Genomic DNA, 166,853 nt, shown 5'->3' with positions numbered 1-166,853 from the left:
CCCCCCCCCCCCCCCCCCCCCCCCCCCCCCACCGCCTTGTCCGCTTACGTTCGTCCCGCCGCGAGCCGCCGGGACAACGGCGGCTCCCCACACGGGAGATCGGGGGTGCGCACATGCGCGTAGGACTGCTCACGGAGGGTGGCTATCCGCATGTGAGCGGTGACGCCGGGCTCTGGTGCGACCGGCTCGTGCGCGGCCTCGGGCAGCACGAGTTCGATGTCTACGCGCTCGGCCGCGGCCGGTGCCAGGAGCGGGACGAACACCCCGTCGCGCTCCCCCCGCAGGTCAGCCGGGTGCGTTCGGCGTCGCTGCGGACGGCCGAGCCCGACGGGGTCGCGTACGGACGGCGCGCGCGCCGGCGCTTCACCGAGTGCTACGGCGAGCTGGTGGGGGCGGTGTCCGCCGGGGCTGCCGGCACCGGCCCCGACAGCGCCTCCGATGTGCCGGCGGACACGGTGTCCGGCGGGGCTCCCGCCACCGGCGCCGACGGTGTCTCCGACGAGCTGGCGGACCGTTTCCGCAGCGGGCTGTACGGGCTTGCCGAACTCGCCCGCGAGGAAGGCGGGCTCGTCGGCGCCCTGCGCTCCGACTCCGCCGTACGCGCCCTGGAACGCGCCTGCCGCGCACCTGGCGCACTGCGCACGGCGAGCGAGGCGCGCGTACCCGAGCTGCTCGCCGTCACCGCCCACCTCGAACGCGCCCTGCGCCCCCTCTCCCTCGACTGGTACGACGACGACGGCCTCGGCGCGTCCGACCTCTGCCACGCCACCACCGGCGGCCCCGCCGCCCTCGCCGGGCTGCTCGCCCGGCACTTCTCCGGCTCACCGCTGCTCGTCACCGAGTACGGTGTCCGACTGCGTGCGCACTACCTGGGCGCGGGCCCCGGCACCGCCGCCCCCGCCGTACGCGCCCTGCTCGCCGCCTTCCACGGCCGGCTCGCCGCCGAGGTGTACCGCGCGGCGGCGCTCCTCACCCCGGGCAACGCGCACGTCCGCCGCTGGCAGGAGCGGTGCGGCGCCGACCGCGCCCGCATCCGCACGGTGTACCCGGGCATGGAGGCCGCCCGCTTCACCGAGACCGGCGAGTCCCCGGACCGCGCCGACCCGCACACCCTGGTCTGGGTCGGGCGGGTCGAACCCGCCAAGGACCTCGTCTCGCTGCTGCACGCCTTCGCCGAGGTCCGCAGGGAGAGACCCGGGGCCCGCCTGCGCATCCTCGGCGCGCCCCTGGACGTCCATGGAGCGGCCTACCTCGGGCACTGCCGGGCGCTCGCCGCGCAGCTCTTCCCGGACGAGGCCGACGGTGCGCACGCCGTCGGTGACAACCCCGTCTCCTTCGGGGAGATCGGCGGCCCCGAGGCGCCCACCCTGGCCGACGCCTACGCCGCCGGCGCGGTCGTCGTCCTCTCCAGCGTCGTGGAGGGCTTCCCGGTCGGCCTCGTCGAGGCCATGTTCTGCGGCCGGGCCACAGTGTCCACGGATGTGGGCGCGGTCGTGGAGGTCATCGGCGGCACGGGCCTCGTCGTACCGCCGCGCAACCCCAGGGCGCTCGCCGAGGCGTGCGCCGGGTTGCTGCGTGACCCCGAGCGCCGTGCGCGCCTCGGCGCCGCCGCACGCGCCCGCGCACTCGAACTGTTCACCGTCGAGCAGAACATCGCGGCGTTTCGCGGCATTTACCTGGAGATCGTCTCGCACAGCCCGGTCCGCCGGGTCGTCCTGGACAAGGCCGGCACCCCGCTGCCGTTCGCCACCCCCGCCGAGTCCCGCGTCCCCGGCCACTGGACCGGCCCCACCCCCCGCGCCCTGCCCGGCTGGGCCACGGCCACCCCCGTACGGGCGACACGGCCGGCGGCCCCGGAGGGAGTGCGGTGAACGACGTGGACAGCCGGCCCCCGGGAACCGGGCCGACCCCGGGCGTCACCAAGCAGCCGGGCACGCCTGGCGGCGGGGGGTGGGGCGGGGCAGGGGGCGTGGGCTCCGGTTCGCCGCGTGGGCGGGCGGGTGAGCGGGGCGGGCCGGGATCCGGCGTTGGGCGCGCGGCCGTTGTGGAGGACGCCTGGAGCGCGGGGGAGCTGACCGGGGCGGACCGCCCGGGAACGCCCGGCGGAGCCGATCCGTGGGACGCGCGGTCGGGAGAGTGGCTGACGAACGAACCGGCCGGCTCGGCCGGCTCACGACCACCGGCCGCTCCTGCCGACGAACCCGGCCGACGCGGCTCCGGTACGTCTGCCGACCTCAGCAGCGCCTCCGCCCTGAGCGGCGCCGGACCTGCGGTCGGCCCCGTCGCACATCCCGGGCCCGCTTCCGGGCCGTCGGCCGATCCCGTCGCGGCACCGGGATCACTCGGGGCACGCCGACTCGACCCTGGTTCGCCGGCCGAGCCCACCGCACGGCCCCCGCGGTCCGTTCCGGACCCACCCGCGCCCCGGGACGCGGCGGACGGCGCCGACGGCGGGGCGCCCGGGTCCGTGGAAGCGGTGGGCGCGGTGGCAGCGGTGGGCGAGCTGGGCGCGCTGGGCGCGTTGGGCGGTGCCCGCGACGCGGTGGCCGGCCCCAGCGTCGTGACGGACCCGGCGCCGAGCCGGGGACCTACGCCTCCGGCTCGGCGCGGATCGGTCGACCCGGTGAAAATCCTGCTGCACCAGCACCGCGAGCTGTGTGAGCGGGCCGTGGACCCGTTGGAGATCGCAGCCGGACTGGAGGCACACGGCGTGACCGACCGTACCGCCGCCCGCTTCCGGCACCGTGACGTCTTCTCGCTCGCCGAGGAGCTGTACGCGCGCGTGCCGCGCACCGGCGAACCGCACCCGGCACCCGAGTCCCTGCCCGTACCCCGCGCCCGTGCGAGCTGGGCCCTGCTCAGCCTCCTGCCCGGGACACTCGGCGCGGCCACCGTGACCGGGCTGCGCCTCACCCACGGGCACCCCCGCCTGCTGGTGGCCCTCGGTGGCGTCCTCGCCGTGGCCCTCGCCGTACGCCTGGCACTGCGCCACGGCCCGCTCGCCGATCCGCCCGGCACGCGTGCGCGGCGATCCGTGTACGCCGCGCGGGCGTGGACCCTGTGGCTGCTCGCGTACGCCCTGGTCGGCGACGGCCTCCTCCACCGCGTCATGACGGGCGGCACCGACGCACCGCCCACCGGCACCGGAAGCGCTCCCTGGTCCACCACCACCGCCACCGCCCCCGTCCTCGCCCTCCTGCTGGCCTGCGCCCCCGCGGCCTGGTGCGCCCACCTCCTCACCGCCGGTGCCCGCCGCAGGCTGGCAGGCAGCCGGGGCCTCGGGGACTTCACGGCCGCCGCCAAACCGCTGCTGCTCGGCACGTTCGCCCTGTTCCTGAGCGTCCTCGCCGGTCTGCTCCAGCTGTGCGCCACGGTCCTGCACGAACCCGCGGGCCGCCCGCAGGCCCTCGCCCTGGGCGCCCTGCTCCTGCTGGGCCGTCTGCTCACCGTGCACCACCACCGGCACGCTCCCGTGCTCGCGCTCGGCGCCGCGACGGCGGCACAAGCGGCGGCCCTGGTACTGCCGCTGGCCGCCCGGCTGCCCGGCTGCGCCTTTCTCGCGGCCCCCGTACACGCCCTTGTCGGTGCCGCGGGGGAGGCCGCCGTACCGGTCCTCGCCTGCGGCACCGCGGGCCTGGCCCTGCTGCTGCATGCCGGCCGCGCCCTCACCCAGGCCTCGGCCCACGCGCCCACGGGAGCAGCCGAGTGAGTCTTCTGCCCACCGGTCCGACCGACCGCCGGAGGCACCCGCATCACCCCTTTGAAGGAGAGCACCACATGACCACCTCCCGACACGGAGCGCCCGGCGCCACCGGAGCAGCCGCAGGGGCCCCCGGAACAACCGGTACCGCCGGCGCGCGCACCCCCGGAGCCGTCCGATGAGGATTCTGCTGATCGGAGCCAACGGATTCATCGGCCGTTTCGTCGCCGACCGTCTGCTCGCCGACCCGGCCGTCCAGCTCACCGTGCTCGGCCGCGGTGACGACGCCGACGTCCGCTTCGACCTCGCCACCGGCAGTCCGGGCGCCCTCACCCGCTTCCTGGACGCCGTCCACCCCGGGGTCGTCGTCAACTGCGCGGGCGCCACCCGCGGCGGCGCCCGTGAACTCACCCGGCACAACACCGTTGCCGTGGCCACCGTCTGCGAGGCCCTGCGCCGCAGCGGCTGCGGTGCCCGGCTGGTGCAGGTCGGGTGCGGCGCGGAGTACGGCCCGAGCCAGCCCGGCTCCTCCACGGCCGAGGACGCCGTACCGCGCCCCGGCGGCCCGTACGGCGTCAGCAAGCTCGCCGCGACCGAACTGGTCCTCGGCTCCGGCCTGGACGCCGTCGTCCTGCGCGTCTTCTCGCCGGCCGGTCCCGGCACCCCGGCCGGTTCCCCGCTCGGCCGGCTCGCCGAGGCGATGCGCCGCGCGATGCAGTCGGGCGACGGTGAACTCAAACTCGGCGGTCTCGGCGTACAGCGCGACTTCATCGACGTCCGCGATGTGGCCCGGGCCGTGCACGCCGCCTCGCTCTCCGCCGCGCAAGGCGTGATCAACATCGGCTCCGGCCGCGCCGTCCGCCTCAGGGACGCCGCCGCCGTCCTCGCGCGCGTGGCCGGGTACGGCGGCGCCCTCCACGAACTCGACGTCCCGCCCGGGCCCCTGCGCGGCACCATCGGCCACCCGCGCGCGGAGTCCGACCACACGGCCCCGATGGCGTACCCGTACCCGGACGGCTGCGGCAGCTGGCAGCAGGCCGATGTGCGCACCGCGCGCGACCGGCTCGGCTGGCGCCCCCGCATCGCCCTCGAGGAATCCCTGGCGGACATCTGGATGGAGGCGGCCTGCCGCATCTGATGAGGGCACCGGCACACCGGCACGCGGACGATGCCCGGCTACTGGGACGACATTGTCTCGCCCGTCGGAACGGGTGTCTCGGAATGAAGAAGGCCGTGGCAGTGTTACGGGGAGAACAACCGTAGTGATTGACCGATCAACGGAGCCCCCGTGTCGCTGCCACCCCTGGTCGAGCCAGCTACTGAGCTCACCGTAGACGAGGTCCGCAGGTACTCCCGCCACCTGATCATCCCCGACGTGGGCATGGACGGGCAGAAGCGGCTGAAGAACGCCAAGGTGCTCTGTGTCGGTGCCGGCGGCCTGGGCTCGCCGGCGCTGATGTACCTGGCCGCCGCGGGCGTGGGCACCCTCGGCATCGTGGAGTTCGACGAGGTCGATGAGTCGAACCTCCAGCGTCAGATCATCCACAGCCAGGCCGACATCGGCCGCTCCAAGGCCGAGTCCGCGCGCGACAGTGTCAAGGGCATCAACCCGTACGTGAACGTCGTCCTTCACGAGCAGCGGCTCGAAGCCGACAACGTGATGGACATCTTCAGCCAGTACGACCTGATCGTCGACGGCACCGACAACTTCGCGACCCGCTACCTGGTCAACGACGCGTGCGTGCTGCTCGGCAAGCCGTACGTCTGGGGCTCGATCTACCGTTTCGACGGTCAGGCGTCCGTCTTCTGGTCGGAGCACGGCCCCTGCTACCGCTGCCTCTACCCGGAGCCCCCGCCCCCCGGCATGGTCCCCTCCTGCGCCGAGGGCGGCGTCCTGGGCGTGCTGTGCGCGTCCATCGGCTCCATCCAGGTCAACGAGGCGATCAAGCTCCTCGCCGGCATCGGTGAGCCGCTGGTCGGCCGCCTGATGATCTACGACGCCCTGGAGATGCAGTACCGCCAGGTCAAGGTCCGCAAGGACCCCGACTGCGCGGTCTGCGGCGAGAACCCGACCGTCACCGAACTCATCGACTACGAGGCCTTCTGCGGCGTCGTCTCCGAAGAGGCCCAGCAGGCCGCCGCCGGCTCGACGATCACTCCCAAGCAGCTCAAGGAGTGGATCGACGAGGGCGAGAACATCGAGATCATCGACGTCCGCGAGCCGAACGAGTACGAGATCGTCTCCATCCCGGGCGCCAAGCTGATCCCGAAGAACGAGTTCCTCATGGGCACCGCCCTCGGCGGCCTGCCGCAGGACAGGAAGATCGTCCTGCATTGCAAGACGGGTGTCCGCAGTGCGGAAGTCCTGGCCGTCCTGAAGTCCGCGGGCTTCGCCGACGCGGTCCACGTCGGCGGCGGCGTCATCGGCTGGGTCAACCAGATCGAACCGGAGAAGCCGGTCTACTGATCGGCGGTCCCGCTGACCAGCGGGCCTGAACAAGCCCACGGCTCTGACCTGGTCAGATGCCGTGGGCTTCTGTCGTTGTCGGTCGGCGTCGGGTGACCTCGCACCGCCCAGAGACGGCCCAGCGCCCGTATGGGCAACGGGCGTGCTCTCTCACGTTGGCTAAGATCTCAACCCAGTCAACGCGGCGAGTCCTGGGGAGAGTTGGGGGAACTGTGGAGACGGCTCGGGTCTTCTTCGGTCTCGCGGCACCAGTGGTGGTGTCCTGGGAGCGAAAGTGGTTCACAACCCGTCCTGGATTGGCGATCCTCTTCACTGGCGCGTATGGCAGTTACGCCATAGGGCCGTACTTCGATGACCGCAAGGCAGAGGCGGCCCTCGGTGTCGCTCTCCTGTTATCTTTCGGCGCGACGTTGATGCTTCGGTCCCACCTCACGCCATCATTGGGGTTCTCGATCACGAGTCCACTTACCGCAGGGCCTATTAACGCCACTAAGCGAGTAGGAGCCTCTGCGGTGGGACTTGCGGTACTCGCAGGGGTGTGGATCGGATGGGCCGCGGGTTCCAAGGTTGTTAGGGAACTGCTGCTGAGTGACGAGTTGACCGTGATGTCTTCCGCTTTACTCATCGCGGTTTTCGGGGGCGGGGCCTTCGTTAAATTGACCACTGATCCGGTGGTGGATGAGATTTATAACCTCCCCAACGGCACGAATCGGGACTCTGCCCTAGCCTTGATTCGCAGCGGTGGGCGGAGCATCGGTCTCATTGAACGCGGACTGTTGTTCGCCTTCCTCGCCGCCGGTAAGCCGGAAGCTGCTGCGCTCGTGTTGGCAGCCAAGGCACTGGCTCGGGCTCCAGTCGATCATGTCAACCATGCGTCCAAGTACTTCCTCATCGGTACGCTGGCAAGCGTCAGCGCCTCGATGGCCATGAGCATGGCTGCTCGTACTGCGGTTGGGCTGCCTGTCTTCTAGGAGGTCTTTTGGAACTCAGGCAGCACCCATTCGTCCGTGAGTTGCTCTCCCTGAACCTGCCTCCAACCGACTACGTTGTGGCCGGCAGCGGCCCGCTGCTCGCGCATGGCCTCAGGCAAGACGTAAGTGACCTCGACGTCGTGGCGAGAGGCGATGCCTGGAAGATCGCATTGAGCCTGGCTGAGGCTGTGTCGGCCCCTTCGGGTCACGGCTTGATGGTGGTGCTGTTCGAGGGACACATTGAGATCTTCGATCGATGGCTTCCTGGCACGCGGGATTCCGATGGCTTGATCGATTCGGCGGAGTTGATTCAGGGCGTCCCTTTCTGCCCCCTCTCTGAGGTCCTGGCTTGGAAGATGAGGTCCAATCGACATAAGGATCAAAAGGATATTGAGCTAATTAGGGTGCATATCGGTGCGGTTTAGTCGCATCCAACTGCCGTGTTCCTTGCCGTCCACGTGATGCAGGTGATCACTCAGGTCGGCGTAGCGGCTTTGGGCTGGAGCTGCTTTGGGGCGAGTGATCATGGCCCCGTAAGCTTGCGGCGCGTCGGGCAGTCTGTGGACCTGCCCGGTAAAGCACGACGTTGGGGCCATGATCTTAGAGGCTCGCCCCAGAGTGGCTGCCTAAAGCCGTGGAGCCGACCGCCCCAGCCACACAGGGATTCTCCCAACGACGTGCCCGCAGCCGCCGAGCGCGCCGCCGGGCGCGGCCAGCCGGGGCGAAGACAGGAGGCAGGCCGCGCCGCAGAGGCGGCGCGCGCCCGCGCCGTGCGCGGGCCTTGATGAAGTAGGGAAAGTCTTACCGCGCTCTGATCACCGGGCGAACGGCTCGTAGGCCAGGGCGCGGTCCACGACCTTCTCAGCCGTCAGCTGCGGATAGAAGTCCCAGAAGATGTGGTCACTGATGTGGGGGCGGCCGAGGCCGCGTCGGGCCAGATGCTCGGCTTCCGCGGCCACTTATCCTCCAAGTCCCGCCGATACTCGACCATGCCTCCGTCCTCCTCGACGCGGGCGAGAGCATCAAGGCCCTCTCCGAGTACCTGGGGCACCACGACCCGAGCTTCACCCTTCGGACGTACACGCATCTGATGCCGAGCAGTGAGAAGCGGACCCGCGAGGCAGTGAACCGAGCGTTTGCCGACGGCCCGGACGCCGATGACGGCCCCACGACGGCCCAGGGGGAGGGATGATGCGGAGAACCGGCAGGTCACGGAGTAGATCGTCTGACTTGCCGATCTACTGATCGGCCAGGCCGACCGACGAGGGAACAGGCCCACGGCCCTGGCCGGTTCAGGCGCCGTGGGCAGTCCGTCCCGGGTCGGCCACCCATCCGACGGCGGGGAGGGTCCGCCCTCAGGAGCAGACCTTGCCGTCCTTCGGCACCGTGCCGTACAGCAGGTAGGCGTTGACCGTCGAGTCGACGCAGTCGCTGCCGTTGCCGTACGCCCCGTGACCCTCGCCCTTCCAGGTCAGTTCGACGCCCACGCCCCTACCCAGTTCGTCGGCCATCCTGCGGGCGCCCTCGTAGGGGGTCGCCGGGTCGCCCGTGTTGCCGACCAGCAGGATCGGGGCCGCGCCGGGTGCGCTCACCTCCGGCGTGTCGAACTGGCCCGGTACCGGCCAGCCGTGGCACCAGCCGGCCGTGTCCCATCCGAGGAAGTCCCCGAACACCGGGGAGATCCGCTCGAACTCCGCCAGTCGCCGCCTGGTTCCCGCGAGTGTCGGCCGTTGGCGCTCGTCCAGGCACGATATGACCCGCTGGGAGTGGGACGTCGTGCCGTAATGGCCCGAGGAGTCACGGTCGTCGTACGCGTCCGCGAGCGCGAGCAGCTCCGAACCGTCGCCCTTCTCCGCCGACTTGAGCGCACTGGTCAGCCGGGGCCAGCTCGACTCGCTGTACAGCGGCAGGATGATCCCGGTGGTCGCGAGCGTCTGGTTCAGCTTCCGCCCGGACGACGTCGGCAACGGCTTCGCGTCCAGCCGCTTCAGCAGGTCCGCGATCTTCCTCGAACCCCGCGCCGGGTCCTGGCCGGTGGACTTCAGATAGTCGTCCAGTGCCCGCTGGAAGCCGCGGGCCTGGTTCTGCGCGTGGCCCACCGTGTCGGCGGCCGGGTCGACCACGGCGTCGAGCACCAGCCGGCCCACCCGCTTCGGGAACAGGTGGGCGTAGACGCCGCCGAGTTCGGTGCCGTAGGAGATGCCGAAGTAGTGCAATTTCTCGTCGCCGAGGACCTGGCGCATCAGGTCCATGTCGCGGGCGGTGTCGGTGGTGGACACATGGGCCAGCAGTGGGCCGGCGGCCTGCCGGCAGCCCTTGCCGAAGGCGGCGGCGTCCCGGAAGTACGCCTTCTCCTCGGCCGGACTGTCCGGTGTGGTGTCCACGGCCTCGGCGGCCGCGATCGCCCGGTCGTCGCGGCAGCGGACGCCCTCGCTCGCGCCGACCCCGCGCGGGTCCCAGCTCACCAGGTCGTAGCGCTCGTGGAGTGCGGAGACGGTCGCCGCGTAGTACGGCATCGTCGAGACTCCCGAGCCGCCCGGGCCACCGAAGTTGAACAGCATCGAACCGATGCGGCCACCGCCGGTCGCCCGCGCGCGGATCAGGGCGAGGCCGATCGTCTCGCCGCCCGGTTCCGACCAGTCCAGCGGCGCCTTGAGCGTCGCGCACCGCCAGTCGTCGCCGGGTGCGGCGGAACTCGCGGTGGCCTTGCAGCGCTGCCAGTCCAGGTGCTGCGCGGTGAGTGAGGAGGGGAGGTCCACCGGGGAGACAGGCGCGGAGGACGGCGGTGCCGGGGGCGCCGGCGAACCGGATCCCTTGCCCTCGCCACCGCTTCCGCCCCCACTGGACGAGCCGCCGCAGCCGGCCAGCAGCAGTGCTGAGGCCACCGCGGCGGTCCCTCGCAGAAATCGCCTCATGCCAACCCCCCTCACAAGCCCTCCGCGTCGTGCCGCGCCGGGCGTTCAGGCCATGGTAGGCGTCTCCGCCCCGGCCCGTGACAGCCTGTGCATAACCCTCTGAACTGCGGGTTTGCGGGGTTGTTGGCCTTGTCGGGGCGCGACCGGTACGCCGTCGCCGGTCCCCGCCCGGCCCCGGCCCGCCGCCCCGTCAGGAGCAGACCGTGCCGGTCTTCGGCACCTTGCCGTCCAGCAGGTAGCCGTTCACCGCGCTCTGCACGCACCGGTTCTTGCTGTCGTAGGCGCCGTGCCCCTGGCCCCTGTACGTCAGCTCGACGGCCACGCCCTTGCCGAGGGCGTCGACCATCTTCTTCGCGCCCTCGTACGGGGTGGCCGGGTCACCGGTGTTGCCGACGACGAGGATCGGTGCCGAGCCGGGTGCGCTGACGTCGGGATGGTCGGCGGCCCCCGGCACCGCCCAGTCGGTGCAGCCGACCATGCTCCAGGCCAGGTACTGCCCGAACAGCGGGGAGGCGGCCTGGAACTCGGGCAGCTTCCGCTGGACGTACTCCGTGGTGTACCGCGGTTTCTCGTCGGAGCAGTTGATGGCGATGTTCGCCGCGGTGATGTTGCTGTACTCGCCGTTCTCACTGCGGCCGTTCATCAGGTCGGACAGCAGCATGAGGGTCCTTCCGTCGCCGTCGTACGCCTCCTCCAGCCCTTCGGTGAGGTACTCCCAGAAGTCCTTCGAGTACAGGGACTGCGCGATGCCGTTGGTGGCGGCGGTCTGGGTCAGCCGGCGCGGGAGGATCCCGGGGATCGGCTTCTTCTCCAGGTCGGCCAGCAGCTTCGCGATGCGCTCCTTCACCTCCTGCTCGGTGTCCCCGACCGGACATTCCGTGGTCTTGGAGGTGCAGTCCTTCGCGAAGTTGTCGAGGGCGAGCTGGAAGCCCCGGGCCTGGCCGAGCGCGCTCTGTTCGGGGTTCTGGGTGGGGTCCACCACACCGTCGAGGACGGCCCGGCCGACGTTCCTCGGGTACAGGTGGGCGTAGACGCCGCCGAGTTCCGTGCCGTAGGAGATGCCGAAGTAGTACAGCTTGCGGTCGCCCAGGACCTGGCGCATCAGTTCCATGTCACGGGCGGCGTCGGTGGTGCGCACATGAGGCAGGATCTTGCTGGAGTTCTTCTCGCAGGCCGCGTTGAACTGCTGGGTCCGCTTCAGCAGCTGGGCGCGTTCGGCGCTGTCGTCCGGGGTCGCGTCCTGCTGGAAGTACGCGTCCAGCTGGGCGTCGCTCTCGCACTCCACCGGCGCGCTGAGGCCGACCCCGCGTGGATCGAAGCTGACCAGGTCGTAGCGGGTGCGCAGGGCGGTGTAGTCCTCGCCGAACGACGGCAGCGCGGTCACGCCGCTGCCGCCAGGGCCACCGAAGTTGAACACGAGCGAGCCGATCCTGCTGCTCGCGGGGCCGCTGGCCCGGGCCCGGATCAGGGCGATGCCGATCGTGTCGCCCTTGGGTCTGCCCCAGTCCAGGGGCGCCTTCATGGTCGCGCACTGCCACGCGGTGCCGTTCGGCAGCGGGGAGGGAGCGCTGCCGCCGCCCTCCGCCTCCGACGGGGCCGGGCAGTCCGTCCAGTCCAGCTTCTGCGCCGTGAGATCCCCGTCGCCGTGCTGCTCTCCGCCGCATCCGGCCAGTACGGCGGAGAGCAGCACGGCGGTGGTCAGGGCGCCGGCGCGCAGCCGGATGGGGTTCGCCATAACCCCATCCTGGGGGCGCGCACGCCGGGGCGCGCGGGGCGCGGGCCGTCCGGGGTACCGCGCGGCGGGGGCGGCGTCGGCCACCGGGCAGGGGCCCTACAGGGCTCCCTTGCGGCTGAGATGGCCGAAGGCGAACCAGCCCGGCAGCACCGGCAGCCACAGGGTCAGCAGCCGGAACAGCAGGACGGCCGGCGCAGCGACCTCCTTGGGCAGGCCCACGGCGATCAGGCCGACGGTCAGCGTCGCCTCGACCGCGCCGACGCCGCCGGGGGTGGGCGCCGCCGAACCGAGCGCGTTGCCGGCGAGGAAGACGACGGCGACGCTGGCGATGCTCAGCGACACCGAGCCGTCGCCGAAGGCCCGGATGGAGGCGTCCAGGCACATCACGAAGCAGGCGGTCAGCAGGAGCATGCCGCCGATGCCGGTGACGAGCTTCTGGGGCCGCTGGAGCACGTCGAGCATGCGGGGCACGACGCCGGCGAAGAGCGACCTCACGCGCGTGACGACGAACTTCCGCAGGAACGGCACCGAGGTGACCACGAGGACCAGGACGGCCACGGTCAGCAGGCCCGCGATGACCGTGCGGGACGGCGACAGCGAAGGCGTCTTCTCGGTGCCGGTCAGATAGCCGAAGGACAGCAGCATCAGGATGTGACAGCCGAGCCCGAACAGCTGGGAGGCGCCGACACTCGCGACCGCGAGTCCCGGCCGTACACCCGCGCGCTGCAGGAAGCGCGTGTTGAGGGCCACACCGCCGACGGCCGCCGGCGCGACGATCTTCACGAACGATCCGGCGACCTGCGCCGCCACCGTCCGCGGGAACGGCACCCGTTCCGGTACGAAGCCCAGCAGCGCCATCGCGGCGGCGACGTAACTGAGCGCGGAGAAGAGCACCGCGGCGGCCACCCAGCCCCACTGGGCCTGCGCGAACAGCGTGCCGAACTGGATGTGGGTGAGCTGCGTCAGCAGGTAGTACGCGCCGATCGCACCGGCGATGAAACTGATCAGCGTGCGTGGCCTGACCCGTTCGAGCCGGGCCGGCTCCACGGGCGCCTGGGGCCTGATGAGGAGCACCTGGTGCCGGATCTGGGTGAGCAGATCCTCCTCGCGGGCCTCGTCGAGGGCTTCGTCGATGGCCCGCTTCTCCGCGCGCTGCTCGGCGCGGAGGCTCTTCTTGTCGGGCTTCTCCAGGGCGGGCGCCGTCGTCCCGGACGTCTCCTCAGGGCGGATCGGCCTGCTCTGCCGGGAGGCCTCGAGCACCGCCTCGCGTTCGCGCTGTGCCCGCTCGCGCGCCAGCCGGCGCAGCGTCGCGCGCGTGGAGCGCGTCAGCGCGATCGGTTGCAGCATCGGCAGGCAGTCGGCGACCGCGTCCGGGCCGAGCACCCCGACGGCCGAGGCCACCGCCCGCCGGGCGCCGACCCGCAGGCCGAGCGTGGTGACCAGCTGGGCGACGTCCATGCGCAGCAGCAGCTCGCCGGCCGCGATCTCACCACCGCGCAGCTCGGTGAGGATCACCCTGCCGGAACGATCCACCAGGATGGCGTCACCGGCCAGCCTGCGGTGCGCGATGCGGCGCGACTGGAGCGCCTGCACCTGGTGCCAGGTGTTGCGCAGCAGGTCGTCGGTGATGTCCTCGTCGGCCAGCGAGTCCAGGGTGCGCCCACCGGTGTGCTCGTAGACGAGCATGACCGCGTCGGGGCCGAGTTCGGAGGTGGCGATCAGCTTGGGCGCGTTGGCGCCCGCCGCGATCGCCGCGTACGCCAGCAGCGCCTCCTGCTCCAGTGCCTGGCGCAGTGACTGGAGGCTGGAACGGGTGGCGAAGCCGCGCAGCGTCAGATTGCGCCACGCGCGGTAGAAGAAGCCCTGCGCCTGCTGCTCCCGGTCGACGACCGTGACGTCCAGCGGCGGGCCGTCCTCCAGGGTGACGAAGTAGCGCCGGCCCCGGTCGCCGTTCTCCGTCTCCACGGCCTCCTCGCGGGCCGCTGAGACAGGATGGAACCCGACGTGCGCGAGGCCCGCCATCAGCGTCTGCCCGGTGGGGCGGACGTTGGGGGAGCCGACCGCGTACAGGGTGCCGTAGGCGATGGTCCAGCCGATCAGTACCGTGAGGATGATCGAGAACGGCGTCGTGTAACCGGTGACCAGCATCGAGAACGCGTCCAGCGTCAGCACGATCCACAGCACCGCGCGCCATCGGGGTCTGCGGGACATGCCGACGGCAGTCATGTAGGCGATGACGGGTGCCAGATAGCCATGCACCGGGTCGGTCAGGGCGTGGATGTCACCAGGCGAGGGCTGGGTCAGCGCGTCCTGGATCGAGTTCGGGGCGGCCCGGGCTACCCACAGGTCGGTGGCGAGGGTCACTCCGTGGGCGAGGACGGCCGCGAGGACGCCGTCGGCGATGCGCAGGCCGTCCCGTTTGATCAGCCGTTCGATGGCGAAGGCGACCGGGACGAGGAGGATCGCGATGCTGGAACCCAGGCCCGCGATCTTGATGAGCAGGTCGGGGGCCTGCCCGGTGCCCTTGTTGATGTCCTGTTCGAGGCCCGAGGTGGTGCCGTGCGCGAACGCGGCGATGGAGAGGAGCACCGCGATGGCCAGCACGCCCACCAGGAGCCGTACGAGGTCGGAGGGGCGGTGCACGCGCGCGGGGAGCAGCGGTTCGTCGCCCTCCACCTGCTCGGCGTGCGGGTCGTCGCCGGCGCACGCGCGGCGGTCCCCACGCACCTCGTCGGGGACCTGCGCTCCGTCGGCGCCGCTGCCCGTACCGTCGCCTTCGCCGCTCTCACGCGCGCGCGTGCCGTCGCCCTCGTGGGCTTCGGCGCCGTCCTGCCGCGCCCGCACGGTGTCGTCACCGGGTGCTCCGGCCGGGGATCCGCCCGCGTGTGCGGTGTCATCGGGGTCGCCGGCTCCGTATCCGCCCGCGCCCGCGTGCGGGCCGCTGTCCTCCTGGCGCGCGTCGGTGCCGCCCTGGTCCGCCCGGGCGGCGTCGGGGCGTGCGGAGGCGTCAGGGGTGCCCGCCACTCCTTCGGGGTGCACGCCCTGCTCCTTCATGGTCTCTTCTTGGTCTCGTATCACCAGTCACCGCCCGCACGATGGTGGCATGCCCCACCGGCACACACGGGCATCAGGGTGCGCGTGCGCGGGCGCACAGTCTGCCCGAAGGACCGCGCCGGGGCGAGAGGAGCGCTCATCGCGGACCGTGCCGGGACGCCCGGGAGTGCGGCAGGATGGGACGAATGAGCGAGCACAGCCCGGCCGGCGAGGCCCGGGAGGGGTACGCGGACGCGCTGCCGGAGTACGCCGAGCGCGTTCTCGCGGTCGCCGAGCGGATCCCGCCCGGCCGGGTCATGACGTACGGCGATGTCGCCGAGTGGCTCGAGGAGGGCGGCCCGCGCCAGGTCGGCCGGGTGATGGCTCTCTACGGAGGCGCCGTCCCGTGGTGGCGGGTCGTGCGGTCCGACGGCGTGCTGCTGCCCGGCCACGAACTGCGCGCGCTCGCGCACTACCGCGCGGAGAGCACGCCGCTGAAGCAGGCGGGCAGGAGCGCGGCGGGCCATCTGCCGAGGCTCGACATGCGGCGGGCCCGATGGGACGGCGGCGCGGACGCGGAGGGTCACATCTGACAGCTTCCGCCATCGGCTGCCGGCACGGAGGCCATGTGGCCCGTACGGGTGACAGGGGGGACGTCGGTGGCATGCCGTACGTTCGTGGGGTGAGGGACGCACGTGGCCCGAGCGCCGTGAGGGAGGAACCGGAAGTTGTGCTTCCGTCCGGAGCGGCGGCGTAGCGTCGGCAGCACGTGTCCCCCTCACCCCGCGGCCACCGCCACGCACGCGTGACCGCCCGCCCACCAGCACAACCACCAGGACCGGCCGATCACGTGAGCTCCTCTTCCTCCACCAGGCACCTGCCGCACCCCCCGGTGCGGCAGGGGAGCCGTGGCGCTTACCGGCTGGTGCGTACGCCCCCGGCCACCGTGGCTCCCCCTCGTCTGGACGCGGCGCAGCGCGCCGTGGTTGACCACCGGAGCGGACCGCTGCTCGTCCTCGCCGGCCCCGGCACCGGCAAGACCACCACCCTTGTCGAGTCCGTGGCCGCGCGGATCGCCCGGGGTGGCGACCCCGAGCGGATCCTCGTGCTGACGTTCAGCCGCAAAGCCGCCGTCGACCTGCGCGACCGCATGGCCCTGCGCATGGGCGCGGCCCGAGCTCCCAGGGCGACCACGTTCCACTCGTACTGCTACGCGCTGGTCCGCGCCCACCAGGACAGCGGCCGGTTCACCGAGCCGCTGCGCCTGCTCTCCGGACCCGAGCAGGACGTCACCGTCCGCGAGCTGCTCGCCGGGCAGCCCGAGCTGGAGCGGCTCGGGCTGGCCCATGTGCGCTGGCCCGACGAACTGCGCGCCTGCCTGACCACACGCGGCTTCGCCGACGAGGTCCGTGCCGTCCTCGCCCGCAGCCGCGAGCTGGGCCTCGGTCCGGACGCCCTGGACGCCTTCGCACGCCGCACCGGCCGCCCCGACTGGCGGGCGGCGGCCGCGTTCCTCGCCGACTACCTCGACGCACTCGACCTCCAAGGCGTGCTCGACTACGCGGAACTGGTCCACCGCGCCGTCCTGCTCGCCCACCGCCCCGACGCCGCCGCACGGCTCGCCGCCCAGTACGACGCCGTGTACGTCGACGAGTACCAGGACACCGATCCCGCCCAGGTCCGGCTCCTGCACGCCCTGGCCGGCGGCGGGCGCACCCTGGTCGCCCTCGGCGATCCCGACCAGTCGATCTACGCCTTCCGGGGTGCCGACGTGAACGGCATCCTGGACTTCCCGGCCGCCTTCGCGCGCGCGGACGGCCGCCCCGCCCCCGTCGAGGTGCTGCGCACCTCCCGCCGCTCCGGCGCCGCGCTGCTGGCCGCCACCCGCCTGATCACCCAGCGGATGCCGCTGCCCCGGCTGCCCGCCGACAAGGTCCGGGCCCACCGGGGACCGGCCGCCGTACGGGACGGCGGCCGGGTCGAGGTCTACACGTACCCGACGGCCGGCACCGAACTGGACAACATCGCGGACATCCTGCGCCGCGCGCATCTGGAGGACGGCGTCCCCTGGAGCGACATGGCCGTCCTGGTACGTGCAGGATCCCGCTCCCTGCCGACCCTGCGCCGCGCCCTCACCTCCGCCGGCGTCCCGCTGGACATCGACGGCGACGACCTGCCCCTGCGGCACGAGCCGGCGGTGGCACCACTGCTCACGGCCCTGCGCGCGGTCGCCGCGGCGGAGGCACGTCGCCGCGAGGAGGAGCCCACCGCACCGGCCCCGGACCTGCCCGCCGGGCCGGTCGTCGCGGGGGAGCCGGCTATGCCGGTCGAGCCGGTCGAGCCGGTCGAGCCGGTCATGCCCGTCGAGCCGGTCGTGGCGGTCGTGGCGGGGGAGCCGACCGTGCCCGCCGAGCCCGTCGTGGACGCAGAGACCACCGCACCGGCCCCGGAGCACCCCGTCGAGCCCCTCCCGGACGAGCAGCCCGCCACGGCGGCCGAGCCGTCGGTGGAGCCGGGCGACGACGACCGTGAGCCGTCCGCCGGGCGCACGGCCGCCCAGGCGACACCGGCACCGGCCCCGGACACCTGCTGGCTCGACACCGAGACCGCCCTCACCCTGCTCGCCTCCCCCCTCGCCGGCATGGACGCCGCCGACCTGCGCCGCCTGGGGCGCGCCCTGCGCGAGGAGGAGCGGGCCGCCGGCAATCCGCTGCCGCCGCCGTCCGACGAGCTGCTCACGCGGGCGCTCGCCGAGCCCGAATGCCTCGCGGTGCACGACCCGGCGTACGCCCGCGGTGCGCAGCGCCTCGGCGCGCTGCTCCGCAAGGCCCGCGAGCGCCTCGCGGGCGGCGGTACGGCCGAGGACGCGCTGTGGGACCTGTGGGAGGGCACGCCGTGGCCCGCGCGCCTGGAACGGGCCGCACGGCGCGGCGGCGCGGCCGGCCGCAACGCCGACCGGGACCTGGACGCCGTGTGCGCGCTGTTCGCCACCGCCGCGCGCGCGGAGGAGCGCACCGGCGGCCGTGGTGCCCTGAACTTCCTGGCGGAGATCGAGGCCGAGGACATCGCCGCCGACACGCTCACCCGCCGTGCGGTACGCCCCGACGCCGTCCGGCTCATGACCGCGCACCGCTCCAAGGGCCTGGAGTGGCGGCTGGTCGTCGTCGCCGGCGTCCAGGAGGGCCTGTGGCCGGACCTGCGCCGCCGCGGCTCGCTGCTGGAGGCCGACCGCATCGGCCGCGACGGGCTCGCCGAACCGCTCACCCCGGGCGCGCTCCTCGCCGAGGAGCGCCGTCTGTTCTACGTCGCCGCCACGCGCGCGCGTGAACGCCTCGTCGTCACCGCGGTGAACGCACCGGCCGACGACGGCGACCAGCCCTCCCGGTTCCTGACCGAGCTGGGCGTCGAGCCGAAGGACGTCACCGGCCGCCCCCGGCGCCCGCTGTCCGTCGCCGCGCTCGTCGCCGAGCTGCGCGCCACCACGGTCGACCCGCGCGCGTCGGCCACGCTGCGGGAGGCCGCCGCCCGCCGGCTGGCCCGGCTGGCGGCGCTCGCCGACGAGGACGGCCGCCCGCTGGTGCCGTCCGCGCACCCCTACCGCTGGTGGGGCATGTTCGAGCCGACCGAGAGCAAGGTGCCGCTGCGCGACCGCGACCAGCCCGTCGCGCTCTCCGGCAGCGCCCTCGACCAGCTCGCCAACACCTGCGCGCTCCAGTGGTTCCTGGGCCGCGAGGTCAAGGCCGACGCGCCCGCGACCACCGCACAGGGTTTCGGCAACGTCGTCCACGTCCTCGCCGACGAGGTCGCCTCCGGCCGTACCCCGGCCGATCTCGACGTCCTCATGGAGCGCCTGGACTCCGTGTGGAACGCGCTCGCCTTCGACGCGCCCTGGAAGTCGCAGCAGGAGAAGGACAACGCGCGCGTGGCGCTCGAACGCTTCCTGAACTGGCACGTGCTGGCCCGCGCCGGCCGCACCGCCGTGGCCAGCGAACAGGACTTCGACGTCACCCTCGGAGCGGGCGACTACGAGGTCCGCATCCGCGGCCAGATGGACCGCGTCGAGACCGACGGCGAGGGCCGGGCCTACGTGGTCGACTTCAAGACCGGCAAGCAGGCACCCACCGCGCGCGAGGTGGAGCATCACCCGCAGCTCGCCGTCTACCAGCTCGCCGTCCGCGAAGGTGCCGTCGACGCGGCCTTCGACGGCGCGCGCCCCGAACCGGGCGGCGCGGAACTGGTCCACCTCAGGCAGGGCGCCGCCAAGCGGGACGGGGGAGACGGCCTGCCCCGGGTGCAGGGGCAGGAGCCGCTGGCGGGGGAGTGGGTTGGCGAGCTGCTGGCCACCGCCGCCGGAAAGGTCCTCGACGAGCGGTTCACCCCGAGCGCCGGCCAGCACTGCACGCACTGCGCCTTCCGCGCCTCGTGCAGCGCCCGTCCCGAGGGACGCCACGTGGTGGAGTGAGACCCGGCCCGAGCGGGGGTGACGTACCGCACCCTACGCGCTGACCTGCCCTTTCCTGCTCCCGGTGGCCGATTCGTCCGCGACTGTCAGTGGCCGCCGCTAGCCTCTTTCGACATGCCAGCCCGTATCACCGACCCCGAGCAGCTCAAGCAGCTCCTCGGCATCCCGTTCACCCCGGAGCAGGTGGCCTGCATCACCGCGCCGCCCGCCCCGCAGGTGATCGTGGCCGGCGCCGGGTCCGGCAAGACCACCGTGATGGCGGCCCGCGTGGTCTGGCTGGTCGGCACCGGCCAGGTCGCCCCCGAACAGGTCCTCGGCCTGACCTTCACCAACAAGGCCGCCGGTGAGCTGGCCGAACGCGTCCGCAAGGCGCTGATCGCGGCCGGCGTCACCGACCCTGACGTCATCGACCCGGACAACCCGCCGGGCGAGCCGGTGATCTCGACGTACCACGCCTTCGCCGGCCGTCTGCTCACCGACCACGGCCTGCGCATCGGTCTGGAACCCACCTCCCGCCTCCTCGCCGACGCCACCCGCTACCAGCTCGCCGCGCGCGTGCTGCGCGAGGCCCCCGGCCCCTACCCGGCGCTGACCCGCTCGTTCGCCGATCTGGTCAGCGATCTGCTCACCCTCGACTCCGAACTCGCCGAACACCTCGTCGACCCGGAGCGGGCGCGCGCCTGGGACGCCGATCTGCTGCGTGCCCTGGACGGTGCCAAGCTCACCAACGCCGACCTGCGCAAGGTCCCCGAGACGGCCGCGGCCCGCCGGGAACTCGCCGACCTCGTCCGGCGGTACCGGGCCGTCAAGCGCGAGCGTGACCTGCTCGACTTCGGTGACCAGATCGCCCTGTCGGCCCGCCTCGCCGGCGTCCCGGAAGTGGGCCGCCTGCTGCGCGAGGAGTTCCGTGTCGTGCTCCTGGACGAGTACCAGGACACCTCCGTCGCCCAGCGCGTCCTGCTGGCGGGCCTCTTCGGCGGCGGCACCGGTCACCCGGTGACCGCGGTCGGCGACCCCTGCCAGGCCATCTACGGCTGGCGCGGCGCCTCCGTCGCCAACCTGGACGACTTCCCCGAACACTTCCCCCACGCCGACGGGCGGCCCGCCACCCGGCAGGCGCTCAGCGAGAACCGCCGCAGCGGCGGGCGCCTCCTCGACCTCGCCAACGGTCTCGCCGAGCCGCTGCGCGCCCTGCACGCGGGCGTGGAGGCGCTCCGCCCGGCCCCGGGCGCCGAATTCGACGGCACGGTCCGCTGCGCCCTGCTGCCCACGCACGCCGAGGAGATCGACTGGATCGCCGACTCCCTCGCCCACCTGGTCCGCACCGGTACGCCCCCCGGCGAGATCGCCGTGCTGTGCCGGACCGCGACCGACTTCGCCGAGATCCAGGGCGCGCTCGTCACCCGTGACATCCCCGTCGAGGTGGTCGGCCTGTCCGGGCTGCTGCACCTGCCCGAGATCGCCGACCTCGTCGCCGTCTGCGAGGTCCTCCAGGACCCCGTCGCCAACGCCTCCCTGGTGCGCTTGCTGACCGGCCCGCGCTGGCGCGTCGGCCCCCGTGACCTCGCCCTGCTGGGCCGCCGGGCCCGCCTGCTGGTCGCCCACGCGCGCGTGGACGGCACCGACGACCCCGACCGCCGGCTCGCCGCCGCCGTGGAGGGCATCGACCCGGCCGAGGTGATATCGCTCGCGGACGCCCTGGACACCTTCCTCGAGGCACCGGCGACCGGTGCCTTCGGCGAGAGCGCCGACGACGGGCTGCCGTTCTCGCCGGACGCGCGCGTGCGCTTCGCCCGGCTGGCCACGGAACTGCGCGACCTGCGCCGCTCGCTGTCCGACCCGCTGATGGACGTCCTGCACCGCGTGCTGGCCGTCACCGGCCTGGAGGTGGAGCTGTCCGCGTCCCCGCACGCGCTGGCCGCCCGCCGCCGAGAGACCCTGTCCAACTTCCTGGACACCGCCGCCTCCTTCGCCGCGAGCGACGGCGAGGCCACGCTCCTCGCCTTCCTGGGCTTCCTGCGCACCGCCGCCCAGTACGAGAAGGGCCTGGACAACGCCCTGCCCGGCGGCGAGAACACCGTCAAGGTGCTCACCGCGCACAAGTCCAAGGGTCTGGAGTGGGACGTCGTGGCCGTTCCCGGACTGGTGACCGGCACCTTCCCCAGCGCCCAGGGCCGCGAGAAGTGGACCGCCCAGGCCAAGGTGCTCCCGCACGCCCTGCGCGGCGACCGCGACACCCTGCCCGACATCGACTCCTGGGACTCCCGGGGCATGAGGGCCTTCCACGAGGCCATGAAGGACCACCAGCACACCGAGGAACTCCGCCTCGGCTACGTCACCTTCACGCGCCCCCGCTCGCTCCTGCTCGGTTCCGGCCACTGGTGGGGCCCGAGCCAGAAGAAGCCGCGCGGTCCGTCCGGCTTCCTGCAGGCCCTGTACGACCACTGCGCCGCCGGACACGGCGAGATCGAGGCGTGGGCGGACGAGCCCGCCGAGGACGAGGAGAACCCGGCCCTGCACACGGCCACCGCCGACCAGGTGTGGCCCCTGCCGCTCGACGCCGGCGCCCTGGCCCGCCGCCGCGCCGCCGCCGAGATCGTCCTGGCCCACCTCGACACCTTCGGCGCCGAACCCGGCAGCCGCCGGCCGGCCCGCCACGACCCCGCCGGCGCCGAGCACCCGGACTGGCCCGCACCCCCGCCCGACCCGTACGGCGAGGAACCCGGTGACCCCTACGGCGAGGAACCCGGTGCCCAGGACCCGTACGGCGAAGAGCCCTACGGCGAAGAGTCCTACGACGAGTCGTACGAGGACGCCCAGGGTGATGCGGTCTTCCCCCTTGACGGCGACTTCCTCCACGAGCCGGACGTCCCGTACGACGAAGCCGTCCCGGACGACCCCTTCTCCGGCCAGGCGCTCACGGCCGGTGCCGGACGGGGCTCCTGGAGCGCCGAGCGGCCGGCGGTCCCCCATCAGGCGTCCGCCCCGCAGATCCACCCCCGCCCCGGGCAGTCGCCGCGCGCCGCGTCGCTCACGCCCGAGGAGGCCCGCACCATCGCCTCCTGGGACCGCGACCTGGACGCCCTCACCGGCGAGCTTCTGCGCGCCCGGCAGGCCGTCACGGACGTCCCCCTGCCCGCCACGCTCACCGCGACCCAGTTGCTGCGGCTCGCCGAGGACCCGGACGGGCTCGCACAGGAACTCGCGCGCCCTATGCCGCGCCCGCCGCAACCGGCCGCGCGCCGGGGCACCCGGTTCCACGCCTGGGTGGAAGCCCGCTTCGAGGACCTGACCCTCCCCCTGCTGGAACCGGAGGAGCTGCTCGGCAGCGACGCCGAGATCGCCGACGAACGCGACCTGGAAGACCTGAAGGCGGCCTTCGAACGCACCGAGTACGCCCGGCGCACCCCCTACCGGGTCGAGGCCCCCTTCCAGCTCACCCTGGCCGGCCGGGTCGTACGGGGCCGCATCGACGCCGTCTACAAGAACGACGACGGCGAGGGGACGACGTACGAGATCGTGGACTGGAAGACCAGCCGCACCCGTACCGCCGACCCGCTCCAGCTCGCCGTCTACCGGCTGGCCTGGGCCGAGCAGCAGGGCGTACCGCCCGAGTCCGTCACGGCAGCCTTCCTGTACGTGCGCGGCGGCGAGGTCGTACGCCTCGAGGGCCTGCCGGACCGGGCGGCGCTGGAGCGGCTGCTCACCGGGGAGACGGAGAGCACACCGGAGGCGAGCTGAGTGTGACGAACCCCCGCCGACGATGTCGTTGCGGGCGGATAGGCTCGTGAGCATGAGCCAGACCCCGGACAGCGCCGTCCGCGCGTACATCGAGCAGCAGAGCGCCGCCTTCCTCGACGACCTCACCGCATGGCTGCGCATCCCCTCCGTGTCGGCCCAGCCCGATCACGCGCCCGACGTACGGATCAGCGCCGACTGGCTCGCCGGCAAACTCCTGGAAACAGGCTTCCCGACCGTCGAGGTCTGGCAGACGCCGGGCGCCCCGGCCGTCTTCGCCGAGTGGCCCTCGGACGACCCGGAAGCACCCACGGTCCTCGTCTACGGCCACCACGACGTGCAGCCCGCCGCCCGCGAGGACGGCTGGGACAGCGACCCCTTCGAGCCGGTCGTCCGCGGAAACCGTCTGTACGCGCGCGGGGCGGCCGACGACAAGGGGCAGGTGTTCTTCCACACACTCGGTGTCCGCGCCCACCTCGCCGCCACCGGCCGTACCGCCCCCGCCGTCCACCTCAAGCTGCTCGTCGAGGGCGAGGAGGAGTCCGGCTCCCCGCACTTCCGGGCCCTGGTGGAGGAGCGGGCCGGGCGGCTCGCCGCCGACGCCGTGATCGTCTCCGACACCGGCATGTGGTCGGAGGACACCCCGACCGTCTGTACCGGCATGCGCGGCCTCGCGGAGTGCGAGATCCGGCTGTACGGACCCGACCAGGACATCCACTCCGGCTCCTTCGGCGGTGCCGTGCCCAACCCGGCCGCCGCCGCCGCCCGCCTCGTCGCCGCCCTTCACGACGAGCACGCGCGCGTGGCGGTACCCGGCTTCTACGACGGCATAGTGGAGCTGACCGACCGCGAGCGCGAACTCTTCGCCGAGCTCCCCTTCGACGAGGAGCGCTGGCTGCGCACCGCCAGGTCACACGCCGCTCACGGCGAGGCCGGCCACACCACCCTGGAGCGCATCTGGGCCCGCCCGACCGCGGAGGTCAACGGCATCGGCGGCGGCTACCAGGGGCCCGGCAGCAAGACGATCATTCCGTCGACGGCCATGGTGAAGCTGTCGTTCCGGTTGGTCGCCGGCCAGGAACCCGGCCACATAGAGAAGGCCGTCCGCGACTGGGCCGCCGAACAGGTGCCCACGGGGATCCGGTGCGAGATCGACTTCGGTTCGGCCACGCGCCCGTGCCTGACCCCGCTCGACCATCCCGCGCTGCGGTCCCTGGTCCGCGCCATGGGCCGCGCCTTCCAGCAGCCGGTCCGCTTCACCCGCGAGGGCGGCTCCGGGCCCGCCGCCGATCTTCAGGAAGTCCTCGGTGCCCCCGTGCTCTTCCTGGGCATCTCCGTCCCTTCCGACGGCTGGCACGCCCCCAACGAGAAGGTGGAGCTGGACCTCCTCCTCAAAGGCGTCGAGACCAGCGCCTACCTGTGGGGTGACCTGGCCGAGAACTGGCGTCCCGCACCCTGACCGCCGGGGCCGTACGGCAGGGCACCGCGAGCGGGGCACACTGGAAGAACCGCCCCGCCCGCGACCGGCCCGGTGCCCTCCGCCCTACGTCCCGCCGAACCGCCCGCCGAACGAACCGCTGCTCTGGGGGAGTGGAACCACCCGTGACCACCTGGACCGACCACACAGCCGACCGACCCATCTCGCTGACCGCCCCGAGCGGCATCGACCGCGCCGCCCACCACCGGCTGGACGAGGCCTGGCTCGCGGCGGCGTGGAGCCACCCCACGACCCGGTGTTTCGTGGTCTCCGGCGGCCAGGTGCTCATCGACGAAACCCCCGACGGCCGGACCGAACTCGTCATGACGCCCTCCTTCGAGGCGCCGCTCACCGAGGCGCACCGTTACTTCCTGGGCATCGACGACGAGGGCGTCAGCTACTTCGCCCTCCAGAAGGACGCGCTGCCCGGCCGCATCGACCAGTCCGCGCGCCCCGCGGGCCTGCGGGAGGCCGGCCTGTTGCTGTCGCCGCGGGACGCCGGGCTCATGGTGCACGCGGTCGGCCTGGAGAACTGGCAGCGCACCCACCGCTTCTGCTCCCGCTGCGGTGAGCGCACGGTCATCGCCGCCGCCGGTCACATCCGGCGCTGCCAGGCCTGCGGTGCCGAGCACTACCCGCGCACCGACCCCGCCGTGATCATGGCCGTGACCGACGAGGACGACCGCATCCTGCTCGGCCGCCAGGTCCACTGGCCCGAGGGCCGCTTCTCCACGCTCGCCGGCTTCGTCGAGCCGGGAGAGTCGATCGAGCAGGCGGTGCGCCGCGAGGTGTCCGAGGAGGCCGGCATCACCGTCGGTCCCGTCGAATACGTCGCCAGCCAGCCCTGGCCGTTCCCGTCGAGCCTGATGCTCGGCTTCATGGCACGTGCCACGTCCACCGAGATCGAGGTGGACGGGGACGAGATCCACGAGGCGCGCTGGTTCTCCCGCGAGGAGCTGCACGCGGCCTTCGAGTCCGGCGAGGTGCTGCCGCCCTACGGCATCTCCATCGCGGCCCGCCTGATCGAGTTGTGGTACGGCAAGCCCCTGCCGACGCGCGGCTTCTTCTGAGCCGCGCCACCTCGGTGAGGGACGGCATACGGCAGGGCGGCCCCACAGCGATCGGGGCCGCCCTGCTTGGCGTGTCACCGCGCGGGCACGCGGAACGTCACGCGGCGAGCTTCTGCTTCACCTGAGCCAGCGACGGGTTCGTCAGCGTGCTGCCGTCCGCGAACAGCACGGTAGGAACCGTCTGGTTACCGCCGTTCGCCTTCTCCACGAACGCGGCGGACTCGGGGTCCTGCTCGATGTTGATCTCGCTGTACGCGATGCCCTCGCGGTCCATCTGGCTCTTCAGCCGCCGGCAGTAGCCGCACCACGTCGTGCTGTACATCGTCACAGTGCCCTGCATGTCTCGCGCTCCTCAGGCAGCTCGGAAAACGTCGTCGGAGAGGGAACGCACCGGCCCGGGTCCCCATTCCCGTCCGGGTACGCCCGCCTCCGCACGGATACAAGCACAGAACCCATGGGCCGCTTCCGTCGGCCGCCGGCCCACCGCCGCGCGTCCATCACCGGCCGTGAGGCCCGCCACACCCGGCCGCGCCGGCCGCGGAGCGCGCCGCGTCCCGAGTCGAGCCGACTGCCAGGCCCATCGCTCCGGGACGCTCCTCGTGAGGCCTGCCGCGTTAGTACGACCGCGGTGCCCCGCCTGTGGACAACCGGCACAGCCGTCCCGAGCGACCTGGCAGCATGGCGGTGTGACAGCAGCAACGCACTCCACCCTCATCCCGCCGGTACCGGACTCGGCCGACGCGGTGCTCGAAGGGCTCGACCCCGAGCAGCGCGAGGTCGCCACCGCCCTGCACGGTCCGGTGTGCGTGCTGGCCGGAGCGGGCACGGGCAAGACCCGCGCGATCACCCACCGCATCGCCTACGGGGTGCGCGCCGGCATCCTGCCGCCGTCCAGCGTGCTGGCCGTCACCTTCACCAACCGCGCCGCCGGGGAGATGCGCGGCCGGCTGCGCCAGCTCGGCACCCAGGGGGTCCAGGCCCGTACCTTCCACTCCGCCGCCCTGCGTCAGCTCCAGTACTTCTGGCCGAAAGCGATCGGTGGCTCCCTGCCCCGGCTCGTCGACCGCAAGGTCCGGCTCGTCGCCGACGCGGCCGCCGCCCTGGGCACCCGACTCGACCGGAACGAGCTGCGGGACGTGACCGCCGAGATCGAATGGTCGAAGGTCACCCAGACCGTTCCCGCCGACTATCCGTACGCGGCTGCCAAGGCCGGCCGCGAGACCCCCCGCGACCCCGCCGAGATCGCCCACCTCTACGCGGCCTACGAGGACGTCAAACGCGACCGCTCGCTGATCGACTTCGAGGACGTCCTGCTGCTGACGGTCGCCGTCCTCCAGGACCGGCGCGACATCGCCGAACAGGTCCGCGCCCAGTACCAGCACTTCGTCGTGGACGAGTACCAGGACGTCAGCCCCCTCCAGCAGCGGCTGCTGGATCTGTGGCTCGGCGACCGCGACAACCTGTGCGTCGTCGGCGACGCCAGCCAGACGATCTACTCGTTCACGGGTGCAACGCCCGACCACCTCCTCGACTTCCGCACCCGGCACCCCGGTGCCACCGTCGTGAAACTGGTCCGTGACTACCGCTCCACGCCCCAGGTGGTCCGCCTCGCCAACGGCCTGCTCGCCCAGGCCCGGGGTCGCGCCGCCGACCACCGGCTGGAACTCGTCTCCCAGCGCTCCCCGGGACCCGAGCCCGTCCACACCGAGTACACGGACGAGCCCGCCGAGGCCGAGGGCGCCGCCCGCCGTATCCGCGAGCTGATCGACGCGGGCGTCCCGGCCGCCGAGATCGCCGTCCTGTTCCGCACGAACTCCCAGTCCGAGACCTACGAGCAGGCTCTCGCCGACGCCGGTGTCCCGTACCAGCTGCGCGGCGCCGAGCGTTTCTTCGACCGTCCCGAGGTGCGCAAGGCCGGCATCGCCCTGCGCGGCGCGGCCCGCTTCGGCGGCAACGACTCCCTCCTCGACGACGTCGTGGACCTGCCCTCCCAGGTGCGCGCCGTCCTCTCCGGCGAGGGCTGGACCAGTGAACCCCCGGCCGGCTCCGGCGCCGTCAGGGAACGCTGGGAATCCCTGGCCGCCCTGGTCGGCCTCGCCCACGACCTCGCCGCCGCCAGACCGGGCGCCGCCCTCGCCGACTTCGTCGCGGAACTGGACGAGCGGGCGAACGCCCAGCACGCCCCGACCGTCCAGGGCGTCACCCTCGCCTCCCTGCACGCCGCCAAGGGCCTGGAGTGGGACGTCGTCTTCCTGGTCGGCGTCGCCGAGGGCATGCTCCCCATCACCTATGCCAGGACCGACGAGCAGATCGAGGAGGAACGCCGCCTCCTCTACGTCGGCGTCACCCGCGCGCGGGAGCGGCTCCACATCTCCTGGTCGCTGTCCCGCTCACCCGGTGGACGCCCCCACCGCAGACCGAGCCGCTTCCTCGACGGGCTGCGCCCCGGCACCACCCCCACCGTCGGCCCCGCCGGCGCCGGTGCCGGCGGCGGTGTCGAACGCGGGGCCGTGGGCGGCGCCGCCCCGGTCCGGCGCCGTGCCCAGCGCACCCCTGCCCGCTGCCGGGTCTGCGGCCGGACACTCACCGACGCGGGCGAGATGAAGCTGATGCGCTGTGAGGACTGCCCCTCGGACATGGACGAAGGGCTCTACGAGCGGCTGCGGGAGTGGCGCGCCGTCCAGGCCGGACGCAGCGGTCAGCCGGACTTCTGCGTCTTCACCGACCGGACCTTGATGGCTATCGCCGAGGCATGCCCGGAGAGCCCCGCCGAGTTGTCCCGCATCCCCGGCGTCCTCAGCCGCAAGCTGCGCAGCTACGGGGCCGACGTTCTGGCCATCTGCGCAGGCCAGGAGCCCGGCGAAGGCGGGCTGGGCGAGTGATGCGAACTCGTCGGAAAAATAGTTTGCACATGCCCCGGCAATCCCCATAGGTTCTAGGCACGGAAGCCGCGGCCTTCTCCAAGGCACTGGTTCCGTGTTGTACTTGCACATCCGAGCGGGCTGGGTTTCACCCCAGTCCCAGAGACGCCGAGAGGAGGCGAGTCCAGTGATCAGCATCAACATCAGCACCACCGTCAGCGCGGCCAAACTGACCGATCGCTCGACCGTCTCCACGTGCATGCTCGGCGCCCCGAACCAGGGCACCGGTCTGTCCGGCATCCGTGCCGCGCGCCCGGCGTCCTCCTCCTCTGCTCTCACGCGGCTTCCCGTCCGTGAGGGCAATGAGCGACCGACCCAGGCACTGGAAGCGGTAACGGCACAGGCGCATGCCTATGCCTTTGCGGCGGCCGGTGCCGGATTCCGGAAGCAGACGAAGCAGTACTACCTGATGTGGGCCTTCCGTGGGCCAGAACCCTGGAGTGATCCAGCCTGATCATCGATCAGGCCGGCGCCTTCAGGGCCGCGGAACCCCATCCGGGATCCGCGGCCCTTCTGTTTGCCCCGAACGGGGAGGACGGAGCGAAGGGGCCTCGGGACAAGGAAGAACCCGGTACCCAGCCGACACCCGGTCAACAGGCCGGACCGACCAGACGAGGAAAACCCACCGTGCAACTCGAAGCGCACGCCCCGTCAGTACCGCCTTCGCAAACGATCCCCCCGCCCGGCCTCACGGAGGACCCCACCTTGATCCCGCTCACCGCGCTCACCGCGCTCGACGACGCCATCGAGAACCTCGGCGTACCCGTTCCCTGCCGTTCCTACGACCCGGAGGTCTTCTTCGCCGAGTCGCCGGCCGACGTCGAGTACGCCAAGTCCCTCTGCCGCACGTGCCCGCTGATGGAGGCCTGCCTCGCCGGCGCCAAGGAGCGGCGCGAGCCCTGGGGCGTCTGGGGTGGGGAGCTGTTCGTCCAGGGCGTGGTCGTCGCCCGGAAGCGGCCGCGTGGCCGCCCGCGGAAGAACCCGGTCACAGCATGAACATCGCAGGAACGATCGACCGTCCCCTCACGCACGACCCCAAGAAGCAGGCCCCGATGAAGCCGTCCACCAGCGAGCGCACAGGCTCCGCGACCCCAGACTTCACCACCACCGGCGCGACCGAAGCGCGCCAGAACAGGAACCGTGAGATGCAACTCATGCAAGAAGCCCTGGCTCGTGCGCATATGCACGAGCGGCTCCATGACGCCGCACAAGAACGCCGGGCCGTGCGCCTGGCCACCGCCCGGCGGATGCAGCGCCGGGCCGAGCGCGCCTCGATGCGCGCCCGCCGCGCGCTCGCCATGGCCGTCATGCAGTAACGACCACACCTCCACAAGCGGTGGCCTCCCGGACCGGGGAGGCGAAGCCTTCCCGCGGGGGCCGGTCCGGCCGAACGGACCGGCCCCCGCGGTGCGCTCCGCTCGGCGTCCCCCCGGGCGCGGGGTTATCGTCGCCGGGTGACGAGTCTTCCCGGAGCAAGTGATCAGGGCGGCTCCATCGCGGAGCACGCTCTCCTCGTGTGCGCCCGCTGCGGCATCCCGTCCGACGGCCCCCAGCCGGCCACCTGGACCTGCTCCGTGGAGAACGGCGACCGGCAGTACTTCTGCGACGCCTGCTCCCGCGAGAACCTGCGGGCCATCGAGGGACGGCTGGACTCGGCCTGGTGGTGACCGGGCGTGCGGGAGCCGTGCGGCAGCCGTAAGGCGGCGAGCACGCGGGCGCCGACGAGACCGACCGCACCCGTCGTCCAACACCCCGGTCCCGGTCCCGCCGTTGCGTGCCGCGAGGCGTCCGGCGCGGGGTCAGGGGGCAGGGGACCGTTCGTGCCGCGCCGGTGAGGTCAGGGCTCACGCACCCGCTGCCGGCTCCTCCTCCCCGGCCGGGTCGTCGGCCACGAAGCCAGGAAGCCACTCCTCCAGCTCCTGCCGCAGCCGGACCGTGGCACCCAGCTGACACAGCACACCGATCGTGCTCAGCGTCACCCGGTGTATCAGCAGATAGGCCGGCGGCAGGTTCAGCTGCTTGCCGAGCTGGTAGGCCGGGGAGCGCGGGTCGGCGATGCGCGCGGCCTGGCTGCGCATCCACGAGCGGGTGAAGGTGAACGCATCGACCCGGGCCGGTTCGATGATCGGCAGCAGGTAGTCGAGGACGGCGTCGGGGTCCAGCTCTATGGTCTCCTTCACGAACCCTTCCGAACGCAGGAGTTCGTAGACCGACTCGGCGTCGCCGTCCAGCGTGAACCGCAACGAGACGCCGATCGGCAGCGGCAGACCGCCGGAGAGCCGGTCGACCGTGCCGAAGTCCAGGACCCCGAGGCGCCAGTCGTCCTCACCGGCGGGGCCGCCGGGCAGCAGCCGGAAGTTCCCGGGGTGCGGGTCGGCGTGCAGCAGGCCGGTGCGGGCCGGACCGGAGAACAGGAAGCGGGCCAGGAGCTGGCCGGCCCGGTCGCGCTGCTCCGGGGTGCCGTCCGTGATGATCTCCGACAGCGGGATGCCGTCGATCCACTCGGTCACCAGGACCTGCTCGCACTGGTGCACGACCGCCGGGACCACCACGTCCGGGTCGTCCGCGAACTCCTCGGCGTGCGCGGTCTGCGCCTGGGCCTCCAGCCCGTAGTCCAGCTCCTCGGAGACGCGGTCCTTCAGCTCCGCGATCAGCGGTTTGATGTCCATGCCGGGGATGAGCGGGCCCAGCAGCCGGGCGAAGCGGCTCAGTTGCCCCAGATCGGACAGCAGGGCCTCGCCGGCGCCGGGATACTGCACCTTGACCGCGACCTCGCGGCCGTCGTGCCACACCGCCCGGTGCACCTGCCCGATGGAGGCCGCGGCGGCCGGCTTGTCCTCGAACTCCTCGAAGAGGTCGCGCCAGTCCGGACCCAGCCGCTCCTGGAGCACCGCGTGCACCGTGCGGACCGGCATCGGCGGCGCGGCCTCCTGGAGCTTGGTGAGAGCCGCGCGGTAGGGGCCGGCGATCTCCTCGGGCAGCGCCGACTCGAAGACGGACATGGCCTGCCCGAACTTCATGGCGCCGCCCTTCAGCTCGCCGAGGACCTTGAAGAGCTGGTCCGCCGTCCGCTGCTGCAGCTCACGGCCGACGATCTCCGCGGACTCGCCCACGATCCGCTTGCCCAGCCCCCAGGTCGCCCGGCCGGCGAAGCCGAGCGGGAGCGCGGCGAGCTTGGCGGTCCGGGTGACCGCCTTGCGGGGAAGATCAGACATGCGCCCTCCAGGTCCCAGTCGGCCGCGCCGCGCCTGCCACGCGTCGGCGCTCCGTCGACGGCCGTTGCACCGCCATTGTCGCGCGTGACCCCTCCATGGTTGAGGAGTCCTCCCTTTTTGCCCTCTCCGCGGCTCCGCAACCGCATGCCGGATGCGGCCGTACCGGCCGGGCGTGCCAGGTCAGGCCGGGTACGGAGACCTCCCAGCGGGCTCCCGCGCTGGACGGCGACTCCCCGTCGAGGAAGGCCAGGGCGTGCGCCGCGGCGAGACCGGCGACGGTCGTGGCCAGGGCCAGATCGCAGGCCCCGATCCGGCGGGCCCTGCCGGAGCGCCACTGGGCGATGAGCCGGGGCCAGACCGGGTCCCGGTCCGTGCGGTCCTCGTGCAGACAGCGGGCGCAGCCCGACTCGCCGGGGAGCACGAGCGGGCCGACGACGCCTGTGCCCTCCACGACACCGGCGTACAGATGAGGGGTGCCGGAGGCCATGAGGGGTTCGGCGGTGAACGGGTCCGGTGCGTGCACGGCGACGTCGTCCCGGGGCGCGAGGATCACCAGGGAGAGAGCGGGCTCCTCGGTGCCGGGCCCGGGGGAGGGGGTGCGGCGCGGTGGACGGTCCGGTGCCGCTCGGCGGACGGCGGCGCGCGCCGCAGCGTCCCGGCGGGTGCCGAGCGCCTCGGCGGGCAGCCCGCCCGGTGCCACGTCCCACGGCTCCACGCGCCCCACGTCCCGTACGTCGACCTCACCGACGCCGGCACCCGACAGCACCGACGCCAGCAGCGCGCCGACCCGGCCGGCGCCCCGCACCTGCACCCGCCGGGCCCGCCGGGCGGCGAGACGGGCCAGTGCACCGCCCGGTTCGGGCGTGGTCAGCGACAACGAGGCGAGGTCGGGCCGTAGGCGCTCCAGGACCTCCGTCCTCTCCCGCAGGGCGTCCGCGTCCGGCCCGCCGCCCCGCGCGTCGTCGACGAGGCCCGCGCGGGTCAGCCGCTCCACCAGCGCGTCGACATGGCCGTCCGGCACGTCCATGCGGCGGCCCTCCTCGCGCAGCAGGGGCAAGCCGCGGGTCCCGTCGAGCAGTTCCAGGAAGCTGCCCGTCGCCGTGGCCACCGGGCCCAGCGTCAGCGCGTGCGCCGGGGTCATCCCGAACTGCACCGTGTTGAGATCACGCCAGCCGCGCCGCAGCGCGGGCTTCATCACCGGATGCATACCGGCCCCCGTTCCCGTTGTGACCCCCCGGGCCTCCGGGACGTCCGTCCTGCCGGCGGAACCGGTCGCGCTCCGCCGACGCCTGCCAGCATGCCCGGCCCCGGGCGCCCGGCGCCGGGGGTTGTCCACAGGCTGGGGAGTTCGTCGTACAAGTCAGGAGCATGCCGAAAGGACGGGGACATGCCAGACCCGTGCGAGCCTGACCGGCGGACCGGTCGTACGAATCAAGCACATGGCGGGGGATCGGCGGCGAACCGTCCCGGAGCCGGGACTTTGCCCGTGCGCACCGGGTAACGTCGGGGCGTGTCCGCCGACCCCCTGCACAGCGCCGGAACGCCACCGCGCAGCACGACGAGCCCGCCGCCCGGTGGCACGGGGGCGAACGCGATCGAGGTCCGCAGAAGTGCCCGGCGCCGCCGGACCGTCTCCGCGTACCGCGAGGGCGATCGCACCATCGTGCTGATCCCCGCCCGGATGTCCAAGGCGGAGGAACAGCGCTGGGTGACCGTCATGCTGAACAAACTCGCTGCTCAGGAGAGCAGGCGGGTGCTGGGCGACGCCGAGCTGGGCGAGCGCGCGGAGCGGCTGTCGGCCCAGTACCTCGCCGGCCGCGCCCGGCCGGCCTCCGTGCGCTGGGTCACCAACCAGAACACGCGCTGGGGCTCGTGCACCCCGGCCGAGGGCAGCATCCGGCTCTCGCACCGCTTGCAGGGGATGCCGGACTACGTCGTCGACTACGTGCTCTGCCACGAGCTGGCGCACCTGCTGGTTCCCGGTCACGGGCCCGACTTCTGGCGGCTGCTGGAGGCCTATCCGCGCACCGAGCGGGCCCGCGGCTACCTGGAGGGGGTCGTCGCCGCCGGACGGTTGCCGCACGGGCCCGGCGCGCGGGACGAGCGGGAGGCCTGAGCCCGGTCGTCCGGGCGACCGGACGCGGTTGTGTACCGGGTTCGTACCGACGACGGCCGCCCGGAGCCGTTGTCGGTCTTTGCCGTTAGCCTGGCGCGACGCACTCGCATTCGGGATGGGGGACGGTCGTAACGCATGGCCAGGGAATTCCAACGCGGCCACAAGGCCAGGATCAGTGACCTCACGGCGGGCACGGATCTGTACGTAGGCGTGCAGATCTCCGCCCCCGGACTGACCTTCGACATCAGCTGCTTCGGCCTGGACGCCGACGAGCGTCTCTCGGACGACCGGTACTTCGTCTTCTTCAACCAGCCGAAGTCCCCGGAGGAGTCCGTCCAGCTGCTGGGCGCCCAGGCGGGCGACACGGAGTCGTTCCGGATCACCCTCGACCGTGTCCCCGCGCACATCCGGAGGCTGTCCTTCACGGCGACCATCGACGGTGCCGGGCAGATGTCACAGGTCGCACCCGGCTACCTGCGGATCGTGGCGGGCGGCGAGGAGGTCGCGCGGTACTCCTTCAGCGGCGCGGAGTTCTCCACCGAGCGGGCCGTGATGCTCGGTGACTTCTACTTCAAGGACGGATGGCGCTTCGCCGCCGTCGGGCAGGGCTTCGACGGCGGTCTGGAGGCGCTGCTGAAGAACTTCGGCGGCGAGGTGGCGGAGGAGACCGAGACCCCCGCCGTCCCGCAGCAGCCGCAGCCCGGCGCGACCCCCGGCTTCGCGCCGCCCGCCCAGGCCACGGCCCCGCCCGCGTTCGGTGCCCCCGCCGCACCCGCGTCCGCCCAGGCGCCCGCACCGGTCTTCGAGCCCGCCCCGGCACCCGCCCCGCAGGGCTTCGCCCCACCGCCCGGCCACACCCCGCCCCCCGCGCCGGCCCCGGCCCCGACCATGCACGGTGCGCCGACGGTCATCGCCCCGATGACCCCACCCGCGACCGGCACCGTCCCGCCGCCCGCCCCCGCGCCCTACGGCCGGCCGCCCCAGCAGCCGTCGTACGGCGGCGGGCCCGGCGCGCCGCTGCCCCCGGGCTACGGCGGCCAGCCGGCCCCGCCCGTGCCGCCCGGCTACGGCCAGGTCCCCGGCCGGCAGGCCGCGCCCTACGGAGTGCCGCAGGGCGCGCCCCAGGGCGGCGCCGGGGTGACGGCCGCGCTCCAGGCGTTCAAGGAGACGCCGACCGGGCAGCGCTGGACGCAGCAGAACAAGAAGCTGATGCGCGTCGACCTCGGCATCGGTGGCCAGCCCGTGCTGGCCCGGCAGGGCAGCATGGTGCTCTACCAGGGCAAGGTCGACTTCAGCTACAAGGGCGCCGGTTTCGCGGGGCGGCTCGTCGGCAACGCCACCGGCCAGGAGATGCAGCTGATGCGCTGCACCGGCCAGGGCCAGGTGTTCCTCGCCGACAACGCCACCCATCTGCACCCCGTCGAACTGCAGGGCGACGCCATCTGCGTGTCGGCCGAGAACGTCCTCGCCTTCGACGAGAGCCTCCAGTACGAGGTCCGCCGCGTCGAGGGTCACGGCATCCCGGGCGGTGCGCTCTTCACGATGCAGTTCCAGGGCACCGGCACGATCGTCGTCAAGACGCACGGCACGCCCGTGGTGCTGCCGGTCACGCCGACCACCTTCGCCGACTGCAACGCTGTGGTCGCCTGGTCGGCCGCCTCCCAGGTGATCGTCTCCAGCCAGGTCCGGATGCGCCGCAACGCCTACCCGGGCGACACCGGCGAGAGCGTCAACCTCCAGTTCCGGGGCGCGCCCGGCAACTTCATCGTCGTCCAGCCGTACGAGGTCTGAGGGAGCCCGTCATGAACCAGCCGCTCGCGGGCTTCGCCCCCGCACCCGTCACCGCCCGCATGGAGAACCACGGCAGTCACATGCTGAAGGTCGCCCTGCAGACCGGGAACGACCTCCTCGCGCGCGTGGGGTCGATGGTCGCCTACGAGGGCTTCGTCCAGTACGAGCCCAACCCGCCGGCCGTCCGCCAGATCGCCCGCGACTGGGTCACCGGCGAGGGGGCGCCGCTGATGAAGTGCTCCGGTGACGGCCTGCTCTATCTCGCCGACTACGGCGCCGACGTCGTCGTGATCAACCTCGACGGCGACGGCATCTCCGTCAACGCCACCAACCTCCTCGCCTTCGACGCGCACCTCACCTGGGGTGTCGAGCGTGTGAAGGGGCTCGCCAAGTTCGCCGGACAGGGCCTGTGGAACACCAGGATCTCCGGGCAGGGCTGGGTCGCGCTGACCTCCCGGGGCAAGCCGATCGTCGTCGACTGCGGTGGCGGCGAGGACGAGACGTACGTCGACCCGGACGCGCTCGTCGCCTGGTCACCGAACCTGAAGGTGAAGGGCAAGCGCAGCTTCAAGGCGCAGTCGCTGATCGGCCGGGGCAGCGGTGAGGCCTACCAGATGGCCTTCTCCGGCCAGGGCATCGTCGTCGTCCAGCCCAGCGAGGACAGCACCGACCGGCTTCGGTTCCGGGGCTGAGGGGGAGTCAGAGCAATGCAGAGTCCGCTTTTCGCATACAACGATTCCCAGACGCGGGAACGCTGGAGTCTCCAGAACACACAGATGCTCCGCATCACCCTGGAGGGCCACGACGACCTCCTCGCCCGCAAGGGCACCATGGTCGCCTACCAGGGCCTGGTCGAGTTCGACGCCGAGTACCGCGCCAACGGGCAGGCACGCGCGCGTGCGTACACCGGCGAGGGCCTGGACCTGATGCGCTGCCACGGGCAGGGCACCGTCTACCTGGCCAACCTCGCCCAGCACGTGCACATCATGGACGTGGAGCAGGACGGACTGACCGTCGACAGCTCCTACGTCCTCGCCATGGATTCCTCGCTGCACCACGAGGTCATCGCCGTCGACAGCCTCTACGGCATCTCCGGCTCCGGGAAGTACCAGCTCAACATCACCGGGCGCGGCAAGGTGGCCCTCATGACGTCGGGGGCGCCGCTGCTGATGCGGGTCACACCCGACACGTACGTCAACTGTGACGCCGACGCGATCGTGGCCTGGTCGACCGGGCTGCGCGTGCAGATGCAGGCCCAGACGCACTCCTCCGGGGTGTGGCGCCGGCGCGGCAGCACGGGCGAGGGCTGGGAGCTGAGCTTCATGGGGTCCGGGTTCGCGCTCGTCCAGCCCAGTGAGCTGCTGCCGCCGCAGAACGCCCAGATCGGACAGGGCCTCGCCGCCCAGTTCGGCATGGGGCAGCAGGGGGCGCGCGGCCAGAACCAGGGGAACGTCTGGAGCTGAGTCACGGCTGGTGCGGGGGGTGACCGCCACGACGGTCCCCCCCGGCAGCGTCAGAGCCTGGCGCGGGCGGCGTCCAGCAGGCGCACGACCGACTCGTCCGCCACGCCCGCCACCTCGTCGTAGGCGTACCAGCGCAGGTCGAGCGACTCGTCGCTGATTTCATGCACCGCGCCGGGCGGGGCCAGCACCGCGTACTGGACGTCGAAGTGCCAGTGGCACGGCGCGGGGATCGGGTGCCGGTCCAGGCGCACCGGGCCGCCGGGCAGCGGCGTCAGTCCGGCGATGCCGGACTCCTCGGCCGCCTCCCGCAGGGCGGCCTCCCGCAGCGTGGCGTCGCCCGGTTCGCAGTGGCCGCCCATCTGGAGCCACATCCGCAGTTTGCGGTGCAGGGTGAGCAGCACCCGGCCGTGCTCGGGATCGATCACCAGGGCGCTGGCCGTGATGTGGCCCGCGTGGCAGGCCTTCCACATGCCGTCCGGATGCGCCGCCAGGTGGTCCAGGTAGGCCTGGCGCAGCTCGGACTGGCCCTCGTACCCCTTCAGGACGAGGACCGCGTCGTCGTACAGGCTCACTCGGCCTCGTCGCCCTTGCCCTCGTCGTCCTTCGCGTCGTCGTCCTTCTTGCGCAGGTCGGGGCCGCCCGCCGAGCCGTGCGCGGCCTCGCCGAGCATCTTGTCCAGCTCGGAGAAGTCCAGCTGCTCGCGGTGGACGAAGCCGTCCGGGTCGTCCAGGTCGGTCGCGGTCGGCAGCATGTCCGGGTGGGCCCACAGGCCGTCCCGGCCGTCGACCCCGCGCGCGTCCGTGAGCGAGGCCCACAGGCGCGAGGCGTCACGCAGCCGTCGCGGGCGCAGCTCCAGGCCGATCAGCGTCGCGAACGTCTGCTCCGCCGGCCCACCGGTGGCACGGCGGCGGCGCAGCGTCTCGCGCAGGGCGTCGGCGGACGACAGACGCGGCTTCGCGGCCGCGTGGACCACCGCGTCCACCCAGCCCTCCACGAGCGCCAGAGCGGTCTCCAGACGGGCCAGCGCGGCCTTCTGCTCGGGCGTGTCCTCGGGCTGGAACATGCCCTGCTGGAGCGCGTCCTGCAACTGCTCGGGGTTCTGCGGGTCGAACTGGCCGACCACGTCCTCCAGCTTCGCCGTGTCGACCTTGATGCCGCGCGCGTAGCCGTCGACCGCGCCGAACAGATGCGAGCGCAGCCACGGCACGTGCGCGAAGAGGCGCTGGTGGGCGGCCTCCCTCAGGGCCAGATACAGCCGCACCTCCTCCTGCGGCACGCCCAGGTCCTTGCCGAACGCCTCCACGTTCGCCGGGAGCAGGGCGGCCCGCCCGGACGGACCCAGCGGCAGGCCGATGTCGGTCGAACCGACGACCTCGCCCGCGAGCACGCCGACGGCCTGCCCGATCTGTGTGCCGAACATGGCGCCGCCCATCGAGCGCATCATGCCGATCAGCGGGCCCGCCATGGCCTGCATCTCCTCCGGCAGGACGTCGCCCATGGCCGCGCCGACGCGCTCGGCGACCGGGTCCACCAGCTCCTTCCATGCGGGCAGGGTCGCCTCGACCCACTCCGCGCGCGACCAGGCCACCGCCGAGGCGGAACCCGACGGCAGGGACGTGGCGTCGTCCAGCCACAGGTCGGCCAGGCGGACGGCCTCCTCGACCGCCCTGCGCTCGGCCGGGCCGACGCTGGCGTCCTTCGTGCCGTCCGGCGTGCCCTGGGAGACCGTCTGGCGGGCGATCTGCTTGGCCATGTCCCAGTTCACCGGACCGCCCTCGTACGAGAGCATCTGGCCCAGCTGCTGGAAGGCCGCGCCCAGGTCGGTGGGGTTCAGGGAACCGAACATGGCCGCGAGCGGATTGTCGGCGCCGGGGCCGCCGAAGCCCCCGGCTCCGGGCAGGTCGCCGAAACCGAACGGACTGCCCGGCCCCTGCCCACCACCGCTCTGCTGGTCCTTCTTCTTGCCCTCGTCGCCGTCCTCCGGCTCCTCCGGCGGAAGGCCGAAACCGAATGGGGTGTCACTCACAGGATTCCTCGGCTGGTAAGGCCACCGGTTTCGCTCCGGCGGCGCGGCTGCCCGACAACACCACCCAGCGTAGACACCCGAACCCGATCGGGCCTCGGTGCTTGGCCCACGGAAGGCCTGCGGCAGGATGGATGCACCTGGTACGTACGCGTCAGTCGCGCCCGTACTGAAGACAACCGCTGGAGACGCCCGGTGAGTTCCCCAGATCCGCAGGTTCGCGCAGCGCGAAACCCCTCAACCCCTCCCGCCGCGCGCGGGCCCGTCGTCGCGGTGACCGGCGCCGCCCGCGGGGTCGGCGCCCTGCTCACCGAGCGGCTCGCCGCGTCGGACGAGGTCAGACAGGTCCTCGCCATCGACGAGCGGCGCGGCGGGTGCGCCGACGCGCAGTGGCACATCCTCGACGTGCGCGATCCCGCCATCGCGGACAAGCTGCGGGGCGCCGACGCGGTCGTCCACCTCGCCCTCGACATCGATCTGGAGACCGATCCGGCGGCGCGCACGGCTTACAACGTCCGGGGGACGCAGACCGTCCTGACCGCCGCCGCGGCGGCCGGGGTGCACCGGGTGGTGCTGTGCACCTCGGCGATGGTCTACGGCGCGCTGCCGGACAACGAGCTGCCGCTGTCGGAGGACGCCGAGCTGCGGGCCACCGCGGAGGCGACCGGGGTCGGGGACCTGCTGGAGATCGAACGGCTGGCCCGGCGGGCTCCGCGCGCGCACCCGGGACTGAACGTCACCGTGGTGCGGCCGGCCATCCTCGTCGGCGGGACCGACACCGCGCTGACCAGGTATTTCGAGTCGCCGCGGCTGCTCGTCGTCGCCGGGTCGCGGCCCGCGTGGCAGTTCTGCCATGTCGAGGACCTGTGCAGCGCTCTGGAATACGCCGTACTGGAGAAGGTCGACGGGGAGCTGGCCGTCGGCTGCGACGGGTGGCTGGAGCAGGAGGAGGTCGAGGAGCTGAGCGGGATCCGGCGGATGGAGCTGCCGTCGGCGGTCGCGCTCGGCGCGGCGGCACGGCTGCACCGGATCGGCCTCACCCCGTCCCCGGCGGGGGACCTGGCGTACACGATGTACCCCTGGGTCGTCAGCGGGAGCCGCCTGCACGACGCCGGGTGGCGGCCGAAGTGGACCAACGAGGAGGTGCTCGCGCAGCTCCTGGAAGAGGTGTCCGGGCGGCACACGGTGGCCGGACGGCGGCTGGGACGCAAGGACGCGACGGCCGCGGGCGCCGCGGGGGCGACGGTGGCCCTGCTCGGCGCGGCGGCTGTCGTACGGCGGGCCCGGAAGGCACGCCGCCGGGTCTGAGCGCCGGGACCCCGGCCGTCGGCCCCCGCCCGGCGGACTCCACCCTCCCAGCCCGGCGTGCCAGCCTGGCGCCCGCGTTCCGGGCCCGGCCGGTGCCAGCCGGTTCCCGCGTTCCGGGCCCGGCCGGTGCCAGCCGGTTCCCGCGTTCCGGGCCCGGTCCATGCCGGGCCGTGGTGGCTGCCGTCGTACGGCGGCCCCTGGAAGGCCCGGCGCCGGGTGTGCGCCCCGGGCCGCCGGGCCTGGGACCCCGGCCTCCGCAGCGCGTGCTCCGCGTGCCCGCCCGCACCCGCCGCCCGGGCCTGGTCCTGCCCGCCCGGCGCCCGCTGCCGCTGCCTGGGCCCGGTCGCTGCCCGCCCGGCGCTCGTCTCCTCCGGGCCGGCCGGTGCCGGCCGGGCCGCCGCCTTCCAGGGCTTCCCGCGTGCCGGCCCGGTTCCCCCCTGGACGCCGATCTGTGCCGGGCTGCTTCCGCCCCCGCCCCCGGACCCGCTCCTACAGCCACGCCGGCGTGGCTGTAGGAGCATCCAAGGTGGCACGCGCGTGTGACGGGTGAACCTCGTATTCCCCGATGCCGGGTGGGTGCGGCACGATGGGGCCATGGCGCACACGAACGACCATCCCGGTGAGCAGGCCGCCCCGGATCCCATCAGGCTGATCGGCATCCGGGAGACGGCGCTCTCCGTGGACGAGGTGCTCCGGGCCGTCGGGGACGACGCGGCGGGGGGCATCGCGTTGTTCGTGGGCACCGTGCGCAACCACGACGGGGGCGCCGACGTGGACGCCCTCGGCTACTCGTGCCATCCCAGCGCCGAGGCCGAGATGCGGCGGATCGCCGAGAAGGTCGCCGCCGGTCACCCCGTGCGGGCGCTGGCCGCCGTCCACCGGGTGGGCGATCTCAGGGTCGGGGACCTCGCCGTCGTCGTCGCCGTGGCCTGCCCGCACCGCGCGGAGGCCTTCGACGCCTGCCGGCAACTGATCGACGACCTCAAGCACGAGGTGCCGATCTGGAAGCACCAGAGTTTCTCGGACGGCACCGAGGAGTGGGTCGGCGCCTGCTGACCCCCGTTCGGCGGGGCCGTTCCCCCGATCGCCGTCCCGTCCGGCGCATTCGGTTGCGTAACCGGCACCCTCGCGCGAGCGTTGTCCCTGCGGACGGTTAATCTGCTCATCAGTCAGTTGCGGTCGCTCATGGGTACGGGAGGTCGGCATGGCGGTCCTTGTCTGGCTGCTGATCCCGCTGGTGGCCGCGGTCGGCGGCGGCCTGTGGGGCAGTTGGGCCAATCGGACGCGCAAGGCCCGCAGCGACGGGCCTGAGCTGGACGGATACGCCCGGTTCCGCGAGGCGATGGAGCGCTCCCACACGGGCGCGGGCAAGGCGTGACGGGGGTGCCCTGACAGTGCGCTGACAGAGCCGTCCCGTACTGTCGTGACATGCCACGCCGCACCGCGACGATGCTCGCCTCCACCCTGATGCTGATCGCGCTCCTGTGCGCGGGAGTGCTCATCCCCGTGCCGTACGCGGAGATGTCCCCCGGCCCGACCGTGAACACGCTCGGAGAGCACGACGGCGAGCCGGTGCTGCAGATCGTCGGGCACACGACCTATCCGACGGACGGCCACCTGAACATGACCACCGTCCGGGTCACCAGCGCCGACTTCCGGATGAACCTGGTGGAGGCCGTCCACGGCTGGCTGTCGCGCGACAGCAAGATCGTCCCGCACGACACGCTCTACCCGGACGGCAAGACGGAGGAGCAGTCGACCCAGGAGAACGCCGAGGAGTTCAGCCAGTCCCAGGAGAGCGCCAAGGTGGCCGCCCTGAAGAAGCTGGGCATCCCGGTGAGGTCCTGGGTGATCGTCTCCACCGTCGTCAAGGACTCCCCGGCGCAGGGCAGGCTGCACGCCGGTGACGTGATCAAGGCCGTCGACGGTACGAAGGTGAAGCAGCCGGCCGACGTCGCCAAGCTCGTGACCAAGCACAAGCCCGGCCAGGACGTCGTCTTCACCGTCGTCCCGGCCAAGGAGCAGGCCGCCGCGGAGAAGGCGCACAGGACGGCGAGCGGGACGCGGGACGTCACCCTCACGACCACGACGTCCGCCGACGGCGGCGCCAAGCGGGCCGTCGTCGGGATCTCCGCCGGGACCGACCACACCTTCCCGTTCACCATCGACATCAAGCTCGCCGACGTGGGCGGCCCGAGCGCCGGCCTGATGTTCGCCCTCGGGATCTACGACAAGCTCACCCCGGGCAGCCTCACCGGCGGCACGTTCGTCGCCGGCACCGGCACCATCGACGACAGCGGCACGGTCGGCCCGATCGGCGGCGTCGAGATGAAGACCGTCGGCGCGCGCAGCAGGGGCGCGCGGTACTTCCTGACGCCCGCCGACAACTGCGCGGCAGCCGCCAAGGACACCCCGAGCGGACTCACCCTGGTCAAGGTCAGGACGATCGGGGACGCGCTGGAGGCGCTGAAGGACATCCGCGGCAAGGACACCGCCGCGCTGCCCACGTGCACCGCCAAGGGCTGAGCGGGCCCGGCACGCGGAAGGGGGCACCCCGTGCGCGCACGGGTGCCCCCCTCGCCGTACGGGACGTCAGTCCGCGAACGTCGCCGCCAGAGCCTCCGCCAGGCCCGGCACCAGGGCGGGGCCGGTGAGGACCTCCGTCGGGGTGTCCTTCTCGCGCAGCCGGAGCGCGGACTCGCGGCTGCCGTCGCGCAGCACCGCCACCGTCATCCGCACCTCCTGGCGCTCCGGGTGCTGGGCCACCCACCTGGTCAGCCCGGCCTCGTCCAGGCCGGAGGGGACCTGGGCCTCGGCGGACGGCGGCAGCATCAGACGCTCCACCGTGAGCGCGCAGCCGACCACGGCGTCGGGCCAGGCGATGGTGCCGAGGAACTCGTCCAGCGGCTTGCCGGACGGGATCTCGTCCTGCTCGATCGGGGTGAGACCGGTGGTCTCGGGCTCGTCCTGGAGGCCCAGCTGGGCCGCGAGCGAGGGTTCCTGAACCCGCAGCCGTGCGGTGTCGACGAGGGCGAAGAGGCGGGCGGGCTGGTCCCAGCCGAGGCCGGAGGCGTACTCGTCGATCTCGAGTACGGCCCGGGTGAGCGGGCTCGCTGCCATGGGAGTGTTGGACATGGTCACAATCCTGCCTCGTTCCCGGCCGGAATCGGGAACCGAGTAAGCCGTGAGTAAGTTGCATAGGTGTGGGCCCACGATCACGGGGGGCCACGGCGGGCCCGCGAACACGGGGGCCTGACGTATCGACAGCGACTTCGAGGTGCGCACCTTGGCTTTCCAGATGCCGGACCGCGGCGGAGGCCCGATGGGGCCGCGGATGAGAGCGGGCCGCCCGTCCCGGCGTGTCCGGACCCTGCTCATGACCCTGGGCGTCCTTGCCGTCCTCGGCATGGCGTTCACCATGTTCGCCGGCTTCTGGACGGACTGGCTGTGGTACCGGTCGGTGCACTACTCGTCCGTGTTCACCACCACCCTGTGGACCAAGATAGGGCTGTTCTTCGTCTTCGGCCTGCTGATGGCGGTCGCGGTCGGGGTCAACATCTGGCTCGCGCACCGGCTGCGGCCCCCGCTGAGCGCCATGTCCATGGAGCAGCAGAGCCTGGACCGCTACCGGATGGGCGTCGCGCCGTACAAGAAGTGGCTGCTGCTCGCGGTCACCGCGCTCGTCGGGCTGATCGCCGGCGCGTCGGCGGCGGGCCAGTGGCGGACCTGGCTGATGTGGGTCAACGGCGTGCCCTTCCACCAGAAGGACCCGCAGTTCCATCTCGACGTCTCCTTCTACGCCTTCGACCTGCCCTGGTTCCGCTTCCTGCTGGGCTTCGGCTTCGCCGCGGCCGTCCTGTGCCTGATCGCCGCCGCGCTGACCCACTACCTGTACGGCGGGCTGCGGGTCACCAGCCCCGGCGCGCGGGCCACCGCCGCCGCGACCGGGCACCTGTCGGTGCTGCTCGGCATCTTCGTGGCGCTGAAGGCGGTCGCCTACTGGCTCGACAGGTACGGCTTGGCCGTGAAGTCCAGCGACTTCAAGGCGACGGACAACTGGACGGGCCTGCGCTACGTCGACGCCAACGCCTACCTGCCGGCCAAGACGATCCTGTTCTGCATCGCCGTCATCTGCGCGCTGCTGTTCTTCGCCACCCTGTGGCGCCGCACCTGGCAGCTGCCGGTCATCGGCTTCGGCCTGATGGTCCTGTCGGCGATCCTGATCGGCGGGCTGTACCCGGCGATCGTGCAGAAGTTCCAGGTCCAGCCGAACGAGCAGGCCAAGGAGGCGCCGTACGTCCAGAAGAACCTGAAGGCGACGCGCGAGGCGTACGACATCGACGACACCCAGGTCACCGAGTACCCGGGCAAGTCCACCACGCAGGACCGGACCAAGCTGCGCGACGACGCCAACGACGCGGCCAGCATCCGCATCGTGGACCCGAACATCGTCTCGCCGACGTTCCAGGTCCTCCAGCAGATGAAGAACTACTACGGGTTCCCGACCAACCTGGACGTCGACCGGTATCCCGCCGACGACGGCAAGAACGGCAAGGACCAAGACACCGTCCTCGGTCTGCGCGAGCTGAACCTCAGCGGCATCCCGAAGAACAACTGGATCAACGACCACTTCCGCTACACGCACGGTTTCGGCGTGGTCGCCGCCAAGGGCACCGAGGCGAACCCGAACGGCGAACCGGTGTTCACCGAGTACGACCTGCCGTCCCGGGGCGGCCTCGGCGCGTACGAGCAGCGGGTCTACTACGGCGAGAAGACCACCACCTACTCCATCGTCGGCGGTCCCCAGAAGGAGATCGACTACTCCGACAACGGCGGTGAGAAGACCACCAGTTATCGGGGCGGCAGCGGCGTCAACCTGGACAACCCGGTCAACCGGGCCGCGTACGCGGTGGCGTTCAACGAGCCGCAGATCCTCTACTCGGGCGCGATCGGCAAGGGCTCGCGGATCCTGTACAACCGCACCCCCAAGGAGCGCGTGGAGGCGGTCGCCCCCTGGCTGACCATCGATGGCGACGCCTACCCGGCGGTCGTCAACCACCGCATCCAGTGGATCGTCGACGCGTACACCACCACGAACGGCTACCCGTACGCCTCCCGTACGACCCTCGGTGACACCACGGCAGACTCGCTGACGGCGACGAACAACTCACGGGCGGTGGTGGCCCAGCAGAACCAGGTCAACTACATCCGGAACTCGGTGAAGGCCACCGTCGACGCGTACACCGGCGACGTCAAGCTGTATGAGTGGGACACCAAGGACCCCGTGCTGAAGACCTGGATGAAGGCCTTCCCCGGCACGGTGAAACCGAAGAACGCCATCTCCCCGGACCTGCTGGACCATCTGCGCTACCCGCAGGACCTCTTCAAGGTCCAGCGCGAGCTGCTCACCCGCTACCACGTGACGGACGCGCAGACCTTCCTCACCGGCAGCGAGGTGTGGCAGGTACCGGACGATCCGACCAACAAGTCGGGCAACGCGGTGCCGCCGTACTACCTGAGCATGAAGATGCCCGACCAGACCAAGCAGGCGTTCTCGCTGTCCACGACGTTCACGCCCAACGGCCGGTACAACCTGAGCGCGTTCATGTCGGTCGACGCGGAGGCGGGCAGCAGCGAGTACGGCAAGATCAGACTCCTGAAACTGCCGACCAGTACGACCGTGGACGGCCCCAAACAGGTACAGAGCCAGTTCAACTCCGAGCAGGACATCGCCGCCGCGATCAAACTCCTCAAGGGCGGCGACTCCGACATCGAGTACGGCAACCTGCTGACCGTGCCGCTGGACGGTGGCCTGCTCTATGTGGAGCCCGTCTACGTACGCGGCGGTGGGCTGAAGTACCCGCTGCTGCGCAAGGTGTTGGTCACCTACGAGGGCAGGACCGCGTTCGAGAACACGCTCGAAGGGGCGCTCGACAAGGTCTTCGGTGCGAAGAGTTCAGCGACCAGGCCACCGGGCACCGGCACCGCCAACCCGCCCGACACCGGCAACCCGACGGTGAAGCAGGCGCTCCAGGACGCCCAGAAGGCCTTCGACGCCGGACAGCGGGCGCTGAAGGACGGCCCCGACTGGGGCGCGTACGCCACGGCGCAGAAGGACCTGAAGGACGCCCTGAAGCGGGCCGAGGACGCCCAGTCCAAGGCCGCCGGGACCAGCGGCAAGAACGGCTGATCGGGCACCCCCCGCGCCGTGGTACGGTTGACCTGCAACGGCGCGGGGTGGAGCAGCTCGGTAGCTCGCTGGGCTCATAACCCAGAGGTCGCAGGTTCAAATCCTGTCCCCGCTACTGCATCGAAGGCCCGGATCCCATCAGGGATCCGGGCCTTCGTGGTGTGCGAACGCAGATACGGGGGCAGAGAAACCGCCGCGCCGCCGTGGGGAGTTGGGCGGTATGTGTTTGACTTGTCTCCCTGTGGGCATGTCGACAAAACGCTGAAGTGACCTTACGGGTTGCGGTATACCGGGTGTACCCAGGTTGCGGGTGGTGCGACGATGGACGTTATGGGGGACAAGGGAACTCTGTTCGAGACAGGGCGATTTGTGCAGCCTTCCGGTGCGGAGCCGGCCCGCGACGAGTTGGGTGACATGGGGGAAGCCGCCGAGGAGACCCGCCTCGCGCTCGCCGCGCAGAGCGGCGACGCCGAGGCGTCGAGCGTCCTCGGAGCCATGCTGCTGCGGCGCGGCGACCTCGACGCGGCCGAACCCCACCTGCGTGCGGCGACCGCGGCCGGTGACCGTGCCGCCGCCAACAACCTGGGCGTCCTGCTGCACCAGCGCGGTTACGCCGACGAGGCGGCCGGCTGGTGGCGGATCGCAGCCGTCGCCGGCTCCGCGGCCGCCGCGCACGCCCTCGGCCGCCACCACCGCGAGCGCGGCGACGAACCGGCCGCCGAGTACTGGCTGCGCCAGTCCGCCGAGCAGGGCCACGTCCTCGGCGCCTACGCGCTCGCCGACCTGCTGGAGCACCGCGGGGACGTCGGCGCCGAGCACTGGATGCGCGCCGCCGCGGAACGCGGGCACCGGGAGGCCGCCTACCGGCTGGCGCGCGCGCTGGACCGTACGGCCGGGCACGGTGAGGAGGCCCCCGCCGACAACGCTGTCGCGGAGGCCGAGCAGTGGTACCGGCAGGCCGCCGCGCGCGGCCACCGGCGGGCCGCGCTGCACCTCGGGGCCATCCTGGAGAAGCGCGGGGAACTGAGGGAGGCCGGGCGCTGGTACCTGACCTCCGCGAAGGACGGTGAGCCGCAGGCCGCCTGCGCGCTCGGATTCCTGCTGCGCGACGCCGGGGACACCGAGAGCGCGGCCGTGTGGTGGCTGCGCGCCGCCCAGGACGGCGACGGCAACGCCGCCAACGCGCTCGGCGCGCTGCACGCCGAGCGCGGCGAGACCCAGACCGCTGAGCGCTGGTACCGGGCCGCGCTGGACGCAGGCGACGACAACGGCGCGTACAACCTGGGGCTGCTCTGCGCCGAGCAGGGGCGCACCGCGCAGGCCGAGGAGTGGTACCGGCGTGCCGCCTACGCCGGGCACCGGGAGGCCGCGAACGCCCTCGCCATCCTGCTGCTGCGGGGCGGCGACACGACCGGTGCCGAGCCGTGGTTCTCCAAGGCCGCCGAGGCCGGCAGCGTCGACGCCGCGTTCAACCTCGGCATCCTCTACGCCGGGCGCGGTGAGGAAGTGATGGCGCTGCGCTGGTACGAGCGGGCGGCCGCCGCCGGGCACGCCGAGGCCGCGCTCCAGGTCGGGATCGCCCGGTTGCGCGAGGGGGACGAGCAGGAGGCCGAGCGGCACCTGCGCTGCGCGGCGGGTGGCGGCAGCGCGGAGGGCGCGTACCGGCTGGCCGCCCTGCTCGACGCGCGCCGGCCGCTGGAGCCCGCGCACGAGCTGGGGGAGATCGTGCACGAGAAGACCGAGTGCGAGGAGTGGTACGAGCGCGCCGCGTCCCAGGGGCACCGGCGGGCGCAGGTACGGGTCGGCATGCTCGCCGCGGCGCGGGGCGACGTGGTGGAGGCGGCGCGGTGGTATCGGGCGGCGGCCGAGGCCGGGTCGCGCAACGGCGCGTTCAACCTGGGGCTGCTGCTGGCACGGGAGGGCAGCGAGCCGGAGGCCGCCGTCTGGTGGACCCGCGCCGCGAACGCCGGGCACGGACGGGCGGCTCTTCGGCTGGCCCTTGTCTACGCGCGTCGCGGTGAGCTGGCGGAGGGCCAGAAGTGGGCCGACAGGGCCGTCGCCCTGGGCCCGGCGGAGGTCGCCGAACGAGCGGGCCGACTGCGGGACGCGCTACGGGAAGAACTCTCCGCCTGACCGGCGGCGCGGGCTGTGCCCTCTGCGGCTGGACGGGGCTGTCAGCGGGATGGGTGCGGAGTGCCGGGTGCCGGGCGCAGGGTTCCGGGTATCCGGTGTCGCCTGTGTCGGGTGCCCGGCGGTGGGGCGCCGGGGTGATGGCGTGGGCCGCCAAGCGCGTCCCGTACGGGCTGCCGACCGTATGTTTCCACCCGGGCGGGTGCGGAAGTGCCGGGGTGATGACGCGGGCCGCCGGGCACGTCCCCTACGGGGTGGGGCCGCCCCGTCCACCCCCCTACGGAGTGCCGACCGCATCGCCTCGCGGGTGCCGGCGCGGCGGCGCGCCGCCGCGTGCCTTGCGTGAGTCGCCCGCGGTGCCGGGAGTCGCCTGCGGTGCCGGCCCCGGTCATGCCGAAGCGGGCGGGGCCGAGGGAGTCGGGGCCCGGCAGGCGCGGGCCACGGCTCAGGGCGGAGGACCGGCATGCCTACCCCATGGCGCCGCACGCGATCAGCGCCGCGGGGATGCCGGGGACCGTCGCCGGAGGAGTGGCTGGTGAGCGGGGGTGTGGATGGGCCGGGGAAGGGATTTGCATCGTGCGGGTGGGGTCGCGTAGTGTCGTGTTCACCGACGCGGGGTGGAGCAGCTCGGTAGCTCGCTGGGCTCATAACCCAGAGGTCGCAGGTTCAAATCCTGTCCCCGCTACTGAAGGCCGAGGGCCGGAATCCAGAGATGGGTTCCGGCCTTCGGTGTTTTCCCGGGCAATGGAAAGAGCCCCGGTGCCGGGTCAGGGCATCGGGGCTCTCGGCCTGCGTCTCGTCAGACGCTCACGCAGTTGGGGCACAGGCCCCGGTACGTCACCTCTACGTCCGACACCGTGAAGCCGAAGCGCTCGGAGTCGGGGAGGTCGGCGAGGGGGTTGCCCGTCGGGTGGACGTCACGGATCGAGCCGCACCGGGCGCAGACCAGGTGATGGTGCGGCTGGTGCGCGTTCGGGTCGTACCGCTTGGCGCGCTTGTCCGTCGTGACTTCCAGCACCTCACCGAGGGTGACCAGCTCGCCCAGCGTGTTGTACACGGTCGCCCGGGAGATCTCGGGCAGCTTCGCGACGGCCCGCGCATGGACCTCGTCGGCCGTCAGATGGACGTGCTCGCCGTTCAGGACCTCGGCCACCACGCGCCGCTGCGCGGTCATCCGCCATCCGCGTCCACGCAGCCGTTCCAGTAGGTCGCTCATAGCTACCAGCCTAACAGGAAGCAGGACCAGGTCGGGAATAGGTGTGACTTTGGAACGACCTTTGACTTAGACAAAGTCTATTGTAGGATCGAGCCTGGCTTTGCCTACAGGACAGGACGAGTCAGTGATGACGCAGGAGGCGCACGTGACGCAGGGACCGCTCACCACGGAGGCCGGTGCCCCGGTCGCCGACAACCAGAACAGCGAGACGGCGGGCGTCGGCGGGCCGGTCCTCGTCCAGGACCAGCTGCTGCTGGAAAAGCTGGCGCACTTCAACCGGGAGCGCATCCCGGAGCGTGTGGTGCACGCCCGGGGCGCCGGCGCCTACGGCACCTTCACGGTGACCGCCGACGTCACGCCGTACACCCGCGCCGCGTTCCTCTCCGAGGCCGGCAAGCAGACCGAGGTCTTCCTGCGCTTCTCGACCGTGGCCGGCAACCTCGGCGCGGCGGACGCCGTCCGTGACCCGCGCGGCTTCTCGCTGAAGTTCTACACCGAGGAGGGCAACTACGACCTCGTCGGCAACAACACCCCGGTGTTCTTCATCCGGGACGCGATCAAGTTCCCCGACTTCATCCACACCCAGAAGCGCGACCCGTACACCGGCTCCACGGAACCGGACAACGTCTGGGACTTCTGGAGCCTCTCGCCGGAGTCCACGCACCAGGTGACCTGGCTGTTCGGTGACCGCGGCATCCCGGCGTCGTACCGCCACATGGACGGCTTCGGCTCGCACACCTTCCAGTGGAACAACGAGGCCGGCGAGGTCTTCTGGGTCAAGTACCACTTCAAGACCGACCAGGGCATCAAGTGCCTGACCGCCGAGGAGGCGGACGTCCTGGCCGGCAAGGACCCCGACTCCCACCAGCGCGACCTGCGTGAGGCGATCGAGCGCGGGGAGTACCCGAGCTGGACCGTGGGCGTGCAGATCATGCCGGCGGCGGACGCGGCGGCCTACCGCTTCAACCCGTTCGACCTGACCAAGGTGTGGCCGCACGCGGACTACCCGGTCATCGAGATCGGCAAGCTGGAGCTGAACCGCAACCCGCGGAACGTCTTCGCCGAGGTCGAGCAGTCCGTCTTCTCCCCGGCGCACTTCGTGCCGGGCATCGGCCCCTCGCCCGACAAGATGCTCCAGGGCCGGCTGTTCGCGTACGGCGACGCCCACCGCTACCGCGTCGGCATCAACGCCGACCACCTGCCGGTGAACCGTCCGCACGCCACCGAGGCACGTACCAACTCCCGCGACGGCCACCTGTACGACGGCCGGCACGGCGGTGCGAAGAACTACGAGCCGAACAGCTTCGGCGGGCCGCAGCAGACCGGCCGGGCGCTGTGGCAGCCGTACGGCGGCTTCACCGGCGGCACCGGCGACCACCCGGCGCCGGTGCACGCCGAGGACAACGACTTCGTGCAGGCCGGCAACCTCTACCGGCTGATGACGGAGGAGGAGAAGGAGCGTCTGATCGCCAACCTCGCCGGCGCGATCTCCCAGGTCTCGCGCCAGGACATCGCCGACCGTGCGATCGGCAACTTCCGCAACGCCGACGCCGACTTCGGCAAGCGGCTGGAAGCCGCGGTGCAGGCGCTGCGCGGCTGAGCCGGCCGCCTTCGCGGCCGGGCGGGCCGGACCCCGCGGTGCTCGGGGTCCGGCCCGCTTCGCGTGCTCAGACGGCGGGTGCGGGCTCGCGGGCCGGCGCCCAGCGGCGGATGATGTCGCGGACCGAGACGATCCCGGCCACCTCGCCGCGATCCAGGACGACCAGGTGCCGGAAGCCGCCGTGGGCCATGGCGCTGGCCGCCTCCTCCAGGGTCCAGGTCGGAGCGGCGAAGACGACGTCGGTGGTGGTGTGGGCGTGGATGCGTTCGGTGTCCGGGTCCTGGCCGAGGCCGACGGAGTTGAGGATGTCGCGCTCGGTGAGGATGCCGACGCCGCCGGCGTCCGGGTCGAGGACCACGGCGGCGCCTATGCGGCGCGCCGACATCAGGGCTGCTGCCTGGCGGAGGGTGTGGGCGGGGCCGAGGGTGAGTACCACCGTGCTCATGGCGTCACGGACGAGCATGAAGGGGCCACCTCCTGAGGATGTCCCGCCTGTGTGCACGTCCGGCGCCGGTGGCGCCTGTGCGTCACTGCACAAGTTCACAAGCGGGGGTGGACCCAGAGTGCCAGGCAAAGGGAGGGTCAACAAGGGGGCGCGCGACGCCCCTCGACGGCGTGCGCGCGCTTTACCCGTGTGTCAGGTGCGCTCGGCGAGATACCCCAGCAGCTCGTCGTGGAGCAGTCCGTTGGACGCCGCCGCGTTGCCGCTGTGCGGGCCCGGACGGCCGTCGAGGCCGGTGAAGGTGCCGCCCGCCTCCGTCACGATGATCGCGGTGGCGGCCATGTCCCACAGGGACAGCTCCGGCTCGGCGCAGATGTCGACGGAGCCCTCGGCGACCATCATGTACGGCCAGAAATCGCCGTACGCGCGCGTGCGCCACACCTGACGGCTGAGGTCCAGGAAGCCGTCCAGGCGGCCCCGCTCCTCCCAGCCGGTGAGCGAGGAGTAGGCGAACGAGGCGTCCGCGAGTCCGCCGACCCGGGAGACGTGGATACGGGACGCGGAGGTGAGGCTGCGGCCGGTGAAGGCGCCGTGGCCCTTCGCGGCCCACCAGCGGCGGCCGAGGGCGGGGGCGGAGACGAGGCCGACGACCGGCTCGTAGCCGCCCTCGCCCGCTTCCATCAGGGCGATGAGCGTCGCCCACACCGGGACACCCCGGATGTAGTTCTTGGTCCCGTCGATCGGGTCCACCACCCAGCGGCGGGGGCCGGTGCCCTCGACGCCGTACTCCTCGCCGAGAACGGCGTCCCTCGGACGGGCGCGCTGGAGCCGGCTGCGGATCACTTCCTCCGCCTCCTTGTCGGCTTCGCTCACCGGGGTCATGTCCGGCTTCGTCTCCACCTTGAGGTCGAGAGCCTTGAAACGGGACGTGGTGGCGGCGTCGGCCGCGTCCGCGAGGACGTGGGCGAGTCCGAGGTCGTCGAGGTAGTCCGGCATGTGAGGAACGGTATCCGCCAGGTGGGCACAGCGGCTACCAGGACTCGGGTGACCCGGTGCGGCGCACGGGTGACAGCCGGCTGAGCGCCCGCCCGCGCCCCCGCGCCCGCGCGACCGGTCGGCCGGCTGTCCGTCCGGCTGTCCGCCCGGCCGTCCGCGCGCTCCGACGGCCGAAGCCCGCCCCCTGACGTCGCGGAACCCTTGACAGTGCGTACCGGCGCGTCAACTCTGGGCGCAGAGTCGCTGTGCCCAGGGAGGCGAGGATGCCTGCTGCCCGGGAGTCCCTGCTGGACGCCGCCTACGCGGCGCTCACGCGCCGGCCGTGGTCCGCGGTGCGGATGGTCGACGTCGCCGTGTCGGCCGGAGTGTCCCGGCAGACCCTTTACAACGAGTTCGGCAGCAAGGAAGGGCTGGCCAGGGCGCTGGTGCGGCGGGAGGCCGACGGATATCTGGCCGGGGTGGAGCGGGCGCTCGGCAGTGCGGCCGAGCCGCGGGACCGGCTCACCGCCACCGCCGAGTGGACGACCGTCGCGGCACGGGAGAACGTCCTGGTGCGGGCCATGCTCACCGGCTGCTGGACGGAGCGGCTGCCCGGCCCGCCGCTCGCCCCCGTCCCCTCCTCCAGCGCGGTGCCGGCGCAGCGCCGGGCGGACGGGCCGCTGCCGGCGCCCGCCGATTTCGTGCGGATGGTCCGGGACCGCGCGGTGACCGTACTGGCCGGTCCCGGCGCCTCCCCGGCCGACACCGCCGAACTGCTCCGCTGCTGCGAACTCGTGGTGCGCCTCGCCCTGTCCTGCGTGGCGGCCCCACCCGGGGAGGGCGGTATCGCGGGGCTGGTCCGCGCGGTCCTGCCCCGGCATCTGGTGTGAGCCCGGCTGGTCCCCGCCGTGCCGGGCGGCTCCTCGGGCGTGTCGTCGGGGCCGGTGCCGGAGTGGCCTTCGGGGGTGTGACGTCGGGGTGGGCTTCGGGTGCGAGGGAGGGGCCGGCGCCGGAGGGGGGTTCCGGGTGTGACGCCGGGGCTCGTGCCGGAGTGGTTCCCCGGCTCGACGCCGCGCCCCGTGCCGGAGTGGTTCCCCGGCTCGACGCCGCGCCCCGTGCCGGAACGGGCCCCGGCGTGACGCCGCGCCTCCGGTCGCCTGCCGGGGGAGGGGGCGCGATGCCCACCCGGCCAGGGCTCGTCCGGCGGATCACGGGCCGAGCCAGGACCGGACCGAGGCGAGGGCCGGCCAGTGCCCTTTATCGTGTTGACCGCCCCCGGCAGGCAGTGCTGGAGTCGGCACGTGGACAGCATCCCGGCCAACCGGCGGCTCTGGAACCAGATCAGCAGCGACTACCAGGACAAGCACGACCCGCGAATCGGCGCCACACCCCGGTTGTGGGGCATGTACTCCATCCCCGACGCGCACCTGCACGCCCTGGGCGACGTCACCGGCAAGCGCGTCCTCGAACTCGGCTGCGGCGCCGGCCAGTGGTCCAGGACACTCGCCGCCGAGGGCGCCACCGTGGTCGGGCTCGACCTGTCCGAAGCCCAACTCGCCGCGGCGGCCCGCGCGATGGGAGCGGCCCGCTACCCGCTGGTGCAAGGCGCCGCCGAACAGCTCCCCTTCGCCGCCGGCAGCTTCGACCTGGTGTTCTGCGACTTCGGCGGGCTCAGCTGGGCGCCCCCGCACCTGGCCGTCCCGCAGGCCGCACGCGTCTTGGGCCGAGGCGGGCGCCTGGTGTTCAACGTCGCCAGCCCATGGTTCGAAGCTTGCTACGACGAAGCCGCCAGCCGCGTGACCACGACGCTGCAGCAGGACTACTTCGGGCTGAACACCATCGCCGAGGACGACGGCGCGACCAGCTACCAGCTCACCTACGGCGACTGGGTCAAGGTCCTGCGCGGCGCGGGTCTCATCATCGACGACCTCATCGAGCCGCGGCCCGAACCCGGAACACCCAACGGCTACAACGAAACCGACCCACCCGACTGGGCACACCGCTGGCCGGCGGAACTGCTCTGGGTGACCCACAAACCTTAAGGTCCGCCGCGCCGAGACGTGGAGGCATCCCCTCGCCGGACAGCGCCGGCCCCTGCGAGCGTCCCGGCGCCCGCGGCAGGGGACGGTCGCCGACGCCGCCGGCCCCCGGCCCGGGTCCACGGGGCCGCGGGCCGGCGGCGCCGGCGCGGGTTGTGCGGGTTGTGCGGGTCTGCGCGGGGTGGGCGTTCAGGCGCCCTGGGTCTCGCGCGGGCCGGCGGGGACCTCCTGGGCGCCCTGCGGCACGGCGGTGGGCTCGGCACCGGCCTCCGGCCGGTCGGCGAGCTTGAGCCAGACCACGCCGACGATGATCAGGCCCAGCCACATCGCCTGGGTGGCGGTGAGGGTCTCGTCGAAGAAGACCGGGCCGAGCAGCGCCGCGCCCGCCGAACCGATGCCCGCCCAGACGGCGTAGCCGAGAGCGACGTCGATGGTGCGCAGCGCGGCGCTCAGTGCCCACAGCGTCAGGAGGAAGAACACGACGGCGACCAGCGACCACGTCAGGCGGGTGAAGCCGTGGCTGCCTCCGACGGAGAGGGCGTAGCCGACCTCGAACCCGCCGGCGAGGAGGAGCATCAGCCAGGAGTTGGCGGAGGAGGGGCTGGTGTCGGACATTGCGTGGGTCCTTTCGGGAAGTGGAGGGGGCGGACGGCGGCGGCAGGCTCAGGCGGCGCCACTGAGCTGGAGGCCGACCACGCCGACGATGATGGCGAGGATGCCCAGCGCCTTGCGCCAGGTCAGACGCTGGCCGAAGAGCAGCGCGCCCAGCAGGGTGATGCCGATACCGGCGACGGAGGTCCAGATGGCGTAGCCGACACCGACGTTGAAGGTCAGCAGCGCCTTGCTGAGGAAGTAGGTTCCGATGGCACCGCTGACCAGGGTCGCGATGGTCCACTTGCGGTTCTTGAAGCCCTCGGCCTTGCCGGCCGCGATGGCGACGGCGATCTCGAAGATGTCGGCGATGGCCAGGTAGAGCCACTGCATGGCGGGTCCCTTCGTTCGGGTGCGGACCGGCGCGGCGGAGACGGCGCGCCGTGGGGTGCGCCGTACCGGGTGAGCGGTCGCGGGCACGGGGAAGCGGGGGTGGGCCGGGATGTCAGGGCACGTGCCGGCCCGTGGGCGGAGAGGCGGGGCGGGGCGGTGCGCTCAGCATCCGTCGATGCCGCAGGCGGCACCGCGGGCGACGGCCTGTTCGGCCTGGACGTCGAGCACGGCCTTGCGGATCTGCGCCGTGGAGGGGACGCCCTCGATGCGGTGGCGTTCGCCGATGACGAGGGTGGGGGCGACCGAGACGCGGTAGGCGGCGGCGGTGCGCAGCGCCTCCTGGTGGGCGGCTGTGTAGGTGCCGTCGGTCAGCGCCTGGGCGAATGCGTCCCCGTCCAGGCCCAGTTCACGGGCGATGTCGGTGAGGACGTCCAGCCGGCCGATGTCCCGGTCCTCCTGGAAGAACGCGCGGAGCATGCGCGGGGTGTACTCGGCGGCACGGCCGTGCTCGGCGGCGTACTGGTAGCCCTCGAACGCCAGCCGGGTGTAGGGCTGCGGCGAGACGGTGGGCAGGGTGATGTCCACGCCCATCCGGCGGGCCATCGGGTAGACCGAGCGGGCCCAGATCGCCGGCAGGTACTCGTCCTCCGGCCGCAGGGTCGGGGTGGGGTGGGGCCGCAGTTCGAAGGGCATCCACTCGATCTCGACGTCCAGGTCGCGGGTGGCCTCGTGCAGCGGGCCCTCGGCGAGCATGCAGAACGGACAGACGTAGTCCGACCAGACCTTGATGGCGACCGTGCTGGTTCGCGTCTCGTTGTCGTTCACATCCGCCTCCGGTTCAGGGCGAGGAATTCTTCGAAGGGCTCCGTCCCCTCCGGGACCGGCAGCGAGGTGACCTTGATCGGCCACTGGGCCGGGTCCTGGGCGAAGATCGAGTACGACCCCGAGTAGTCGAAGCCGTAGCGCGCGGCCGTCTTGCGGTCCACCACGTGGACGATGTGGCTGACGTTGAAGTACAGCGAGGCCATGTAGCACAGGGCGCAGGGCTCGCCGGAGGCGAACAGCGTGGCCCCGGCGGTGGCGTGCAGCCCGTACTTGGCGGCGGCCTCCCGCAATGCCACCACCTCGGCGTGCGCGGTGGGGTCGTTGTCCTCGCGCACCCGGTTGAAGCCGGTGCCCAGGACGCGGCCGTCATTGACCACCACGCCGGAGAACGGGATGCCGCCCTTGGCGACGTGCTCGCGGCTGATGCGGACCGCCTCACGGGCGTACTCGGTCAGCTCGCTCTGTGAGATCTCGTAATGGGACATCGTCGCTCTCCCGACTCAGACCGTGCCCCGGCGGCGCCCCGCGGCGCCGCCGATGACCGAGGTGGCGGAGATCGGCCGGAAAACGCTGATCCCCTTCCGCATGTTCCGCTCGGCGGCTCCGCTCGTCGCGGCGGCCACGGGCGTGCCCGCCGCGACGAGCGGAGCCGCCATGCGGCGAGGCGGGCCGGCGTCCCCGCCGGCGGTGGGAACCGGGGCGGTCCTTGGCGGCGGCGGTCCCGGCGGCCGGGCGCGGCCCCCCGGAGGGGAGCCGTCGGCGGCAAGCGCGGTGGTATCGGGCATGATGTCCCCAATACTTGTTTGTACGTGCATCTTTTTGGACTTCAGGCGATCCGATGCAAGAGTCGGGTGGGCGGTGAAAGCTTGCATGAACATGTATCTTGTTGTCAACGCGCCGCCTGAAAGGGAGCTGCCTCATGACCACGATCTCCTATACGCCGGCCGCCTCGTCCGACCAGGCCATGTGGGGCAGGGTCCTCACCCTGCACGCGCATGTGGAACGCCAGCTCACCCAGGCCCTGCAGCGCAAGCACGGAATAGGACTCTCCGAATACCGCGCCCTGGAGTCTCTCGTCCAGGCGAAGGACAGCGAGCTGCGCATGCAGGAGCTCGCCGAGAAGGTCGGGCTCGGGCAGAGCTCGGTGACCCGGCTGGTGGGCCGGCTCTTCTCGGCCGGGTTCGCCTTCCGTGACCTGTGTCCCGACGACAAACGCGGTGTCTACGCCGTCATCACCGACGACGGCAGGCAGCGTTACGCCGACGCGCGCGCCACCTATGCCGAGGTCCTCAGCGCGGCGCTGAACACCGCCGGCGCCGACCCCGAACTGGCCGGTACGGTCCAGTCGCTGCGCAGCGGTCTCTGAGCGCTGCCGGATCGCACGTCCGGCCGCCCCTCCCGGGGGGCGGGCAGAAGGAGCCGCCCCCCGAGAGGGGCGGCTCCTTCCGTGTTCGCGGGTACCGGCCGGGCGGGCGCGGGTGAACAGCCGCCGTCGTGCGGGCCGCCTTTCCTCAAGCTCCGCGACGCATGCGCGCAAGGCGTGACAGGAACTCGAAACGCATAGTTCATCAAGCAAGCGGCGCCCCGCCGGACCGCTCCCGGCGAGTGATGTGCATCACGGGTACGGAGCTAGATATATGCTTGACTCTGCATGCATCGCCGGTACGGTTGGTCACGGCTCGATCACGGGGGAGTGATGCGGGGCCGGCCGGGCAGTCACATGCCGGGCTCCGCGGTTTCGTCGGCGCCGCTCAGGCGCCATCACCCTCCCCCAGCATGATCACTTTGTCATGTGCATGAACAGGGGGAATTGTGCCGCTTCCAAGCTTTCTTGACGTGCTGACCGCGCACGTCCGGCTCCGACCCGATCAGGTGGCCCTGGTCCACGGCGAGCAGCGGGTGACCTACCGCCGGCTGGCCGCGCTCGCCGAAGAACTCTCCGGCGCCCTGGAGGCCGGCGGGCTCGACCGCCGACAGCCGCTGTGCATACCGGCCCACAAGACGCCCGCCACGATCGCCCTGCTCATCGGCGCCTTCAGCGCCGGCTACGCGGTCCTGGCGCCCTCGCCCGCACTGGGCGCCGACGCCCGGGCCACCATCGCCGCGCAAGCCCGCTGCTCGGCCGTGCTCACCGTCGACGACCAGGCAGTGCTCGACATCGCCCCCGTCGCCGCCGACCCGCGGGCCGCCGAGGGCTTCGACGCCGCGGACCCCGCGACCGCGCCCCTGATGCTCACCACCTCCGGCTCCACCGGCACTCCGAAGATCGTGCCCATCCCGGCCGAGGGTTTCCTCCGCTTCGCCCGCTGGGCGGCCGACCGGTTCCGCCTCACCGAGCGGGACACCCTGTTCAGCTACGCGCCGCTGAACTTCGACCTCTCCCTGCTCGACGTGTGGACCGCCCTGCACCTGGGTGCCCGCACCGTCCTCGTCGAGACGGAACTGAGCACCGACGCCCGCCACCTGCAGGACCTGCTCGCCCGCCACGAGGTGACCTTCGTCCAGGGCGTGCCCATGCTGCACCGGCTGCTCACCCAGGACGGCGCCGTCCACCCGCATGTCCGCACGGTGATCTTCACCGGGGACGCGATGCCCCGGACGCTGCTGCACCAGCTCGGCACGGCCTTCCCCGCCGCCGGCTTCCACAACGTCTTCGGCTGCACCGAGACCAACGACAGCTTCATCCACGACGCCGACCCGGCCCGGGCCGGCGAGCAGACCCCCATCGGCCGGCCGCTGCCCGGGGTGCGGGCCCTGCTGCTGGACGCCGACGGGGAGATCCTCACCGGTCCCGGCAGCGGTGAACTTCTCGTGACGACACCGTTCCAGACGCACGGATACCTGCAACGCTCCCGCAACGAGGGCGTGTTCGTGCCCGCCCCCGACGGCGGCGGCGAAGTCTTCTACCGCACGGGCGACCTCGTCACCCGCGACCCCGACGGCCTGTACTGGCTCCAGGGCCGCACCGACTTCCAGGTCAAGGTCCGCGGCGTGCGCACCAACGTCCAGGAGGTCGAGAACGTCCTGGCGGCCCACCCCGAGGTCGCCGAGGCCGCCGTCGTGGCGATCCCCGACACCGAGGCCGGCTACCGGCTGCACGCCCAGGTGACCCGCCGGCCCGGCACCTCGCTGACCTCCCTGCGGCTGCGCTCGCACAGCGCCGCGCGCCTGCCCCGCCACGCCATCCCCTCCTCCGTGCACGTGGGCGACACCCCGCTGCCGCGCACGTCCACCGGAAAGCCCGACCGCAACCTCATCAAGGCAGCACGACAGAAGGGAATTCCCGCATGACCTCCCTGGTGGAAGAGATCCGCGGCTACGTCGTCACCGAGTTCCTCGACGGCGAGGACAGCGCCGACCTGACCCCTGACTACGACCTCATCGACAACGGCGTCGTCGACAGCCTGGGCGTGGTCCGCGTCGTCTCGCACCTGTCGCGGGCCTACGCCATACCGATCGACGACATCCCGCTGAACCCGGACAACTTCCGCAGCATCGGCGCCATCTCGGCCTTCGTCGAGGACGCGACGAAGGCGGCCGTCTGAGGCACCGCGCGAGGAACCGCGGAGTCCGGAGAACCGGCGGGAGGCCGCGACCCGGAATCAGCACGGGCTCGTGCTCCGCAGCGAACTGGACGCCGTAATCCGTACGTTGCGCACAGTTTCCCCGCAGGACCCTATCACACAAGGAGATAGTCATGATCGTTCGCAGCACCGGCGACGTCGCCCCCGTCCAGTGGGGCAACGGCACCAGCTACCGCCTGCTCACCGAGGCCGACGGCATGGGCTTCACCGTCTGCGAGACGCTGGTCCGCAAGGGCACCTCCAGCGCCCTCCAGTACCGCCGCCACCTCGAGGCCTGCTTCTGCATCGGCGGCTCCGGCGAGGTCGTCACCGCCTCCGGCGAGCGCCACAAGATCACCGAGGGCACCATCTACGCCCTCGACAAGAACGACGCGCACTACCTCATAGCCTCCGACTACGAGGATCTGAGACTGATCTCCGTCTTCAGCCCGGCCCTGCGCGGCGACGAGAAGCACACGCTGTCCTCCGACGGCTTCTCCCAGTACTGAGTTACGCGCACCGGGGCCCGTCCCGCCCTCCGCGGCACGGGCCCCGGCCCCGACCAGCGACGTACCGGAAGGCAGCACACACATGACCCCCGCACCGCGGACCGCCGGCACCGCACCGGACCCCTACACCCTCACCGCCGCCTGGGCCGAGGAACTCAACCTGGACGTCGAAGAGTGGGACGCCCGCGCGGAGTTCCCCTGGGAGAAGTGGAAGACGATCCAGCGCTCGGGCCTGCTCGCCGTGCCCTTCGAGGCGCGGTACGGCGGCCACGGCGGCACCCTGACCGACACGATGCGCGCCCTCCAGGGCCTCGGACACACCTGCCGTGACGCCGGCCTCGGCTTCTCCGCCTCCACCCAGATCGTCAGCGTCGGCGTCCCGCTCCAGGCGTTCGGCTCCGAGGAACTGAAGTCCCGCTTCCTTCCCCCCATCATCAACGGCGAGCTGATCACCGCGCACGCCATCACCGAACCCGACAACGGCTCCGACGCCCTGAACATCTCCACCACCGCCACCCGCGACGGCGACGACTACGTCATCGACGGCGGCAAGATGTTCATCACCAACGCGCCCATCGCCGACCTCTTCCTGCTCTACGTCCGCACCGGCAAGCCCGGTCCGTTCGCCCTGAGCGTCTTCCTGGTCGAACGCGACACCCCCGGTCTGACCGTCGGCGAACCGCTGTCCAAGATGGGACTGCGCACGTCCCCGCTCAGCGCGGTCACCTTCGACGGGCTGCGCGTGCCCGCCTCCCGCCGCATCGGCCAGGAGGGCGCCGGCTTCCTGATCCTCGACCACGTGATGAAACGGGAGATCCTCTTCTCCTTCTCCCTCACGCTCGGCGAGATGGAGCACCGCTTCGAGCGCGTCCTCGCCTACGCCAAGTCCCGCCGCCAGTTCGGCGCACCCATCGGCTCCTTCCAGGGCGTCTCCCACAAGATCGCCGACATGAAGATCGCCGTGGAGAGCGCCCGCAAGTGGCTGACCGACACCGGCGTGAAGGTGGAGGCCGGCCAGGACGCCGCGATCGACATCGCCGCGACCAAGACCGTGGTCAGCGAGGCCAACAAGCAGACCGCGCTCGACGCCGTACAGATCTTCGGCGGCCAGGGCTACCTCACCGCGACCGGCCTGGAGCGGGACGTCCGCAACGCCGTCGCCGGAACCATCTACTCCGGCACCAGCGAGATCCAGCGCAACCGCATCGCCTCCCTCCTGGGCCTGTGAGCCGAACACCGACGAAAGAGTCACCATGAACGCACTCAGCCCCGAGGACCTGCGGCGGCTCACCGCGCCCACCGATTTCCTCGACTACGACAGTGACGCCGTCCAGAACTTCATCGACGAGGCCGTCACCGACCGCGCCGCCGACAAGCGCCGGCTGGCCGTGGAGCTGTACTACGCCGTCCGCGACGAGGTCTTCTACGAGGTGTACGGCGCCGACCTGTCCCCCCAGGGACTCAGGGCCAGCCACACCGCCGCCACCCGCAAGGGCTTCTGCCTGCACAAGTCCGCCTTGTACGCGGCGGTCTGCCGCGCGGTGGGCATTCCCGCCCGCGTCCACTACGGCGACGTGCGCAACCACCTCGCCTCCGACCGGCTGCGCGCCCACATCGGCGGCGACATCTTCTTCCACGGCCTCAACTCCGTGTACCTCGACGGCACCTGGGTCAAGGCCACCCCCGTCTTCAACAAGATCCTGTGCCGGCTGTACGGGATGAAGCCGCTGGAGTTCGACGGCACCGCCGACAGCCTGCACCACCCCTTCGACGACGAGGGCCGCCAGAACATGGAGTTCCTCACCGACCACGGCGGCTTCGACGACGTCCCCTACGACTTCGTCATGACGAACATGCGCCGCAAGCACCCCGCCTTCCTCGACGCCCAGGGCACCGGCACCGTCCGCGGCGGCTCCCTGGCCGCCGAAGCCACCACCTGACCCGGCGGCCACCGCCCCGCCCGACCCAGACGAAGGAGACACCCAGATGAGCAGCATCCGAGCCCAGAAGGACGGCTGGGAGGCCCGGGCACGCATCGGCGTGGTGGTCCCGCACGCGGACGTCGGCCCCGAATCGGAGTTCCAGGCCATCGCCCCCGACGACGTGTTCGTCCACGGCTCGCGCGTCCACTTCGGCGCCATGCGCGCCGGCGGCGAGATGGACCCCAAGATCCCGCACGACCCGGTCCGCGCCTTCGTGGAACCCCCGCACATCGACCACGCCGTCGAACTGCTCGCCGCCTCCCCCCTCGACGTGATCGCGCTCGGCTTCACCAGCTCCGCCTACGTGCTGGGTGCCGACGGCGAGAAGAAGCTGTTCGACCGGCTCGCCCGGTACACCCGCGGACTGCCGCTCACCGGCACCACCACCGCGGCCGTGGCCGGCTTCACCGCCCTCGGCACCCGGCGCATCGCCCTCGTCAACCCCCCGTGGTTCGACGACCGCCTCTCCACACTCGGCGCCGACTACTTCACCGAGCAGGGCCTTGAGGTCGTCCACCACGGCCCCTGCGGGCTGCCCAGCAACCAGAAGCTGATCACCCCCGACGCGCTGTCGCAGTGGATCCGCTCCACCGTCGCCGAACACCGCCCCGACGCCGTCCTGGTCGCCGGCAACGGCATCCGCGCCGTCGGCGTCATCGACGCCCTCGAGCAGGAACTCGGCTTCGCGGTCCTGACCGCCAACCAGGTCCTGTTCTGGCACGCCCTGCACCTGGCCGGGGCAGCCGAAGCCGCCCGCTCCATCACCGGCTACGGCCGCCTGTTCACCGCCGAGCCGGCCGGCGGCCGGTCATGAGCCTGCTGCCCGCCGACGGCCACGTCTCCCTCTTCGTCACCGACGACGGAGACGCCCACAGCCTTCCCCTCGTGTGCTGGCGTGACGACGGCACCACCGTCCACGGCATGGTCCTGTACCGGGGAGCGCTGCGCCGGGCCGAACACGTCCCCGGCTTCCGCCGCTACGCCCACTCCCTGGAGAACGACACCCCCGTGCGCGGCACGGACACGTCCTCCCACTCCCGAAAGGCACACCTGTGACTCGGCAGCGCCCCTCCTTACAGGCCTACTTCGCCCCCCTGGCCGGCACCCCGCAGCCCGCCCTGGGACGGCACGTCCTGGGCACCGTCGCCTTCGGTGACCGCTTCGGTCTCGCCCTCGACGCCGACGGACACCCCGAACTCTCCGTCCCCATGACCTCGCCCGGCTTCGACGCCTTCCGCGAGGTGTGGACCACCACCACCCGGCCCGTCTCCGGCACCCGCGACGGCCTGCACTTCGCCCACGACGGCGAACACCTCTTCGTCAGCGGCACCATCACCCCGCGCCCCGTGTACGCGCCCACCGTCCGCACCACCTACGAGGCGGCGTTCTCCCTCGTCACCGAACTCGGGTACCCGCACATCTTCCGGATGTGGAACTTCGTCGGCGACATCATCGGCCCCAACGCCGAAGGACTGGAGATCTACCAGGACTTCGTGGCCGGCCGCGCCGAGGCCTTCGCCGCCCACCACGGCGACGGCACCGCGCACATGCCCGCCGCCACCGGCATCGGCACCCGCGGCGAAGGCATCTCCTTCGTCCTGCTCGCCGCCCGCACCTCCACCCCCCGGCACGTGGAGAACCAGCGCCAGACGCCCGCCTACCACTACCCCGAGCAGTACGGCCCGAAGCCGCCGAGCTTCGCCCGCGCCACCCTGCTCGACCCCGGCGGCACCCTCTACGTCTCCGGTACGGCCAGCATCCTCGGCCACGAGACCGTCCACCGGGGGGACGTCGGCGCCCAGACCGACGTCGTCCTGGAGAACATCGCCGAACTCATCAGCGGCCCCAACCTGAGCGCGGCAGGACTCGACGGCGGCCACGAACTCAAGGACCTGCGCCTGGTCAAGGTCTACGTCCGCCATGAACGCGACCTGCCCGTCGTCCGCGCCCACTGCCGCGAAGCCCTCGGCCCGGACGCCGAACCCACCTACCTCAACGTCGCCGTGTGCCGCGACGACCTCCTCGTCGAGATAGAAGGACTCGTCCCCGGCCCGGAGTGGACCCGATGAGCGAGCCCTCGCCGCTCCTGCACGAGGACCGCCCGCCCGCGGTGTGGGAACTGCTGCCCGCCGAGCAGCAGCCCGACTGGGGCGCCCACCCCGACCTCAGCGACATCCTCCGCGAACTGCGCGGCACCCCCGCCCTCACCACCGCGTCCGACGTCAGGGTCCTGCGCCACCAGCTCGCCCAGGTCGCCCTCGGCCACGCCCGGCTGCTCCAGACCGGCGACTGCGCCGAGGACCTGCGCGAATGCACCCCCGAGCACACCGCGCCCAAGGTCGAGGTCCTGGACGAACTCGCCGACCGGCTCGCCCTGCACACCGGGCGGCCGGTGGTGCGGGTGGGCCGGATGGGCGGACAGTTCGCCAAACCGCGCAGCAGCCCCACGGAGCTGCACGAAGGGCAGGACCTGCCCGTCTTCCGCGGCCACCTCGTCAACGCACCCGAGCCGACCCCGGCCGCCCGCCGCCACGACCCGCACCGCATGCTCACCGCCTACCGGGCCAGCGCCCGTGTCCTGCACGAACTCGACCTGCGCCGCTCCGGCCCACTGGGCCCCTGGGCCAGCCACGAGGCACTCGTCATGGACTACGAGAGCTCCCTGGTCCGCCGCGACGACCAGACCGGCGCCCCCTACCTGGCCTCCACCCACTTCCCCTGGATCGGTGAACGTACCCGCCAACCGGGTCTCGGCCACGTCGAGCTGCTCGCCGCGATGGCCAACCCCGTCGGCTGCAAGATCGGTCCTTCCGCCGCGCCCGAGGACGTGGTACGGCTGTGCGAGGTCCTCGATCCGCTCCGGCTGCCCGGCCGCCTCACCCTGATCCTGCGCATGGGCGTACGCGCCGCCGAGACGGCCACCCCCGCCGTCGTCCGCGCCGTACGCCGCGCCGGCCACCCCGTGGTCTGGCTCAGCGACCCGCTGCACGGCAACACCGTCCGCACCGCCTCCGGCCTCAAGACCCGCCACCTCGCCGACGCCATCTGCGAGGCGGCCACCGTCCGCCACGCCCTGGAGGAGGAAGGGCTGCACGTCGGCGGCCTGCACCTGGAGACCGCCGCCGCCGACATCACCGAGTGCGTCGGCGGCCCCGTCACCGGCGAACACCTGGTCCCCGAACGCTACGAGACCCTCTGCGACCCGCGGCTCAACCCGCGCCAGGCCCGCGAACTGGTCGACGCCGTCTTCGGCTGAACCGCACCCGCCCCCGCAGACACACCCCCTTCCAGAGGAACCCCATGCCCCAGTCACCCGCCGCCCTGCGCGTCGGCGTCGTCATGCCCGGCCGCGAATCCGTCGTCGAACGCGGCGACTACCCCCGCCACCTCGGACAGCTCGCCCAGCAGGTCGAGCAGCTGGGCTACGACTCGATCTGGGCCGGCGAGTCACCGCTGGCCCGCTCCCGCATGAACCCCCTGCTCGCGCTGACCGCCGCGGCGACCACCACCGAACGCGTCGAACTCGGCACCGCCGTCCTGCTGCCCCTGCGCCCGCCGGTGCACCTCGCCCACGAACTCGCCTGCCTGGACCGCATGTCCGGCGGACGCCTGATCACCGGCATCGGTTCCGGCTTCAACTCACCCGCCGCCGAGGCCGAGTTCCAGGCCTATGGCATCCCGTTCACCGAACGCGTCGGCCGGATGCGCGAGACCCTGGAGATCTGCCAGGCCCTGTGGCGCGCCCAAGGAGACCCCGTCTCCTACGAAGGCCGGTACCACAGCCTCGAGGACGTGGCACTGCTGCCCGTGACCGAACAGCCCGCCGGCCCGCCGGTGTGGATCGCCCACGGCGGCGAGAAGATGCTGGAACGCACCGGCCGCCAGTACGACGGCTGGATGCCCACCAGCACCACCTCCGGCGGCTATGCCAAGGGCTGGCTGCGCGTCCAGGAGGCACGCGAGGCCGCCGGCCGGCCCGAGGACGACGTCACCGCCGCCGTCTACCTGTCCGTCGCCGTCGACGACAGCTTCGAGAAGGCCGAGGACACCCTCCAGGCCTACTTCCGCGCCTACTACCGCCTGGACCTGCCGACCATGCGTACCACCCAGGGCATCTTCGGCGGCACCGCCGAGCAGGTCGCCGAATGGCTCGGCGGCTACATCGACGCCGGCGCCCGCCACCTGGTTCTGCGCCTGCCCACCGCCGACCTGCACGAACCCCGCTACCGCGCGGCGCTCGAACGCACGGCGCAGGAACTGCTGCCGCTGCTGCGCGGCCTCGCGTGATGGCGACGGCCGACCCGATGGCGGCAGCGACCCGGCGGCCGGCGCGCCAGAGCGACCTCTGGCGCGCCGCCTGGCCCCTGACCGCCGTCTTCATGCTCTCCAACGTGCCCACCCCGCTGTTCGTGGTCTGGCAGCACCGCATCGGCTTCGGCACCGGCACCCTGACCGTCGTCTTCGCCCTGTACATCGGCGGCCTGCTCCTCGCGCTGCCCGTGGCGGGCGCCGTCTCCGACCGCTACGGGCGGCGCACCGTCCTGTTCCCTGCCGTGCTGTCGGCCCTGCTCGCCTGCCTGCTCTACGCGACCGCCGAAAGCGTCGCCGCCCTCCTCGTCGCCCGGCTGCTCACCGGCCTCGCGGTGGGCGGCACCGTCGCCGCCGGCATGGCGGCCGTCGCGGACATCGGCGGACCGGACCGCCGCCGTCAGGCCTCGCTCGCCGGCTCGGTCGCCATGGGCGCCGGCCTGGCCATCGGCCCGCTGCTGTCCGGCTGCTTCGCCCAGCTCCTGCCCGCGCCCACCCACACGGTCTTCGTCGTCGAGGCGCTACTGCTGCTGTCCGTGCTGCCCGTCGTCCGCTCCCTGCCCAACGTGCGCAGAGCCGGCGCCGGCACCTGGCTGCGCCCGCCCTCCGTGCCCCGCGGCAACCGGCGCGACCTGCTGGTCGGCCTGGCCGCCTACATGCCGGGCATGACCGGCACCTCGTTCCTGCTGGCCCTCGGCCCGACCCTGCTGGCGACCCTGCTGGGCACCGGTAACCGGATCGTGGCGGGCGGTTCGGCCTTCGTGATGTTCGGCGCCTCCACCGCCGTGCAGTTCGCCGTCAGCCGCTGGCCCACCCGCCGGCTGCTGACCACCGCGACCGCGGCCACCGCCGCCGGCATGGTGCTGGTGGTCCTGGCCGTGCGCGCCGAGTCGGTCACCACCCTGCTCGCCGCCGCCGTGTGCGCCGGCACCGGGCAGGGCATGGCGCAGCTCGGTGGGTTCTCGCTGCTCAACGCCCGGGTGCCGACCGCCCGCCTGGCCGAGTCGAACGCGGCGCTGAGCGCCTGGGGATACCTGTTCGCCGGAGTACTGCCGGTGGCCACCGGATACCTCGCCGACGCCACCAGTGTCGGCTTCGGCGCGACCGTGCTCGGCCTGGCGGTGGCCGCGGCGGCCGGCGCGGCCGGCCTGGCGATCGCCCGCGCCCGCCCCTGACCGAAGCCGTGGTCGCGCCGTCCGGCGCGTCAGCGGCCGCCCTCGTACGGACCGCCCCGGAAGTACAGGGCACGGTACGGCCGGGGGCGGTCACCGCGTTCGCGGGCGGCGTCGGACCGGTCGGCGGGAGCCGAGCGCCGGGACAGCTCGCGGAGGCGCTCCAGGCCCGCCAGCACCTCGGCACGGTGGCCGGACGCCTTCATCCAGCGGGGCAGCCGCGCGAACATCGCCCGCGTCGGGCGCGCGCTTCCGCGCTCGCGCAACGCGGCGCCCACGTAGGCGGCCAGCGCGTCGAGGTGCCGGTCGTCGTACGCCCACAGGACGTGGCCGGCGCACCGGGTCTGTAGCCACAGCGGCCGTCCGAAGAAGGGGTCCTCGGTGCCGCCCGGCTGCGCCGCGACCAGTGCGCCGCCGCGCGTGTCCGCCGCGCGGTCGGCCACGGCGCCGCACGCCGCGCAGGTCAGCCGGCGGGGCTGGAAGAGCAGTTCGCCGGAGTGGGCGGGCGCGGGCAGACCGGGCCGGGGAACCACCTGCGCGCGGCCACCGCAGCGGGGGCAGACCACCAGCACGCGGTCCGTGAACCGGGTCAGTACGTCCCCCGGATCGTGGTGCCGCACCGGGCCGGGATGTCCTTCGGCGTGCATGCCGTGGCCCCCGCGCTAGTGCGCCGACCCCGACAGCTGGAGTCCGATCACCCCGAGGATGACCAGACTGATCGAGACGATCTTCAGGGTGGACACCAGGTCGCCGAGGAAGACCATGCCGTAGATGGCGGTGCCCGCCGCGCCGATGCCGGTCCACACCGCGTACGCGGGACCGACGTCCAGCTTCCGCAGGGACAGGGTCAGCAGGCCGAAGCTGCCCAGGGCGAACGAGGCGAAGGCGATGGTCGGCCACAGCCGGGTGAACCCGTGGGAGAGTTTCAGGCACACGGCGAAGCCGGTCTCCAGAAAACCGGCCACTATGACCAGCAGCCACGCCATGAACGGTCCTCCCGTTGGTCCGGATCTCCGGCTCGGTGCGATTATGCACTTACCGGCCGCCCGCCCGGCGCACAACGCGGTGCTCAGTCGCCTTCCGTGGCCTCCCGCGTGGCCAGCAGCCTGCGCAACGAGTACAGCCGTGCCGGGTCCGCGTGGCCGTCCTCGACCCACTTGTCCAGCGCGCAGTCCGGCTCGTCGTGGCTGCACGCCCGCGGGCAGCCCTCCGTGCCGGGCACGAGGTCCGGGAAGGCCAGGATCACCCGCGAGGGGTCGACGTGCGCGAGCCCGAAGGACCGGATGCCCGGGGTGTCGACGGCCCAGCCGTCCACCCCGCTCAGCGGCAGCGCGAGGGCGGACGTCGTGGTGTGCCGGCCGCGTCCCGTCACCGCGTTGACGTGTCCCGTCGTGCGCCGGCGGTCCTCGGGTACCAGCGCGTTGACCAGCGTCGTCTTGCCGACGCCCGAGTGCCCCACGAACGCGGTGATCTTGCCGTCCAGGTGGGCGCGCACCCGGTCCGCCGCGTCCCCGCTCTCCAGCTCCGCACGGCTGGTGACGACGTAGGGGATGTCCAGGGCGCCGTACAGCTCCAGCAGCGTGTCCGGCGGGGCCAGGTCCGACTTGGTCATCACCAGCAGCGGTGTCAGACCGCCGTCGAAGGCCGCGACCAGACAGCGGTCGATCAGCCGGGGGCGGGGCTCGGGGTCGGCCAGCGCCGTCACGATCGCCAGCTGGTCGGCGTTGGCGACGACCACCCGCTCGTAGGGGTCGTCGTCGTCGGCCGTGCGGCGCAGCACCGACGTGCGCCCCGCGATCCGCACGATCCGCGCGAGCGTGTCCTTCTTCCCCGACAGGTCACCCACCAGGGCCACCTGGTCGCCGACGACGGCGGCCTTGCGGCCCAGCTCGCGGGCCTTCATCGCCAGGACGATCCGGTCGTCCACCAGGCAGGTCAGCCGTCCCCGGTCCACGGTGAGGACCATGCCCTCGGCCGCGTCCTCGTGCTTGGGCCGGATACTCGTCCGCGGCCGGTTGCCCTTGCGGTTGGGGCGGCTGCGGATGTCGTCCTCGTCGGTGTGCTTGCCGTAGCGGCGCATGCTGTACGTGTCCCTACTGCCCGAGCATCCCGGTCCACAGGCCGGGGAAGTCCGGCAGGGTCTTCGCGGTCGTCGCCACGTTCTCGATCCGCACCCCCTGTACGGCCAGGCCGATGACCGCGCCGGCCGTCGCCATCCGGTGGTCCTCGTAGGTGTGGAACACCCCGCCGTGCAGCGGGCGCGGGCGGATGTGCAGGCCGTCGGCCGTCTCCGTGACGTCACCGCCGAGTTCGTTGATCTCCTTGGTGAGCGCGGCCAGCCGGTCCGTCTCGTGCAGCCGCAGATGGGCCACGCCCCGCAGGGTGGACGGCGAGTCGGCGAGCGCCGCGACCGCCGCGATACCCGGGGTCAGCTCGCCCACGTCGCCCAGGTCGACGTCGATGCCGTGGATCGCACCCGAACCGGTGAACACCAGCCCGTAGTCGGTGAGTTCGCAGGAACCCCCCATCTCGGTGAAGATCTCCCGCAGCCGGTCACCCGGCTGGTCGGTGCGGGCCGGCCAGTCCGGGATCAGCACCTTGCCGCCGGTGACCAGGGCCGCCGCCAGGAACGGCTGCGCGTTGGACAGGTCCGGCTCGACGGTCAGGTCCCGGCCGAGCAGCGCCCCCGGCGTCACCCGCCACACGTTGGGCTCCCCGCCCGACTCCGGGGTGTCCACCTGGGCGCCCACCGCGCGCAGCATGTCGACCGTCATCCGGATGTGCGGCATGGACGGCAGGGTGGCACCGGTGTGCCGGACCTCGACGCCCTGGTTGAAGCGCGGGCCGGACAGCAGCAGCGCCGAGACGAACTGGGAGGACGAGGAGGCGTCGACCGACACCGGGCCGCCGTCCAGGGCGCCGCCGCCGTGCACGGTCAGCGGCAGCGCGCCCCGGCCGTCGTCGTCGATCCGGGCGCCGAGCGCCCGCAGCGCCTCGATCACCCCGTCGAGGGGACGCTCGTACGACCGCGGGTCCCCGTCGAACCGGATCGGACCGTCGGCCAGCGCGGCCACCGGCGGCAGGAACCGCATCACCGTGCCCGCGTTGCCGACGTCGACCGTGGCCGGCCCGCGCAGGCCCGTGGGCAGCACCCGCCAGGCCTCACCGGTGCCGTCGGGGCCCACCCCCTCCTCGATCTGCACGCCCATCGCGCGCAGCGCGCCGGCCATCAGCAGGGTGTCCCGCGAACGCAGCGGGCGGCGCAGCCAGCCCGGCTCGGAGGCCAGGGAGGCGAGGACCAGGGCGCGGTTGGTGACCGACTTGGAACCCGGCACGTGGACCGTGGCGTCGACGGCCCCGCTCGCGTGCGGGGCGGGCCAGAGGGCGGTGGGAGCGGAGTTCGGGGCCATGGGGCCACTTTATAAGCAGGGCCCGGCGTCAACCTTCCAGCAGCCAGCGGCCCCCGCCGATCAGCGAGGACAGGGACACCGCGTGGAACAGGAACAGCCACAGCCCCGCCGGCACGTGTGCCAGCCGGGACAGCTGGTCCGCGTCCGAGTCACCCGCGCCCGCCCGTGACCGCTTGGCCTGGAGCTCGAACGGCGGCCGTACCCCGCCGGCCAGCAGGAACCAGACCACCGCGTACGCGAACGCCGCCTGCACCTGAGGCCCCGCCAGCCAGGACACCAGCAGGAACGCGCCCCCGGCCAGCACCACGGTGAGCACGCCGTAGGCGTTGCGGATCATCACCAGCATCGCCAGCAGCAGGGCCGTGGCCGCCCACAGCAGGAGGGTGATCCGGCCCGTCGCCAGCAGCGCGGCCCCGCCCAGCCCCAGCAGGGAGGGTGCCGTGTACCCGGCCGCCGCCGTGAGGATCATGCCCAGCCCGTACGGCTTGCCCCGGCTGAGGGTGAGCCCGCTGGTGTCGGAGTGCAGCCGGATGCCGGTGAGCTGCCGGCCGGTGAGCAGGGCGACCAGGCCGTGGCCGCCCTCGTGCGCGATGGTGATCGCGTTGCGGGATATCCGCCACACCGGGTGCGGGACGACGACGGCGAGCGCCGCGGCCAGGGTGGCCAGCACCACCCACAGGTGGGGATCGGGCTGGGTGCCGGTGAGCCGGTCCCAGAGGCCGGGCAGCGCGATGGCGGCGAGGCTGTCCATGTGTCCGAGTGGCTCCAGTCCTGGTGATCGATAGGGGTCGGCGCGGGGCGCCGTCGTGGCGGGGTGGTGGTCGGGCGACGGGTCGGCCTGGCAGTGTGGCACGTATGTGCGGACGGTATGCGGCAAGTCGTGGGCCCGAGGATCTCGCGGGAGTCTTCGGGGCCGAGCGGTGGGATCCCGAGGAGACCCTGGAGCCGGACTACAACGTGGCCCCCACCAAGGAGGTGCACGCCGTCCTGGACCGCCCCCTGAAGGACGCTGACTCCCCGCGCCCGGTTCGTCAGCTGCGCCGGCTGAAGTGGGGTCTGGTCCCGTCCTGGGCGAAGACACCCGAGGGCGGCGCCAGGATGATCAACGCCCGCGCGGAGACCGTGCACGAGAAGCCCGCCTACCGGCGCGCCTTCGCCGCCCGCCGCTGCATCCTGCCCGCCGACGGCTACTACGAGTGGGTCACCGGCGGCCAGGAGCGCGAGCTGGAGGTGGAGGGCAGGAAGAAGCGCCCGCGCAAGCAGCCGTACTTCGTGCTCCCCGCCGACGGCTCGGTGTTCGCGATGGCCGGCCTGTACGAGTTCTGGCGCGACCGGACGCTGCCCGACGACCACCCGGGGGCCTGGTGGGTCACCTGCTCGGTGATCACCACGGATGCCGAGCGCACCCCGCTGGCCGCCGCCCCCGCCGAGGGGCCCCGCTCTCTCGCCGACATCCACCCCCGGATGCCGCTGATGCTCACCCCGGACCGCTGGGACGCCTGGCTCGACCCCTCCCGCACCGACCCCGACGAGCTGCGCGCCCTGCTGGCCCCGCCCCCGCCCGGCCTGATGCGCGCCTACCCGGTCCCCACCGCCGTCAGCAACGTCCGCAACAACGGCCCGGAGCTGCTGAAGGAGCTGGAGGCACCGGAAGAGGGCACACTCTTCTGACGTGAGCACAGAGACCGTCGACACGGACGCCGGACCGGCCCGGATCACCTGGCACCCGGCACGCGAGGCCCGTCTGGTGCTGGCCGCCGGCCATGGCGCGGGCGGCGGCATCGAGGCCCGGGACCTGCACGTACTCGCCCGGACACTCCCCGCGCGGGGCGTCACGGTCGCCCTCGTCGAGCAGCCCTGGCGGGTCGCGGGCAAGAAGGTCGCGCCCGCGCCGAAGACCCTGGACACCGGATGGCGCGGGGTGTGGCCCGCGCTCGCCCGGCCCGGCCTGCCGGTGATCTCCGGCGGGCGCAGCGCCGGCGCCCGCGTCGCCTGCCGTACGGCCGCGGAACTGGGCGCGCGCGCCGTGCTCGCGCTGAGCTTCCCGCTGCATCCGCCGGGCCGGCCGGAGCGCTCCCGCGCCGGGGAGCTGCTGGGCGCCGGGGTGCCGACGCTGGTCGTGCAGGGCGGGAACGACCCCTTCGGCAGGCCGGAGGAGTTCCCGGAGGGCGATTTCGACCTGGTCGAGGTGCCTCACGCCGATCACGGTCTCGCGGTACCCCGGCGCGCGGACCTCACCCAGGACCAGGCCCTGGACCTCATCGCCGGCCGTGTCGCCGGGTGGGCCCTGTCACTCGGGTGACGCCGGGGAATGCGGCGCGACGGCCCGCTGTTGTGCCGGACAGAAGTGCTGACGCCTCGGCACCGATGTCGTGGGAAAGGAAGTCCGCCGCATGGGTTCGACCATCTGCCCGGGCCGCAGCAGCCGCGCCGACCTGGACTGGACGGTGCTGCACGCGGCCAGGACCGCTCCTATTCGAGCGGCGGCAGGCACGGGTCGTGTTCTATCCTCCGAAACGAGTGGGACCGGTTCTGGTCCCGCCCGAAACTTCGAGGAGGTGGGTCAGGTCACTGGGACCGACGCAGGGACCGACAACGGTCAGGCGGAGCCGCCCGAGGGCGTCAGCGCGGAGGCGTCCGGTGAGACGACCGTGGAGCGCAGCGCGCGCTTCGAGCGGGACGCGCTCGAGTTCCTCGACCAGATGTACTCGGCCGCGCTGCGCATGACGCGCAACCCGGCCGACGCCGAGGACCTGGTGCAGGAGACGTACGCGAAGGCGTACGCGTCCTTCCACCAGTTCCGCGAGGGCACCAACCTCAAGGCGTGGCTGTACCGGATCCTCACCAACACCTTCATCAACTCCTACCGCAAGAAGCAGCGCGAGCCGCAGCGCTCCGCCGCGGAGGAGATCGAGGACTGGCAGCTCGCCCGCGCCGAGTCGCACATGTCGACGGGACTGCGCTCCGCCGAGTCGCAGGCGCTCGACCACCTGCCCGACTCGGACGTGAAGTCGGCGCTCCAGGCGATCCCCGAGGAGTTCCGCATCGCCGTCTATCTCGCGGACGTCGAGGGCTTTGCGTACAAGGAGATCGCGGACATCATGGGGACACCCATCGGAACGGTGATGTCCCGGCTGCACCGGGGCCGCCGTCAACTGCGCGGCATGCTGGAGGACTACGCCCGTGAGCGGGGTCTGGTCCCGGCCGGTGCCGGAGAGTCGAACGAAGCGAAAGGCTCGGGCTCATGAGCTGCGGAGAGCCGCACGAGACGGACTGCAGTGAGGTCCTGGACCACCTGTACGAGTTCCTCGACAGCGAGATGCCGGACATGGACCGCGACAAGTTCCAGCACCACTTCGAGGAATGCTCGCCGTGCCTGGAGAAGTACGGCCTGGAGCAGGCCGTGAAGAAGCTGGTCAAGCGGTGCTGCGGCCATGACGACGTGCCCGCCGACCTGCGCGCCAAGGTCATGGGGCGGATCGACCTGATCCGCTCCGGCCAGGCCGTGCCCGGCCACGACGTGACCCGGACCCCGACGGCGCCCCAGGAATCCTGACACGTCGGGTCGTATCACCCGAACGTGCTAATCCTCAGGTCATAGGCCCCGTAACCCCCGATCCCCGCCCTAGGCTCCCAGCCGGGACGGGCAGGGTCGGGAGGGGCGGGATGGACGCGGTACCGGCGAGAGCACGCGGCTATGTGGCCGGCGTCGCCCTCCTCGCCGCCCTCACCCCGCTGAACCTGCCGGCCACGCACATCCCCTGGTGGATGCCGGTCCTCCTCGCCGCGCTCTACGCGGCCTGCGAGCACGTCGTGCGCCGGCGCCTCGGCGGCACCTTCTACCCCGTCCTGCTCGCCGGTGCCTTCCTGCTGCCACCGCCGGCCGCCGCGCTCGTGCCCCTGCCCGCCCTCCTGCTCCCCCCGGCCGGGCACGGGGCCGCCCTGACCCGGCGCGTGTGGCGGGCCGCGCGGCCCGCGCTCGCCGTGTGGAGCGCCGCGCAGGTGCACCGGGGGCTCGGCGGCCCCGACGCCGTCGCCGGCTCCGACTTCCCCTACGCCCTGCTGCCCGCCGGTGCCGCCGTCCTCGCCTTCTGCCTGGTGCTGACCGTGCTCGACGGCGGTCTGCGCGCGGCGGCCGGCCTCGTGCCGGCGCGGCGCGCCTGGCGCGGGCTGCTGGCCCGCTCCCTCGCACCCGTCGCCGTGCACGGCCTCGCCGGACTCATGATGGCCGTGCTCTGGCGCAGCCCGTACGGCCCGGCCGCAGCCCTGCTCGTCCTGCTCCCGATGTGCGTCTCGTGCTGGGTGTTCGCCCAGTACCACCGCGAACGCGCGGCCCACCAGGCCACCATCCGCGCCCTCGTCCAGGCCGTCGACATCAAGGACGGCTACACCCGCGGCCACAGCGAACGCGTCGGCCAGGCCTCCGTGCTGATCGCCCGCGAACTCGGCATGGACGACGACCGCGTCGAGACGCTGCGCTTCGCCGGCATCCTGCACGACGTCGGCAAGCTCGGCGTGCCCACCCGGCTCCTGCGCAAGGACGGACCGCTCACCCCCGAGGAACGGCGGATCATCGAGCTGCATCCCGAGTACGGCCACGAGATGGTCCGCGGGATCTCCTTCCTCGGCGAGGCCCGCGGGGCGATCCTCCACCACCACGAACGGCTCGACGGCAGCGGCTACCCCTACGGCCTGGCCGGCGACCAGATCCCCGAGTGCGCCCGGATCGTCGCCGTCGCCGACGCCTTCGACGCCATGACCTCGACCCGCTCCTACAGCAGGGCCCGGCCGGTCGAGGCGGCCGTCACCGAGCTGGAGCGCTGCGCGGGCGCCCACTTCGACCCCCGGATGGTCGGCGCCCTGGTCCGCGCCGTGCGCCGCTGCGGCTGGCGGCCCACGGTCACCGCCGACGAAACCGCGCACGGCAACGCGCCCGCCGAGCGGGCCCCGAGCACCGGGGCGGCCCGATGAGCCCCCTGCGGCTCATCCACGGCGCGGCCGCCCTCGTCGCGGCCGGCTCCCTCGCCGTCACCCTGTGGACCGGCCTGGAGGACCGGGGCGTCGCGCTCGCCTTCGGGACGCTCGTCACCGTCGGCGAGCTGACCCGGTGGAGCGACGCCCAGGCCCGGCAGGCCGCGCCCCTGGGCGCCGCCGGCTCCCTGTCGTACGCCCTGCTGGGTGCCGACGCCGGGCGGCCCGCCCAGCACGGCGCGGCCCAGGTCGTCACCGTGGTCCTCGTCGCCGCCCTGCTCGGTGCCGTCCCGCACATCTGGTCCGGCGGCACCCCGACCGCCGACCATCTGGCCCGCCGCGTCCTCACCGTCGGTTTCGCCGCCGTCTGCTTCCAGCCCCCTTACGGCAACCGGGTGTTCGCCTCCTGGACCGGTCCCGCCTACCCCCTGCTCCTCCTCGTCCTGCTCGCCCTCACCTCCCTGTGCGGGGCCGTCCTGGCCGCCACGCTCGCCCACTGCCGCACCCGCTGGCCGTTCGGCCCGCTGCTGCGCCAGGAACTGCGCGGCCTGCTCGGCATCGGCTCCGCGGTCTGTGCCACCGGCGCGGTGATGGCGCTGGGGGTCGCCGTCGCCGGGCTGTGGGCGCTGCCCGTCTTCTGCCTGCCGCTGCTCCTCGTCCAGCTGACCGTCCGCCGGTACGCGGCCGTGCGCGCCACCTACCGGCAGACCATCGCCTCCCTCGCCCGCGCCACCGAGATCGCCGGCTGCACCCCCGCCGGGCACGCCCACCGGGTCGCCGCGCTCAGCGTCGACGTCGGCCGCGAGCTCGGCCTGACCGGGCCCGAGCTGACCGTCCTGGAGTACGCGGCCCTCATGCACGACATCGGCCAGCTCAGCCTGGTCGACCCCGTCCCGGCGGGCGCCACCGCCGCCCTGCCCGCCGCCGAGCAGCGGCGCATCGCCCTGCTCGGCGGGGCCGTCGTCCGGCAGACCGGCGTGGACGCGGCCGTCGCCGTCGTCGTGGAGCGGCAGGCCGACCCCTGCCCCGAGCAACCGCTGGCGGCCCGCATCGTGCGGGCCGTGAACGCCTACGAGGAGAAGGCCCGGGACGCCGGCCCCGAGGGCCCGCTGCGCGCGCTGGAGGAGCTGCGGCTGGGCACCGCCGGTGACTACGCTCCCGAGGTCGTGGAGTCGCTCGCCCGGGTCCTGGCCCGGCCCCGCGGCTGGCGCGCGACCGTCCCGGCCCGCGGCGGGCCGAGACGAACGGGACTGTCTGACCCCGCTCCCGGCTGGGTAACCCATGGGTAATGAGCGACTCTCCCGCCGTACGTGGTTGGATGCGAGGGAGAGGGCGTCCGGGGGCACAAGCCAGCCCACAGCGGGAAATGGAACTGGCAGGCGGGAATCGTGAGGATCTTCGGCAAGGCACGGCACCGGCCCTCCGCCTCCTGGCGGCAGGCCACCGACCGCGCGTTCACACTCATCGGCGACGGCCGGTACGAGGACGCGGGCGAGCTGCTGACCCGCGCCGCCGACCTGGAGCCCTGGCTGGCGGAGTCCTGGTTCAACCTCGCCCTGCTGCACAAGTTCCGGCACGACTGGGAACAGGCTCGCGCCGCCGGTCTGCGCGCCGTCGCCCTGCTCGACCGGGAGGCCGGCGCTCCCGACTGGTGGAACGTCGGTATCGCCGCGACCGCCCTCCAGGACTGGCCGCTGGCCCGCCGCGCCTGGCAGGCGTACGGGCTGAAGGTGCCCGGCGGGGCCGCCGTCTCCGGTGAGCCGCTCGGCATGGAGCTGGGCAGCGCGGCCGTACGGCTGTCCCCGGAGGGCGAGGCCGAGGTCGTGTGGGGCCGCAGGCTGGACCCGGCGCGGATGGAGGTGCTGTCCATCCCGCTGCCCTCGTCCGGGCGGCGCTGGGGCGAGGTCGTGCTGCACGACGGCGTCCCGCACGGCGAGCGCACGACGTCCGCCGGGCACACCTACCCGGTCTTCGACGAGATCGAACTGTGGGCGCCGTCCCCCGTCCCCACCTGGGTGGTCCTGCTGGAGGCGGCCACCGAGGCGGACCGGGACGCGCTGGAGCAGCTGGCCTCCGACGCCGGGTTCGCCGCGGAGGACTGGTCGTCGTCGGTGCGGCTGCTGTGCCGGACGTGCTCGGAGTCGCGGATGCCGTCCGACGAGGGCGACGGGGTGCACCTGGACCCGCACGACCACAGCGAGCCGGGGCATCCCGGGCCGCTGGGGCACCGGACGGACGGGCAGTTGTGGGTGCCCGAGCGGGAGTGCGGGGTCGCGGCGCCGGTCTCGCTCGTGCGCGGGCTGCTGGACGGCTGGGTCGCGGACAGCCCGGACTCGCGGGACTGGCGGGATCTGGAAGAGGTCTGCTGACCGGTCGCCGTACCCTGTATCAGCAACATCTCCCCCTGTTCTTTGAGGAAGGCGTACGTCGGTCATGGCGCACCAGGACACCGATCAGCAGCACGCGGGCGTGCTCCCCGTCGACGACGAGGGGTACGTCGTCGACACGGAGGACTGCGAGGAGCGCGAGCAGGCCTGGCGCGGGCGCGGCACCTCGCGGCCGATCACGGTCGTCGGCAACCCGGTGCTGCACAAGGAGTGCCGGGACGTCACCGAGTTCGGCGAGGAGCTCCAGCAGCTGGTCGCCGACATGTTCGCCAGCCAGCGCACCGCCGAGGGCGTGGGCCTGGCCGCCAACCAGATCGGTGTCGACCTGAAGGTCTTCGTCTACGACTGCCAGGACGACGAGGGTGTCCGCCACGTCGGCGTGATCTGCAACCCCAGGCTCGTCGACCTGCCCGCCGAGCGGCGCCGGCTGGACGACAGCAACGAGGGCTGCCTGTCCGTGCCGACGGCCTACGCGTCCCTCGCGCGCCCCGACTACGCCGAGGTGACCGGCCAGGACGAGCAGGGCAACCCTGTCAAGGTCCGCGGCACCGGCTACTTCGCACGTTGTCTGCAGCACGAGACCGACCACCTCTACGGCTACCTGTACATCGACCGGCTGTCGAAGCGGGACCGCAAGGACGCGCTGCGGCAGATGGCCGAGAACGAGCCGCGCTACCCCGTGGTCGCCAACGACTGACCAGCGCAGGGCACATGGGCGCCCGGCCGGGATCCTTCCCGCCCGGGCGCCTTCGCGTTGCCGCTCCTCGCTCGTGCGTGCGTCGTACACCCGCTCCCCTGCGGGTTCCTGGTGATCCTTAATCAGTCACACAAGGGGGATTCTCGGCACCTTGGGTAGTGAATGAGGCAAATCCGTTCCCATGACGGTCAGTTGTGGTGCTGAATAGAAGTACGGGGATACGCATGGCGCACGCCCGGCGCAACAGCGGGGCGTGCGCTCCTGGCGGCTGGAAGGGGTTTGTACGTGCAGGCTTTCCCACACAGCACCACAGTGACCCGGACGGCGGTCGCGGTCCCGCCCTCACTGGCGCTCCCGGTGATCGAATCGTCCTTTCCCCGGCGACTGCATCCGTATTGGCCGCGCCTCCAGGAGAACACGCGGCTCTGGTTGCTGGAAAAGCGGCTCATGCCCGCGGACAAGGTGCGTGAATATGCCGACGGCCTGTGCTACACGGACCTCATGGCCGGCTACTACACCGAGGCCGCCGACGAGGTCCTCCAGGCCATAGCCGACTACAGCGCGTGGTTCTTCGTCTGGGACGACCGCCACGACCGCGACATCGTGCACGGCCGGGCCGGCGACTGGCGGCGGCTGAGACACCGTCTGCACGCGGCTCTGGACGCGCCCAGGCACCATGTGCACCATCCCGACCCACTGGTCGCGGGCTTCGCCGACAGCGTGCTGCGGCTGTACGCCTTCCTGCCGCGCACCTGGAACCTGCGGTTCGCCCGGCACTTCCACGCGGTGGTCGAGGCCTACGACCGTGAATTCCGCAACCGCGTCGAAGGATACGTACCCGGCGTCGAGGAATATCTGGCCCTGCGCCGCCTGACCTTCGCCCACTGGATATGGACGGACCTGCTCGAGACCAGTGCCGGGTGCGAACTCCCGGACGCCGTGCGGAAAGACCCGGCCTATCGTCGGGCAGCCCTCCTCAGTCAGGAATTCGCCGCCTGGTACAACGATCTCTGCTCGCTGCCGAAGGAAATAGCGGGCGACGAGGTCCACAATCTCGGGATCAGCCTCATCACCCATGAGGGGCTGACTCTCGAGGAAGCGGTGGACGACGTCAGGCGGCGCGTCGAGGAATGCGTCGTGGAATTCCTCGACGCCGAACGGGACGCCCTGCGGCTCGCCCAGGACATCGACGACGGAACCGCCCGCGGCACAGAACTCGGCGCCGCCGTCCGCAGTTGCGTCGGCGCCATGCGCAACTGGTTCAGCTCCGTCTACTGGTTCCACCACGAGTCCGGCCGGTACATGGTCGACAACTGGGACGACCGGTCCACGCCCCCGTACGTCACGAACGAAGCGGCAGGTGAGAAATGACCGTCGAGTCGGTGCAGCCCGCGCCCCCCGCAACGGCCGCGCTGCGCGAACCGCCCCTGGCCCCGGGTGCCGTACCGGTCCTCGGGCACGGCCTGAAACTGGTGCGCGACCCGCTCGCCTTCATGTCCGGGCTGCGCGACCACGGTGACATCGTGCGCCTGCGGCTCGGCCCCAAGACGGTGTACGCCGTCACCACGCCCGCGCTCACCGGCGCCCTGGCCCTCAGCCCCGGCTTCAGCATCGCCGGCCCCCTGTGGGAGTCCCTCGAGGGCCTGCTCGGCAAGGAGGGCGTGGCCACCGCCAACGGCTCCCGGCACCGCCGCCAGCGGCGCACCATCCAGCCCGCGTTCCGGCTCGACGCGATACCGCGGTACGGCCCGGTCATGGAGGAGGAGGCGCACGGGCTCACCGAACGCTGGAAACCGGGCGAGACCATCGACTGCACCTCCGAGTCCTTCCGGGTCGCCGTCCGTATCGCCGCCCGCTGTCTGTTGCGCGGCGACTACATGGACGAGCGCGCGGAACGGCTCAGCACCGATCTCGCCACCGTCTTCCGCGGTATGTACCGCAGGATGGTGATCCCGCTGGGACCGCTCTACCGGCTGCCGTTTCCGGCCAACCGGGAATTCAACCGGGCGCTGGCCGATCTGCATCTGCTGGTGGACGAGATCGTCGCCGAGAGGAGGGCATCTGGTCAAAAGCCGGACGATTTGCTGACGGCATTGCTGGAGGCGAAGGACGACAATGGCGAGCCCATCGGGGAACAGGAGATCCACGACCAGGTCGTCGCGATCCTCACTCCCGGCAGCGAAACAGTCGCGTCCACGGTCATGTGGCTGCTCCAGGTCCTCGCCGCGCATCCGGAACACGCCGAGAGGGTACGGACCGAGGTCGAATCCGTGACCGGTGGCCGGCCGGTCGGATTCGAGCACGTACGTGCGCTGAGGCACACCAACAATGTCGTCGTCGAGGCCATGCGGCTCAGGCCCGCCGTATGGATATTGACGCGCCGCGCGGTCACGGACGCCGCACTCGGCGGCTATCGCATTCCGGCCGGGGCGGACATCGTCCACAGCCCGTACGCCATCCAGCGCGACGCCCGTTCCTACGCCCGCCACCTCGACTTCGACCCCGACCGCTGGCTGCCCGAGCGGGCCGGTGAGGTGCCGAAGTACGCCATGAGCCCGTTCAGCGTGGGCAATCGCAAGTGCCCCAGCGACCACTTCTCCATGACCCAGCTGAGCCTGATCACTGCGGCGATCTCGGCCAAGTACCGCTTCGAGCGGGCCGCCGGATCCGACGAGAGCACCCGTGTGGGTATCACGCTGCGCCCGCAGAACCTGCTGCTGCGGCCGATGCCCTGGTAGGCCGCCGGTAGGCCTGGGGCGTCGTGCCCAGCGCCCGCACGAACTGGTGACGCAGCGCCGCGGCCGTCCCGAATCCCGTCCGCCAGGCGATGGCGTCCATGGTCTCGTCCGTGCCCTCCAGCAGCTCCTGCGCCAGCAGCACCCGCTGGCGCAGGATCCACCGGTACGGAGTGGTCCCCGTCTCCTGCTGGAAACGCCGGGCGAAGGTGCGCGGCGCCATGTGGGCACGGGCGGCGAGCTGTTCGACGGTCACCTCCCGGTCGAGGTGCGCCTCCATCCACGCCAGCACCTCCCCGACCGTGTCGCAGGGAGCCTTCGGCAGGGGGCGCTCGATGAACTGCGCCTGCCCGCCGTCCCGGTGCGGCGGCACCACCATCCGGCGGGCGATCTTGTTGGCCACCTCCGGGCCCTGTTCCTTGCGCACGATGTGCAGACAGGCGTCGATGCCCGCGGCGGTGCCGGCGGAGGTGATGACCGGGTCCTCGTCCACATAGAGCACGTCCGGCTCGGCCCGGAGCCGGGGATAGGCCCGGGCGAGCTGCTCGGCGTGGTGCCAGTGCACCGCGCACCGCCGTCCGTCCAGCAGTCCCGCCGCGGCGAGGACGAACACGCCGGAGCAGACGCTGAGCACCCGGGTGCCCCGGTCGACGGCCCGTCGCAGCGCCGTCAGCAGTTCCTCCGGGAACGCGCGCTCCGCGTAGCCCTGCCCGGCGGGGACGGCGATCAGGTCGGCCTCCTCCAGCCGCTCCAGCCCGTACGGGGTGGACACGGTGAACCCGCAGTGGGTGGCGAGCGAGGGCCCCGCCGCGGAGACCACGGCGAAGTCGTACACCGGCAGTCCGTCGTCGCTGCGGTCGATGCCGAACACCTCGCACACGACACCCAGCTCGAAGGGCTGCACCCCGTCCAGCAGCACGGCGGCCACGTTCTTCAGCATGCGGCCAGTGTGCCCCAGCGGTGGCAGTAATTCGAGGGTCTACGGCAGTCCTGCCACTCCCGGTCAGGGGCGTCCGGCGCGACAGTGGTGTCCATGAACGCAAACCAGATCGAAGGTCTCATCGGACTGCTCACCACCCTCGTGATCCTGGTCCTCCTGGTCCTCCCGTCCGCGCTCGGCGTCGTGCGCGACCGGCGCATCGACCGGCAGCTCAGGGAGGTCCAGGAGGACCGGGGAGACGGGAGGGATCAGAAGTCCTCGTCCAGGTCGACCGTGCCCTCCACCGCCACCTGGTACGCCGACGGACGGCGCTCGAAGAAGTTCGTCAGCTCCTGAACGCCCTGCAGCTCCATGAAGGAGAAGGGGTTCTGCGAGCCGTACACCGGGGCGAAACCGAGGCGCGTGAGGCGCTGATCGGCGACGCACTGGAGGTACTGGCGCATGGAGTCGGTGTTCATGCCGGGAAGGCCGTCACCGCACAGGTCGCGGGCGAACTGGAGCTCGGCCTCGACGGCCTCCCCGAGCATGTCGGTGACCTCCTGCCGCAGCGCGTCGTCGAACAGCTCCGGCTCCTCCTTGCGGACGGTGTCGACGACGTCGAACGCGAAGGACATGTGCATCGTCTCGTCACGGAACACCCAGTTGGTGCCCGTGGCCAGGCCGTGGAGCAGGCCGCGGCTGCGGAACCAGTAGACGTAGGCGAAGGCGCCGTAGAAGAACAGGCCCTCGATGCAGGCCGCGAAGCAGATCAGGTTCAGCAGGAAGCGGCGGCGGTCGGCCCCCGTCTCCAGCCGGTCGATCTTCTCCACCTCGTTGATCCACTTGAAGCAGAACCCGGCCTTCTCCCGGATGGAGGGGATGTTCTCCACGGCGGCGAACGCGGCGGTGCGGTCGTCCGGGTCGGGGAGATAGGTGTCCAGGAGGGTCAGATAGAACTGGACATGGACGGCCTCCTCGAAGAGCTGCCGGCTCAAGTAGAGCCGCGCCTCGGGGGAGTTGATGTGCTTGTAGAGCGTCAGCACCAGGTTGTTGGCGACGATCGAGTCACCCGTCGCGAAGAAGGCGACCAGCCGGCCGATGAGGTGCTGCTCCTCCGGCGTCAGCCGGGCCAGGTCGGCGACGTCGGAGTGGAGGTCGACCTCCTCCACGGTCCAGGTGTTCTTGATGGCGTCCCGGTAGCGCTCGTAGAAGTCGGGGTAGCGCATGGGGCGCAGCGTCAGCTCGAAGCCCGGGTCGAGGAGCCGGGTGGTACGGGTGGTCATTACTGGCAGGCCTCGCAGGACTCGGGGTTCTCCAGGGAGCAGGCGACCGCGTCGGGGTCGGCGGCCTGCTGCACGGGGATGGCGGGCTGCGCCTGGGCGGCGCGGGCGATGCGCGTCGCGGGGCGCGAGCGCAGGTAGTACGTCGTCTTCAGCCCGGACTTCCAGGCGTACGCGTACATCGAGGAGAGCTTGCCGATGGTCGGCGTCTCCAGGAACAGGTTCAGCGACTGCGCCTGGTCGAGGAACGGGGTGCGGGCGGCGGCCATGTCGATGAGGCCGCGCTGCGGGATCTCCCAGGCCGTGCGGTACAGCCGGCGCACCTCCTCGGGGATCCAGGAGAAGTCCTGCACCGAGCCGTTGGCGTCGCGCAGCGCCTCGCGGGTGCGCGCGTCCCACACGCCGAGGTCCTTCAGCTCCCGCACCAGGTAGGAGTTGACCTGGAGGAACTCCCCGGACAGCGTCTCGCGCTTGAACAGGTTCGACACCTGCGGCTCGATGCACTCGTACACCCCCGCGATCGAGGCGATCGTGGCCGTCGGAGCGATGGCCAGGAGCAGCGAGTTGCGCATGCCCGTCCGCGCGATGCGCTCGCGCAGCGCGTCCCACCGCTCCGGCCAGGTGAGGCCGACGTCGTAGTGGTCGGGGTGGAGCACCCCGCGGGCGGTGCGGGTCCGCTCCCAGGCGGGCAGCGGGCCGTTGCGCTCGGCGAGCTCGGCGGAGGCCTCGTACGCCGCGAGCATGATGCGCTCGGCGATCCGCGTCGACAGGGCCCTGGCCCCGGCGGAGTCGAAGGGCAGGCGCAGCTTGAAGAAGACGTCCTGGAGGCCCATCGCGCCCAGGCCGACCGGGCGCCACCTGGCGTTGGAGCGGCCCGCCTGCTCGGTCGGGTAGAAGTTGATGTCCACCACGCGGTCGAGGAAGGTGACAGCCGTCCGGACCGTCTCGTCCAGCCGCTCCCAGTCGATGTCCCCGTCGCGTACGAAGGCGCCGAGGTTGACCGAGCCGAGGTTGCAGACGGCCGTCTCGCCGTCGTCGGTGACCTCCAGGATCTCCGTGCAGAGGTTCGAGGAGTGGATGACGCTGCCCGGTTCGGCGGTCTGGTTGGCGGTGCGGTTGGCGGCGTCCTTGAACGTCATCCAGCCGTTGCCGGTCTGGGCGAGGGTGCGCATCATCCGGCCGTACAGGTCGCGCGCCGGGATCGTCTTCCTGGCCAGCCCGGCCGCCTCGGCCCGGCGGTAGGCGGCGTCGAACTCCTCGCCCCACAGGTCGACCAGCTCGGGTACGTCGGCAGGCGAGAACAGCGACCACTGCTGGTCGGCGCTGACCCGGCGCATGAACTCGTCCGGCACCCAGTGCGCCAGGTTGAGGTTGTGGGTGCGCCGGGCGTCCTCGCCGGTGTTGTCCCGCAGCTCCAGGAACTCCTCGATGTCCGAGTGCCAGGTCTCCAGGTAGACCGCCGCCGCGCCCTTGCGCCGGCCGCCCTGGTTCACCGCGGCCACCGAGGCGTCCAGCGTCTTCAGGAACGGCACGATGCCGTTGGAGTGGCCGTTCGTGCCCCGGATCAGCGAACCGCGCGAACGGATGCGGGAGTACGACAGACCGATGCCGCCGGCGTGCTTGGAGAGGCGGGCGACCTGGTGGTAGCGGTCGTAGATGGAGTCCAGCTCGTCCAGCGGGGAGTCGAGCAGATAGCACGACGACATCTGCGGGTGCCGGGTGCCGGAGTTGAACAGGGTGGGGGAGGAGGGCAGATAGTCCAGGCGGCTCATCAGCCGGTACAGCGCCGCGACCTCGTCCACGGCCCGGCTCGTGTCGTCCTCGGCGAGGCCGCTCGCCACCCGCAGCATGAAGTGCTGGGGAGTCTCGATGACCTTGCGGGTCATCGGGTGCCGCAGCAGGTAGCGGCTGTGCAGGGTGCGCAGGCCGAAGTAGCCGAACCGGTCGTCGGCCGTGCCGTCGACCAGCGCGTCGAGCCGCTCGGCGTGCAGCCGGACGAACGCGGCGGTGCGGTCGGCGATGAGGCCTTCCCGGTGTCCGACCGCGACGGACCCGGTGAACGACGTCACGCCCTGCGAGGCGGCCTCGTCCCGGATCGCGAGGGTCAGCAGCCGGGCGGCCAGCTTCGAGTACGCGGGGTCCTCGGAGATCAGGCCGGCGGCGGCTTCCGTGGCCAGCTCCCGCAGCTCCGTCTCGTCGGCCCGCGCGGACCGGCCGCGCAGCGCGGCGGCGGCGACCCGGCCGGGGTCGGCGTCGGGCAGGTCGGCGGTCAGCTCGGTCAGGGTCCGCAGCAGCGCGGTACCGGGGCCGTCGGTCTTCAGTTCGGTGACTGAAGCCGGGTCGGCTGGCGCGATGGTCACGTGGGGCTCTCCCTCGCTCGGCACGGGGCCTGGCGGAGGGCAGGGGCAGCCACGAGCGCACACGGCGTCGCGTCCACCGGCCCACTCCACGAGGCCCGGACGTCACAGGCACCCGGACCGGACGGCCGGGCGCGCTGTCGGCAGGACCTCGGACTGGAACAGGCGTGCGGAAACACGCGAGTACACCGTTGCGGGACAGTTCCGGACTCGCACCGGATTCCCCTGCGGCGACAGCGAGCATGAGCATACATCTGGTGCCGGGCTGCCGTGTCACCCCCAGATGTTGTGTCGGTCCGGTGCCGGAGGGGTGACTCGCGGGGTGGAACCCGGGCCTGCCGGGACCGGTCGGCGGGGGCGGGCGCGCACGGCGCCGGGGCACCGGGGAGGGCGCGGGGCGGCGGTCCTCGAGGGGTGCGGGCCACCGGGGAGGGCGCGTGGCGGCGGTGCGCCGGTGCGCGGGCGCGGGTACGGCAGCGGGCCGCCGGAGGGTGACCTCCGGCGGCCCGGCGGGGTGTGGGTGCTCTCTGCGGGAACCTCAGTGGGCGGCGCCCGCGGTGGCCGGCGGCAGCTCCACCTGGACGCCCGGGTCACCCGCGTCGGCCGTGTAGTCCTCCGGCCTGGTCTCGTCGACGCCCTCGGGGGCCTTGACGGCCTTCAGGACGAAGGTCGCGACCACGGTCACCAGGACGTTGAGGACGAACGCCGTGAGGCCGATGTAGCCGATCTCACCGATGCCGGGGATCTCCTTGGCGTTGCCGCCGAAGTGCTTCTGCGTCGGCGAGGCGATCCCGTAGGCGGCCAGCGTGCCGTAGACCATGCCGACCGCCCAGCCGGCGAGCAGTGCCCAGCGGTGGAACCAGCGGGTGAACAGGCCGCCGACCAGGGCCGGGAACGTCTGGAGGATCCAGATGCCGCCGAGGAGCTGGAAGTTGATGGCGACCGTCTTGTCCATGGTGAGGACGAAGGCCAGGGCGCCCACCTTCACCAGCAGCGACACGATCTTGGAGACCCGGGTCTCCTGCTGCGGCGTGGCGTCCGGCTTGATGAAGTCCTTGTAGATGTTGCGGGTGAAGAGGTTCGCCGCCGCGATGGACATGATGGCCGCGGGCACGAGCGCGCCGATGCCGATCGCCGCGAAGGCCACGCCCGCGAACCAGTCCGGGAACATGTCCTCGAACAGCTGCGGGATCGCCAGCTGCCCGTTGGTGACCTTGACCCCGGCCGCGATCGCCATGAAGCCCAGCAGCGCCAGCAGGCCCAGCATGAGGGAGTACAGCGGCAGGATCGTGGTGTTGCGGCGGATCACCTCACGGCTCCTGGACGACAGGGTCGCGGTGATCGAGTGGGGGTACATGAACAGGGCCAGCGCGGAGCCGAGGGCCAGCGTGGCGTACGTCCACTGGCCCCCGGGAGCCGGCACGACCCCGCCCACGCCCGTGGCCGAGAACTTCTCGCCGGCCTTGGCGAAGATGTCGTCGAACCCGCCCAGCTTGACCGGGATGTAGATGATCGCCACCGCGATGACGATGTAGATCAGCGTGTCCTTCACGAACGCGATCAGGGCCGGGGCGCGCAGACCCGAGGAGTAGGTGTAGGCCGCCAGCACACCGAAGGCGATCAGCAGCGGCAGGTCCTTCACGAACCAGTTGGTGTTCTCGCCGCCGCCGACGCCCATCACGTCCAGCACGGCCTGGATGCCGACGAGCTGGAGCGCGATGTACGGCATCGTCGCCAGGATGCCGGTGACGGCCACCGCCAGCGACAGCCCCTTGGACCCGAACCGTCCGCGCACGAAGTCGGAGGTCGTGACGTACCCGTGGCGGTGCGAGACCGACCACAGCCGGGGCAGGAAGGTGAAGATCAGCGGGTACACCAGGATCGTGTACGGCACCGCGAAGAAGCCGGACGCGCCCGCCGCGTAGATCGCTGCCGGGACGGCCACGAAGGTGTACGCCGTGTACAGGTCGCCGCCGAGCAGGAACCAGGTGACCCAGGTGCCGAAGGACCGGCCGCCCAGGCCCCACTCGTCCAGGGTCTGCTCGTTGTCGGTCCTGCGCCAGCGCGCGGCCAGGAAGCCCATGACCGTGACGGCCAGGAAGAAGAAGATGAAGACGCCGAGCGCGACGCCGTTGACGCCGTCCTTCACTTCGCCGCCTCCTCGTCCCGGCCGGCGGCGGACCTGCCGCGGGCACGCTGGTCGCGCTGCCACAGCTGGTACGCGAGCATCGTGAGCGCGGTGGAGATCAGCACCCAGAGCATCTGGTACCAGTAGAAGAACGGGATCCCGACGAACGTGGGGTCCGTATCGGCGTAGGAGCCGACCCACAGCATCGCCACGAAGGGCGCGACGAGACACAGGGCGATCACCACCCTGGCCGGTGTCACCACCGGTGGCCTCACTTCAGGCGTTTCGGACATGCCACGGCTCCGTCCCCTCGCTGATCACCTGTGTAATGCGCAGGCAATCTAGGTGACGGCGTCGTACCAGTGGAAGCCCTCGTCCGCATGTCGGTATATCGATTCGGCGAACGCGGCACCCCGTCCTACTCCACGGGCCGCTTCAGCCGTGCCACGAACTTGTACCTGTCCCCGCGGTACACCGAGCGCACCCACTCCACCGGATGGCCGCTGCGGTCCAGGGAGTGCCGGGAGAGCATCAGCATCGGCAGGCCCACGTCGGTGCCGAGCAGCCCGGCCTCGCGCGGGGTGGCCAGGGAGGTCTCGATGGTCTCCTCGGCCTCGGCGAGGTGGACGTCGTAGACCTCCGCGAGCGCGGTGTACAGCGAGGTGTACTTCGCCAGCGACCGCCGCAGGGCCGGGAAGCGCTTGGCCGACAGATGGGTGGTCTCGATCGCCATCGGCTCGGCGTTGGCCATGCGCAGCCGCTCGATGCGCAGCACACGGCCGCCGGCGGTGATGTCGAGCAGCCCGGCGAGCCGGTCGTCGGCCGTGACGTACCCGATGTCCAGCAGCTGCGAGGTCGGCTCCAGGCCCTGGGCCCGCATGTCCTCGGTGTAGGAGGTGAGCTGGAGCGCCTGGGAGACCTTGGGCTTGGCCACGAAGGTGCCCTTGCCCTGGATGCGTTCGAGCCGGCCCTCCACGACCAGTTCCTGGAGTGCCTGGCGGACCGTGGTGCGGGAGGTGTCGAACTCGGCGGCCAGGGTGCGCTCGGGCGGGACCGGCGTGCCCGGTGCCTGCGTCTCCGTCATGTCGAGCAGATGCTTCTTCAAGCGGTAGTACTTGGGCACGCGCGCGGTACGGACGGTCGTGCCGGTTTCGTTCTCCGCACTGCTGACGTCGGTGCTCATGCTCTGCCTTCCCGGCTCCGAGTGCCGAAAGCGACCGACGTCCCATCGGCCACGGCACACATCGTGGCACGGGTTGCCGTGTCGGGACTCCCCCCGCACGCTCCGTGATCCCCTCTGTATACCGTCGCGCCCCCCGTTGGTCTAGTCCATCGCGGGCGCCGGAGACCGCGGGTGGCGGCGTGCCCGTCTCCCCCTCGCACGCCTCCCCGCCTCCCGTACCCCTCTTCCCCGGCTAGATCCCCTGCCACTCCGGCTTGCCGGCGTACGCGTGCCGGAAATAGCCGGCCAGCTTCAGCTTGGACGCGGCGGCCTCGTCGACGACGACCGTGGCGTGCGGGTGGAGCTGGAGCGCGGAGGCCGGGCAGACCGCCGCGACCGGACCCTCGACCGTCGCGGCGACCGCGTCCGCCTTGCCCTCGCCCGTGGCCAGCAGCACCAGGTGCCGGGCCTCCAGGATGGTCCCGATGCCCTGGGTGATGACGTGGTGCGGAACCTGCTCGATGTCGCCGCCGAAGAAGCGGGCGTTGTCGATGCGGGTCTGCTCGGTCAGCGTCTTGATCCGGGTGCGGGAGGCGAGCGAGGAGCACGGCTCGTTGAACCCGATGTGCCCGTCGGTGCCGATGCCGAGCAGTTGCAGGTCCACCCCGCCGGCCTCGACGAGCGCACGGTCGTACGCCTCGCACGCCGCCTGGACGTCCTCCGCCGTGCCGTCCGGTCCCACGAACGCGTCCATGCCTATGCCGAGCGGCTCCAGCACCTCGCGGCGCAGCACCGAGCGGTAGGACTCCGGGTGGTCGGCGGGCAGGCCCACGTACTCGTCGAGCTGCGCTATCCGCGCGTGGGAGGCGTCCACGGCACCGGAGCGCACCTTGGCGGTCAGCGCCTGGTAGACGGGCACCGGGGTCGAGCCGGTGGCCACGCCGAGCAGCGCGGCGGGCTTGCGTCGCAGCAGCTGCGCCATGGCCTCGGCGATCAGCTCGCCGCCCGCCGCGGAGTCCGGGACGATGACAACTTCCACGCTGGGCCTGCCGTTCTGAAGGGGGCTGTATCCGTCTCCATGTGGTTTAGACCAATCTAGCAGAATCGGTGTTCCCGGGCGCGGGGGGAAAGGGACGGGGCCGAGGGGGGACGGGGGTGTGCGGCCGCGTCCCGGCAGGGCCGTGACGCCGCGAGCCGGGGGGAGCCGGAGGTCCTCCTGGAAATTGCCGTCGCCATCCGGCCCCACGAGTGACCCGGGCGGGCTAGGCTCTCTGGCATCGCGTGCCAGTGGTCCGCGGCGTTCGCCCCCACCATGGACACGCCCTCATGGTCTAGTCCACAATCCAAGAGAACAGGTCTCCGTCTTCCCCGCACAGGAAGGCGGACCGAGGAACCGGGCTCTCTGCCCTGACTGTCCCGGCTCCTCGACCTTCGGCCGACCGGGACCGCACACCCCACGGCCGATGATGCTCCGGGCTGCGGTGCCGGGAGGGTTGAGGGTCCCTTCCAGGCGCCGCGGCCCGCGGGTGTTTTTCGGCCACCCGTGAGGCCCCGGGTACGCTCGCACACGTGCCCTCCATGAACGAACTCGTACGCCAGCACACCGCCCTCGACGACTCCGATCTCGAGTGGCTCCACCTGCTGGTCTCGGAGTGGCAGCTGCTCTCCGACCTCTCCTTCGCCGACCTCGTCCTGTGGGTCCCCACCAGTGACGGCACCCGGTACGTGTCGGTCGCCCAGATGCGCCCCAACACCGGCCCCACCTCCTACCAGGACGACATGGTCGGCCACCTGGTCCCCCGCGGCCGGCGGCCCATGCTGGACGCGGCGCTCGACGAGGGCCGGATCGTGCGCGAGGGCGACCCGGAGTGGCGCGAAGAGGTCCCCGTACGGGTCGAGTCCATCCCCGTACGCCGGGAGGGCCGCGTCCTCGGTGTGATCGCCCGCAACACCAACCTGCTCACCGTCCGCACGCCGAGCCGGCTGGAGCTGACCTACCTCCAGAGCGCCTCCGACCTCGCGCAGATGATCGCCGCCGGTTCCTTCCCGTTCCCCGACCAGCAGGTCGACATGGACGCCTCCCCGCGTGCCGGTGACGGCCTGATCCGGCTGGACGCGGACGGCATCGTCCAGTACGCCTCCCCGAACGCCCTGTCCGCCTACCACCGCCTCGGTCTCGCCGCCGACCTGGTCGGTCACCACCTCGGCCGCACCACCGCCGAACTCGCCCCCACCCGGGGGCCGGTGGACGAGGCGCTGGCGAAGGCGGCCAGCGGCTGGGCGCCGCGCGAGTTCGAGATCGAGGCCCACGACGGGGTCATCCAGTTCCGGGCCATCCCGCTCAAGCCCAAGGGGACCCGCATCGGTTCACTGGTGCTGTGCCGGGACGTCACCGAACTCCGCCGTCGCGAGCGTGAACTGATCACCAAGGACGCCACCATCCGGGAGATCCACCACCGGGTGAAGAACAACCTCCAGACGGTCGCCGCCCTGCTCCGGCTCCAGGCCCGGCGCATCGACTCCGAGAGCGGCCGGGAGGCGCTGGAGGAGGCGGTCCGCCGAGTCGGCTCCATCGCCATCGTCCATGAGACGCTGTCTCAGAATCTGGATGAGCGGGTGGAGTTCGACGACATCGCCGACCGGGTGCTCGCGATGGTCGCCGAGATCTCCCCGGGCAAGGTGGCCGGCCGGCGCACGGGACGGTTCGGCATACTCGACGCCGAGGTGGCCACCCCGTTGTCGATGGTGCTCACCGAGGTGCTCCAGAACGCGCTGGAGCACGGCTTCCGCGAGGGCGACACGGGCACGGTCGAGGTCTCCGCGGTGCGCGGGGGTACCACCAAGGAGGCCCGCCTCCTGGTCACGGTCCAGGACGACGGTGTCGGTCTGCCCGCGGGCTTCGACCCGCACAAGTCGGGCAACCTCGGGCTCCAGATCGTACGGACGCTCGTCGAGGGCGAGTTGGGTGGGACCTTCGACATGGTGCCGGCGCCGGGGCGGGGGACACGGGTGATCCTGGATGTCCCGGTGCGCGCGGACAAGTGAGCCCGGTCGCCTCGCCGGCTGGCGCGCCCCGGCCGCGCGGGGGACCGGGGACAGCAAAAAGCCCCGGACCGCCATTGGTCCGAGGCTGATGCTCGTTGCTGCTCCGCTGTGTCGCTAAGCGCATCGGGGGATACTGCGCGCTGCGGCTCGGGGGCGGGAGAAGCGTGCGTGCTGCACGCGCCGCCAAGCTCAGGCCGTCAAGAGGGGTGGGATGTCAGGCAGAGGCCTGACGGGCCCGGTTGCGGGCGGCGCGGCGCTTCATGGCACGGCGCTCGTCCTCGCTGAGACCACCCCAGACGCCGGAGTCCTGACCGGACTCGAGCGCCCACTGCAGACACTGCTCGATCACCGGGCAGCGGCGGCAGACGGCCTTGGCTTCCTCGATCTGCAGCAGCGCAGGACCGGTGTTGCCGATGGGGAAGAAGAGCTCGGGGTCTTCCTCGCGGCAAACGGCGTTGTGACGCCAGTCCATGGCTGCTACCTCTCCTTGGTATTACGTGCGGATTGCTTGTGAATGTGAACGCTTTCACGAATCCCTCAACAAGTGAAGGGCCGATCGCCGAGTCTCCCCGGCGTGGTCCTGTGGATTGAAGAGGGGTTCTGATGATCAGTGGAGGCCGGTGTTGCGGGCCGTCCCGATCGCCACGTAGAGACTCGCAAACCTCGGCGGCGGATACAACCCCTTCCTGAAGATTTTTTTTGATTCCTCGGTGTCGACTAGGTCACAGCCGTACTTCTATGGGGTGGATCCTGGCCTAAACGTTCGAGTGAAAGGACTTTCGCCCGTTCCGCTCACACAATCACACGCAGTGCACGGCGTACGCCTGTGAACGTCACGCTCGTACGCAGCCCCAGATGGTCACCGTCCATCTGAAGGGGCAGGGGCGCCTTCGAATGCAAGGTGAACTGGTCCAGATCGTGCAGCGCGACGGCGTGCTTGCCATGGGGTCCGCGCTCGGGGGACGAAGCGAGCAACTGGGTGCCATACCGGACAACCGCAGCCGTCGACAGGCGGCTGAGACCGAGCACGTCGATGCCGGCGTCGAACGACGCCCTGGGGGACGTGTACATGGGGCGATTGCCGAGATACGTCCACGGGGACGTGTTCGAGACTATGGCGACCACGAGATCTTCGACCGGGTCCGCGCCCGGTCGTTCCAGCGTGATCGTGCCGTGCCGGCGGTTCGACTCACCGACGAACTGCCGGACCACCTGGCGGACGTAGAGCGCGTGCGTCGACTTCTTCCCGCGCTCGCGCTGCTGCTCGACCCGCCCCACCACGCCCGCGTCGAACCCCAGCCCGGCGTTGAAGGTGAACCAGCGGGCCGGCACCGCCTCGTCCTCGGTGCCCCGCGGACCCGAGGTCAGACCGAGGCCGACGATCCGCTCGCTGCCCTGGCGCAGCGCGTCCAGCAGCGCGCCGGTGGCCTCGACCGGGTCGTTGGGCAGGCCCAGGGCGCGGGCGAAGACGTTCGTGGAACCCCCGGGGACGACCGCCAGACCGGGCAGCCGCTCCGGGGCGGGGCCGGCGTGCAGCAGGCCGTTGACGACCTCGTTGACCGTGCCGTCACCGCCGAGCGCCACCACCAGGTCGATGTCGTCGCTCTCCGCCGCCTGCCGGCCGAGGTCGCGCGCATGGCCGCGGTACTCGGTGGTGACCGCCTCCAGCTTCATCTCGCTCGCCAGCGCGTGGATCAGGACGTCACGCCTGCGTGCGCTTGTGGTGGTTGCCGCCGGATTGACCACGAGAAGTGCACGCATGCATGGCAGCGTACCTACTGGGGGGTATTCATCCCAGACCGAGGTAGGGAAGCGGTAAGAAGCCGGGGGGTGAGCCTGGACACCCGGAGGTGGCGGGCCCCGCCGGGGGCGGCAGGGGGCGGGCTACCCTGCTGGGGTGAGCAGTCAGCAGAACCCCGCCCCGGACACCACCGAAGCCGCCGCGGCCACGGAGCCGCGCCCGCGCCGGCTGACGTACGCGGCGGCACTGGCCGCGCTGGAGGGGGCCGCCCTGGTGGGCGGCGGTCTGTGGGTGCTCGTCCGGGCGCTCACCGGCGATCCGGACGGCCGGCAGCAGGCCGTGACCCTCGGCATCACCCTGGTCGTCCTCGCACTGCTGCCGCTGCTCGCCGCGCGCGGTCTGCTGCTGCGGCGCGGCTGGAGCCGGGGTCCCGCTGTGATAACGCAGCTGATGGCGCTCCCGGTGGCCTACAACCTGCTCCAGGCCGACAGCGTGGCCATCCCGGTCGGCATCGTCCTCGCGGTGGTCGCCGTGGCGGCCCTGGTGCTCCTGGTCAACAGCGAGACGACCCGGGCCCTCGGGATCAAGGGACCGGGCCGGGCCGAGTAGGGCTCACGCCGTGGGGCTCACTCCTCGACCAGGAGCTTCTCCCGCAGCTGGGCCAGGGTGCGGGCCAGCAGCCGGGAGACGTGCATCTGGGAGATGCCGACCTCCTGCGCGATCTGCGACTGCGTCATGTTCCCGAAGAAGCGCAGCAGCAGGATCCGCTTCTCGCGCGGCGGCAGGTCCTCCAGCAGCGGCTTGAGGGACTCCCGGTACTCCACGCCCTCGAGCGCCTCGTCCTCCGCGCCCAGGGTGTCGGCGACCGCCGGGGACTCGTCGTCGGTGTCGGGGACGTCCAGGGACAGCGTGGAGTACGCGTTCGCCGACTCCAGGCCCTCCAGGACCTCCTCCTCGGAGATGGCGAGCTTCTCGGCCAGCTCGTGCACCGTGGGGGAGCGGCCGTGCAGCTGGGACAGCTCGGCCGTCGCGGTCGTCAGCGCCAGCCGCAGCTCCTGCAGCCGGCGCGGCACCCGCACCGCCCAGCCCTTGTCGCGGAAGTGCCGCTTGATCTCGCCGACCACCGTCGGGGTGGCGTACGTGGAGAACTCCACGCCGCGCTCCGGGTCGAACCGGTCGACGGACTTGATCAGACCGATCGTGGCGACCTGGGTGAGGTCGTCCAGCGGCTCGCCGCGGTTGCGGAACCGGCGCGCCAGGTGCTCCACGAGAGGCAGATGCATACGGACCAGCTGGTTGCGCAGTTCCGCGTACTCCGCGCTGCCCGCGTTCAGCTTGCGCAGCTCCACGAACATCGCCCGTGCCCCGCTGCGGTCGTGCGGGGTGTGCTGCGTGATGTGCGGTACGGCAGGCACGGCCTCCGCGGCCGGTGCGTCGTCATCGGCGTGTCGCCCGTGCTCGCTCATCGTCCCGCCCGTCGCCCTTCCCCGAGCCCTCGCTCCCGCGTGGCCTGCGGCGCCGGCACCACCGCGTGCCGGTGGCGGCGCGGCCGGCACGGCACCGTCGCCGCCGGCCGGTGCGGAGCCGTCCTCCGGGTGCGGTCTGGCCTGCTCGGGGATGCCGTCGATGCCGTCCGCCATGCGCCGGGAGCCGTCCCGGGGGCCCTGCCCCGGGGTGTCGGCTCCGGTGTCACTCTCGACTGCGCCCGAGCGGGGGGACTCCCATGACCAGGGGGCACCCTCGTCCCCGGTCGGCCGCTCCCGCGTGCCGCGCTCTTCGTCCCGCACCGGCCCGTCCCCGTTCCTCACGCCGGCCCGGGACCCGCGCCGCGCTGTTTGTAGAGGCTGATCGACACCGTCTTGTCCTCGTCGACGGCGGACGAGACCTTCCCCGCAAGGGCGGACAGCACGGTCCAGGCGAAGGTGTCCCGCGAGGGCGCGTGGCCGTCGGTGGTCGGCGCCGACACCGTCACCTCCAGCGAATCGTCGACGAGCCGGAAGACGCAGCTGAGCACCGAGCCCGGCACGGCTTGCTGGAGCAGGATCGCGCAGGCCTCGTCCACGGCGATGCGCAGGTCCTCGATCTCGTCCAGGGTGAAGTCCAAGCGGGCCGCCAGACCGGCCGTGGCCGTCCGCAGCACCGACAGGTAGGCACCCGCCGCCGGCAGCCGGACTTCCACGAAGTCCTGGTTCGCCGCGGGCTCGCCTGCGATCTGGGACACCCTCACCTCCATGGTGGTACAAGCTTTACGGGGCCGAGGGTCGCCCCCCGGGGTAACGCGTACGAGTTCAACCGGTGACGCTATCGCGCTCCGAACATTCCTGTCCCCGGGACCCCAACCCCCTGACGTCACTCACAGTAAAGCTGTGGATACGCTCCGTGTCTAGGGGGTCTGCGGGCCCAAATGAAAAGAGCGCGCGCCGGGTTGACGTACCCAGGCGTCACCTGCTCGAACCGTCGCGCGGCGACCGCCACATGCAGTGTCACACGAGAACGCCCCCGGACGGGAAACGCTCACACGAGGACGTGGTCCACGAAGCACCACTGCCAGTCCTCGCCGGGCTCGAACGTCCGCATCACCGGATGGCCGGTCCGCTCGTGGTGCTCCGTCGCGTGACGTCCGGGCGAGGAGTCGCAGCAGCCTACGTGGCCGCAGCTGAGGCACAGCCTCAGCTGCACCGGGTGTGTGCCGTCGCGCAGGCACTCCGGGCAGGTCTCGCCGAGCGGTTCCGGTTCCGGGTGCGGCAGCGCGTCGGCGTGCGTGCACTGTTTCATGATTGCCAGATTACGACGCACGTGCGGGTGACCGCGCGGAATACGAGGGTGGGCGAGGACCATGGACGTGATGCCCCTGCTGTTGCTGGTGGCGGGCAGCGCCGCGGTGGCCGCGGCGGCCCGGCGCACCCCGGTGCCGGCGCCCCTGCTGCTGGTCGCGGTGGGGCTGGTGGTCTCGGGCATCCCCGGGGTGCCGTCCTACACCCTCGATCCGCACATCGTGCTGCCCCTGCTGCTGCCCCCGCTGCTCTACACCTCCGCCAGTGACAGCTCCTACCTCAGCCTGCGCGCCCAGCTGCGGCCGGTGGCGCTGCTGTCCGTCGGCTACGTGCTCTTCGCGACCCTGGTCGTCGGCTGGGCCGCCTACCTGATCGTGCCCGGACTGCCGCTGCCGGCCGCGCTGGTGCTGGGCGCGGTCGTGGCACCGCCGGACGCGGTGGCCGCCACGGCGGTCGCGCGCCGGGCCGGCCTGCCCTCCCGGGTCACCACCATCCTCCAGGGCGAGTCCCTGCTGAACGACGCCACCGCGATCACCGCCTACAAGGTGGCGCTCGGCGCGGCGGTCGGCGCGGGGGTGACCTGGGCGGGCGGGATCGGTGAGTTCCTGCTCGCCTCGGTCGGCGGCGTGGGGATCGGCCTGGTCCTCATGGCGCCGCTGCACTGGCTGCGCACGCACCTGACCGAACCCCTCCTGCAGAACACCCTCTCCCTGCTGATCCCGTTCGTCGCCTACGGAGTCGCCGAGCAGGCCCACGCCTCCGGGGTGCTCGCGGTCGTGGTCGTCGCCCTCTATCTCGGCCACCGCGCCTGGGAGGTCGACTTCGCCACCCGGCTCCAGGAGGAGGCGGTGTGGAAGATGGTCGCCTTCGTGCTGGAGTCCGCGGTCTTCGCCCTGATCGGTCTCCAGCTGCCGATCGTCCTCAAGCGGCTCGGCGAGTACGAGGGCGCCTCCGCGGCGGGGTACGCGTTCGCCGTCTTCCTGGTCGTCGTCGTGACCCGGTTCGTCTGGGTCTATCCGGCCGCCTTCCTGCCCCGGATGATGTCGGCGCGCATCAGGGAACGCGAGGAGAACCCCACCTGGCGGGGCGCGATGGTCACCTCGTGGGCCGGCATGCGCGGTGTCGTCTCCCTGGCGATCGCCTTCGCCATCCCGCCGACCATGGCCGACGGGCCGCGCAGCCTGGTCCTCTTCCTGACCTTCACCACCGTCATCGGCACCCTGGTCGTCCAGGGCGTGACCCTGCCGCCGCTGATCCGGCTGCTGCGCTTCCCCGCCCGCGACCGGCAGGCCGAGACCCTCGCCGAGGCCAACGCCCAGGCCCAGGCCTCCCGGGCCGCCGACAGGCGCCTGGACGAACTCCTCACCGACGAGCGCAACGCCCTGCCGCCGCCGCTCGCCGACCGGCTGCGCACGGTCCTGGAGCGCCGCCGCAACGCCGTCTGGGAGCGGCTCGGCCAGGTCAACCCGGTCACCGGCGAGTCCGTGGACGACACCTACCGCCGGCTGTCCCGCGAGATGATCAGCGCCGAACGCGAGGTCTTCGTCAAGCTGCGCGACCACCGCCACATCGACGACGAGATGCTGCGCGCCCTGCTCAGGCGCCTGGACCTGGAGGAGGCGGCGGCCTACCGCGAGGCCGGTTAGCGCCCGCCCTCCGGGTCCGGCCGCCCGGTCACCACCGCGGCGATCGTCGTCCCGCGCGCGAAGGCGCCCTCCTCCGTCAGGGTGAGGAGTCCGTACAGCAACTTGGCGACATAGAGACGCTCCACGAGCAGTCCGTGCCGCTGCTCGAAGTCCTGTGCGAATGCCAGCAGTTCCGGTGTCGTACGGGCGTAACCCCCGCAGTGGAAGCGGTCGGCCAGGGACCAGGTGCCGCTGCGGGCGCCGAACGCACACTCCTGGAGGGCCCGCACGGCGCCCTCCAGGAAGCCGCCCCTGAGAACCGGTACGCCGAGCGCGCGCTGCGCGGGCGACAGCCCGGCGGCCAGGCCGGCGAGGGTGCCGCCGGTGCCGCAGGCGACCGCGACGACGTCCGCGTGGCCGCGCAGCTCCTCGCCGAGGGCGCGGCAGCCGCGCACCGCCTCGGCGTTGCTGCCGCCTTCGGGGACGACGTACGCCCCTTCGGCACCGGCCGCGCGCAGGATGGCGGCCAGGGTGTCCGGCTCGGTCTTGCGCCGGTACGTCGCTCTGTCCAAGAAGTGCAGGCGCATGCCGTCGGCCGCGCACCGGGCCAGGGACGGGTTGAGGGGACGGCCGGCCAGCTCCTGGCCGCGGACCATGCCGGTCGTCGGCAGGCCGAGCAGCCGGCCTGCCGCGGCGGTGGCCCGCAGGTGGTTGGAGTAGGCCCCGCCGAAGGTGACCAGCGGGCGGCCGTGCGCCGCCGCGATGTTCGGCACCAGCTTGCGCCACTTGTTGCCGACCAGCTCCGGGTGGAGGAGGTCGTCCCGCTTGAGCAGCAACCGCACCCCGCGCCGGGCGAAACGGTCGTCGTCCACCTCGTGCAGCGGGGAGGGGAGGCGGGGGGCGAGTGGGTCGGAGCTGGTCACGGCCCCATTGTCGCCCGGCCCGGCCCGGGCGCGGGCCGAGGGTGACGAAGCCGGACGGGACCGCGCTCCGCGGGGCGGGGCGCCGCGGCCCCGCCACCGTGTCAGCCCTTCAGTCCTTCAGCCGTTCCCGCACCCGCTCCCTCAGCCACGCCATCGTGAACCCCCGCGGATCCACCTTGCCCGGCTGCCACTCCAGGTGGCCGATGACCGACCGTTCCGTCCACCCGTGGTACCGGCACACCGCCGCGGAGACCCGTTCGATCGCGTCCAGCTGCGCCTGTGGCCAGGGGTCCTCCCCGTCGCCGAGGTTCTCGCACTCGAAGCCGTAGAAGTACCGGTTGCCGTCGGTGTTCGCCTCGTTGTCCGGCGGCAGGCCCCTCTCGGCGATCACCGCGCGCAGCACCTCGTCGTCGCCGAGCCCGGCGTGGTTGGCGCGGCCGTAGCCGACCAGGTGGACCGTGCCGTCCTTGGTGATCACGCCGTGGCACAGGGGCCCCGGCAGCGCCGGATAGCCGTCGCGGCACAGCTCCACCGTGCCCGCGCTGCCCCGGGTGACGGTGTGGTGGATCATCACGCCGTGGACGGGCCCCCAGGGTCCCTTGTGGTTGCGGTTGTGGTGCTGCCAGTCGCCGACCTCGACGACCGGGACGCCCTCCGCCCGCAGCGCGTCCAGGAATCCGCTCGCCGACATGGGTGGGGCCATGACCGACTCCTTCGTGCCGTGCCCGTCCGGCCGCCGGTCGCGGCCGATCCGTTCTGCGTGCTTCTACCGAAACCGGACGTCCGGGGACACATGGTTCGTACGCTGTGCGAGCCGATTCGGACAGGCGGCGTATCCCGGGGGCATCGGGGAGGGTTGGGGAAAGTCCCTCATTGTGCCCAGTAGTGCGATGATCCATTCCCCCTCTTTCGGGTAATGGTGAGACCACACACCGTGATGAAAGGCTCGGACCCGAGACCGGTGCTCCGTGCGACAGGGCACCGGGCATACCTGGGAGGGCATTTCTCTATGTCGGTAGGCGAAGAGGTCCGCACGGATCAGGGCAGGCCGCAGCAGTCCCTCGGGACAGCGGCAGCGCGGAACCTGGCCACCACCACCAAGTCCGTTCCGCAGATGCAGGAGATCAGCTCCCGCTGGGTGCTGCGCACGCTTCCCTGGGTGGACGTCCAGGGCGGCACGTACCGGGTGAACAGGCGGCTGACCTACGCCGTCGGCGACGGCCGCGTCACCTTCGTGAAGACCGGTGACCAGGTGGAGGTCATCCCGGCCGAACTGGGTGAGCTGCCGGTCCTGCGGTCGTACGAGGACGAGGAGGTGCTCACCGAGCTGGCCCGGCGCTGCCGCCGGCGTGACTTCGCTCCGGGTGAGGTCATCGCCGACTTCGGGAACCCGACGGAAGAGGTCTATCTGCTCGCCCACGGCAGGGTGTCGAAGGTCGGCACGGGTCCGTACGGTGACGAGGCCGTCCTCGGTGTCCTCGCCGACGGCGCCTACTTCGGCGACCAGGCGCTGGTCGACCCCGACTCCATCTGGGAGTACACGGCCCGCGCGGAGACCGCGACCACGGTGCTGGCCCTCAGCCGCCAGGACTTCGAGCAGGTCGCCGAACGCTCGGACACCCTGCGGGGACACCTCGACCAGGTGCGCTCGCTCCCGCGGCAGCGCACCAACAAGTACGGCGAGAAGGAGGTCGAGCTGGCGGCCGGCCACTCCGGCGAGCCCGACATCCCGCACACCTTCGTCGACTACGAATCCAGGCCGCGCGAGTACGAACTGAGCATCGCCCAGACCGTGCTGCGCATCCACTCGCGCGTGGCCGACCTGTACAACCAGCCGATGAACCAGACCGAGCAGCAGCTGCGGCTCACGGTCGAGGCGCTCAAGGAGCGCCAGGAGCACGAGCTGATCAACAACCCGGAGTTCGGTCTGCTCAGCAACTGCGAGTACGACCAGCGGATCCAGCCGCACGACGGGGGGCCGTCCCCGGACGACATGGACGAACTGCTCAGCCGCCGCCGCAGCACCAAGCTGTTCCTCGCCCACCCGCGCGCCATCGCCGCGTTCGGGCGCGAGCTGAACAAGCGCGGACTGGTCCCGGAGACCATCGACATCGGCGGCAACCGCATCCCCACGTGGCGCGGGGTGCCGATCTACCCGTGCAACAAGATCCCGGTCAGCGAGGCCCGTACGACCTCCATCCTCGCGATGCGTACGGGCGAGGCCGATCAGGGCGTCATCGGCCTGCGTCAGTCCGGCATCCCGGACGAGATCGAACCGAGCCTGTCCGTGCGGTTCATGGGCATCAACGAGCAGGCCATCATCAAGTACCTGGTGACGGCCTACTACTCGGCCGCCGTCCTGGTGCCCGACGCGCTCGGTGTGCTGGAGAACGTCGAGATCGGCCGGTGGGGGTGACGTCTGCCCACGTCGCGGCCGTGTCTCCGCCGGCACGGGCCGGCAGGCCCTGGGGGTACGCGTCCGGGCGGGCCGGCGACACCGGCTCGCCCGGACCTGGCGAGGGGGAACGATGGCCGAGTTCATGACCGAGACCGGAAAGCGTGCCCCCGGGGTGCCGCGTCCCGGCGCACCGGGGGAGCGGCGCGAGAGAACCGGGGAGGCCCCCGAGGGACCGCCCGACGGGCACGAGGCGACGGCGTTACTGGAGCGCACCCGCGCACTCGTCGACCCGGAGCTGCGCGCGGCCGTCGAGTCGCTGCCCGGCTCCCTGCGCCGGATCGCGCTCTACCACTTCGGCTGGCAGCAGGCGGACGGCACGCCGGGGGCGGGCAACCCGGGGAAGGCGATGCGGCCCGCGCTCGTCCTCGCGGCCGCCGCCGCGCTCGGTGGACCGGCGGCCCGGGCGGCGGCCGTCCGCGCGGCGGTGGCGGTCGAACTCGTGCACAACTTCACGCTGCTGCACGACGACGTGATGGACCGGGACACCTCCCGGCGGCACCGCCCCACCGCCTGGACCGTGTTCGGCGACGCCGACGCGATCCTCGCCGGGGACGCGCTCCAGGCGCTGGCGCTGCGGCTGCTCGTCGAGGATCCGCACCCGGCCGCCGTTCCGGCCGTGGCCCGGCTCGCGGGCTGTGTCGTGGAACTGTGCGCCGGCCAGCAGACCGACAGCGAACTGGAGCGCCGCGCCCCGGACGCGGTGACCCTGGACGAGGTCCTCGTCATGGCCGAGGCCAAGACCGGAGCCCTGCTGGGCTGCGCCTGCGCGCTCGGCGCGCTGTATGCGGGCGCCGACGAGGGCGAGGTGGCCGCGCTGGACGGTTTCGGCCGCCAGGCCGGCCTCGCGTTCCAGCTCATCGACGACGTGATCGGCATATGGGGAGACCCGCAGCGCACCGGCAAGCCCGCCGGCGCGGATCTCGCGGCCCGTAAGAAATCACTGCCCGTCGTGGCGGCGCTGACCTCCGGCACCCCCGCGGCGGCCGAACTCGCCGCCCTGTACGCGAGGCCGCACCTGGAGGCGGAGGCCGAGGCCGGGGAGATCGCGCGGACGGCACTCGCGGTGGAACGGGCCGGCGGCCGGGACTGGGCGCAGGCCGAGGCGGCGGACCGGATGGCCCGCGCGATGCAGGAACTGGCCCGCGCGGTCCCCGTACCCGAGGCGGCGGGCGGTCTGCTGGCACTCGCCGAGTTCGTGACCCGGCGGAACAACTGAGGCTGCCCTCCGGCAGCCCCGCCGAATCCGGAGCCCCCCGTGGCCGTGCGGCTCCTGATCCCGCACGGTCGCCGGGCCTCCGGTCGGGCGGGCCCCGCACACTCCCACTGTGCGCGGGGCCCGCCGCATGCCCGGTCGACACCGAGCGCCCTGCGCGTCTTCCGCGCCCCCGGCAACGGCACGTTCGTGCGGCCGTACGGCGCGGGAAGCGCCGCGGCCGCCGCCGTCCTACCCTGAGGGCATGGACAGCGAACAACCCGTCTGTCCCGTCTGCGGACAGCCCGTCGACATGGTCGTCAGGCGGCACAAGACCCTGGGCGCCTGGGTGCCGGTGTGGACCCCCGGCCCGTGCCACAGCCCCGACTGCGCCTCCGGTCCCGGCCTGGCCCGTCCCGACCCGGCCCGTCCCGCCCGGCCGCGGGGCAGCGGTCCATAGAATCCGTCGGCGCCCGGCGCGGGGAACAGTGCCGTCCGAGCACGAGGGGGACCGGGGGCGCCGTAGCGTGGGCGCATGCCGAAACTTCCGCACATCCTGCATGTCACCGAGCGCTCCCTGTGGGAGGCGGCGCGTGAGAGTGGCACCTACGAGATGTCGACCCGGGGCCGCACCCTCCAGGAGGAGGGCTTCATCCACTTCTCCACCCGGGCACAGCTCCCGCGCATCGCCGCCTTCCTCTACGGCGACTACGACGGACCGGATGAAGTGGTCGTCCTGGTCGTGGACCCCGCCCGGGTCGGGGCGCCCGTGCGGTACGAGGCCGCCGAACCGGGCGGGGAGGAGTTCCCGCACGTGTACGGGCCGGTACCGGTCACGGCCGTGGTGGACGTGGAGCCCTGGGGCTGAGACGGCAGGGGACCCGGTGGCGCCCGTCCGGGAGCCGTCCCGCGCGGGAGATCAGCGCGTAGGTCGCTCCAGGAAGCGGAGCTGGTTGCCGGCCGGGTCGCGGAACGCGCAGTCGCGGACCCCGTACGGCTGGTCCGTCGGCTCCTGGAGGACGTCGCCGCCGGACTCTCGGACCCTCTCGTACAGCGCGTCGCAGTCGGGGGTGGTGAAGATGACCCCGCGCAGCAGGCCCTTGGCGAGGAGCTCGTTCAGTGCCTGCTTGTCGGCGGGGGAGGCGTCGGGGCTGGCGTCCGGCGGCTCCAGGACGATCTCCACATCGGGCTGGAGCGGGGAGCCCATCGTCACCCAGCGCATCCCCTCGAAGCCCACGTCGTTGCGGATCTCCAGGCCCAGCACATCGCGGTAGAAGGCGATGGCCTTGTCGTGGTCGTCCACCGCGATGAAGCACTGCGCGAGTTTCACGTCCATGGGCTCAGCCTAGAACCGCGGCGCGCGCCGCGCCTTCAGTACAGGCGGCGCCGCGGCCGGGTCAGCCGACGGGCCACGCAGGACGGGATCACCGCGCTCTCCTGGTGGTCGCGGGCCCGGTAGGCGCTCGGGGTCTCACCGACCAGCTCGGTGAACCGGGAGCTGAAGGAGCCGAGCGAGGTACAGCCGACGGCGAGGCACACCTCGGTCACGGTGAGGTCGCCCCGGCGCAGCAGTGTCTTGGCCCGCTCGATGCGACGGGTCATCAGATAGGTGTAGGGCGTCTCCCCGAACGCCTTGCGGAAGCTGCGCTGGAAGTGCCCCGGGGACATCACGGCGTCGCGGGCCAGCCCGGTCATGTCGAGCGGTTCGGCGTACTCGCGGTCCATCCGGTCACGCACCCGGCGCAGCCGTCTGAGGTCCTCCAGCGCGGTCATCCCCTCAGCCTCCCACAGCACCGCCTCCGCCCTCCACGGGGCGGAAAAAGACCGCACCCGGTCCGTCGCGGACGCCGGGTTCGGCGCGCTGCGGACCGGGTGCGGACGGGAGGACCGGGCGAGCGGCACATCGCGGGCCGGCCGGCGTGATCGGAGGATCAGGCCTTCTTGGTCTCCTAGTAATGGGTCGGGTCGGTGACCTGCGGCGATGACCGCTGCAGGTGGCTGACCCGGCCTTTTACCGTTTGCTGGCGATGGGGTGCGACGGTCCCGATCGACTGTCCTGCGGACTGTGTGCGGACTGCCCCGGCTTACAGATCATCGTCGTCGACGGGTTCTGGTTCGCGGATGTAGGCGAGGTCCAGCACGTAGCGCTCGGTGACCGGGGGGGGGTGTTCCACGCCTGGGTGAGATGGTCTTCGTAGGTGTCGTCGGTGGGGTGGTCGAGCGTCGTTGCGTAGTAGTCGGCCGTCGCCTGCCGGTTCTCCCACGCTCGGGCGGGGCAGAGTCATCTCCCCTGCGGGGCCGTATTCCAGTTGGTTGACGACGAGGACGCCGGTTTCCGACTCGATGCTGACAGGGACGTGGCCTTCGGCCTTGGCGGGCGGGTCGGGGGCGATGTCCCACACGCGAAGGGCGACCTCGACCTTGATGTCGGGTTGCAGGCTGCGGATGCACAAGTGGTAACCGTTGCCGGCGACCACCTGCCGGCGGCCAGCGGCCATGGTCGTCATCGCTGCTTCAGGAACCGCCGGTTGCCGCTGCCAACGAAAGCCGACGGGATCGGCTGATCCGTCAGCACGGAAAGCCCCCGCTCAACATGCGGTGATCACCGGCAAGCCGAGGGAGGGGGGAGCGCCCTGGTGGGCCGCTCCCGTCCTTGGATGTGTAGCGGTCAGCCCGCATCGGGCGCAAACTCGTGCCGCTGACACCTGTGCCTGCGTCTGCAAGCGCAGAACATTTCGAGCATGCCCACCGCATGCCCAAGCGCGGTGTCCTGCTTGGCGCCTCAACCGCTCGATCTGGTGAGCACACGGCCGCCGCTCCGAGGGGAAGCCATCGACTGGAGCTGCGCGAGCGGACCGTGCCTGACCGGCGCTCGGTCGGATGCGGGTCTCGGGCGGTCAGGCACGGTCGTAGGCCCAGGCCCGGCCGGTCTGCCGGTACTCCTCCACGGGAATCGGTTCGACGCCGACGCGCATGCGGGCGGTGTACAGCAGGCCATCGAGGTGATCGATCTCGTGGTGGATGAGGCGGGCGAGGCCGCGTTCGTAGACCGTGGTGACGCTCTCGCCGGTCAGGGCGTCGTCCTCGGCCACGCGTCCGCCGTCATCACGCTGCGGATCTACGCGCACCTCTGGCCGGGCGAAGAAGACCGCACCCGGCCCGTCATGGACGCCGTGCTCGGCGGCCTGCGGACCGGGTGCGGACCGGAAGACCAAACGACCAAGAAAATCGCAGGTCAAACGGCATGATCACAGATCAAGCCTTCTTGGTCTCCCAGAAGATCTTGTCGATCTGCGCGATGTAGTCGAGCGCCTTCTGACCCGTCGCCGGGTCGGTGGACGCCTTGGCGGCCGAGAGGGCCTTCAGGGTGTCGTTGACCAGCTGGTGCAGCTCCGGGTACTTCTCGAAGTGCGGGGCCTTGAAGTAGTCGCTCCAGAGTACGGAGACGTGGTGCTTCGCCAGCTCCGCGCGCTGCTCCTTGATGATGGTGGCACGCGTCTGGAAGTGAGGGTCGTCGTTACCGGCCATCTTCTCCTGGACGGCCTTCACCGACTCCGCCTCGATGCGGGCCTGGGCCGGGTCGTACACGCCGCAGGGCAGGTCGCAGTGGGCGCTGACCTTGACCTTGGGGGCAAACAGGCGGGAAAGCATGGAGCATTCCTTCCTCGTGATCGTCTTCTCAGGTGCGACATTACTCCCTGAGGAACCGGTTTTCGTGAGTGCCCCCTAGGGCTTAGGACGAAAGTCCAGGGTGAGACTGGGACCGGTGGAGGAACGGACCGGGGAGGTGCCGGGGATGCCGGAGCTGTCGCGGGAGACCGAGCGGGGCGGGGCCGTGGCGCCCTTCGGGCTGGCCGAGGTGACCGGCCCGTCCATGGTGCCCACGCTGCACCACGGGGATCGGCTGCTGGTGCGGTACGGGGGTGCGGTCAGGCCGGGGGACGTCGTGGTCCTGCGTCATCCCTTCCAGCAGGACCTGCTGGTCGTCAAGCGGGCCGTGGAACGGCGTGAGGGCGGCTGGTGGGTGCTCGGGGACAACCCGTACGCGGGCGGCGACAGCACCGACTACGGGGTCGTACCGGAGGACCTGGTGCTGGGGAAGGCCCTGCTGCGGTTCCGGCCGCCGCGGGCCGGTCAGCGCTCGCCGCTGACGCTGCTGCGCTGGGCACTCTCGGCGGCGAGGCCCTTGCTGCCCGACCGGTCGGCCTCCAGGCGCTTGCGGGCCCGGTAGGCGGCCACGTTGGCGCGGGTGGCGCAGCGGTCGGAGCAGTAGCGCCGGGAGCGGTTGGTGGAGGTGTCGAGGTAGGCGTTGCGGCACGGGGCCGCCTGGCACAGGCCGAGGCGGTCCACGCCGTACTCGGTGAGGTGGAAGGCCAGGCCCATCGTCGCGATCGCCGCGTAGCCGGCGGTGGCGTTGGAGGGGTGGTCGGCCAGGTGCATGTGCCACAGGGGGCGGTCGTCCTCGTCGCGGTGGTCGTGCCCGGAGATCTGGGGGCTGACCGGGAACTCCAGCAGCAGCGAGTTCAACAGGTCCACGGCCAGGGTCTCGTCGCCGGTGTCGGCGGCCTCGAAGACCGAGCGGAGCCGGGCCCGGACCGAGCGGAAGCGGGTGACGTCGGCGTCGGTGGCGCGACGGGCCGCCGACGCGTTGGCACCGAAGAGGTCGCGGACGGCCTCGACCGAGGTCAGGGAGTCCTTGCCCCGGGCCGGCTCCTCGCTGTTGACGAGGCGTACGGCGTAATCCGAGTAATAGGCCAGTTCCACTTGTAGTCCTTACCAGGGCGCTTTATCGTCATGTCTGCGGTCGGGTAATAGCCGGTCGTGCTTCCAGGGTATTACGCGAACCGAGGGGAGTCGGGGTGCCATGACCACGGACACCGGTACGGACTGGGCCGCCTGGCAGGAGAGCTGGGACCGGCAGCAGGAGGGCTACATGCCCGATCGGGAGGAACGCTTCCGGATCATGCTGGACATGGTCGAGGCGCTGGTCGGCACGGCCCCGCGCGTCCTCGACCTCGCGTGCGGCACCGGCAGCATCACCGCGCGGCTGCTCAGGCGGTTCCCGCGGGCCACCAGCACCGGCGTCGACCTCGACCCGGCGCTGCTCACGATCGCGCAGGGCACCTTCGAGGGCGACGACCGCGTCTGTCTCGTCACCGCCGACCTGAAGGACCCCGACTGGCCGGAGCTGCTGCCGTACGACTCCTACGACGCCGTCCTGACCGCGACGGCCCTGCACTGGCTGCACAGTGAACCTCTCGCGGCCCTCTACGGTCAGGTCGCGGAGCTGGTCCGCGACGGCGGCGTCCTCATGAACGCCGACCACATGATCGACGACACCACGCCCCGGATCAACGCGGCGGAGCGCGCGCAGCGCCACGCCCGCATGGATCAGGCCAGGCAGGACGGTACCCCGGACTGGGCCGAGTGGTGGCGGCTGGCGGCCGCGGACCCGGCCCTCGCCGAACCGACCGCCCGTCGTTTCGCGATCTACGGCGAGCACGCGGACGGCGACACCCCGTCGGCCGCCTGGCACGCGCGCGTGCTTCGCGAGAAGGGGTTCGCCGAGGCCCGTCCGGTGTGGTGCTCACCGTCGGACACCCTGCTGCTGGCGGTGAAGTGACACCCGGGCGGTGACGGCGCGGGGCTGCCGCGGCCTCGCGGAGGAGAGGGCGGTACGGCCACGGCCGTACCGCCCTCTCCTCGCGTGTCTACAGCACCTTCGACAGGAAGGACTGCGTCCGCTCGTGCTGCGGGTTGCTCAGGACCTCCCGCGGATGGCCGGATTCCACGACCACGCCGTCGTCCATGAACACCAGGCTGTCGCCCACCTCGCGGGCGAAGCCCATCTCGTGGGTGACGACGACCATGGTCATCCCGGACTCGGCGAGGTCCCGCATGACGTCCAGGACGTCACCGACCAGCTCCGGGTCCAGGGCCGAGGTCGGCTCGTCGAACAGCATCAGCTTCGGGTCCATCGCCAGCGCCCGGGCGATGGCCACGCGCTGCTGCTGGCCGCCGGAGAGCTGCGAGGGGTAGTGCCCGGCCCGGTCGGCCAGGCCCACGCGCTCCAGCAGCTGCACGGCTCGTTCCCGGGCCTGCGTCCTGCTGGTGCCCCGCACCTGAACCGGCGCCTCCATGACGTTGTCCAGGGCCGTCATGTGCGGGAACAGGTTGAAGCGCTGGAAGACCATGCCGATGTCCCGGCGCTTCATGGCGACCTCGCGGTCGCGCAGCTCGTACAGCTTCTCGCCCTGCTGGCGGTAGCCGACCAGCTCGCCGTCGACGTACAGCCGTCCGGCGTTGATCTTCTCCAGGTGGTTGATGCACCGCAGGAAGGTCGACTTGCCGGAGCCGGAGGGGCCGATGAGGCAGAACACCTCGCCCGGCTTCACCTCCAGGTCGATGCCCTTGAGCACCTCCACGTGGCCGAAGGACTTGTGGACGCCCTCCGCCCTGACCATCGGGACGGTCCCCGCGGCCGGGGTGTCCTGCGTCTTGTTCAGCTTGTCGGTCATGCCATGCCACCCTTCGGCCGGCCCAGGGAGAGCATGTTCGTCCTGACCTTCTGCCACGGCGTCGGTGGCAGCTGGCGGCTGGAGCCGCGGGCGTAGTAACGCTCGACGTAGTACTGGCCGACGCTCAGGACCGAGGTCATGATCAGGTACCAGGCCGCGGCGAGGAAGTACATCTCCACCGGGGCACCGGAGTTCTGGCCGATGTCCTGGGCGTAGCGGAACAGTTCGGGGTACTGGACGGCCGCCACGAGCGAGGTCGTCTTCAGCATGTTGATCACTTCGTTGCCCGTCGGCGGCACGATCACGCGCATCGCCTGCGGGATGATCACCCGGCGCAGCGTCTTGCCCTGGCTCATGCCGAGCGCGTGGGCCGCCTCGGTCTGGCCCTCGTCCACCGCGAGCAGACCGGCCCGGCAGATCTCGGCCATGTATGCCGCTTCGTTCAGACCCAGGCCGAGCAGCGCCGTCAGCAACGGCGTCATGAAGTTGGACCAGTAGTCCTTGTAGAGCGGCATCAGGTTGATGTACTCGAAGACCAGGCCCAGGTTGAACCAGAGGAACAGCTGGACCAGGACCGGGGTGCCGCGGAAGAACCAGATGTAGAACCAGGCGATCGACGAGGTCACCGGGTTCTTCGACAGCCGCATCACCGCCAGGACGATGCCGCCGACGATGCCGATCACCATGGACAGGACCGTCAGCAGCAGGGTCTTGCCGACACCGGTCAGGATCCGGTCGTCGAAGAAGTAGTCCGGTACCGCGTGCCAGTTGATCCGTCCCTGGCTGAACGCGTAGATGATCGCGACGAGGATCGCGATCGCGATGACGGCGGAGACGTACCGCCCGTAGTGCCGGACCGGGATGGCCTTGATGGCCTCCGCGCCGGCCGGGGGCGTGCCCTTCGGGCCCGCCGTCTTGTCGATGTCAGTCACGGGTATTGCCTCTCAGTGGCCGCTGGCGCCGACGCGGGTCACTTGCCGCCGTTGATCGCGGACTCCTTGACCGCGCCGTCCTCGGCACCCCACTTCTCGAGGATCGTCTTGTACTCGCCGTTCTTGATGACCGCGTCCATCGCGGCCTTGATGGCGTCCCGCAGCTGGGTCTCCTTCTTGGAGACCGCGATGCCGTACGGGGCCGCCTGGACCTGGTCGCCGACGAGCTGGAAGTCCTTGCCACCGCCCGAGTTCTTGACCGCCCACGCGGCGACCGGGAAGTCGGAGGAGGCCGCGTCCACGCCGCCCGAGCGCAGCCGGGTCTGGGACTGCTGGTCGTCGTCGAAGGCCTCGACGGTGAGCTTCTTGCCGGCGGGACACTTCTTGGCCTCCTGCTTGGCCAGGTCCTCCGAGACGGTGCCCCGCTCCACGGCCAGCTTCTTGCCGCACAGGTCCGACCACGTGCTGATGCCCTTGGTGTCACCCTTGCGGGTGTAGATCGAGACACCCGCGGACAGGTAGTCGACGAAGTCGACGCCCTCGCCGACCTTCTTGCCCGTGTCCGGGTCGACGCCCTCCTGCCGGTTCTTGTTGTCCGTCATCGCCGACATCGCGATGTCGTTGCGGCCTGAGCGCAGACCGGTGAGCAGGGCGTCGAAAGTACCGTTCTCGAACTCGAACGTCACCCCGAGCTGCTTGCCCATGGCCGCCGCCAGGTCCGGGTCCAGGCCGACGACCTTGCCGGAGGCGTCCTTGAACTCCACCGGCGCGTACGCGATGTCCGAACCGACCCTGATCTTGCCGGCGCTGCGAATGTCCTGCGGGAGCTTGTCGGCGAGCGGAGCGGTGCTGGTGGACGCACCGCCGGAGTCCTTGTTCTTGTCCTTGGTCTGGTCACCGCAGCCGGTGAGCAGCAGGGCGCCTGCGACCGCGATCGCACCGGCCGCGGCCAGACGTGAGCGCGCGGCGCTTGTACGACGGGTGGAGCTTGCGGTCATCGTGGTTCCTCCGGCGGATGGGAAGAGTTGCCGATGGGTCGACGGAAACACACACCTTCGGGTGTCGCGACCTCGTGGGTTTACGGCATCTTGCCATTCGGACTACGCCATTCAGGGGCGTCACTATGTCAAAATCGGATAACGGGTGACCCCCGAACCGCATCAGGTCGGTACAACCCCGGTCCATAGCCGCAGGATCATCTGCGGGAATCCAGCGTTCCGGCCGGAAGATCTTCGGCGTGTCTCACGATGTGATCACCTTCCGCGGTCACCTCGCCGCCCGGCCGCCCCCGTCGCGCCGGGGCGCCCGCGCGCCGCCCCCCGTGCCGCCGGCCCCGTGTCACCTTCCCGCCGCTTTGCTGTTCCGGGATGTGACCTTGCACCTAATGGACTCGTCGCGGGCGCCGTCCGTCCGGTAAGAAGGTTCTTTACACCCCTCATCCGGGGCTCAGGGCGCGTGTGCGGCGCGCCCGTCGCGTATGTGCTCGTACGTATCCGCAATCGAGCCGTGCGCGGTGCCCGCCCACCCCTCACCAGGAGTGGTCGACCCTCAAACCATGCATAGCTAAGGGGTACAACAAAGTGGCAGCGGAGATCGTCAATCCTCGCAGCGACAACGGTACGGACCAGGACGGAGGGGCCGAGCCCCTCGATTCGTTCGACCCGGTGTTCGCGCTGCACCGTGGCGGCAAGATGGCCGTGCAGGCCACCGTGCCGATCCGCGACAAGGACGACCTTTCCCTCGCGTACACGCCCGGCGTCGCTCGCGTGTGCACCGCGATCGCGGAACAGCCGGAGCTGGTCAACGACTACACATGGAAGTCCAGCGTGGTCGCCGTCGTCACCGACGGCACCGCCGTGCTCGGACTCGGGGACATCGGTCCCCAGGCCTCCCTCCCCGTGATGGAGGGCAAGGCGATCCTGTTCAAGCAGTTCGGCGGCGTCGACGCGGTGCCGATCGCGCTCGACTGCACCGACGTGGACGACATCGTCGAGACCGTCGTCCGGCTCGCCCCGTCCTTCGGCGGAGTGAACCTGGAGGACATCTCGGCGCCCCGGTGCTTCGAGATCGAGCGCCGGCTCCAGGAGCGGCTGGACATCCCGGTCTTCCACGACGACCAGCACGGTACGGCCGTGGTGACGCTCGCGGCGCTGCGGAACGCGGCCCGGCTCAGCCGGCGCGAGATCGGGCAGCTGCGGGCCGTCATCTCGGGCGCCGGTGCGGCCGGTGTCGCCATCGCCCGGATGCTGGTCGAGGCCGGCATCGGGGACGTGGCCGTGGCGGACCGCAAGGGCGTGGTGTCGGCCGACCGGGCGGACCTGACCCCGGTCAAGCGCGAGCTGGCCTCCTTCACGAACAAGGCCGGCCTCACCGGCTCGCTGGAGGACGCCCTGGCGGGCGCGGACGTCTTCATCGGCGTCTCCGGCGGTACGGTCGCGGAGGAAGCCGTCGCCTTCATGGCGCAGGGCGCCTTCGTCTTCGCGATGGCCAACCCGAACCCCGAGGTCCACCCCGACGTGGCGCACAAGTACGCGGCGGTCGTCGCCACCGGGCGCTCGGACTTCCCGAACCAGATCAACAACGTGCTGGCCTTCCCCGGGATCTTCGCGGGCGCGCTCCAGGTGCGGGCCACGCGGATCACCGAGGGGATGAAGATCGCCGCCGCCGAGGCGCTGGCCGCGGTGGTGGGGGACGACCTCGCCGCGGACTACGTGATCCCGTCCCCGTTCGACGAGCGGGTCGCTCCGGCCGTGACCGCCGCGGTCGCGGCCGCCGCGCGCGCCGAGGGCGTCGCTCGCGGCTGACGCAGCGCTGAACGGCCCCGCCCGCCCGGGCGGGGCCGTTCTTTCTGCCCGCTTCTCCGCCCGTTCTCCTGTCCGTTCTTCCGCCTGCCCGCGCGCCCGTACGGGTGAGGGCACGGCGCTGTCGGGTGTCTCGCCGCGCTCTGCGCCGCACGGGTGCCGTTGCGCAAGAGGGCATGTGTCACAGGCGGGCCTGGTTCCCCCGGCTGCACCGTGCACCTATCGTCGGCAGCATGTTCGCTGTCTACGCCGCCCGAATCGACCGCGACCAGCCGCTCACCGGCCTCGAGTTGGGGGAGCGTCCGGCTCCCGAGGCCCGTCCCGGCTGGAGCACCATCACCGTACGGGCCGCTTCCCTCAATCACCATGACCTGTGGTCCCTGCGGGGCGTCGGCCTGCCGGAGGACCGGCTGCCGATGATCCTCGGCTGCGATGCCGCCGGGATCGACGAGGACGGCAACGAGGTCGTCCTGCACTCCGTCATCGGCCAGACCGGCCACGGCGTCGGCCCGGACGAACCGCGCTCCATCCTCACCGAGCGCTACCAGGGCACCTTCGCCGAGCAGGTGACCGTGCCCACGTGGAACGTCCTGCCCAAGCCCAGGGACCTGTCCTTCGCCGAGGCCGCCTGTCTGCCGACCGCCTGGCTGACCGCCTACCGGATGCTGTTCACCAACGCCGGTGTGCGGCCCGGTGACTCGGTCCTCGTGCAGGGTGCGGGGGGCGGTGTCGCCACGGCCGCGATCATCCTCGGCAAGGCGGCCGGACTGCGGGTCTTCGCGACCAGCCGGGACGAGGCGAAGCGGAAGCGGGCCCTGGAACTCGGGGCCGTGGAGGCCGTCGAGCCCGGGGCCCGGCTGCCGCAGCGAGTGGACGCGGTCATCGAGACCGTCGGCGCCGCCACCTGGTCCCACTCGGTGAAGTCCCTGCGGCCCGGCGGCACGCTCGTCATCTCCGGTGCCACCAGCGGGGACCGGCCCTCGCACGCCGAACTGACCCGCATCTTCTTCCTGGAGCTGAAGGTCGTCGGCTCGACCATGGGCACCAAGGACGAGCTGGAGGACCTCCTCTCCTTCTGCGCCGCCACCGGTGTACGGCCCGTCATCGACGAGGAGCTGCCGCTGGACCGGGCCCGCGAGGGCTTCGAGCGGCTGGCGTCCGGTGAGCAGTTCGGGAAGATCGTGCTGACCGGCTCCTGAGCCGGGCGGAGCCGTCCCGCCGGGCTACCCCGGTCCCGGGTTCTCCTTCTGCCCGCCGGTCCCGGTGGGCCGGGAGGGGGACCGGGGATCGCGGGTGTCGAGGAGTGCCGCGATGTGGGCCGCCGCCGTCGAGAGGTGGTGGCGGGCCGCACCGAGCTGCTCCGGGGTGACGCCGTGGTCGCGGGCCGCGTCACGGATGTCGTCGCGGAAGCGGTCCAGGAGACGGTCCAGGTCACGGGCCGGGTCACCGGTGAAGTCCTCGTGGGCCCAGAGGGGTTCGTACGCTGCGGGGAAGTCCGCCGGGGCGGAGGTGTAGTGCGGCTCCTGAGCCGGGGCGGGGGCGGGGGCGGAGGTCTCTTCGGTGGTGCGGCCGAAGGTCCAGTTGCCGCCGAAGTCCTTCCCGAACTCCTTGCCGAAGTCCTTTCCGAACTCGCCGAACTCCTTGGCCAGTTCCGTCAGGCCGTCGCGGACGCCGGTCGGCCAGTCCCCGCGGGCGAAGTGGTCCAGTACCCGGTCCTGGACCCGCCGGGCCATGCGCTGCACCTCCTCCTGCGCCTGGGCCCGTGCCCGCGCCTGCGCCTCCTGCGCCCTGTGGCGGGCGCGCTGGGCCTCCTCGCGGGCCCGGCGGCTCTCGTCCTTGGCCCTGCGGGCCTGCTCCTTCCACTCCTGCTTGACCCGGCGCATCTCCTCCTTGGCGGCCTTCCAGGCCTCCTTGTCGCTCAGGTCGTCGTACTCCCCGGCATCCCCCCGGCCCCCCTCGGTCCCGTCCTTGCCGAGGTCCGGGAAGGGGCCCGGACCGGTGCCGGCCGCCCTGGTACCCCGGCGGGCCTCCGAAGCCGCCGCGCGCATCTCGCGGCGCAGGTCGCCGGCCGCGCCACGCACGTCGGCCCTTATCTCGGCGGCCAGTTCCGCCACCGACTCGCGGATCTCCAGTTCCAGGTCGGCCAGCTCACCGCTGCGGTCGGCCAGTTCGGCCCGGCCCGCGTCCGTGATCGCGTACACCTTCCGGCCGCCCTCGGTGGTGTGCCGGACCAGGCCCTCCGCCTCCAGCTTGGCCAGGCGGGGGTAGACCGTGCCCGCCGAGGGGGCGTACAGGCCCTGGAAGCGTTCCTCCAGAAGCCTGATCACCTCGTAACCGTGGCGCGGGGCCTCGTCGAGCAGCTTGAGCAGGTACAGGCGGAGGCGGCCGTGGGCGAAGACGGGAGCCATGTCAGAGCACCTTCTTGTCGGTCGTCGTGCCGTCGGTCGTCGTGCCGTCGGCCGGGGCGCCGGACGGCCCGGCGGGCTGCGGGGAGTCGGGCTGCGGGGAGTCGGGCTCCGTCTCCCAGGGGGTGTGCTCCTCCTCGTCCCGCGGCGGGCGGCGCAGCAGGGCGATCGAGCCGGAGACCGTGGTGGCACGCAGCCGCCCGGTGCCCGCGCCGAGCCGCCCGGAGACCTTGTGGGCGCCCCACTGGCCGTGCACCCGCAGTCCGTCGAAGGCGTTGGAGATCGTGCCGCTCGCGGTGTTGGCCTCGACCGTGGCGTCCGCCGGGTGCGGCAGGCGGATGGCGATCTCGCCGGAGACGCTGGTGAGGCCGACCTCCGTGGGCCCGTCCGGGTCCAGGTCGACGATCATGGAGCCGGTGACGGATTCCGCGCGGACGGACGGGCCCGAGCCGTCGACCACGGTGAGGTCGCCCGAGACCGAGTGGAACCGCAGGTCGCCCGTGACCGCCTGGGCCTCCAGGTTCCCCGACACCGTGTCCGCGCGGACCGGGCCCGAGACGCCGACCAGGGTGGTGTCGCCGGTCACCCCCTTGACATCCACGGGGCCGCGGATGCCGGAGACGACCGCGCCCGCGCCGACCACGCCCACCTCCACCCGGGTGCCGGCGGGAACGGCGAGGGAGACGACGGCGCTGCGCCGCCGACCCGCCTGGTCGAGCCACTTCAGGAAGCCCTTCCAGTGCAGGTCCTCGTAGGACACTGTCAGGACGCCGTCCCGCTGGGTGACCACCAGGGGCGGGCCCTCGACCTCCGAGACCTCGAGGCGGGCGGCGGGTTCGTCCGTGCTGACGACGTTGACCGTGCCGTTGACGAGCCGGACGTGGAGGTCGCGTACGGGGTTGTCGAAGGTCAGTTTTCGGGGCTCGGTGACGGACCACTCGGGCATGGGGCCTCCTCGGCGGGGCGGCGTGACGACGACGCGTCATATCGCGTCCTCTGAGAAACACGATATATCGTGGCCTTGTGAAGTCAAGACGCTCTTTCCGGTGAGGGGCCGGCCGGTCCGGCGCATAGGCTGGACCCAGTCAGCAACGGCCTGGATGAACGCGCAGGAGACACGGCCCCATGTATTTCACCGACCGCGGTATCGAGGAGCTGGAGAAGCGGCGTGGCGAGGAGGAGGTCACCTTCGAGTGGCTCGCCGAGCAGCTGCGTACGTTCGTGGACCTGAACCCGGACTTCGAGGTGCCTGTGGAGCGGCTGGCCACCTGGCTCGCGCGCCTCGACGACGAGGACGACGACGAGTAGGTCCCCGTGCGGCCGGCGCAGAGCCGCCTCACCGCGTACGGTCCCGCACGGACGAAGGGCCCGGCACCGAGTCGATACTCGGTGCCGGGCCCTTGTCGCGTGCCGCCCGGGGCCTACGCCTCGAACACCTCACGCACCAGCTGCTCCTGCTCGGACTGGTGGCGCTTGGCCGAACCCACCGCCGGGGACGAGCCGTGCGGGCGCGAGATGCGCCGCAGCCGCTCGCCGTGCGGGACGTCCGCGCCGACCGCCAGGTCCAGGTGGTCGATCAGGTTGAGCGCGATGAACGGCCAGGCACCCTGGTTCGCCGGCTCCTCCTGCGCCCACAGGTACTTCTCGGCGTTCGGGTACTTCTTGATCTCCGCCTGGAGCTCGGCACCCGGCAGCGGGTACAGCCGCTCGATGCGGATGATGGCCGTGTCCGTGACGCCGCGCTTCTGCCGCTCGGCCTCCAGGTCGTAGTAGACCTTGCCGGCGCAGAAGACGACCTTGCGCACGGCGGCCGGGTCGACCGAGGCGTCGCCGATGACCGGGCGGAACTCGCCGCTCGTGAACTCCTCCGCCTTCGACGCCGCCGCCTTCAGGCGCAGCATCGACTTCGGGGTGAAGACGACCAGCGGCTTGTGGTGCGGGTTGTGCACCTGCCACCGCAGGAGGTGGAAGTAGTTCGACGGGGACGTGGGCATCGCGACCGTCATGTTGTTCTGCGCGCACAGCTGGAGGAAGCGCTCCGGGCGGGCCGAGGAGTGGTCCGGGCCCTGGCCCTCGTAGCCGTGCGGCAGCAGCAGGACGACGCCGGAGGTCTGGCTCCACTTCTGCTCGGCCGAGGAGATGAACTCGTCCACGACCGTCTGCGCGCCGTTGACGAAGTCGCCGAACTGCGCCTCCCACATGACGAGCGCGTCGGGGCGGGCCAGCGAGTAGCCGTACTCGAAGCCCATCGCCGCGTACTCGGAGAGCAGCGAGTTGTAGACGTTCAGGCGCGCCTGGTCCTCGGAGAGGTACTGGAGCGGGGTGTACTCCTCGCCGGTCTCCCGGTCGATGAGCACCGCGTGGCGCTGGCCGAAGGTGCCGCGCTGGGAGTCCTGGCCCGCGAGGCGGACCGGGGTGCCCTCCAGCAGCAGGGAGCCGATGGCCAGGGTCTCGCCCATGCCCCAGTCGATGGTGCCGTCCTCGACCATCGCCGCCCGGCGCTGGAGCTGCGGCTGGAGCCGCGGGTGCACCGTGATGTGGTCGGGGACGTTGACCTGGGATTCGGCGATCCGCTTGACGACCTCCGCGGAGACCGCGGTGGGCACGGCGACCGGGAAGCCGTCCTGGGGCGCCCGGGTGTCGCCGGCGGGCGGCTGGGAGGTGGCCTCGCGGACCTCCGTGAAGACCTTCTCCAGCTGGCCCTGGTAGTCCTGGAGGGCCTGCTCGGCCTCTTCCAGGGTGATGTCGCCGCGACCGATCAGCGACTCGGTGTACAGCTTGCGCACCGAGCGCTTCTTGTCGATCAGGTCGTACATCAGCGGCTGGGTGAAGGCCGGGTTGTCCGACTCGTTGTGACCGCGGCGGCGGTAGCAGATGAGGTCGATGACCACGTCCTTGTTGAACGCCTGGCGGAACTCGAAGGCCAGCCGGGCGACGCGGACGACGGCCTCGGGGTCGTCGCCGTTCACGTGGAAGATCGGGGCCTCGATCATGCGGGCGACGTCCGTGGCGTACATGGAGGAACGCGAGGACTCGGGGGCCGCGGTGAAGCCGACCTGGTTGTTGATGACGATGTGGACCGTGCCGCCGGTGCGGTAGCCCCGCAGCTGCGACATGTTCAGGGTCTCGGCCACCACGCCCTGGCCCGCGAAGGCCGCGTCGCCGTGGATCGCCACCGGCAGGACCGTGAAGTCCGTGCCGCCCTTGTTGATGATGTCCTGCTTGGCGCGGGAGACACCCTCCAGGACCGGGTCGACGGCCTCCAGGTGGGAGGGGTTGGCGACCAGGGAGACCTTGATCTGCTCGCCGTCCAGGCCGGTGAAGGTGCCCTCGGCACCCAGGTGGTACTTCACGTCGCCGGAGCCGTGCATCGACTTCGGGTCGAGGTTGCCCTCGAACTCACGGAAGATCTGCGCGTACGACTTGCCGACGATGTTGGCGAGGACGTTCAGCCGTCCGCGGTGGGCCATGCCGATGACGACCTCGTCCAGGCGGGACTCGGCCGCCGAGTCGATGACCGCGTCCAGCAGCGGGATGACGGACTCGCCGCCCTCCAGCGAGAAGCGCTTCTGGCCGACGTACTTGGTCTGCAGGAAGGTCTCGAAGGCCTCCGCCGCGTTCAGCCGCCGCAGGATGCGCAGCTGCTCCTCGCGCTCCGGCTTGGAGTGGCCGCGCTCCACGCGGTCCTGGATCCACTTGCGCTGCTTGGGGTCCTGGATGTGCATGAACTCGATGCCGGTGGTGCGGCAGTACGAGTCGCGGAGCACACCGAGGATGTCGCGCAGCTTCATCATCGACTTGCCGGCGAAGCCGCCGACGGCGAACTCGCGCTCCAGGTCCCACAGGGTGAGGCCGTGCTCGACGATGTCCAGGTCGGGGTGCTTGCGCTGGCGGTACTCCAGCGGGTCGGTGTCGGCCATGACGTGGCCGCGGACCCGGTAGGAGTGGATCAGCTCGAAGACGCGGGCGGCCTTGGTGACGTCGTCGTCGTGGGAGGCGTCGATGTCCTTGAGCCAGCGGACCGGCTCGTAGGGGATCCGCAGCGCCTCGAAGACGTCGTCGTAGAAGCCGTTCTCGCCGAGCAGCAGGTTCGCCACGACGCGCAGGAACTCGCCGGAGGCGGCGCCCTGGATGACCCGGTGGTCGTAGGTCGACGTGAGCGTCATGACCTTGGAGATGCCGAGCTTGTTCAGGGTGTCCTGGCTGGTGCCCTGGAACTCCGCCGGGTAGTCCATGGAGCCGACGCCCATGATCACGGACTGGCCGGGCATCAGGCGCGGCACGGAGTGGACGGTGCCGAGGCCACCGGGGTTGGTCAGGGAGACCGTCACGCCGGTGAAGTCGTCCATCGTCAGCTTGCCGTCGCGGGCGCGGCGGACGATGTCCTCGTAGGCCTGCCAGAACTCGAAGAAGTTCAGCGTCTCGGCCTTCTTGATCGCCGCGACGACCAGCTGGCGGTCACCGTTCGGCTTCACCAGGTCGATGGCGAGGCCGAGGTTGACGTGCGGCGGCTTGACCAGGGTCGGCTTGCCGTCCTTCTCGCCGAACGACCAGTTCATCGACGGCATGGCCTTGACGGCCTGCACCATCGCGTACCCGATGATGTGCGTGAAGGAGATCTTCCCGCCGCGGGCGCGCTTGAGGTGGTTGTTGATGACGATGCGGTTGTCGAACAGCAGCTTCACCGGTACCGCGCGGACCGAGGTGGCGGTCGGCAGTTCCAGCGAGGCGTTCATGTTCTTCACGACGGCGGCGGCCGGACCACGCAGCGTGATCAGCTCCGGGCCCTCGGGCGCCTCGGCGGCGGGGGCGGCCTTGCCCTTCGGCTGAGCGGGCGCCTGTGCGGGTCGCGCCGGCTCGGCCGGGGCGGCCTTCGCCGCCGGAGCGGGTGCGGCGGCGGGCGCCGGGGCGGGCGCCTGGGCCGGAGCGGCCGCGGGCTTCGGAGCCGCGGGGGCGGCCGGGGCGGCGGCCTGGGGGGCCGGGGTGGGGGTCTCTGCGGCCCCCGCGGCCGCAGTACCCGCCGGAGCCGGGGTCGCAGGAGCGCCCGGCTTGTAGTCGGCGAAGAAGTCCCACCAGGCGCGGTCTACGGAATTCGGGTCCTGGAGGTACTGCTGATAGATCTCGTCGACGAGCCACTCGTTCGGACCGAACGCGGCTGCGGGGTTCTTCCCGGCTTGGTCATCGGTTGAGATGCTCGAGTTACTGGGGGACTGTGGCGACACGGCGGCAACCGCCCTCTTCCGCTTCACAAGGTGATGGACAGCGGGAATAAAGGCTACGCCTCCCTGACCGTGAAGGTCAGGCCGGGCCCGTTCATCGTCGCGTAAGTCACATCGGAAATCTTGTTTCGGGGCTTGAAATGGCGGGAAACAACCGTGGTTCCGCACGTGGGAGGGTGCACCGGCCGGGACCCTGCGCGTCTTCGTTCGACGGGTGGCGCGGGCCTGGTCCCGATCACACGGCTGCGGCCGCGCCGAGCGGCGCCGACCGTCGTGGATCTTGTGCTTCCGGTTCGGACCCTACGTCAACTCGTGGCGGAAGTCAGGCCCGGAAGAGTGACGATGATCCGGCAGCCGCGCTCGGATTCGGCCACACCGATCCGGCCGCGGTGCAGATCCACGGCCCAGCGGGCGATCGCCAGCCCCAGCCCCGTACCGCCGTCGCTGCCCGGCCCGTGCGGCCGGGTCACCGCTCCCCGGTTGAACCGCTCGAACACCCGGTGCCAATCCGACCGGGGGATGCCGGGACCCTCGTCCAGGATCTCCAGCTCCAGCGACTCCGGCTGCGCACCGCGCCGCGCCTTCACGGTCACGCGGCCGTGCGGCGGGCTGTGCTTGACCGCGTTGTCGATGAGGTTGGCGACGACCTGGTGGAGGCGCTCGGGGTCCGCGTGCGCGGTCAGCTCCGGCGGTGAGACGTCGAGGTGCAGATGGACGTCCGTCCGGGTGTGGCTGCCGGAGCCGGAGGCGATGCCCGCGCGCGCGGAGGCGACCATGTTGGCCTCCTTGAGCACGCCCGAGAGGTACGGCCACACCTCGAACCGCCGCAGCTTCAGCGGTACGACGCCGTTGTCCAGCCGGGAGAGGTCCAGCAGGGTCTCCACCAGCCGGCCGAGCCGCTCGGTCTGCTTCAGGGCCGTCCGCATCGTCTCCTGGTCGGGCTCGGTGACGCCGTCGACGATGTTCTCCAGGACCGCGCGCAGGCCCGCGATCGGGGTGCGCAGCTCGTGCGAGACGTTCGCCACCAGCTCCTTGCGCTGGCTGTCCTGGGCCTCCAGCTCGTCGGCCATGACGTTGATCGTCTGGGCCAGGTCGCCGAGTTCGTCCCGGCGGTTCTCCTTCACGCGGCGCGTGTAGTCGCCGTGCGAGATGGAGCGGGCCACCGTGTTCATCTCGTCCAGCGGCATGGTGAGCGAGTGCGCCACGAACTGGGTGATGAGCAGGGTGGCGATCATGGAGAAGACGGTGATGAAGCGCAGCTCCGTCTTGGTGTGCACGGCGACGATCGACAGGCCGGTGGTGATCAGCACCGCGATGACGACCAGCGCGCCCAGCTTGGTCTTGATCGAGAACGGGCGCACGCCGCCCCAGGATTTCCCACCGGAGGGCCGGTGGCTCCCGTGCGCGGCCCGGCGCCCGTCACCGCTCATGGGGCCGGCGTCTCCAGCGCGTAGCCCACACCGTGCACGGTGCGGATCCGCTCGGCGCCGATCTTCCGGCGCAGCGCCTTGATGTGGCTGTCGACCGTGCGGGTGCCGGAGGCGTCCGCCCAGTCCCACACCTCGGCCAGCAGCTGCTCCCGGGAGAGCACCGCGCGCGGGGTGTTCGCCAGGCACACCAGCAGGTCGAACTCGGTCGGCGTCAGATGGACGTCCTCCGCCCTCACCCGGACCCGGCGCTGCGCGTGGTCGATCTCCAGCTCGCCGAGGCGCAGGATGCCGGAGCGCGGAGTGGCGGCGGCGATCGTCGCCCGCTCCACCCGGCGCAGCAGCACGTGCACGCGTGCCGCCAGTTCCCGCATCGAGAACGGCTTGGTCATGTAGTCGTCGGCGCCGACGCCGAGCCCGACCAGCATGTCGGTCTCGTCGTCCCGCGCGGTGAGCATCAGCACCGGCACCGGGCGCTGGGCCTGCACGCGCCGGCAGACCTCCAGCCCGTCGAAGCCGGGCAGCATGATGTCGAGGATCAGCAGGTCGGGCTGCCAGGCCTCGGCCGTGTCGACGGCGGCGGGACCGTCGGCCGCCGTCTGCACCAGAAATCCCTCGGCACGGAGCCGGGCCGCGATGGCGTCGACGATCGTGACGTCGTCCTCGACGACCAGCACCCGGCGCTGCGCGCCCGGGGTGGTCGTCGCCGCGCCGCTCTGGGAGGTGTGTGTCTGCTCCATCGCCCGCCCCTGTTGTTGCTTTCCGGAATCCGTGGGGTGATCCCATGTCTGCGTTTGACGCTTGAATGATCTGCGTCAGGGCAGCACATTACGGGGACCGCCGGGGCTGTCGCTATCCAGGTCGGACGGCGAGGTGCACAGCGTCCGGAACGCCCCGGGCAACGGGCACCTCTTCGGTACGCACCTGCCGGAACCCGGCATTCCGCAAGCTTCCTTCAAATTCCGGCGAGGGCTGCGCGGACCATATGGCGAGCACCCCGCCCGGTCTCAACACCCTTGCGCACGCGTCCAGTCCGGCCGGCGAGTAGAGGCTGCCGTTGTCCTCCGTGACGGTCCAGCCGGGCCCGTTGTCGATGTCGAGACACAGCGCGTCGAACGTGTCCGATGTCTCATTGACGTACGCCACGAGATCCGCTTCCACGATCCGGGTCCGCGGGTCGGCGAGCGCGCCGCCGGACACCTCCGCCAGCGGCCCCCGCCGGTGCCAGCCGATGACGGCGGGCTCGCGCTCCACCACGGTGATCCGCCCCCACCCCGGACCGGCCGCCGCGTGTGCGAGCGAGAACCCCACGCCCAGCCCCCCGATCAGCACGTCCGGCTCCGGCCGCCCGTCCAGCGCGGCGCGGGCGGCGTCGACCAGCAACCGCTCCGAGCGGCCGTCGGAGGTGTCCATCAGGAAGCAGCCGTTGGCGATGATCTGGAGCAGTGGGCCGTGTCTGCGCAGCACCACCTCTCCGTACGGGCCGTCGCGCCGGTCCAGGACCACGGGAGAGTCGTACAGGGCAGTCATGACCCCCATCCTGGCCCAACACGGCCCGGCCTTCACGGCGATTGCGGACGACGACGGCCGCCCCGGCAAGACGTGTACGGACGCGGCCGGGGGGTGAGAGGTTGCTGTGAATCCCGCTCCCGGGTGGCGTCGGTCATAGACAGCGGCACGCCGGACCCCAAGGGTGGACCGCGACGGAAGGAGCGCCGCACCGTGGAACGGATCGCGAAGGGCCCTGCGACGGCCGCGTCGCCGCCCCGGCCGGGGCCGCCCCTTCCCGGCGGCCCCGCCGCCGCGCCCTCGCCGGCCACCGGCCTGCTGGACGGCGTGCCCCGTCAGCGCGGTGCCGCGGCGGCGTCCGCCCCGGCCCCCGTGTGCAGGGCCGTACGGCCCTGGCGCCTGCTGCCCACCCCGGCCGGCACTCCCTTCACCTTCGCGTACGCGACCGTCCTGGCGGTCACCTCCGTGGTCGCGGCCGTGGCCGACCCCGCCCTGGTCCACGCCCTCCACCAGGGCTCCAGCACGGACGTCGCCCACCTGATACGCACGCCCGTGCCGGTGCTCACGGCGAGCGCGCTGTGGATCGCGGGCGGGATCGTCTCGCCGTACGCCCTCGCGTTCCTGCTGGTGCTCACCGCGCTGGAACGGCGCACGGGCGCGGTGCGGGCCGCCGGCGTCTTCCTGGCCGGCCACGTCCTGGCCACCCTCGCCACCGAGGTCCCGGTCGGCCTCGCCGTCCTGGCCGGCCACCTGCCACCGACCTCCCTGCACCGCCTCGACTACGGCATCAGCTTCGGCGTCGCCGCCAGCATCGGCGCGCTGGCCGGACTGCTCCGCCCCTGGCTGCGCTGGCCCCTGCTGGTGCCGGTGGCCGGGACGCTCCTCGGCGACCTGTACGCCTACGCGGACCCCCTGACCAACTGGGGGCACCTCATCGCCCTGGCGATCGGCGTGACCGCCTGGCCGCTCGTCCGGCGCCCGCACCGGCCGGCCCGGTAACGGCCCCACCTGCACCGATCCCGTGATCGCTCACGGCGAACACCCGATCGGGAACATCAGGGGCAGCCAGAACATTGAGTCGGCATAGCTCAAGTTGACTGCCGAAGGGGAGATCATGGCTGCTGAGTCACCGGCGTTCACGCTCAACCTGCCGCTGCTGCCGCTCGACGACGAGGTCGTGCTGCCCGGCATGGTCGTCCCGCTGGACCTGAGTGACGCCGAGGTGCGGGCCGCCGTGGAGGCCGCCCAGGCCGCCGCGCCGGAGCCTGCCAAGCCCACCGTGCTGCTGGTCCCGCGCATCGACGGCACGTACGCCGGCACCGGCGTCCTCGGCACGGTCGAGCAGGTCGGCCGGCTGGCCGACGGTGACCCCGGGGCCCTGATCCGCGGCCGGAGCCGGGTGCGCATCGGCGCCGGCACCACCGGCCCGGGCGCGGCCCTGTGGGTCGAGGGCGCCCGGATCGAGGAGAGTGTGCCCGAGCCGCTGCCGGGCCACGTCACCGAACTGATCAAGGAGTACAAGGCGCTCGCCACCACGTGGCTGAAGAAGCGCGGCGCCTGGCAGGTCGTGGACCGCGTCCAGGCCATCGACGACGTGTCCGCGCTGGCCGACAACTCCGGCTACTCACCCTTCCTGACGACCGACCAGAAGGTCGCCCTGCTGGAGACCGCCGACCCGGTGGCCCGGCTCCGGCTCGCCACGCAGCAGCTCCGCGACCACCTCGCCGAGCAGGACGTGGCCGAGACCATCGCCAAGGACGTCCAGGAGGGCGTCGACAAGCAGCAGCGCGAGTTCCTGCTGCGCCGCCAGCTGGAGGCCGTCCGCAAGGAGCTGCGCGAGCTGAACGGCGGGAACGGCAAGGACGCTGCCGAGGAGTCCGACGACTACCGTGCCCGGGTGGAGGCCGCCGACCTGCCGGAGAAGGTCCGCGAGGCCGCCCTGAAGGAGGTCGACAAGCTGGAGCGCGCCTCCGACCAGTCGCCCGAGGGCTCCTGGATCCGCACCTGGCTGGACACCGTCCTGGAGATGCCCTGGAACGAGCGGACCGAGGACGCCTACGACATCCGGGGCGCCAAGGCCGTGCTCGACGCCGAGCACGCCGGCCTGGAGGACGTGAAGGAGCGCATCACCGAGTACCTGGCCGTGCGCAAGCGGCGCGGTGACCGGGGACTCGGCGTGATCGGCGGGCGGCGCGGCGGTGCCGTGCTCGCGCTCGTCGGGCCGCCCGGGGTCGGCAAGACCTCCCTCGGCCAGTCGGTCGCCCACGCCATGGGACGCACCTTCGTCCGCGTCGCCCTCGGCGGCGTCCGCGACGAGGCCGAGATCCGCGGCCACCGCCGTACGTACGTCGGCGCGCTGCCCGGCCGCATCGTGCGGGCCGTCAAGGAGGCCGGGTCGATGAACCCGGTCGTCCTGCTCGACGAGATCGACAAGGTGGGCTCGGACTTCCGCGGCGACCCGGCGGCGGCCCTGCTGGAGGTGCTGGACCCGGCGCAGAACCACACCTTCCGGGACCACTACCTGGAGGTCGAGCTGGACCTGTCCGACGTGGTCTTCCTCGCCACCGCCAACGTCCTGGAGGCCATCCCGGAGGCACTCGCCGACCGTATGGAGATCGTCCGGCTGGACGGCTACACCGAGGACGAGAAGGTCGTCATCGCACGCGACCACCTGCTCCCGCGCCAGCTGGAGAGGGCCGGCCTGCACGGGGACGAGGTCACGCTCGACGAGAGCGCGCTGCGCAGGCTCGCCGGCGAGTACACCCGGGAGGCGGGCGTGCGGACCCTGGAGCGGTCCATCGCCCGGCTGCTGCGCAAGATCGCCGCACAGCACGAGCTGGGCGAGCGGGAACTGCCGTTCACCGTGACGGACGGCGACCTGCGCGGCCTGATCGGCCGCCCCCACCACGTGCCCGAGTCCGCCCAGGACCCGGCCGAGCGCCGCACGGCCGTGCCCGGCGTGGCGACCGGCCTCGCGGTCACCGGCGCCGGCGGCGACGTGCTCTTCGTGGAGGCGTCCCTCGCCGACCCGGAGACCGGCGGCGCGGGCCTGACCCTCACCGGTCAGCTCGGTGACGTGATGAAGGAGTCCGCGCAGATCGCGCTGAGCTTCCTGCGCAGCCACGGAGCCGAACTGGAGCTGCCGGTGGCCGACCTCAAGGACCGGGGCGTGCACATCCACTTCCCGGCGGGCGCGGTCCCGAAGGACGGCCCGAGCGCGGGCGTCACGATGACCACGGCACTCGCCTCGCTGCTCTCCGGCCGTCTGGTCCGCACCGACGTCGCCATGACCGGCGAGGTCTCGCTGACCGGCCGGGTGCTGCCCATCGGCGGGGTGAAGCAGAAGCTCCTCGCCGCCCACCGCGCCGGGGTGACCACCGTGATCATCCCCAAGCGCAACGAACCCGACCTGGACGACGTCCCGGCCGAGGTCCTGGACAAGCTGGACGTCCACGCCGTGACCGACGTCCGCCAGGTCCTGGAACTGGCGCTCGCGCCCGCCGTGGACGGGGCGGCGCCTCAGGTGCCCGTGGCGGCGTGACGGACGCCGCGGCCTGGGGCCCGGACCCTCCCTGAGGGGTGTCCGGGCCCGCTCCGTGCCCGCTCTCAGCCCGGCCGCACACCGGGAGCACTCGGTAGGATGCAGACAGGAGCCAGCCCCCCCTGCAGCGGACCAGGGTGAGGGTGGTGGCTCGGTGAACACGGCGCCCGGACAGGCCGGTTGGCCGCCCAGAACCCCCTGCGGCCTGATCGGGGCCGAGATCGCGAGCTGGTGCAAGAAGCACTCACGGCTTCTCCTGGCACGGCGGCGGGCACGAGGGTGGCTCCGGCCATAGTTCCGGTTCCGAATCCGGCCACGGCGGTGGCGGTCACGCCTCCACCACCACCGTGCAGAACAACACCGACGTGACCGTTCAGCAGAATCAGTCCACGGGCAACGGCAAGCAGTCGGACGACGATAGGACCGCCCAGTCCAACAAGGGCGGCGGCGACCAGTCCAACAGCACGACACCAAGCAGACGAGCGACAAGTCCGGAGAGGATGGCGGCAAGCCTGACCGCCGCGACAGCGGCAAGACTCCGCCCCGCCGCTCCCCGCGGCGGGGCGGACCCGTGTCAGGGGGGCCGGCGGCGTCAGAGTGACTGTTCCGCCCAGACCGTCTTGCCGACCCGGTCGTGCCGGGTGCCCCAGCGTTCGGCGAGCTGGGCGACCAGCAGCAGACCCCGGCCGCCCTCGTCGAAGATCCGGGCACGCCGCATGTGCGGGGTGGTCCCGCTGGAGTCGTACACCTCGCAGATCAGCTTGCTGTCCTGGTGGATCAGCCGGAGCTGGATGGGTGGGCGGCCGTAGCGGATCGCGTTGGTGACCAGCTCGCTGACCATCAGCTCCGTGGGGAACGCGGCCTCGTCCAGGCCCCAGGTGGTCAGCTGCTCGGTGGCGTACCGGCGGGCCAGGGAGACGACGGTGGGCTCGTTGTCGAGTTCCCAGGAGGCGACCCGGTCCGCGTGCAGCGCCCGGGTGCGGGCCACCAGCAGGGCGATGTCGTCGTCGGGGCGGTGGCTGAGCAGCTCGGTGAGGACCCGGTCGCACACCGACTCCAGTGACTTCGCGGGGCGGCCGAGCGCGTGGAACATCTTGTCCAGCGCCTCGTCGATGTCGTGGTCGCGGGCCTCCAGCAGCCCGTCGGTGTAGAGGGCGAGCATGCTGCCCTCGGGCAGTTCGGTCTCCACCGCCTCGAAGGGCAGCCCACCGAGCCCCAGTGGCGGCCCCGCGGGCACGTCGAGGAAGCGGACGGTGCCGTCCGGAGTCACCACGGCGGGCGGCGGATGGCCCGCCCGGGCGATGGTGCACCGGCGCGAGACCGGGTCGTAGACGGCGTACAGACAGGTGGTGCCGATGCCGCCGGCGGTGTCGGCGGCCGGATCCGCGCTGCCCTCGTCGGCGGCCAGTCTGAGCACCAGGTCGTCGAGGTGGGTGAGCAGTTCGTCGGCCGGCAGGTCGACGTCGGCCAGGGTGCGTACGGCCGTGCGCAGCCGGCCCATGGTGGCGGACGCGCGCATGCCGTGTCCCACCACGTCACCCACGACCAGCGCCACGCGCGCCCCGGACAGCGGAATCACGTCGAACCAGTCCCCGCCCACGCCGGCCCGGGTGGCGGCCGGCAGATAGCGGGTGGCGATCTCCAGTGCCGCCTGGTCGGGCAGCGTGTGCGGGAGCAGGCTGAGCTGGAGGGCCATCGTGGTCGTCCGGGACTTGGAGTAGGTGCGGGCCTGCTGGATGCCGGCGGCGGCCTTGGCGGTGAACTCCTCCGCGAGCCGCAGGTCCTCGGGCCCGAACGCCCCGCGCCGGGGGCGGCGGGCGAACAGGGCGACGCCGAGTGTGCTGCCCTGGGCGAGGAGCGGCACCGCCAGCAGGGCGCGCGCCCCGGACGTGTGCAGCCAGGCGGCGCCCGGGTCCAGCGCGGCCCACCCGGCGACGGCCGGGTCGGCGGTGTCGTACAGCAGCGGGCGGCCCGCAGCCAGGCACTGTGCGGGCGGCGAGTCCGCCGGGCACACGACGGCCTCACCGATACCGATACCGGTGCCGATGCCCGTGTCGGTGTCGGCCCCATGGGCGGGGCCGCCGCCGTTCGGCAGCGCGCGCAGGGCGACCCGGCGCAGCACGACCGGATCGGCGGGCCCGCCGGCCTCCTCGCCGGTGCGCGGGGAGTCCAGCAGGTCGACCGCCATGACGTCGGCGAGCCGGGGGACCGTGACCTCACCGAGTTCCTGTGCGGCGCGGGCCTGGTCGGCCACCGTGCCGGCAAGCGGTCCGGAGTCCGCCGAGGCGCGCTGCCCAGTGGCGGGGTCCTGGCCGGGCCGCTGCCCGGACAGGCACACGGCCCGTACCCGGCCGCCCGCGTCCTTCAGCGGGGTCAGGACGGTGGTCCGGCCGAGGTCCGGGGCGAGAGAGCCGCGCGCCTCCTGCGGCCGGCCGGACTCCAGCGCCAGCCGCATCGAGCGGTCGGCCTCCTCTCCCGTGGTGTCGGGCACGATGTGGCTCAGACGCAGCCCGCGCATCGCCGCCTCGGGCAGGGCGAGGGCGTGCTCCATCCGGCGGTTGGCACGTACCAGGCGCAGGTCGGTGTCGAAGACCGCCAGCGGAAAGGGGGACTGGAGGAACGTCCACTCCTCCAGTGGCTCGCCGCGCGGCGGCTGGGTCCGGGGTGTCACGGCGCTCACCGCGAGCCAGTCGGTGACGCCCTTGTCGGAGGTACGGCGATGGGCGAGAACCCCCAGTTCCAGGAGCCGGCCGTCCTGGTGACGCAGCGGGACGGTGCCGTTCCAGCGGGTCCGGCCGGCCAGAGCCCGCCGCACGGCCGTGCCGTCGGTGGCCAGCAGCGCGGTGGCGGGGCGGCCGACGACCGCGGGGGAGTCGTAGCCGAGCAGCCGCCGCGCGCCCTCGCTCCAGCCGGTCAGGATGCCCCGCTCATCGATGGTGGCCGTGGCCGTGTACGTCGACTGTCGCTCCATCGCCGCTCATCTCGCCCTTGCTCGGCAGGCTCTCCTGACCAGCATGATCCCGGGCGGCGCGGAGCACCAACGCAGCGGAGCACCGACGCGGGGGAGGGCCGCGGAACGGGGCGGGGGAGAACCCGGACCCCGGCCCGACCGAGGCCGCCGTCCCGCCGTCCCGCGGCCGGTGGGGCGACCGTTACCCGTTGGCCAGGGCCTGGACCCGGTCCAGCGCCCCGTTGAACTTGTCGTGGTCGCCGACGGTCGGCCCGGAGGAGGTGTACTGCCACATCGTGTAGTACGGCCATCCGGCCGGCAGCGTCCCCGGGTCCGCGGCGTAGCGGGCGATCCACAGCGGGCTGTTCGCGGCGAAGCCGCTGTAGTCGCCGGTGCACTGCGTCCACCAGCTGGCGGCCGTGTAGATGACGGGGTACCGGCTGGTGCGCGCCTTGTAGGTGTTGACGAAGTCGGCGATCCAGCCGACCATCTGGCTCGCGGTCCTGCCGTAGCAGGCGGCGCCGTAGGGATTCCACTCGATGTCGAGCGCGCCGGGCAGGGTCCGGCCGTCCCGGGACCAGCCGCCGCCGTGGTCGACGAAGTAGTTGGCCTGGGTGGCGCCGCTGGTGGTGTCCGGGGTGGCGAAGTGGTAGGCGCCGCGGATCATGCCCACGTTGTACGCGCCGTTGTACTGCTGCGCGAAGTACGGGTTCGTGTAGTACGTGCCCTCCGTGCCCTTCGTGTACGCCCAGCGCACCCCGCTGTTCCACAGGGTCGACCAGGCCGCGTTGCCCTGGTACGCGGAGACGTCCACCCCCTCCGTCTGGGTGGCGTCAGCGGTGGTGGGGGCGCTCTTCCGGCCGTCGTGGGCGAGGACGCCGATGCCGAGGTAGGCGGAGCCGCGGCTGGGCGTGGTCGCGGCGTGTGCGGTGGTGAGCGGAAGCGTGAGGGAGAGCGCCACGAGCAGGGTGGTGAGGAGGCCGGCGAGGGGGCGCGGGCGGGGGGAGCGGATGGAACCGGGTCTGAGCACGGCCATGACGTGCCTCCGGGGGAGTGAAGTGGGGGACGAGGCGCGGACCGCTGGTCCTATGGCGTGGGCATGCCATTGAATGCCTCGTAAAGAAGCTACGCACGTAGATAAGGGGTGGGAAGGGGGTCCGGAGGACGCCGTTGGTCTACTCCTGCGAAATACTGGCGGAGCTGCGGTGATGACGACATACGGCAGAAACTTTCAGGACAGCGAAACCGATCAGGGGTGCTGACGTGCACGACGACGGAAACGGGGGCGCGCCCCGCGCCGCCGGCCAGACGACGCCCAGTGGCCCGGACCAGGAATTCCTGGCCCTGGAACGTGAGTTGACCGTGCTGCTCCGGCGCGCCCGGGCCAGCCAGGGGGAGATGGCCCGCGCGGTCCACCCCGATCTGGAGTCCTCCGCCTACGGCCTGCTCATCCGGCTGGACGAGCTCGGCGGTCAGCGGGCCACGGCACTCGCCGCCTACATCGGCGTCGGCAAGGCCACCATGTCCCGCCAGCTGCGTGCCCTGGAGGAACTCGGCCTGATCGCCCGCGAGCCGGACCCGGCCGACGGCCGCGCCTGGCTCGTCACCCTCACCGAAGAGGGCCGCCGCCGCGTCGGCACGGTCCGCGAGGCCCGCCGCGCCCGCTACGTCCGCCAGCTCGCCCACTGGGACCGCCGCGAGGTCGCCGAACTGGCCCGACTGCTCCACGAGCTGAACGGCGGCATGGAGAAGTAACCCCGGAGCGCACAGGTCCCGGCCCAGCCCCCCACGCCACCGCCGCGGCGTCCCGGCCCGGCTTCCCCACACCACCGCCGTGGCTTCCCGGCAGCACCCCCACGCCACCGCCGCGGCGTCCCCTCACAGCTCCGCGTACACCACCGTCGCGTCGTCGTGCGTCTTGCCGCGCCCCAGGAACGCCCGTTCCACCCGGTCCGCGTCCTCCAGTGCCCGCACCCGGTCGACCAGTGACCGCGCGCCCTCCTTCGCGACCACGTCGAACAGGGCCGCCCAGTCGCCCTCGCGGAACGTCTCCGTCCAGCGGGTCGCGCCGTCCGTCAGCGCGGCCAGCGCCCGGACCTCGCGCCGGGGCAGGGTGCCGGCGACCGCGCGGGTGGCCACGGCCGGGTCGGCGGCGGCCGTGAAGAAGCCGCCCTCCCGGTTGCGCAGACGCGCGTCGACCAGGGCCTCCGTGGCGAGCGCGGCACGCGGCAGCCGGGCGAGCCGGTCGTCCAGGACCGGCGTGACCGTGCCGTCGGGACCCCGCAGGAGCAGCGCGGAGTCGGACAGCACCAGGTACTCCACCGTGGCGGCGGACCAGCGGGCCAGGGCGACGGTTGCCTGAGGCGTCCGCGGGTGAGAAAGGTCACAGGTACCCGCGTGGACGCCGGCGGTGCGCCGGATCGCCTCCGCGAGAATCTCCGACAGCGTCAGATCTCGACCCGAAACGGTCAGTTCGGTCAACGCGCCGCCCAGCCGCGCGGTGAACCAGGGGACGGAATGCAGACAGCCCGCGCCGCCACCGGGCGGCGTCACGCCGTCCAGGACGATGACGCAACCTCCCTGTCCGCAGGCGGGTAGCGCGACACCGGCGAAGTCCTCGTTGGGGCGGGTCGCGTCGCCGGGTTCGGAAACGAGATCAGTGCGCATCCAGCCAGTCTGCACGAGCCCTTCACACGCTCGCCAAAGGCTGGCAAGCGGCGGTGTTTTCCCGTGACCCCGCAGGTCAGACGCCTGATTTGGGGGGTAATGATCCACTCCGGGAAGGCGTGGTGGCGAATAGTGCCAAAGCCTGCCGCGCGCGTCCAACCGGCCCACCGCGCAGGCCCCCGGCACCGGCCGGAGGAACTTGCCCGCCAACTCCCCTCCGATGTTCACTCCTTCGGGTGGCGGGTCAGGTGATGCGCGACCACTGCCCACCGGCGCTGGGAGGGTCGGGAACCGTACGAACCGGGTGTACGCACCACTTGGCACCGATATGACGGGGTGCCACCCGGGCCCTGGGTAGACGAGTTCAGGAATGCGAGCACCGGTGCAGAAGAAGCGGCCTCGGCGCACAGGCAGTCAGACGGCCCCCGCGGGGACCGCCCCGCAGACACCCGTGGGCACCGGCCGCCCCACCCACGTGCGCAACCGGCTGATCGTCGCCCTCGCGGTGGTGGCCGCCGCCGTGGCCGGCGCGGGCGCGCCCGCCGTGCTCACCGCCTCCCAGGACGTCAGCGACTCCCAGGATCTGGTGACCCTCGCCGCCCGCACGCAGGACGCGCTCACCCTCGCCCACTCCCTCGCCGACGAACGTGACGAGGTCACCTCCTACATCGCGGCCGGCCGCCCCCGCTCCAAGGCGCCCGCCGAGGACCGCAGCGCCCGCGTGGACCGGCAGGTCGAGGAGCTGCGCGCCGACACCGGCACCCCGGCGGACCTGCGCACCGACCTCGGCGGCATCGACGCCGTCCGGCGCGCGGCCCTCACCGGCAAGACCAGCGCACTCCAGGCGCACCAGGCGTACTCGGAGACGATCAGCGCGCTGCACCGGCTCGCCGAACAGCTGGCCGAGCGGACGCCCCCGCGGGCTGGTTCCGGGGCCCACGCCCTCGCCGAGCTGGACTCGGCCGTCCAGCAGTCCGCCGCCGCCCGCGGCCTGCTGCTGGCCGCGCTGAACGTCCCGTCCCACTCCCGCACGGTGATCGACCCCGCCACCGGCCTGCCGGCCACGGCCGCCACCACCACAGACGCGGAGGGCAGGCAGCGCGACGCGCTCTCCGTCGCCGCCCAGCAGGCCCGGCTGCGCGCCGACGCCGCCCTCGCCGGTTTCCGCGACACGGCGCCCAAGGCGGCCGTGGACTCCTACGACTCCACGGTCACCGGCCCGGAGGTCAACTCGGCCGAGAAGTACCTGGCCACGCTGACCGACCAGCCCACCCTGGCCGACAGCGAGGTGACCACCAGCACCAAGAAGCTGGACGCCGCCCTGTCCGCCCGGGTCGACCTGATGCGCGGCGCCGAGTCCGCGCTCTACGACCACCGCACCAAGGACCTCGCCAGGCTCCGGGACGACGACGTCACCGCCCTGGAGATCCGCGTCGCGGTCCTCGGCGCCCTGATGCTGGTCGCGATCGGCGTCGCCGCGGCCATGGCCCGCACCCTCACCCGCCCGCTCTCGGTCCTGCGCCGCGGCTCCGCCCGCCTCGCCGGGGCCGAGGACCCCGCGGCCCAGGAGCCGATCACCTTCACCGGCCGCAACGACGAGTTCGCCCAGGTGGTCCGCTCGGTCAACGCACTGCACGCGCACGCCGTGACGCTGCACGAGCGGGTGGGAACCCTGGAGACGGACCGCAAGCACCTGGTGGGCCAGCGGCAGAAGATGGCCGACGCCCGCGAGGAACTGCGCGCCGAACTCGCCGGGTCCAGCGCCCAGCTGGAGCGGCTGCGCACCAGCATCGGCTCCACCTTCGTCAACCTGGCCCTGCGCACACTGGGCCTGGTCGAGCGGCAGCTCGCGGTCATCGAGGGCCTGGAGGACCGCGAACAGGATCCCGACCGCCTCGCCACGCTCTTCAAACTCGACCACTTCGCCACGGTCATGCGCCGGCACAGCGAGAACCTCCTGGTCCTCGCCGGCACCGAGCACGTCCAGCAGCACCCCGGCCCGGTACCGCTGGTCGACGTGGTCCGGGCGGCGGTCAGCGAGATCGAGCGCTACGAACGCGTGCGCATCGCGGCGCTGCCCCCGCACACGCACCTCGTGGGCTTCGCCGCGGACGACCTCTCCCACCTGCTGGCCGAGCTGATGGAGAACGCCACGTCGTTCTCGCCGCCGGATCTGCCCGTGGAGGTCTCCGGCTGGCTCCTGGAATCCGGCGAGGTCATGCTGTCAGTCCAGGACGAGGGCATCGGCATGACCGAGGAGCGCCTCGCCCGTCTCAACGCCCGCCTCACCGACTTCGACCCCGGGTCGCCCTACGACCAGGAGGGCGGCGAGAACCTCGGCCTCGGCCTCTACGTCGTCGCCCGCCTCGCCCAGCGACACGGCGTCCGCGTCCGGCTGCGCGAGCAGAAGCAGGGCGGCGTCGCCGCGGTCGTGGTCCTCCCGGCGTCCCTCCTCACCGAGGCCCCGCCGGCCGCGCTCCCCGCGCAGTCCGCCTCCATGAGCGGCACCGGCACCTACTCCCTGCCGGGCGCCGACGCCGAGGCCAACTCCAACGTCCTGCACGGCCGCGCCGCGGACACCGACCCGCTGGTCGCGCTGGCGGAGAAGGCGGCCCGGGCCTCCGGCGTCACCGCGGAGAAGACCGCGGAGAAGACCGCGGAGAAGATCACGGAGACGCGGGAGATCGGGCCGGAGCCGGAGCCCGAGCCGGAGTCCGAGGACACCGAGACGCACACCCGGGCGGAGACCCCCGGCCGGGGGCGCGCGGAGGATGTGCCGGCGCGGCCGAAGGCACCGCCGGAGACTCCCGCCGAGACCACGATGGAGCTGTTGCTCCCGGACCTGTCCCCGGCCGCCACCGAGCAGGTCACCACCGGACCGGACTCCGCCGGTCAGGCTGCCACTGGGCAGGCTCCCACCGGGCAGGGCGCCGCGGGGGTGAGCTCCGCCGGGCAGGCCCCCGCCGGGCAGGCCCCCGCCGGGCAGGCCCCCGACGGGCAGGGCTCCACCAAGCCGTCCCCCTCCGCCCAGCCCCCCGCCGCCCAGCCCCCCGCCGGGCAGCGCACCGTCCGGCCGGGGTCCGGGCCGGAGGCCGGCCGGGAGCACGGGCCCGCCGATGACTTCCGCACCACCGGTGCGGGCACGAACGACCCCGCCGAGGACGACGCCGAGGTGGTCACCAGCAAGGGCCTGCCCAAGCGCACGCCCAGGATCACCGCACCGGCGGCGCCGCCCCGCCAGCGCACCGAGAGCGTCGACGCCGACGCCCTGCGCCGCAGGCTCGGCGGGTTCCGCCGGGGAGCCGTAGCCGGCTACCGCGACGTGGAGGCGGAGATCGCCGCACACACCACACAAGCCACGGGGGGCACAGCCGAGGAGGCAAGCAGTTGACCGCGCCCACTACCTACGGACTGAGCAGCGAAGCCCGCAACCTGCACTGGCTGCTGACCAACCTGGTCGAGGAAGTACCCGGCATCCAGTCCGTCGCCGTGGTCTCCTCGGACGGCCTGCTGCTGCTCTCGTCCGATCCCGGACACACCGAGCAGTCCCGTCGGACGAGCCCGGCCAAGGGCCCCCGCGGGTCCTCCGCCGACCTCGCCACCATCGTCTCCGGCGTCGGCAGCCTCACCGTCGGGGCCGCCAAGCTGATGGACTTCGGCGGGGTCAGGCACACGATGGTCGCCATGGCGGAGGGCAGCCTGTTCGTGATGTCGATCAGCGACGGCTCGCTGCTCGGCGTGCACGGCTCCGCCGAGTGCGACATGAGCGTGGTGGCCTACCACATGGCGCTGTTCGTCGGCCGAGCCGGCCATGTCCTCACCCCGGAACTCCGCTCGGAGCTGCGGCAGTCACTCGAGTCCCAGTCGACGGGGAGCGCCCGATGAGTGGCACAGCGAAACTTCCCGTCCGCGGCGGCGACCGCAAACCCGCCCGTGTCCGTCCCTACTCGCTCACCGGCGGCCGTACCCGCTTCGGTCACGTCCTCCTGGTGGAGACCTTCGTGGCCGCGCTGGAGGCCCCCGAGGAGCGCAGGGAACTGACGAACGGCTCGCTCGCGACCCGGGTCATGCCGGAGATGCGGGCCATCGTCGAACTGTGCCGCCGCATGCGCACGGTGGCCGAGATCGCCGCGCTGCTGAAGATGCCGCTCGGCGTGGTCCGCGTACTCCTGAGCGATCTCGCGGACCAGGGAAAGATCCGTGTGTACGGCACCGGGACCGGGCACGGCACCGGCCGCCCGGACCGCGCGCTGCTGGAAAGGGTGCTGAGTGGACTCCGCCGTCTCTGACGCCGCCGCCTCCGCCGTCGGAGGCATCCCCCTCGTCGCCGGCTTCACCGAGCCCGACGAGGATCTGAAGTCCTGGCAGACGGACCGCACCCGGGCCCCCATCGCCACGAAGATCGTGGTGGCGGGGGGCTTCGGCGTCGGCAAGACCACCCTGGTCACCTCCGTCTCGGAGATCACGCCCCTGCAGACCGAGGCGCTGATGACCGAGGCCAGTGAGGGCACCGACGACCTGTCGGCCACCCCGGGCAAGCTCACCACCACCGTGGCCATGGACTTCGGCCGCCTCACGCTCGACGACGACCTGGTGCTCTACCTGTTCGGCACGCCGGGCCAGCAGCGGTTCTGGTTCATGTGGGACGACCTGGTGCGCGGCGCGATAGGCGCCGTGGTCCTGGCGGACACCCGCCGCCTGAAGGACTGCTTCCCGGCGCTGGACTACTTCGAGAGCTGCGCGCTGCCGTACGTCGTCGCGGTGAACCACTTCGACGGCAGTGAGCGGTTCGAGCCGGATGACGTGCGGGAGGCGCTGACGATCCCCGCGCACGTCCCTGTCATGATCATGGACGCCCGGCGCCGGATCTCGGTGATCGAGACCCTCCTGGCCCTGGTGGGCCACGCGCTGGCCGAAACACCCGAGTAGTCCCTGTAAGGAGCCACCACCCGCATGCGGAAGATACTCGTCGTCGGAGCCGGCCAGTCCGGCCTCCAGCTCGCCCTCGGCCTCCAGTCGCACGGCTACGAGGTCACCCTGATGTCGAACCGGACCGCGGACGAGATCCGCTCCGGCCGTGTCATGTCGACGCAGTGCATGTTCGACACGGCGCTGGGGCACGAGCGCGATCTCCAGGTGAACTTCTGGGAGTCCCAGGCACCGAGGATCGAGGGCCTGGGCGTCTCGGTCGCGGCCCCCGGCTCGCACGACCCCGGCCCCACCCAGCGGGCGATCGACTGGGTGGGCCGGCTCGACGGGTACGCGCAGTCGGTGGACCAGCGGGTGAAGATGGCCGGCTGGATGGAGACCTTCGCCCAGCGCGGGGGCCAGCTCGTCATCCACGGCGCGGCGGTCGGCGATCTCGACTACTTCTCCCGCGCCTACGACCTCGTCCTCGTCGCGGCCGGCAAGGGCGAACTGGTGTCGATGTTCGCCCGCGACCCCGAGCGCTCCCCCTACAGCGAGCCGCAGCGCGCGCTGGCGGTGGCGTACGTCCACGGGCTCGGCCCGCGTCCCGAGCACCCGGACTTCGACGCGGTCCGCTGCAACCTGGTCCCCGGGGTCGGCGAGCTGTTCGTCATGCCGACCCTGACCACCTCGGGCCGCGCCGACATCCTGTTCTGGGAAGGCATACCCGGCGGCCCGCTCGACGTCTTCAAGGGCGTCAAGGACCCGGCGGAGCACCTGTCCCTGACCCTGAAGCTCATGGAGAAGTTCACTCCGTGGGAGCACGCGCGGGCCACGAAGGCCGAACTGACCGACGCCGGCGGCACGCTGGCCGGCCGGTACGCCCCGACCGTCCGCAACCCCGTCGGCCGGCTGCCCTCCGGCGGCCTGGTCCTCGGCGTGGCCGACGTGGTCGTCGCGAACGACCCGATCACCGGCCAGGGCTCCAACTCGGCGTCCAAGTGCGCCGCCGCGTACCTCGCCTCGATCCTGGAGCGCGGTGACGCACCGTTCGACGAGGAGTGGATGCGGGCCACCTTCGACCGGTACTGGGCCACCGCCCGGCACGTCACCAAGTGGACGAACGCCATGCTGGCGCCGCCGCCGGAGCACGTGCTCAACCTCATCGGCGCCGCCGGTCAGCTCCAGCCGGTGGCCGACAGGTTCGCCAACGCGTTCAACGACCCCGCCGACTTCGAGAACTTCTTCTACGAGCCGGACAGGACGGCCGCCTATCTGGCGTCTGTCGCGGGAGCCTGACCGCGTTCCGACGGGTCCGTCCCCCTTTTGACACCCCGCACCGGCGGAGAGACGCTGGTAGGCAGGGGTCGGAGGGGGGACAACCACGTAGGAGTGTTCCCATGAACGGTCGACGCGTGCGTCTGGCTGTGCTGGCACCACTGGCGGTGTCGTCACTGGCGCTGGGGTCCCTTTCGTTCTCCGCCACGACAGCGGCGGCGGCGTCCCCCAGCTGCTCGGTGGGGACGGGCAGCGGGCAGAACACCGTGCAGGTCAGAGGCAGTGGCTTCAAGCCGAACAAGACCGTTGTCGTCGATTCCTCCCGGGGAGCGGACGGCAGCGTGAGGGCGAACGCCAACGGGCGTTTCTCCACAACGATCATGGGCGCCCGCGGCTTCGTGACCGCCCATCAGGTCGGCACCTCCGGGGCCAGGTGCGGGATGGCGAAGCCGGGGCAGCAGAACAACGCCATGATGCAGTACAGGCAGGGTTTCAAAGACGGCTTCGCGGACCTGAAGAAGGACTGCAAGAAGAACCAGCAGCAGTTCGCCGTACCCCAGAAGGTGGACCCGAACTGGCAGAGGGGTTACAACGACGGCGCGGCCCTGGCGTCCAAGCGGTTCTGCAAGAGCTAGACCCGCCCGTCCGGATCGGGTCGTACCGCGCCCAGGATCGGGTAGCCGGCGATCGCGGAGATCTCCACCTTCTCGCCCGGTCTGGGTGCCTGGACGACCTTGCCGTCGCCCACGTACAGCGCCACGTGCGTCGCCTCGGGGAAGTACACCACCAGGTCTCCCGGGCGCAGTTGACTCAGTGGGACCTTGGGCAGCCGGTCCCACTGTTCCCGGCTGGTGCGCGGGAGCGGTGTTCCCGCGTGGGACCAGGCCCGGGACGTAAGCCCCGAGCAGTCGAACGCGTCCGGGCCCTGCGCGCCCGACCGGTACGGCTTGCCGACCTGGTCCAGGGCGTAGTCGACGGCGCGGTCGCCCGCCGGTGAGGCGGGGCGGTCGGCGGGCAGGGCGCCCGCCGTGGTGAGCTTGCGCTGCGCCTCGCTTACCCCCTGCTCCTCCAGCCGGGCCACGGCCGCGAGTTGCTCCGGGGTGAGACCGGCCAGCATGCGCTCCACGTCGGCCAGTCGCGCCCGGACGTCGTCGCGCTGGCTCCGCTGCCGGCCGGCGAGCGTCTGCTGGGTGTCGAGGGCCTTGCGGGCCGCACGGGCCAGCGCGTCCTTCCGTCTCTCCGCGGCGGCCAGCCGGGCCACCGTCCGGGCGTGTTCGCGGGCGAGTTCGCCGATGACGTGGCCCTCGTCCAGGGCGTGCTGCGGGTCGGGGGCGAGCAGGACACGGATGTAGGGGCCGAGGCCGCCGCTGTTCTGGTACTGCTGCCGGGCCAGGCGCCCGGCGTCGGTCCGGCTGCCCTGCAGGGCGAGCCGGGCGCGGGTCAGTTCGCCGTCGAGGCGGGTGACCTCGGCGCGCTGCCGTTCGAGCTGTTCTGTGGTGGCGTTGTAGGTCTCGGTGGCCTGTTCGGTCTGCCGGTACAGCCGCTGGAGATCGGTCAGCAGACGGGCGACGGACGGCTGGGGAGCCGGCGTGGCGGCGGCGGGCACGGGCACGAGGACGGCCTGGGCCGCCACCGCGGCCGCGCAGGCCAGGCGCGGAAGCATTCCTGACACACCATCACCTCGGGTGCTCAGAGGAAGAAATTACTTCCGCTTATCGCACCGCGAGCACGGCAGGTGTGTATGCGGGGCGCGCCCCGAGCGTGCGCGGTTCGGCGCAGCCCTGTCACCCGTCCGTGTCGTCCGGCTTGCCGGACGGCGTGGTGTCCGGCTTGGACCAGGGCCACCTCGGCCGCCCGCCCGACCGGTCCTCGGGGGCGTACCGGTACTTCCATCCCTGGATCAGTCCCAGCCGTCGGCTGTGCCCGCGCGGCACGCGGTGGTAGACGAGCACCGTGGGCGGACCGCCGTCCGGGTCCGGTACGGGGATGCGGTACGTCTTCGGGGGGTGCCCGGTGGGGCCGAGCAGCACGGGCAGCACGCGGCCGTCCATGGGCCCGCCCTCGAAGGGGGTGTCCTGGCTCTTCACGGGTTCAGTCTCGGCCATCCCCGGTGAGCGCGCCGACGAGCGCGGCGGTCTGCGGGTCCCGGCCCGCGGTGACCGTGAGGACGGCCACGAACTGCTCCACCAGCCAGTCGCGCAGCTCCCCGGCCGGCGGCTGCTTGTCCTCGTCGAGCCAGATCAGGGAGGCCGCCTCCACGGCCGTGATCCACATGCGGACGGTCATCCGCAGCCGGGCGCCGGGGTCGACGACGCCGAGGTGCCGGCAGATGTGCTGCGCGGCGGACCGGCGCACCCCGTCCACGAGGGCGGTCGTACGGGAGGTCTCCACCACGCTGCCGCCCTGGAGCAGCGCGCTGAACCCGGTGTCGTGCTCGTCCACGAACGCCAGATAGCGGTCCAGGACGCGGGACAGGCGGGGCAGCAGCGGCCCCTCGCGCGGCTCGTCGAAGCACTGCTGGAGCTCCTGTGCGGCCGACCCCAGCGCCGCCTCGTACAGCTGCTGCTTGCCGCCCGGGAAGTACCGGTACACCAGCGGACGCGAGACTCCGGCCGCCTCCGCCACGTCGTCCAGGGACACGTCCTCGGGGGCGCGGTGCGCGAAGAGGGAGAGCGCGGCGTCCAGGAGCTGACGCCGCCGCTCCTCGACGCTGAGCCGGCGGTAGGCGGGGGTGGCGGACGGGGTCATGCCCCGCAGCCTAATCGCCGTGGGGGCGAGGGGGGTCAGGCCAGCAGCCCCGAGGACCTCCACAGCCGCCGGCCGGCGCCCCGCAGCACCCCGATGTCGTCCAGGAAGTCGGTCAGCCGCTTCGCACCCGTCTGCATGACCTCCCGCCGGTGCCCGCTCGCCTTCACCTGCGCCATGGCCTCCCGCTTGTCGAGGCCGACGTTGGCGTACACGTCCGGGTTCACGAACGCCACCGAGAACACCCGGGCGAACTCCCCGGACGTGACCCGGGTGAACTCCTGCGACCACTTCGGCGCGCTCACCATCTGGCGCCGCAGCTCCTCACGGGCGTACCGGACGTGCCGTGCCTCCTCCACCACGTGGATCCGCGTGACGCCCCGGATCAGCGGCTGGACCCGCTCGTCGGGGAACGTCAGGCGCTGCATCCAGTCCAGGACCTCCTCGCCGAGCAGCGTGGCGGTGAACGAACCGGGGGTCGTGGAGATCGTCTTGAACAGGCGGCCCAGGTTCTGGTGGGCCCGGCTCACCGGGTACCACGGCGTGCCGCCGTGCGTGATCAGCCGGGCGAACATCTTCGAGTGCCGGCACTCGTCCTCGATCTCGGTGAGCGCGTAGCGCACGTGCGCGCTGGTCGCCGCCTTGTCGTAGACGTGACGGACCAGCAGCTGCATCAGGATCAGCTCGAACCAGATGCCGAGCGAGGCCAGCGCCGCCGCCTCATGCCGGGAGAGCAGGAGCCGCTGCTCCTCGCTCATCCGCTGCCACATCGGGGTGCCGTACAGCGACACCAGCTCCGGGGGCCAGAACCACTTGCCCTCCTCGAAGGGCGCGTCCCAGTCCAGCTCCTTGTCCGGGTCGAAGGAGTGCCGGGCGGAAGAGACGAGCAGCCGTTCGGCCACCTGCTCCCGGTCCTTCAGCAGACCGAGCGCGTCGCGCAGCCCGTCCAGAGCGTCCTCTTCCGTCAGGGTCGTCATGGCTCCCTCACCTCGTTACCCGGGGGTAGTCGTCTCGCCTCTTATGAGACTGCCTGTCAGCAAGCTCGTCAATCCCCCGCGCACGACTTGTTGGGCCGGGGTGCGCGCCCGACCGCGTGATCCCGGCCGACGCGGACGTGGCGCGGGTACGCTCCCCCGGATGCAGTAGCGTGCTGGCGTGTCCATGCCTCCGCAGCCGCAGTACCCCTACGGCCAGCAGCCCCCCGCGGCCCCCGGCCCGTACGGCTCGCCGTACCCCCAGCAGCAGCCGTACCCCGCGCAGCAGCCCTATCCGCAGCAGCCGTATCCCCCGCAGCAGCCCTACCCGCCGCAGCCGTACCCCGGCTGGGGCGGGGTGCCGCCCATGGGGCCGCCCCCGAAGAAACGCCGGGTGGGTCTGGTGCTCGGGATCGTGGGCGGTGTCGTCACACTGGGCGTCGTGGGTCTCGTCCTGCTCGGGATGGTGGCCGACAGCGGCTTCCCGGAGGCGAGGAACAAGCTCACGCTGCCGCACACGCTGCTGGACGGCACGTACGTCTTCGCCCAGGACTACTCCGGCACCGAGGGCAAGAAGGTCGAGCGGGAGGCCGACGGCGCCTGGGACGCCAAGGACATCCACGCCGTCACCGCCCGCTACAGCCCGGGCGGCGACGACACCAAGGGCTCGCTGCTGGTGTCCGGCATGTACGGCCGGTTCAAGAACGAGGGCGCGGTGCGGCGGAGGATGCTCAAGGGCGCCGCCGAGGCCGACGACGTCACGGTCGGGGAGCCCGCGCGGGACGTCACCCCGTCCGGCGCGGACACGCCCGTCAGCTGCGAGGTGCTGATCCAGAGGAGCGCCCTCGTCACGCTCACCTACCCGGTCTGCGCCTGGGCGGACGGCAACACCGCGGCCATCGTCGGCGCGGTGGGCACGGGGAAGAAGGACCCCGCCGACATCGACCTCGACGCCGCCGCCCGCGACACCCTCAGGGTGCGTACGGAGATGCTCAAGCCGGTCGGGTGACGGCCACGGCCTCCCCGGCCACCACCGCCTCCCCGGCCACCGCGGCTTCCGCAGTGTCCCCGGCCACCGCGGCTTCCCCGGCCGCCCGCGGCGGGAAGGGCGTCCGCAGCGAGAAGGCGTACGGCGTCGGGCCGTGCGCCCGCAGGTGCAGCAGCCGGTCCTCCGCCTCGGCGACCGCCGGACGGTGGCCGGCCGGCACCCACCACAGCGCGGTCATCGCCTCCTCGGGCCGCTCGAACCACTCCCGCCGCCGGGCGAGCAGCTCCCGGTGCCGGCCCTGGTACATGAACGCCGTCAGCGCGTCCGTGTCCCGCCACACCGACATGTTGATGATCAGCCACTCGTCACCGAGGACGGGAACGGCGGTGGCGTTCCCGTCCTCGCCCTGGAGCCGCCACACGAAGCCGTCCGCGGTGTCCGCCACCGCGTTCACGGGGTCGAGGGCGTCGACGAAGTCCTTCAACTCGGGCGAGTCCAGCGGGTGTGCGAGGCGGGCGATGTTGACCTGGGCGAGCCGGTAGGCGATCACGGATTCCGTCATGGGCGCACGGTAGGTCGGCCCCCGGGCCACCGGCACCCCCCGTCTCAGCCCGCGAGAACCGCCCGCATCACCTCCTTCGCGATGGGCGCCGCGTCCCCGCCCCCGCTGATCTCGCCCCGGTCCGCCGACGCGTCCTCCACCACCACCGCGACCGCCACCTGCGGCTCCGGCGCGTCATCGGCCTGCGCCCAGGACACGAACCAGGCGTACGGCACCCCCGCGTTGCCCACCCCGTGCTGGGCGGTGCCGGTCTTGCCGCCCACGATCGCGCCGGGAATGGCCGCCCGGGTGCCGGTGCCCTCCTCGACCACGCCGGCCATCAGCTCCCTCAGCCGGGCCGCCGTGGACGGCCGCATCACCTGCCGCCCCGGACGGGCCGCGCTGCCGGTGAGTGTCTCGCCGCCGTGCCGGGTGGTGCGCTCCACCAGATACGGCGGACGCAGCAGGCCGCCGTCGGCGACCGCCGCCGCGACCATCGCCATCTGGAGCGGCGTGGCCCGGGTGTTGTACTGCCCGATGGAGGACAGCGCCAGCTGCGCCCGGTCCACCCGGCTGTCGAAGGTGCTGGGCGCCACGGAGAACGGGATGCGCAGATCGGAGTCGTTGAACCCGAACGCCTGTGCCGTGTCCGCCATGTCCCGCACGCCCACGTCCACGCCCAGCTTGGCGAACACCGTGTTGCAGGACCATTCGAAGGCGTCCCGCACCGAGGTGTCCACGCAGCCCTCGCCCTCATTGGTCAGCCGCGTCGTGGTGCCGGGCAGCCGGTAGGGGGCGGGGGAGTCGGTGGGCGCGTCCAGGTCCGTGACCACCCCCGCGTCCAGCGCCGCCGCCGCGGTGACCACCTTGAACGTCGACCCCGGCGGATAGGTCTGCCGTACCGCCCGGTTGAGCATCGGCTTCTCCGGGTCACTGTTGAGCCGGGACCACGCCGACGTCACCGCCTCGCTGTTGCCGGACAGCTCCGCGGGGTCGTACGACGGGCTGGTCACCAGCGCCAGGACGCGGCCCGTGGCCGGGTCCAGCGCGGCCACCGCGCCCTTGCGGCCCGCCAGCCCCCGGTACGCGGCCTCCTGCGCCTTGCGGTTCAGGGTCGTCACGACGTCCCCGCCGCGGGTCGGCGCGCGCGTCAAGTCGTTCCACACCGGCAGCGGCGCCAGCATCGGATCGGTGCCGGAGAGCACCCCGTCCTCGGCGTGCTCCAGGAACGTGGTGCCGTACCTCTGCGAGGCGAAGCCGGTGACCGGCGCGTACAACGGCCCGTCCACGTAGCGGCGTTCGAAGCGCAGCTGCTCGCCGGTGTCCACGGAGCCGGTGACCGGCACGCCGCCCACCAGGATGTCGCCGCGCGGCTGCTGGTAACGGGCGATCGTGGCACGGCGGTTGGCGGGGCTGCCGGCGTACTCCCCGGACTGCACGACCTGCACGCGGGCCGCGTTGCCCAGCAGGGCCGCCAGCAGCAGGGCGCAGAACGCGCAGGCGTGCCGGATGTACTTCGCCATCGGGCGCCCGTTCTCGGGCAGGCCCCCGTACTCGGTCACGGCGCCTCCCGGCCGTCGTACTGACTGCGCGCCGAGTCGCTCACCCGGATCAGCAGCGCCACGATCGCCCAGTTGGTGACCACCGAGGAACCGCCCTGGGCGAGGAACGGCATCGCCATCCCGGTCAGCGGGATCAGCCCGGTGACCCCGCCCGCGATCACGAACACCTGCAGCGCCACGATCGAGGCCAGCCCGACCGCGAGGAGCCGGCCGAAGGGCTCGCGCAGCGCCAGACCAGCCCGGTATCCGCGCTCCACCAGCAGGGCGTACAGCAGCACGATCGCCGCGAGACCCGCGAGACCCAGCTCCTCCCCGGCGGTCGCCAGGATGAAGTCCGACTTGGTGGCGAAGCCGATCAGGATCGAGTGCCCGAGCCCCAGCCCGGTGCCCAGGACCCCACCGGCGGCGAAGGCGAACAGGGACTGCACGAGCTGGTTGGGTCCCTGCCCGGCCTGGATCGTGGCGAACGGGTGCAGCCAGTCCTCGATCCGCCCGTTGACATGCGGCTCCAGCCGCCCCACGGCGACGGCACCGACCACGGCCAGCAGCAGTCCGACCGCGATCCAGCCGGTCCGCCCGGTGGCCACGTACAACAGCACCACGAACAGCCCGAAGAACAGCAGCGAGGTCCCGAGGTCCCGCTCCAGCACCAGCACCCCCACACTCACCACCCAGATCGTCACGATCGGCCCGAGCACCCGGCCGGTCGGGAACTGCATGCGCCACAGCCGGCGGCCGGTGAACGCCAGCGCGCTGCGGTTGGCGGCCAGATAGGCGGCGAAGAACACCGCGAGCAGCACCTTCGCGAACTCGCCCGGCTGGATGGAGAACCCGGCGATCCGAATCCAGATCCGGGCGCCGTTGACCGCGGGGAACAGGATCGGCAGCGCCAGCAGCACCAGGGCGGCCACCACGCACACGTACGCGTACCGCTGGAGCACCCGGTGGTCGCGCAGCACCAGGACGACACCGATGAACAGCCCGATCCCGAACGTCGACCACACCAGCTGGGTGGGGGCCGCCCGGTCGCCGGGCGTCTCCAGGTCCAGCCGGTAGATCAGCACCAGCCCGAGCCCGTTGAGCAGCACCCCGATGGGCAGCGGCAGCGGATCGGCGTACGGCGCCCGGATCCGCACCGCGAGATGCGCGAACAGGGCGAGCACACCGAGGCCGGCGCCGTAGCCCGCGGCACCGGGAGGGACGGAGCCGGTGCGCGCCAGCCCCACCGCGCAGTAGCCGTACACGGACAGCAGGACGGCCAGCACGATCAGGGCCAGTTCGATGCCCCGGCGCCGGGGGAGGCGCGGAGCGCGCGGGGGAGCGGGGGCCGCCGCCACGGTGGTTCCGGCCTTCGTCATGCCCGGAACCTACCGAAACGGGGCGACTTGTGGGTGTTGTTCGACGGCCGCGTCAGCACCAGCGTGGCGCGGGACCGACGTTCCGGATGTAGGCGGCCGAGCCCCAGGCCCAGGTGCCGTCCGTGAGCAGGTACCAGAGCGGGTTGCCCCGCACGGCCTCGCCGCCCGTCTTGCAGAAGATGGACACGGTCTCCCCCTCCGGCACGAGCCGCACCCGCCGGCTGCCCCGGTCAGGCCGGTCGTGCAGCCACAGGCCGCCCCGGGCGGTGACGACACCCTGATAGGGCCCGGGGGTGTCGGTTCCCTGGCCGTCGTCGCGGAGAGCGGGCCCGGGGGTGTCGGTTCTCCGGCCGTCGCCGGCCGCGGCCGGTGCGACCGCGACACCGGTGGTCAGCGCCCCGGTGGCGACGGCCACGGCGAGACACCGGGTGAGGGAGCGGCGTAGGCGCATGGGGTTACCTCCGGGAAAAGGGGCGGAACCTGACCACCCGCCACATTAGGAGGCTCTTCGGGGGGCTGCCTTTTTTGCTGGGCCCAACGGACGGCGCGCGGGATGGGTGCGCGGGATGGGTGCGCGGGAACGTGGGAGCGGGGCTCGGGGGCGGGCAGCGTCAGCCCCGTGCCCCGTGCCCCGTGCCCCGTGCCCCGTGCCCAGCGCTACCCCTCGCCCGGCAACGTCAGCGTGGCGACCGCGCCGCCGTCCACCGCGTTGGCGAACGAGAGCCGGGCCCCCAGTACCTCCGCCTGCCCCGAGGCGATGGTCAGCCCGAGCCCGTGGCCCCTGGCCCCGCCCTCCGTGCGGAACCGCTGAGGCCCGTGCTCCACCAGGTACCGCGGGAACCCGCCGCCGTGGTCCCGCACCGTCACCACCGGCCCGTCCACCGTCAGGACCACCGGAGGGCGACCGTGCCGGTGCGCGTTGGCCATCAGGTTCCCCAGCACCCGTTCCAGCCGCCGCCGGTCGGTCTCCACCCGCGCGTCCCGCAGGACCCGCACCTCCGTCTCCGTCCCCGACGCCCGTACCACCCGCCGGACCAGCGCGCCCAGCTCCTCCGTGTCGGCCTCCAGCCGCTCCCGCCCGGTGTCCAGCCGGGAGATCTCCAGCAGGTCCTCGGTGAGTGTGCGCAGCGCCGCCACCCGGTCCCGCACCAGCTCCGTCGGCCGGCCCGGCGGCAGGAGCTCCGCCGCCGCGTGCAGCCCGGTGAGCGGGGTACGCAGCTCGTGCGCCACGTCCGCGGTGAACCGCTGCTCGCTCAGCAGCTTGCCCTGCAACGACGCGGCCATCGAGTCCAGGGCCGCGGCCACCGCCGCCACCTCGTCCTGCGCCCGGGTCGGATCCTTCGTCCGCGGATCCTCCACCCGGGCGTCCAGGTCGCCCGCGCTGATGCGCCGGGCCACCCGCGCGGTGCCGTGCAGCCGCCTGGTCACCCGGGTCACCGCGAACGCGCCGACCAGCACGGTCGCCCCGATGGCGAGCCCCGACGACCACAGGATCGACTGGTCGAGGCCGGCGATGGTGCGGGACTGCTGCGAGTAGTCGACCTCCACGGCCAGCGCCCGGCGCCCGGACACCGGTCCCGCCGCCCACATGGTCGGGCGTCCCCGGTGCGTCGAGACCATCGTGCCGCGCTCCCCGGTCACCGCCAGGGTCCGCAGCGGCGCGGGCAGCCCGGCGGGGTCCACCGCGGCGCCCGGCAGCAGGGTGTCCCCGGCCTCGTACGCCCGCGTGGCGTCGGTCAGCCGGGACAGCGCCAGGTCACGGGCCTGCCCGACGGTCTGGTTGGTCACCGACACGTGGACCAGCACGCCGAGCAGCGCGGCCAGCGCACAGCACATCACCGTGATGAACGCGGCGGCCTTGACGGCGAGCGTCCCGGCCCAGTGGGGCAGGGCGACCCTCATCGCCCGCTCGCGGAAGGCGGCAGGGACGGCGAGACGGAGGCGGACGGCGAGACAGAGGGGGGCCCAGACGCGGACGGCGTCCTGCCGTGCCGCCCGTCGCCGATGTGCAGGTACTCGTCGCGGGAGAACACCATCGCGCGCTGGCCCGGGTCCCACACCCAGGTGGTGCGGTACTCGTAGCCCGAGATGTCGGCCGGTGAACGTTCGATCAGCGCACGGCCGGCCAGCTCCACGCCGGTGATCGCGTCGTTGTCGGCCAGCACCTGCACCAGCCCGTGCTTCTCGACGGTGTAGACCCGCACCCCCGTCTGGTTCGTCGGATACAGCCGGAAACCGAGCGTCAGATCCGGCCGGCCGTCCCCGGTGAGGTCCCGGTAGTACGGCTCCAGCAGCGGACAGCGGGCTCGGTCACCCCCCGGGCGGCACTCCTTCATCCGGTCGGCGGTGGCGTTGTAGGTGCCTTTCGGGCCGTAGTCGGCCGGGTGCGCCTTCAGCTCCGCCTCGACGACGTCCACCGGATCGACCTTCCGGATGTCGTCCCCGGGCACGGTGACACCCTTCACCGTCTCCCTGGTCGCCACGTCGTACGGGTAGGCCGGGCTGGCCGCCGGCCGCAGTCCGGGCCAGAGCTTCACGGGGCTCGCGGCGGCCGGAGTCGACCCGGCGCCCCGCAGCCCGCCGGTGTCCCCGCAGGCCGCAGCCGTCGCCGCGAGCAGGGCGACGGCGGTCACGGCGAGGGCGGTACGCGCGGGACGACGGGCTGGCACGGTGCTCCTGGGCGTCGGGTTCGATCCCCGCCCACCTTAATTCGTGGCTGCGCGGGGGCATGTGCCCAGCCTGAGCCGACCACCCGTCCCGCGCACGGCACGAGGCACCGGGGGAGGGGCGGCGGGACCGGACCGGAGCGGACCGGTGGGAGCGTACGGCGGCCGGGGGGAGCGCAGGTGCCGGGGCCGGCAGGAGCGGTATCGCCGGGAGCGCGGGGTGCTGGGGCCGGCAGGGGACGATACCGCCGGGTACGGCTGCCGCGACCGGCCGCACGCTACCGCCGGGACAGCGCCACTCGGCCTCGGCCGGCTCTTCCAGCAGCCGCACGGTTGCCAGACCCACGGTTGCCAGACCCACGGTCACCAGACCCGCCGCAGGTACGCCACGAACAGCTCGTCGTGCAGCGCCCACGCCGAGCACCGGGCCCGGAGCAGCCGGATCGCCTCCTCGGCGCGCGCACCCCGCCGCACCAGGGCGAGCCCGAGGAACAGCCCCGACCCGACCGGTTGTACCCGTGACGGCAGCGCACCCGGCACCTGGCACCTGGCACCTGGCACCTGGCACCCGGCGTCCGGCGTCCGGCGCCTCCCCCACTCCCTCTCGCGAGGGCCGTCCTCCACGGTGACCGGTCTTGCCCCGGGAGCCCCTGCCTGTTCCCATGGTCGAGGGGTGATGGCACATGAGCGGACTGCGCGTGGTGCCGGCCGGCCGGCACGGCAGGGAGCGGCTGTACGTCTGCCGCGCGGACGGAAGCAACGTCGCCTGGTACGACCGTGAGACAGGCCGGGTCAACCTGCTCGCCGAGGACAGCCGGGACGCCGTGCTGCACGCACTGCGGCCCTTCCTCACCGGCCCGGTCACCGTCGGGCCGCCCCCGGTCCCGACCCCTGCTGAATACGCCCGGCTGACCCTGCACCCGGACGACGACCTGGCCCCCAACCGCCCCGGCGAGGCGCTGCTGGTCGCCCTCGACCGCGACCCCGGCCCCGCCCACCGGCTGCGCCCCGACCCCCGCCGGCGCGCCCTGGCCGCCGAGCAGGGCGCCGGTGAGGCACTGGACGGGCTGGAGGGCGCCGGCTGGCACACCCTGCACTCCGTACCGCTGCCCGGCGGGAGCCGCATCCACCACCTGGTGATAGGCCCCGGCGGTCTGTTCGCCGTCCACGCCCTGTACGCCCGCAGGACGCGCGTCCTGGTCGCCGACCCCATGATCAGCCTGGGCCGCCGCGCCGCGGAGCCGCTGCTGCGCCGCCTGCGCGCCGACGCCGACCGCGCCTCGTACGCGCTGACCGCGGAGGTCCGGGCGGTGCTGGTCCTCACCGCCCCGGCCGAGGTGACCGTGACCGCGCAGCCGCGCCGGGTACGGATCCTGCGGGACACCGAGCTGGCGGACCTGGCGCGGCTGGGCGGGGTCCTCAAACCGGCGGACGTGGAGGCCCTGCACGGGATGGCACGGGACCGGAACACCTGGGGGCGGGTCTAGCGCGGGCCCGGGTCAGGGCAGGGGCGCGGCCTCGGCCGGGTCCGTCAGCGGGGCCATGAGGTCACCGAGGTCCTCGAGCCGGGCCGCGATGTCCCCGGCCCGGAACTCCAGCTGTCCCGGGCTGCGGCAGCCGGCGACCTCCTCCCAGGTCACCGGCGCGGACACCAGCGGGGCCCGGCGGGCGCGCACGGTGTACGGGGTGGCCGTGGTCTTGCGGGCCGCGTTCTGACTCCAGTCGACGAACACCTTCCCGGGCCGCAGGCTCTTGTTCATCCGGTGCACCACCAGCCGGGGCATCACCCGTTCCGCCTCCACGGCCAGCGCCTTCGCGTACTCGGACGTCCGCTCGGAGGAACTCCCGCGCACCGCGGCCAGCAGGTGCAGCCCCTTCGATCCGGCCGTCTTCGGGTACGCCTCGATCCCGTCGGCGGCGAGCCGCTCACGCAGCCACAGGGCGACCTCGCAGCAGTGCACGATGTGCGCGGGCGCACCCGGATCGAGGTCGAAGACCAGCCGGTCGGCCTCGTCGGGACTCTGGACCAGCCACTGGTGGGTGTGGAACTCGGTGACCAGGTTCGCCGCCCAGACCAGGCTGGGCAGGTCCTGCACCACCACCATCCGGGCCGGACTGTCCGCCGACGAGCGCGGCACCTTCGCGGTCGTGACCCACTCGGGCGTACCCGGCGGCACGTTCTTGGCGAAGAACAGCTGTCCGTCCGGCCCGTCCGGATAACGCAGGAAGGACACCGCGCGGTCGCGCAGATGCGGCAGCAGGGCCCCGGCGGTGGTCGCGTAGTAGTGCAGCAGCTCCGCTTTGGTGAAGCCGGTCTCCGGATACAGCACCTTCTCCAGGTTGCTGAGCGCGACCCGGCGTCCCTCCACCTCTGTGATAGGCGTCATAAGATGACAATCCCAGATGAGACGGGACATACGGGAAAGGCAGGGTGCGGCACGTGCGATCGATCTGGAACGGCGCCATCTCGTTCGGTCTCGTCACCATCCCGGTCAAACTGGTGAACGCCACGGAGAACCACGCCATCTCCTTCCGCCAGATCCACACCGAGGACAGCGGCCGCATCCGCTACCGCAAGGTGTGCGAACTGGAGGACCGCGAGGTCAGTCAGGACGAGATCGGCAAGGCATACGAGGACGCCGACGGCTCGATCATCCCGATCACCGACGAGGACCTCTCCCACCTGCCCATGCCGACCGCCCGCACCATCGAGATCGTGGCCTTCGTGCCGGCCGACCGGATCGACCCCCTCCAGATGGGCTCGGCGTACTACCTGGCGGCCGGCGGGACGCCCGCCGCCAAGCCGTACACCCTCCTGCGCGAGGCCCTCAAGCGCAGCAACAAGGTCGCCATCGCCAAGTACGCGCTGCGCGGCCGGGAGCGTCTCGGAATGCTGCGGGTCCTGGGGGACGCCATCGCCATGCACGGCCTGCTGTGGCCCGACGAGGTACGGGCTCCCGAGGGCATCGCCCCCGACACCGACGTGACCATCCGCGACAAGGAACTCGACCTCGCGGACGCCCTCATGGACACCCTCGGCGAGGTCGACCTGAAGGACCTGCACGACGAGTACCGCGAGGCCCTGGAGGAGGTCATCGCGGCCAAGGCCGCAGGCGAGACCCCGCCCGAGACCCCGGCCCCCGCCGCCGGCGGCAAGGTACTGGACCTCATGGCCGCGCTGGAGAACAGCGTCCGAGCGGCCCGCGAGTCCCGCGGAACCCCCACCGGCGAGGCCGAGGTCAGACCCCTGCGAGGACGCGCCGCGCCCAAGAAGACGACAAAGCCCACCACCGCAAAGACACCCAGGGCGACCGAGGACACCAAGAAGACGCCATCGCCCAAGAAGAGCACGGCGAAGAAGACACCGGCGACACCGAAAAGCACGACGACGGGAACGACGAAGAGCACGGCGAAGAAGCCCACCCCGAAGAAAACACCGTCCCGGAATCGGACCGCCTGAGCGACGGTCAGCAGATCCCCCACCAGGAGGGCCAGCGACGTCCACGCACGCCATGCCCGCTCCGCGGGGCTCTTTGGTCGGAGCCACCCTGCGCGGCGCGCGGGAAGAGGCCCGGCCGGAGCCTGATGTCACGCCAGGGACGCCGTCCCGCACATGTCTGCCCCACGGCCCAGAAAACCGGACTTCACCCCGATGCAGGTTCGGATCTCGGTGATCCTCGCTGATCGGCCAGGCCGGGTCATCTCACCTACGGCGGCGCTCCGAGATCCCGTCCACGGACCTCGCCCCAAGTCTCCTGCGACCGACACCCACCTGCACAAACGCGAAGACCCCGGCCTCGGCATCCTGGGCACACGGCTCTGGAGACCTCGTGTGGCTCAGGTGTCTGCCATTGCGGTGGTTCGAGTTCTGCCGGAACTACGTGGCCGGGCGGTGGCGTACGAGCGCAGCCAAGACCCGTGAGGGCATAGCGGACGGCCTTGCGGCCGTGACCCTCGCCATGGTCAAGCGCGGGGACGCTGCTCCTCAGGATGAGCACCTGCGATTGGCCTTCCGATGGGGGATCGTGCCCGCCAACAAGGGGGAGGACCCGCCAGCCGGACTCAAGGCCGCGTACGACTGGCTCACCACAGCGGACCGGTCGGTTGTCGACCTGGCCAATACCGAGGTATTCGAAGAGGTGTTGTGCCGCCTCAGCTACAAATTGGAAGGCACTCCGGCGGCGGGCGACACGTACAAGCGGCGGCGTCGGGCCTTGAATACTGCCCTCGAGCATGCTGTGTTCGCGGGGGAACTCCCCGAGAACCCGCTCCGGCGGGTCCGCCGGAAGCATGTCGGCTCCCACGATGTGGTGGACCGGCGTGTCCTCGTGAACGCCGTACAGGCCCGGCAGTTGCTCACTGCCGTGTCCTACGTCGGGTCGTGGGATCGCTGCCGCGGGAGGCGCCTGGCGGCGTTCTACGCGGCCCTCTACTACGCCGGGCTACGGCCGACCGAAGCGGTCTGGCTGCGGTTGTCGGACTGTCACCTGCCGGAGGCAGGTTGGGGCACGCTGACGTTGAGGGAGACGCGCCCTGTCTCCGGCAAGCAGTGGACCGACTCCGACGAGCGGCACGACCGCCGGGGCCTGAAGGCCCGTGAGACGTCCTCTGACCGGCCGGTCCCCATCCCGCCCGTCTTGGTCGCTATCCTCCAGGCGCACCTGAAGGAGTTCGGGACGGCCAAGGAAGGGCGCGTGTTCGGCAACGAGCGTGGCGGCGTGGTCGGCTCATCTTCCTACTGGCGGGTATGGGAGGAAGCGCGGGAATACGCGCTGCCGCCCGATCGGGTCGACTCGCCATTGGCTGGACGTCGCGGTGGCTGAACGCCGGGGTTGCCGATCGCTGAGGTGGCCCGCCGGGTCGGCAACTCGCCGGAGGTGATCCACCGCCGGTACCACGGCTGCATCGACACGAGGAAGCTGCCAACGCCAAGATCACAAAGGCGTTGGAGGAGGAAGGCGACACGGTGTAGCGGCGGGCGCCTATTGAGTGGACGGTGCCCGGAGGCTGTCGACCGCTCGCGTGTATGGACGTCGATCAGGGCGGTTGTGTCTAAGCGGGCACTCTGAGTCGCCGAATCAACAAGATCCGCCTCTTGGCCGCGGGCTTCAGTTCCAGAACTTCCACCAGGGGTGGGAAGCCTCGTACCGGGCGACATCCTCGTTGAGGGCCCGCTCTGCCTGACTTCTTACGGCGTCGAAGTAGACATCAGCGTCGATCTCGCCTCGAGCCGCCCGATGAGCAAGGAGCGCGATCTCACGCTCGGTGTATTCGGGCTCCTCCACCGCGCTGCGCTCCTGTACGTCGTGTGCCATGATCCATCTCCAGTGCTGGGCTCTAATCCGTCGGTGGCTTACCTTCCACATGAGCCAGAGCGGCGGCCAGGATGTTGGCGAGCATACGCAATACCTGGCCGTCCGGGCCAGAGAAGGCCTTCTTGTTTGTCGAATCCACCGCAAGCATCCCGTAGGCCTTGCCTTCAGTGTAGATGGGCGTTGACGCAAAGCTCGAGTAAGGCGCCTGATTCGAAACGCTCCCCCGGGGTCCGGGGGAGCCGCGTACGTCGTCGACTATGTCAGGGGTAGGTACCGCATCCGGGGCGTTGTTGATCCAATGCAAAACGTCACGATCGGCTGCTGTGTCTGTGCGGAATTCGGCGCGCGGAGGTGGTCCATGTCGACCGGTCCATCTGGTCCGCTTCAGGGTTCCCGCGTCCGTTAGCTCATAGATGACAGCCCGGCGGTTCGCGCGAGACTCGGTGTCGTAGGCCCCCAATGCCTCACGAGCGCTTTCGCATACTGCATAGCGCACACTGTCGAGTTCCTTACTGCCTGGTCCTGCGTCAACTTCCTTGCAGAGGTTACAAAGGGCATCCAAGGAGAGGGTCCCTGCTCCATGGAGACGCAAATACGCCTTCCCTGCGGCGTCCTGGTACCCGCCGGACTCCTGCGAAGCTAGGGCTGCCCGTGTGCCATTGAGAATGGCAACTAGCAGCACACCACCGGAGATTCCAAGCTTTACGGAACCGTGAGTGAAGGCGATGATAGGGCCAGCGCAGACGAGCAAGACCGAAAGCGTGACACCTGTCCATCGGTTGAGCAGGCCTACCTTCAGTCTCATCGAACCCTTGGGCTTGGGAATATGACTGGCCATCAGGTGTCCCTCGCGGGCTGAGGCGTGTTACAGGCTCCCGACATCGATTTTATGCCTCGATGAGGTTCGACGCACGCTAGGCCAAGAGCAGGCAGCCACTTCAGGCGAGGGTTGTGCCGGATCTGACTCAGCCCTTGCTGCTGCGCTGTGCATTCGTTGCGCCCCGTAGCTACGGTGATCCGTGGCTGGCGACCGGTGTGTCTGAGGTGTGTCGCGAATACTGAGAGGCAACGAGAGAGGGCGGGAGTCAGTGAGACTGACTCCCGCCCTCTTCTGTCGGCATCCGCCCTGGTCGGGTAAATTTACCCGGTGGGTGGGCGAGTGCCCCCGGCAGGATTCGAACCTGCGCACACGGCTCCGGAGGCCGTTGCTCTATCCCCTGAGCTACGGGGGCGTGTCTGGCGTTGAGCTTCTCGCTCGCGGCGACGGGTAGAACACTAGCAGGTCCGCGGGGGTGATCAGGAACCCGTTCTCGGGGTGCGGGGTGGGCGCGTCCCCGGTAGGGGGTGGAAGTGGGGAAAACCCGGACGCGGTGGCCGGAGCGGACCTACTCTCGACGTGTGCCAGGCGCTTCGGGGCGGGTGCTTGTTGTGGACGACAACAAGGTCATCCGGCAGCTGATCAGGGTCAATCTCGAGCTGGAAGGGCTCGAGGTCGTGACCGCGGCCGATGGTGCCGAGTGTCTGGACGTGGTGCATCAGGTGCAGCCCGATGTCGTCACGCTCGACGTCGTCATGCCCCGGCTGGACGGTCTGCGCACCGCCGCCCGGCTCCGTGCCGATCCCCGTACGTGTCATCTGCCCCTCGCCATCATCAGCGCGTGTACGCAGTACGACGTCGAGGCGGGTCTCGACGTGGGCGTGGACGCCTTCCTCGCCAAGCCCTTCGAGCCCGCCGAGCTGGTGCGGCTCGTCAAGGACCTCATCGAGCGCCGCACCGGACACGGGGGGTATGGCGGAGAGGCCCACGGGGGTGGAGGAGATAGGGGTGGGGGAGACGGCGGCGGTGCGGGAGGAAGTGGCGGCAGCAGCGGCGGCAGCGGGGGAGGGCGGGCGCCGGGGGACGGTGGTGGGGCCGGGGACGAGGCCGGTGAGGGTGAGGCCTCCGGTCCGCACCGTGTCTCCGGCAGCGGCGCGAGCCCCGACCGTGGCGCCTCCCCGGGTGGTGACGGCGTCTCCGACGGTGTCCCCGGCGGGATGGCCCTTGGAGGGTAGGGCGGCTGGGGCCGCAGAAGGGTAGAGCGGCTGGGGCCGCAGGGGGTAGGCCGAGCGCGCACTCCCTGCGAGGGTTAGGCCGAGCGCGTACCGCAGGTAGGCAGGCCGGTGGATGCCGCAGAAGGTAGGCCGGGCGGACCCCGCAGGAAGGCAGGCCGGCGGGTACCGCAAGAAGGCAGGCCGGCGGACCCCGCAAGAAGGCAGGCCGCCAGATTCCGCAAGGTAGGCACGCCGGCGGGCACCGCAGCAGGCACGGTCGGGTGGATAACCGCCTCGCCCACCCACCCCCCTCCTCCCCTACGCTTGTCCCGTGACACCCGTCGAGCTCTCCTGCACCGTGCTGCGCGCGGTGCGTCGTGCTGTCGACGATGGAGAGCTGAGCGTGACCGTGCCCGAGCGTGCCGTGGTGGGTGAGCCGGGGCCCGGAGGTTGCGGGGACTACGCCACCACCATCGCGCTCCAGCTCGCCCGGCCGGCCGGGCAGCCCCCGCGGCGGGTCGCCGAGATCCTGCGGCCCCGCCTCGCCGGCGCCGCCGGGATCCGGGACGTCGTCGTCACCGGGCCCGGGTTCCTCAACATCACCCTCGCCGCGCAGGCCGATCCCGTCAGCGGGCTGGTGCGGGAGATCCGGGACAAGGGCGACCGGTACGGGCATGGTGACGCCCTCGCCGGGCAGCTCGTCGCGCTGCGCGTGCCGTACGAGGTGCGGGCCGAGGTCGTCGCCGACGTGGTCGTGCGGCTCGTGGGGGCGCAGGGCGGCCGGGCCACCGTCGAACACGGCGAGCCCGCGGACCTGCGGCCCGTGCCCGCACCGGAGGATCCCGCCCCGCTCGGTCCCGACGCCGCCCGGTGGGCCCTGCTCCACCCGGCCCCGCACGACCGGCCCCGGATCAGCGCCGACCACCTGGTGCAGCGGGAGGGCAATCCCCTCTTCCGTGTCCGGTACGCCCACGCCCGCATCCGGTCCCTCAGCCGTAACGCCGCCCGCCTGGGTTTCACCGCCGAGCCCGGACCCGTCGCGGCCACCCGGCCGGACGCCCTCCCCCCTCACGCCCCCCACCCCCACGCCGGCGACACCCTGCGCCCGCTTCTGACCCCCCTCGCCGACCACCCCCGTATCCTCGCCGCGGCCGCCACCCACCGTGCCCCGGACCGGGTCGCCCGGCATCTCGTGACCGTCGCCGATGCCGTGCTGCCCTTTCTGCCCTGCGTGCTTCCCCGCGGGGACGAGAAACCCTCGGCCGCCCACCGTGCCCGGCTGGCCCTCGCCGAAGCCGCCGGGACGGTGCTGGCCGGCGGCCTGTCCCTGCTCGGCATCGACGCACCCGAACATCTCTGAGGCGCCCAGAGCAGATGCGTCCCGGAGAGAGACAGAGAGTCTGAGAGTCACGTCATGAGCCGTTCCGCCCATCCCGCCGGGCCCCGCCACGCAGACGTCCTGCCCGAGGGGCACTACTCCGCGCCGCCCGCCGACCTCAACACCCTCGACCCCAAGGTGTGGGCCCGGACCGTCGGCCGCAACGACGACGGTGTCCTCACCGTCGGCGGGATCACCGCCACCCGGCTCGCCGAGGAGTTCGGCACGCCCGCCTACATCCTCGACGAGGCCGACTTCCGGGCCCGCGCCCGCGCCTGGCGCAGCGCGTTCGGCCCGGACGCCGACGTGTTCTACGCCGGGAAGGCCTTCCTGTCCCGGGCCGTCGTGCGGTGGCTGCACGAGGAGGGGCTCAATCTCGACGTCTGCTCGGGCGGGGAACTGGCCACCGCCCTGAGCGCCGGCATGCCCGCCGAGCGGATCGCCCTGCACGGCAACAACAAGTCCGTCGCGGAGATCACCCGTGCCGTCGAGGCCGGTGTCGGACGCATCGTCCTGGACTCCTTCCAGGAGATCGTGCGGGTCGCGCACATCGCGCAGTCGCTCGGCAGGCGCCAGCCGGTCCAGATCCGGATCACCGTGGGCGTGGAGGCGCACACCCACGAGTTCATCGCCACTGCCCACGAGGACCAGAAGTTCGGGATCCCGCTCGCCGGGGGCCAGGCCGCGGAGGCCGTACGGCGGGCGCTGCACCTCGACGGGCTGGAGCTGATCGGGATCCACTCCCACATCGGGTCGCAGATCTTCGACATGTCCGGTTTCGAGGTCGCCGCCCACCGTGTGGTCGGGCTGTTGCGGGATATCCGGGACGAGCACGGGGTCGAGCTGCCCGAGATCGATCTGGGCGGCGGGCTCGGTATCGCCTACACCAGCGACGACGATCCCCGTGAGCCGCACGAGATCGCCAAGGCGCTCAACGAGATCGTCACGCGCGCGTGCGAGGCGGCCGGGCTGCGGACCCCGCGGATCTCCGTCGAGCCGGGGCGGGCCATCGTCGGGCCGACCGCCTTCACGCTCTACGAGGTCGGCACCGTGAAGCCGCTGGAGGGGCTGCGGACGTACGTCTCCGTCGACGGCGGCATGTCCGACAACATCCGGACCGCGCTGTACGACGCCGAGTACAGCGTCGCGCTGGTGTCGCGGGCCTCCGACGCCGAGCCCGTGCTCACCCGCGTCGTCGGCAAGCACTGCGAGAGCGGGGACATCGTGGTCAAGGACGCGTTCCTGCCCGCCGACCTGGCGCCGGGCGACCTGATCGCCGTACCGGCGACGGGTGCGTACTGCCGGTCCATGGCCAGCAACTACAACCACGTGCTCCGGCCGCCCGTCGTCGCCGTACGGGACGGCGGGGCCCGGGTGATCGTCCGGCGGGAGACGGAGGAGGACCTCCTGCGTCTCGACGTCGGGTGACCGGTTCCCACGGGAATCGCGGGGGTGTGACCGGGGGTGGAAGATCTACGGTCCCGCGCCCCCGTACAAATGAAATAGATGTCTCACGATCCGGACGAAGGGTAGAAACTGTCGTCCGGTGAGTGAGACTGGTCCAACCGCAGACGGTATGAGGAAACGAGGTCGGATGATGCGTACGCGTCCGCTGAAGGTGGCGCTGCTGGGCTGTGGAGTGGTCGGCTCAGAGGTGGCGCGCATCATGACGACGCACGCCGACGACCTCGCCGCGCGGATCGGCGCCCCGGTGGAACTCGCGGGGGTCGCGGTCCGGCGGCCCTCCAAGGTCCGGGAGGGCATCGACGCGGACCTCGTCACCACCGACGCCACCGCCCTGGTCAAACGCGGCGACCTCGACGTGGTCGTCGAGGTCATCGGCGGGATCGAGCCCGCGCGGACCCTCATCACCACCGCCTTCGAGCACGGCGCCTCCGTCGTCTCGGCCAACAAGGCGCTGCTCGCCCAGGACGGGGCCGCGCTGCACGCCGCCGCCGGGCAGCACGGCAAGGACCTCTACTACGAGGCCGCCGTCGCCGGTGCCATCCCGCTGATCCGGCCGCTGCGCGAGTCCCTCGCCGGCGACAAGGTCAACCGCGTGCTCGGCATCGTCAACGGCACCACCAACTTCATCCTCGACAAGATGGACTCCACGGGGGCGGGCTACCAGGAGGCCCTGGACGAGGCCACCGCCCTCGGGTACGCGGAGGCCGACCCGACCGCCGACGTCGAGGGCTTCGACGCCGCCGCCAAGGCCGCGATCCTCGCCGGCATCGCCTTCCACACGCGCGTGCGCCTCGACGACGTCTACCGCGAGGGCATGACCGAGGTCACCGCCGCCGACTTCCGCTCGGCCGGCGAGATGGGCTGCACCATCAAGCTGCTCGCCATCTGCGAGCGCGCCAAGGACGGGGCGTCGGTCACCGCGCGCGTGCATCCGGCGATGATCCCGCTCAGCCACCCGCTCGCCTCGGTGCGCGGCGCGTACAACGCCGTCTTCGTGGAGTCGGACGCGGCCGGGCAGCTGATGTTCTACGGTCCCGGCGCCGGCGGTGCGCCGACCGCCTCGGCCGTCCTCGGTGACCTGGTCGCCGTCTGCCGCAACCGGCTCAACGGCACCACCGGGCCCGGTGAGTCGGCGTACGCCGACCTGACCGTCTCCTCGATGGGCGAGGTCGTCACCCGGTACCACATCAGCCTCGACGTGGCCGACAAACCGGGCGTGCTCGCCCAGGTCGCCACCGTCTTCGCCGAACACGGCGTCTCCATCGACACCGTTCGGCAGCAGGGCAAGGACGGCGAGGCCTCCCTCGTCGTCGTCACCCACCGGGCCTCCGACGCCTCCCTCACCGGGACCGTCGAGGCACTGCGCAAGCTCGACACCGTGCGGGGTGTCGCCAGCATCATGCGGGTTGAAGGAGAGTAACCAGCAATGACCCACCAGTGGCGCGGAATCATCGAGGAGTACCGGGACAGGCTTCCGGTCTCCGACAGCACGCCGGTCGTGACGCTCCGCGAGGGCGGCACGCCCCTCGTGCCCGCGCAGGTGCTCTCCGAGCGCACGGGCTGCGAGGTCCACCTCAAGGTGGAGGGAGCCAACCCCACCGGGTCCTTCAAGGACCGCGGCATGACCATGGCCATCAGCAAGGCCAAGCAGGAGGGGGCCAAGGCGGTCATCTGCGCCTCCACCGGCAACACCTCCGCCTCCGCCGCCGCGTACGCCGTGCGGGCCGGCATGGTGTGCGCGGTCCTCGTGCCGCAGGGCAAGATCGCGCTCGGCAAGATGGGCCAGGCCCTCGTGCACGGCGCGAAGATCCTCCAGGTGGACGGCAACTTCGACGACTGCCTCACCCTCGCCCGCTCACTGAGCGACAACTACCCCGTGGCGCTGGTGAATTCGGTCAACCCGGTGCGCATCGAGGGTCAGAAGACGGCCGCCTTCGAGATCGTCGACATGCTCGGCGGCGCGCCGGACATCCACGTCCTGCCGGTCGGCAACGCGGGCAACATCACCGCCTACTGGAAGGGCTACCGGGAGTACGCCGCCGACGGCATCGCCGCCGGGACTCCCCGCATGTGGGGCTTCCAGGCCTCCGGCAGCGCCCCGATCGTGCGCGGCGAGGTCGTCAAGGACCCGTCGACCATCGCCACCGCCATCCGCATCGGCAACCCCGCCTCCTGGCAGTACGCGCTGGCCGCGCGGGACGAGTCCGGCGGTGTCATCGACGAGGTGACGGACCGTGAGATCCTGCGCGCCTACCGGCTGTTGGCCGCGCAGGAGGGTGTCTTCGTGGAGCCCGCCTCCGCCGCCTCCGTGGCCGGTCTGCTCAAGGCCGCCGAACAGGGCAAGGTCGACCCGGGGCAGCGCATCGTGTGCACCGTCACCGGCAACGGCCTGAAGGACCCCGACTGGGCCGTCGCCGGCGCCCCGCAGCCGGTCACCGTCCCGGTCGACGCGGCCACCGCGGCCGAGCGCCTCGGCCTCGCCTGACAGCCCCGGCCTCGCCCGACGGCCAGAGCCTTGCCCGACGGTCACGGCCCGGGGCGCGCCGCCTGCGCGCCGCACTCCGGCCAGGGCACTCCGGCCAGGGCACCCGGTCCCACCCGGGGCCGGGTGGTCCGGCCCGGTGTCCCGGTCCGGGCGGCCCTGATCCGGGACCGTCCCCGACAGGGGCACAGGCGGCTTCCGACACGCATCGTGCGCCTCCTGTGCGCCCTATGTCGCCACGGAACCTTCCTTCGATAGGCTGTATCCAACCCGCCCACCGCACATGCCCCCGCGTGTGGCACGGCGCCGCGCCGTCTCCGCGGCCCGACGGGTCTTCGTACGTCAGTCATCGGCAGTCCACCGGACGACCCTCGGATCGATCGAGCGTCATCCGACAGTCACGCAGCTCAAGGAGAGTCAACGAGCGATGGCCGGTCCAGCGTTCCGCGCCGCCGCCGTCCGGGTGCGCGTTCCCGCCACCAGCGCCAACCTCGGCCCCGGCTTCGACGCCCTGGGTCTCGCGCTGGGGCTCTACGACGACGTGGTCGTCCGGGTGGCCGACACCGGGCTGCACATCGACATCGCGGGCGAGGGCAGCGAGACCCTCCCGCGGGACGAGAGCCACCTCCTCGTCCGCTCTCTGCGCACGGCCTTCGACCTGCTGGGCGGTCAGCCCCGGGGCCTGGAGATCGTCTGCGCCAACCGCATCCCGCACGGCCGGGGCCTCGGCTCCTCCTCCGCCGCCATCTGCGCCGGCATCGTCGCCGCCCGCGCGGTGACCATAGGCGGCGAGCCCCGCCTGGACGACGCCGCGCTGCTGGAGCTGGCCACCGAGATCGAGGGCCACCCCGACAACGTGGCCGCGTGTCTGCTCGGCGGCTTCACCCTGTCCTGGATGGAGGCCGGCGCCGCCCGGGCCATCAGGATGGAGCCCCACCATTCCATCGTTCCGGTGGTTTTCGTGCCCGGCAAGCCGGTCCTCACCGAGACCGCGCGCGGCCTGCTCCCGCGCTCCGTGCCGCACGTCGACGCCGCCGCCAACGCGGGCCGCGCCGCCCTGCTCGTCGAGGCGCTGACCAGGCGCCCCGAGCTGCTGCTGCCCGCCACCGAGGACCGCCTGCACCAGGAGTACCGCGCGCCGGCCATGCCGGACAGCGCGGCGCTGGTGGAGCGGCTGCGCGCCGACGGAGTCCCGGCCGTCATCTCCGGCGCCGGACCCACCGTCATGGCCCTCGCCGACGCCGGCACCGCCGACAAGGTGGAAGCCCTGGCCGGCGCCGAGTGGGCCGCCAACCGGCTGGACCTCGACGTACAGGGAGCGAGCGTGCTGCCGCTCGCACCCTGACACGCGGTTGCCGGATTTGGAGAGGGGGAATGTTTGTTGGATCCGGTAGTGTTAATCTCAAGTCTGCACCCGACCTCACCATGGCGAGGTGCCTCGTGTCCCCGTCGGGGACAGACATTCTTCCGGGAGCCTCCCGCGCCACTCCGTGTTCCTTGCGCCGTACCTGGGCAGTACGTCGCATGTGAGCGCTGAGCGGGCCGCCGGTGGGGGTACCCCTCTAGGGGATCTCCGGAACCGGTGCTACCACGCCACGTGACACACGGTGCCACGGCTCGCGGAAGCGCCATCACCGCACATTTTCTTCCGCCGCTTTGGCGGACCACCGCCCCGGCACGGTTCACAGAAGACAGGACCGTAGCCGGACAGCACAACCGGTCGCCGAGCCAGACAGGCCGACGTCCGCTCCAGGGAAGGACCCTTCGTGAGCGACACCACCGATCTGATGGGCGCACGTGTCGAGGAGACCGCTGCCGCGCCCTCCACGGACGCCTCCGCGCCTGCCGCCGGTGCCGGCTCCCGGCGGCGCCGCGGTACCGGCCTCGAGGGCATGGTGCTGGCCGAGCTTCAGCAGGTCGCCTCGGGCCTCGGTATCAGGGGCACCGCGCGGATGCGCAAGAGCCAGCTGATCGAGGTCATCAAGGAGGCGCAGGCCTCCGGGGGCGCCGCCCCCAAGGCCGAGACCGCCACCGAGACCAAGCCGAAGCGCCGGGCCACCTCCAAGGCCCGCACCGGCGACTCCGCCGAGGACGCGGAGAAGAAGGCCGGGACCCGGTCCGAGGCGCCCGCCGACAAGGCCGTGGCCCAGCAGCAGATCGAGATCCCCGGCCAGCCCGCCGGGGGCCCCTCCCGCGATGCGGCATCCCGCGCGAGCGCAGCCGAGCGTGGGGGAGAGGCCGAGCGCGGGGGAGACGACGCCCCGGTCGAGCGCCGTCGCCGCCGTGCCACCGCCGATGCGGGCAGCCCGGCCGGGAGCGGTGCCGACACCGTCGCCGCCGAGGCCAAGAGCGAGCCCAAGGCCGAGACGCCCGCGCAGCAGTCGCAGCAGCAGGGCGACGCCGGTGACGGCGAGGGCCGTGGCCGCCGCGACCGCCGTGAGCGCGGCCGGGACCGCGACCGCGGTGACCGCCGCGGCAAGGGCGACGAGCAGCAGGGCCAGGGTGGCGGCCGTCAGGACCGTCAGCAGCAGGGCCAGCAGCAGGGCGGGGGCCGCCAGGACCGCGACCGCCAGCAGCAGCAGGACGACGACGACTTCGAGGGCGGCCGCCGCGGCCGCCGGGGCCGCTACCGCGACCGCCGTGGCCGTCGTGGCCGCGACGAGATCGCCGAGCCGCAGGTCACCGACGACGACGTCCTGATCCCCGTCGCGGGCATCCTGGACATCCTTGACAACTACGCGTTCATCCGGACCTCCGGCTACCTGCCCGGTCCGAACGACGTGTACGTCTCCCTCGCCCAGGTCCGCAAGAACGGTCTGCGCAAGGGTGACCACCTCACCGGCGCGGTCCGCCAGCCCAAGGAGGGCGAGCGCCGCGAGAAGTTCAACGCGCTGGTCCGCCTGGACTCCGTCAACGGCATGGCGCCCGAACACGGCCGCGGCCGCCCGGAGTTCAACAAGCTGACCCCGCTCTACCCGCAGGACCGCCTCCGCCTGGAGACCGACCCGGGTGTGCTGACGACCAGGATCATCGACCTCGTCGCGCCG

151 protein-coding genes, 3 tRNA genes, 4 pseudogenes and 1 riboswitch (1 of these 159 cut by a window edge) are annotated in these 166,853 nt (G+C 72.0%); of the genes and pseudogenes, 88 read left to right on the top strand and 70 right to left on the bottom strand.

Features of this window, described 5'->3' with window-relative positions:
• Positions 1 to 113: 113 nt before the first annotated feature.
• From ACGFT1_RS20935 to ACGFT1_RS20910, 6 genes are all read left to right on the top strand, one after another.
• On the top strand, positions 114 to 1,871 hold the full coding sequence (locus ACGFT1_RS20935; RefSeq protein ID WP_373910434.1) for a DUF3492 domain-containing protein: 1,758 nt from the start codon (positions 114 to 116) through the stop codon (positions 1,869 to 1,871).
• A 614-nt stretch (positions 1,872 to 2,485) separates the two neighbouring features.
• The gene (locus ACGFT1_RS20930; RefSeq protein WP_373910433.1) at positions 2,486 to 3,709 is read left to right on the top strand and encodes a hypothetical protein; all 1,224 of its coding nucleotides are present in this window, start codon (positions 2,486 to 2,488) and stop codon (positions 3,707 to 3,709) included.
• A gap of 169 nt (positions 3,710 to 3,878) precedes the next feature.
• Positions 3,879 to 4,838, top strand: a complete 960-nt coding sequence (locus tag ACGFT1_RS20925) for an NAD-dependent epimerase/dehydratase family protein (protein ID WP_373910432.1) — start codon at positions 3,879 to 3,881, stop codon at positions 4,836 to 4,838.
• Positions 4,839 to 4,988: 150 nt separating this feature from the next.
• A complete protein-coding gene (gene moeZ, locus ACGFT1_RS20920; protein WP_373910431.1) occupies positions 4,989 to 6,167 on the top strand; it encodes an adenylyltransferase/sulfurtransferase MoeZ in 1,179 nt (392 codons plus the stop codon).
• A 512-nt stretch (positions 6,168 to 6,679) separates the two neighbouring features.
• Positions 6,680 to 7,138 carry a hypothetical protein gene (locus ACGFT1_RS20915; protein ID WP_373910430.1) on the top strand — a complete coding sequence of 153 codons (459 nt, stop codon included), beginning with the start codon at positions 6,680 to 6,682 and terminating at the stop codon, positions 7,136 to 7,138.
• A gap of 8 nt (positions 7,139 to 7,146) precedes the next feature.
• Positions 7,147 to 7,563, top strand: a complete 417-nt coding sequence (locus tag ACGFT1_RS20910; protein WP_373910429.1) for a hypothetical protein — start codon at positions 7,147 to 7,149, stop codon at positions 7,561 to 7,563.
• Between the two features lie 390 nt (positions 7,564 to 7,953).
• Here the strand turns inward: ACGFT1_RS20910 and ACGFT1_RS20905 are convergent, their stop codons facing one another.
• Positions 7,954 to 8,097, bottom strand: a complete 144-nt coding sequence (locus ACGFT1_RS20905) for a hypothetical protein (RefSeq protein ID WP_373910428.1) — start codon at positions 8,095 to 8,097, stop codon at positions 7,954 to 7,956.
• A gap of 29 nt (positions 8,098 to 8,126) precedes the next feature.
• Here ACGFT1_RS20905 and ACGFT1_RS20900 point away from each other — a divergent pair.
• Positions 8,127 to 8,330 (top strand): annotated as a pseudogene (locus ACGFT1_RS20900) (site-specific integrase); the annotation flags it as partial.
• Between the two features lie 163 nt (positions 8,331 to 8,493).
• Here the strand turns inward: ACGFT1_RS20900 and ACGFT1_RS20895 are convergent.
• The 3 genes from ACGFT1_RS20895 to ACGFT1_RS20885 all read right to left on the bottom strand — a co-directional run bounded on the left by ACGFT1_RS20895 (position 8,494) and on the right by ACGFT1_RS20885 (position 14,842).
• Positions 8,494 to 10,053, bottom strand: a complete 1,560-nt coding sequence (locus ACGFT1_RS20895) for an alpha/beta hydrolase (RefSeq protein WP_373910427.1) — start codon at positions 10,051 to 10,053, stop codon at positions 8,494 to 8,496.
• A gap of 190 nt (positions 10,054 to 10,243) precedes the next feature.
• Complete coding sequence (locus ACGFT1_RS20890) at positions 10,244 to 11,788, bottom strand: alpha/beta hydrolase (RefSeq protein WP_373910426.1); 1,545 nt, start codon at positions 11,786 to 11,788, stop codon at positions 10,244 to 10,246.
• Between the two features lie 96 nt (positions 11,789 to 11,884).
• Positions 11,885 to 14,842 carry a lysylphosphatidylglycerol synthase domain-containing protein gene (locus tag ACGFT1_RS20885; RefSeq protein WP_373910425.1) on the bottom strand — a complete coding sequence of 986 codons (2,958 nt, stop codon included), beginning with the start codon at positions 14,840 to 14,842 and terminating at the stop codon, positions 11,885 to 11,887.
• A gap of 185 nt (positions 14,843 to 15,027) precedes the next feature.
• On the opposite strand from ACGFT1_RS20885, the gene ACGFT1_RS20880 reads away from it, so the two are divergent.
• The 5 genes from ACGFT1_RS20880 to nudC all read left to right on the top strand — a co-directional run bounded on the left by ACGFT1_RS20880 (position 15,028) and on the right by nudC (position 25,568).
• On the top strand, positions 15,028 to 15,414 hold the full coding sequence (locus ACGFT1_RS20880) for an MGMT family protein (protein ID WP_373910424.1): 387 nt from the start codon (positions 15,028 to 15,030) through the stop codon (positions 15,412 to 15,414).
• 257 nt (positions 15,415 to 15,671) lie between these two features.
• On the top strand, positions 15,672 to 19,283 hold the full coding sequence (locus ACGFT1_RS20875) for an ATP-dependent helicase (RefSeq protein ID WP_373910423.1): 3,612 nt from the start codon (positions 15,672 to 15,674) through the stop codon (positions 19,281 to 19,283).
• A 114-nt stretch (positions 19,284 to 19,397) separates the two neighbouring features.
• Positions 19,398 to 23,024 carry a UvrD-helicase domain-containing protein gene (locus ACGFT1_RS20870; RefSeq protein ID WP_373910422.1) on the top strand — a complete coding sequence of 1,209 codons (3,627 nt, stop codon included), beginning with the start codon at positions 19,398 to 19,400 and terminating at the stop codon, positions 23,022 to 23,024.
• 52 nt (positions 23,025 to 23,076) lie between these two features.
• A complete protein-coding gene (locus ACGFT1_RS20865; RefSeq protein ID WP_373910421.1) occupies positions 23,077 to 24,480 on the top strand; it encodes a dipeptidase in 1,404 nt (467 codons plus the stop codon).
• Between the two features lie 143 nt (positions 24,481 to 24,623).
• The gene (nudC, locus tag ACGFT1_RS20860) at positions 24,624 to 25,568 is read left to right on the top strand and encodes an NAD(+) diphosphatase (protein ID WP_373910420.1); all 945 of its coding nucleotides are present in this window, start codon (positions 24,624 to 24,626) and stop codon (positions 25,566 to 25,568) included.
• A 97-nt stretch (positions 25,569 to 25,665) separates the two neighbouring features.
• Here the strand turns inward: nudC and ACGFT1_RS20855 are convergent, their stop codons facing one another.
• Positions 25,666 to 25,908 carry a mycoredoxin gene (locus ACGFT1_RS20855; protein WP_356819894.1) on the bottom strand — a complete coding sequence of 81 codons (243 nt, stop codon included), beginning with the start codon at positions 25,906 to 25,908 and terminating at the stop codon, positions 25,666 to 25,668.
• A 346-nt stretch (positions 25,909 to 26,254) separates the two neighbouring features.
• On the opposite strand from ACGFT1_RS20855, the gene ACGFT1_RS20850 reads away from it, so the two are divergent.
• From ACGFT1_RS20850 to ACGFT1_RS20830, 5 genes are all read left to right on the top strand, one after another.
• A complete protein-coding gene (locus ACGFT1_RS20850) occupies positions 26,255 to 28,450 on the top strand; it encodes an ATP-dependent DNA helicase UvrD2 (protein WP_373910419.1) in 2,196 nt (731 codons plus the stop codon).
• A 166-nt stretch (positions 28,451 to 28,616) separates the two neighbouring features.
• Positions 28,617 to 28,943, top strand: a complete 327-nt coding sequence (locus tag ACGFT1_RS20845; RefSeq protein WP_373910418.1) for a hypothetical protein — start codon at positions 28,617 to 28,619, stop codon at positions 28,941 to 28,943.
• Positions 28,944 to 29,116: 173 nt separating this feature from the next.
• Positions 29,117 to 29,485, top strand: coding sequence for a WhiB family transcriptional regulator (locus ACGFT1_RS20840; RefSeq protein ID WP_030338959.1), 369 nt, complete (start codon positions 29,117 to 29,119; stop codon positions 29,483 to 29,485).
• Positions 29,482 to 29,805, top strand: coding sequence for a hypothetical protein (locus tag ACGFT1_RS20835; RefSeq protein ID WP_361988346.1), 324 nt, complete (start codon positions 29,482 to 29,484; stop codon positions 29,803 to 29,805). Before ACGFT1_RS20840 ends, ACGFT1_RS20835 begins: the two co-directional genes overlap by 4 nt.
• 138 nt (positions 29,806 to 29,943) lie before the next feature.
• Positions 29,944 to 30,156, top strand: a complete 213-nt coding sequence (locus ACGFT1_RS20830; RefSeq protein ID WP_373910417.1) for a hypothetical protein — start codon at positions 29,944 to 29,946, stop codon at positions 30,154 to 30,156.
• A gap of 177 nt (positions 30,157 to 30,333) precedes the next feature.
• Here ACGFT1_RS20830 and ACGFT1_RS20825 read toward each other — a convergent pair whose 3' ends face one another.
• The gene (locus tag ACGFT1_RS20825) at positions 30,334 to 31,704 is read right to left on the bottom strand and encodes an ABC1 kinase family protein (protein WP_373910416.1); all 1,371 of its coding nucleotides are present in this window, start codon (positions 31,702 to 31,704) and stop codon (positions 30,334 to 30,336) included.
• On the bottom strand, positions 31,697 to 32,911 hold the full coding sequence (locus ACGFT1_RS20820) for a TOMM precursor leader peptide-binding protein (protein WP_373910415.1): 1,215 nt from the start codon (positions 32,909 to 32,911) through the stop codon (positions 31,697 to 31,699). The genes ACGFT1_RS20825 and ACGFT1_RS20820 overlap by 8 nt, the downstream gene beginning before the upstream one ends.
• Before the next feature lie 303 nt (positions 32,912 to 33,214).
• Here ACGFT1_RS20820 and ACGFT1_RS20815 point away from each other — a divergent pair, with 303 nt between their 5' ends.
• From ACGFT1_RS20815 to ACGFT1_RS20800, 4 genes are all read left to right on the top strand, one after another.
• On the top strand, positions 33,215 to 33,820 hold the full coding sequence (locus tag ACGFT1_RS20815; RefSeq protein ID WP_373910414.1) for a M48 family metallopeptidase: 606 nt from the start codon (positions 33,215 to 33,217) through the stop codon (positions 33,818 to 33,820).
• A gap of 135 nt (positions 33,821 to 33,955) precedes the next feature.
• Positions 33,956 to 35,611, top strand: a complete 1,656-nt coding sequence (locus tag ACGFT1_RS20810; RefSeq protein ID WP_373910413.1) for a TerD family protein — start codon at positions 33,956 to 33,958, stop codon at positions 35,609 to 35,611.
• An 11-nt stretch (positions 35,612 to 35,622) separates the two neighbouring features.
• Complete coding sequence (locus ACGFT1_RS20805) at positions 35,623 to 36,303, top strand: AIM24 family protein (protein WP_361988330.1); 681 nt, start codon at positions 35,623 to 35,625, stop codon at positions 36,301 to 36,303.
• A gap of 15 nt (positions 36,304 to 36,318) precedes the next feature.
• Positions 36,319 to 37,074 carry an AIM24 family protein gene (locus tag ACGFT1_RS20800; RefSeq protein WP_373910412.1) on the top strand — a complete coding sequence of 252 codons (756 nt, stop codon included), beginning with the start codon at positions 36,319 to 36,321 and terminating at the stop codon, positions 37,072 to 37,074.
• Between the two features lie 50 nt (positions 37,075 to 37,124).
• Here the strand turns inward: ACGFT1_RS20800 and ACGFT1_RS20795 are convergent, their stop codons facing one another.
• On the bottom strand, positions 37,125 to 37,646 hold the full coding sequence (locus ACGFT1_RS20795; RefSeq protein WP_373910411.1) for an NUDIX hydrolase: 522 nt from the start codon (positions 37,644 to 37,646) through the stop codon (positions 37,125 to 37,127).
• Positions 37,643 to 39,100 (bottom strand): zinc-dependent metalloprotease, encoded by a 1,458-nt coding sequence (locus ACGFT1_RS20790; protein WP_373910410.1) that lies wholly within the window; start codon positions 39,098 to 39,100, stop codon positions 37,643 to 37,645. Before ACGFT1_RS20790 ends, ACGFT1_RS20795 begins: the two co-directional genes overlap by 4 nt.
• A 192-nt stretch (positions 39,101 to 39,292) precedes the next feature.
• Between ACGFT1_RS20790 and ACGFT1_RS20785 the strand changes: the two genes are divergently transcribed.
• The 4 genes from ACGFT1_RS20785 (at position 39,293) to ACGFT1_RS20770 (ending at position 42,931) form a co-directional block, all read left to right on the top strand.
• A complete protein-coding gene (locus ACGFT1_RS20785) occupies positions 39,293 to 40,405 on the top strand; it encodes an SDR family oxidoreductase (protein WP_373910409.1) in 1,113 nt (370 codons plus the stop codon).
• Between the two features lie 594 nt (positions 40,406 to 40,999).
• Complete coding sequence (locus ACGFT1_RS20780; RefSeq protein WP_373910408.1) at positions 41,000 to 41,461, top strand: molybdenum cofactor biosynthesis protein MoaE; 462 nt, start codon at positions 41,000 to 41,002, stop codon at positions 41,459 to 41,461.
• Between the two features lie 148 nt (positions 41,462 to 41,609).
• Positions 41,610 to 41,783, top strand: a complete 174-nt coding sequence (locus ACGFT1_RS20775) for a hypothetical protein (protein ID WP_373910407.1) — start codon at positions 41,610 to 41,612, stop codon at positions 41,781 to 41,783.
• A gap of 50 nt (positions 41,784 to 41,833) precedes the next feature.
• Positions 41,834 to 42,931, top strand: coding sequence for a PDZ domain-containing protein (locus ACGFT1_RS20770; RefSeq protein ID WP_373910406.1), 1,098 nt, complete (start codon positions 41,834 to 41,836; stop codon positions 42,929 to 42,931).
• A 66-nt stretch (positions 42,932 to 42,997) separates the two neighbouring features.
• On the opposite strand, the gene ACGFT1_RS20765 is transcribed toward ACGFT1_RS20770, so the two are convergent.
• On the bottom strand, positions 42,998 to 43,540 hold the full coding sequence (locus tag ACGFT1_RS20765; protein WP_356819925.1) for a PPA1309 family protein: 543 nt from the start codon (positions 43,538 to 43,540) through the stop codon (positions 42,998 to 43,000).
• A gap of 163 nt (positions 43,541 to 43,703) precedes the next feature.
• Here ACGFT1_RS20765 and ACGFT1_RS20760 point away from each other — a divergent pair, with 163 nt between their 5' ends.
• From ACGFT1_RS20760 to ACGFT1_RS20745, 4 genes are all read left to right on the top strand, one after another.
• Positions 43,704 to 46,595 (top strand): UPF0182 family protein, encoded by a 2,892-nt coding sequence (locus tag ACGFT1_RS20760; RefSeq protein ID WP_373910452.1) that lies wholly within the window; start codon positions 43,704 to 43,706, stop codon positions 46,593 to 46,595.
• A 41-nt stretch (positions 46,596 to 46,636) separates the two neighbouring features.
• A tRNA-Met gene (locus ACGFT1_RS20755) sits at positions 46,637 to 46,710 on the top strand.
• A gap of 206 nt (positions 46,711 to 46,916) precedes the next feature.
• Positions 46,917 to 48,728: a sel1 repeat family protein gene (locus ACGFT1_RS20750; RefSeq protein ID WP_373910405.1), complete on the top strand. Its 1,812-nt coding sequence runs from the start codon at positions 46,917 to 46,919 to the stop codon at positions 48,726 to 48,728.
• A 608-nt stretch (positions 48,729 to 49,336) separates the two neighbouring features.
• Positions 49,337 to 49,410 (top strand) — tRNA-Met (locus tag ACGFT1_RS20745).
• Positions 49,411 to 49,524: 114 nt separating this feature from the next.
• Here the strand turns inward: ACGFT1_RS20745 and ACGFT1_RS20740 are convergent.
• Complete coding sequence (locus ACGFT1_RS20740; protein WP_373910404.1) at positions 49,525 to 49,941, bottom strand: Fur family transcriptional regulator; 417 nt, start codon at positions 49,939 to 49,941, stop codon at positions 49,525 to 49,527.
• Positions 49,942 to 50,086: 145 nt separating this feature from the next.
• Here ACGFT1_RS20740 and ACGFT1_RS20735 point away from each other — a divergent pair, with 145 nt between their 5' ends.
• Complete coding sequence (locus tag ACGFT1_RS20735) at positions 50,087 to 51,541, top strand: catalase (RefSeq protein ID WP_373910403.1); 1,455 nt, start codon at positions 50,087 to 50,089, stop codon at positions 51,539 to 51,541.
• Between the two features lie 67 nt (positions 51,542 to 51,608).
• On the opposite strand, the gene ACGFT1_RS20730 is transcribed toward ACGFT1_RS20735, so the two are convergent.
• Together ACGFT1_RS20730 and hisN are read right to left on the bottom strand one after the other, a co-directional pair.
• Entirely contained in the window at positions 51,609 to 52,004 is a 396-nt protein-coding gene (locus ACGFT1_RS20730) for a cyclic nucleotide-binding/CBS domain-containing protein (protein WP_373910402.1), read from the bottom strand.
• A 174-nt stretch (positions 52,005 to 52,178) separates the two neighbouring features.
• Entirely contained in the window at positions 52,179 to 52,979 is an 801-nt protein-coding gene (hisN, locus tag ACGFT1_RS20725) for a histidinol-phosphatase (protein WP_373910401.1), read from the bottom strand.
• 263 nt (positions 52,980 to 53,242) lie between these two features.
• Here hisN and ACGFT1_RS20720 point away from each other — a divergent pair, with 263 nt between their 5' ends.
• Entirely contained in the window at positions 53,243 to 53,848 is a 606-nt protein-coding gene (locus ACGFT1_RS20720; RefSeq protein WP_373910400.1) for a TetR/AcrR family transcriptional regulator, read from the top strand.
• 411 nt (positions 53,849 to 54,259) lie between these two features.
• On the top strand, positions 54,260 to 55,000 hold the full coding sequence (locus tag ACGFT1_RS20715) for a class I SAM-dependent methyltransferase (protein WP_373910399.1): 741 nt from the start codon (positions 54,260 to 54,262) through the stop codon (positions 54,998 to 55,000).
• 186 nt (positions 55,001 to 55,186) lie between these two features.
• On the opposite strand, the gene ACGFT1_RS20710 is transcribed toward ACGFT1_RS20715, so the two are convergent.
• The 5 genes from ACGFT1_RS20710 to ACGFT1_RS20690 all read right to left on the bottom strand — a co-directional run bounded on the left by ACGFT1_RS20710 (position 55,187) and on the right by ACGFT1_RS20690 (position 57,462).
• Positions 55,187 to 55,612 (bottom strand): multidrug efflux SMR transporter, encoded by a 426-nt coding sequence (locus ACGFT1_RS20710; RefSeq protein WP_373910398.1) that lies wholly within the window; start codon positions 55,610 to 55,612, stop codon positions 55,187 to 55,189.
• A 48-nt stretch (positions 55,613 to 55,660) separates the two neighbouring features.
• A complete protein-coding gene (locus ACGFT1_RS20705; protein ID WP_121790555.1) occupies positions 55,661 to 55,981 on the bottom strand; it encodes a multidrug efflux SMR transporter in 321 nt (106 codons plus the stop codon).
• Between the two features lie 162 nt (positions 55,982 to 56,143).
• Positions 56,144 to 56,806 (bottom strand): DsbA family protein, encoded by a 663-nt coding sequence (locus ACGFT1_RS20700; protein WP_373910397.1) that lies wholly within the window; start codon positions 56,804 to 56,806, stop codon positions 56,144 to 56,146.
• Positions 56,803 to 57,291, bottom strand: coding sequence for a nucleoside deaminase (locus ACGFT1_RS20695; protein ID WP_373910396.1), 489 nt, complete (start codon positions 57,289 to 57,291; stop codon positions 56,803 to 56,805). The genes ACGFT1_RS20700 and ACGFT1_RS20695 overlap by 4 nt, the downstream gene beginning before the upstream one ends.
• Positions 57,292 to 57,306: 15 nt before the next feature.
• On the bottom strand, positions 57,307 to 57,462 hold the full coding sequence (locus ACGFT1_RS20690) for a hypothetical protein (RefSeq protein ID WP_373910395.1): 156 nt from the start codon (positions 57,460 to 57,462) through the stop codon (positions 57,307 to 57,309).
• 263 nt (positions 57,463 to 57,725) lie between these two features.
• Between ACGFT1_RS20690 and ACGFT1_RS20685 the strand changes: the two genes are divergently transcribed.
• From ACGFT1_RS20685 to ACGFT1_RS20630, 12 genes are all read left to right on the top strand, one after another.
• On the top strand, positions 57,726 to 58,172 hold the full coding sequence (locus ACGFT1_RS20685; RefSeq protein WP_373910394.1) for a MarR family winged helix-turn-helix transcriptional regulator: 447 nt from the start codon (positions 57,726 to 57,728) through the stop codon (positions 58,170 to 58,172).
• Positions 58,173 to 58,642: 470 nt separating this feature from the next.
• Positions 58,643 to 60,097: an AMP-binding protein gene (locus tag ACGFT1_RS20680; protein ID WP_373910393.1), complete on the top strand. Its 1,455-nt coding sequence runs from the start codon at positions 58,643 to 58,645 to the stop codon at positions 60,095 to 60,097.
• Positions 60,094 to 60,351, top strand: a complete 258-nt coding sequence (locus tag ACGFT1_RS20675) for an acyl carrier protein (protein WP_373910392.1) — start codon at positions 60,094 to 60,096, stop codon at positions 60,349 to 60,351. The genes ACGFT1_RS20680 and ACGFT1_RS20675 overlap by 4 nt, the downstream gene beginning before the upstream one ends.
• A 152-nt stretch (positions 60,352 to 60,503) precedes the next feature.
• On the top strand, positions 60,504 to 60,878 hold the full coding sequence (locus ACGFT1_RS20670; RefSeq protein WP_373910391.1) for an ectoine synthase: 375 nt from the start codon (positions 60,504 to 60,506) through the stop codon (positions 60,876 to 60,878).
• Positions 60,879 to 60,960: 82 nt separating this feature from the next.
• On the top strand, positions 60,961 to 62,106 hold the full coding sequence (locus tag ACGFT1_RS20665; protein ID WP_373910390.1) for an acyl-CoA dehydrogenase family protein: 1,146 nt from the start codon (positions 60,961 to 60,963) through the stop codon (positions 62,104 to 62,106).
• Positions 62,107 to 62,131: 25 nt separating this feature from the next.
• The gene (locus ACGFT1_RS20660; protein ID WP_373910389.1) at positions 62,132 to 62,818 is read left to right on the top strand and encodes a transglutaminase family protein; all 687 of its coding nucleotides are present in this window, start codon (positions 62,132 to 62,134) and stop codon (positions 62,816 to 62,818) included.
• 46 nt (positions 62,819 to 62,864) lie between these two features.
• A complete protein-coding gene (locus tag ACGFT1_RS20655) occupies positions 62,865 to 63,674 on the top strand; it encodes a maleate cis-trans isomerase (protein WP_373910388.1) in 810 nt (269 codons plus the stop codon).
• Positions 63,671 to 63,916 (top strand): DUF6253 family protein, encoded by a 246-nt coding sequence (locus ACGFT1_RS20650; protein ID WP_356819957.1) that lies wholly within the window; start codon positions 63,671 to 63,673, stop codon positions 63,914 to 63,916. Before ACGFT1_RS20655 ends, ACGFT1_RS20650 begins: the two co-directional genes overlap by 4 nt.
• Positions 63,913 to 64,929 (top strand): FkbO/Hyg5 family chorismatase, encoded by a 1,017-nt coding sequence (locus tag ACGFT1_RS20645; RefSeq protein ID WP_373910387.1) that lies wholly within the window; start codon positions 63,913 to 63,915, stop codon positions 64,927 to 64,929. The genes ACGFT1_RS20650 and ACGFT1_RS20645 overlap by 4 nt, the downstream gene beginning before the upstream one ends.
• Positions 64,926 to 66,116, top strand: coding sequence for a 3-deoxy-7-phosphoheptulonate synthase (locus ACGFT1_RS20640; protein ID WP_373910386.1), 1,191 nt, complete (start codon positions 64,926 to 64,928; stop codon positions 66,114 to 66,116). Before ACGFT1_RS20645 ends, ACGFT1_RS20640 begins: the two co-directional genes overlap by 4 nt.
• 44 nt (positions 66,117 to 66,160) lie before the next feature.
• Positions 66,161 to 67,147, top strand: coding sequence for an LLM class flavin-dependent oxidoreductase (locus tag ACGFT1_RS20635; RefSeq protein WP_373910385.1), 987 nt, complete (start codon positions 66,161 to 66,163; stop codon positions 67,145 to 67,147).
• Positions 67,147 to 68,343 (top strand): MFS transporter, encoded by a 1,197-nt coding sequence (locus tag ACGFT1_RS20630; RefSeq protein ID WP_373910384.1) that lies wholly within the window; start codon positions 67,147 to 67,149, stop codon positions 68,341 to 68,343. The genes ACGFT1_RS20635 and ACGFT1_RS20630 overlap by 1 nt, the downstream gene beginning before the upstream one ends.
• A 29-nt stretch (positions 68,344 to 68,372) precedes the next feature.
• Here ACGFT1_RS20630 and ACGFT1_RS20625 read toward each other — a convergent pair whose 3' ends face one another.
• The 5 genes from ACGFT1_RS20625 to ACGFT1_RS20605 all read right to left on the bottom strand — a co-directional run bounded on the left by ACGFT1_RS20625 (position 68,373) and on the right by ACGFT1_RS20605 (position 72,501).
• Positions 68,373 to 68,987, bottom strand: coding sequence for a hypothetical protein (locus tag ACGFT1_RS20625; RefSeq protein ID WP_373910383.1), 615 nt, complete (start codon positions 68,985 to 68,987; stop codon positions 68,373 to 68,375).
• Between the two features lie 15 nt (positions 68,988 to 69,002).
• On the bottom strand, positions 69,003 to 69,326 hold the full coding sequence (locus tag ACGFT1_RS20620) for a multidrug efflux SMR transporter (protein ID WP_356819966.1): 324 nt from the start codon (positions 69,324 to 69,326) through the stop codon (positions 69,003 to 69,005).
• An 83-nt stretch (positions 69,327 to 69,409) separates the two neighbouring features.
• Complete coding sequence (gene rsgA / locus ACGFT1_RS20615; RefSeq protein ID WP_373910382.1) at positions 69,410 to 70,420, bottom strand: ribosome small subunit-dependent GTPase A; 1,011 nt, start codon at positions 70,418 to 70,420, stop codon at positions 69,410 to 69,412.
• Between the two features lie 13 nt (positions 70,421 to 70,433).
• A complete protein-coding gene (gene aroA / locus ACGFT1_RS20610) occupies positions 70,434 to 71,750 on the bottom strand; it encodes a 3-phosphoshikimate 1-carboxyvinyltransferase (RefSeq protein WP_373910381.1) in 1,317 nt (438 codons plus the stop codon).
• A 28-nt stretch (positions 71,751 to 71,778) separates the two neighbouring features.
• The gene (locus tag ACGFT1_RS20605; protein ID WP_373910380.1) at positions 71,779 to 72,501 is read right to left on the bottom strand and encodes a M50 family metallopeptidase; all 723 of its coding nucleotides are present in this window, start codon (positions 72,499 to 72,501) and stop codon (positions 71,779 to 71,781) included.
• 104 nt (positions 72,502 to 72,605) lie between these two features.
• Between ACGFT1_RS20605 and ACGFT1_RS20600 the strand changes: the two genes are divergently transcribed.
• The 10 genes from ACGFT1_RS20600 to ACGFT1_RS20555 all read left to right on the top strand — a co-directional run bounded on the left by ACGFT1_RS20600 (position 72,606) and on the right by ACGFT1_RS20555 (position 82,543).
• Positions 72,606 to 73,421, top strand: a complete 816-nt coding sequence (locus tag ACGFT1_RS20600) for an SOS response-associated peptidase (RefSeq protein WP_373910379.1) — start codon at positions 72,606 to 72,608, stop codon at positions 73,419 to 73,421.
• A 1-nt stretch (position 73,422) separates the two neighbouring features.
• A complete protein-coding gene (locus ACGFT1_RS20595; protein ID WP_373910378.1) occupies positions 73,423 to 74,052 on the top strand; it encodes an alpha/beta family hydrolase in 630 nt (209 codons plus the stop codon).
• A gap of 256 nt (positions 74,053 to 74,308) precedes the next feature.
• Positions 74,309 to 74,998 carry a sigma-70 family RNA polymerase sigma factor gene (locus tag ACGFT1_RS20590; protein WP_373910377.1) on the top strand — a complete coding sequence of 230 codons (690 nt, stop codon included), beginning with the start codon at positions 74,309 to 74,311 and terminating at the stop codon, positions 74,996 to 74,998.
• Positions 74,995 to 75,306 carry a mycothiol system anti-sigma-R factor gene (gene rsrA, locus ACGFT1_RS20585; RefSeq protein WP_373910376.1) on the top strand — a complete coding sequence of 104 codons (312 nt, stop codon included), beginning with the start codon at positions 74,995 to 74,997 and terminating at the stop codon, positions 75,304 to 75,306. The genes ACGFT1_RS20590 and rsrA overlap by 4 nt, the downstream gene beginning before the upstream one ends.
• Positions 75,307 to 75,416: 110 nt before the next feature.
• The gene (locus ACGFT1_RS20580; RefSeq protein ID WP_373910375.1) at positions 75,417 to 76,721 is read left to right on the top strand and encodes an HD-GYP domain-containing protein; all 1,305 of its coding nucleotides are present in this window, start codon (positions 75,417 to 75,419) and stop codon (positions 76,719 to 76,721) included.
• Positions 76,718 to 78,010, top strand: coding sequence for a metal-dependent phosphohydrolase (locus tag ACGFT1_RS20575; protein ID WP_373910374.1), 1,293 nt, complete (start codon positions 76,718 to 76,720; stop codon positions 78,008 to 78,010). Before ACGFT1_RS20580 ends, ACGFT1_RS20575 begins: the two co-directional genes overlap by 4 nt.
• A 99-nt stretch (positions 78,011 to 78,109) precedes the next feature.
• A complete protein-coding gene (locus ACGFT1_RS20570) occupies positions 78,110 to 79,090 on the top strand; it encodes a tetratricopeptide repeat protein (protein WP_373910373.1) in 981 nt (326 codons plus the stop codon).
• 64 nt (positions 79,091 to 79,154) lie between these two features.
• A complete protein-coding gene (gene def, locus ACGFT1_RS20565; RefSeq protein ID WP_373910372.1) occupies positions 79,155 to 79,805 on the top strand; it encodes a peptide deformylase in 651 nt (216 codons plus the stop codon).
• Positions 79,806 to 80,090: 285 nt separating this feature from the next.
• Complete coding sequence (cyc1, locus tag ACGFT1_RS20560) at positions 80,091 to 81,176, top strand: epi-isozizaene synthase (RefSeq protein WP_373910371.1); 1,086 nt, start codon at positions 80,091 to 80,093, stop codon at positions 81,174 to 81,176.
• On the top strand, positions 81,173 to 82,543 hold the full coding sequence (locus ACGFT1_RS20555) for a cytochrome P450 (protein ID WP_373910370.1): 1,371 nt from the start codon (positions 81,173 to 81,175) through the stop codon (positions 82,541 to 82,543). Before cyc1 ends, ACGFT1_RS20555 begins: the two co-directional genes overlap by 4 nt.
• Here ACGFT1_RS20555 and ACGFT1_RS20550 read toward each other — a convergent pair.
• Positions 82,497 to 83,480 carry a GlxA family transcriptional regulator gene (locus tag ACGFT1_RS20550; protein ID WP_373910369.1) on the bottom strand — a complete coding sequence of 328 codons (984 nt, stop codon included), beginning with the start codon at positions 83,478 to 83,480 and terminating at the stop codon, positions 82,497 to 82,499. The genes ACGFT1_RS20555 and ACGFT1_RS20550 overlap by 47 nt on opposite strands.
• A 93-nt stretch (positions 83,481 to 83,573) precedes the next feature.
• Between ACGFT1_RS20550 and ACGFT1_RS20545 the strand changes: the two genes are divergently transcribed.
• Positions 83,574 to 83,816: a hypothetical protein gene (locus ACGFT1_RS20545; RefSeq protein ID WP_373910368.1), complete on the top strand. Its 243-nt coding sequence runs from the start codon at positions 83,574 to 83,576 to the stop codon at positions 83,814 to 83,816.
• Here the strand turns inward: ACGFT1_RS20545 and ACGFT1_RS20540 are convergent.
• The 6 genes from ACGFT1_RS20540 to nagB all read right to left on the bottom strand — a co-directional run bounded on the left by ACGFT1_RS20540 (position 83,729) and on the right by nagB (position 91,425).
• The gene (locus ACGFT1_RS20540) at positions 83,729 to 84,742 is read right to left on the bottom strand and encodes a ribonucleotide-diphosphate reductase subunit beta (protein ID WP_373910367.1); all 1,014 of its coding nucleotides are present in this window, start codon (positions 84,740 to 84,742) and stop codon (positions 83,729 to 83,731) included. The genes ACGFT1_RS20545 and ACGFT1_RS20540 overlap by 88 nt on opposite strands.
• Positions 84,742 to 87,099, bottom strand: coding sequence for a ribonucleoside-diphosphate reductase subunit alpha (locus ACGFT1_RS20535; protein WP_373910366.1), 2,358 nt, complete (start codon positions 87,097 to 87,099; stop codon positions 84,742 to 84,744). The genes ACGFT1_RS20540 and ACGFT1_RS20535 overlap by 1 nt, the downstream gene beginning before the upstream one ends.
• Before the next feature lie 143 nt (positions 87,100 to 87,242).
• Positions 87,243 to 87,321: riboswitch (cobalamin riboswitch) on the bottom strand.
• Between the two features lie 313 nt (positions 87,322 to 87,634).
• Complete coding sequence (mctP, locus tag ACGFT1_RS20530; protein ID WP_373910365.1) at positions 87,635 to 89,245, bottom strand: monocarboxylate uptake permease MctP; 1,611 nt, start codon at positions 89,243 to 89,245, stop codon at positions 87,635 to 87,637.
• The gene (locus ACGFT1_RS20525; RefSeq protein WP_373910364.1) at positions 89,242 to 89,517 is read right to left on the bottom strand and encodes a DUF3311 domain-containing protein; all 276 of its coding nucleotides are present in this window, start codon (positions 89,515 to 89,517) and stop codon (positions 89,242 to 89,244) included. The genes mctP and ACGFT1_RS20525 overlap by 4 nt, the downstream gene beginning before the upstream one ends.
• A 125-nt stretch (positions 89,518 to 89,642) precedes the next feature.
• Positions 89,643 to 90,407: a GntR family transcriptional regulator gene (locus ACGFT1_RS20520; RefSeq protein ID WP_361996244.1), complete on the bottom strand. Its 765-nt coding sequence runs from the start codon at positions 90,405 to 90,407 to the stop codon at positions 89,643 to 89,645.
• 232 nt (positions 90,408 to 90,639) lie between these two features.
• Positions 90,640 to 91,425, bottom strand: a complete 786-nt coding sequence (nagB, locus tag ACGFT1_RS20515; protein WP_373910363.1) for a glucosamine-6-phosphate deaminase — start codon at positions 91,423 to 91,425, stop codon at positions 90,640 to 90,642.
• 539 nt (positions 91,426 to 91,964) lie between these two features.
• On the opposite strand from nagB, the gene ACGFT1_RS20510 reads away from it, so the two are divergent.
• The gene (locus ACGFT1_RS20510) at positions 91,965 to 93,431 is read left to right on the top strand and encodes a sensor histidine kinase (RefSeq protein WP_373910451.1); all 1,467 of its coding nucleotides are present in this window, start codon (positions 91,965 to 91,967) and stop codon (positions 93,429 to 93,431) included.
• Between the two features lie 214 nt (positions 93,432 to 93,645).
• Here ACGFT1_RS20510 and ACGFT1_RS20505 read toward each other — a convergent pair whose 3' ends face one another.
• Positions 93,646 to 93,903 carry a WhiB family transcriptional regulator gene (locus tag ACGFT1_RS20505; RefSeq protein ID WP_003992873.1) on the bottom strand — a complete coding sequence of 86 codons (258 nt, stop codon included), beginning with the start codon at positions 93,901 to 93,903 and terminating at the stop codon, positions 93,646 to 93,648.
• Positions 93,904 to 94,223: 320 nt separating this feature from the next.
• A complete protein-coding gene (locus ACGFT1_RS20500; protein ID WP_373910362.1) occupies positions 94,224 to 95,192 on the bottom strand; it encodes a diacylglycerol kinase family protein in 969 nt (322 codons plus the stop codon).
• Between the two features lie 136 nt (positions 95,193 to 95,328).
• Here ACGFT1_RS20500 and ACGFT1_RS20495 point away from each other — a divergent pair, with 136 nt between their 5' ends.
• Entirely contained in the window at positions 95,329 to 95,781 is a 453-nt protein-coding gene (locus ACGFT1_RS20495; RefSeq protein WP_373910361.1) for a hypothetical protein, read from the top strand.
• A 17-nt stretch (positions 95,782 to 95,798) separates the two neighbouring features.
• Here ACGFT1_RS20495 and ACGFT1_RS20490 read toward each other — a convergent pair whose 3' ends face one another.
• From ACGFT1_RS20490 to ACGFT1_RS20480, 3 genes are all read right to left on the bottom strand, one after another.
• Positions 95,799 to 96,959 (bottom strand): RNA polymerase sigma factor SigF, encoded by a 1,161-nt coding sequence (locus ACGFT1_RS20490; RefSeq protein ID WP_373910360.1) that lies wholly within the window; start codon positions 96,957 to 96,959, stop codon positions 95,799 to 95,801.
• A gap of 17 nt (positions 96,960 to 96,976) precedes the next feature.
• Positions 96,977 to 97,393 (bottom strand): anti-sigma regulatory factor, encoded by a 417-nt coding sequence (locus ACGFT1_RS20485; RefSeq protein WP_009190566.1) that lies wholly within the window; start codon positions 97,391 to 97,393, stop codon positions 96,977 to 96,979.
• A gap of 293 nt (positions 97,394 to 97,686) precedes the next feature.
• Positions 97,687 to 97,947 (bottom strand): UBP-type zinc finger domain-containing protein, encoded by a 261-nt coding sequence (locus tag ACGFT1_RS20480; RefSeq protein WP_373910359.1) that lies wholly within the window; start codon positions 97,945 to 97,947, stop codon positions 97,687 to 97,689.
• A gap of 61 nt (positions 97,948 to 98,008) precedes the next feature.
• Here ACGFT1_RS20480 and ACGFT1_RS20475 point away from each other — a divergent pair, with 61 nt between their 5' ends.
• Positions 98,009 to 99,592, top strand: coding sequence for a Na+/H+ antiporter (locus ACGFT1_RS20475; RefSeq protein ID WP_373910358.1), 1,584 nt, complete (start codon positions 98,009 to 98,011; stop codon positions 99,590 to 99,592).
• Here the strand turns inward: ACGFT1_RS20475 and ACGFT1_RS20470 are convergent.
• Together ACGFT1_RS20470 and ACGFT1_RS20465 are read right to left on the bottom strand one after the other, a co-directional pair.
• A complete protein-coding gene (locus ACGFT1_RS20470; protein WP_373910357.1) occupies positions 99,589 to 100,494 on the bottom strand; it encodes a 1-aminocyclopropane-1-carboxylate deaminase/D-cysteine desulfhydrase in 906 nt (301 codons plus the stop codon). The two genes, ACGFT1_RS20475 and ACGFT1_RS20470, sit on opposite strands and share 4 nt — an antisense overlap.
• A gap of 109 nt (positions 100,495 to 100,603) precedes the next feature.
• Positions 100,604 to 101,197 carry an N-acetylmuramoyl-L-alanine amidase gene (locus ACGFT1_RS20465; RefSeq protein WP_373910356.1) on the bottom strand — a complete coding sequence of 198 codons (594 nt, stop codon included), beginning with the start codon at positions 101,195 to 101,197 and terminating at the stop codon, positions 100,604 to 100,606.
• Between the two features lie 306 nt (positions 101,198 to 101,503).
• Between ACGFT1_RS20465 and ACGFT1_RS20460 the strand changes: the two genes are divergently transcribed.
• The 4 genes from ACGFT1_RS20460 (at position 101,504) to ACGFT1_RS20445 (ending at position 105,012) form a co-directional block, all read left to right on the top strand.
• Positions 101,504 to 102,910: a family 2B encapsulin nanocompartment shell protein gene (locus tag ACGFT1_RS20460; protein ID WP_373910355.1), complete on the top strand. Its 1,407-nt coding sequence runs from the start codon at positions 101,504 to 101,506 to the stop codon at positions 102,908 to 102,910.
• A 112-nt stretch (positions 102,911 to 103,022) separates the two neighbouring features.
• Positions 103,023 to 104,168: a family 2 encapsulin nanocompartment cargo protein polyprenyl transferase gene (locus ACGFT1_RS20455; RefSeq protein ID WP_373910354.1), complete on the top strand. Its 1,146-nt coding sequence runs from the start codon at positions 103,023 to 103,025 to the stop codon at positions 104,166 to 104,168.
• Positions 104,169 to 104,409: 241 nt separating this feature from the next.
• The gene (locus tag ACGFT1_RS20450) at positions 104,410 to 104,604 is read left to right on the top strand and encodes a hypothetical protein (RefSeq protein WP_373910353.1); all 195 of its coding nucleotides are present in this window, start codon (positions 104,410 to 104,412) and stop codon (positions 104,602 to 104,604) included.
• 75 nt (positions 104,605 to 104,679) lie between these two features.
• Positions 104,680 to 105,012: a DUF952 domain-containing protein gene (locus ACGFT1_RS20445; protein WP_373910352.1), complete on the top strand. Its 333-nt coding sequence runs from the start codon at positions 104,680 to 104,682 to the stop codon at positions 105,010 to 105,012.
• Positions 105,013 to 105,063: 51 nt separating this feature from the next.
• Here ACGFT1_RS20445 and ACGFT1_RS20440 read toward each other — a convergent pair whose 3' ends face one another.
• From ACGFT1_RS20440 to ACGFT1_RS20425, 4 genes are all read right to left on the bottom strand, one after another.
• On the bottom strand, positions 105,064 to 105,480 hold the full coding sequence (locus ACGFT1_RS20440) for a VOC family protein (RefSeq protein WP_373910351.1): 417 nt from the start codon (positions 105,478 to 105,480) through the stop codon (positions 105,064 to 105,066).
• Between the two features lie 35 nt (positions 105,481 to 105,515).
• Positions 105,516 to 105,917 (bottom strand): helix-turn-helix transcriptional regulator, encoded by a 402-nt coding sequence (locus ACGFT1_RS20435; RefSeq protein WP_373910350.1) that lies wholly within the window; start codon positions 105,915 to 105,917, stop codon positions 105,516 to 105,518.
• 311 nt (positions 105,918 to 106,228) lie between these two features.
• Positions 106,229 to 106,651: a hypothetical protein gene (locus tag ACGFT1_RS20430; RefSeq protein WP_373910349.1), complete on the bottom strand. Its 423-nt coding sequence runs from the start codon at positions 106,649 to 106,651 to the stop codon at positions 106,229 to 106,231.
• A gap of 390 nt (positions 106,652 to 107,041) precedes the next feature.
• The gene (locus ACGFT1_RS20425; RefSeq protein WP_373910348.1) at positions 107,042 to 107,236 is read right to left on the bottom strand and encodes a peptide deformylase; all 195 of its coding nucleotides are present in this window, start codon (positions 107,234 to 107,236) and stop codon (positions 107,042 to 107,044) included.
• Here ACGFT1_RS20425 and ACGFT1_RS20420 point away from each other — a divergent pair.
• Positions 107,222 to 107,392, top strand: a pseudogene (locus ACGFT1_RS20420) (site-specific integrase); the annotation flags it as partial. The gene ACGFT1_RS20425 and the pseudogene ACGFT1_RS20420 overlap by 15 nt on opposite strands.
• A 7-nt stretch (positions 107,393 to 107,399) precedes the next feature.
• Here the strand turns inward: ACGFT1_RS20420 and sodN are convergent.
• Positions 107,400 to 107,795: a superoxide dismutase, Ni gene (sodN, locus tag ACGFT1_RS20415; protein WP_373910347.1), complete on the bottom strand. Its 396-nt coding sequence runs from the start codon at positions 107,793 to 107,795 to the stop codon at positions 107,400 to 107,402.
• A 145-nt stretch (positions 107,796 to 107,940) separates the two neighbouring features.
• On the opposite strand from sodN, the gene sodX reads away from it, so the two are divergent.
• Positions 107,941 to 108,375 carry a nickel-type superoxide dismutase maturation protease gene (gene sodX, locus ACGFT1_RS20410; protein ID WP_373910450.1) on the top strand — a complete coding sequence of 145 codons (435 nt, stop codon included), beginning with the start codon at positions 107,941 to 107,943 and terminating at the stop codon, positions 108,373 to 108,375.
• Here the strand turns inward: sodX and ACGFT1_RS20405 are convergent.
• Entirely contained in the window at positions 108,279 to 108,908 is a 630-nt protein-coding gene (locus ACGFT1_RS20405) for an ABATE domain-containing protein (RefSeq protein ID WP_373910346.1), read from the bottom strand. The genes sodX and ACGFT1_RS20405 overlap by 97 nt on opposite strands.
• 100 nt (positions 108,909 to 109,008) lie before the next feature.
• Here ACGFT1_RS20405 and ACGFT1_RS20400 point away from each other — a divergent pair, with 100 nt between their 5' ends.
• Entirely contained in the window at positions 109,009 to 109,767 is a 759-nt protein-coding gene (locus tag ACGFT1_RS20400; RefSeq protein ID WP_373910345.1) for a trans-aconitate 2-methyltransferase, read from the top strand.
• Positions 109,768 to 109,855: 88 nt separating this feature from the next.
• On the opposite strand, the gene ACGFT1_RS20395 is transcribed toward ACGFT1_RS20400, so the two are convergent.
• The 3 genes from ACGFT1_RS20395 to ACGFT1_RS20385 are packed head-to-tail and all read right to left on the bottom strand — an operon-like array spanning position 109,856 to position 112,592.
• On the bottom strand, positions 109,856 to 110,662 hold the full coding sequence (locus ACGFT1_RS20395) for an amino acid ABC transporter ATP-binding protein (protein WP_373910344.1): 807 nt from the start codon (positions 110,660 to 110,662) through the stop codon (positions 109,856 to 109,858).
• Positions 110,659 to 111,594 carry an amino acid ABC transporter permease gene (locus tag ACGFT1_RS20390; protein ID WP_373910343.1) on the bottom strand — a complete coding sequence of 312 codons (936 nt, stop codon included), beginning with the start codon at positions 111,592 to 111,594 and terminating at the stop codon, positions 110,659 to 110,661. The genes ACGFT1_RS20395 and ACGFT1_RS20390 overlap by 4 nt, the downstream gene beginning before the upstream one ends.
• A 38-nt stretch (positions 111,595 to 111,632) precedes the next feature.
• Entirely contained in the window at positions 111,633 to 112,592 is a 960-nt protein-coding gene (locus ACGFT1_RS20385; RefSeq protein ID WP_373910342.1) for an ABC transporter substrate-binding protein, read from the bottom strand.
• Between the two features lie 582 nt (positions 112,593 to 113,174).
• On the opposite strand from ACGFT1_RS20385, the gene ACGFT1_RS20380 reads away from it, so the two are divergent.
• Positions 113,175 to 114,398 (top strand): NADP-dependent malic enzyme, encoded by a 1,224-nt coding sequence (locus tag ACGFT1_RS20380; protein ID WP_373910341.1) that lies wholly within the window; start codon positions 113,175 to 113,177, stop codon positions 114,396 to 114,398.
• 230 nt (positions 114,399 to 114,628) lie between these two features.
• Positions 114,629 to 115,594, top strand: coding sequence for a zinc-binding dehydrogenase (locus ACGFT1_RS20375; protein WP_373910340.1), 966 nt, complete (start codon positions 114,629 to 114,631; stop codon positions 115,592 to 115,594).
• Between the two features lie 24 nt (positions 115,595 to 115,618).
• Here ACGFT1_RS20375 and ACGFT1_RS20370 read toward each other — a convergent pair whose 3' ends face one another.
• Positions 115,619 to 116,803, bottom strand: coding sequence for a PadR family transcriptional regulator (locus ACGFT1_RS20370; protein WP_373910339.1), 1,185 nt, complete (start codon positions 116,801 to 116,803; stop codon positions 115,619 to 115,621).
• A gap of 1 nt (position 116,804) precedes the next feature.
• On the bottom strand, positions 116,805 to 117,746 hold the full coding sequence (locus tag ACGFT1_RS20365; RefSeq protein WP_373910338.1) for a DUF4097 domain-containing protein: 942 nt from the start codon (positions 117,744 to 117,746) through the stop codon (positions 116,805 to 116,807).
• A gap of 179 nt (positions 117,747 to 117,925) precedes the next feature.
• On the opposite strand from ACGFT1_RS20365, the gene ACGFT1_RS20360 reads away from it, so the two are divergent.
• Positions 117,926 to 118,108 carry a DUF6104 family protein gene (locus ACGFT1_RS20360; RefSeq protein ID WP_019075209.1) on the top strand — a complete coding sequence of 61 codons (183 nt, stop codon included), beginning with the start codon at positions 117,926 to 117,928 and terminating at the stop codon, positions 118,106 to 118,108.
• A gap of 113 nt (positions 118,109 to 118,221) precedes the next feature.
• On the opposite strand, the gene ACGFT1_RS20355 is transcribed toward ACGFT1_RS20360, so the two are convergent.
• The 4 genes from ACGFT1_RS20355 to ACGFT1_RS20340 all read right to left on the bottom strand — a co-directional run bounded on the left by ACGFT1_RS20355 (position 118,222) and on the right by ACGFT1_RS20340 (position 124,976).
• Positions 118,222 to 122,022 carry a multifunctional oxoglutarate decarboxylase/oxoglutarate dehydrogenase thiamine pyrophosphate-binding subunit/dihydrolipoyllysine-residue succinyltransferase subunit gene (locus ACGFT1_RS20355; RefSeq protein ID WP_373910337.1) on the bottom strand — a complete coding sequence of 1,267 codons (3,801 nt, stop codon included), beginning with the start codon at positions 122,020 to 122,022 and terminating at the stop codon, positions 118,222 to 118,224.
• Positions 122,023 to 122,324: 302 nt separating this feature from the next.
• Complete coding sequence (locus tag ACGFT1_RS20350) at positions 122,325 to 123,449, bottom strand: ATP-binding protein (RefSeq protein ID WP_373910336.1); 1,125 nt, start codon at positions 123,447 to 123,449, stop codon at positions 122,325 to 122,327.
• Complete coding sequence (locus tag ACGFT1_RS20345) at positions 123,446 to 124,186, bottom strand: response regulator transcription factor (RefSeq protein ID WP_373910335.1); 741 nt, start codon at positions 124,184 to 124,186, stop codon at positions 123,446 to 123,448. The genes ACGFT1_RS20350 and ACGFT1_RS20345 overlap by 4 nt, the downstream gene beginning before the upstream one ends.
• A gap of 112 nt (positions 124,187 to 124,298) precedes the next feature.
• Positions 124,299 to 124,976, bottom strand: a complete 678-nt coding sequence (locus tag ACGFT1_RS20340; RefSeq protein WP_373910334.1) for a spermidine synthase — start codon at positions 124,974 to 124,976, stop codon at positions 124,299 to 124,301.
• Between the two features lie 192 nt (positions 124,977 to 125,168).
• Here ACGFT1_RS20340 and ACGFT1_RS20335 point away from each other — a divergent pair, with 192 nt between their 5' ends.
• Both ACGFT1_RS20335 and lon read left to right on the top strand, forming a co-directional pair.
• On the top strand, positions 125,169 to 125,954 hold the full coding sequence (locus ACGFT1_RS20335; RefSeq protein WP_373910333.1) for a rhomboid-like protein: 786 nt from the start codon (positions 125,169 to 125,171) through the stop codon (positions 125,952 to 125,954).
• 115 nt (positions 125,955 to 126,069) lie between these two features.
• On the top strand, positions 126,070 to 128,496 hold the full coding sequence (gene lon, locus ACGFT1_RS20330; RefSeq protein ID WP_373910332.1) for an endopeptidase La: 2,427 nt from the start codon (positions 126,070 to 126,072) through the stop codon (positions 128,494 to 128,496).
• Between the two features lie 592 nt (positions 128,497 to 129,088).
• Here lon and ACGFT1_RS20325 read toward each other — a convergent pair.
• The gene (locus ACGFT1_RS20325) at positions 129,089 to 131,467 is read right to left on the bottom strand and encodes a SpoIIE family protein phosphatase (RefSeq protein WP_373910331.1); all 2,379 of its coding nucleotides are present in this window, start codon (positions 131,465 to 131,467) and stop codon (positions 129,089 to 129,091) included.
• 181 nt (positions 131,468 to 131,648) lie between these two features.
• Complete coding sequence (locus ACGFT1_RS20320) at positions 131,649 to 132,482, bottom strand: lysozyme (RefSeq protein WP_373910330.1); 834 nt, start codon at positions 132,480 to 132,482, stop codon at positions 131,649 to 131,651.
• A gap of 227 nt (positions 132,483 to 132,709) precedes the next feature.
• Between ACGFT1_RS20320 and ACGFT1_RS20315 the strand changes: the two genes are divergently transcribed.
• Positions 132,710 to 133,201, top strand: coding sequence for a MarR family winged helix-turn-helix transcriptional regulator (locus ACGFT1_RS20315; RefSeq protein WP_373910329.1), 492 nt, complete (start codon positions 132,710 to 132,712; stop codon positions 133,199 to 133,201).
• A gap of 123 nt (positions 133,202 to 133,324) precedes the next feature.
• On the opposite strand, the gene ACGFT1_RS20310 is transcribed toward ACGFT1_RS20315, so the two are convergent.
• A complete protein-coding gene (locus tag ACGFT1_RS20310; RefSeq protein ID WP_373910328.1) occupies positions 133,325 to 134,113 on the bottom strand; it encodes a hypothetical protein in 789 nt (262 codons plus the stop codon).
• 382 nt (positions 134,114 to 134,495) lie between these two features.
• Between ACGFT1_RS20310 and ACGFT1_RS20305 the strand changes: the two genes are divergently transcribed.
• The 6 genes from ACGFT1_RS20305 to ACGFT1_RS20280 all read left to right on the top strand — a co-directional run bounded on the left by ACGFT1_RS20305 (position 134,496) and on the right by ACGFT1_RS20280 (position 140,934).
• Entirely contained in the window at positions 134,496 to 137,504 is a 3,009-nt protein-coding gene (locus ACGFT1_RS20305; protein WP_373910327.1) for a nitrate- and nitrite sensing domain-containing protein, read from the top strand.
• A complete protein-coding gene (locus ACGFT1_RS20300; protein WP_373910326.1) occupies positions 137,501 to 137,998 on the top strand; it encodes a roadblock/LC7 domain-containing protein in 498 nt (165 codons plus the stop codon). The genes ACGFT1_RS20305 and ACGFT1_RS20300 overlap by 4 nt, the downstream gene beginning before the upstream one ends.
• Entirely contained in the window at positions 137,995 to 138,402 is a 408-nt protein-coding gene (locus tag ACGFT1_RS20295; protein ID WP_373910325.1) for a DUF742 domain-containing protein, read from the top strand. The genes ACGFT1_RS20300 and ACGFT1_RS20295 overlap by 4 nt, the downstream gene beginning before the upstream one ends.
• Positions 138,383 to 139,042 (top strand): ATP/GTP-binding protein, encoded by a 660-nt coding sequence (locus ACGFT1_RS20290; protein ID WP_373910324.1) that lies wholly within the window; start codon positions 138,383 to 138,385, stop codon positions 139,040 to 139,042. The genes ACGFT1_RS20295 and ACGFT1_RS20290 overlap by 20 nt, the downstream gene beginning before the upstream one ends.
• Positions 139,043 to 139,066: 24 nt before the next feature.
• A complete protein-coding gene (locus ACGFT1_RS20285; protein WP_373910323.1) occupies positions 139,067 to 140,320 on the top strand; it encodes a styrene monooxygenase/indole monooxygenase family protein in 1,254 nt (417 codons plus the stop codon).
• Between the two features lie 101 nt (positions 140,321 to 140,421).
• A complete protein-coding gene (locus ACGFT1_RS20280; RefSeq protein WP_373910322.1) occupies positions 140,422 to 140,934 on the top strand; it encodes a hypothetical protein in 513 nt (170 codons plus the stop codon).
• Here the strand turns inward: ACGFT1_RS20280 and ACGFT1_RS20275 are convergent.
• From ACGFT1_RS20275 to ACGFT1_RS20260, 4 genes are all read right to left on the bottom strand, one after another.
• On the bottom strand, positions 140,931 to 141,971 hold the full coding sequence (locus tag ACGFT1_RS20275) for an NlpC/P60 family protein (protein WP_373910321.1): 1,041 nt from the start codon (positions 141,969 to 141,971) through the stop codon (positions 140,931 to 140,933). The genes ACGFT1_RS20280 and ACGFT1_RS20275 overlap by 4 nt on opposite strands.
• Positions 141,972 to 142,083: 112 nt before the next feature.
• Positions 142,084 to 142,386 (bottom strand): hypothetical protein, encoded by a 303-nt coding sequence (locus ACGFT1_RS20270; protein WP_373910320.1) that lies wholly within the window; start codon positions 142,384 to 142,386, stop codon positions 142,084 to 142,086.
• Positions 142,387 to 142,390: 4 nt separating this feature from the next.
• The gene (locus tag ACGFT1_RS20265; RefSeq protein ID WP_373910319.1) at positions 142,391 to 143,047 is read right to left on the bottom strand and encodes a TetR/AcrR family transcriptional regulator; all 657 of its coding nucleotides are present in this window, start codon (positions 143,045 to 143,047) and stop codon (positions 142,391 to 142,393) included.
• A 35-nt stretch (positions 143,048 to 143,082) separates the two neighbouring features.
• The gene (locus tag ACGFT1_RS20260; protein WP_373910318.1) at positions 143,083 to 144,021 is read right to left on the bottom strand and encodes a diiron oxygenase; all 939 of its coding nucleotides are present in this window, start codon (positions 144,019 to 144,021) and stop codon (positions 143,083 to 143,085) included.
• 184 nt (positions 144,022 to 144,205) lie between these two features.
• On the opposite strand from ACGFT1_RS20260, the gene ACGFT1_RS20255 reads away from it, so the two are divergent.
• Positions 144,206 to 145,027 carry a hypothetical protein gene (locus ACGFT1_RS20255; protein WP_373910449.1) on the top strand — a complete coding sequence of 274 codons (822 nt, stop codon included), beginning with the start codon at positions 144,206 to 144,208 and terminating at the stop codon, positions 145,025 to 145,027.
• Here ACGFT1_RS20255 and ACGFT1_RS20250 read toward each other — a convergent pair.
• From ACGFT1_RS20250 to ACGFT1_RS20220, 7 genes and pseudogenes are all read right to left on the bottom strand, one after another.
• Positions 145,011 to 145,568 (bottom strand): DUF3291 domain-containing protein, encoded by a 558-nt coding sequence (locus ACGFT1_RS20250; RefSeq protein ID WP_373910317.1) that lies wholly within the window; start codon positions 145,566 to 145,568, stop codon positions 145,011 to 145,013. The two genes, ACGFT1_RS20255 and ACGFT1_RS20250, sit on opposite strands and share 17 nt — an antisense overlap.
• 44 nt (positions 145,569 to 145,612) lie before the next feature.
• Entirely contained in the window at positions 145,613 to 147,070 is a 1,458-nt protein-coding gene (locus tag ACGFT1_RS20245; RefSeq protein ID WP_373910448.1) for a penicillin-binding transpeptidase domain-containing protein, read from the bottom strand.
• 35 nt (positions 147,071 to 147,105) lie between these two features.
• Positions 147,106 to 148,467 (bottom strand): FtsW/RodA/SpoVE family cell cycle protein, encoded by a 1,362-nt coding sequence (locus tag ACGFT1_RS20240; RefSeq protein ID WP_373910316.1) that lies wholly within the window; start codon positions 148,465 to 148,467, stop codon positions 147,106 to 147,108.
• Positions 148,468 to 148,519: 52 nt separating this feature from the next.
• Positions 148,520 to 148,918, bottom strand: a complete 399-nt coding sequence (locus ACGFT1_RS20235; protein WP_373910315.1) for an SH3 domain-containing protein — start codon at positions 148,916 to 148,918, stop codon at positions 148,520 to 148,522.
• 206 nt (positions 148,919 to 149,124) lie between these two features.
• Complete coding sequence (locus ACGFT1_RS20230) at positions 149,125 to 150,369, bottom strand: ATP-binding protein (RefSeq protein WP_373910314.1); 1,245 nt, start codon at positions 150,367 to 150,369, stop codon at positions 149,125 to 149,127.
• Positions 150,366 to 151,136, bottom strand: a complete 771-nt coding sequence (locus ACGFT1_RS20225; protein WP_373910313.1) for a hypothetical protein — start codon at positions 151,134 to 151,136, stop codon at positions 150,366 to 150,368. The genes ACGFT1_RS20230 and ACGFT1_RS20225 overlap by 4 nt, the downstream gene beginning before the upstream one ends.
• 301 nt (positions 151,137 to 151,437) lie before the next feature.
• Positions 151,438 to 151,681, bottom strand: a pseudogene (locus ACGFT1_RS20220) (hypothetical protein); the annotation flags it as partial.
• A gap of 135 nt (positions 151,682 to 151,816) precedes the next feature.
• Here ACGFT1_RS20220 and ACGFT1_RS20215 point away from each other — a divergent pair.
• The gene (locus ACGFT1_RS20215) at positions 151,817 to 152,620 is read left to right on the top strand and encodes a nuclease-related domain-containing protein (RefSeq protein WP_373910312.1); all 804 of its coding nucleotides are present in this window, start codon (positions 151,817 to 151,819) and stop codon (positions 152,618 to 152,620) included.
• A 12-nt stretch (positions 152,621 to 152,632) separates the two neighbouring features.
• On the opposite strand, the gene ligD is transcribed toward ACGFT1_RS20215, so the two are convergent.
• The gene (gene ligD / locus ACGFT1_RS20210; RefSeq protein WP_373910311.1) at positions 152,633 to 153,520 is read right to left on the bottom strand and encodes a non-homologous end-joining DNA ligase; all 888 of its coding nucleotides are present in this window, start codon (positions 153,518 to 153,520) and stop codon (positions 152,633 to 152,635) included.
• Between the two features lie 53 nt (positions 153,521 to 153,573).
• On the opposite strand from ligD, the gene ACGFT1_RS20205 reads away from it, so the two are divergent.
• A complete protein-coding gene (locus tag ACGFT1_RS20205) occupies positions 153,574 to 154,593 on the top strand; it encodes a Ku protein (RefSeq protein WP_373910310.1) in 1,020 nt (339 codons plus the stop codon).
• Between the two features lie 487 nt (positions 154,594 to 155,080).
• Positions 155,081 to 155,956, top strand: coding sequence for a hypothetical protein (locus tag ACGFT1_RS20200; protein WP_373910309.1), 876 nt, complete (start codon positions 155,081 to 155,083; stop codon positions 155,954 to 155,956).
• Positions 155,957 to 156,241: 285 nt separating this feature from the next.
• Here ACGFT1_RS20200 and ACGFT1_RS20195 read toward each other — a convergent pair whose 3' ends face one another.
• The 3 genes from ACGFT1_RS20195 to ACGFT1_RS20185 all read right to left on the bottom strand — a co-directional run bounded on the left by ACGFT1_RS20195 (position 156,242) and on the right by ACGFT1_RS20185 (position 157,680).
• Positions 156,242 to 156,448, bottom strand: a complete 207-nt coding sequence (locus tag ACGFT1_RS20195) for a hypothetical protein (protein ID WP_373910308.1) — start codon at positions 156,446 to 156,448, stop codon at positions 156,242 to 156,244.
• A 22-nt stretch (positions 156,449 to 156,470) separates the two neighbouring features.
• Positions 156,471 to 157,253, bottom strand: a complete 783-nt coding sequence (locus ACGFT1_RS20190) for a GAF domain-containing protein (RefSeq protein WP_373910447.1) — start codon at positions 157,251 to 157,253, stop codon at positions 156,471 to 156,473.
• A gap of 355 nt (positions 157,254 to 157,608) precedes the next feature.
• Positions 157,609 to 157,680 (bottom strand) — tRNA-Arg (locus ACGFT1_RS20185).
• Positions 157,681 to 157,846: 166 nt separating this feature from the next.
• Between ACGFT1_RS20185 and ACGFT1_RS20180 the strand changes: the two are divergent.
• From ACGFT1_RS20180 to rho, 7 genes and pseudogenes are all read left to right on the top strand, one after another.
• A pseudogene (locus ACGFT1_RS20180) lies at positions 157,847 to 158,311 on the top strand (response regulator); the annotation flags it as partial.
• A gap of 499 nt (positions 158,312 to 158,810) precedes the next feature.
• Positions 158,811 to 159,839 carry an ArgS-related anticodon-binding protein NrtL gene (nrtL, locus tag ACGFT1_RS20175; RefSeq protein WP_373910307.1) on the top strand — a complete coding sequence of 343 codons (1,029 nt, stop codon included), beginning with the start codon at positions 158,811 to 158,813 and terminating at the stop codon, positions 159,837 to 159,839.
• A gap of 54 nt (positions 159,840 to 159,893) precedes the next feature.
• Positions 159,894 to 161,285, top strand: a complete 1,392-nt coding sequence (lysA, locus tag ACGFT1_RS20170; protein ID WP_373910306.1) for a diaminopimelate decarboxylase — start codon at positions 159,894 to 159,896, stop codon at positions 161,283 to 161,285.
• 166 nt (positions 161,286 to 161,451) lie between these two features.
• The gene (locus ACGFT1_RS20165) at positions 161,452 to 162,744 is read left to right on the top strand and encodes a homoserine dehydrogenase (RefSeq protein WP_373910305.1); all 1,293 of its coding nucleotides are present in this window, start codon (positions 161,452 to 161,454) and stop codon (positions 162,742 to 162,744) included.
• Between the two features lie 6 nt (positions 162,745 to 162,750).
• Positions 162,751 to 163,809, top strand: coding sequence for a threonine synthase (gene thrC, locus ACGFT1_RS20160; RefSeq protein WP_373910304.1), 1,059 nt, complete (start codon positions 162,751 to 162,753; stop codon positions 163,807 to 163,809).
• 424 nt (positions 163,810 to 164,233) lie between these two features.
• On the top strand, positions 164,234 to 165,151 hold the full coding sequence (gene thrB, locus ACGFT1_RS20155) for a homoserine kinase (protein WP_373910303.1): 918 nt from the start codon (positions 164,234 to 164,236) through the stop codon (positions 165,149 to 165,151).
• A 421-nt stretch (positions 165,152 to 165,572) separates the two neighbouring features.
• Positions 165,573 to 166,853, top strand: the 5' portion of a protein-coding gene (gene rho, locus ACGFT1_RS20150; RefSeq protein WP_373910302.1) for a transcription termination factor Rho. It continues 783 nt past the right edge of the window; only the first 1,281 of its 2,064 coding nucleotides appear in the window; it begins with the start codon at positions 165,573 to 165,575; the stop codon falls past the right edge of the window.

It is taken from the genome of Streptomyces sp. Y20 (genome assembly GCF_043195475.1).
Taxonomy (GTDB): domain Bacteria; phylum Actinomycetota; class Actinomycetes; order Streptomycetales; family Streptomycetaceae; genus Streptomyces.
The sequence above is the reverse complement of the archived record's forward strand: the minus strand, read 5'-3'. Positions and strand labels throughout refer to the sequence as shown.

Bases quoted from the DNA above. Each gene is read 5' to 3' on its own strand.
- ACGFT1_RS20935 (WP_373910434.1), top strand. From the start codon at position 114: ATGCGCGTAGGACTGCTCACGGAGGGTGGCTATCCGCATGTGAGCGGT.
- ACGFT1_RS20925 (WP_373910432.1), top strand. From the start codon at position 3,879: ATGAGGATTCTGCTGATCGGAGCCAACGGATTCATCGGCCGTTTCGTC.
- ACGFT1_RS20895 (WP_373910427.1), bottom strand. From the start codon at position 10,053: ATGAGGCGATTTCTGCGAGGGACCGCCGCGGTGGCCTCAGCACTGCTG.
- ACGFT1_RS20890 (WP_373910426.1), bottom strand. From the start codon at position 11,788: ATGGCGAACCCCATCCGGCTGCGCGCCGGCGCCCTGACCACCGCCGTG.
- ACGFT1_RS20885 (WP_373910425.1), bottom strand. From the start codon at position 14,842: ATGAAGGAGCAGGGCGTGCACCCCGAAGGAGTGGCGGGCACCCCTGAC.
- ACGFT1_RS20880 (WP_373910424.1), top strand. From the start codon at position 15,028: ATGAGCGAGCACAGCCCGGCCGGCGAGGCCCGGGAGGGGTACGCGGAC.
- ACGFT1_RS20870 (WP_373910422.1), top strand. From the start codon at position 19,398: ATGCCAGCCCGTATCACCGACCCCGAGCAGCTCAAGCAGCTCCTCGGC.
- ACGFT1_RS20865 (WP_373910421.1), top strand. From the start codon at position 23,077: ATGAGCCAGACCCCGGACAGCGCCGTCCGCGCGTACATCGAGCAGCAG.
- ACGFT1_RS20855 (WP_356819894.1), bottom strand. From the start codon at position 25,908: ATGCAGGGCACTGTGACGATGTACAGCACGACGTGGTGCGGCTACTGC.
- ACGFT1_RS20835 (WP_361988346.1), top strand. From the start codon at position 29,482: ATGAACATCGCAGGAACGATCGACCGTCCCCTCACGCACGACCCCAAG.
- ACGFT1_RS20825 (WP_373910416.1), bottom strand. From the start codon at position 31,704: ATGTCTGATCTTCCCCGCAAGGCGGTCACCCGGACCGCCAAGCTCGCC.
- ACGFT1_RS20820 (WP_373910415.1), bottom strand. From the start codon at position 32,911: ATGCATCCGGTGATGAAGCCCGCGCTGCGGCGCGGCTGGCGTGATCTC.
- ACGFT1_RS20810 (WP_373910413.1), top strand. From the start codon at position 33,956: ATGGCCAGGGAATTCCAACGCGGCCACAAGGCCAGGATCAGTGACCTC.
- ACGFT1_RS20805 (WP_361988330.1), top strand. From the start codon at position 35,623: ATGAACCAGCCGCTCGCGGGCTTCGCCCCCGCACCCGTCACCGCCCGC.
- ACGFT1_RS20800 (WP_373910412.1), top strand. From the start codon at position 36,319: ATGCAGAGTCCGCTTTTCGCATACAACGATTCCCAGACGCGGGAACGC.
- ACGFT1_RS20780 (WP_373910408.1), top strand. From the start codon at position 41,000: ATGGCGCACACGAACGACCATCCCGGTGAGCAGGCCGCCCCGGATCCC.
- ACGFT1_RS20775 (WP_373910407.1), top strand. From the start codon at position 41,610: ATGGCGGTCCTTGTCTGGCTGCTGATCCCGCTGGTGGCCGCGGTCGGC.
- ACGFT1_RS20770 (WP_373910406.1), top strand. From the start codon at position 41,834: ATGCCACGCCGCACCGCGACGATGCTCGCCTCCACCCTGATGCTGATC.
- ACGFT1_RS20765 (WP_356819925.1), bottom strand. From the start codon at position 43,540: ATGTCCAACACTCCCATGGCAGCGAGCCCGCTCACCCGGGCCGTACTC.
- ACGFT1_RS20760 (WP_373910452.1), top strand. From the start codon at position 43,704: ATGCCGGACCGCGGCGGAGGCCCGATGGGGCCGCGGATGAGAGCGGGC.
- ACGFT1_RS20750 (WP_373910405.1), top strand. From the start codon at position 46,917: ATGGACGTTATGGGGGACAAGGGAACTCTGTTCGAGACAGGGCGATTT.
- ACGFT1_RS20740 (WP_373910404.1), bottom strand. From the start codon at position 49,941: ATGAGCGACCTACTGGAACGGCTGCGTGGACGCGGATGGCGGATGACC.
- ACGFT1_RS20730 (WP_373910402.1), bottom strand. From the start codon at position 52,004: ATGCTCGTCCGTGACGCCATGAGCACGGTGGTACTCACCCTCGGCCCC.
- hisN (WP_373910401.1), bottom strand. From the start codon at position 52,979: ATGCCGGACTACCTCGACGACCTCGGACTCGCCCACGTCCTCGCGGAC.
- ACGFT1_RS20720 (WP_373910400.1), top strand. From the start codon at position 53,243: ATGCCTGCTGCCCGGGAGTCCCTGCTGGACGCCGCCTACGCGGCGCTC.
- ACGFT1_RS20710 (WP_373910398.1), bottom strand. From the start codon at position 55,612: ATGTCCGACACCAGCCCCTCCTCCGCCAACTCCTGGCTGATGCTCCTC.
- ACGFT1_RS20705 (WP_121790555.1), bottom strand. From the start codon at position 55,981: ATGCAGTGGCTCTACCTGGCCATCGCCGACATCTTCGAGATCGCCGTC.
- ACGFT1_RS20695 (WP_373910396.1), bottom strand. From the start codon at position 57,291: ATGTCCCATTACGAGATCTCACAGAGCGAGCTGACCGAGTACGCCCGT.
- ACGFT1_RS20690 (WP_373910395.1), bottom strand. From the start codon at position 57,462: ATGGCGGCTCCGCTCGTCGCGGCGGGCACGCCCGTGGCCGCCGCGACG.
- ACGFT1_RS20685 (WP_373910394.1), top strand. From the start codon at position 57,726: ATGACCACGATCTCCTATACGCCGGCCGCCTCGTCCGACCAGGCCATG.
- ACGFT1_RS20675 (WP_373910392.1), top strand. From the start codon at position 60,094: ATGACCTCCCTGGTGGAAGAGATCCGCGGCTACGTCGTCACCGAGTTC.
- ACGFT1_RS20670 (WP_373910391.1), top strand. From the start codon at position 60,504: ATGATCGTTCGCAGCACCGGCGACGTCGCCCCCGTCCAGTGGGGCAAC.
- ACGFT1_RS20665 (WP_373910390.1), top strand. From the start codon at position 60,961: ATGACCCCCGCACCGCGGACCGCCGGCACCGCACCGGACCCCTACACC.
- ACGFT1_RS20660 (WP_373910389.1), top strand. From the start codon at position 62,132: ATGAACGCACTCAGCCCCGAGGACCTGCGGCGGCTCACCGCGCCCACC.
- ACGFT1_RS20655 (WP_373910388.1), top strand. From the start codon at position 62,865: ATGAGCAGCATCCGAGCCCAGAAGGACGGCTGGGAGGCCCGGGCACGC.
- ACGFT1_RS20650 (WP_356819957.1), top strand. From the start codon at position 63,671: ATGAGCCTGCTGCCCGCCGACGGCCACGTCTCCCTCTTCGTCACCGAC.
- ACGFT1_RS20640 (WP_373910386.1), top strand. From the start codon at position 64,926: ATGAGCGAGCCCTCGCCGCTCCTGCACGAGGACCGCCCGCCCGCGGTG.
- ACGFT1_RS20635 (WP_373910385.1), top strand. From the start codon at position 66,161: ATGCCCCAGTCACCCGCCGCCCTGCGCGTCGGCGTCGTCATGCCCGGC.
- ACGFT1_RS20630 (WP_373910384.1), top strand. From the start codon at position 67,147: ATGGCGACGGCCGACCCGATGGCGGCAGCGACCCGGCGGCCGGCGCGC.
- ACGFT1_RS20625 (WP_373910383.1), bottom strand. From the start codon at position 68,987: ATGCACGCCGAAGGACATCCCGGCCCGGTGCGGCACCACGATCCGGGG.
- ACGFT1_RS20620 (WP_356819966.1), bottom strand. From the start codon at position 69,326: ATGGCGTGGCTGCTGGTCATAGTGGCCGGTTTTCTGGAGACCGGCTTC.
- rsgA (WP_373910382.1), bottom strand. From the start codon at position 70,420: ATGCGCCGCTACGGCAAGCACACCGACGAGGACGACATCCGCAGCCGC.
- aroA (WP_373910381.1), bottom strand. From the start codon at position 71,750: ATGGCCCCGAACTCCGCTCCCACCGCCCTCTGGCCCGCCCCGCACGCG.
- ACGFT1_RS20605 (WP_373910380.1), bottom strand. From the start codon at position 72,501: ATGGACAGCCTCGCCGCCATCGCGCTGCCCGGCCTCTGGGACCGGCTC.
- ACGFT1_RS20600 (WP_373910379.1), top strand. From the start codon at position 72,606: ATGTGCGGACGGTATGCGGCAAGTCGTGGGCCCGAGGATCTCGCGGGA.
- rsrA (WP_373910376.1), top strand. From the start codon at position 74,995: ATGAGCTGCGGAGAGCCGCACGAGACGGACTGCAGTGAGGTCCTGGAC.
- ACGFT1_RS20580 (WP_373910375.1), top strand. From the start codon at position 75,417: ATGGACGCGGTACCGGCGAGAGCACGCGGCTATGTGGCCGGCGTCGCC.
- ACGFT1_RS20575 (WP_373910374.1), top strand. From the start codon at position 76,718: ATGAGCCCCCTGCGGCTCATCCACGGCGCGGCCGCCCTCGTCGCGGCC.
- def (WP_373910372.1), top strand. From the start codon at position 79,155: ATGGCGCACCAGGACACCGATCAGCAGCACGCGGGCGTGCTCCCCGTC.
- ACGFT1_RS20555 (WP_373910370.1), top strand. From the start codon at position 81,173: ATGACCGTCGAGTCGGTGCAGCCCGCGCCCCCCGCAACGGCCGCGCTG.
- ACGFT1_RS20550 (WP_373910369.1), bottom strand. From the start codon at position 83,480: ATGCTGAAGAACGTGGCCGCCGTGCTGCTGGACGGGGTGCAGCCCTTC.
- ACGFT1_RS20545 (WP_373910368.1), top strand. From the start codon at position 83,574: ATGAACGCAAACCAGATCGAAGGTCTCATCGGACTGCTCACCACCCTC.
- ACGFT1_RS20540 (WP_373910367.1), bottom strand. From the start codon at position 84,742: ATGACCACCCGTACCACCCGGCTCCTCGACCCGGGCTTCGAGCTGACG.
- ACGFT1_RS20525 (WP_373910364.1), bottom strand. From the start codon at position 89,517: ATGTCCGAAACGCCTGAAGTGAGGCCACCGGTGGTGACACCGGCCAGG.
- ACGFT1_RS20520 (WP_361996244.1), bottom strand. From the start codon at position 90,407: ATGAGCACCGACGTCAGCAGTGCGGAGAACGAAACCGGCACGACCGTC.
- ACGFT1_RS20510 (WP_373910451.1), top strand. From the start codon at position 91,965: ATGAACGAACTCGTACGCCAGCACACCGCCCTCGACGACTCCGATCTC.
- ACGFT1_RS20505 (WP_003992873.1), bottom strand. From the start codon at position 93,903: ATGGACTGGCGTCACAACGCCGTTTGCCGCGAGGAAGACCCCGAGCTC.
- ACGFT1_RS20500 (WP_373910362.1), bottom strand. From the start codon at position 95,192: ATGCGTGCACTTCTCGTGGTCAATCCGGCGGCAACCACCACAAGCGCA.
- ACGFT1_RS20480 (WP_373910359.1), bottom strand. From the start codon at position 97,947: ATGAAACAGTGCACGCACGCCGACGCGCTGCCGCACCCGGAACCGGAA.
- ACGFT1_RS20475 (WP_373910358.1), top strand. From the start codon at position 98,009: ATGGACGTGATGCCCCTGCTGTTGCTGGTGGCGGGCAGCGCCGCGGTG.
- ACGFT1_RS20465 (WP_373910356.1), bottom strand. From the start codon at position 101,197: ATGGCCCCACCCATGTCGGCGAGCGGATTCCTGGACGCGCTGCGGGCG.
- ACGFT1_RS20460 (WP_373910355.1), top strand. From the start codon at position 101,504: ATGTCGGTAGGCGAAGAGGTCCGCACGGATCAGGGCAGGCCGCAGCAG.
- ACGFT1_RS20455 (WP_373910354.1), top strand. From the start codon at position 103,023: ATGGCCGAGTTCATGACCGAGACCGGAAAGCGTGCCCCCGGGGTGCCG.
- ACGFT1_RS20450 (WP_373910353.1), top strand. From the start codon at position 104,410: ATGGACAGCGAACAACCCGTCTGTCCCGTCTGCGGACAGCCCGTCGAC.
- ACGFT1_RS20445 (WP_373910352.1), top strand. From the start codon at position 104,680: ATGCCGAAACTTCCGCACATCCTGCATGTCACCGAGCGCTCCCTGTGG.
- ACGFT1_RS20440 (WP_373910351.1), bottom strand. From the start codon at position 105,480: ATGGACGTGAAACTCGCGCAGTGCTTCATCGCGGTGGACGACCACGAC.
- ACGFT1_RS20435 (WP_373910350.1), bottom strand. From the start codon at position 105,917: ATGACCGCGCTGGAGGACCTCAGACGGCTGCGCCGGGTGCGTGACCGG.
- ACGFT1_RS20430 (WP_373910349.1), bottom strand. From the start codon at position 106,651: ATGACGACCATGGCCGCTGGCCGCCGGCAGGTGGTCGCCGGCAACGGT.
- sodN (WP_373910347.1), bottom strand. From the start codon at position 107,795: ATGCTTTCCCGCCTGTTTGCCCCCAAGGTCAAGGTCAGCGCCCACTGC.
- sodX (WP_373910450.1), top strand. From the start codon at position 107,941: ATGCCGGAGCTGTCGCGGGAGACCGAGCGGGGCGGGGCCGTGGCGCCC.
- ACGFT1_RS20400 (WP_373910345.1), top strand. From the start codon at position 109,009: ATGACCACGGACACCGGTACGGACTGGGCCGCCTGGCAGGAGAGCTGG.
- ACGFT1_RS20395 (WP_373910344.1), bottom strand. From the start codon at position 110,662: ATGACCGACAAGCTGAACAAGACGCAGGACACCCCGGCCGCGGGGACC.
- ACGFT1_RS20385 (WP_373910342.1), bottom strand. From the start codon at position 112,592: ATGACCGCAAGCTCCACCCGTCGTACAAGCGCCGCGCGCTCACGTCTG.
- ACGFT1_RS20375 (WP_373910340.1), top strand. From the start codon at position 114,629: ATGTTCGCTGTCTACGCCGCCCGAATCGACCGCGACCAGCCGCTCACC.
- ACGFT1_RS20370 (WP_373910339.1), bottom strand. From the start codon at position 116,803: ATGGCTCCCGTCTTCGCCCACGGCCGCCTCCGCCTGTACCTGCTCAAG.
- ACGFT1_RS20365 (WP_373910338.1), bottom strand. From the start codon at position 117,746: ATGCCCGAGTGGTCCGTCACCGAGCCCCGAAAACTGACCTTCGACAAC.
- ACGFT1_RS20360 (WP_019075209.1), top strand. From the start codon at position 117,926: ATGTATTTCACCGACCGCGGTATCGAGGAGCTGGAGAAGCGGCGTGGC.
- ACGFT1_RS20350 (WP_373910336.1), bottom strand. From the start codon at position 123,449: ATGAGCGGTGACGGGCGCCGGGCCGCGCACGGGAGCCACCGGCCCTCC.
- ACGFT1_RS20345 (WP_373910335.1), bottom strand. From the start codon at position 124,186: ATGGAGCAGACACACACCTCCCAGAGCGGCGCGGCGACGACCACCCCG.
- ACGFT1_RS20340 (WP_373910334.1), bottom strand. From the start codon at position 124,976: ATGACTGCCCTGTACGACTCTCCCGTGGTCCTGGACCGGCGCGACGGC.
- lon (WP_373910332.1), top strand. From the start codon at position 126,070: ATGGCTGCTGAGTCACCGGCGTTCACGCTCAACCTGCCGCTGCTGCCG.
- ACGFT1_RS20325 (WP_373910331.1), bottom strand. From the start codon at position 131,467: ATGGAGCGACAGTCGACGTACACGGCCACGGCCACCATCGATGAGCGG.
- ACGFT1_RS20320 (WP_373910330.1), bottom strand. From the start codon at position 132,482: ATGGCCGTGCTCAGACCCGGTTCCATCCGCTCCCCCCGCCCGCGCCCC.
- ACGFT1_RS20310 (WP_373910328.1), bottom strand. From the start codon at position 134,113: ATGCGCACTGATCTCGTTTCCGAACCCGGCGACGCGACCCGCCCCAAC.
- ACGFT1_RS20295 (WP_373910325.1), top strand. From the start codon at position 137,995: ATGAGTGGCACAGCGAAACTTCCCGTCCGCGGCGGCGACCGCAAACCC.
- ACGFT1_RS20285 (WP_373910323.1), top strand. From the start codon at position 139,067: ATGCGGAAGATACTCGTCGTCGGAGCCGGCCAGTCCGGCCTCCAGCTC.
- ACGFT1_RS20280 (WP_373910322.1), top strand. From the start codon at position 140,422: ATGAACGGTCGACGCGTGCGTCTGGCTGTGCTGGCACCACTGGCGGTG.
- ACGFT1_RS20265 (WP_373910319.1), bottom strand. From the start codon at position 143,047: ATGACCCCGTCCGCCACCCCCGCCTACCGCCGGCTCAGCGTCGAGGAG.
- ACGFT1_RS20260 (WP_373910318.1), bottom strand. From the start codon at position 144,021: ATGACGACCCTGACGGAAGAGGACGCTCTGGACGGGCTGCGCGACGCG.
- ACGFT1_RS20255 (WP_373910449.1), top strand. From the start codon at position 144,206: ATGCCTCCGCAGCCGCAGTACCCCTACGGCCAGCAGCCCCCCGCGGCC.
- ACGFT1_RS20250 (WP_373910317.1), bottom strand. From the start codon at position 145,568: ATGACGGAATCCGTGATCGCCTACCGGCTCGCCCAGGTCAACATCGCC.
- ACGFT1_RS20245 (WP_373910448.1), bottom strand. From the start codon at position 147,070: ATGGCGAAGTACATCCGGCACGCCTGCGCGTTCTGCGCCCTGCTGCTG.
- ACGFT1_RS20240 (WP_373910316.1), bottom strand. From the start codon at position 148,467: ATGACGAAGGCCGGAACCACCGTGGCGGCGGCCCCCGCTCCCCCGCGC.
- ACGFT1_RS20235 (WP_373910315.1), bottom strand. From the start codon at position 148,918: ATGCGCCTACGCCGCTCCCTCACCCGGTGTCTCGCCGTGGCCGTCGCC.
- ACGFT1_RS20230 (WP_373910314.1), bottom strand. From the start codon at position 150,369: ATGAGGGTCGCCCTGCCCCACTGGGCCGGGACGCTCGCCGTCAAGGCC.
- ACGFT1_RS20215 (WP_373910312.1), top strand. From the start codon at position 151,817: ATGAGCGGACTGCGCGTGGTGCCGGCCGGCCGGCACGGCAGGGAGCGG.
- ligD (WP_373910311.1), bottom strand. From the start codon at position 153,520: ATGACGCCTATCACAGAGGTGGAGGGACGCCGGGTCGCGCTCAGCAAC.
- ACGFT1_RS20195 (WP_373910308.1), bottom strand. From the start codon at position 156,448: ATGGCACACGACGTACAGGAGCGCAGCGCGGTGGAGGAGCCCGAATAC.
- ACGFT1_RS20190 (WP_373910447.1), bottom strand. From the start codon at position 157,253: ATGAGACTGAAGGTAGGCCTGCTCAACCGATGGACAGGTGTCACGCTT.
- lysA (WP_373910306.1), top strand. From the start codon at position 159,894: ATGAGCCGTTCCGCCCATCCCGCCGGGCCCCGCCACGCAGACGTCCTG.
- ACGFT1_RS20165 (WP_373910305.1), top strand. From the start codon at position 161,452: ATGATGCGTACGCGTCCGCTGAAGGTGGCGCTGCTGGGCTGTGGAGTG.
- thrC (WP_373910304.1), top strand. From the start codon at position 162,751: ATGACCCACCAGTGGCGCGGAATCATCGAGGAGTACCGGGACAGGCTT.
- thrB (WP_373910303.1), top strand. From the start codon at position 164,234: ATGGCCGGTCCAGCGTTCCGCGCCGCCGCCGTCCGGGTGCGCGTTCCC.